Origin of the sequence: Brevibacillus centrosporus (genome assembly GCF_046622605.1) — a bacterium.
Taxonomy (GTDB): Bacteria; Bacillota; Bacilli; order Brevibacillales; family Brevibacillaceae; genus Brevibacillus; species Brevibacillus centrosporus.
In genome coordinates this window covers 5,726,029-5,956,714 of sequence record NZ_CP176856.1, presented here as the reverse complement: position 1 = coordinate 5,956,714, position 230,686 = coordinate 5,726,029, and the positions used below count along the sequence as shown (strand labels likewise).

General features: G+C 50.5%; 224 protein-coding genes, 1 other RNA gene, 3 pseudogenes and 2 riboswitches (2 of these 230 running past the window's edge). Of the genes and pseudogenes, 40 read left to right on the top strand and 188 right to left on the bottom strand.

The genetic code is table 11. From position 1 onward, the window contains the following. Together ACLIN2_RS29710 and ACLIN2_RS29705 are read left to right on the top strand one after the other, a co-directional pair. Window positions 1-142, top strand: the 3' portion of a protein-coding gene (locus ACLIN2_RS29710; protein ID WP_411502944.1) for a hypothetical protein. The gene continues 44 nt to the left of window position 1, outside the view; 142 of the gene's 186 nt are visible here — the last part of the coding sequence; its start codon lies off the left edge, out of view; its stop codon occupies window positions 140-142. Between the two features lie 323 nt (window positions 143-465). After that, the gene (locus tag ACLIN2_RS29705; protein ID WP_411502943.1) at window positions 466-681 is read left to right on the top strand and encodes a hypothetical protein; all 216 of its coding nucleotides are present in this window, start codon (window positions 466-468) and stop codon (window positions 679-681) included. Here ACLIN2_RS29705 and ACLIN2_RS29700 read toward each other — a convergent pair. The 12 genes from ACLIN2_RS29700 to ACLIN2_RS29645 all read right to left on the bottom strand — a co-directional run bounded on the left by ACLIN2_RS29700 (window position 675) and on the right by ACLIN2_RS29645 (window position 10,627). Next, the gene (locus ACLIN2_RS29700; protein ID WP_411502942.1) at window positions 675-2,561 is read right to left on the bottom strand and encodes a DNA cytosine methyltransferase; all 1,887 of its coding nucleotides are present in this window, start codon (window positions 2,559-2,561) and stop codon (window positions 675-677) included. The two genes, ACLIN2_RS29705 and ACLIN2_RS29700, sit on opposite strands and share 7 nt — an antisense overlap. Beyond that, a complete protein-coding gene (locus ACLIN2_RS29695) occupies window positions 2,558-2,716 on the bottom strand; it encodes a hypothetical protein (protein WP_411502941.1) in 159 nt (52 codons plus the stop codon). Before ACLIN2_RS29695 ends, ACLIN2_RS29700 begins: the two co-directional genes overlap by 4 nt. A gap of 35 nt (window positions 2,717-2,751) precedes the next feature. Beyond that, complete coding sequence (locus tag ACLIN2_RS29690) at window positions 2,752-3,801, bottom strand: hypothetical protein (protein ID WP_411502940.1); 1,050 nt, start codon at window positions 3,799-3,801, stop codon at window positions 2,752-2,754. Window positions 3,802-3,823: 22 nt separating this feature from the next. Then, window positions 3,824-4,306, bottom strand: a complete 483-nt coding sequence (locus tag ACLIN2_RS29685; protein WP_122922087.1) for a RusA family crossover junction endodeoxyribonuclease — start codon at window positions 4,304-4,306, stop codon at window positions 3,824-3,826. Between the two features lie 7 nt (window positions 4,307-4,313). Then, window positions 4,314-4,466, bottom strand: coding sequence for a hypothetical protein (locus ACLIN2_RS29680; RefSeq protein WP_411502939.1), 153 nt, complete (start codon window positions 4,464-4,466; stop codon window positions 4,314-4,316). Then, on the bottom strand, window positions 4,463-4,675 hold the full coding sequence (locus ACLIN2_RS29675) for a hypothetical protein (RefSeq protein WP_411502938.1): 213 nt from the start codon (window positions 4,673-4,675) through the stop codon (window positions 4,463-4,465). Before ACLIN2_RS29675 ends, ACLIN2_RS29680 begins: the two co-directional genes overlap by 4 nt. Continuing rightward, complete coding sequence (gene dnaB / locus ACLIN2_RS29670; RefSeq protein ID WP_411504618.1) at window positions 4,660-6,033, bottom strand: replicative DNA helicase; 1,374 nt, start codon at window positions 6,031-6,033, stop codon at window positions 4,660-4,662. The genes ACLIN2_RS29675 and dnaB overlap by 16 nt, the downstream gene beginning before the upstream one ends. Window positions 6,034-6,070: 37 nt before the next feature. Continuing rightward, a complete protein-coding gene (locus ACLIN2_RS29665) occupies window positions 6,071-6,796 on the bottom strand; it encodes an ATP-binding protein (protein ID WP_411502937.1) in 726 nt (241 codons plus the stop codon). 58 nt (window positions 6,797-6,854) lie between these two features. Further along, a complete protein-coding gene (locus tag ACLIN2_RS29660; RefSeq protein ID WP_411502936.1) occupies window positions 6,855-7,823 on the bottom strand; it encodes a hypothetical protein in 969 nt (322 codons plus the stop codon). A 201-nt stretch (window positions 7,824-8,024) separates the two neighbouring features. After that, window positions 8,025-8,189 (bottom strand): DUF6906 family protein, encoded by a 165-nt coding sequence (locus ACLIN2_RS29655; RefSeq protein WP_411502935.1) that lies wholly within the window; start codon window positions 8,187-8,189, stop codon window positions 8,025-8,027. A gap of 12 nt (window positions 8,190-8,201) precedes the next feature. Then, window positions 8,202-9,119: a RecT family recombinase gene (locus ACLIN2_RS29650; protein WP_411502934.1), complete on the bottom strand. Its 918-nt coding sequence runs from the start codon at window positions 9,117-9,119 to the stop codon at window positions 8,202-8,204. Beyond that, on the bottom strand, window positions 9,116-10,627 hold the full coding sequence (locus ACLIN2_RS29645; RefSeq protein ID WP_411504617.1) for an AAA family ATPase: 1,512 nt from the start codon (window positions 10,625-10,627) through the stop codon (window positions 9,116-9,118). Before ACLIN2_RS29645 ends, ACLIN2_RS29650 begins: the two co-directional genes overlap by 4 nt. A 57-nt stretch (window positions 10,628-10,684) precedes the next feature. Between ACLIN2_RS29645 and ACLIN2_RS29640 the strand changes: the two genes are divergently transcribed. Further along, on the top strand, window positions 10,685-11,083 hold the full coding sequence (locus ACLIN2_RS29640) for a hypothetical protein (RefSeq protein WP_411502933.1): 399 nt from the start codon (window positions 10,685-10,687) through the stop codon (window positions 11,081-11,083). A gap of 466 nt (window positions 11,084-11,549) precedes the next feature. Here the strand turns inward: ACLIN2_RS29640 and ACLIN2_RS29635 are convergent. The 6 genes from ACLIN2_RS29635 to ACLIN2_RS29610 all read right to left on the bottom strand — a co-directional run bounded on the left by ACLIN2_RS29635 (window position 11,550) and on the right by ACLIN2_RS29610 (window position 13,658). Beyond that, an RNA gene (locus ACLIN2_RS29635) (hammerhead ribozyme type II) lies at window positions 11,550-11,618 on the bottom strand. Then, complete coding sequence (locus ACLIN2_RS29630) at window positions 11,617-11,847, bottom strand: hypothetical protein (protein ID WP_411502932.1); 231 nt, start codon at window positions 11,845-11,847, stop codon at window positions 11,617-11,619. Before ACLIN2_RS29630 ends, ACLIN2_RS29635 begins: the two co-directional genes overlap by 2 nt. Next, window positions 11,828-12,100, bottom strand: a complete 273-nt coding sequence (locus ACLIN2_RS29625) for a hypothetical protein (protein ID WP_411502931.1) — start codon at window positions 12,098-12,100, stop codon at window positions 11,828-11,830. The genes ACLIN2_RS29630 and ACLIN2_RS29625 overlap by 20 nt, the downstream gene beginning before the upstream one ends. Window positions 12,101-12,151: 51 nt before the next feature. Beyond that, the gene (locus ACLIN2_RS29620; protein WP_411502930.1) at window positions 12,152-12,529 is read right to left on the bottom strand and encodes a hypothetical protein; all 378 of its coding nucleotides are present in this window, start codon (window positions 12,527-12,529) and stop codon (window positions 12,152-12,154) included. Next, on the bottom strand, window positions 12,526-13,158 hold the full coding sequence (locus tag ACLIN2_RS29615; RefSeq protein WP_411502929.1) for a helix-turn-helix domain-containing protein: 633 nt from the start codon (window positions 13,156-13,158) through the stop codon (window positions 12,526-12,528). Before ACLIN2_RS29615 ends, ACLIN2_RS29620 begins: the two co-directional genes overlap by 4 nt. A 263-nt stretch (window positions 13,159-13,421) precedes the next feature. After that, window positions 13,422-13,658, bottom strand: a complete 237-nt coding sequence (locus tag ACLIN2_RS29610) for a helix-turn-helix transcriptional regulator (RefSeq protein ID WP_122922060.1) — start codon at window positions 13,656-13,658, stop codon at window positions 13,422-13,424. A gap of 164 nt (window positions 13,659-13,822) precedes the next feature. Between ACLIN2_RS29610 and ACLIN2_RS29605 the strand changes: the two genes are divergently transcribed. The 5 genes from ACLIN2_RS29605 to ACLIN2_RS29585 all read left to right on the top strand — a co-directional run bounded on the left by ACLIN2_RS29605 (window position 13,823) and on the right by ACLIN2_RS29585 (window position 16,891). Then, window positions 13,823-14,173 carry a helix-turn-helix domain-containing protein gene (locus ACLIN2_RS29605; RefSeq protein WP_122922061.1) on the top strand — a complete coding sequence of 117 codons (351 nt, stop codon included), beginning with the start codon at window positions 13,823-13,825 and terminating at the stop codon, window positions 14,171-14,173. 68 nt (window positions 14,174-14,241) lie between these two features. Beyond that, window positions 14,242-14,859, top strand: coding sequence for an ImmA/IrrE family metallo-endopeptidase (locus ACLIN2_RS29600; RefSeq protein WP_411502928.1), 618 nt, complete (start codon window positions 14,242-14,244; stop codon window positions 14,857-14,859). Then, window positions 14,856-15,212 carry a hypothetical protein gene (locus tag ACLIN2_RS29595; RefSeq protein WP_411502927.1) on the top strand — a complete coding sequence of 119 codons (357 nt, stop codon included), beginning with the start codon at window positions 14,856-14,858 and terminating at the stop codon, window positions 15,210-15,212. Before ACLIN2_RS29600 ends, ACLIN2_RS29595 begins: the two co-directional genes overlap by 4 nt. 86 nt (window positions 15,213-15,298) lie before the next feature. Next, window positions 15,299-16,192, top strand: a complete 894-nt coding sequence (locus ACLIN2_RS29590) for a tyrosine-type recombinase/integrase (RefSeq protein WP_411502926.1) — start codon at window positions 15,299-15,301, stop codon at window positions 16,190-16,192. A gap of 21 nt (window positions 16,193-16,213) precedes the next feature. Beyond that, window positions 16,214-16,891 (top strand): hypothetical protein, encoded by a 678-nt coding sequence (locus ACLIN2_RS29585; RefSeq protein ID WP_411502925.1) that lies wholly within the window; start codon window positions 16,214-16,216, stop codon window positions 16,889-16,891. A 149-nt stretch (window positions 16,892-17,040) separates the two neighbouring features. On the opposite strand, the gene ACLIN2_RS29580 is transcribed toward ACLIN2_RS29585, so the two are convergent. The 3 genes from ACLIN2_RS29580 to ACLIN2_RS29570 all read right to left on the bottom strand — a co-directional run bounded on the left by ACLIN2_RS29580 (window position 17,041) and on the right by ACLIN2_RS29570 (window position 24,244). Continuing rightward, complete coding sequence (locus ACLIN2_RS29580) at window positions 17,041-19,272, bottom strand: Ig-like domain-containing protein (protein ID WP_411502924.1); 2,232 nt, start codon at window positions 19,270-19,272, stop codon at window positions 17,041-17,043. Between the two features lie 120 nt (window positions 19,273-19,392). Next, on the bottom strand, window positions 19,393-22,614 hold the full coding sequence (locus tag ACLIN2_RS29575) for an S-layer homology domain-containing protein (RefSeq protein WP_411502923.1): 3,222 nt from the start codon (window positions 22,612-22,614) through the stop codon (window positions 19,393-19,395). 346 nt (window positions 22,615-22,960) lie between these two features. Continuing rightward, window positions 22,961-24,244 (bottom strand): TolC family protein, encoded by a 1,284-nt coding sequence (locus ACLIN2_RS29570; protein WP_411502922.1) that lies wholly within the window; start codon window positions 24,242-24,244, stop codon window positions 22,961-22,963. Between the two features lie 288 nt (window positions 24,245-24,532). On the opposite strand from ACLIN2_RS29570, the gene ACLIN2_RS29565 reads away from it, so the two are divergent. Continuing rightward, entirely contained in the window at window positions 24,533-25,186 is a 654-nt protein-coding gene (locus ACLIN2_RS29565) for a YigZ family protein (protein WP_122960770.1), read from the top strand. A gap of 99 nt (window positions 25,187-25,285) precedes the next feature. Here ACLIN2_RS29565 and ACLIN2_RS29560 read toward each other — a convergent pair whose 3' ends face one another. The 53 genes from ACLIN2_RS29560 to ACLIN2_RS29300 all read right to left on the bottom strand — a co-directional run bounded on the left by ACLIN2_RS29560 (window position 25,286) and on the right by ACLIN2_RS29300 (window position 78,334). Next, window positions 25,286-29,785 carry an S-layer homology domain-containing protein gene (locus ACLIN2_RS29560; RefSeq protein ID WP_411502921.1) on the bottom strand — a complete coding sequence of 1,500 codons (4,500 nt, stop codon included), beginning with the start codon at window positions 29,783-29,785 and terminating at the stop codon, window positions 25,286-25,288. A 180-nt stretch (window positions 29,786-29,965) separates the two neighbouring features. Then, on the bottom strand, window positions 29,966-31,066 hold the full coding sequence (locus ACLIN2_RS29555) for a glycosyltransferase family 4 protein (protein WP_092268242.1): 1,101 nt from the start codon (window positions 31,064-31,066) through the stop codon (window positions 29,966-29,968). Window positions 31,067-31,093: 27 nt separating this feature from the next. Then, window positions 31,094-31,831, bottom strand: a complete 738-nt coding sequence (locus ACLIN2_RS29550; RefSeq protein WP_411502920.1) for a WecB/TagA/CpsF family glycosyltransferase — start codon at window positions 31,829-31,831, stop codon at window positions 31,094-31,096. Between the two features lie 70 nt (window positions 31,832-31,901). Next, a complete protein-coding gene (gene fabZ / locus ACLIN2_RS29545; protein ID WP_092268244.1) occupies window positions 31,902-32,360 on the bottom strand; it encodes a 3-hydroxyacyl-ACP dehydratase FabZ in 459 nt (152 codons plus the stop codon). Between the two features lie 158 nt (window positions 32,361-32,518). After that, complete coding sequence (locus tag ACLIN2_RS29540; protein WP_092268245.1) at window positions 32,519-33,040, bottom strand: CDP-alcohol phosphatidyltransferase family protein; 522 nt, start codon at window positions 33,038-33,040, stop codon at window positions 32,519-32,521. 140 nt (window positions 33,041-33,180) lie between these two features. Continuing rightward, window positions 33,181-33,429 (bottom strand): DNA-directed RNA polymerase subunit beta, encoded by a 249-nt coding sequence (locus ACLIN2_RS29535; protein ID WP_092268246.1) that lies wholly within the window; start codon window positions 33,427-33,429, stop codon window positions 33,181-33,183. Between the two features lie 31 nt (window positions 33,430-33,460). Next, the gene (locus tag ACLIN2_RS29530; protein ID WP_411502919.1) at window positions 33,461-34,294 is read right to left on the bottom strand and encodes a flagellar hook-basal body protein; all 834 of its coding nucleotides are present in this window, start codon (window positions 34,292-34,294) and stop codon (window positions 33,461-33,463) included. Window positions 34,295-34,309: 15 nt separating this feature from the next. Beyond that, complete coding sequence (locus ACLIN2_RS29525; protein WP_411502918.1) at window positions 34,310-35,278, bottom strand: flagellar hook-basal body protein; 969 nt, start codon at window positions 35,276-35,278, stop codon at window positions 34,310-34,312. 6 nt (window positions 35,279-35,284) lie between these two features. Beyond that, window positions 35,285-36,301: a rod shape-determining protein gene (locus ACLIN2_RS29520; protein ID WP_122926912.1), complete on the bottom strand. Its 1,017-nt coding sequence runs from the start codon at window positions 36,299-36,301 to the stop codon at window positions 35,285-35,287. An 80-nt stretch (window positions 36,302-36,381) separates the two neighbouring features. After that, a complete protein-coding gene (gene spoIIID / locus ACLIN2_RS29515; RefSeq protein ID WP_055745664.1) occupies window positions 36,382-36,666 on the bottom strand; it encodes a sporulation transcriptional regulator SpoIIID in 285 nt (94 codons plus the stop codon). Window positions 36,667-36,869: 203 nt separating this feature from the next. Continuing rightward, complete coding sequence (locus ACLIN2_RS29510; protein ID WP_411502917.1) at window positions 36,870-37,601, bottom strand: peptidoglycan DD-metalloendopeptidase family protein; 732 nt, start codon at window positions 37,599-37,601, stop codon at window positions 36,870-36,872. A gap of 90 nt (window positions 37,602-37,691) precedes the next feature. Further along, window positions 37,692-38,702, bottom strand: coding sequence for a stage II sporulation protein D (spoIID, locus tag ACLIN2_RS29505; protein WP_092268251.1), 1,011 nt, complete (start codon window positions 38,700-38,702; stop codon window positions 37,692-37,694). 135 nt (window positions 38,703-38,837) lie between these two features. Next, entirely contained in the window at window positions 38,838-40,163 is a 1,326-nt protein-coding gene (murA, locus tag ACLIN2_RS29500; RefSeq protein ID WP_411502916.1) for a UDP-N-acetylglucosamine 1-carboxyvinyltransferase, read from the bottom strand. A gap of 18 nt (window positions 40,164-40,181) precedes the next feature. Then, the gene (locus ACLIN2_RS29495) at window positions 40,182-40,928 is read right to left on the bottom strand and encodes a YwmB family TATA-box binding protein (protein WP_092268253.1); all 747 of its coding nucleotides are present in this window, start codon (window positions 40,926-40,928) and stop codon (window positions 40,182-40,184) included. A 99-nt stretch (window positions 40,929-41,027) separates the two neighbouring features. Next, a complete protein-coding gene (locus tag ACLIN2_RS29490) occupies window positions 41,028-41,264 on the bottom strand; it encodes a DUF1146 family protein (RefSeq protein ID WP_411502915.1) in 237 nt (78 codons plus the stop codon). Window positions 41,265-41,374: 110 nt separating this feature from the next. Next, entirely contained in the window at window positions 41,375-42,901 is a 1,527-nt protein-coding gene (nuoN, locus tag ACLIN2_RS29485) for an NADH-quinone oxidoreductase subunit NuoN (RefSeq protein WP_092268255.1), read from the bottom strand. Window positions 42,902-42,905: 4 nt separating this feature from the next. Next, window positions 42,906-44,447: a complex I subunit 4 family protein gene (locus ACLIN2_RS29480; RefSeq protein ID WP_411502914.1), complete on the bottom strand. Its 1,542-nt coding sequence runs from the start codon at window positions 44,445-44,447 to the stop codon at window positions 42,906-42,908. After that, a complete protein-coding gene (gene nuoL, locus ACLIN2_RS29475; RefSeq protein WP_400583192.1) occupies window positions 44,431-46,353 on the bottom strand; it encodes an NADH-quinone oxidoreductase subunit L in 1,923 nt (640 codons plus the stop codon). The genes ACLIN2_RS29480 and nuoL overlap by 17 nt, the downstream gene beginning before the upstream one ends. Window positions 46,354-46,380: 27 nt before the next feature. After that, entirely contained in the window at window positions 46,381-46,692 is a 312-nt protein-coding gene (nuoK, locus tag ACLIN2_RS29470; protein ID WP_092268258.1) for an NADH-quinone oxidoreductase subunit NuoK, read from the bottom strand. Beyond that, on the bottom strand, window positions 46,689-47,198 hold the full coding sequence (locus ACLIN2_RS29465) for an NADH-quinone oxidoreductase subunit J (RefSeq protein WP_092268259.1): 510 nt from the start codon (window positions 47,196-47,198) through the stop codon (window positions 46,689-46,691). Before ACLIN2_RS29465 ends, nuoK begins: the two co-directional genes overlap by 4 nt. Before the next feature lie 2 nt (window positions 47,199-47,200). Beyond that, the gene (gene nuoI, locus ACLIN2_RS29460) at window positions 47,201-47,614 is read right to left on the bottom strand and encodes an NADH-quinone oxidoreductase subunit NuoI (RefSeq protein WP_122926904.1); all 414 of its coding nucleotides are present in this window, start codon (window positions 47,612-47,614) and stop codon (window positions 47,201-47,203) included. A 99-nt stretch (window positions 47,615-47,713) separates the two neighbouring features. Beyond that, entirely contained in the window at window positions 47,714-48,721 is a 1,008-nt protein-coding gene (gene nuoH, locus ACLIN2_RS29455) for an NADH-quinone oxidoreductase subunit NuoH (protein ID WP_411502913.1), read from the bottom strand. Then, entirely contained in the window at window positions 48,721-49,869 is a 1,149-nt protein-coding gene (locus tag ACLIN2_RS29450) for an NADH-quinone oxidoreductase subunit D (RefSeq protein ID WP_122926902.1), read from the bottom strand. The genes nuoH and ACLIN2_RS29450 overlap by 1 nt, the downstream gene beginning before the upstream one ends. Window positions 49,870-49,872: 3 nt before the next feature. Beyond that, window positions 49,873-50,925 (bottom strand): NADH-quinone oxidoreductase subunit C, encoded by a 1,053-nt coding sequence (locus tag ACLIN2_RS29445; protein ID WP_411502912.1) that lies wholly within the window; start codon window positions 50,923-50,925, stop codon window positions 49,873-49,875. Beyond that, complete coding sequence (locus tag ACLIN2_RS29440) at window positions 50,922-51,440, bottom strand: NuoB/complex I 20 kDa subunit family protein (protein WP_055745678.1); 519 nt, start codon at window positions 51,438-51,440, stop codon at window positions 50,922-50,924. Before ACLIN2_RS29440 ends, ACLIN2_RS29445 begins: the two co-directional genes overlap by 4 nt. Then, window positions 51,431-51,802: an NADH-quinone oxidoreductase subunit A gene (locus tag ACLIN2_RS29435; protein WP_092268264.1), complete on the bottom strand. Its 372-nt coding sequence runs from the start codon at window positions 51,800-51,802 to the stop codon at window positions 51,431-51,433. Before ACLIN2_RS29435 ends, ACLIN2_RS29440 begins: the two co-directional genes overlap by 10 nt. Window positions 51,803-52,153: 351 nt before the next feature. Continuing rightward, window positions 52,154-52,894 (bottom strand): DUF6042 family protein, encoded by a 741-nt coding sequence (locus ACLIN2_RS29430; protein ID WP_411502911.1) that lies wholly within the window; start codon window positions 52,892-52,894, stop codon window positions 52,154-52,156. A gap of 217 nt (window positions 52,895-53,111) precedes the next feature. Further along, window positions 53,112-53,510: a F0F1 ATP synthase subunit epsilon gene (locus ACLIN2_RS29425; protein ID WP_092268266.1), complete on the bottom strand. Its 399-nt coding sequence runs from the start codon at window positions 53,508-53,510 to the stop codon at window positions 53,112-53,114. Window positions 53,511-53,537: 27 nt separating this feature from the next. Next, window positions 53,538-54,947: a F0F1 ATP synthase subunit beta gene (gene atpD, locus ACLIN2_RS29420; RefSeq protein ID WP_092268267.1), complete on the bottom strand. Its 1,410-nt coding sequence runs from the start codon at window positions 54,945-54,947 to the stop codon at window positions 53,538-53,540. A gap of 48 nt (window positions 54,948-54,995) precedes the next feature. Further along, the gene (gene atpG, locus ACLIN2_RS29415) at window positions 54,996-55,859 is read right to left on the bottom strand and encodes an ATP synthase F1 subunit gamma (protein ID WP_092268268.1); all 864 of its coding nucleotides are present in this window, start codon (window positions 55,857-55,859) and stop codon (window positions 54,996-54,998) included. Between the two features lie 73 nt (window positions 55,860-55,932). Continuing rightward, window positions 55,933-57,444, bottom strand: a complete 1,512-nt coding sequence (gene atpA / locus ACLIN2_RS29410; protein WP_092268269.1) for a F0F1 ATP synthase subunit alpha — start codon at window positions 57,442-57,444, stop codon at window positions 55,933-55,935. Between the two features lie 48 nt (window positions 57,445-57,492). Then, the gene (locus tag ACLIN2_RS29405) at window positions 57,493-58,020 is read right to left on the bottom strand and encodes a F0F1 ATP synthase subunit delta (protein WP_092268270.1); all 528 of its coding nucleotides are present in this window, start codon (window positions 58,018-58,020) and stop codon (window positions 57,493-57,495) included. Further along, window positions 58,017-58,520 carry a F0F1 ATP synthase subunit B gene (gene atpF / locus ACLIN2_RS29400; protein ID WP_122926462.1) on the bottom strand — a complete coding sequence of 168 codons (504 nt, stop codon included), beginning with the start codon at window positions 58,518-58,520 and terminating at the stop codon, window positions 58,017-58,019. Before atpF ends, ACLIN2_RS29405 begins: the two co-directional genes overlap by 4 nt. Before the next feature lie 113 nt (window positions 58,521-58,633). Beyond that, entirely contained in the window at window positions 58,634-58,855 is a 222-nt protein-coding gene (gene atpE / locus ACLIN2_RS29395; RefSeq protein ID WP_029100371.1) for a F0F1 ATP synthase subunit C, read from the bottom strand. A gap of 54 nt (window positions 58,856-58,909) precedes the next feature. Beyond that, window positions 58,910-59,725 (bottom strand): F0F1 ATP synthase subunit A, encoded by an 816-nt coding sequence (gene atpB / locus ACLIN2_RS29390; RefSeq protein WP_327931338.1) that lies wholly within the window; start codon window positions 59,723-59,725, stop codon window positions 58,910-58,912. A gap of 65 nt (window positions 59,726-59,790) precedes the next feature. Beyond that, entirely contained in the window at window positions 59,791-60,159 is a 369-nt protein-coding gene (locus ACLIN2_RS29385) for an ATP synthase subunit I (RefSeq protein ID WP_092268273.1), read from the bottom strand. A gap of 11 nt (window positions 60,160-60,170) precedes the next feature. Then, complete coding sequence (locus tag ACLIN2_RS29380; protein ID WP_411502910.1) at window positions 60,171-60,380, bottom strand: AtpZ/AtpI family protein; 210 nt, start codon at window positions 60,378-60,380, stop codon at window positions 60,171-60,173. A gap of 145 nt (window positions 60,381-60,525) precedes the next feature. Beyond that, a complete protein-coding gene (locus ACLIN2_RS29375; protein ID WP_092268275.1) occupies window positions 60,526-61,716 on the bottom strand; it encodes an acetyl-CoA C-acetyltransferase in 1,191 nt (396 codons plus the stop codon). A gap of 40 nt (window positions 61,717-61,756) precedes the next feature. Further along, entirely contained in the window at window positions 61,757-62,599 is an 843-nt protein-coding gene (gene bioC, locus ACLIN2_RS29370) for a malonyl-ACP O-methyltransferase BioC (protein WP_411504616.1), read from the bottom strand. Then, window positions 62,580-63,314 carry an alpha/beta fold hydrolase gene (locus ACLIN2_RS29365; protein ID WP_411502909.1) on the bottom strand — a complete coding sequence of 245 codons (735 nt, stop codon included), beginning with the start codon at window positions 63,312-63,314 and terminating at the stop codon, window positions 62,580-62,582. Before ACLIN2_RS29365 ends, bioC begins: the two co-directional genes overlap by 20 nt. Then, on the bottom strand, window positions 63,315-64,508 hold the full coding sequence (gene bioF, locus ACLIN2_RS29360) for an 8-amino-7-oxononanoate synthase (protein ID WP_411502908.1): 1,194 nt from the start codon (window positions 64,506-64,508) through the stop codon (window positions 63,315-63,317). It abuts the gene before it with no gap. Window positions 64,509-64,521: 13 nt separating this feature from the next. Then, window positions 64,522-65,502, bottom strand: coding sequence for a biotin synthase BioB (gene bioB, locus ACLIN2_RS29355; protein WP_411502907.1), 981 nt, complete (start codon window positions 65,500-65,502; stop codon window positions 64,522-64,524). Next, window positions 65,499-66,233, bottom strand: coding sequence for a dethiobiotin synthase (gene bioD, locus ACLIN2_RS29350; protein ID WP_411502906.1), 735 nt, complete (start codon window positions 66,231-66,233; stop codon window positions 65,499-65,501). The genes bioB and bioD overlap by 4 nt, the downstream gene beginning before the upstream one ends. Continuing rightward, window positions 66,230-67,618 carry an adenosylmethionine--8-amino-7-oxononanoate transaminase gene (gene bioA / locus ACLIN2_RS29345; protein WP_411502905.1) on the bottom strand — a complete coding sequence of 463 codons (1,389 nt, stop codon included), beginning with the start codon at window positions 67,616-67,618 and terminating at the stop codon, window positions 66,230-66,232. The genes bioD and bioA overlap by 4 nt, the downstream gene beginning before the upstream one ends. Before the next feature lie 130 nt (window positions 67,619-67,748). Then, entirely contained in the window at window positions 67,749-70,907 is a 3,159-nt protein-coding gene (locus ACLIN2_RS29340) for a phosphodiester glycosidase family protein (RefSeq protein WP_411502904.1), read from the bottom strand. Window positions 70,908-71,143: 236 nt separating this feature from the next. After that, window positions 71,144-72,292, bottom strand: coding sequence for a non-hydrolyzing UDP-N-acetylglucosamine 2-epimerase (wecB, locus tag ACLIN2_RS29335; RefSeq protein WP_411502903.1), 1,149 nt, complete (start codon window positions 72,290-72,292; stop codon window positions 71,144-71,146). A 16-nt stretch (window positions 72,293-72,308) separates the two neighbouring features. Next, window positions 72,309-72,938 (bottom strand): uracil phosphoribosyltransferase, encoded by a 630-nt coding sequence (gene upp / locus ACLIN2_RS29330; RefSeq protein WP_092268284.1) that lies wholly within the window; start codon window positions 72,936-72,938, stop codon window positions 72,309-72,311. 718 nt (window positions 72,939-73,656) lie between these two features. After that, entirely contained in the window at window positions 73,657-74,907 is a 1,251-nt protein-coding gene (glyA, locus tag ACLIN2_RS29325; RefSeq protein ID WP_400583228.1) for a serine hydroxymethyltransferase, read from the bottom strand. 45 nt (window positions 74,908-74,952) lie between these two features. After that, the gene (locus ACLIN2_RS29320) at window positions 74,953-75,522 is read right to left on the bottom strand and encodes a TIGR01440 family protein (RefSeq protein ID WP_092268286.1); all 570 of its coding nucleotides are present in this window, start codon (window positions 75,520-75,522) and stop codon (window positions 74,953-74,955) included. After that, window positions 75,523-75,978 carry a ribose 5-phosphate isomerase B gene (gene rpiB, locus ACLIN2_RS29315; protein ID WP_122926475.1) on the bottom strand — a complete coding sequence of 152 codons (456 nt, stop codon included), beginning with the start codon at window positions 75,976-75,978 and terminating at the stop codon, window positions 75,523-75,525. A 144-nt stretch (window positions 75,979-76,122) separates the two neighbouring features. Beyond that, window positions 76,123-76,587 (bottom strand): low molecular weight protein arginine phosphatase, encoded by a 465-nt coding sequence (locus tag ACLIN2_RS29310; protein WP_411502902.1) that lies wholly within the window; start codon window positions 76,585-76,587, stop codon window positions 76,123-76,125. A 32-nt stretch (window positions 76,588-76,619) separates the two neighbouring features. Next, a complete protein-coding gene (locus tag ACLIN2_RS29305) occupies window positions 76,620-77,180 on the bottom strand; it encodes a manganese efflux pump MntP family protein (RefSeq protein WP_092268289.1) in 561 nt (186 codons plus the stop codon). A gap of 62 nt (window positions 77,181-77,242) precedes the next feature. Continuing rightward, complete coding sequence (locus ACLIN2_RS29300) at window positions 77,243-78,334, bottom strand: L-threonylcarbamoyladenylate synthase (RefSeq protein ID WP_327931323.1); 1,092 nt, start codon at window positions 78,332-78,334, stop codon at window positions 77,243-77,245. Between the two features lie 229 nt (window positions 78,335-78,563). Here ACLIN2_RS29300 and ACLIN2_RS29295 point away from each other — a divergent pair, with 229 nt between their 5' ends. Further along, the gene (locus tag ACLIN2_RS29295) at window positions 78,564-79,337 is read left to right on the top strand and encodes a DUF3298 and DUF4163 domain-containing protein (RefSeq protein ID WP_400583238.1); all 774 of its coding nucleotides are present in this window, start codon (window positions 78,564-78,566) and stop codon (window positions 79,335-79,337) included. Window positions 79,338-79,405: 68 nt separating this feature from the next. Here ACLIN2_RS29295 and spoIIR read toward each other — a convergent pair whose 3' ends face one another. From spoIIR to ACLIN2_RS29215, 16 genes are all read right to left on the bottom strand, one after another. Continuing rightward, on the bottom strand, window positions 79,406-80,251 hold the full coding sequence (spoIIR, locus tag ACLIN2_RS29290; protein WP_411502901.1) for a stage II sporulation protein R: 846 nt from the start codon (window positions 80,249-80,251) through the stop codon (window positions 79,406-79,408). 140 nt (window positions 80,252-80,391) lie between these two features. Then, window positions 80,392-81,288, bottom strand: a complete 897-nt coding sequence (prmC, locus tag ACLIN2_RS29285) for a peptide chain release factor N(5)-glutamine methyltransferase (protein WP_411502900.1) — start codon at window positions 81,286-81,288, stop codon at window positions 80,392-80,394. Then, on the bottom strand, window positions 81,272-82,348 hold the full coding sequence (gene prfA, locus ACLIN2_RS29280) for a peptide chain release factor 1 (protein WP_411502899.1): 1,077 nt from the start codon (window positions 82,346-82,348) through the stop codon (window positions 81,272-81,274). Before prfA ends, prmC begins: the two co-directional genes overlap by 17 nt. 163 nt (window positions 82,349-82,511) lie before the next feature. Next, window positions 82,512-83,009 carry a sporulation protein gene (locus tag ACLIN2_RS29275; RefSeq protein WP_411502898.1) on the bottom strand — a complete coding sequence of 166 codons (498 nt, stop codon included), beginning with the start codon at window positions 83,007-83,009 and terminating at the stop codon, window positions 82,512-82,514. 81 nt (window positions 83,010-83,090) lie between these two features. Continuing rightward, a complete protein-coding gene (locus tag ACLIN2_RS29270) occupies window positions 83,091-83,663 on the bottom strand; it encodes a thymidine kinase (protein WP_092268296.1) in 573 nt (190 codons plus the stop codon). Between the two features lie 28 nt (window positions 83,664-83,691). Further along, a complete protein-coding gene (locus tag ACLIN2_RS29265) occupies window positions 83,692-84,078 on the bottom strand; it encodes an FAD-binding domain-containing protein (RefSeq protein WP_411502897.1) in 387 nt (128 codons plus the stop codon). Continuing rightward, a complete protein-coding gene (locus ACLIN2_RS29260; protein ID WP_246071020.1) occupies window positions 84,068-84,703 on the bottom strand; it encodes a deoxyribodipyrimidine photo-lyase in 636 nt (211 codons plus the stop codon). Before ACLIN2_RS29260 ends, ACLIN2_RS29265 begins: the two co-directional genes overlap by 11 nt. 107 nt (window positions 84,704-84,810) lie before the next feature. Further along, window positions 84,811-85,011, bottom strand: coding sequence for a 50S ribosomal protein L31 (rpmE, locus tag ACLIN2_RS29255; RefSeq protein ID WP_055745712.1), 201 nt, complete (start codon window positions 85,009-85,011; stop codon window positions 84,811-84,813). A 104-nt stretch (window positions 85,012-85,115) separates the two neighbouring features. After that, complete coding sequence (locus tag ACLIN2_RS29250) at window positions 85,116-86,381, bottom strand: radical SAM protein (protein WP_092268297.1); 1,266 nt, start codon at window positions 86,379-86,381, stop codon at window positions 85,116-85,118. 70 nt (window positions 86,382-86,451) lie between these two features. After that, entirely contained in the window at window positions 86,452-87,339 is an 888-nt protein-coding gene (locus ACLIN2_RS29245; RefSeq protein ID WP_373863335.1) for a peptidoglycan DD-metalloendopeptidase family protein, read from the bottom strand. A gap of 85 nt (window positions 87,340-87,424) precedes the next feature. Then, a complete protein-coding gene (gene rho / locus ACLIN2_RS29240) occupies window positions 87,425-88,705 on the bottom strand; it encodes a transcription termination factor Rho (RefSeq protein ID WP_092268299.1) in 1,281 nt (426 codons plus the stop codon). 46 nt (window positions 88,706-88,751) lie between these two features. Further along, entirely contained in the window at window positions 88,752-89,708 is a 957-nt protein-coding gene (gene glpX, locus ACLIN2_RS29235) for a class II fructose-bisphosphatase (RefSeq protein WP_411502896.1), read from the bottom strand. A gap of 30 nt (window positions 89,709-89,738) precedes the next feature. Further along, entirely contained in the window at window positions 89,739-91,022 is a 1,284-nt protein-coding gene (locus ACLIN2_RS29230) for a UDP-N-acetylglucosamine 1-carboxyvinyltransferase (RefSeq protein WP_092268301.1), read from the bottom strand. A gap of 79 nt (window positions 91,023-91,101) precedes the next feature. After that, complete coding sequence (gene fsa / locus ACLIN2_RS29225) at window positions 91,102-91,746, bottom strand: fructose-6-phosphate aldolase (RefSeq protein ID WP_092268302.1); 645 nt, start codon at window positions 91,744-91,746, stop codon at window positions 91,102-91,104. A 15-nt stretch (window positions 91,747-91,761) separates the two neighbouring features. Further along, the gene (gene fba / locus ACLIN2_RS29220; protein WP_092268303.1) at window positions 91,762-92,616 is read right to left on the bottom strand and encodes a class II fructose-1,6-bisphosphate aldolase; all 855 of its coding nucleotides are present in this window, start codon (window positions 92,614-92,616) and stop codon (window positions 91,762-91,764) included. A 98-nt stretch (window positions 92,617-92,714) separates the two neighbouring features. Further along, window positions 92,715-93,089 (bottom strand): response regulator, encoded by a 375-nt coding sequence (locus ACLIN2_RS29215; RefSeq protein WP_049740841.1) that lies wholly within the window; start codon window positions 93,087-93,089, stop codon window positions 92,715-92,717. A gap of 160 nt (window positions 93,090-93,249) precedes the next feature. Here ACLIN2_RS29215 and ACLIN2_RS29210 point away from each other — a divergent pair, with 160 nt between their 5' ends. Next, window positions 93,250-94,044: a lipid II flippase Amj family protein gene (locus ACLIN2_RS29210; RefSeq protein WP_092268304.1), complete on the top strand. Its 795-nt coding sequence runs from the start codon at window positions 93,250-93,252 to the stop codon at window positions 94,042-94,044. A gap of 69 nt (window positions 94,045-94,113) precedes the next feature. Here the strand turns inward: ACLIN2_RS29210 and ACLIN2_RS29205 are convergent, their stop codons facing one another. The 16 genes from ACLIN2_RS29205 to speE form a co-directional block, all read right to left on the bottom strand. Continuing rightward, the gene (locus ACLIN2_RS29205) at window positions 94,114-95,715 is read right to left on the bottom strand and encodes a CTP synthase (protein ID WP_411502895.1); all 1,602 of its coding nucleotides are present in this window, start codon (window positions 95,713-95,715) and stop codon (window positions 94,114-94,116) included. A gap of 205 nt (window positions 95,716-95,920) precedes the next feature. Next, window positions 95,921-96,481 (bottom strand): DNA-directed RNA polymerase subunit delta, encoded by a 561-nt coding sequence (gene rpoE, locus ACLIN2_RS29200; RefSeq protein WP_411502894.1) that lies wholly within the window; start codon window positions 96,479-96,481, stop codon window positions 95,921-95,923. Between the two features lie 320 nt (window positions 96,482-96,801). Next, complete coding sequence (gene icmF / locus ACLIN2_RS29195; RefSeq protein ID WP_411502893.1) at window positions 96,802-100,053, bottom strand: fused isobutyryl-CoA mutase/GTPase IcmF; 3,252 nt, start codon at window positions 100,051-100,053, stop codon at window positions 96,802-96,804. 26 nt (window positions 100,054-100,079) lie between these two features. Beyond that, window positions 100,080-100,712, bottom strand: a complete 633-nt coding sequence (locus tag ACLIN2_RS29190) for a TetR/AcrR family transcriptional regulator (RefSeq protein ID WP_092268308.1) — start codon at window positions 100,710-100,712, stop codon at window positions 100,080-100,082. A 254-nt stretch (window positions 100,713-100,966) separates the two neighbouring features. Then, entirely contained in the window at window positions 100,967-102,109 is a 1,143-nt protein-coding gene (locus tag ACLIN2_RS29185) for an acyl-CoA dehydrogenase (protein ID WP_092268454.1), read from the bottom strand. Window positions 102,110-102,178: 69 nt separating this feature from the next. Beyond that, window positions 102,179-103,321, bottom strand: coding sequence for an acyl-CoA dehydrogenase (locus tag ACLIN2_RS29180; RefSeq protein WP_092268309.1), 1,143 nt, complete (start codon window positions 103,319-103,321; stop codon window positions 102,179-102,181). A gap of 32 nt (window positions 103,322-103,353) precedes the next feature. Further along, window positions 103,354-104,205: a 3-hydroxybutyryl-CoA dehydrogenase gene (locus ACLIN2_RS29175; protein WP_327931311.1), complete on the bottom strand. Its 852-nt coding sequence runs from the start codon at window positions 104,203-104,205 to the stop codon at window positions 103,354-103,356. Window positions 104,206-104,218: 13 nt separating this feature from the next. Then, window positions 104,219-105,397 (bottom strand): acetyl-CoA C-acetyltransferase, encoded by a 1,179-nt coding sequence (locus ACLIN2_RS29170; RefSeq protein WP_411502892.1) that lies wholly within the window; start codon window positions 105,395-105,397, stop codon window positions 104,219-104,221. Window positions 105,398-105,554: 157 nt separating this feature from the next. Beyond that, a complete protein-coding gene (locus ACLIN2_RS29165; protein WP_411502891.1) occupies window positions 105,555-107,636 on the bottom strand; it encodes a (Fe-S)-binding protein in 2,082 nt (693 codons plus the stop codon). Window positions 107,637-107,937: 301 nt separating this feature from the next. After that, complete coding sequence (gene ablA / locus ACLIN2_RS29160; protein WP_411502890.1) at window positions 107,938-109,308, bottom strand: lysine 2,3-aminomutase; 1,371 nt, start codon at window positions 109,306-109,308, stop codon at window positions 107,938-107,940. A gap of 182 nt (window positions 109,309-109,490) precedes the next feature. After that, complete coding sequence (locus ACLIN2_RS29155; protein ID WP_411502889.1) at window positions 109,491-110,915, bottom strand: sigma-54 interaction domain-containing protein; 1,425 nt, start codon at window positions 110,913-110,915, stop codon at window positions 109,491-109,493. A 71-nt stretch (window positions 110,916-110,986) separates the two neighbouring features. Then, window positions 110,987-111,391 carry a hypothetical protein gene (locus ACLIN2_RS29150; protein WP_411502888.1) on the bottom strand — a complete coding sequence of 135 codons (405 nt, stop codon included), beginning with the start codon at window positions 111,389-111,391 and terminating at the stop codon, window positions 110,987-110,989. A gap of 80 nt (window positions 111,392-111,471) precedes the next feature. After that, a complete protein-coding gene (locus ACLIN2_RS29145) occupies window positions 111,472-111,921 on the bottom strand; it encodes a DUF1934 domain-containing protein (protein WP_246071021.1) in 450 nt (149 codons plus the stop codon). Window positions 111,922-111,946: 25 nt separating this feature from the next. Beyond that, window positions 111,947-113,191, bottom strand: a complete 1,245-nt coding sequence (locus ACLIN2_RS29140) for an MFS transporter (protein ID WP_411502887.1) — start codon at window positions 113,189-113,191, stop codon at window positions 111,947-111,949. A gap of 150 nt (window positions 113,192-113,341) precedes the next feature. After that, window positions 113,342-114,211 (bottom strand): agmatinase, encoded by an 870-nt coding sequence (speB, locus tag ACLIN2_RS29135; protein WP_122926501.1) that lies wholly within the window; start codon window positions 114,209-114,211, stop codon window positions 113,342-113,344. 20 nt (window positions 114,212-114,231) lie between these two features. Next, entirely contained in the window at window positions 114,232-115,065 is an 834-nt protein-coding gene (gene speE / locus ACLIN2_RS29130; protein ID WP_092268456.1) for a polyamine aminopropyltransferase, read from the bottom strand. 323 nt (window positions 115,066-115,388) lie between these two features. Here speE and ACLIN2_RS29125 point away from each other — a divergent pair, with 323 nt between their 5' ends. Continuing rightward, window positions 115,389-117,440: a transglycosylase domain-containing protein gene (locus tag ACLIN2_RS29125; protein ID WP_411502886.1), complete on the top strand. Its 2,052-nt coding sequence runs from the start codon at window positions 115,389-115,391 to the stop codon at window positions 117,438-117,440. A 64-nt stretch (window positions 117,441-117,504) separates the two neighbouring features. On the opposite strand, the gene ACLIN2_RS29120 is transcribed toward ACLIN2_RS29125, so the two are convergent. The 19 genes from ACLIN2_RS29120 to mnmH all read right to left on the bottom strand — a co-directional run bounded on the left by ACLIN2_RS29120 (window position 117,505) and on the right by mnmH (window position 140,025). Beyond that, window positions 117,505-117,759, bottom strand: a complete 255-nt coding sequence (locus ACLIN2_RS29120; RefSeq protein ID WP_092268319.1) for a hypothetical protein — start codon at window positions 117,757-117,759, stop codon at window positions 117,505-117,507. 291 nt (window positions 117,760-118,050) lie between these two features. Then, entirely contained in the window at window positions 118,051-118,548 is a 498-nt protein-coding gene (locus tag ACLIN2_RS29115; protein WP_092268320.1) for a YwhD family protein, read from the bottom strand. An 80-nt stretch (window positions 118,549-118,628) separates the two neighbouring features. After that, window positions 118,629-118,961 (bottom strand): hypothetical protein, encoded by a 333-nt coding sequence (locus tag ACLIN2_RS29110; protein WP_411502885.1) that lies wholly within the window; start codon window positions 118,959-118,961, stop codon window positions 118,629-118,631. Between the two features lie 19 nt (window positions 118,962-118,980). Then, window positions 118,981-121,728: a lipase/acyltransferase domain-containing protein gene (locus ACLIN2_RS29105; RefSeq protein WP_411502884.1), complete on the bottom strand. Its 2,748-nt coding sequence runs from the start codon at window positions 121,726-121,728 to the stop codon at window positions 118,981-118,983. A gap of 63 nt (window positions 121,729-121,791) precedes the next feature. Then, window positions 121,792-125,325, bottom strand: coding sequence for an ABC transporter permease (locus tag ACLIN2_RS29100; protein WP_411502883.1), 3,534 nt, complete (start codon window positions 125,323-125,325; stop codon window positions 121,792-121,794). A 462-nt stretch (window positions 125,326-125,787) separates the two neighbouring features. Beyond that, a complete protein-coding gene (locus ACLIN2_RS29095; protein ID WP_411502882.1) occupies window positions 125,788-126,663 on the bottom strand; it encodes an S-layer homology domain-containing protein in 876 nt (291 codons plus the stop codon). 78 nt (window positions 126,664-126,741) lie between these two features. Beyond that, entirely contained in the window at window positions 126,742-127,119 is a 378-nt protein-coding gene (locus tag ACLIN2_RS29090) for a thioredoxin family protein (protein ID WP_411502881.1), read from the bottom strand. A gap of 170 nt (window positions 127,120-127,289) precedes the next feature. After that, window positions 127,290-127,688 carry an NUDIX hydrolase gene (locus ACLIN2_RS29085; RefSeq protein ID WP_411504615.1) on the bottom strand — a complete coding sequence of 133 codons (399 nt, stop codon included), beginning with the start codon at window positions 127,686-127,688 and terminating at the stop codon, window positions 127,290-127,292. 81 nt (window positions 127,689-127,769) lie between these two features. Beyond that, window positions 127,770-128,297, bottom strand: a complete 528-nt coding sequence (locus ACLIN2_RS29080; RefSeq protein WP_092268327.1) for a YwgA family protein — start codon at window positions 128,295-128,297, stop codon at window positions 127,770-127,772. Then, a complete protein-coding gene (locus ACLIN2_RS29075; protein WP_411502880.1) occupies window positions 128,290-129,585 on the bottom strand; it encodes an HD domain-containing protein in 1,296 nt (431 codons plus the stop codon). Before ACLIN2_RS29075 ends, ACLIN2_RS29080 begins: the two co-directional genes overlap by 8 nt. Before the next feature lie 158 nt (window positions 129,586-129,743). Further along, window positions 129,744-132,854, bottom strand: coding sequence for an efflux RND transporter permease subunit (locus ACLIN2_RS29070; RefSeq protein WP_400583300.1), 3,111 nt, complete (start codon window positions 132,852-132,854; stop codon window positions 129,744-129,746). Beyond that, window positions 132,851-134,083 carry an efflux RND transporter periplasmic adaptor subunit gene (locus ACLIN2_RS29065; protein WP_411502879.1) on the bottom strand — a complete coding sequence of 411 codons (1,233 nt, stop codon included), beginning with the start codon at window positions 134,081-134,083 and terminating at the stop codon, window positions 132,851-132,853. The genes ACLIN2_RS29070 and ACLIN2_RS29065 overlap by 4 nt, the downstream gene beginning before the upstream one ends. Window positions 134,084-134,114: 31 nt before the next feature. Further along, on the bottom strand, window positions 134,115-134,741 hold the full coding sequence (locus tag ACLIN2_RS29060) for a TetR/AcrR family transcriptional regulator (RefSeq protein ID WP_092268331.1): 627 nt from the start codon (window positions 134,739-134,741) through the stop codon (window positions 134,115-134,117). 166 nt (window positions 134,742-134,907) lie between these two features. After that, complete coding sequence (locus ACLIN2_RS29055) at window positions 134,908-135,642, bottom strand: polymer-forming cytoskeletal protein (RefSeq protein WP_411502878.1); 735 nt, start codon at window positions 135,640-135,642, stop codon at window positions 134,908-134,910. Window positions 135,643-135,658: 16 nt separating this feature from the next. After that, window positions 135,659-136,282 (bottom strand): YhbD family protein, encoded by a 624-nt coding sequence (locus tag ACLIN2_RS29050; protein ID WP_327931286.1) that lies wholly within the window; start codon window positions 136,280-136,282, stop codon window positions 135,659-135,661. A 96-nt stretch (window positions 136,283-136,378) separates the two neighbouring features. Next, window positions 136,379-137,359 carry an RluA family pseudouridine synthase gene (locus ACLIN2_RS29045; RefSeq protein WP_411504614.1) on the bottom strand — a complete coding sequence of 327 codons (981 nt, stop codon included), beginning with the start codon at window positions 137,357-137,359 and terminating at the stop codon, window positions 136,379-136,381. 79 nt (window positions 137,360-137,438) lie between these two features. Next, complete coding sequence (locus ACLIN2_RS29040) at window positions 137,439-137,609, bottom strand: hypothetical protein (RefSeq protein ID WP_183193060.1); 171 nt, start codon at window positions 137,607-137,609, stop codon at window positions 137,439-137,441. A 198-nt stretch (window positions 137,610-137,807) separates the two neighbouring features. Continuing rightward, the gene (locus tag ACLIN2_RS29035; protein WP_122960806.1) at window positions 137,808-138,920 is read right to left on the bottom strand and encodes an aminopeptidase; all 1,113 of its coding nucleotides are present in this window, start codon (window positions 138,918-138,920) and stop codon (window positions 137,808-137,810) included. A 43-nt stretch (window positions 138,921-138,963) separates the two neighbouring features. After that, window positions 138,964-140,025 carry a tRNA 2-selenouridine(34) synthase MnmH gene (gene mnmH / locus ACLIN2_RS29030; protein ID WP_411502877.1) on the bottom strand — a complete coding sequence of 354 codons (1,062 nt, stop codon included), beginning with the start codon at window positions 140,023-140,025 and terminating at the stop codon, window positions 138,964-138,966. 92 nt (window positions 140,026-140,117) lie between these two features. Between mnmH and selD the strand changes: the two genes are divergently transcribed. From selD to ACLIN2_RS29015, 3 genes are all read left to right on the top strand, one after another. Beyond that, entirely contained in the window at window positions 140,118-141,179 is a 1,062-nt protein-coding gene (selD, locus tag ACLIN2_RS29025; protein WP_411502876.1) for a selenide, water dikinase SelD, read from the top strand. Window positions 141,180-141,587: 408 nt separating this feature from the next. After that, complete coding sequence (locus ACLIN2_RS29020; RefSeq protein ID WP_328211815.1) at window positions 141,588-142,838, top strand: MDR family MFS transporter; 1,251 nt, start codon at window positions 141,588-141,590, stop codon at window positions 142,836-142,838. Window positions 142,839-142,980: 142 nt separating this feature from the next. Continuing rightward, complete coding sequence (locus tag ACLIN2_RS29015) at window positions 142,981-143,619, top strand: hypothetical protein (RefSeq protein ID WP_411502875.1); 639 nt, start codon at window positions 142,981-142,983, stop codon at window positions 143,617-143,619. Between the two features lie 635 nt (window positions 143,620-144,254). Here ACLIN2_RS29015 and ACLIN2_RS29010 read toward each other — a convergent pair. From ACLIN2_RS29010 to ACLIN2_RS29000, 3 genes are all read right to left on the bottom strand, one after another. After that, window positions 144,255-144,488 carry a hypothetical protein gene (locus ACLIN2_RS29010; RefSeq protein ID WP_411502874.1) on the bottom strand — a complete coding sequence of 78 codons (234 nt, stop codon included), beginning with the start codon at window positions 144,486-144,488 and terminating at the stop codon, window positions 144,255-144,257. Window positions 144,489-144,551: 63 nt separating this feature from the next. Then, a complete protein-coding gene (locus ACLIN2_RS29005; RefSeq protein WP_411502873.1) occupies window positions 144,552-147,152 on the bottom strand; it encodes a DUF4855 domain-containing protein in 2,601 nt (866 codons plus the stop codon). Between the two features lie 33 nt (window positions 147,153-147,185). Continuing rightward, window positions 147,186-148,343, bottom strand: coding sequence for a THUMP domain-containing class I SAM-dependent RNA methyltransferase (locus ACLIN2_RS29000; protein WP_122961067.1), 1,158 nt, complete (start codon window positions 148,341-148,343; stop codon window positions 147,186-147,188). A 196-nt stretch (window positions 148,344-148,539) separates the two neighbouring features. Here ACLIN2_RS29000 and ACLIN2_RS28995 point away from each other — a divergent pair, with 196 nt between their 5' ends. Beyond that, window positions 148,540-149,346: an Fpg/Nei family DNA glycosylase gene (locus ACLIN2_RS28995; protein ID WP_411502872.1), complete on the top strand. Its 807-nt coding sequence runs from the start codon at window positions 148,540-148,542 to the stop codon at window positions 149,344-149,346. An 18-nt stretch (window positions 149,347-149,364) separates the two neighbouring features. On the opposite strand, the gene ACLIN2_RS28990 is transcribed toward ACLIN2_RS28995, so the two are convergent. Then, a complete protein-coding gene (locus ACLIN2_RS28990) occupies window positions 149,365-150,282 on the bottom strand; it encodes a GNAT family N-acetyltransferase (RefSeq protein ID WP_411502871.1) in 918 nt (305 codons plus the stop codon). Window positions 150,283-150,426: 144 nt separating this feature from the next. Here ACLIN2_RS28990 and ACLIN2_RS28985 point away from each other — a divergent pair, with 144 nt between their 5' ends. Next, complete coding sequence (locus tag ACLIN2_RS28985) at window positions 150,427-150,843, top strand: 2Fe-2S iron-sulfur cluster binding domain-containing protein (protein WP_122961064.1); 417 nt, start codon at window positions 150,427-150,429, stop codon at window positions 150,841-150,843. An 80-nt stretch (window positions 150,844-150,923) separates the two neighbouring features. Continuing rightward, window positions 150,924-151,565, top strand: a complete 642-nt coding sequence (locus ACLIN2_RS28980) for a thiamine diphosphokinase (RefSeq protein WP_411502870.1) — start codon at window positions 150,924-150,926, stop codon at window positions 151,563-151,565. Between the two features lie 75 nt (window positions 151,566-151,640). On the opposite strand, the gene ACLIN2_RS28975 is transcribed toward ACLIN2_RS28980, so the two are convergent. Then, window positions 151,641-152,324 (bottom strand): uracil-DNA glycosylase, encoded by a 684-nt coding sequence (locus tag ACLIN2_RS28975; RefSeq protein ID WP_411502869.1) that lies wholly within the window; start codon window positions 152,322-152,324, stop codon window positions 151,641-151,643. A gap of 260 nt (window positions 152,325-152,584) precedes the next feature. Here ACLIN2_RS28975 and ACLIN2_RS28970 point away from each other — a divergent pair, with 260 nt between their 5' ends. After that, window positions 152,585-153,100 carry a stalk domain-containing protein gene (locus ACLIN2_RS28970; protein WP_092268347.1) on the top strand — a complete coding sequence of 172 codons (516 nt, stop codon included), beginning with the start codon at window positions 152,585-152,587 and terminating at the stop codon, window positions 153,098-153,100. Between the two features lie 42 nt (window positions 153,101-153,142). On the opposite strand, the gene ACLIN2_RS28965 is transcribed toward ACLIN2_RS28970, so the two are convergent. The 7 genes from ACLIN2_RS28965 to ACLIN2_RS28935 form a co-directional block, all read right to left on the bottom strand. Further along, complete coding sequence (locus ACLIN2_RS28965; protein WP_411502868.1) at window positions 153,143-154,141, bottom strand: ABC transporter ATP-binding protein; 999 nt, start codon at window positions 154,139-154,141, stop codon at window positions 153,143-153,145. 14 nt (window positions 154,142-154,155) lie between these two features. Next, window positions 154,156-155,118 (bottom strand): ABC transporter ATP-binding protein, encoded by a 963-nt coding sequence (locus ACLIN2_RS28960; RefSeq protein WP_411502867.1) that lies wholly within the window; start codon window positions 155,116-155,118, stop codon window positions 154,156-154,158. Between the two features lie 11 nt (window positions 155,119-155,129). Further along, window positions 155,130-156,056: an ABC transporter permease gene (locus ACLIN2_RS28955; protein WP_092268350.1), complete on the bottom strand. Its 927-nt coding sequence runs from the start codon at window positions 156,054-156,056 to the stop codon at window positions 155,130-155,132. 15 nt (window positions 156,057-156,071) lie between these two features. Beyond that, the gene (locus ACLIN2_RS28950) at window positions 156,072-156,989 is read right to left on the bottom strand and encodes an ABC transporter permease (RefSeq protein WP_092268351.1); all 918 of its coding nucleotides are present in this window, start codon (window positions 156,987-156,989) and stop codon (window positions 156,072-156,074) included. A gap of 86 nt (window positions 156,990-157,075) precedes the next feature. Next, the gene (locus ACLIN2_RS28945) at window positions 157,076-158,665 is read right to left on the bottom strand and encodes an ABC transporter substrate-binding protein (protein ID WP_411502866.1); all 1,590 of its coding nucleotides are present in this window, start codon (window positions 158,663-158,665) and stop codon (window positions 157,076-157,078) included. A 62-nt stretch (window positions 158,666-158,727) separates the two neighbouring features. Continuing rightward, window positions 158,728-159,930 (bottom strand): M20 metallopeptidase family protein, encoded by a 1,203-nt coding sequence (locus tag ACLIN2_RS28940; RefSeq protein WP_411502865.1) that lies wholly within the window; start codon window positions 159,928-159,930, stop codon window positions 158,728-158,730. 5 nt (window positions 159,931-159,935) lie between these two features. Further along, window positions 159,936-161,246 (bottom strand): M20 family metallopeptidase, encoded by a 1,311-nt coding sequence (locus ACLIN2_RS28935; protein ID WP_411502864.1) that lies wholly within the window; start codon window positions 161,244-161,246, stop codon window positions 159,936-159,938. Window positions 161,247-161,503: 257 nt separating this feature from the next. Between ACLIN2_RS28935 and ACLIN2_RS28930 the strand changes: the two genes are divergently transcribed. Continuing rightward, window positions 161,504-162,826 carry an amidohydrolase gene (locus ACLIN2_RS28930; RefSeq protein ID WP_411502863.1) on the top strand — a complete coding sequence of 441 codons (1,323 nt, stop codon included), beginning with the start codon at window positions 161,504-161,506 and terminating at the stop codon, window positions 162,824-162,826. Between the two features lie 35 nt (window positions 162,827-162,861). Next, window positions 162,862-163,986: a M20 family metallopeptidase gene (locus ACLIN2_RS28925; protein ID WP_411502862.1), complete on the top strand. Its 1,125-nt coding sequence runs from the start codon at window positions 162,862-162,864 to the stop codon at window positions 163,984-163,986. Window positions 163,987-164,103: 117 nt separating this feature from the next. Here ACLIN2_RS28925 and ACLIN2_RS28920 read toward each other — a convergent pair whose 3' ends face one another. From ACLIN2_RS28920 to ACLIN2_RS28905, 4 genes are all read right to left on the bottom strand, one after another. Next, entirely contained in the window at window positions 164,104-165,555 is a 1,452-nt protein-coding gene (locus ACLIN2_RS28920) for a sigma-54 interaction domain-containing protein (protein WP_411502861.1), read from the bottom strand. Between the two features lie 31 nt (window positions 165,556-165,586). Beyond that, a complete protein-coding gene (locus tag ACLIN2_RS28915; protein WP_411504613.1) occupies window positions 165,587-166,795 on the bottom strand; it encodes a trans-sulfuration enzyme family protein in 1,209 nt (402 codons plus the stop codon). Window positions 166,796-167,008: 213 nt separating this feature from the next. After that, complete coding sequence (locus ACLIN2_RS28910) at window positions 167,009-168,730, bottom strand: GMC family oxidoreductase (protein WP_411502860.1); 1,722 nt, start codon at window positions 168,728-168,730, stop codon at window positions 167,009-167,011. A gap of 15 nt (window positions 168,731-168,745) precedes the next feature. Next, complete coding sequence (locus ACLIN2_RS28905) at window positions 168,746-169,495, bottom strand: gluconate 2-dehydrogenase subunit 3 family protein (protein ID WP_411502859.1); 750 nt, start codon at window positions 169,493-169,495, stop codon at window positions 168,746-168,748. Between the two features lie 158 nt (window positions 169,496-169,653). Here ACLIN2_RS28905 and ACLIN2_RS28900 point away from each other — a divergent pair, with 158 nt between their 5' ends. Continuing rightward, complete coding sequence (locus ACLIN2_RS28900) at window positions 169,654-170,316, top strand: hypothetical protein (RefSeq protein ID WP_092268360.1); 663 nt, start codon at window positions 169,654-169,656, stop codon at window positions 170,314-170,316. A gap of 40 nt (window positions 170,317-170,356) precedes the next feature. Here the strand turns inward: ACLIN2_RS28900 and ACLIN2_RS28895 are convergent, their stop codons facing one another. From ACLIN2_RS28895 to ACLIN2_RS28845, 11 genes are all read right to left on the bottom strand, one after another. Then, window positions 170,357-171,208, bottom strand: coding sequence for an alpha/beta fold hydrolase (locus tag ACLIN2_RS28895; RefSeq protein WP_411502858.1), 852 nt, complete (start codon window positions 171,206-171,208; stop codon window positions 170,357-170,359). A gap of 14 nt (window positions 171,209-171,222) precedes the next feature. After that, window positions 171,223-172,557, bottom strand: coding sequence for an APC family permease (locus ACLIN2_RS28890; RefSeq protein ID WP_327931266.1), 1,335 nt, complete (start codon window positions 172,555-172,557; stop codon window positions 171,223-171,225). A 298-nt stretch (window positions 172,558-172,855) separates the two neighbouring features. Beyond that, window positions 172,856-174,523: a glutamine--tRNA ligase/YqeY domain fusion protein gene (locus ACLIN2_RS28885; protein WP_092268363.1), complete on the bottom strand. Its 1,668-nt coding sequence runs from the start codon at window positions 174,521-174,523 to the stop codon at window positions 172,856-172,858. Between the two features lie 98 nt (window positions 174,524-174,621). Beyond that, entirely contained in the window at window positions 174,622-175,221 is a 600-nt protein-coding gene (locus ACLIN2_RS28880; protein ID WP_411502857.1) for an SET domain-containing protein, read from the bottom strand. A 190-nt stretch (window positions 175,222-175,411) separates the two neighbouring features. After that, window positions 175,412-176,131 (bottom strand): glycerophosphodiester phosphodiesterase, encoded by a 720-nt coding sequence (locus ACLIN2_RS28875; protein WP_122961056.1) that lies wholly within the window; start codon window positions 176,129-176,131, stop codon window positions 175,412-175,414. A gap of 22 nt (window positions 176,132-176,153) precedes the next feature. After that, the gene (locus tag ACLIN2_RS28870; protein WP_092268458.1) at window positions 176,154-177,461 is read right to left on the bottom strand and encodes an ABC transporter substrate-binding protein; all 1,308 of its coding nucleotides are present in this window, start codon (window positions 177,459-177,461) and stop codon (window positions 176,154-176,156) included. Between the two features lie 50 nt (window positions 177,462-177,511). Beyond that, window positions 177,512-178,339, bottom strand: a complete 828-nt coding sequence (locus ACLIN2_RS28865; RefSeq protein ID WP_122926546.1) for a carbohydrate ABC transporter permease — start codon at window positions 178,337-178,339, stop codon at window positions 177,512-177,514. A gap of 28 nt (window positions 178,340-178,367) precedes the next feature. After that, entirely contained in the window at window positions 178,368-179,306 is a 939-nt protein-coding gene (locus ACLIN2_RS28860; protein WP_400583365.1) for a carbohydrate ABC transporter permease, read from the bottom strand. Beyond that, window positions 179,306-180,373 carry an ABC transporter ATP-binding protein gene (locus ACLIN2_RS28855; RefSeq protein ID WP_327931258.1) on the bottom strand — a complete coding sequence of 356 codons (1,068 nt, stop codon included), beginning with the start codon at window positions 180,371-180,373 and terminating at the stop codon, window positions 179,306-179,308. Before ACLIN2_RS28855 ends, ACLIN2_RS28860 begins: the two co-directional genes overlap by 1 nt. A gap of 5 nt (window positions 180,374-180,378) precedes the next feature. After that, on the bottom strand, window positions 180,379-181,041 hold the full coding sequence (locus ACLIN2_RS28850; RefSeq protein WP_122961053.1) for an HAD family hydrolase: 663 nt from the start codon (window positions 181,039-181,041) through the stop codon (window positions 180,379-180,381). Further along, window positions 181,019-181,618 (bottom strand): glycerol-3-phosphate responsive antiterminator, encoded by a 600-nt coding sequence (locus ACLIN2_RS28845; protein WP_411502856.1) that lies wholly within the window; start codon window positions 181,616-181,618, stop codon window positions 181,019-181,021. Before ACLIN2_RS28845 ends, ACLIN2_RS28850 begins: the two co-directional genes overlap by 23 nt. A 283-nt stretch (window positions 181,619-181,901) precedes the next feature. Between ACLIN2_RS28845 and ACLIN2_RS28840 the strand changes: the two genes are divergently transcribed. Both ACLIN2_RS28840 and ACLIN2_RS28835 read left to right on the top strand, forming a co-directional pair. After that, window positions 181,902-183,665 carry a SulP family inorganic anion transporter gene (locus ACLIN2_RS28840; protein ID WP_411502855.1) on the top strand — a complete coding sequence of 588 codons (1,764 nt, stop codon included), beginning with the start codon at window positions 181,902-181,904 and terminating at the stop codon, window positions 183,663-183,665. An 18-nt stretch (window positions 183,666-183,683) separates the two neighbouring features. Beyond that, window positions 183,684-184,010, top strand: a complete 327-nt coding sequence (locus ACLIN2_RS28835) for an ArsR/SmtB family transcription factor (RefSeq protein WP_400583374.1) — start codon at window positions 183,684-183,686, stop codon at window positions 184,008-184,010. 68 nt (window positions 184,011-184,078) lie between these two features. On the opposite strand, the gene ACLIN2_RS28830 is transcribed toward ACLIN2_RS28835, so the two are convergent. From ACLIN2_RS28830 to ACLIN2_RS28800, 7 genes are all read right to left on the bottom strand, one after another. Then, window positions 184,079-184,798 (bottom strand): nucleoside phosphorylase, encoded by a 720-nt coding sequence (locus ACLIN2_RS28830; RefSeq protein WP_301170292.1) that lies wholly within the window; start codon window positions 184,796-184,798, stop codon window positions 184,079-184,081. A 1-nt stretch (window position 184,799) separates the two neighbouring features. Beyond that, window positions 184,800-185,462 carry a sulfite oxidase-like oxidoreductase gene (locus ACLIN2_RS28825; protein WP_092268374.1) on the bottom strand — a complete coding sequence of 221 codons (663 nt, stop codon included), beginning with the start codon at window positions 185,460-185,462 and terminating at the stop codon, window positions 184,800-184,802. A 33-nt stretch (window positions 185,463-185,495) separates the two neighbouring features. Beyond that, entirely contained in the window at window positions 185,496-186,407 is a 912-nt protein-coding gene (locus tag ACLIN2_RS28820; RefSeq protein ID WP_122961048.1) for an ABC transporter permease, read from the bottom strand. Continuing rightward, window positions 186,394-187,464: an ABC transporter permease gene (locus ACLIN2_RS28815; RefSeq protein ID WP_411502854.1), complete on the bottom strand. Its 1,071-nt coding sequence runs from the start codon at window positions 187,462-187,464 to the stop codon at window positions 186,394-186,396. Before ACLIN2_RS28815 ends, ACLIN2_RS28820 begins: the two co-directional genes overlap by 14 nt. After that, entirely contained in the window at window positions 187,439-188,968 is a 1,530-nt protein-coding gene (locus tag ACLIN2_RS28810; RefSeq protein ID WP_411502853.1) for an ABC transporter ATP-binding protein, read from the bottom strand. The genes ACLIN2_RS28815 and ACLIN2_RS28810 overlap by 26 nt, the downstream gene beginning before the upstream one ends. Window positions 188,969-189,059: 91 nt before the next feature. Further along, window positions 189,060-190,094, bottom strand: a complete 1,035-nt coding sequence (locus ACLIN2_RS28805; RefSeq protein WP_092268378.1) for a BMP family lipoprotein — start codon at window positions 190,092-190,094, stop codon at window positions 189,060-189,062. 204 nt (window positions 190,095-190,298) lie between these two features. After that, window positions 190,299-190,410: riboswitch (SAM riboswitch) on the bottom strand. A gap of 75 nt (window positions 190,411-190,485) precedes the next feature. After that, complete coding sequence (locus ACLIN2_RS28800) at window positions 190,486-191,961, bottom strand: methyl-accepting chemotaxis protein (RefSeq protein WP_092268379.1); 1,476 nt, start codon at window positions 191,959-191,961, stop codon at window positions 190,486-190,488. Window positions 191,962-192,123: 162 nt separating this feature from the next. Between ACLIN2_RS28800 and ACLIN2_RS28795 the strand changes: the two genes are divergently transcribed. Both ACLIN2_RS28795 and ACLIN2_RS28790 read left to right on the top strand, forming a co-directional pair. After that, entirely contained in the window at window positions 192,124-192,741 is a 618-nt protein-coding gene (locus ACLIN2_RS28795) for a DUF3298 and DUF4163 domain-containing protein (RefSeq protein ID WP_092268380.1), read from the top strand. Between the two features lie 212 nt (window positions 192,742-192,953). Then, the gene (locus tag ACLIN2_RS28790; RefSeq protein WP_092268381.1) at window positions 192,954-193,409 is read left to right on the top strand and encodes a MarR family winged helix-turn-helix transcriptional regulator; all 456 of its coding nucleotides are present in this window, start codon (window positions 192,954-192,956) and stop codon (window positions 193,407-193,409) included. Between the two features lie 73 nt (window positions 193,410-193,482). Here ACLIN2_RS28790 and ACLIN2_RS28785 read toward each other — a convergent pair whose 3' ends face one another. Then, complete coding sequence (locus tag ACLIN2_RS28785) at window positions 193,483-194,916, bottom strand: NAD(P)/FAD-dependent oxidoreductase (RefSeq protein ID WP_411502852.1); 1,434 nt, start codon at window positions 194,914-194,916, stop codon at window positions 193,483-193,485. A 54-nt stretch (window positions 194,917-194,970) separates the two neighbouring features. Then, a riboswitch (purine riboswitch) is annotated at window positions 194,971-195,070 on the bottom strand. A gap of 277 nt (window positions 195,071-195,347) precedes the next feature. Between ACLIN2_RS28785 and ACLIN2_RS28780 the strand changes: the two genes are divergently transcribed. From ACLIN2_RS28780 to ACLIN2_RS28755, 6 genes and pseudogenes are all read left to right on the top strand, one after another. Then, complete coding sequence (locus ACLIN2_RS28780; protein WP_411502851.1) at window positions 195,348-196,535, top strand: amino acid deaminase/aldolase; 1,188 nt, start codon at window positions 195,348-195,350, stop codon at window positions 196,533-196,535. After that, the gene (locus tag ACLIN2_RS28775; protein ID WP_411502850.1) at window positions 196,523-196,717 is read left to right on the top strand and encodes a hypothetical protein; all 195 of its coding nucleotides are present in this window, start codon (window positions 196,523-196,525) and stop codon (window positions 196,715-196,717) included. The genes ACLIN2_RS28780 and ACLIN2_RS28775 overlap by 13 nt, the downstream gene beginning before the upstream one ends. A 110-nt stretch (window positions 196,718-196,827) precedes the next feature. Continuing rightward, window positions 196,828-197,049 (top strand): annotated as a pseudogene (locus tag ACLIN2_RS28770) (D-arabinono-1,4-lactone oxidase); the annotation flags it as partial. 108 nt (window positions 197,050-197,157) lie between these two features. Then, window positions 197,158-197,898, top strand: coding sequence for an IclR family transcriptional regulator (locus ACLIN2_RS28765; RefSeq protein WP_411502849.1), 741 nt, complete (start codon window positions 197,158-197,160; stop codon window positions 197,896-197,898). A 58-nt stretch (window positions 197,899-197,956) separates the two neighbouring features. Then, entirely contained in the window at window positions 197,957-199,573 is a 1,617-nt protein-coding gene (locus tag ACLIN2_RS28760) for a M20/M25/M40 family metallo-hydrolase (RefSeq protein WP_411502848.1), read from the top strand. Between the two features lie 48 nt (window positions 199,574-199,621). Further along, entirely contained in the window at window positions 199,622-200,005 is a 384-nt protein-coding gene (locus tag ACLIN2_RS28755; protein ID WP_411502847.1) for an OsmC family protein, read from the top strand. A 63-nt stretch (window positions 200,006-200,068) separates the two neighbouring features. Here the strand turns inward: ACLIN2_RS28755 and ACLIN2_RS28750 are convergent, their stop codons facing one another. Together ACLIN2_RS28750 and ACLIN2_RS28745 are read right to left on the bottom strand one after the other, a co-directional pair. Beyond that, on the bottom strand, window positions 200,069-200,269 hold the full coding sequence (locus ACLIN2_RS28750; RefSeq protein ID WP_411502846.1) for a hypothetical protein: 201 nt from the start codon (window positions 200,267-200,269) through the stop codon (window positions 200,069-200,071). Then, a pseudogene (locus ACLIN2_RS28745) lies at window positions 200,266-201,230 on the bottom strand (solute carrier family 23 protein). The gene ACLIN2_RS28750 and the pseudogene ACLIN2_RS28745 overlap by 4 nt, the downstream one beginning before the upstream one ends. A 221-nt stretch (window positions 201,231-201,451) precedes the next feature. Here ACLIN2_RS28745 and ACLIN2_RS28740 point away from each other — a divergent pair. Both ACLIN2_RS28740 and ACLIN2_RS28735 read left to right on the top strand, forming a co-directional pair. Next, complete coding sequence (locus ACLIN2_RS28740; RefSeq protein WP_122923884.1) at window positions 201,452-201,769, top strand: helix-turn-helix domain-containing protein; 318 nt, start codon at window positions 201,452-201,454, stop codon at window positions 201,767-201,769. Beyond that, on the top strand, window positions 201,730-202,602 hold the full coding sequence (locus ACLIN2_RS28735; protein WP_411502845.1) for an IS3 family transposase: 873 nt from the start codon (window positions 201,730-201,732) through the stop codon (window positions 202,600-202,602). The genes ACLIN2_RS28740 and ACLIN2_RS28735 overlap by 40 nt, the downstream gene beginning before the upstream one ends. A gap of 68 nt (window positions 202,603-202,670) precedes the next feature. Here the strand turns inward: ACLIN2_RS28735 and cls are convergent, their stop codons facing one another. The 3 genes from cls to ACLIN2_RS28720 all read right to left on the bottom strand — a co-directional run bounded on the left by cls (window position 202,671) and on the right by ACLIN2_RS28720 (window position 204,644). After that, window positions 202,671-204,116, bottom strand: coding sequence for a cardiolipin synthase (gene cls, locus ACLIN2_RS28730; protein ID WP_411502844.1), 1,446 nt, complete (start codon window positions 204,114-204,116; stop codon window positions 202,671-202,673). Window positions 204,117-204,211: 95 nt separating this feature from the next. Next, on the bottom strand, window positions 204,212-204,430 hold the full coding sequence (locus tag ACLIN2_RS28725) for a hypothetical protein (protein WP_411502843.1): 219 nt from the start codon (window positions 204,428-204,430) through the stop codon (window positions 204,212-204,214). 1 nt (window position 204,431) lies between these two features. Further along, window positions 204,432-204,644, bottom strand: coding sequence for a hypothetical protein (locus ACLIN2_RS28720; RefSeq protein WP_400583402.1), 213 nt, complete (start codon window positions 204,642-204,644; stop codon window positions 204,432-204,434). A gap of 28 nt (window positions 204,645-204,672) precedes the next feature. On the opposite strand from ACLIN2_RS28720, the gene ACLIN2_RS28715 reads away from it, so the two are divergent. After that, window positions 204,673-205,287, top strand: a complete 615-nt coding sequence (locus ACLIN2_RS28715; protein WP_411502842.1) for an SDR family NAD(P)-dependent oxidoreductase — start codon at window positions 204,673-204,675, stop codon at window positions 205,285-205,287. Between the two features lie 81 nt (window positions 205,288-205,368). Here the strand turns inward: ACLIN2_RS28715 and ACLIN2_RS28710 are convergent, their stop codons facing one another. The 17 genes from ACLIN2_RS28710 to eutL all read right to left on the bottom strand — a co-directional run bounded on the left by ACLIN2_RS28710 (window position 205,369) and on the right by eutL (window position 219,394). After that, on the bottom strand, window positions 205,369-206,316 hold the full coding sequence (locus ACLIN2_RS28710) for an aminopeptidase (RefSeq protein WP_411502841.1): 948 nt from the start codon (window positions 206,314-206,316) through the stop codon (window positions 205,369-205,371). Between the two features lie 100 nt (window positions 206,317-206,416). Next, window positions 206,417-206,656 (bottom strand): hypothetical protein, encoded by a 240-nt coding sequence (locus tag ACLIN2_RS28705; protein ID WP_092268390.1) that lies wholly within the window; start codon window positions 206,654-206,656, stop codon window positions 206,417-206,419. Further along, the gene (locus ACLIN2_RS28700; RefSeq protein ID WP_411502840.1) at window positions 206,631-207,479 is read right to left on the bottom strand and encodes a hypothetical protein; all 849 of its coding nucleotides are present in this window, start codon (window positions 207,477-207,479) and stop codon (window positions 206,631-206,633) included. Before ACLIN2_RS28700 ends, ACLIN2_RS28705 begins: the two co-directional genes overlap by 26 nt. Before the next feature lie 338 nt (window positions 207,480-207,817). Further along, window positions 207,818-208,687, bottom strand: coding sequence for an ethanolamine ammonia-lyase subunit EutC (gene eutC / locus ACLIN2_RS28695; protein WP_411502839.1), 870 nt, complete (start codon window positions 208,685-208,687; stop codon window positions 207,818-207,820). A 19-nt stretch (window positions 208,688-208,706) separates the two neighbouring features. Further along, window positions 208,707-210,068 (bottom strand): ethanolamine ammonia-lyase subunit EutB, encoded by a 1,362-nt coding sequence (locus tag ACLIN2_RS28690; RefSeq protein WP_310229447.1) that lies wholly within the window; start codon window positions 210,066-210,068, stop codon window positions 208,707-208,709. Further along, the gene (locus ACLIN2_RS28685) at window positions 210,065-211,546 is read right to left on the bottom strand and encodes an ethanolamine ammonia-lyase reactivating factor EutA (RefSeq protein ID WP_411502838.1); all 1,482 of its coding nucleotides are present in this window, start codon (window positions 211,544-211,546) and stop codon (window positions 210,065-210,067) included. The genes ACLIN2_RS28690 and ACLIN2_RS28685 overlap by 4 nt, the downstream gene beginning before the upstream one ends. 97 nt (window positions 211,547-211,643) lie before the next feature. Next, window positions 211,644-212,237 (bottom strand): ANTAR domain-containing response regulator, encoded by a 594-nt coding sequence (locus ACLIN2_RS28680; protein ID WP_328210295.1) that lies wholly within the window; start codon window positions 212,235-212,237, stop codon window positions 211,644-211,646. Beyond that, complete coding sequence (locus tag ACLIN2_RS28675) at window positions 212,206-213,669, bottom strand: sensor histidine kinase (RefSeq protein ID WP_400583422.1); 1,464 nt, start codon at window positions 213,667-213,669, stop codon at window positions 212,206-212,208. The genes ACLIN2_RS28680 and ACLIN2_RS28675 overlap by 32 nt, the downstream gene beginning before the upstream one ends. A 184-nt stretch (window positions 213,670-213,853) precedes the next feature. Continuing rightward, on the bottom strand, window positions 213,854-214,294 hold the full coding sequence (locus ACLIN2_RS28670) for a EutP/PduV family microcompartment system protein (protein ID WP_411502837.1): 441 nt from the start codon (window positions 214,292-214,294) through the stop codon (window positions 213,854-213,856). Beyond that, on the bottom strand, window positions 214,291-214,632 hold the full coding sequence (gene eutS, locus ACLIN2_RS28665; RefSeq protein ID WP_092268398.1) for an ethanolamine utilization microcompartment protein EutS: 342 nt from the start codon (window positions 214,630-214,632) through the stop codon (window positions 214,291-214,293). Before eutS ends, ACLIN2_RS28670 begins: the two co-directional genes overlap by 4 nt. A 1-nt stretch (window position 214,633) precedes the next feature. Continuing rightward, window positions 214,634-214,921 (bottom strand): EutN/CcmL family microcompartment protein, encoded by a 288-nt coding sequence (locus ACLIN2_RS28660; protein ID WP_411502836.1) that lies wholly within the window; start codon window positions 214,919-214,921, stop codon window positions 214,634-214,636. A gap of 7 nt (window positions 214,922-214,928) precedes the next feature. After that, window positions 214,929-215,747 carry a hypothetical protein gene (locus ACLIN2_RS28655; protein ID WP_411502835.1) on the bottom strand — a complete coding sequence of 273 codons (819 nt, stop codon included), beginning with the start codon at window positions 215,745-215,747 and terminating at the stop codon, window positions 214,929-214,931. Window positions 215,748-215,753: 6 nt separating this feature from the next. Further along, on the bottom strand, window positions 215,754-216,539 hold the full coding sequence (gene pduL / locus ACLIN2_RS28650; RefSeq protein WP_411502834.1) for a phosphate propanoyltransferase: 786 nt from the start codon (window positions 216,537-216,539) through the stop codon (window positions 215,754-215,756). Between the two features lie 6 nt (window positions 216,540-216,545). Further along, a complete protein-coding gene (gene eutM, locus ACLIN2_RS28645) occupies window positions 216,546-216,833 on the bottom strand; it encodes an ethanolamine utilization microcompartment protein EutM (protein ID WP_092268402.1) in 288 nt (95 codons plus the stop codon). Window positions 216,834-216,873: 40 nt separating this feature from the next. Further along, the gene (locus tag ACLIN2_RS28640) at window positions 216,874-218,349 is read right to left on the bottom strand and encodes an acetaldehyde dehydrogenase (acetylating) (protein ID WP_411502833.1); all 1,476 of its coding nucleotides are present in this window, start codon (window positions 218,347-218,349) and stop codon (window positions 216,874-216,876) included. Then, window positions 218,346-218,705, bottom strand: a complete 360-nt coding sequence (locus tag ACLIN2_RS28635) for a BMC domain-containing protein (RefSeq protein ID WP_122926584.1) — start codon at window positions 218,703-218,705, stop codon at window positions 218,346-218,348. The genes ACLIN2_RS28640 and ACLIN2_RS28635 overlap by 4 nt, the downstream gene beginning before the upstream one ends. A 38-nt stretch (window positions 218,706-218,743) precedes the next feature. Then, window positions 218,744-219,394 carry an ethanolamine utilization microcompartment protein EutL gene (gene eutL, locus ACLIN2_RS28630; protein ID WP_122926585.1) on the bottom strand — a complete coding sequence of 217 codons (651 nt, stop codon included), beginning with the start codon at window positions 219,392-219,394 and terminating at the stop codon, window positions 218,744-218,746. Window positions 219,395-219,708: 314 nt separating this feature from the next. On the opposite strand from eutL, the gene ACLIN2_RS28625 reads away from it, so the two are divergent. Beyond that, window positions 219,709-220,128, top strand: a complete 420-nt coding sequence (locus ACLIN2_RS28625) for a hypothetical protein (protein WP_411502832.1) — start codon at window positions 219,709-219,711, stop codon at window positions 220,126-220,128. Window positions 220,129-220,219: 91 nt separating this feature from the next. On the opposite strand, the pseudogene ACLIN2_RS28620 reads toward ACLIN2_RS28625, so the two are convergent. After that, window positions 220,220-220,753 (bottom strand): annotated as a pseudogene (locus tag ACLIN2_RS28620) (SDR family NAD(P)-dependent oxidoreductase); the annotation flags it as partial. A gap of 137 nt (window positions 220,754-220,890) precedes the next feature. On the opposite strand from ACLIN2_RS28620, the gene ACLIN2_RS28615 reads away from it, so the two are divergent. Together ACLIN2_RS28615 and ACLIN2_RS28610 are read left to right on the top strand one after the other, a co-directional pair. Next, window positions 220,891-221,568 (top strand): response regulator transcription factor, encoded by a 678-nt coding sequence (locus ACLIN2_RS28615; RefSeq protein WP_122961028.1) that lies wholly within the window; start codon window positions 220,891-220,893, stop codon window positions 221,566-221,568. Then, window positions 221,558-223,111 (top strand): sensor histidine kinase, encoded by a 1,554-nt coding sequence (locus ACLIN2_RS28610; RefSeq protein WP_411502831.1) that lies wholly within the window; start codon window positions 221,558-221,560, stop codon window positions 223,109-223,111. Before ACLIN2_RS28615 ends, ACLIN2_RS28610 begins: the two co-directional genes overlap by 11 nt. A 53-nt stretch (window positions 223,112-223,164) precedes the next feature. Here ACLIN2_RS28610 and ACLIN2_RS28605 read toward each other — a convergent pair whose 3' ends face one another. Beyond that, window positions 223,165-224,061: a LysR family transcriptional regulator gene (locus ACLIN2_RS28605; protein WP_411502830.1), complete on the bottom strand. Its 897-nt coding sequence runs from the start codon at window positions 224,059-224,061 to the stop codon at window positions 223,165-223,167. A gap of 165 nt (window positions 224,062-224,226) precedes the next feature. Here ACLIN2_RS28605 and ACLIN2_RS28600 point away from each other — a divergent pair, with 165 nt between their 5' ends. Both ACLIN2_RS28600 and ACLIN2_RS28595 read left to right on the top strand, forming a co-directional pair. Beyond that, a complete protein-coding gene (locus tag ACLIN2_RS28600; protein WP_246070850.1) occupies window positions 224,227-225,252 on the top strand; it encodes a YeiH family protein in 1,026 nt (341 codons plus the stop codon). 142 nt (window positions 225,253-225,394) lie between these two features. Then, window positions 225,395-227,080: a sulfatase-like hydrolase/transferase gene (locus ACLIN2_RS28595; protein WP_411502829.1), complete on the top strand. Its 1,686-nt coding sequence runs from the start codon at window positions 225,395-225,397 to the stop codon at window positions 227,078-227,080. A 55-nt stretch (window positions 227,081-227,135) separates the two neighbouring features. Here ACLIN2_RS28595 and ACLIN2_RS28590 read toward each other — a convergent pair whose 3' ends face one another. The 4 genes in view from ACLIN2_RS28590 to ACLIN2_RS28575 are tightly spaced (at most 16 nt apart) and all read right to left on the bottom strand, a layout consistent with a single transcriptional unit that may run on beyond the window. Continuing rightward, entirely contained in the window at window positions 227,136-227,393 is a 258-nt protein-coding gene (locus ACLIN2_RS28590) for an HPr family phosphocarrier protein (protein WP_092268412.1), read from the bottom strand. Window positions 227,394-227,407: 14 nt separating this feature from the next. Next, window positions 227,408-229,135, bottom strand: coding sequence for a phosphoenolpyruvate--protein phosphotransferase (ptsP, locus tag ACLIN2_RS28585; RefSeq protein WP_411502828.1), 1,728 nt, complete (start codon window positions 229,133-229,135; stop codon window positions 227,408-227,410). A 16-nt stretch (window positions 229,136-229,151) separates the two neighbouring features. Beyond that, complete coding sequence (locus tag ACLIN2_RS28580) at window positions 229,152-230,312, bottom strand: mannitol-1-phosphate 5-dehydrogenase (RefSeq protein WP_328210300.1); 1,161 nt, start codon at window positions 230,310-230,312, stop codon at window positions 229,152-229,154. A 6-nt stretch (window positions 230,313-230,318) separates the two neighbouring features. Beyond that, on the bottom strand, window positions 230,319-230,686 hold the 3' portion of the coding sequence (locus ACLIN2_RS28575; protein ID WP_092268415.1) for a PTS sugar transporter subunit IIA. The gene runs 67 nt beyond the window's last position; the window shows 368 of its 435 coding nt (coding positions 68-435); the start codon falls outside the window, past its right edge — the gene reads right to left on this strand; its stop codon occupies window positions 230,319-230,321.

Genomic DNA, 230,686 nt, shown 5'->3' with positions numbered 1-230,686 from the left:
GCTGTTCATTGTAGGTGTGTACGGCCCGGTGGCATTCACTTGGCTGTATAGTGCCATCTTGACGATGTCACCAGCCTATTTCGGATATGTGGGTACTACGCTGTGCTGGATGGTTTTATACTTCTTTTACAAGAAACTGTAGGCCACTACATAGCGGTGGAGACAACGGAGGGGCGTCATGAACCCCTCTTTTGTTTTTTCTCCTCCTAATACCCCTTATCTATACATGCCCCTTTACTACAGAAATTCAACTAGCACCTTGATACCAAATTACCGCTCTGTTAAGCAACCAAATGATAGACAAGTGCTCCCAGCCCAACTACAGTTGCAATCCCAATCCCGACAACGGTCCAAACAAGAATGACTGCTCCATTAACCCCGGCTGAGTACATATTCCATCGTCCTCCTAGTCCTTTTTTTGTCCCAACTCCGCGTGACATACTTACAAAGAAGGAGTTGAGTACATTGGAAAAATCATTTTATTACGCAGTCCCTTGGGACGAGGTCAGCTACCTTAAGGAGGCACTGACCTCTATGGAAATCCCCTTTGCCATCGAGCAAGGTGACCGGCTGCCGCTAAATCCCGGTGAGGTTGCTTTTGTGTTCCCTGACCTTCATATCCGGATCTATCAAGGTGTTCGGGAGCTATTCGGCGAACACGGTCAACGCTATCCTCAATGAACCAATTGGGCTGGTTCTTGTTGTTCCTCGGGTTTCACCCAAATTTCCTCCGCAGCCATCATCCATGTCCCATCCTGTTCTGCCAACATCGATCGTAAGATGGTTTCTGCTATCGCCTTGGCAGCCGCTGGGGGCACTGCATTCCCGATACGTTCCCTCCATCTGGCATCATTACTACCTACCAGCTCAAAAGGTGTGCCATCATGCAACAATTCAGGGAAACCTTGCAGCATTGCCAACTCAAAAGTGGTAAGAGGCCGGTGCCATGTGCCATCTTCCGCAACGATGATCCACGTTCCCCTCTCGTTATCAGCAGGAATGCGTGGGTCAGCTACTGCTGCGGCTCCAGCATGAATATCACCGCTGCCGATAACAGTCTTGGCAGGCTCGTCCCAACTCTGTACCCCCAGCGTTCCTGATCGAGGCGCACATCCAAGGCGAGGGTCAGCTATGCTTTGTGCTCCCGATTGAATGTCAGGTGTACCAGTCACCGTACTGGCCGTGCCATCCCAGGCAAGAATCTGGCGTTTGTTCGTGTATCCCTTTTCCACACCAAGGCGTGGGTCTGCGATGCAAGGCGCGCCATTGTTAGGGCGAGCAGCTCCAGTGATCGTGTTAGCAGCTTCGTTGTACCGCATGACTCGATAAATTGCTCCGTGTGTTCCGTCTTTGAATTTTGTTCGCGGATCGCTGATCGCAGGTGCACCGCTTCCAAATCGGGTCCCCGTGACGCAGGATGCTGATTCGTCATAACTTTCAACCCGGTAAACCCCTGGATGACGACTACCTCTCTCTTTCAATCGCGGATCAGAGATAGAAACAGGGGCATTCATTATTCGTCCTGCTGAACGAATGGTCTGGGAGTGACTCTCCCAATCCTGCACCCCATAACCGCTTGGATACATGCTCTCAAGTTTCAAGCGTGGATCCGAAATGGCCTGCATGCTGTTACTTCTCCCGAAGCCAGGGGCACCTGTAACGGCTCCGCTTGGCTCATCCCATGCTCCAACACCCATCGCGCCTTTACGCGGCTCATAGGCGATCCTGTAGTTCTTCCAATCAATTTTTTCGAGGTCCCGCCAGTCTCCCCCAGCCGGAATAAGAGCCAACCTCACCCACGTTTTCCATTGAAGATTTGGCAGCTTGTGCATCGCCCCTCCTGCTGGGTCATTCGGTAACGGTAGTGGCCCGATCACTTCGCCGATCGCTCGAACACGTCGGAAAGGCGGTTTGTACACGAAATTAGAAAGCTTCTGAGGATTACGAGCGATCATAAGATAGCGGCGACGATGTTGAGCAAGACCACCGATTTCTCCACAGTTGTGACTTTCATCGTGGCAAACGTAGCCATACTTGTTGAGAAGCTGCTTGATCTCTTTTAGCAGCACGGCTCCTCTCGAGGTAATTCGCGGGACGTTCTCCAAAAGGAAAAGGGCCGGCAAATCATCTTCGAATGCTTCCAGACATAAGCGTAATCCTCTGACTGTCAGCTGATTAAGCGCCTGGTATTTCAATGTTTTGGCTGATTTCTCCGGAAGCAGACCGCTGAACCCTTTGCAGGGCGGGCTTGTAAAAACCATGTCAGGCGATCGACCACCTGCAGCCCTCCAAATATCATCTGGCCCGGCCTCCTGCCAATCATCTGGAGGCTCCTGTCCATGAAAAGCGCGATATTGCTCCTTGCTGAACAAATCCATTCGATATGCAGGGGCTCCTGTGATTCTTTCAAAATCTGCGCAGCCGTCTGGATCAGCATCAATGCCTGCGACTGTCTGGATTTGTCCGACCGCTCCACGCCATTCCTCTTTCGCTTGTTGAAATCCCAACGCGCCCCCGCCAATTCCGCAGAAAAGATGCAGGGAGGTAAAAGTTGTTTTCAATTCGTCCCCCTCCCGTTCCAAGGCTGTCTTGCTCCGCCAACTTTCCAATTGTTCACTTTCGGGTTAACGATCGACTGCTTGATATGCTCGTTGACCTGTCTAGTGATAAATCCACGTTTCCAAGGGTGATCCGATTTAGGTTTTATGGCTGTCATATAATCCCGCCTCTCTTTGGGGGTGAGGAGCAGCATTACGCTGCCCCTGGCTCCTCACCGTTTTGCTTCGCCATATGTTCAGCTACGAGCTTCTTGTATTTCGACCACGCCGCTTGCAGCTTGGTGGAAGAGATATTGATAGATGCAGCAATTTTGATCCAAGTCTCGCCACCGCGTCGGCGGGAGAGCAATGCAGGGAAGTCGTATGTGATCTCTTCGAACACTGGAGCTTGTCCGCTCAGAATGAAGTTCTCTACTGCCTCTTTATCGATGGTGCCCTCTGCCTCTGGAGTTACCGACACGTTCTCACCACTGTCCAAATCTCCAGATTCTTTCGACGTTTCTCCAAACACAGGTAGGGAATCGTCTACCTCCTCGCCCTCGTCATCAAAGATGGCAAACTCGAGGCTATCAGATACACCATTTTCAGCAGGTGCTGCCGGTTCCTGCTCATTGTCCGTAGCTGGTGCGTCATCTTGTGCGACTGGTTTTTCTTCGCTGTCATTTGCTGCCTTTGACTTATCCTTGCCCTTTCTCCACTCGTCCCATTTCAATGCCATCGGAGCGACACGGCTGCGGTACTGGTCGACAAGATCCACGATCTTACCACTCGACATTTCAAGTTCAGAAGCAATTTTCATGTAAGTCTCACCCGCCAGCTTCCGAGAAATGATATTCTGGAAGTCATAAGGCAAATCATCAAATTGTGGAGCAAATCCCTCGCGAATGAAATCATCGATGACGGTACGTTCTGCCTCTTCTTGTTCCTCTTTTGTCGGGATCTTCTCTTTCGGCAGACCCAATTCCGCTTCAAGCTGTTCTCCCTCTGGTTTCACTTCATGAACAATTCCAGTGTCGTCCACTTTGTATCCAATCACAGGCTTATTGGTTTGGGTGTTAATCGCAACGTTATAGTTAACAACCAGCGAATCTAGCGTCGCTTCCGCTCTGCGATCGATCATGCTGCTCAGCGGATCAATCTTGCCCTGCAGATCACTAATGCTCGTTTCCAAAACAATCTCAACGATACCCTTTGGTTTCAGGTTTACTTTCTTCACCAGCGGTTTAAATTCCATGTAGCTCATCTTCCACACTCTCCCTCAGTTTTTATATGTCGAGTACTAACTGATTTTTAGATGGCTTGTTTTTTCGTGTGAGCTTGTCCTTCTCGATCAGACCGCCAGCAATCGGCTCTATTTCGATTCGCGGGTTTACCCGGTCAATTTGAAAATCCTGATACTGGATCAATGCCTGACTGTCATCTTCGTAGATGATCCCTTCTAGAGCATCAGCCCAAGCTTTGTCCGTGTTATGGCAGTCCTTGGACTTGGCGTCGTTCCAGTAGATCCAAACGCGGAGGATTACTTTCCGGCCTACTACCGGCTCCCAATCGTAATCCATTGCCCAATCCACAGCAGCCTCCGACACCCGCTCTTTGTACAGTTGCCCCCATTTACCGAGCGTTGGCCGATTTTGAACGATCGTGTAAAGATGGTTCCATGTAGGCACGACCCAAATATTTTCCATCTGCTTTGTCGTTTTGTTTCGGCGTCTCTTTTCCATCAGCAGAGGGATAATCAACCTACTCATCATGGGATCAAGCGCCTCTCCGTTCATTGCGCTTCCGTTCAAATCGAGCCCACTCATCCTGAAGCTCAGCCAGGGATGCCTCTTCCACAGGCTTACCGCATGCTTCTGTTATTCCAAGTCGCAGTAATTTGCTCAATAAAATTTCTCGCAATAATCTCAAGATGTCTCTCCTCCTTTTCGTTTCACCATGTAAACAAACTGGTTGTCTTTTCGTACAGCTTTGTAATCGGGGTACCTTTTTGCGTATGCAGCCCACCACTCTTTCATAGCAGCAGATCGTTTATTCCTGTCTGTTATTGCTAGCAATTTTGCTGGGATAGGCACCTTGACCGGGATGACTTCAGTCAGTCCGTTTATTTCCTCTGCCATGGAGCATCGTCATCCTCCTCATCGTCTTGGCCACCGTGTACATCCTTGATACTCATCTGGCGTGTTAGATCAACGAACTTGTTGTACTCCTTCAGGAAAGCCAGCTCGACGGTTCCAGTTGGGCCGTTACGTTGTTTCGCGATAATGACCTCGATCACGTTCTTGTTCTCCGACTCCCTGTCGTAATAATCATCCCGGTAGAGGAATGCCACGATGTCCGCATCCTGCTCGATGGAGCCCGATTCTCGAATGTCCGACATCATCGGTCTCTTGTCTTGCCGCTGCTCGACGGACCGGCTCAATTGCGACAATGCGATGATGGGTACGTTCAGTTCTCGAGCAATGCTCTTGAGAGTCCTTGAGATTTCCGAGACTTCTTCCTGTCTGTTGCCCGTCCTGGTCCTAAGGCGTACCAGCTGCAGGTAATCAATCAGGATGGCTCCAAGCCTACCACCGTGTTCGTTCATCAGGCGCATGGCCTTCGCTTTGATGTCACTTACCGTAATGCCTGGGGTATCGTCTATAAAGATCGGTTTCTTGGATAAACTGGCAATGCTGTTTGTAAGTTTCAGCCAATCATCAGCCTGCAGTTTGCCTGTTCTTAATCGTTCTGCCTCGATGTTGCCTTCCGCGCAGATCATACGTTGCAGGAGTTGTTCCGCGCTCATTTCCAGGGAGAAAATAGCGATTGGATCTGTTGTTTCATCTGCTGCCTTCTGCGCGACATTTAATGCAAAAGCTGTTTTTCCTACCGAAGGACGAGCTGCAACGATGATCAAATCAGACCTTTGCAAGCCGCTTGTTATCCGATCCAAGTCTCGGAACCCACTTGGCAAACCTGTTACTTCACCCAGTTCGTTATTCGCGTTTTGCTCGATGCTTTCGTAGACATTGAGCAGCACATCCTTGGTAGGACGAAACCCTTTGCTTTGGGAACTCGCGGCTACTTCTTGGAGCGTCTTTTCCAAGGTCTCCACAGCAACCGCCAGGTCTACCTCTTCCTCGATCAGCCTCGGCAGCCGAAGAGCAGCCAGATAAAGTTTTCGTAGGTTTGCCTTCTCACGAACGATACGGGCATAGTGTTCAACGTTGGCCGCAGTGGGAACTGACCGCGCAATCTCTGTCAAATAGGCGACGCCCCCCACTTCCTCCAACAGCTTGTCGTCCTGTAGTTCCGATGTAACTGTAACAAGGTCAATAGGCCGTCCCTTTTGATTGAGTGTCACCATCGTCTTAAAAATGTGCTGGTGCTGAGTGGAATACATGTCCTCTGGCAAGCAGATAGAGAATGCCAACGGGAAGTAGGTTTGATTCAAAAGCAGCGCTCCGATTACACTCTGTTCAGCCTGCATACTCATCAGGGATGAGCTGAATGCCTCGGTTTCTGTCGCGATGTTATCCAAGCCCCTTCACCCTCCCAGCCAACCAGTCATGATGTCTGTCGTTGATAAGGCCGCGTTCGCTTTCTCCATTCAGCGTAACGGTGACCGAGTTTTCCAAGATGCGATCTGCAATCCGCGTGCCCTGATTACCCATCCAGTGTTCCAACCCTTCTGGTGTCAGGTTGCTGGAGTAGATGATGGGACGCTTCTTGCTTCTCGCATTGATGACGTCCAGCAATTTCTCTGCACGAGAGTCATACGGTACTTCCCCGCCCACATCGTCCAAGAGTAAAACATCGCAGGTGTAGAGGACCTTCAGGAGCCGACGCTCGTACTCGTAATCCTCCACTTTGGTAACCTCTCTGAACCGTTGGAACATGTGATAGGTCGTCATGAATACTGCCGATGCTCTCTGCCCGATCAAGTCCCTGTAGATGCCGGTGAGCAGGTGGGTCTTTCCAAGGCCATTTGTTCCGTTGATGTATATTCCCAAACCCGGACGCTCTTTTTGCCACTCGCTGTATGTATCCGCGAAGTTCTGAGCTATCTTGAGTGCATTCTCTCGCCCAGGGCGCCTGCTGTAGTTCCCAAGCGTTGCTCTTGGGATAAGCTTGTCCCGGCTCGTAAACTCTTGGCATAAGGTTAGCCAGTCACGTCGCTGCTTTTCCGCCTCAAGAGCCTCTCTTGCCTTTGTTTCGCACGGGCAGGTAACAGAGCCCCATCTGATTTGACCAAACATCTCTAAGCGTTTCGGTTCAAGATGTGTACCGCAATGAGGGCACTTCCTAGCAGGCGGCTTAGAAACTTCTACGCTTCTGGTGATACTCTGCCCGTCCTGAGTCAGTACCTGTTGGAGTGACTTCACGGCTTGCACCTCCCTGATTCCTGAGCTTTAGCATCTTCTGACGTGCTTCGTATTCTGTCGTTCTCCTGATAATTCCGTAGGTGTATTCTTCCGGCTTATCGTCATGCTGCATGATGTGAACACTGAGGGCGTATAGGATAATGGCTGCCCGACCGTCCTGATTATCTGCCAGTTTTTTGTTTTGCCAATAGGACAAAATCTTGTCCCATATCTTCTTGGCTTTGCTGGTTGCGATCCGTCCCGTTGCTCTCGTCAGGCGGATGGTGTTGAAGTATTCAGTGAACAGTTTTCTTGGTAAAGTGGATATGGGGTTGACGAGCATTTGCGAGTCAACAAAGGATTCAACATGCTCCAAACTTGCCAACTGCTCACATAAGTCTTTTAATTCTTTTTGTTGTTTATCTGTGGTTAATACTGTAGTTAAAGAGTCGCCCTCAAATTCGCCCTTGTATTCGCCCTTCAATTCGCCCTCATCCTCTTTTGATGTGCCATGAACCCTTGGTGCTATTGGCTTTTCTGGAGGTGCTAATTCGCCCTCGCATTCGCCCTTTAATTCGTCCTTTAATTCGCCCTTTTTGGTGTAAAAATCGAGGTTTTGGAACTGGTCGTAATGCATGATAGTTATCCGAATTCCCCTCTTACGATCCTTGAAAGACTCGATTGAGATGAGCCCCTGCAGCTTCAAATGATCCAATGAACCCCTGATTTGCTTATCCGTCCATCCTGTATCCTTCGACAACTGGAGTGTAGAGGTGATGAGCTGCCCCCGCTTACATCCAGCCGTATCTTTGTAGTTCGCCTGCTCGACCAAGTCGAAAAATAGCAGTTTGTCCCTTTTTGATCGCCAGGATGAACGGGGGAGGACAAAAAACCCCGTTGTCCCGTATTCTGATATGCCCATCCCCTGCCTCCTCTCATGACACTCGTCGATGGCTCACTACCTCCAGAAAGGTCAAGGGGACTTCCCATATGTGGAGCTTTCTTCTCCCCTTGCCTTTCAGCACCGCCCATTCTTCACCGTTGCGCCGAAAGGTTTTTGAGACCTTCCAGCGCATGAATCGAAGCTCGTATTCTTGACCTTTCATGCTTCTCACCCCCACAGTCACGCGGAGCGGAGAGGAACGACCTTTTTCTTCCCCGTCACTTTATGCTCCAGATGCCATTCGGTCGGCAACTTCTTCCGGATCAACCAGTTGTCCGGTTGGAGCTTTGGCAATAAATGCTTCAGGAACTGCTTTTCTTTCAGCTGTAATCCCCGTGTCTTCATCCCGTTTCCCCCTCACGGTTGGTCAAAAAGGTTGAAATCATCTTCATCAGCTTGTCCATCGTTGTCCCCGCCACCCGTTTGTGAAGCGATCTCCAGCTCCATGATTTTTCGCAGCCCAACGACCTCTGTAAGCTTCAACTGGCGAGCTATTTTTCCGGTTTTCTCCTTAATGAATGCCTTCAGATCGTCTTCGGAATAACTCAGCGTTTCGCTCAACCGTCGAATCTCTTCCCACGCGTTTTTCATCTCGACTTCTGGATCAATATGCTTCCCTTCATCAACCTCGATCGTTTTCGTCGGCGTCATATCAATCACTGGTTTGGATTGGTCTGGCTGGTACGTCGGAATGCTGGAGGTGGGCTCGCTCGGCTGCTCATCCTCGCCGATCTCGATGCCGAACTGGAGCTTTAACGCACGCTTGATCGCATGTTTGCGAATCATGTCATCGTAGTAATTGGCCCACATGTTCTTGTTGTTACCTGTCTCCATCGCCTTCGTTTCTTCTTTACCGATCAGGACCAATACAGAAGGGAAGTTTTTACGATGAGCAATGCAGTACGCGCCGACCGTCTTTCCTCGAGTAAATCCGCTGACCTTGTGCTCCACTTCAGCCTTGATCACATCAGCTTGGAAATGGTCGTTTTCTTTCACAACCTCTGCCGTAAAGCCAGCGAAATCCTCACGGCGCCTTGCAATCGCCTGGATGCCCTCCACGCTGATCTGGATGTTGGCTTTGTCTCCGTACTTGATGAAATAAATCTGATTCAAAAACGGATTTAGCTGTGCTGACTGGCACATGTTGATGAACAAGGAAAGTTCGTGCGGTGTCGCACCGCGCGCAATAGTATTGACTAGCGTATCGCGCTCTTCCTTGGTGAAAGCAGGGACCACATTATTTGTAGCCACCTGCGCGATAGCGTTTTGACTCATGAAGCCTTCGCCTCCTGTTTAGCAGTAGTTTCGATTTTCAAAGGGCCAGGCACAACTCGAGAGATGAATACTTGTGATGGAACCCTCGGGATCTCCACAACACTTTCTGCGTTATCGATGAAGACTGGAAAGTGATTACCGGACAGATTCATAAGAGCTGTGGCTACTTCCAAGCCTGCTTTCATCTTTTCAGATAGGGACAGCAACCTGAACGGAACACCGCCGCGCTCTATCTCAAACGTTGGCTTGTAATCATCTGTCGATTTCACATGATCAAACAGGCGGACCGACACTGTGGTAAAGAGATCATTGATTTTCTTCACCATTAGCTCTGCACGCTTTGCTCGGAAGTTTTTTACGCAGCTGATCATGTAGTTGGCATGTGCGAATGCCTTGCTTTGCGTCTTTGCTGCTTCTTCTGCTTCGTTTACTTTTTGGTTCATTTCAGTGATCCGTGCGGCGGCGGCCTTTACTCGCTCGAGCATCGCTATTTCGTCCAGAAAGGGCTTTGGATCAAAGGTTGCTTCGTCCTCTGGCAGCAAGTCCAACTCTGCCTTAAGCTTTTGAATCTCCGTTTTCAGGTTCAGCATCGCCGTTTTCTTTTCGTTGATCTTTACCTGTTGGGCTGCCATCACATTCTCGATGTGAGAGTGTGGAAGTCCCTGCTTGCATGTTGGGCACATATCTGGAACAGGCTGTGTGGCCAGATAGTCGGCCTCACTCTTGAGTTGGCGACCATCGTTCATTTTGCGATCGATCTCCCGCTGAAGAGCTACCCGACGTTGTTTGATACCAGAGGTTGTCATTTGCGTTAGTTCTTCACGAATGTCTGCCATTCGCTCATCGATCTGATTGAAAGCGATAGGGCAAGATTCAATCGTTGCCTTGTCCGCTTCCCCTTGCTCCTGTAAGGTACGGATGCGGGCGCGTAATGCTGTTCCTTCCGCTTCTGATTTCTTGGCCGTCTCGCGCGCGATTTTCTCGATAGCATCCAGTTCACGCTTCTTCAGCTCCGGCTCAAGCATGTCTTTTTCGACGGTAGACAGCTCCGCCAGAACCTCTCCATTCGTTGGTTCCTGGACATACTGGGTAAGCTGCTTGCGCTGCTCCTCCCAATGCTGTGCTGTGAAAAACATAGGATTGAATTGAGAGAGGAATTGTTCCCTGGGTCCAATACTCTTGATGTGTTCCTCGTATTGTTTTGCCTTGATCGGCTCTTCGTTCAGGTGATAGGATGTTTTGCCACCGGCCAATGTTCTCCGGAACAAAGCAGGCTTTTGATCGAAATGAATGAGTGCCTCCACGTATGTTTCAGCTCCCGTGTATGTGGTGGGCAGAGGATCGAGCTTATTGCCCATCGCGTCCGTTCCGTAAAACAGCCAGGAAATCGAATCCGCGATCGTTGACTTTCCTTTTCCGTTGTCACCGTCAATTTTGACCAAGTGACTGCCGATAATCTCTAAGTGACGATGGCCTTTGAATTCATTTATGACCAGCCTTTCAACCATTACTTTCAAGCAAATACCTCCCACTTGTTTTTTGGGGGTCTATCCGCTACGATAAACTTGATTCCCAATCGTGCACCAAGACCGAAGACTCAGCGTTCCCGCGCTGGGTCTCTATTTTTTACAGGACTTTCCACCCATTATGTAGAAATTAAATGTCGGAAGAGCATTAACGTTGGTTCGGAACTCGGATTGGTGCTTAATGGAACTCCACACTTTATCAAGTTGTACTTCACTGATGATGGTATCAATCAAAAGCTCGACAACGGCAAAGCTCAGTTGATGCTATACCTCTTGAGAAAAGCTATTCATGAACAAATCGACGATGGTGATAGACTCGCAATCATAAACATCAAAAATAGTGCTTCTATTATTCGTGATAAAGAAATCGATGAGTTTACTGAGAAGAACCTGATTCTCAATTTAAAAAATTTCATCGAAGCCTGGAACATGGTTTAGTCTTTCTGTCTCTGAAGATCAATTAGCTGATTGATTTCCTCCAATGTGGAAGCTGAGTCGATCTGTGAAGCAATCGTTTGCCAGTCGACTCGGGCTTCCCACTCGTTCTCAAAAACACGTTTCTTGTCTTCTTCGCTTAGAGTTGCAAAATACTCAACATTGGATCTGACCGTTGCTAAGAGACACGGCATGCAGATCGGTTCCCACTCTCCAGACTCACGAGTAACAGCTTTATTCTTTTTACAGAAACGGCACTTACCTAGGTTTTTCAGATTCATCATCCCCTTTGCCGATTCACCTTCGTTTGATAGTCAGAATCAAATTAATTCTCAAACCTTGACCTTCACCAATTGCTTAATCAGCCCATCGCTTCCACCTCCACTCTCTAAGTCACGAGGCTGCCGCGCCCCAACCTCTACGCGGCTGTTGCAGTTCCATGCCTGCGCCACTCTTTCACCTCGTTATGTATGACCTATCTCATCAGTACCGGGCGGTCATCTCCGGCAGACCAGGGGGATTAGCCCCGGTTTCGACTATTTGAACAGACGTCTTGCTTGGTCTCTTACACCTTCTTGGAATTCACCCGGCGCCATCGTTGCTCGCAAATCGATCAGAATTTCCAACTCTTCGATCACATCGCGTACAGTCCAGGCCAACTTGTCCGTTTCGTCATCTAAATCGAAGGCCAAAGGGAGCAAGTGTTGCCGCCGTATCAATTCCGTCTTTTCAACGTGTTCTGGGAAGTCAAGCAGTGGCGCGTTCAAGGTAACCCTCCTCCTGCTTTGACACCGGTATAGGGGTTAACCCGTTCAGAAAATCACGCAGGCGGCATATCTCGTTCCAGTTCTGCAATACGATCGTCTGACCAGGTGACCACCCTATCCCAGCAATAAAATCTGGTGTTGACTCTATCCGAAGCGTGCCATCCGTTTTGTATGTCGCCATTCGTTCAAATTGACCACCCAGCAGTTCATTGGACACGATACCTTTTTCTTTCAATCGATTATCCAGTTTCATGGCTTGTCCTCCTCTGTGGAATTGTGGTATTCTTCCGATATCGAATTTTTTCTAAGCCGTCTGTTCGCTGCAGGCGGTTTTTTCTTTGTAACGAGATGCAATACTCTCTATCATCATTTGTTCACGTGCTTGCTTGATTTCTGCGACCTTGTCTGCGATTGCCCTGTCATACACCGGGTTTATTGTCATCCCCTTACGTTCAGAATGGTCAGCTCTTTCCCTTAATGAGTTGATAATCCACCCCAACTCTTCTTCATCCACCGGTTGCTCACGCTTGATCTTTGCGGCAAGTATCCAACGCTTATCTTTCAGCAAATCCATTGGTGTAAGAGCATCCCGCCTGGCCGTCTCAATCAGAGCAGTATGGATCGTGTCCCGATCCGTTGCAGAAAGGATCTCCAAGGTTTCTGGCCCCAAATATGCAGTCATAGAAGTGTCCCTCCTGTGAATAGAATTTCTTGGCGCTCTCGTCGCATTAACTCTCGTGGATCATTCACAACGATTTCGTGTGCTCTCGCCTCAACTAACCAATTGTGTTGGTGTATCGCAGGATCAATTCCGTATCGCTCATCCATCAAGATATGTACGTCGTCACCAGCCTGGAAAAGGTCCTCGATTTGTTTGCCAAGGTGCGTCAGTATCCGTTCGTCATCCTGAGTGACCGGCTGCCATGGGCGCCTGGTTCTTTCCCACTCAATCACGACTTCGGCCTCCTTGATAACGTCTCGGCATTGTTTGATCAGATTATTGAGTGACACCGTCAGGCTAGCCATCAAACGTGGATCAGTTGGCGGAGGAGCATCACCATACAGATGCTTAATCATTCGGATAGCATAATGATTGCCACAAGCTTGGACAAAATCCTCAGCGTCCTCCCGCATCGGGGTCGCTCGGCCGTTTATTACATCAGAAACCCACCTGGCCGATCGACCGATCTTCTTCCCGAGCGTCTCATACGTCAAATGCTCGCCTGTCCTTTGGTGACGGAAGGCGTATTCGCAAATATCGCTGATCCGAGACCGCGAGTAAATACTTACTGGCGCGTTACTGTTCCTCATCTGTTCTCCTCTTTTCTATTTGGTTTTCTAAGTACAATGAAACTGTGCTCATCTTCCAGACACTCCCTCGGCTGCTCACCGAGGGTTTTTCTTTAACCGAGCTGAGCTATTTTCGTCTCTTGCCGTCTGGCCGGTTATTCTTCCGAAGTGGCATCGGTGCACGCCTAACAGGTGCAAGCATTAACTTGAGGTCTACTGGTCTGTGTTGGGATAAGATTTCTTGAAGCTTTTTGGGATCTGGTTGGTTCATGTGTACCTCCTAGTCACGCAGGTTCCGGCGCTGAATAACACATTTTGTTGTTTTTATCTTCAAAAAAAATTTGTTCAACAGTGGTTTTTAAAACATCAGCAATCTGTTTGGCAGTATTGAGGTCAGGAGTTCTAGCCCCTGTTTCGTACATTCCATATGCACTTGTACTACATCCAATCTGCTCAGCAATATCTTTTTGAAGTAACCCAAGTTGCTTTCTACGTGAAATTAAATTGGTTCTCTTACTCATTTGGCATCACCTCCAAACAACAATATGTGTTATATCTGTCCTTATAATAAACAACGAATTGTTGTTTGTCAATGAAAATACTCCAATTTGTTGTATTCATTTTCACATACTGTTGTATTTGATATACTAAATACAACAATACGTTGTAACGGGTGTGATTTAATATGCCAACGGTTGGCGACAGAATTAGGATTGAACGATCTAAAAGGAAATGGAAGCAAGAAGACTTGGGCAAGAGGATTGGCGTTTCTGGAAGTGCTATTGGTATGTACGAACGTGGGGAACGGAAATTAGACGATGAAACACTCGGAAAGCTGGCTGATGTTTTTGAAGTTAACACTGATTACCTACTAGGTAGATCCAATGATCCCTCATCAACGTACTCAAATGGACAAGTAAACAGAGCCTTTCTAGAGCTCCCTGAAAACACCACTGACGAGGAAAAAGAGTTTCTACAAAAACAACTAGATCTCCAACTAGAAATCTTCCGTAGCCTAAAAAAGAAAGACAAATAAAATAGCCCGTACTTGGGCTTTTCTTTTGAAACAAAAACAGAACATACGTTTGGTTAGGAGCTAATTTCATGTTACATTTCTACTACAAAACCTTTCTTGAAAATAAGGTTGAGGTTTTATACCGATCACATAACATCTTATCTCCGGACCACATTGACATTGACTTAATAGCTGATGTCTTCGGGATCACCATTGTGTCTTTACCAGGCGCAAAAGAAGAAGGTATATGGGATGACTATCGAGCTGCTGTATTCCTAAACGCCAACAAACCTTCTATTGAATCACGTGAAGCTTTCTTCCATGAGCTTAGTCACATCTTACTACACACTGGTAATCAACTTTCTATGAACAGGGGGCTCTTGGAGTTACAGGAAGAACAAGCAAATCATTTTCAACTTTACGCTGCCTTGCCTTTTTACATGATACAGCAGATCCACCTGCCCTCACATGAGGCAGACATCATACATGTTCTCTCCTCAGAGTTCCGGGTTACTCATCAACTTGCTAGAAAGCGCTGGGAACAGATACAACGACGTGTCTTTTCCGGGAAGCAGCAGCTTGAATTTGAAAACGAGCTGAAAAATCGATATCGCAGGGCCGATTCCTCTAATTGGTCAGACGAAACTAAATCTTTGTACGAATTGGCCATACATAGAAAACAACAGAAGGAGCTACACGCAAAATGATTCTAACGATTTATAACCAGTATCAAGACGATCAATCATATCCCATCTGGCTTGTAGTCACCATAGATAAAGACGTTTGGGAAAAAGGAATCGTATACTTTTCAGTTCATCAAGATATTGTACAGAAAGACATGGACGAATTCCCAGAGGAGATCCTTTCCTTCTCCGTTTATCAAGAAGACCTTTTACTTTCCAAAGAGATTTTCGGGAAAGTTGGCATTCAACTATCCCAGATTAAGGCCCGTTCATCTGAACAGGTCTCAAGCCTCCCTGCAGTAAGTCAACTACTGATACGCGTCATCGACCTGGAAGAAATCTTAACCTTATCCAAAGTCACGGTAGCCACAGATTAGAACGTATAGATACGGAGGCACTTCGCATGTTTTACGATACAAGCTAATTGCATGCAAAATTAAACTTTAAAAAGGAGTGTTTCCATTTGATTGCATTATTTGAAGCGATAGAAGAGTTTGTTACCTATCTGAAAATCGAGGTTAATAGAAGCAAAGAAACCTATACAGGGTACCACAAGGATCTTTCGCAGTTTCATCGATTCTACCTAGAACGATGGAAAGTGGAACCTTTTGTCGACGAAATTGAACCATATCATTTGCGGTCGTACCTACGATACGTCGCAGAAGAAAAACACTACAAGACAAACAGCATCATTCGTACCGTGGCCACCTTTCGCTCATTCTTCCGTTTCCTCGAGCGAGAAGAGTACATCAGCAAAAACCCTAGTCTGAAAATCGATGCGCCAAAAAAACCAGAAAGTATCCCTCGCTTTATCACCAAGGAAGAGATCGAGCGGATTTTGTCCGCCATCTCTCAGGACAAAGATCAAGGAAGGCGAGATTACACCTTAATCCAGGCATTGCGCTACACAGGGCTTAGGGTATCCGAGCTAGCTAATTTAAAAATTAATGATGTAAATCTTCATGAGGCCACTATAACCGTATGGCATGGAAAAGGGGACAAATACAGGATCATTCCCCTGCATCCCGAACTTGCTCCGATTTTAAAAGAATACCTGGACAATGTTAGGCCAGATAGCAAAGATCCGCACTTCTTTGTAACCAAGAAAACGGAAACGAAGATTACTACCGGCTACATCCGAGTGATACTGCACAAGGCTACTCAAGAAGCCGGCATTACAAAGAAGGTAACTCCCCATGTCTTACGACATTCATTTGCTACTTCGCTTTACAAGGACCACGGAGTGGATTTGCTACGAATCGGTAAATTACTTGGACATGCTTCCCCTCGGGCAACATCCATCTATACACATACAACGCCTGAGCATCTGCGTGAAGCGTTGGAAAAACTATCATAAAGGGAACAGGAGGTACTGACTGTGGAATCAAACGAACGTGTTGATGTGATTCTTGATTTGTTTCGTGAGGGGCATTCTGCTGAGGAAATTGCTGATCTGCTTGGTTATAAAGGTAAAGGTGGAGTTAGTGGCTATATGCGCCGACACGGCTACCGTTTCGATTGGACATTAAAAAATTATGTGAAGGACCCGCTGATGAAGTCTATCGAATCCTCTTCTTCTTCGGACATCTTGCTTGCAAATGGCAACAACATGAAACAAGCAAAAGTTGTAAATATGCCAGCAGGTTCAGGCAATGTATTACAAGAAAATGGCCAGACAATAGCAAATGATAGCCAGCAAACAGAAGCAAGCCAGGAACTCCAAGAAACCTATAAGAACTTGCAAGAGTCAAATGAGAAATTGGTAGAGTTGAAGATTGTTACGAAAGAGGAAAGGAACAAGGAAGTTTTGCCGATGGATCTGGTGCAAAATCTCAAGGAAATTCTGCAGCATAAAGATCAGTTGCTGATGATGGTGACAGATCAGCCTAAGGAACTGTATATGAAACGTTATAGGGGCCCAGCGGTAACCAAAACGGTACAGATCCAGGCGCAACTATCAGATCGGCTTACGGGATTTGTGAACAATACGGGTTACACGGTAAAGGATGTCATGAATAAGGCCGTGGAGGACTTTTTGAAGAGGTATGGAGGATAAGAGCCCGTTTGGGCTCTTTTTTGTACTAGGAAAGTCGACCTTGGGATTATTACTGAAAGATAAGACAAGAAGAAAGAGCCTACCCCTTTCGAGGTAGACCCATTCTCCACTTCTTTTGCTCTAGTTGAGCTTATGAAGTAACGCTTCGATTACTTTGCAACAGTTACAGAAGTGAATGTTGCAGCAAGGTTATCACCAGCATCAGCTACTTCATAATCATCAGTAGGCTTGATAGTGATAGCTTTTGCATATTCAGTAGCTGTCAATGCATCAGCAAGAGTAATTTTAAACGTTTTGTTTGTTGTATCAGCAGCTACGATAGCTTCTACCGCACCAGCTTCAAGAACATCACCAACATAAACTTTGTAATCAGCAGCATCTCCATCCAGAGTTGCAGGATCAAGTGCTTCTGTAAAGCTCAAAGTGATTGTTGTAAGATCATTCTCAAGTTTAGCAGAAACCAATTGAGGTGCAGTGTTATCTTTGAAGTTAATTACTTGAGTATAAGCATCAGCAGTATTACCTGCGACATCTTTAACTCCTGTGAACTTGAATTCACGATCAGCATCAACATCAAACTTGTTTGCATCAATAGTCAATACTACGTGACGATTGTCGTTGTTAAAGTATGCGGACTTAAATACTTTAACACCGTCAACTGTGTAGTTGTTAACATCGATTGCACTTGCGCCAACATTTTCGTTAAACTCAACTGCAACAGTACCAGCATTTGCTGCATCAGTGTAAACAGCAGTGCCAACTACTTGTGGCTTAGTAGTATCTTGAGCGTTATTCAAAGTTACGTCAAGAACGTATTCCTTGCTGTTACCGTCAGCATCAGCAATTACATCCTTTGGAAGAGTTACTTTGTAAGTACCAGCTTCGATAGTAGTAACAACGTTAGAAAGATCTACTTGAACTTTGTTGTTGTAACGTGGTGTCAGGCTATCAATGTCAGCATCAGCAACTGTTTTCAATACACCACCAGGTGTCAGTACAGTTCCAGTACCTCCAGCATCAACAACATCCTCACTGAAAGTGATTGTTGCAATTTTGCCTGCTACCGATACATTTTGAACTTCTGGAGCAGTTGCATCTGCATTAAATGGTACGTTCTTAGTAACGGCAGTAATAGGATTACCAGCCAAGTCTTCTTGAGCGGCAAATGCATAAGCAGTTACCGAGTCATCAGCCATTGCAGGTACATAGATAGTGTACTTCAGACCAGTTGCATCTACCAATACTTCATAGTTTGCATCCAGGTCAGCTGCCGTAGCCACTGCAGTAAGAGCATTAGTATTCAATGTTCCCAGTGCAGACAGTTTTTCAGAGAAAGTAACTTCAATCAGGTTAGCAGATTTTGCTACAACACTTGTAACTGTAGGAGCTGTTACATCTGCAGATCCCGTTTTGAAAGTAAGTTCATACTTGTTGTTATTCAAGAAGTTACCAGCCAAATCTTTTGCACCAACGATAGTAACTACATACTCTTTACCATCTGTCAGAGCAGCTGTATCTACTGTAACCACTTTTCCAGACAGAGCTGCTGGAGCTGTTACTACTGCACCAGTTTCCTTATCTTTCACAGTTACAGTGCCTTCTGTTTGAAGGAGCTCACTGAAGTTGATAGTCAACTCATCAGCAGCTTTTACATAGTCAGTTGAGGAAACAACTGGTTTAGTTGCATCTTCTACAAAAATGGATTTTGTTTCTTCGTTGAGGACAGATCCATTCTCGCCAAGAATTGTATTTCCAAGAGAAGCAGTTACAGTAATGTAAGTTTTGTTTGTCAGTACATCAGCTGCATCCAAAGTGATTGTTGCAGTTTTCTTGTCAGCAGACAACTTTACAGAAGCACCTGCAGCAAGAGCATTTCCATTAAGTTCATAGTTAGCAGCGTCTGTTGCTGTAATTTCATCAACAGCTGCACCAAACTTAACTTCAACTGTTCTCAGGTCAATAGCACTTACAGACTCAACTTTCAGATCACCAGTTGGAGTGTCGATAGCATCGTTACGAGGATCGTAAGTACCATCAGCAGAACCATCAGCTTTGATGTTGGAGTATACGCCTTCGAACTTGTCAGCTGTCAGGTCTTTTTTAGCACTGTCGAAATCAGTTGCGCTCATGATTTCAGCGATGGAAGCACCTTTACCATCGAAGTCTACATAGATCAGGTTTCCGAAACCAGCAGAACCAATTTCAGTGCTGAATTGATCCAGTGCAGAAGAACTCATACCGCCCAACAGTGTGTTCATGGAATAATATTTGTCTACATTTCCGCCGATGTACAGACCGGATTTTGGTGCAGCAAAAGCAGAAGCTGCCATGCTGGCAAAGACTGTAGCGGAAAGAACAGATAGAGCTACTTTTTTATTCACGTACTACCCCTCCGTAAGTTTGATAGGAAGTTTCTATTTTTTGTAGAGAGTATGTAAGAAACAACGGAAGGAGGTACCTCCCTCCGTTGTTCAACTCTCATGAGCGTTAGACGATGCTAATTACTTAGCTTCGAAAGTAACGTCTGCAGTATCTTCTTGACCTTCTTCGGAACCAGTTACAACCAGTTTACCAGTTTTAGCAGTAGACTTAGCAGAGAATTCGAAGGTTACTTTGTTACCATCGATTGTGCCAGTGTACTCTTTACCGTCGACTGTCAGAACAGCTTCTTCAGCTTCTTCTTTCAGGTCAACTACCAGTTGGTAAGCAGTTACGGAACCGATAGAGAACATGGAACCAGTCACTTTGGAATCAACTGCATCCCAATCGTCGCCAGGTGTACCTGGATCAACATCATCACCCAATTGGCTCAGGAAGTCAGCGATTTCAGTGTCAGTGATGTCTTCTTCGTCGATGTAGTCTTCAGTACCAACTACCAGTACGTAGTCGAAACGGGAACCGTCATCGTCAGTGTCGATCAGGATGAGCAGATCGCCTTCATCTACACCGTCGATACCAGTGATATCATCCCACGCATCGATGAATGCAGTAGAAGATTGAGTGTACAGTTTTTTGCCGCCAGTAGTCGTGATGGTGTTGCCATCAACGTCATCTACTTGTGCAACTGCGATTGTGTCGATGTTGTTTTTGTCCCATTTGGACTCAGGAAGTGTAACGCGTGCATCGATAGAGTTGATAGCACCGTCAACAACTTCAACTACATCGTCAACAACAACTTCATCATCGGAGTTTGTATCGAAAGCGATGAAGTCACCACGTTTGATACCATCATCCAACAGGTTTTCTTTCTCGTCATCCAATTTGAACTCTTTTTGAACAACAGCGCCGGATTCGTCTTTCACGAGAACCACGATGCTATCTTCTCCACCTTTGGAGGAGTAGTTCAATACGTAACCGAATTGAGCGTCTCCACCCAAACCGTCACCTTCAACTACGAAGATTGCATCTACTTCTTCGCCATCTTCATCCAACAGGTAGTAAACTTTCAGATCGTTCTCATCAGCGATGTCTTTGAACTTCGCGATGCCAGCATCTTTCAGTTCAGGACGTTTTGCACTTGTATCCAAAGTACCAGTCATGTCGAAGATTGCAGTGTCGTCAGTTACTTCAGCGTCACCAACAACATCGTCGTCTTCGTCAGCCAGGTCATCCCACTCTTGGCCATCTGCATATTGCAGCTCGTCAGTGTTCAGGATTTTCACTTTGCTTACTTCACCTTTAGTATCCAAAGTTACTTCCAGCAAAGCGAGGCTGTCATCGTTCTTAGGAGACAGGATTTCGAGCAGATCGTCTTCGTTCAGATCTTCGTCGCCGTAGTCTACGCCATCAGCGTTTTCGATGTCATCTTTCTCCAGGGAGATAGACATTTTCTTACCTTTTTCAGTCATAACTACGAAAGCATACTCATCATCAGATGCGCTGTAAACAGCTGCACGAGTAACGATTGCTTTCAGTTTGCGATCGTCTACGCTGTCTTTTGTTTCAACGTGACGGATACGACCGGAAGCATCCAGGTACAGTTTTACATCTTCGCCATCCAAGTCGCCAAGCAGATCCCAGTTTTTGGAATCGATTTCTTTAACGTCTTTGTTAGCGTTGTCGGAGTAGGAAGTACCAGTGCGAGCACGGTAAGTTTTGTCTCCAACAGTCAGACGAACGTCTGTAGCGCTACGAGTAACTACTTTATCTACATTACCTTCAACTACAGTGCGGGTAGCAAATACCAGCAATTTCTCGTCATCGCCATCAGCATAGTACACGCTGTAAACGTCCATTGGTTTCAGGTCAGCCAGTTTAGCTGGTTGGCCATTCAAGAATACCAGGAAGTCTGTACCTTCATCGAGGTCATCCAGATCGCTGAATTTACGGCCATCGAGGTTGTCGATTTTCTTTTTGTCAGCGTCGATTTTCTCGATCACTTCGGAACCATATTTAACACCTTTGTTAGATTGGTCGAAGGATTGATCATCGATAGCGTGAATGTACACGATCTCGTTGTTTTCGTTCAGAACCAACTTCACAGATACAGTGTAATCTTGAGCAACTTTGATGATGTCTTTCAAGCCATCGATTGCATCGAGGCGTTGGAAGTTGTAAGTAACTTCTGCATCTTCGCTGAAACGGTAGGATTTACCGCTGGAATCCAAGGACAATTTCAAATCTTCCAGATCGGATTTGCCCTTCAGACCGTCACCATTAGAGATGGTTTTGCCATTCAGTTGGAAAACGTCAGTGCGGTCCATAACCACTTCTTCGTCTTCGGAACCTTCCATCCATACGATTACGTTTTCTTTGTCATCTTTGATCCACACTTGTACGTGTTGACCAGCGAATTCGTTAGGGTTGATACCGTCTGCTACTTTGTAAGTAGTGTTACCCAGACCAGCATCTTTACCAGCCAAAGTTACTTCGTTGGATTTGATTTTGCCCAAGCCGATAGCTGGAACGTTGGAAACTACTGGCAAGTCATCGGAATCGTTATCGGAATCGTGAGCCCATTCCATGTCACGAACAGTAACGTCCAGGTATTTAGTCAGAAGAGTTTCGTCAGTTACGTTGAAACGGATGTCAGTACCGTATTCAACTTGCTCCATCAGGTCTACGCGAAGAGCGTTGTCCAGCATTTTGAAGATGTCGCCGCGAACTGCTGCATTGTTAGGGTTGTTGATACCTTTTGCAATGTTCAGCTCGGAAGCTTTGGAGATCATGCTGTTTGGCCATACACCTTTAACGGATGGCTCATAACCCAGAGCGCGAACGATCATGGTTACTGCTTCAGCATAAGTAACTTGGTTTTGTGGTTTGAAAGATTTGTCCGGGAAACCTTTAACGATTTCTTCACCGGAAGCTACGTTTACGAAACCAGCAAACCAGTCAGTGGATTTAACATCTGTGTAAGTAGTGTTGAATTGAGCCAGTTTAGCACCTTGCTCAAGTCCGCGAGCGCGAACGATCAAAGTAGCAAACTCAGCGCGAGTGATGGTTTTGTCTACACCGAATTCGCCGTTGCCATAACCTGCTACCAGGCCAAGAGCTTCCAGACGTTTTACGGTTTTCTCCATAGCAGCATCCATTTTAGGAGCTGTAGTTGTGTCCTCTGCTGCGAAAGCCATTGGAGCAACAGTAAGTGCGAGGGCACTAGCCAGTACACTGTTAACGACCTTTTTCATAACCTTGTGTTCTCCTCCTCTAGTATAAACAAATTGTTCTTGGGGAATATTTGTTGTTAATCTATCTTTCTTTTTAAAGCCCGAATCCTGCAAGCGCGTGTCACCTCCTTTCGCAGGACAGCTTCGCTTTTTTGTGTTAAAAATCTCTAGTATATTCAGTATTGTGTAAAATGCAACAATCACTAGTGTAACACAATTGCTAGAATCCGTGAATCTTTTTTACACAATTCCCCGTTTTTCGTGTGACATCCTATTAAACGCCTCAGCTCAGCAAAAGTTGCGGCGCCTGAGAAAAAAAGTTTAAAGATTTTTCCGTGGTCTTATTCACCTGTAATATGTAAGCTGTGACATCGGCCACAACTCGTATTATAGGGTACGCCACTCAACATGTCATCATTGAACCTTTTTCCAATTCCATTCAAAAACTTACAAATCTTGATTAGTTTCCGAGAGCTGTTTCAAAGTTTACGACAGCCAGGTTGTATTGAAGAATGGCTTTTTGGTATTGGTTCTCACGACTGGACAATTCTTCCTCGGCTTGAATGACTTCCAGAGTCGTTGCGAGACCATTTTCAAAGCGCAAATTGGTCAAGCGATAGCTTTCCGCTGCCGAATCCTTCGCTACTTTCTGGTAATCAATGGCTTCTCTAGCTGCATTCAGATTCAAGTAAGCTTGGGATACCTCTTTGGAGATCGCACGTTTTTGCTCATCGATCGCCAATTTGGATTTCTCCTCATTATTTCGTGCTACACGCCCAGGCAACGTCGACAGAGCAGAATACTCCTCAATCAGTTTCACGTTCAATTGAGCCAGTTTGAGCTCTTCATTAGCCTTCGTTACTTCAATACGCTTGGAGAGTGCCTCTTTTTCTGCTTCTTCCATTGTCATTTTGACAGGGGCAACCTGCTTGTTCGAGGATACAACTTTCCATTCCTTTGTGAGGTCAACACCAAGGAAATCATTCAGATCCATACGAGCTACTTCGACTGCGTTTTTCGCACTAGTCAAGTTGGCCTGAGCACCTGCCAGACCCATTTCTGCTTGCAGGACATCTGTTTTGGCTTTCGTACCTACTTTAAATGCAGCGTTTGCTACTTTCAGCTGTGTTTGGGCACGGGACAAACTTTGTTTTTTCAGTTCCAGATCGTCTTGAGCAAAAATCAGATTGTAGTAAGCCTGTTGAGCTCCCAGCTTGATTTTGCTCTCTGTCGCTGTTACTTGCAGAGCATTAAGTTTTTTGGTCATCTCGGCTTGTGCGTTGTTGACATATTTTCCTTTCGCTGCAGCCAGAGATTCAATCATGTCAGATGGCATGTCAGCAGACGATTTGTAGGAAAGCATTTGGTTAATGTCTGCATTTTTGGCATCCAGACGAACTGTTTGCAGCGTCGCGTTGGTTTCGATCGCCTGAGCAATAGCCTTTTCCAATGTCAGCTCTTCTACACCTGCAACCGGAGCAGTGGTAGCTGGTTTTGAAGTCGTATCATTGGTGGTTGTTGCAACTGCGTCTGTTGCTTTCGCTTCACTAGCTGCGTCCGTTTTCACGTCAGTTCCTTCAGCTGCTGGAGCCGTTGTTGTTTCTTTCGCCTGCTCAGTCGCTGTCGTTTGCTCGGTTGTCGTTGTATTTGCATATGCCGTCAAAGTCCCAGCGCCAATCGCCGTAGTCAAAACTGCCGCCAAACTAATGGTCATCCATTTCTTGCTCGAATAAGGGAAATTCACTCGTTTTCCACTCCTTTATCATTGTGTTGATGATAAAACCTTTCACCACTTGAAATATCTCTGTTTGTCCCAAGATCACTATAACACAGAGTATTCCTTCGCACACGAAAAATTAGTGTAATACCACCATTTTCATATCCGGTCAAACGCACTGTATCATGTATAGAAACTTCCCTCCCCGTTAATTCCATTCTTGCTTCCTAGAATAATACGATTGTGTGTCAAAAAAATTTCAGGATTCGCTTACCAATCGTCGGCATGCTATGCTTTTCTTGAGGTGAAAAGACAATGTTGCAGCAATATAAGACTGTAGCCGGTTATGGAGAAGATATGATCGTAATTGAGCGATCCCGATTTATTGGCTACGCACAGCGCGTGACGACCGAAGAGGAAGCTACCGCTTTTATTGCCATGATCAAAAAGAAGCACTGGGACGCTACTCATAACTGCTCGGCCTTCGTCATCGGAGAAAACGATCAGATCCAGCGCTCGAGTGATGATGGCGAGCCAAGTGGGACTGCAGGAAAACCGATCCTCGAGTGCATCAAGAAAAATGGTGTGAAAGACACGGTTGTCGTAGTGACTCGTTACTTCGGTGGAATCAAGCTGGGCGCAGGCGGACTCGTGCGGGCCTATACCGCTGGAACTGTGACTGCTTTGAAGGCGGCCAAGATCGTCGTTCACACGCTCCATCAAAAAATTTCGGTGAATGTCGATTATCATTGGTGGGGCAAGGTGGAAAACGAGCTGCGCCTAACAGACCAACGCGTAGTCGGTACGGACTACACCGATCGGGTCACTGCCCATGTCTTGATCCCGGATGGTCTGCAGGATGATTTCATCGCTGGGATGGTAGACCTGACAAACGGCCAAGCTAAAATCGAACGCGGTGAAAAAGAATATGTCGAGGTTCCGGTAGAGGCTGTAGGTGACGAAGAATAGGCTCAATCGGGCTTGTAAACACACGAAAAAAGCTGAAGAGGCAGATGACCTCTTCAGCTTTTCTTCTATTATATAGTCGGATTGTTACGCGTTCCTGTTTTACTGTTTCGGGAGCTTTTTCAGTTGAACCATGACGCGGACTGTAATGACTGCCATTTCTGCTCGTGTCAGGGGATTCGTTGGTTTAAAACTGTACGTTGGCTTTTTCGCCGTTGGATCATTAGCCGATCCATTCATCAGCTTCGCCTTGGCAACGACCAGGACGGAAGGCGCTGCATAGTAGCCTACGTCTTTTGCATCCGTAAACATTTTGTTTAAGGACAGCTTGGAAGCTTCGAGTGTGCCCAGCTTCAAGTTCATGGCGCGAGCAATCATGATTGCAGCTTCTTCACGAGACAGTGAATCATCTGGACGGAAGTAGCCAGGCTGCTTACCGCGAATGATACCAGCACGGGCTGCTGTCTCGATGTACTTGTATTCGTAATCCCATTGATCTCGGTTTGGACGCACGTCTGTAAATGTTGGCTCTAACGGATCTCGCTCGTTGCTATCGCGATATGGACCAGCATTGATTGGCAATGCTAATGCCTTTACGAGCATCGTCGCGAATTCACCGCGGGACATATCACGGTTTGCACCAAAGGAGCTGCCGCTGTATGCCGGCATTACACCTTTCGCGTACAGAGTTTCAATCGCATCACGAGCATAATCGTGGTTAACTACGTCATCATATGTTTCTCTCGTTTTCATGACCATGTAGAAGCCGAAGCCTGCGAATGGCACTTGTACCGTTTTGCTGCCTGTATTGACTACCCCGCCGATGTTTCTCCATTCGTCACCGTTGTGGTAGTAGATCGTCAAAATGTTGTTGGCCGCATTCACAATGGATGGATCGTATTTGATCGTGAGTGTACCGCGGCGGCTAGGAACCAGGTTATCTTCCCAACGGCTCTTAAAGTCCTCAGCGTCACCTTCATCGTAATACGGGTCACGTCCACCTGGCGCTTCTGTATCCCCTGCATCCACGTAGTACAGTGGGCTTGCGTAGTTAAAGTTGGACTCGAGAACTAATCTGTCTTCCAAATCATCATCTGCGATGTTGACTTGTCCAGTCGTTCGGTCTGCGATACCGAAGTAAAGCGGTACATCTACGAAGATGTCACCATTTGGATCTTTTACTTCTTGACCCGCGCGGTTGTCATCTGGAGAGAGCAGCACCGTTCCAGCTGGGAATTTCAGCTCAAGCTGCTTTTCAAATACGCTGAACGATACTTTCTTGCCTAATACTTCACGGTATTCCGCACCGTTAACCGTGGAGTTGGCATTGTAAATTTGAATCTGGTCGTTGTAGGTACTGTCACCTACTACGACGGAGAACTTTACAGTATTCAGTCCTTTTTTCAATGTTACCGTAGATGTAAACACATAATAAGTTTCTGGGACTGTTTTACCCAAATCATCATCATAGTAGAAGTCGCGATTTGTTGTGTTCGTGACTTTCGCTTCTGTTTTGCCGAATAGAACTTTGTTTGCATTTTCCGCAAACACTTTTACGACTGCACTATTGCTGTTTACGATGATGTATTGATCAGTTTCTTTTGCTTTCACTGGGGAAAGAACTTCCCAGCTGGAGTAATTTTGTTCAATGTTGATGTCGTAACGAATGACGGTACCGTTGTCATCCTCTGCTACGATCGTGTAGACCGTCGTTCCGCCTTTTTTCAAGGTCAGTGGGAACAGACCGAGCTTTTGCTCTTGTTCAGTTGCATCGGTGACTGCATCCTGGATTTCTTCTACCAGGTCACCGTATTGGCTCGAACTCATTTTCCCTTCAAAGCGGGAACGAGAGATGGAATCGATGTTACGGTCATCATAAATTTCTTCCAGATCGTTGTTCAGAGCTGCATCCAATCGAGCATTCACATACTCTTGATTGGTTGTATCCTGATCCCAGTCTCCGCTCTTATAACGGAAGTCGTTAATCCGTTTTCCGTTTTTCTCGATGTACACATGCGTCGCATCGTTTACGGTAAAGCTAAGCTTGCTCAAGAAATTTGCGCCTGTGCGGTACGAAGAATCTGTCGCTTTTTTCGTCAATTCTTCTGTATCGCCGTTGGAGTTGATCTCCAGTTTTACGTCCTCGACGGATGGAGTCTTGGAGGTATTGTAGGAAACGTTGTAGGTGAAGACGGTTTGTGGATCGTCTGTTAGTAACACCTTCAATACGTTGTTTCCTTTTTTGTAGTTCAGTTTGCCTTTCAGGATACGTAATGTACCTTTGCTAGTATCAATATCGGATGGATCGATTGAAAGATCTACATTGTTCAAGGAAACCTTGACATTGGATGCTTTCAACACATAGTTGTACACGCGAACATCCAGGTTTTGAATGTCATTGTCGCTCTTGATTTGGTAACCATCCTCAAAGCTGCGGACCTGCCCTGTGGAATCTACATAGGTAACTTGCGCGTAGGGCGTAATCCGTACATCCAGGGTGTAGTCAGCAGTTGTAGCAGGTGTTCCTGTATAAGAAATGGTCAGCTTTCCTAAACCTTGCGGGAGTTTTTTTAACTTCAGAGTATAGCTATTGCCTGAACCAGTCAGCGTATAATCTGTCGCAGGATCTAGCGAATTTCCATTATAAAGAATATCCAGATTTACTGCTGAAGCAATGTTTTGTGTCTTAATGGCCAAATCCAGCGGTGAAGTCACAATCGTATTTGCACTAATTGGGGAAAGAATTTGAGAAGTCGATACATTGGTGACTGTTTCAATGATTGGCTTCGTGTTGTCCAGATACTTGAATTGATACTCGTAATTGTTGATTGTAATCCAGCCCGAAGGTGAATCAACCAAGCCCGTTGAGCCTTTTTCATAGTACTGATAGCTCAGACTTGCTTTATAGTTTCTACCGTCTACAAGAGTCCCAGCAGGTATTGGTGCTGTAATCGAGTATTCTGTAAAACCACTTTGTGGGTTTCCGATAGGTGTAAAGTTGGACGTTGTTAGTTGAATGGGCGGAATAGAAGTTCCTGCGTTATCCGTAATGGTCAGCTTAAATTGGTCGAATACTTGCTGACCGGTAATGTCAACAAAGCGCAAGAGTGCTGTACCCGTCAGATTCATTGCCGGTGAGGATGCTGCACCTTGAATAATAACTTGTTGATCAGGAACAAGTGCTACCCCATTTAAAAACGCTTTATAAAACTGATCCGCATTTCCAGCAGAAGTAGTGGCTACCAGAAGCTTGCGAACGAAAGTACCGACTTCTTTATCCTGGTTGAACACGCGGATTTCCAGTGTATTTTCTCCCAATAGAGATGGGATGTTCAAACCGAAGGAGCCAGTACGGTTTACGGATGTCTTTACCGTATCACCTGTGCGCAGGTTTTTCACTTCAACAGTATCTGCGTTTAGTGCTTTCCCGTCCATATTCAGTGTCAGTCGATTAACGGACGGAACTGTAATATAGGTAGGATTGGATGTTACATTTGGATCATTAAGTGGTGTATCGTTAATCTTCAGATCGCTTACAAGTGGAGTATTGTTGTACTGAACATAAAATTGATAATGTTCTTTCGTTACATTACCCACTTTTTCATAGAAGGCGATTTGGTTCAGGCCAGGCTTCAGGCCAATTTCGGTAAAGGTGAAGGTACTTCCATTAATTTGTGGTGCTGTATTGCTTAAATCCTGTACAGTCTGTCCATTGTTCGTAATGATTTTAATGCGTAGGTTCGTTCCCGAAACACCACTGCCAAACGTACCGATCAAGGTAATTTTCGAATCACCGTAGACAACTGGACTATAGGCTGTGGTTCCACCCGAAAAGTTCGTAATAGTAATGGGGCTATTTGTAGAATTGTACTCGTAGTAGATAACGTCACTTTCTCCGGTATTGGAAGCGTACAATTGAATCGCATTCAAACCAGGAGAAAGGTCCAGATCAGGCAGAGGGTTCGATGTTCCACCTGCTCCATATACGGTTCGAACTGTCGTTCCATTTACCCTCACTTCTACTGCTTGCGTTTTGTCTATAGACGTTGGAACCGAGTAGTCATATTTAATTCCCGTAACCGTACGACTAGTAACTGGGATAGGATCTGTCGCATATTCACCCTGCCCAGTGTTTTGGAACTTCAATTGACCCGTTCCAGGCGTAGCAGTACTTGGTACATATTGATAGTAGATCTCTGCTGTATCATTCGTTGGGTCGGTCGTTGTTTTTGGTTTAACGGTTACTTTAGTCACTCCACCGCTGCCATTTAAATAAAAGTCAGGCAGTGTAACCGTTTGACCGCTGAAAGTCTGTGCGTTTACAACGGTTGTTCCATCCACCACAACATCGATACCAAGGCCATTTTTGTTGGCATTGTGTACCATCGTAACCCCTGATATTAGTCGAGTCTTTGTCTTAATTGGGTCAGCGAACGTAGTTCCTGTGCCACTGATAACATAACTCGCCGGTGTTGTAGCACTCGCCCAATTCGACCCCAACGCCGCAAACGCAGGAACCGCCGGCAACACACCAGTGACAAGCATCATCATCGTCAGGCACATGGCAAACCAACGACGAAATTGTTGATATGGCTTCTTCATATTTTCACCTCTCCATATTTTCTGATACTCATGCTACAGCCCGTTTTTGATATAAGCCCGGACTCATACTTCTCCCTTACTTTATCGGAAAAACATCGCTTGTACTTAAGGGTTTCCCCCTAAATAATGGCGAAAAAAAAGCCCCTGCATCTGCAGGAGCTCTTCGTCAACCATTCCAACCTATTGTGTTCTTCTCTGCTGCTCCGCCTGCTTCAAGCGAAAGCGGCGATACGCGTTAATCAGCGGGCGGTGGCGGCGGCTTACCAGGCCGACAATCTCGGTCGCCAGATGTGTGACGATGAGCAGGGCTACCATGACGATGATGGTTGTCCACTTGGTGGTCTTTGTAAGCAGGATCGCCATCGTTCCGAAGAAGATGCTGATCGAGTAGATCGTTATCACCGTGCTGCGGTGGGACAGGCCCATGTTCAGCAGGCAGTGATGCAGATGCCCTTTATCCGGGCTGGAAATCGGCTTTTTGTTCACAATGCGGCGCACGATGGCAAAGAACGTGTCCCAGAGCGGAACGCCCAGTACGACAATCGGGATGATGAAAGAAACGAAAAGTGCTTCTTTAAAGCCCATGATCGACAGGGCAGCCATATTGAAGCCTAAAAAGAGTGAACCGGTATCGCCCATGAACAAGCGGGCCGGATGAAAGTTGAAATACAGAAAACCAAGAATGGCTCCGAGGAGCACAAAACAGTAGATCGCGACTTTGTGATCGCCCATGAGCAGGGCCATGATTGCCATCGTTGCCGTAGCAATCGCTGAAACGCCTGCGGACAGACCGTCCAAACCGTCAATCAGATTGACAGCGTTGGTCACCCCGACGATCCAGAACATCGTGATCGGGATCGCAAGCCAGAAGAGCCATCCGCTGCTGAAGTCAATGCTCCCGGTATACGGCAGATTGACGACACCAATTTTCAAACCAAACGGAATGACGACAATCGCTGTGGCCACCAATTGGCCGAGCAGCTTCCACTTTGGCGAGAGCTGGTATTTGTCATCCAGCATCCCCACAATCATCACAATCGTACTACCGATGAAAATCCCCAGCATTTCCCCCATGCTCGAGTATGGTACAAACAAGAAGAACGCAACCAGATAACCCAGGTAAATAGCGAGACCGCCCATTCGCGGCATGATCCGCGTATGTACCTTGCGTTGATTCGGTGCATCTACTGCCCCTACCTTGATAGCGAGCTTCATGACATAGGGTGTTGCGATAAATGATACGATCAGCGAAGTCAGTAATCCGAAGATCAATGTAGACATCGACTGTTCTCCTCTCTACGGGTGCATCTAGGAGCGGCCACTCCATTTTTCTCTCAAGACTGTCAGGACAAACCGCGGAATAGCGAGCTGGCGCTTCCAGCGGGAAGGCTGGGATGCCAGGCGATAAAACCATTCCAGATGCAGTTTCTGCCAGATAGCAGGGGCACGCTTTACTTTCCCGGAAATGACGTCAAAGCTGCCGCCCACTCCCATCATCAGGGAAGCATTCAACTGATCGCGATACTTGACCATCCATTCATCCTGTCTCGGCGCCCCCAACGCCACAAACAAGAGGTGGGGCTTTTTCTCCGCGATATCTTGCACGATTTGTTCTTCTTCGTCTTGTCGGAAATATCCGTCCCGATACCCGACGACGCGCGCGCTCGGATAGCGCTCAGCCAGCTTTTGTGCAGCCAAACTGATGACCTCCGGGTGCGCTCCCAACAAATATACACTCCAACGGCGCCGATCCGCTTCGGCCATCAAAGCCTCCAGCAGCTCGACTCCCGTAACGCGCTCATAAATGGGTTGATTCGTCCATTTGGCGGCGTACACGATACCAATGCCATCTGGAACGACATAGGCTTGTTCCACAATAGCACGAAATCCCCGGTGTTCTCTCGCCAGCATGACGATTTCCGGGTTGGCGGTAACGACATGTGTCTGTTTTCCGCCCTCGATCCTGTCGACCATGTAGTCCACGCTTTCGCGAAAGCCTCGTGTAGAAAACGGTACACCTAATATACTTGCGACCTGTTTGGTCAATGGTTTCACCTTCAATGTATAAGTTGCCCACTAGCCATTTTACCTGAAAAGAAAGGCACATTCAATAAGATCATGAATGTGCCCCTGCTCCTGCAGTCAGTGCGAACATCAGTCCACCCTCAGCTACTACCTTGCCATTTACCAATGCTTTCCCATATCCTTTTCCTACCGTACCGCGCACCCGGGTCAACTCAACCTCCAGCGTTAGCGTATCACCGGGCTTTACTTGGTCCTTGAAGCGGAACTCATCGATCCCAGCGAACAGTCCGATTTTTCCTTGATGTTCCTCTACGCTCAGCATAGCTACTGCGCCGACTTGGGCCAAAGCTTCCACAATTAGGACGCCAGGCATGACGGGATACCCAGGAAAGTGACCTTGAAAAAACGGCTCGTTGATCGTTACATTTTTCACACCGATTGCTTTTTTGCCTTGCTCCAGCTCTACGATCTTGTCCACCAGCAAAAACGGATACCGATGAGGAATGATTTGCTGAATCTGTACAATATCTAGAGGCGCTTTGATTTCCATATTACACCGCTCCATTTCCATTCTTAACTAGACTTGTCCATGCATGAAGACCCGTCTGCGAAGTGAGACTATAAACAACACCCAACTCCGTTCAAGCGGGGCAGGGGTTAAGATAAAGGAGCGCTTCCCAAAGCGGGAAGTGCTCTTTTTCCCCATCATTACGACCGGTTCAACAAACGAAACTTTCCCAGATAGATCGCGCTCGTGATAAACGAAAACGCAATGACAGACCATAGAATGGCTTCGCTGTATTCATAACGAAACATCACCAAAGGGAATACTAGGTAAAATAATACCGTGGTCAGCTTGCCATATGTATTGGCTGGTACCGTCTTTTTGCCCCGCAGGTGATACACGGCTCCTGTTACGATCATCGCGATGTCCCGCGCAAAGAAAAACAAGGCGGCCCACAGACTGATGCGCTCGGTCAAAAACAACGATGCAATCACTGCCATCATCATTAATTTATCCGCAAGAGGATCCATCATGATCCCGAACGTGGTCACCAGCTTATGCTTCCTCGCAATGTACCCATCCAAAATGTCTGTTAACCCCGCCAAAATCAGGATACCCAAAGCAATCTCTACATGATACGGTGCTTCGGAAAAAAAGACGTACAGGTACAAGGGGATGAGAACAATGCGAAAGACCGTAAGCAAATTAGGAAGATTCACGGATATCCCTCCGTAGTCAGATCGTCACTTCCTTTTTCAACCACTCGATCTATTATACTCTGTGGACAATCGCCCCAACAAGTCCCCGCAAAAAACGCGTGCCCAAACCATTCGGTTCAGCCACGCGCTCTTCTATGACACGTTCATTACGTACCGGCAAACAGCAAGTCCCACATATGCTTGTATGTACCGAGATCAAACACTTCAGAAGCTGGCTCGTGCCCTACGACGCCGTAGCCGATCATCAAACCGACGATCAGTGAGAGGAACAGCAGCAGCGGAACCATCACGATCTTGATCAGGACTATGGGCCAGTTCTTGCCTCTTCGTACGCGTTCTTTGGTCTTGATCTCCTGGGCTTCACGCGGGAATGGTTGTCCCTTTCCTCGATCCATGCTCCTCTCTCCCGTCATCATCAGTAAGTTATTATCTGCTTCGAATGGAGTTGGCAATTCCCATCATCTGATCGCTAATGCCAATCGCGCGAGAATTCAGCTGATACGCACGCTGAATGTTCACCAGCTGAGACATTTCTTCCACCATATTTACATTGGATGTCTCCAAAGCACCTTGGCGAAGAGTCGCGATCCCTTCATCGATGGCATTCACATATTTGCTGTCAGGCGCAGCCCCAGACGCCAGTTCTGCGTCATACAAATTTCCGCCTAATGCCTGCAGTTGATCAGGGTTGTCCACTTTCCACAGACCGATCGGCGCATACTCGGTACCATCCGCAGTCAGCATCCCATCCTTGGAGATCTGAATATCGCGTACTGGCTCCGGCAAAACAATCGGAATGCCGCTATTGTCCGTCAACGTATATCCAGAGGCTGTGTGAAGGACATAGCCTCCCTCATCGTCATTGTATTGAATTTTAAAGGAGCCGTCACGTGTAAAACGATTTTGTTCCTCAATGATTGCTCCCGTAGCATCCTTGATCTTTTTCGTAACGAGGAAATATCCGTCGCCCTCAATCATCAAGTCTGTCGGCACATCGGTCTGTTTCATGTTTCCTTGACCCATGTCCAGCTTGATCATTCCCAGGCGTGCCCCGCTGCCTACGCGCAAGCCAGGCGGCGAATTGCGGTTTCCTTCATCGACTTTGGGCTGCTCGTTCATCGAGTCGGAGAGCAGCTCAGAAAAGGAAGCCACCCGACGCTTGTACCCAACCGTATCGAGATTCGACAGGTTGTTCGACGTATTGTCCAGTGCTTGCTGGATCCCGCGCATAGCGGCAGTAGAAATGTTAAGCGACTGCATCTGTGCTACCTCCTATTACCCGTTTACCCGGCCGATTTCGTTCGCCGCTTTTTCCATGGTGCCGTCAATGGTCGTGATGACACGCTGGTTTGCTTCGTAGGCGCGCAATGCGCTCATCATGCTTGTAACCGTCTGCATCGGATCGACGTTTGCCCGTTCAACCCAGCCTTGCTGTGTTCCATATCGTCCAGCGATAGTTGGAACGGTGTACTGTCCGGCCGCAATCGCCGCCTGATCATTTGCTTCGGCTTCGTCCAGCGCCTCGACTCCTCCGTCACCTTCGTATCGGAAAATGTTGGTGCCTTCCCGAACGAGCTTTTGCGGGTCTGTTACCACATTAAGCCCCAGTCTTAAGTTATTCGGCATCGTTACCAGATCATGGGTTACGGGATCTTCGTACTGCAGCTCGCCCAAACGGCTAATCTTCAGTCCTTGTCCAATATTCAGACCAGTCACAGGGTCGTTCACCCGAATGGCCTGACGATCGTTATCCAATACATAGTAGCCATCTGCCGTGACGAGATACCCATCCGAATTCACATTCCAGTTACCGTTTCGCGTATAGCGCACATCCTCTGGCTGTGCAGGCTGTGCCGCATCCTCCAGCTTCGCTACGCTGTAAAACAGTCTCCGCTCGTTTCCGTCCTGATCTGGCTGGAGGTTGTCCAGCAATGCTACGTCAAAAGGATTCCGCGTCTCAGTGATATCCCCCTGCTTGAACAGAGGAAGAGCCTCCGACATGTAAACACCGGAGTTTAGACGTCCGATAACGGCAGCCTGTCCATCCAAATTGGGATAGCCGGCAATATCAGGACCTTCCTGGTCGCGAATACGGGAAATCAATTGTTCTGGAAAAGCACGCATCACACCCATGTCCTGTTTGAACCCTGGAGTGTTGACGTTAGCCAGATTGTTCGCCAGCGATTCCTGCCTGTTCTGCAAGGCCAACATGCCTGATGCAGACGTATACAAGCCTCTGATCACGTAATCTTACCCCCTGAATAATTTCTTATTCCGGTGCGCTGGTACTTTGTCCAGGTAGTCCAGCATCATTCCTGTTCCTTTGGCTACACACATCATCGGCTCGTCCGCAACCAGTACAGGGACCTTCAATTCGTCCGCCAGAATCTGGTCGATACCGTGCAATAATGCGCCGCCACCGGTCAAGAAAACACCCTTATCAATTATATCGGCAGAAAGTTCCGGAGGTGTTCGTTCTAAAACAGATTTTGAGGCTTGTACAATCGCACTAACCGACTCGGCCAGGGCTTCTTGGACTTCGTTCGAGCGAATCGTAATCGTCTGTGGCAGCCCGCTCACCATATCTCTCCCTCGAATGTCCATTTCGTCCTGGCGCGTATCGGAAACGGTCCCAATCTGAACCTTGATGTCTTCAGCCGTGCGTTCTCCAATCAGCAACTTATATTTATTTTTTATGTACCGCATAATAGCCACATCAAATGTATCGCCTGCTATTTTGATGGAGGATGAAGTGACAATGTCGCCCATCGACAGGACAGCGACATCGGTTGTACCTCCACCGATATCCACTACCATATTGCCCGACGGCTGAAAAATGTCCATACCTGCCCCTACTGCAGCCACTTTCGGTTCTTCCTCGATGTATACTTCTCTGGCGCCGCCGCTGCGTTCAGCCGCTTCTCGAATCGCCTTTTGCTCAACCGAAGTAATATTCGTCGGGCAGCAAATCAAGATTCGCGGGCGAGCAAACATGCTTTTTCCGCCAATCTTGGTCAAGAAGTGTTTCAGCATGGCTTCTGTAATTTCAAAATCCGCAATAACTCCTTCTCGCAAAGGTCGGATCGCAACTATGTTCCCTGGGGTACGGCCCACCATTCGGCGCGCTTCGTTGCCCACAGCCAATACTTTTCTGGTTTTGCTGTCAATTGCTACGACAGATGGTTCATCCAGGACAATCCCCTTGCCTTTTACAAAAACCAAGACATTGGCTGTCCCCAAGTCGATCCCGATATCTTTGCCAAACATGAAAGGTCCTCCCTGTTACCAGTTACATTTCTACCTAATATCATAGGCTCTTCTACGTAAGAGGACAAGGAAATTCTTTCTTACACACTCTCCTCCTGTTCTATTCGAACCTTTTTACTGCGCCGTTTGTACTTGATTTTCGTGGCTTCTCCACCCCGCAAATGTCTGATGGCTTTGTGATATTCCAAAATTTCCTTTACCTGGTTTGCCAACTCTGGATTTATCTCAGGCAGCCGCTCAGTCAAGTCCTTGTGCACTGTACTTTTCGAAACACCGAACTCTTTGGCGATCATCCGGACCGTATTTCGCGTCTCCACAATATATCGGCCGATTTTGATGGTTCGCTCTTTGATGTAGTCGTGCACGTCACTCGCCTCCTTGTATCTACATTGTCTGATACAATATATGGGTGCGTAGGGACACATATTCTACGTTTCCAAGCCTGACAAGCCAGCACGGCCCCATCTTTTTTCAACAGTTTGTACACATTGGGCAAAATTGTCCTTTTTCATGCAAAAAAACACCCGTGAAAGGAGAGCCCTTCACAGGTGTTTGGCAAAATGACCGATTATTGGTTTTTTACTTCCGGTTCACCTTGAATCAAGTATTGCTCCGGATTTACTGACTTGTTATCGACGCGAACTTCAAAGTGAACGTGAACGCCCGAATCCTTTTCGTATTCGTTGCGTCCAGCAGAACCGATAACTTGGCCTTGGGTCACTTCATCGCCTGGTTTCACGACAACATTTTCCAAGCTTTGATACACCGTTACCATTTTATCCGCATGTTCCACCTCGATCACTTTTCCGACAAGTGGGTCGTTTTCCACTTTTACGACCTTCCCTGCCAAAGCAGCTACGACATCAAAGCTTTTGCCATCCGTAGACTTCAGATCAATACCTGTGTGCGGGAAGAAAGAGTTGTTGTACTTGACCAACGCTTTTTGCTGATTGTCCTTGGAGGCTTGCTCATCATAGAAGCTCATCCCCAATTCGTACTGCACTTGTTTGCCAACGGGCCATACCAAAGGTTGCGTTGTACCTGCGACAGGTACCGCTTCTTCGCCTTGTGGCTGTTCAGCCGGGGTTTCGGGAGTCGTCACAGCCACGTCTTCCTTAACGTCTGTCAAATTGGAGACGGTGCTGATGATGCTGCCCTGATACCACATCACAAAAGCGAGAATGATTGCTGCGGTGCCGATGTAGATCGCGGGAAATGCCCATTTCTTACCCAAGACTTTTTTCCATGCACTTGCCTTCTTGAAAGGAATCGGTTGATTTTGATTTTTTTGATCTTCCATTATTTTCATCACCTCATCCCTCAGTATCGCCAGAATTTTGGCGTATAAACCTGAGAGAGAAGGGAAAAGTAAAAATTTGCAGAGACGTAACTAAACAGCCACGAATTTCGTAAAGTTTTGCAGGGAGATTCCTTGATAAAAGTACTTTACGATCTCTTCGGCATTCTTTCCGCTTTTCGCCATGCCGTTCGCTCCCCATTGACTCATGCCGACGCCGTGACCGTATCCTTTGGTCGTAATGTACACCTGGCCGCCACGCAGCTCCAAGGTAAAGGAAGAAGAATTCAAATTGAGCTTCTCCCGAAATTCCCGTCCAGAAAACTCTTTGCCGCCAATGCTGATTTTGCCAACCCGGTTTCCTGTCGTTTTTGCCTCGATCTGAAACCAGGCTCCGTTGGTGGATGCCTCCTGTGTCAATTTGACACCCAGACTCTTTTCCAGCTGAGCGGTAGACATCGTTACTGTCTCTTCATATCGCGGCGATTGAATGTCCCAGGGACTCGGTACGCTTTTCAAGTACGGAATCGATTGTTCCCAGTACTCCCCCGAGTTTTCCGTAAAGCCGTTACTGGTAGAGAAAAAGGTCGCGTCGATCGGCTTTCCATCGTAAGTCAATACGACACCTGCTGTTTCCCGGACGGCTTGCAAAATTCGTTGATTTTTCCATTCGTACTGGTCACCCCACCGTTCACGCCGCTGTGCATCATCCATATACACCTGATGCTGTACGGTATCCAGTACCTGGGCTCCCTTTGGCACATCGTCCAGTTTGCCTTCGTTCAACCTGCGAACGATATAAGTCCTGGCTGCCATCGCTTGCGCCTTTAAGGCTTCCAGTTCAAATTCAGCAGGCATCTCCGCTGCTACCACACCGGCGATGTACGTTTCCAGAGGCATCGTTTCCACCACCTTTTTCTCGGTGCGGTAAACTTTCACCGGTAGAGAAGGCCCTGTGCTGGCAGGTTTGTCCGGAACAGACACGGCCACATCCGCAGTCCCTCCCGTCGAGGCCGTTGGTGAAAAGAAGTAGACCAGGGAAGCCGGAATCGCGACGAGCAAGATCGGCAATACGATGAACCACAGGAGTAAGTAACGTTTCATGCGTCAGATCCTCCTCGCTTTGTAGCTAGACACTGTAATATCTATGTCTTTTGCGCAGGCGGTAGAACGCGAGAATGAGAGAGAAGCGAGAAAGAAAAAAGACCCTCTGCTTTCACAGAGAGTCTCGCTTTTTGTCTATGCAAAATTAGGAGAGAAGCTTACCTTCATGGATTCAGATACGCTCACTTCACGAGTCTTGCTTTCCGGAGTGACGCGTTCGACATCAGCGCCCAATGCCAGCAGCTTCTCCGTAAAGTTCACATAGCCGCGGTCGATGTGGTGAAGGGCAGAAACCTCTGTTTCCCCATCAGACACCAGGCCTGCAAGCACGAGTGCTGCACCTGCACGCAGATCCGTTGCAGCGACTTTGCTGCCAGTCAGCTTGGAGCCACCTTCGACGATTGCACTACGGCCTTCGATTTTGATATTGGCATTCATACGGCGAAATTCTTCCACATGCATGAAGCGATTCTCAAAAACAGTTTCCGTCACAATGCTAGTACCCTCGGATACGAGCAAGAGCGCCATCATTTGTGATTGCATATCTGTTGGGAAGCCCGGATACGGCAATGTTTTCAGGTCGACAGCTTTCAGCGCGCCAGTACGACGAACGTGAATTCCGTTTTCCTGCTCATCCACCTCGACACCCATCTCGCGCAACTTCGCCGTTACGGATTTGAGGTGATCGCAAATCGCCCCTTCTACAAACACGTCTCCGCCGGTAATCGCTGCCGCTACCATAAATGTCCCCGCTTCAATGCGGTCCGGGATCACGCAATGAGTGCACCCCGTCATTTTGTCCACGCCTTCAATACGAATCGATCCAGTACCGGCACCGCGGATTTTTGCACCCATCCGATTCAGGAAGTTTGCCAAATCTACGATCTCCGGTTCCTCTGCTGCATTTTCAATCACGGTGGTTCCCTCTGCCAAAGCGGCTGCCATCATGATATTTTCCGTGGCACCTACACTCGCGATGTCCAGGTAGATTTTCGCACCTTTCAATCGTCCCTCTACACTTGCCTCAATGAACCCTTGTCCGATTTCGATTTTGGCTCCCATAGCCTCAAACCCTTTCAGGTGTTGATCGATCGGGCGGGTACCAATGGCACAACCACCTGGAAGAGCGACTCTAGCTCGTCCTTGTCTTGCCAAAAGCGGCCCCATTACCAGGAAGGATGCACGCATTTTGCGAACGAGTTCATAGGATGCTTCCACGCTAGTTAGCTTGGCAGCATTTACCGTCAGCACTTCATGATCATATGTAAGGGAGATTCCCATCGATTTCAAGAGGTCGCATATTGTCCTGACATCGTCAAGCGCCGGTACGTCTGAGATGACGCAAGTCCCTTCTTCGGCCAGGATAGATGCTGCAATAATAGGGAGCACGGCATTTTTGGCGCCAGAGACTTTCACATTCCCCGACAATGCCTTACCACCGCGGACAATAATTTTATCCAATGTGTACCCCTCCGCGTGCTAATATTCCACTGTGATAATTGGTGTTCCTACGGTGATCCACGTTTTTTCAGCATCGCTGTCACGATGGGTTGCCACCTGTAGATTCATTTTTTGTCCGTTTAACGCAATGAACGGTTCCCACATACGGGTATGCCCGGATATGCTCACAACCGTCTCATCCTGCAAACGTTCGAGCTCTGTTGCTTCGAGGGTCCGAAAAATCGACAAAATCCTACCCTCCTGTTGGTCAACACTCATCTTATCATTGTACATTCCGCGAATACAAGTGCTAATTTGCGGAATAAAGTTGGCTTTTTTCAGGGCTTTCGCGAACGTTTCCTGCATCTCTTCCATATATAGTAGCGTTTGAGGACTTCCCGTCAAGTGCAGCACTACATATGTGTCAAAAGAACCATTTTTGGAAACGGCTGACACCTCATAGCGCAATTGGACGCCCTCTTTCTGAGTTTCGGACTGATACACGATCATCTGGTGTTTTCGCGAGATTTCGACATGGGAAAATGGAATCTCTAGTTGCTTTGCCCAACGCTCTGCCAACCTTTTGACTTCGTCCGGACTCTCTACCAGTCCCATCGCGGTACGTGCACGCACCTGAATCGTTTCTCCAGCAGCTCCGGATTCTTCCAAAGCACGCAACAGTTTTGCGGCAACTGGTTTTTCTTCCTTTGCTTGTGCAGGCATCCAGTAGATAGCCCCCAAGATCACAACCATTGCCAGCATAACGAACCCAGACCATTTCCCCATGTTCAATCCCTCTCCCGTTCACATGCATCTCTTTGTACTTCTCATTTTGCACATGAAACTGGGTGGATATACCAGTAAATCGGCTAGAAGTTTGGACTGCTATTGAAACATGTTCCCGAACGCAAGGGACCAGCCCAAATAATCGAGGAAGAAGCGAGATATCTCATACCCTACCACGACTGACAATAAGATTTGCAACAGCTTGGCCTGCGCGCTGTTTGGCTTCTTCACGATCTTCTCAAAGCGAAGCGACTGCAGGGACCACCAAGCAAGACCGATAAATACGATCGTGACGATAATGCTGACAAAGCCGTAAATTTCTTGCGGCACTCTCATTTCCTCCTCTGTTCTCTGTAGAAAAATACGAGTGTAAATACGTAAAAAGGGACAGCCCCGATTCGAGGCTATCCCTCTATTGTACATGAACCGCTACGCTGTTTCGAGTTTCATCGGAAGCTCGGCGGTAGCATATTTCCGAAATCGAATGACGGATTGAAATGCGCCTGGATATAATCGGTCACGAGTCCCGGGAAAGCCCCAAAGAACACGGTTGCGACCGCCATCACGAGAATAAAGGTCCAGATCCCTTTTGGTACGTACAAGGAAGCTTCGCTCGAACCAGGACGCATGTACATCTGCCGTATAATCCCGAAGTAGTAGTAGTACGAAACGACGCTAGTGATGATCATGATCGCGGAGAGCCAGTAGTTTTCCTGTGCGAGAGCGCTCATGAACAGATAGAACTTCCCGAAAAACCCTGCCGTGATCGGAATCCCTGCCAAGGAGAGCAAGAAAATGCTCATCGCGATAGCAAGGCTTGGCGAGCGATGATACAAACCGGCAAAGCCTTTCAAATCCTCAGTTCCTTGCTCGCGGGAGACGACCATGATGACAGCAAAAGCCCCGAAGCTTACGAGCAAATAGCCAAACAGGTAAAAGATCACTTCACTAAAGAACAGCGTGGTAGGCGGGACAAACGGTACAAGCAAATACCCAGCCTGGGCAATACCCGAATACGCCATCATGCGTTTGACATTCGTTTGTCTGAGCGCCATCGTGTTGCCGATAATCATCGATGCTGCCGCCATAAGTCCCAAATAGAGACTTCCGTGGTCGAAGAAGAATCGACTAGAGCCATCTGTCACATTAAAGAACGAGATCAACAGCAGACGGAACAAAAGCGCGAAGCCCGCTGCTTTGGAGACCACCGCCAGGAAGGCCGTGACGGGAGTTGGTGCCCCTTGATACACATCCGGTGCCCACATATGATTCGGAGCCGCAGATATTTTGAAAGCTAGACCAACCGCCAGAAAAGCAAACGAGATGTAGACGAGGAATTGATAGCCCGCCATGCCTGCTTCCGCCAGCTTGGTCGAAATCTCATACACATGCGTCGTTCCGGTCAAACCGTAGACGTATGACATCCCGAACAGCGTAACAGCTGTAGCGATACTGCCCGAGACGACGTACTTGAATGCCGACTCGTTCGATTGTAGCGACTTTTTCCGCAATCCGACCAGCACGTAGGAGGATAGCGACAAAAGCTCCAGACCTACAAACAGTGTGATCAAATCAGCAGAAGATGCCATGACCATCGCACCGAGAAGGCCCGTCAGCAGCAGGTAGTAATACTCACCCGTGTGCTCCACTTCTCTCTGCTTCAGATACGACAGGGACAGCAGCAAGGCAAACGCCGTTCCCGCCAGGAATAGCAGTTTGAATGCATTGCCGTAGTTGTCGATCCGGATCATATCCGCCATATAGCTGTACGGCTTGTCGAGTGTGTTTACATTGACGAAGACAAACACAGCAGCCAGTACAACACCCAACAGGGAAAGCCAGCCGATCACCTGCTTGCCTAGTCGTTTCCCCGCGAACAGGTCCAAGAGGGACAGCACCGTTGCAAAGCCTAGGATAATAAACTCGGGCAGAAGGTAACTCCAGTTATACGAGAAGATATCTTTAACGTCCATGGATTTACCCTCCTATTCCCGTGACAATGGGTACGATCGTTTTCAGAGCTTGCTGCATCGGATTTCCCAGGACAGCCGGGTAAACACCGATCAGGATGATGCAGCCCAGCAGCACCACCATAGGAATGACCTCCATCGGCTGCGCGTCAGCGAGTCCTTCGAAACGTCCCGGGGTTTGGCCAAAGGTCGTACGCAGGATTGCCCGCAGCAGGTAGACTGCCGTCAAGACGATACCAATAGCCCCAATGGCTGCAAGAATCGGCATGCGCCCGAACAATCCCAGGAAGGCGAAAAATTCACTGATAAATCCGGACATCCCTGGCAGACCCAGAGAAGCCATCGCGCCAGCCAGCAAAATTCCGCTGACAAACGGCATGGATTTCGCCAAGCCGCCGAGCTCGTCGATCTGCGAGGTCTGCGTTCGATCCCAAATCACGCCAATCAAGAAGAACAACAGCGCGGAGATAAACCCGTGAGATACCACCTGAAACATCGCTCCCTGAAACCCGATGCTATTCATCGAGGCAAATCCGAGAAGGACGATTCCCATATGGCTGATACTGGAGTAGGCCAGCACCATTTTCAAATCCCTTTGGACGAAAGCCAGAACGGCTCCATACAGGACGTTGATGATCCCCAATACCGCCAGCCAGGTCGAAAACGAATAGGCTTGCTCCGGAAAGAACCCGATGCCCATACGCAGCAATCCGTACGCGCCCATTTTCAGCAGGATCCCCGAGTGAATCATAACGATAGAGGGCGGTGCCTGTACGTGTACCTTCAGCATCCACGTATGGAACGGAAACACGGGAAGCTTGATGGCAAAGGCGATAAACAAGGCTAAGAACAGTCCGTAGCGGAAAGCTGGTGACAGTGCCGCTGCCGCCGGATGCTCAGGTGTAGATAAAATGGTTGCGATTTGTTCGATATTCATCGTACGCAGCACGATAAAGATGACGATGAAGGCGAGCAGCATGATGCCGGAGCCAATCCCGTTGTACAAGAGGAATTTGTTCGCGGCATGCTCACGTTCCCCGTAGCCCCAGATTCCGATCAGGAAGAACGTCGGAACGAGCGTCATCTCAAAGAAAATGAAGAAGAGGAACAGGTTGTCGGCCGCAAACACGCCGAGCATCCCCATCAGCAAAACATGAAACAGGATGAAGTACTCTTTCTGCCTCTTTTTGAGCTGCCAGGAGGCCACTGCCGCGAGTGTAGCAATGATCGCTGTCAGCAAAATCAACGGCATCGAAATCCCGTCTACACCCAGCTCGTAGTTAATATCAAACGTGAATACCGCTCCAGTCTGTGCCAAACCGATCGGAATCGAGATCCAGTCGTGCTTCTCCACAAACTGCAGGGCAGTCGCGTTGTAATTGAAAGAACCAAACATCCACAAAGCCAGGATCAGCGGAAGCAGGGTGCCGTAAATGCCGATCTGCTTAATTGCACCGCCCTGATGATTCGGCACAAAAGCGAGGATAATGATCGCCAGCAGCGGAGAAAACACCAGTGCTGACAGTAGGATATTAGTGACCGAATCCAAAGAGTCCACCTCCCTGCGCCGTCAAGCTGATGGCGACAATCAAGAGCAGCAATCCAAACAGAAGCATCGCCCCGTAGGACTGCATCTGGCCACTCTGCACTCGTGCATGCAGGGCACCGATCCCTTGGGTAATCTTTGCCGTCAGTCCCACCAAGCCATCTATGATGTACTTGTCAAAGGCATTCAAGAAAACGCCAAGCCATCCAAGCGGTCGAACGAACACGTAATGGTAGAGCTCATCCACGTAATACTTGCGATAGGAGAGGCGATAGAGCCATGGCAACGTCTCCGGTATGGAATCTGCAGGAATCGATTTTCGCCCGTACATCAGATAGGCAAGCAAGATACCCAAGAAGGAAATAGCCAGAGCCAAAACTTGCAGCCAAGCCGCAGCATGCTCACTTCCTTCTCCAAACACGCTGGCAATCGTATCGCCCGTTGGTGAAGCAAGCAGCCAATCCGTCAGCAGCGGTGCATACGGCGTATTGACGAACCCAGCCACAATGGCGAGAAAAGCGAGCACCAGCAAAGGACCCGTCATGACGGAAGGTGATTCATGCGCCTCATGCTTGCCACGCGCCTCGCCAGTAAAGGTAAGGAAGTACAGACGGAACATGTAGAAGGCGGTGAAGAAAGCAGCCACGAGTGCCAGCACCAAGAGATCGTATCGGTGCGCCCCGTACACCGCGCCCAAGATCGCTTCCTTCGACCAAAAACCGGCAAATGGGAAGATCCCTGCAATCGCCAGGCAGCCAATCAAGAAAGTGAGTGCGGTAATCGGCATCTTCTTCCACAAACCACCCATTTCAAATACATCCTGCGTATGTACAGCATGGATGACGCTACCCGCTCCTAGGAAGAGCAACGCTTTGAAAAAGGCATGGGTCATCAAGTGAAAGGATCCTGCGACATAACCGGCAGCGCCCGCAACGCCCAGTGCCATCATCATGTAACCCAGCTGACTGACCGTCGAATAGGCGAGAACGCGTTTGATATCCCGCTGCGTCAGACCGATGGAAGCTGCGAAGATAGCGGTAAATCCACCGACGTAAGCTACCACAGTCAATGCTGTCTCCGATGCGATGAATACCGGATAAGTCGCTGCCACGAGGTATACCCCTGCTGCTACCATGGTTGCAGCGTGGATCAGGGCAGATACAGGAGTCGGACCTTCCATCGCGTCAGGCAGCCACGTATGAAGCGGGAATTGCCCCGACTTCCCAACCGCTCCAACGAAGATGAGAATCGCAGCCAGCGTGACCATCCAAGGCTCCAGCCTGCCAAGTGCCACACTTTCAAAAATTTGATCGTACTCAAAGCTTCCAGTCCACCAGAACAAAAGACAGATTCCGATAAACAGACCAAGGTCGCCCACACGTGTAACGATGAACGCCTTTTTTGCCGCTGCCTTTGCTTCCGGCTTGAAGAAATAGTAGCCCACCAACAGGAACGAGCAGACACCCACTAGCTCCCAGAAAATGTATACCTGCAAGAGATTAGGCGAAATCACCAGTCCCAGCATGGAGAAGGTAAACAGAGCAAGATACTGATAAAACACAGGGAAACGATCGTCCCCGTGCATGTAGCCTCTGGAGTAGATCTGGACCAAAAGGCTGACCAGTGTCACGATCACCAGCATCATGGCATTGAGCTGATTGACCTCATAGCCCATGTTGATCACGATATCTCCTACCTGAAGCCAATCGACAACGAATTTATAATCTGCCGCTCCCCCCTGAAATCTCTCCCAGAAGATGAGCGCTGCTATCCCGAACGAAACTGCCGTCAGCACGATGCCGACGAGTGAAGCTCCTTCTTTCAACTGGCGACCAAACGAAACGATCACGATGAAAGCTAGAAGCGGAAACAGAGGGATGAGCCATGCGTAGTGCAGAAGAGTATCCATCTTTGTCCTCCTTTTCTGGTTTCCATCTTATCGTTTCATTTCATCCATTTCGTCTACGTTCACTGTCGCCTTGTTGCGATAGAAGGCAATCAAGATGGCCAATCCCAACGCTACCTCTGCAGCTGCGACTGTCATGCTAAACAACGTGAAGATTTGCCCGGATACGGAAGGGTACAGCCCGTATTTCGAGAATGCGACCAAATTGATGTTCACCGCATTCAGCATCAGCTCGATCGACAACAAAACGACGACTGCATTTCGTTTCGTCAGGGCTCCATACAGACCGACACAAAACAGAATCAAGGCGACTAGCAGATAGGAGGTAATGCTTACCGTCATTCGTTATCCCCCTCCTTCTTTGCCATAATGATCGCTCCGATTAAAGCGACCAGCAGAAGCACGGATACCAGCTCAAACGGAATCACGTACTCGGTGAAGACTACCAGACCAATCTCCTTCGCATTGCTCACTCCAGATGCAGCAGGCGGCGGAGATGCCGGCCAAGCGGTATTTTGAATCCCCCAGAACAACAGGGCGAAAACAAGTGCTACAAACAGCAAGATGAACCTGTTTTTCCACTTGCGTCCGGTTCCCTCATCATAAGCATCGTGCTTGGTGAGCATGATCCCGAAAAGCATCAGAATGGAAATGGCGCCTGAATAGACGAGTACCTGCGCGACTCCCACGAACTCTGCTCCGACGAGAACGAACAAGCCCGCAATACTGATAAAGGTAATACCTAGAGAGATAACCATGTGAACGACTCGGGTAAAGCTGATCATAAAGACAGCTCCGCCAATCGTCAGCAGAGAAAGAATAAAGAAGGCTACGAATTCGCCTGTCATCACTAGTTCTCCTCCCTGACGTTGGTATTGTTGTCATCTAGCCATTTCAAGTTCTTGTACAGCTCATCACGGCTATACGCAGCCAGCTCAAAGTTGTTGGTCATCACAATCGCTTCTGTCGGGCAAACCTCCGTACACAAATCGCAAAGGATACAGAGCTCAAAGTTGATATCGTAGGTGTCGATCAGCTTTCCTTTTTTATCGGGATCTGGATGGGGCTTGCCTGTCAGTTGGATGCATTCTGTCGGACAAATACGTGCGCACTGATTGCAAACAATGCATTTCTCCGGAGAAAAGTGCTGGATGCCGCGAAAACGAGGCGGCATGGGAAAAGGAACATCCGGATAGAAATGCGTTATTTTTTTCTCAGTCAGCTTTTTAAAGGTATATCCCAGGCCTTTGGCCAATCCTAGCATGTGTGTCACCCCTCGGTTTTGAGAACTTCGCCTCGCTCATTTCAATCCTTGGCGAGCCTACGTGCCTTCCATCCATCTAGCTATGTGCCTCTCCCCTTATTAGAACATGCCGTTCTGATAAGAGATGACGACGGCTGTGAGCAGGATGTTGAACAACGCTACGGGCAAGAGCACTTTCCAGGCGAACGACATCAGCTGGTCGACACGCATACGTGGCATGGTGGCCCGCAACCAGAACTGGAAGAATACATAGAGGGAAAACTTCAGCACGAACCAGATAATTCCCGGTATGAAGCTCAGTGCGGGATGGATCGGCAGCCAGCCACCCAAGAACAGAATGGTAATCAACGTCCCCATTCCAAACATGTACACGTACTCCGCCAGCATGAACATCGCAAAGCGGAAGCCGGAATACTCGACGTGGTAACCTGCGACGAGCTCGGACTCTGCTTCGGGCAAGTCAAACGGGGTACGGTTCAGCTCTGCTTGTGCAGCGACAATGAAAACAACGAATCCGATAAACTGCGGAACGATATTCCAGACATCCCGCTGTGCCTCGACAATTTCCCTGAGATTCATGCTGCCCGTCATGAGGACGATACCTACCACGGACATGACCAGCGGAACTTCATAGCTGATCATCTGCGCAGCGGAGCGGAGACCCCCGATCAGCGAATACTTGTTGTTCGAAGCCCAGCCTGCCGTAATTACCCCTAGGACGGTAATCCCGGACAAAGCGATGTAGTACAAAAGCCCAATCCCTAGGTCAGCAAACTGAATACTCTCGGTAAATGGCATCACCGCCAATACAGCAAATGCAGGCGCGTATGCCAGAATAGGAGCTAGCGTAAACAGCGCTTTGTCTGCGTGCAGAGGACGTGTATCTTCTTTCAGCAAAAGCTTGGTCACGTCGGCTACTGTTTGCAATAGTCCCAAAGGACCTACCCTGTTGGGTCCAATCCGAAGCTGCATCCATCCAATGACTTTTCGCTCAAAGTAAATGGCGTAGGTCACAAACCCCAGCAGGACCGCAAGCAAGACTACTGCTGCTACGATAAACCAGATAGTGTTTCCCAATGAGGGTGCTTGCTGCAAGAGTGTACTCATTAACAGTCAACCTCCCCGAGCACGATGTCGATGCTGCCCAGGATGGCGATCATGTTGGCGAGGTTTTCACCCTCCAGCAGTTTGGGCAAGATTTGCAGATTGGTGAATGAAGGGCGTCTGAACTTCAGCCTCCACGGCTTATCCTTGCCCTGGCTTGCGATGTAACAGCCGATTTCTCCACGTGGAGATTCGATTCGCACGTACGTTTCCCCTGCTGGCGGCCGAATGACACGCGGCACTTTTCCGATGATCTCTCCCTCAGCAGGGAATTGATCGAGCGCCTGCTCAAGAATGCGAAGAGATTGTTCGATCTCGGCCATACGCAGGTGGTAGCGCGCCATGCAATCTCCCTCTGTCGCCGTCGGAACATCGAACTCAAAGCGGTCGTAGATGCAATACGGCTCGTCTTTTCGGATGTCCCACTTGATACCGGTTGAACGAAGCATGACACCGGAAAGCGAATAGTCCAGGGCAGTCTTGGAATCGAACTTCCCGATGCCTTTAATCCGGCTGATAAAGATTTCATTTCCCGTCACGAGCTGATGATAGCTCGGGAGTTCTTTTTTCATGTATTGCACGAAATCCTTTGCCTTCTCGATCCAGCCTGGCGGTGCATCCCATTTCACTCCGCCCACTCGCATGTAGTTGAAGGTCATGCGCGCACCGCACAGCTCATTAAACAGGTCGAGAATCATTTCCCGATCACGGAAAGCATACAGGAAAGGTCCCATTGCCCCGATATCGAGCAAATACGTTCCCCACCAGACCAAATGGCTGGCGACACGATTCAGCTCCATCGCAATCAATCGCAGAAATTGAGCTCGCTCAGGAATCTCCAATCCCATCATCGTTTCGACTGCATGACAGAGAACGTAGTTGTTGGTCATCGCTGATACGTAATCCATCCGGTCCGTATAAGGAATGATCTGCGTGTAATTGAGATTCTCCGCCAACTTCTCTGTGCCGCGATGCAGATATCCCATCACAGGAATCGCTTCCCGAATCGTTTCCCCATCGATTTTGACGACGAGGCGGAAAACGCCATGCGTACTGGGATGCTGTGGTCCTACGTTCAACAGCATCTCTTCCGTGCGAATGCCTGTATCCGGCGAGGTTTCTACTTGCGTTGTGAGGATGTTCTGGTTCATTCGTTAAACCTCCTCGTCGTATTGCACATAGTCTTTTCGCAACGGGTAGCCTACCCAGTCGTCCGGCAGCAAAATTCGACGCAAATCCCTATGTCCCGGGAAATGAATACCTAAAAGGTCAAAAGTCTCACGCTCGTTCCAATTCGCTCCCTGCCAAACATTCATGACAGAAGGAACGGAGGACTGCTCTCTGCTCGTTTTGACCTTCACTGCCACACTTTGCCGATTTTTGTAGGAATACAGATGGTAGTAAACCTCCATCCTGTCCTCGTAATCGACACCGTGCAAATCGGACAAATAGTCGAAGCCCAGCTGCTCGTCTTCTTTTAAAAATGGAGCCACTTCATGCCAGCGCTCGTTTGTAATGACGAGGGTCGGCACTTCTTTTGCTAGTTCGTTTATATAAGAGGCTTCCAACACTTCTGCGCCAAACGCCTCTGTCAATCGGGAAATGTATTTGTCCAGGTAAGGCTGGTTTTTGGAAGGAGCTTTTGGTGCTGCATCGGCTCCAGAATCCTCTGCGCCAGTCGCCCCTTTGGCTTTCGCTGCAGCTGCAGCGGCGGCTTTCGCTTTGGCGGCTGCCGCTGCCTTCGCCTTGGCATCCTCTCCACCTGCGTCTGCAGAGTCCCCGCCTGCTTCCCTGGCTGCCTTTGCCTTAGCAGCAGCCGCTGCTGCCGCTTTTGCTTTAGCTGCAGCCGCTGCTTTCGCCTTGGCATCAGCATCTGCTCCTGCTTCACCGGTGTCTACGCCTTGGGCTGCATCCTTGGCTGCCTTTGCTGCTTGGGCCTTTGCCAACGCCTCGGCTGCTGCCGCTTTCTTGGCTGCTGCCTTTTCCTCAGGGGTCATCTCAGATACTGGCTTCGCTGGGGCTGGAGCTGGGGGCGATTCTGGAGCAGTATTCTCGCCTTGCTCTCCCTTTTGCGAAGCTGCTTCCTGGGAAGCTTCCCCCGCCGCTTCCTGTTCTCTTAATTTTCGCAAAGCTTCAGCTTTGGCACGAGCCTCGGCTGCCGCCTGCGCCTTTTCTTCCGGCGTTGGCCTGCGCTTCTCCTCGCTCATTGACTGGTCACCTGCTTCCCAGTCTTCGCCTCATAGCGTATCTTTTCTTGCAGCTTGTTGATGCCATAGATCAGCGCTGCCGGATTCGGTGGGCACCCTGGAATATACACGTCAACCGGAACGACCTGGTCGACCCCTTTTACTACGCTATAAGACCGCACGTATGGTCCTCCAGCCGTCGCACAGGAACCCATGGCGATCACCCATTTCGGCTCCGGCATTTGATCATACAAACGACGCAATAACGGCGCCATTTTCTTCGTTACCGTCCCCGCCACGATCATGACGTCTGACTGGCGTGGAGAAGCACGGAAAATCACACCAAAACGGTCGAGGTCATAACGAGCTCCACCTGTTCCCATCATCTCAATCGCGCAACAGGCGAGACCAAATGTCAATGGCCACAGCGAGTTGCTGCGTACCCAGCCTTTTACCGTCTCCAGCGTCGTAAACATGACGTTGCGATCCAGTTCCTCCTGCAGTTCAGGCGCAATGCTTGTCAGATCTAGTTCCATTCCAGCACCTTCTTTCTCCACGCGTAGATCAAACCTACTACCAACAAGGATATAAAGATGACCATCTCGACTAGGGCAAACAGACCTAGCTGGTTGTAAGCGACGGCCCACGGGTACAGAAAGAGTGTTTCTACGTCAAAAATCACAAACATCAGCGCAAAGATGTAGTACTTCACATTGAAGCGTACCCAACTGTCCCCAACCGGAATGTTACCGCTTTCATAAGTTGTTTGCTTCTCCCGTGTTGGTTTCTTTGGGCGTAACAGCGGACCGATGAAACTGACAGTAGCCACGGGCAATAACACACCAAGGATCAAAAAGATGGCGACAATGACATAATTGTTGGTATAAATGTCATTCACCCACGTTCCCTCCGCTCTGTGCAAGGTATGAATCCTTTACTACGTGCCCTCTGCTGGAGTCGACACTCCTCTCAAAGGGTACTGCCTGCAGTATACGGGTGTAGGTACGGCTGTTGACATCTCTGATACTGGAAGAACTCCTGAATCAAATCGTCCCTTTTTCATGTGCTACAATCTGATCCAGATAGAAAAAAAATACCTTTATCATTATATCAAATCGCCCAATATGTGTCTAACGAAAGCCTCGAAACAAATCCATATATAGGAAAAAACCCAGAGAGATTTCTCTGGGTCCACTCTTCAAACCTTGATGCCCAAAGCAATCGGCTTGTCCGATCACCCTTGTTGGCTTTATTGCACGTTTTTCGAGAACTGCTCTCCGAGGAAATCCTCGTATACACGCTCCCACACAACGGTGAAAGTCATGCTCTCATCTTCTGGAATCTCCAGAATGCCTTCTACTGCTTTTTCCATATATGGCGTCAATTTGATCAAAACCTCAGCCAGCATTTCGTCGTTCGTGTTGAGCATGCTTTTCAGTTCAGCTTTCGAGAGCGTGAAGCTGTTTTCGTCTCTCTCATGAAGCATCATGATCAAGCGGCTAAAGATCGGATGAACCAATGCCTCGAGCTTCACATGTGCCAGAGCCAACGTTTCTGCTTCGTTCAATTGGAACAGATCAGCAGCGTCCGGGAACGGATAAACCGGTACGTCCCAAACATCGCCTTTATCGATGACCAGGCCCCATTTTTCGAAGAGAGCAACCGCTTCTTCCAGAGAAGTCGGATACTCATAGTTGGAACGGCTCAAAAACGCCTTGAAACGCTTCAAGAGGTTCACGTAGCCATTGTAGTCTTCTTCGGATTTGAACTGTTTTTTTACAGGAGCAGTGAATGTGCCTTCCAGAGCTTTAAACTCCTTCAAAGCCGCTTCCATTTCTGCTTTTGTTTCATATTTGGTTGTTACATAGCAAAACGCTTGGAACAATACATTCATCTCATGAGACAGCACGCTAGACCAGCCGTTTGCTGTATAGCTGCTGGGAATTACTACGCCTTCGTTGCTCTGGCGGATATCGCGAATGGTTTGCATCACTACTACTCTCCTTTTTCCCCAATAGCCAATGCCGCTTCATCCCGATGTCATCCTTACAATTACGCTTGTCGGCAGGGCATTAGGTCTATTATACACAGAAACCACAGGCAATTACCAACTGGAAATATCATGCCCCCAAACAGTTCCAGTTCATTCAATCTGTACGAAAAATCCCCGCAACCACATGGCCGCGGGGATCCCAGCTTCTTGCTGCTTACTTCGTTACGTCGAGACGAGCCATCGCACGTTGCAGGGCACGCTCTGCTCTTTGGAAGTCAAGGTCAGGGTACTTTTCGGACAAACGCTTTTCCGCACGGCCTTTTGCAGCCTGCGCACGTTCTACATCGATGTCACCTGGCAATTCAGCCGTTTCAGCGAGGATGGTTACCTTGTCGCCGCGCACTTCCATGAAGCCGCCACTCACTGCCATCTTCACTTCTTTTTCGCCTTCTGTTTTGATCCGAACTGGCGCTGTTTTCAGCGGGCTCACCAGCGGCATGTGATTCGGCAAAATACCGAGATCCCCTACTACACCGCGGGCGATGACCATTTCAGCTTGACCGCTGTAGACAACCCGTTCAGGAGTTACGACTTCAACTGTCATCTTGCTCACTTACTGGTCTCCCCTTTCCAGGGTGTCTTACGCCATGGACTTCGCTTTTTCTACCGCTTCTTCAATCGTACCAACATACAGGAACGCGCCCTCTGGCAGGTGGTCGTGCTTACCTTCGAGGATTTCTTTGAAGCTACGAACTGTATCTTTCAGTGGAACGTATTGACCAGGGTTACCGGTAAATTGCTCGGCAACGTGGAAGGACTGGGACAGGAAACGTTGAATGCGGCGTGCACGCCCAACTACTTGCTTGTCCTCATCGCTCAATTCGTCCATACCCAAGATTGCAATGATATCTTGCAACTCTTTATAACGTTGCAGGATTTTTTGTACGCCACGTGCTACATCGTAGTGTTCTTGACCTACAACGTCCGGGGACAGAGCACGGGAAGTAGATGCGAGTGGGTCTACCGCAGGGAAGATACCCAACTCAGCGATAGAACGCTCCAGGTTAGTCGTAGCGTCCAAGTGAGCAAACGTAGTAGCAGGAGCCGGGTCAGTATAGTCATCCGCTGGTACGTAGATCGCTTGAATAGACGTTACGGAACCTTTTTTCGTGGAAGTAATACGCTCTTGCAGCTGACCCATTTCGGTAGCCAATGTTGGTTGGTAACCTACCGCGGATGGCATACGGCCGAGGAGAGCGGATACTTCAGAACCCGCTTGGGTAAAGCGGAAGATGTTGTCGATAAACAAGAGTACGTCGCGGCCTTCTTCATCACGGAAATATTCCGCCATGGTCAAACCGGTCAGTGCTACACGAAGACGTGCACCAGGTGGTTCGTTCATTTGTCCGAATACCATCGCGGTTTTCGGCAGAACGCCTGCGTCTTTCATCTCGTGGTACAGGTCGTTACCTTCACGGGTACGCTCACCTACACCAGCGAATACGGAAATACCGCCGTGTTCTTGTGCGATGTTGTTGATCAGCTCTTGAATAGTAACGGTTTTACCTACACCCGCACCACCGAACAGACCGATCTTACCACCCTTGATGTAAGGAGCCAACAGGTCAATAACCTTGATTCCTGTTTCAAGGATTTCAACAGTAGTCGCTTGCTCAACGAACTCAGGAGCTTTGCGGTGAATTGGGTCACGACGATCTACTTGACCCATCTCTTGCAGGTCAATCGGTTCGCCGAGTACGTTAAATACGCGTCCGAGAGTTACTGCACCTACTGGAACGGAAATAGCTGCACCAGTATCAACTGCTTCCATACCGCGAACCAAACCGTCGGTAGAAGACATTGCTACGGTACGAACCATGTTATCACCCAGGTGAGTCGCAACCTCAACGGTCAAGTCGATGTCGCGCTCGCCAGCGCTTTGTGCTTTATGTTGAATCTTGATCGCATTGTAAATGGCAGGCAGGTGTCCACGATCGAACTCGATGTCAACAACCGGACCCATTACCTGAACCACGCGTCCATTCGCCATCTTACTTCTTCCCTCCTGTAAAGCTGAATTGGGAGCTATTCGCTGCCATTACGCCTGTGCGTTTGCACCTGCGACGATCTCGGAAATCTCTTGAGTAATGGCTGCCTGACGGGCACGGTTGTAAATCAACGTGTAACGGTTGATCATGTCCGTTGCGTTATCTGTCGCGTTGCCCATTGCAGTCATACGGGAACCTTCTTCGGAAGCCTTCGCTTCCAGAAGCGCACTGTATACCAGTGTCTCCGCATATTTTGGCAGCAGATCGGCCAGTACTTCTTCCGAGGACGGCTCATACTCGTAATTCATTTTGCGGTCGTTTGTGCTCTCGGGAGCCTCCAACGGCAGCAAGCGTTTTACGGTAGGTATTTGCGAAATTGCACTCTGGAACTTGTTGTAGCAGAGGTACAGCTCGTCGATTTGCTCATCCGCGAACATTTGGACTGCCGCGCCTGCAATTTTCTTGATATCGCCAAAGGATGGGCTGGCTGGCAGACCCGTAACCTCTTCCATCACCGAGTAATTACGTTTACGGAAGAAATCGCGACCTTTGCGTCCGATAACAAAAATGCCATACTCATCCTTGGACTTGTGCTTTTCAGCAATGGTATTGACTACAGCGCGAAGCATGTTTGCGTTGTAGCCACCTGCAAGACCACGGTCGGAAGTGATGACGATGTAACCAGTTTTTTTCACAGGACGGGATTGGAGCATTGGATGCTTGGAACCAGTGTTGCCGCTCGCAATGCTAGAAATCACTTCCTGGATTTTGTCAGCGTACGGACGTGCCGCTTCTGCTTTCTCCTGGTTGCGGCGAAGCTTTGCAGCTGCCACCATTTTCATCGCTTTCGTGATTTGGCGCGTATTTTTCGTACTCTTGATACTGCGTCGAATCTCACGTATTCCTTTAGCCACTCGTTTTCACCACCTTGAGGACGCATGGCCGAGCGAGAGCGCCCGGCATGCATCTGATGTCAATCGTTCGCGATTAGCGAGTTACCGAAAAGCCTTTTTTGAACTCTTCGATCGCTGCGTTGAATTCTTTTTCATCTGGAAGCTCTTTCGTAGTCCGGATATGCTCCAACAATTGCGGTTTGTTGGAATCCAGATAGGACAGAAGCTCCTTCTCAAAGCGGCCTACGTCGCCAACTGGAATATCATCCAGGAAACCTTTTGTAGCTGTATAGATAGAAGCAACTTGCTTCTCAACAGGCATTGGATCGAACTGACCTTGTTTCATGATTTCCATCAAGCGCTCACCACGGGTCAGACGAGCTTGGGTTGCTTTGTCCAGATCGGAACCGAACTGAGCGAAAGCAGCGAGCTCACGGTATTGAGCCAACTCAAGCTTGAGTGGACCTGCTACCTTTTTCATCGCCTTGATTTGCGCGGAACCACCTACACGGGATACGGAAAGACCGGTATTCACCGCTGGACGTTGACCTGCGTTGAACAAGTCTGTCTCCAGGAAGATCTGACCGTCCGTGATGGAGATCACGTTGGTTGGAATGTAAGCGGAGATATCGCCTGCTTGTGTTTCGATGAAAGGAAGAGCTGTAATAGAACCGCCACCCAGTTCATCGGACAGTTTCGCAGCGCGCTCCAGCAAACGGGAGTGCAAGTAGAATACGTCACCAGGATAAGCCTCACGACCTGGAGGACGGCGGAGCAACAGGGACATCTCGCGGTATGCAGAAGCCTGTTTGGACAGGTCATCGTATACGCAGAGGACATGTTGTCCTTTGTACATGAAGTATTCACCCATGGTTACGCCAGTGTAAGGAGCCAGGTACAGCATCGGAGCTGGGTCAGAAGCTGTAGCGGATACGATGATGGTGTATTCCAGAGCGCCTGCCTTGCGCAGAGTTTCTACGATGTTAGCAACAGTGGACTGCTTTTGACCGATTGCTACGTAGATACAAATCATGTTTTGACCTTTTTGGTTGATGATCGTGTCGAGCGCCACAGCTGTTTTACCAGTTTGGCGGTCACCAATGATCAACTCGCGCTGTCCACGACCAACCGGGATCATCGCGTCGATCGCTTTGATACCTGTTTGGAGTGGTTCGTGTACGGATTTACGCGCCATAACACCAGGAGCCGGGCTCTCGATTGGGCGGAAACCGTTGTTTGCGATAGGACCTTGACCATCGATTGGTTGACCCAGTGGGTTTACTACGCGGCCGAGCATTCCTTCCCCAACTGGAACTTCCATTACGCGGCCGGTACGTTTTACAGTATCGCCTTCCTTAATGTCGCGGAAAGGTCCCATAATAACGACACCCACGTTGTCTTCTTCCAAGTTGAGTACCATACCCATTACGCCATTTTGGAACTCGAGGAGCTCCCCTTGCATGGCCTTTTCCAAACCGTGAACGCGGGCGATACCGTCACCTACCTGGATGACTGTGCCTACATCCACAACTTCGATTTCAGATTTAAAGTTAGCGATCCGCTCTTTGATGAGGGAGCTAATCTCTTCTGGTCTGATTGCACTCACTTACATTCACCCCATTCATCCAACTTCTTAGTAGAGGTACTGCCAGCTTTACGCTTGATGCGCAAAGGTTTCCAACTTCGTTTTCAGGCTGCCATCATACAGACGGTCACCGATCTTGATCACGATGCCTCCGAGGATTGCTGGGTCTACCACTGCCGTCAAACGCAATTTTTTATTCAAGGTTTGACCGAACTTCTCAGCCAACTCTGCTTGTTCTTCAGATGTGAGCGGTTTCGCGCTCGTCACGATCGCATCCGCGATGCCACGTGCGTCGTTCGCCAGCTTCACAAAGGAACTGTAAATCGCAGCCAGTTCCGCTTCCCGTCCATTTTCAATCAGTACGCGGAGGAAATTAAAACTTTCTTCCCCTACATGACTTTTGAACAGTTCGTCTACCAGCTTGATTTTTGCATCAGCAGCAATGTGCGGATGATGCATGATCTTGCTCAGATCGGCATTCTGCTCGACAGCTTGCACGATCGCACCGAGGTCTGCTTCTACCTGATCGATCTTGCCACGCTCGCTCGCTACATCGAAGAGAGCGCGAGCATAACGTTTTCCTACAGCGCTACTCATAGGCGATCTCCCACTTGAGCGAGAAATTTGTCAACAGTAGACTTTTGCGCAGCTTCGTCCAGTTCTTTCTCGATGATCTTGGAAGCCAAGAGTACGGAAAGGCTAGTCATTTGCTCACGCAGTTCCAGCTTCGCTTTTTCTACTTCACGAGCCAGTTCAGCACTTGCATCAGCTTTCATGCGCTCGGAAGCAGCTTGAGCTTCCGCTACGATTTTGCTAGCTTCATCAGACGCTTGCTTTGCAGCACGGTCGATGATCGCTTTGGATTCAGCGCGTGCTTCATCCAGTACACGACGTTGCTCAGCGAGCAGTGCTTCCGCTTCATTACGGTTGCGCTCAGCCGAGGAGATTTCATTTGCGATATGCTGACGGCGTTTTTCCATCATGCCTACGATCGGGCCCATGGCGAATTTACGAACAGCCAGCAACAACAACAAGAATACAATTGCTTGGGTTAATAGCGTTCCCCATTCCAGGGATACAGCTCCAAAGTCGAGCATTCGTTTCACTCCTTCCTGCGAAAAGAAAGATGTATCTTCACGGATTCATAAAACCGTTTCTTCCAAAAATAGAGGCGGGTAACAAGCGCCCGCCTATCGTTTCCGTTGCTCGCTTACAGACGACCAAAGAGGATGAAACCGATCGCTACAGCGATGATCGGAACTGCCTCTACCAGACCAAGACCCAGGAACATGAGACCCATCAGGTTACCACGCGCTTCAGGTTGGCGAGCTACGCCTTCAATTGTACGAGAGATTACCAGGGAGTTACCGATTGCCGCGCCAAGAGCAGCAAGACCAAATACGATACCGATTGCAAGAGCCAAACCTTCCATTGTTTAAAAACCTCCTTAGTGTTGTAAAAAAGAATGAAATACGGAAATTGCCGATTAATGATCTTCGTTCACTTGCTGCGAGAGGTACACCATTGCAAGCGTCGTGAAAATGAACGCTTGTACGGAACCTACGAATACGGAGTAACCCAGCCAGATAAACAGCGGGATGCTACCGAAGATTCCTACACTCAGCAGGAAGGCGATCAAAACCTCACCCGCAAAGATGTTACCGAATAGACGCAAAGGAAGCGTCAACGGCTTAATGATGAACTCCTCGAGAATGTGAATCGGGTTCAGGAATGTATGTTTCAGCCAACCGCCAAAGCTCTTCTTGATTCCCAGATAGTGAGAGTATAGAAGAACGATGAGTGCCAAAGCGAAGGTAACGCTCGGCGTCGCGGTAGGCGATTTCCACCAACCAATTACCACACCGTGTGCATGCGGATCGGTAGAGTTCAACTCTTCCGTTACTTTTTCCAGCTTTTGTTGTTTCATTTCATCGCTAGTGGAAACAGTCAGCATGTCGATGAAACCTTGGCTTACCTCTTGGCCATGACTATTGTGGTGAGCCGTGTTCACGTTGAACAAAAGTCCCAATTGGTTCCCCAAGAAGATGTACAGGAACAACGTGAGCGCCAAGGAGACAAAACCCGCAGCTTTCTTCGGTGTGATGTAGCTCTTAGTAATACCGGTGACAAAGTCCACAATCCATTCCATCACGTTTTGCGTGCCGCCTGGAGTAGCGGAGGTCAGCTTGCGGGTCATACCGATACACATGAAGAGTACCACCAGAGAGGTTACCAGAATCATGAGAATAGTGGAGATGTCAAATACCATGCCCAACCATTCAAATCGCAGAGAATAATGCATGTATTTCACCCCTTTCTTCCGCGCGAGTAGTTTTTCGCATACATGTAAAAAAGAAATGCAGATATCTATTTAAAGGAGCGATACACAAAAAGGAAACTAAGAGCCTGAAAGAGGAACAACCCTATCAAAACGCCAGCAAGTCCAAATAAATGAGGGAATCGCATCGTCAGGAAGACAGCAAACCCCGCGACGATGAGGCGTTGTAGCATGCCAGTCCCTTTAGGCCGTACACTTGGATCGACAGCCATCTGACCGATACGCCAGGTTTTGCTGAAGAGGACAGTTCCATTCACGAGACTGCAGACCATCCCTAAAAGAAGGCCCTGCAAAAAGAATCGATACGATGGCAACACTGCCCAGAGTATCGCAGCTATCGCCATACAGAAAAAGGCATAGCGAAAAGTGGCTCGCATAGCCAAAGTAAACGTTTGCATGTCCCATCTCCCTAGAGGTACCCGCGAATGATGCGGTAGACGCTGTACACGCCTATACCTAATCCTGCGAGCAATCCAATCATCAAAAACAGCGGATTGGAAGCGAAAAGGCCATCCAGATATTTACCCAGAAATACCCCTGCAATCACACAAATTGCCATATCGACACCAATTAAAGTAACCAGTGTGATGGCTCGCCCTGGATTATCAATTTTCGACACAGGACATTCTCCTTTCAAACATAAGGAGAGGGCAGGTGTCAAGCGCCCCTTTGCCCTCATCCATATTAACGAAAGATTATTCCCTTTGTCAACGTTCGACCCGTTCTGTACACAAAGCGTTCACAATTGAAAACTATTGAAAATACTACAGTTTCTCAATGACCGTCGCTACTCCCTGTCCGCCGCCAATGCAAAGAGTCGCTAACCCATATTTTACCCCTTCACGCTTATGTAATTCGTGAATAAGGGTAACTAAAATTCGAGCGCCGCTTGCACCGATCGGATGCCCCAAAGCAATCGCTCCTCCGTTCACATTTACCTTCTCTGAATCGAAGCCGAGTGCTTTTCCAACGGACAAGGATTGAACAGCAAACGCTTCGTTCGCCTCGATCAGGTCGATGTCGGCAATAGACAAGCCCGCTTTCTTCAATACCTTCTCGGTAGCCGGAACCGGTCCGTAGCCCATAATGCTCGGATCTACACCAGCGCTGGCATTGGCGATGATGCGCGCCAACGGCTTGACGCCAAGCTCGTCAGCCTTTTCTTTAGTCATAATCAAGAGAGCAGCTGCGCCGTCATTGATTCCCGAAGCGTTGCCCGCAGTGACGGAACCGTCTTTTTTAAAGGCTGGCTTCAGTTTGCCCAGCGCTTCTGCGGTAACGCCTGCACGCGGGAATTCATCCACTGCAAATAGGACAGGATCACCTTTTCTCTGCGGAATAGCCACGGGAACGATCTCTTCCTGGAAGCGGCCGGTTTCAATCGCCTTCTGCGCCTTCTGCTGGCTCCATGCGGCAAATTCGTCCTGCTCGTCGCGGCCAATCTCGTATTTGCTGCAAAGATTTTCTGCCGTGATCCCCATGTGATAGTCGTTGAAAGCACACCATAGGCCATCGCGGATCATGGAATCTACTACTTTTTGATCTCCCATGCGATAGCCATTGCGTGCACCTTCCAAAAGGTACGGCGCCTGGCTCATGTTCTCCATGCCACCTGCGAGTACCACTTCAGAATCACCGCTGAGAATCGCCTGTACGGCCAGATGTACTGCTTTCAGACCTGAACCGCACACTTTGTTAATGGTCAGGGAAGGAACTTCATTTGCCAAACCAGCTTGGATGGAAGCTTGACGTGCAGGATTTTGACCCAGACCAGCCTGGAGTACGTTTCCCATGATGACTTCGTCCACAGCTTCCTTGGGTACCCCTGCCCGCTCCAGAGCTGCTTCAAGCACGATTCCTCCCAGTTTTGTAGCGCTTACACCAGACAGCGTGCCTTGAAAGCTCCCTATAGCAGTGCGGACAGCACTCGCAATAACGATTTCTCTTTGACTCATATTCAAACACTCCCCGGAATAATCATGTTAGCCAACTTTCCTATGATTCCATGTTTGTGCTCAGATTCCTGCTTCGACTTGCTTGAATATAAAGCAAATCGTATGTGACCGGAATGCCGTGATCGAAGGCATATGTTCGTTCATAGTAACCGATCATCTCTGCCAAAAGCTTTCTTTGCCCCAGTCCTTTCTCTCTTTCCTGGCTCGCATTTGCCCCTATTGATTTGACCGCATGCAGAAACTCGACGACGGAGGGATAGGATAGCACTGCTTTTCGCGTGGTAGTGCGAATGTCTTCCATACCAGCATCTCTTAGCATGCGCTCCCACTGCTCAGATGAGACAAACGATAAACCGTGACGAACCTCATTCTGCCCTAGACAACGATGCGCATACCCGAACGAAGCATGAAGCTCCTGAAAAGTCGCTGGTCCGAAAGTCGAAAAAATAAGCGGCGCTCCCGGGCGAAGCAGCTTTGCCATGCCCCTTAAAGTCTTTGCCGGATGTGCGAGCCATTGAAAGCAGGCACCGGACACGATCAGATCGTACGTCTCAGGGGGCTGCTCCCAGACCCATTCTTCGATATCAGCATGCAGAAACTCGCAAGTCATGCCTTCAGCCTGGAGGTTATGCTCTGCCTGCTCCAGCATTCCTCGTGCGATGTCCATCGACTGATAGGCGGACTCGGCAAAATGTCTGCGGAGCATCCGTGTGAGGCCCGCTGTGCCGCATCCAACCTCCAATAGCCTCGCGACTCGATCCGGTTCTACCGCCGCGCATGTGAGCTTTTGCAGCTGGCCTGCCATCTCCTTTTGAACAAGCGCGTAGCGATCATAGCTACTCGCCTTTTGGCTGAACCGGCTTTTAAGCCTTGCCTTCTCCATCACTCTCCACCATCCTCTGCACAGCAAGTGTTACGATTTCCGGATAAAAAATGGGCGGTGCATGTCCACTGTCCTCTATTGGCAACAGCTCCGCTTGAGGTAGGCTCTGTGCCAATTCCACTCCTGCTTCAAATGGCCAGATCGCATCGTTTTTTCCATGTATGATCGTCACCGGTACGTCCAAAGAGCCGCATAGCTGGCCGCAGTCCTCTTCTCGCAAGTAGACGAGTCCCGCCAAAAGCGCTTCAGTGGACCATTGGTTTACCCGCGATTCCAGAAACGTGTCCTTCTTCTCTCTTCTCTCCTTTTCGGTAGCAATACTCTCGAAAAAATCTCCCCGCACACGCTCTCTATTTTCAATCAGTTCGCGCTCCATTCTCAGCAGCGAAGCCACGGGCCATCCTTTGCTCCGTTCTTCTTTCGGTCGAACAAATCTGCTCCCTGTACTGATCAGAACCATGCCATGGAGAGGTGCGTTTGCGGCGAGACGCTGGGCGAGCATGCCTCCCATCGACCATCCAATCACGAACAGCCTTCCGCTGCCGATCGCTCTTACTTCCTTTTCAATCACTGCCATAAAATCTTTTGGATGCATCGCACGTGTGAAGTCGGGTGTGACGTGATGACAGGTAGGAAATCGCGCCTGAATCGGGTGCCAAAGGTCGTTGGACATCCCCCAGCCCGTCAGCCACAGTAAGACGGTTTGGATTGCCATTTACCCGATCCCTCCTTCCAGATCGGCCCGGATACTCTGCAGTTGGTCTGCTGCCCATTCCAGCTCTGCCCAGGTATGTGTCGCCATCACAGTGAGACGGATCCGCGAAGTCCCCGCTGGCACAGTAGGCGGACGAATCGCGACGGCAGCGATCCCCATTTCCTCCAGCTTGCGGCTGTAGCGAAGTGTTTTTTCGTTATCGCCGATGATCAACGGGATGATGGGAGTATCTCCCTCCCCTACGGAAAAGCCGTACGAGGCCAGCCGTTCGCGGAGCCATTTCGCCTTTGCCTGCAGACTTTTTCGCCTCTCTGCGTCCTTCATCACAATGGTCAATGCTGTTAGCACGGAAGCAATCACCGCCGGCGGCAGGGCTGTCGAATAGATGAGCGGTCGAGATTTGGTAGCAAGATACCGAACCACGCTATGATCAGCGCAAATATAGCCTCCGTATGCCCCAAACGCTTTGCTGAACGTCCCCATGATCACATCGATCTCCCTGTGCAGCCCTAGGGCGTGACAGAGCCCTTCTCCACGCTCTCCAAGCACACCTCCTGCATGAGCCTCGTCTACCATCAGCAATGCCCCATAGCGAGCCCGCAAGCCAACCAGATCGGGTAGCAAAGCTGTATCACCATCCATCGAAAAGACCGTGTCTGTCACGATCAGTTTTCTGCGAGCTCCCTTGTGCTTCTCCAGCAAATACGCCAGATGCTCGGGATCATTGTGACGATAGCGGTAATGCTCGGCACGGCTTTGGACAATTCCATCCACGATGCTGGCATGATTGAGGCGATCACTGAATACGGCATCTCCCCGGCCGACCAAAGCGGAGATGACGCCCGTATTCGCCTGATAGCCGCTCGCGAACACCAAAGCGGCTTCACGCTCTTTCCACGCTGCCAGTCGCTGCTCCAGCTCGGTATATAAGGCGCAGCTGCCTGTAACGAGACGGGAAGCAGTCGCTCCCGTCCCCCACAGCTCGATCGCCTCCATCGCTGCCGCTTTCAACCGCGCATCATGGGCAAGTCCCAGATAATTGTTGGACGATAGATTCAACAGCGTTTTGCCTGCAACCCGGATCCATGCACCTCGATCTCCCAGCACAGCATCCACGCTGCGTATTTGCCTAGTCAGCGCCTGTTTTTCCAATCGCTCATAATCTTCATCCAGCCAAGCGTATCGATCTAGCATTTCGAACACCTTCCTAAAGCGCACACAGCTCGATTTCAAACCCCAGATCCTCGATCATCTGATGGTCCGTCGCAATTTCCTGCCCTGGAGTCGTCAAATAATCCCCTACAAATAACGAATTGGCTGCATACAGCGCAATAGGTTGAAGGGACCGCAGGTTGACTTCTCTTCCTCCTGCCACACGAATTTCTTTGGTGGGACAAAGAAAGCGGAACAAGGCGAGCACCTTGAGTGCTTTTCTAGCAGGTGTCCGTCCATAAGCTTCGAGGGGGGTCCCCGGGATTGCATTTAAAAAATTGACAGGAATCGAGTCGGCATCCAGCTCTCTTAATGCCTGCGCCATCTCCACGATTTCCTCTTCGCTCTCTCCCATCCCGATAATGACACCGGAGCACGGGGACATCCCTGCTTTTTTCACCGTATCGACGGTTTCTACCCGCTGATCGTACGTATGCGTAGTCGTAATGTCCCCGTAATGGGAACGGCTCGTATTGAGATTGTGGTTGTAGCGATGCACACCTGCGGCCTGTAATCGCGTGGCCTGCTCTTCGCTCAGAATCCCCAGACAAGCACAAATCTTCAGGGGCATCGTTTCGCGAATTTCCTCTACCGCCTCGATGACCTGCGCCAGCTCTTTTTCCGTCGGTCCTCGTCCGGAAGCCACGATGCAATACGTCCCTGCTTTGCGGTTCAGCGCTTCTCTGGCACCTGCCAGCAGCGTTTCCTTGTCCAGCAGCGTGTATTTCGCTACAGGAGCGTTAGATACGATCGATTGTGAGCAGTATCCACAATCCTCCGGGCATAGACCGCTTTTGGCGTTTAGAATCATATTCAGCTTTACCTTTTTGCCAAAAAAATGACGCCTGACCTGGAAAGCCGCGTGCAGCAGCGGCAATAGCTCGTCGTCCTGTGCCTGCAGCACGTGAAGCGCTTCCTCGCGTGTCAGCATTTCGTTATGTATCGCTTTCTTTGCGTAGCTCATCCAATCGATCATCGTGTCCCCTCTTCTCCCAGAATATGAGCGGCAATGGCCCCCAAATTTACATGCTGGCGTATGGCCGCAATCAGGTCCGGACGAGAGAGCGGCTTCCTCAATCTCGGAAGGCTTCCCCACACCTTGACTTGCCCATAGCATTCAATCATGCTCGCGTTGCTCGCCTTACTGGCGTCGTCGGCAAGATCTGCATCTGCCTCGTTTAGCAGGACACCAGCGACAGGCACGCCTTTTTCCCGGGCATACCAGACTGACAGCAGCGTATGATTGATGGTTCCTAGGCCATCTCTTGCTACCAGCAACAGCGGGAGCCCAAGCTTCCTCGCTAGATCGATCATCATTTCCGTCTCAGTGAGGGGAACAGCGAGTCCCCCCGCTCCCTCTACCAGCAAAAATCGATGTCTTTTCTTCAGAAGCTCACCTCCCTGCAGGACTTGCTCCATCGTAAGCTCATGGTTTGCAGCTCTAGCTGCCAGCAGTGGAGTGAGTGGCTGTGGAAAGACGAGAGGAGCGATCTCGTCAGGCAGATCTGCAACCCCGGAGAAAGTATGAAGAAAGGCTGCATCGCTTCCGTCCTCATGCGCTAGGGCTCCGGACATCACGGGCTTCCAGACGCCGATTTCCAATCCATCCTCGCGCAAAGCAGCTGCCAGGCCAGCCGTGACAATCGTTTTCCCTACCCCTGTATCGGTACCGGCGATGAATAAGCCGGCACATCTCTGTTCGTTCATACCGATCCCTCCTTTGTCGCCGAGGTTGCCTCCTTGATCGACGCCTCGAGAATGCGGACCATGTCACGCAGCTCCTCACAGGTAGAAGCGAGCGGAGGAATGAACACGATCACGTTGCCCAATGGACGCGTCAACAGTCCTTTTTCCCGGGCCAGCTTGCAGACGCGAACTCCAATGCGCTCGTTCCAGTGAAACGGCTCCTTTGTCTCCTTATCCCGCACGAGCTCAATGCCTGCCATCATCCCTTTTTGGCGGATGTCCCCCACATGGGCCTCTTCTGCCATAGGGAGCAGCAGCTCGGCGAGATATTTTGCCTTTTGTACGGTACCCTCTACGAGCCGCCCCTCCTCCATCAAGCGCAGATTAGCCAAGGCGACTGCACATCCCAACGGATTGCCCGTAAACGAATGCCCGTGGAAGAACGTTTTTTGCTCCTCGTAGTCGGCATAAAAAGCCGCATACACTTTTTCTTTGACCACTGTAGCTGCTACCGGCAGATAGCCACCAGTCAGCCCTTTTGCCACAGCCATGATGTCTGGCGTTACCCCATCATGCTCGCAAGCAAACATCTTCCCCGTACGGCCAAAGCCAGTCGCTACTTCGTCGGCAATGAGCAGCACATCGTACGCCTGGAGCATTTCCGCGATCTGCCGTAAGCAGCCATCCGGCATGATGATCATCCCGCTCGCGCCCTGCACCACCGGCTCCACAATCATGGCGGCGATTTCCGTCCCTTTTTCCTGCAGCAGCTGCTCCAGTCTGTCGAGTGTGTTCTTTACCGCAGCCTCATCGCCGCCATCCCGGTATGGATACGGGTATGGAATCACATGAGGCGAAAATAGCAATGGCTTGTAGATCTGATGATAGAGCGGAATTGCCCCTACACTCGTAGCACCGATCGTATCTCCGTGATAGGCATTGCTCATGGTGATAAAAGACTTCTTCTCGTGCATCCCACGGTTTTGCCAATACTGGAAAGCCATTTTCAAGGAGATTTCCACAGCGGTAGCCCCATTGTCTGAGTAAAATACTTTGGTCAAGCCTTCCGGCGCGAGGCGTACCAGCTCCTCTGCCAGCAATATCGACGGCACATTCGCCATACCAAGCAACGTTGAATGCGCGACCTGATCGAGCTGCTCTATGATGGCTTGATTCAGCTCCGGGACGTTGTGGCCGTGCACATTCAACCACACAGACGAAAAGCCATCGTAGTATTCCTTTCCATGCACATCAAACAGCTTGATTCCTTTTCCTCTGGCAATGATGAGGGGCTCGTCTTCTATGTAGTCTTTCATCTGCGTAAATGGATGCCACAGATACTGCTTGTTCTTGGCGGCCAGCTCCTCAGGTGAATATAGCAACTTGATGACCTCCTTCGTTAACATTTATTTGTTAACTTGTATTTTAATTTGGTTAACATATTTTCGCAAAGCCTTTTTCCTTCGTTTGGCAACAAAAAAAGGACCTTGTCGCTCCCTGAGGAGAAACTAGGTCCTTTTTTGGGGTATTTCCTGCTTATTTCGTTTGCTGCAAAATCCGGTACAGAGCCACGACACACACTGCACGGGTCGTTGCCTTGTTCGGCTGGAATTTGTTGCTGACCGGATCCATCAGACCGAGCCCGACCATGTTGTTGATCGAGGAAGCTGCCCACGTAGGCCATGTTCCCTTATCCCCAACGGTTTTAGTGGCTCCCTTTTTATTTACGAGACGATCGAGAATCACGGCTGCTTCCGCACGCGTCACCGGCTGGTCTGGACGGAAGGTATTATCTCCGTATCCCTTCACCAAGCCTTTGGATACAGCAACCTGCACAGCTCCTTGTGCATAGGAAGGCACTTTATCCTTGAAGCTTAGCTTTGGCGCAGACGGCAGCTGCCAATTAAACGTACGCGCGAGCAAAGCGACAAACTGCGCACGGGTCAGAGAAGCCTCCGGACCGAATGTGGTGTCGGTCAAGCCCTTCACATAGCCTTGATCTGCCATGTACGTGATTTCGTTTTTAGCAGGGTGGTTGGTAATGTCAGTGAACGCTGGTCCCACATTATCCAGATAGTACGGCACGTACTTCCCGTAGGAATTGACTTCGTAGACCCATTGTCCTTGTGCATTTCTCGTACCCAGCAACGGATCGAGCGTATTGTTGGTCTCGTTCACATACAGAAGTCCAACGCCTTTCCCCGCAATCCAATTTTTCGGCACGAGTGTCAGCTGAATCGGAGAGGTAGAGATGCGATCTTCTTCTCCAGCCTTCAGCTCACCCGGCTGAATCGTAAAGGAGTAGTCTGCCGGCACGTAGCCTGGAAGCGGCTGTGAAACGATCGGCTCCACATCGATCTTCGCGGTTTCCAGGAACGATGCTGTGTTTACAAAGGAATGCTGCAAGTCGAGCTCCGCTCCGAGAGACATGCTTCCCGGCAGCTCAGGTACGATCACCGAATCACTCGGTTGACCCGTTTGGTTCGGCAAGAGGAGAGATGCCTCGTCGAAGTACAGGGTACCTTGATCGTGCGTAATTCCGTCGTTTGCCTGGTCGACGACGTAAATGCTTCTCAGCTTCAGCGGATAGGCGGCATTGCTCGGGAAGTAGCCTTTCACTTGCTTCCAGCCCGACCAGTCGATTTCTTTTGCCAGATCCACGTACACAGTCTTGCCGTTTGCATCGATGACTTCTGCACGCAGCCAGTGTCTGCTGCTGTCGCCATTGACCCACAGTCCCAATCCAAGTGGCTTGCCTGGGATCGTCACTGGATTTGCACCAAGGACGCCGTAAGCGATTCTCATGCTGCTTGCTGGCGCTCCCGAGAAGTTGTAGACCAGTTTCGCTGCTTTTTTCGTACGGAACACAGGATCGGTGACAGCACCGAAGGAACCAGCAGAGCTGATGCTCGCAGGGTTAGCAGCGTGGTACATGCCCACTTGGTTGTCAAATGTCAGCCAAGGCTGCTCGAATTGACCGATCGCAAACGGAATCGTTGTAGAAACCCCATCATAGGTCACAGTGAGCTTGCCGTTGCCTGGCAGATCTCCAGCTGTCAGCTGCAGCTTGTCGTTCACCGTAGCGATCGAAGAGTCTACACTTGTCTGCACACTAAGCGGAGTCGCCTGAACAAGCGCTCCCTTTTTCGTCTTGATTTTGATGTCGAGCGTCAAGGTTTGGCCAGGAGCGATCGTCACCGGATTTGGCGAAACCACAATCTGCTGGACCTCGCTGCCAGAAACGACGTGAATTTCTTTATTTTGCGTCACATTGCCCAAACGCCCTTGCAGGGTGATTTGACCCGAACGGGCTGGAGTAAAGCGTGTACCGTCTACTGTCCCTACATCCGAGCCACCGCTTACGTCCCATGCGACATTAGACGAATTGATCGCGTATGGCTGGTAGTGCGTGTCGTATCCTTTTGACGCGGTCATCGAAACCGTTTGTCCGATCAGAACATCGGAAGGCACATCGATTGTAAAGCCGCGCAAGTCGCCTTTTGGGGCAGTGTTATACACAGCAAGGCCTGTTGGTACTCTTCGCTCGACTCCGCCGCTCGGCACGTTGGAAAGGTTCGCCTGCGTCTCACCCAGCATTCGGGTAGCCAAAGTCGTGGAACCACCGCCGTCAAAGTTCACTGCGCGATAGGAGCCCAGCTCTGCCATGATTTTTGCCAGCTCGTCCAGATAAACCCCTTTGCTCGCATCGATGGTGACCATGTACATTGTTTTGCCGTCTTGGGAGATACCGACAGCTGTACGAGAATTGATCGAGGTAATGGATTTATCTGCCTGGAAGGAGGTGAGCGCTTTTCCCTGGTTAACCAGAAGCACGTTTCCTCCTACCGCATCCAGCAGATCGATGTCTTGAGGTGTTGTTTGATATTGTACCTGCGCTTTCGCACCGACAGGGAAATTTTGTTTCAGGAAAGCCGCAGCCTCGCCATGTCCCCAAAGGACATAGCCGTTGTAAGGTATGTATACGCCAGGTTGATTGACTCGGATTTCTTTGGCGACATCGTCGACGAACAAAATTTCTACGACGTCTTTGTAGCCGGAAATGGCCCCGAGGCTCGTCTTACCAAAAGACGGGGTGTACAGATTCAGCTGGTTTTGATGGCTTTTGCGGCCTTCGCTGGGATTGTACTCTTCTTTGTTGACCCCTTGGATCGAGTAGGTAGCTCCACTTGGTGCAGTTACCTTTCCGCCAAATCCAAATTTTTCGATGATTGCGGTCTTGTCGCCCGTCAATCCGAGGCTGTACCAGTAAGAGATCAGCCCCATCGAGGAAACCAGCTCGCCGTCCTTTTGCACGATTCCGAAAGGTGCGCCGCGTTTGGACATGTTGAAAAAGTCCGCATTGATCGCTGCGATCGCTCCCGTTTCCCGCGCCATCTGGGTTACGGTTTGCCTCTCAGTCAGCTTGCCTTTCGTGCCGTAGACCGGCTTTACTTCCACGTACTGATTGTTCAGATCCACCTTGGTCACCATGACCGTAACCAATTGATCTGCAAAAGATTTTGTGTATTTGAGTAAAGTGGTCCCTTCGCCAATCGGCGTTTGCCACATCATCTGCAATGAACTTGTCTCCGCTCTCGCTTGTGCCACATTGGTCGCAAGCGGCACAAACGGAACAAAAGCTCCCCAGGCTACTGTCGCAGCCGTGAGCAGCGTAACCGCCTTCCGCGCTCTCATGTTGGTGACTCCTCTCCGTTTTCCGATCTTTTTTATGTCTGTGGTTCAGGTACAAAAACCCAACTAGAATTTAGACGCTCCATGGTAGTTGATAGTTTCGCCTTGTCGCTAGATTCTCTATTAGAAAAATATAACAAATAGTTAGTCGACAATTTTGCGGAAAGAAAACCCGTCCGGCTATACCAACAGCACCGGACGGGACTTCAAAGAAAATCAGTATGTGCAGACCTAGATGATTAATGACCAGAATGGAACGGCTCCGGACGCTCCTCGCGCAATCCGAAATGATGAAGAATAGCCTCTACAATCCGACGAGAAGCTTCCCCATCCCCGTACGGATTGGCAGCATGCGCCATAGCATCATACGCTGCTTGGTTTGTCAGCAGCTCTTTTGCCATCGCATACACCTGCGCTTCATCGGTACCAGCCAGCTTGAGTGTGCCTGCTGCAATCCCTTCTGGACGCTCTGTCGTATCACGCAGCACGAGAACAGGAACTCCCAGAGAAGGTGCTTCCTCCTGTACCCCACCGGAGTCAGTCAGAATCAAATGCGCGCGTCTCGCAAAGTTGTGGAAATCAAAGGCATCGAGCGGCTCGATCAAATGAATGCGCTCATGTCTGCCCAGAAGCTCGTGGGCCACTTCCTGTACGGCCGGGTTGAGATGCACAGGGTAGACTACCGCAATCTCTGGATGCTCGTCCACCATTCTTCTCACGGCACGGAAAATCTGGCGCATCGGTTCACCCAGATTTTCGCGACGGTGAGCGGTCATCAGCACCATTTTGTGATTGGAAACCAGGTCGAGCACAGGATGTGTATAATCTTCACGCACCGTTGTCTTCAGCGCATCAATCGCTGTATTACCAGTGATGTAGATGGTCTCTTCCTTTTTGTTTTCCCGGCGCAGATTGTCGGCGGAGCCGTCGGTTGGGGTAAAGTGCAGGTCTGCCATGACGCCTGTCAGCTGACGGTTCATCTCTTCCGGGAATGGCGAATACTTGTCCCACGTACGCAGGCCCGCTTCGACGTGGCCAATCGCAACCTGGTTGTAGAACGCTGCCAAGCTCGCTACAAAAGTCGTTGTCGTATCCCCATGGACCAGCACGATGTCAGGTTTTACTTCCTTGATCGCTTTGTCCAAGCTCTCCAGCGCACGGGTAGTGACTCCTACCAGTGTCTGCCGGTCTTTCATGATGTTCAAGTCAATGTCCGGTTTGATATCGAAAATCTCCAGCACCTGGTCCAGCATTTGGCGATGCTGCGCAGTCACGCAAACAACGGATTCAATCTGTTCGCTGTGCTTGTTCAATTCGTGCACGAGCGGAGCCATTTTGATCGCTTCCGGACGTGTACCAAATACCGTCATTACTTTACATGTTTTCATCGGTTTCCCTCTCCCGCTACTTTGTGCCGTACAGACGGTCTCCCGCATCTCCCAAGCCTGGCACGATATATCCATGATCGTTCAAATATTCATCAATCGCGGCTACGAAAATATCTACATCCGGATGCTCGTCCTGCACCATTTTAATACCTTCTGGCGCAGCGATGAGGCACATCAGCTTCATATTCTTCGCACCGCGCTTTTTCAGTGCAGTAATCGCTGCAACGGCAGAACCGCCTGTTGCCAGCATCGGATCAATCACGATCAATTCACGCTCAGCTACGTCAGAAGGCAGCTTGACGTAGTACTCAATTGGCTGCAAGGTTTCCGGATCACGATACAACCCAACATGGCCTACCTTGGCTGCAGGAATCAGCTTCAACAGACCGTCAACCATACCGAGACCAGCGCGCAAAATCGGTACGAGACCCACTTTTTTCCCTGCAATCACGTTGGATTTACAAGTAGCCACAGGCGTATCAATCGTGGTTTCCTCCAACGGCATATCACGGGTAATTTCATACCCCATCAGTGTCGCTACTTCGTCCACCAACTCGCGAAATTCCTTGGTCCCCGTATTCTTGTCACGGATATAAGTTACTTTATGCTGAATCAGCGGATGGTCAAACACATATACACGGCTCATGAACGTTCCTCCGTTTCCCTATCAATACATCCTTCTCATAATAGCGAAGGAGTGTCCCGCCGTCAATTTGCCCAATCTTCGAAAAAGCCGGTCTCCAGGCTGCGCTCCACCCTACGGAGAATCCGATCTCCAGACTCCGCTCCACCCTACGTCCCGCTGAGGGTAGGACTGCACGCTGCGCAATGAGTCGCGGGGGAGCGTAAAAGTGGTAGCCGCTACGCAGAGTATTCACGGTTACGCTCCTTTTGCCCGCGCCTCATCGCTCCGCCTGGAGTCCGGCTTCTTGGCGTTTTTGTTTGTAGTACTTCGAAGCTTAGGAAACAAACCATTCATTACTCTTCACGGGTAAACCATCAAAGCCTTTTCTCCCCCGATAAGAAGAACATTTCCAAGCGGAGCGAGTTGTGGAGCCCAACCGAGCGGAGCAGCCATTGGCGGGCAACAGAAACGCAACCTGCAAACACGGCGCAGCGGCTACCACTTTTGCGTTTCCCCGCCAATGGGTGCGGAGCGGACAGCCCCAACTCTCAGCAGGGCGCAACATTGAGCGCAGCTTGGAAATGTTCTTCCCCACTTTTGCGTTTCCCCGCCAGTGGATGCGAGCGGGCAGTCCTTCCCCTCAGCAGGGCGCAGCATTGAGCGCAGCTTGGAAATGTTCTTCTCCTACGAAAAAAGCAGACCCCATTCGGAGTCTGCCTTCCTATTCAACGCACGAAGCTTAGATTTCCAAGCCTTCGTACATTGGGTAGCGTTGGCACAGAGCAGCTACGCGCTGGCGAGCTTCTTCGTGTTTCGCTGCGTCTTCTGGATTTTTCAAAGTGAGCGCGATGATCGCTGCTACTTCTTTCATTGCTTCTTCATCAAAGCCACGGCTGGTAACCGCTGGCGTACCCATACGAACACCGCTTGTTACAAATGGGCTCTCGGAATCGTAAGGGATCGTGTTTTTGTTGGTTGTGATGCTGACTTCATCCAACAGATGCTCAGCCACTTTACCAGTCAAGCCGACCTTGCTTACATCCACCAGAACCAAGTGGTTATCGGTACCGCCGGATACGAGCGTCAACCCTTCTGCAGTCAAAGCTTCTGCAAATGCTTTTGCATTGCTTACAATGCGAGCTGCGTAATCTTTGAAGTCTGCTTGCAGAGCTTCACCAAAAGCAACTGCTTTTGCAGCGATTACGTGCATCAAAGGTCCACCTTGTACGCCTGGGAATACGGATTTGTCGATTGCTTTTGCAAACTCTTCTTTGCAAAGAATCAGACCACCGCGAGGACCGCGCAAGGTTTTGTGGGTAGTAGAAGTAACGAAATGAGCGTATGGCACTGGGTTTGGATGCAGACCTGCTGCTACCAGACCTGCGATGTGAGCCATGTCTACCATGAAGTATGCGCCCACTTCATCCGCGATTTCGCGGAACTTAGCGAAGTCGATGGTACGTGGGTACGCACTCGCGCCCGCTACGATCAATTTTGGCTTGTGCTCGAGAGCTTTCGCACGAACGTCTTCATAATTGATGGTGTGGGATTCTTGATCTACTCCGTATTCTACGAAATTGTAGAGCGTACCGGAGAAGTTTACAGGGCTACCATGCGTCAAGTGACCACCATGGGACAGGTTCATACCAAGTACAGTATCGCCTGGCTTCAGGATGGTGAAGTATACAGCCATGTTTGCTTGAGCGCCGGAGTGAGGTTGAACGTTGGCATGTTCTGCCCCAAACAGTTCCTTCACACGATCGCGCGCAATATTTTCAGCAATATCCACGTATTCGCAGCCACCGTAGTAGCGACGGCCTGGATATCCTTCTGCGTATTTGTTTGTCAGAACGGTTCCCATTGCTTCCATTACAGCACGGCTAACGAAGTTCTCGGATGCGATCAGCTCAATCTTGTCGCGTTGTCTTCCCAGTTCCAACTGGATGGCTTCCAATACTTGTGGGTCTTGCTGGCGCAAATGATCTAGCATGATATATTCTCTCCTCCTTGAACATGAGCTTGTCTCACGTTCTTTTTAGGTACAGCTCTCCGTAGTTGGTGCTTTTTCATACACGGCACGGGCGCCGCCGATCAGCTTCGGACGAGTCCGCGCTGCCGTAACATGTGCTTCCCCGATGACGCGAATTGTTGGCCGCACCGGAACCGCTACATGCTTCAAATGCATGCCAATAAGCGTATCGCCGATGTCGATCCCGGCATGTGCCGAGATATGCTCGACGACGGCAGCATCCTTCATCTGGGTGTAAGCATGCGCTGCCATGGAACCGCCTGCTGTAGGAACGGGGACGACCGATACCTCATCCCATCCGAATCGCTCCAACACTTCGCGCTCCACGACCAACGCCCTGTTCAAATGTTCACAACATTGAAAAGCCACGGCAAACCCGCTCAGGTCTTGTACAGCACGAATACCGCGATAAAGAGCAGCTGCCACTTCCTTGCTTCCCGCCTTGCCGATGTGCTTGCCCAGCACTTCACTGGTACTGCATCCGATGACGAGCAGCTGTCCTGGCTTCAGCTCAGACAGATGGACAACTTCCTTTACAACCTCAATGACCTGTTTTTCAATGGCGACCAGATCCACTTACTTCACTCCCGTGTGTTTCGCTTCGATCTCCGAGATTTTCTCCACACGTCGCTCGTGACGTCCACCCTGGAAGTCCGTATCCAACCAGATCTTCACGATATCGAGTGCCAAACCAGGACCGATGACACGTTCACCCATGGCCAGGACATTCGTGTTGTTGTGCTCACGAGTTGCCCGTGCCGAGAAGGTATCGTGCACCAGCGCGCAGCGAATCCCCGGCACTTTGTTCGCAGCAATCGACATGCCAATGCCAGTACCGCATACCAAAATACCACGGTCGAACTCGCCTGCCGCTACTTTTTCCGCTACAGGAAGCGCATAGTCAGGATAGTCTACCGAATCGGCGCAGGAGACCCCGAAGTCTTCGGTCTCCACATTCAAGGATGCAAGCAGCGTCTTGATCTCCTCTTTGAGCTTGTATCCACCATGATCAGCAGCAATTGCTACTTTCATCTTGTCATCCCTCGCTTGTACTTGATCTCGTTCATTATACATCATAATCCCACAAGTAAAAAGTGAACATTTCAATCCACGTTAGAGAAAATGTTCGTACTCTAATGCGAAACAAGGTACTGACAAGGGGCCAACACCTCATTCTTAGCGCGATTCACGAAAACGCTCTTGAAGCAACCTTATCGATAGCCTGTCCAGCGCCTCCTCGATTTCCTCTGCACTTCTGCGATAATCCTCCATAGACCCACCAAACGGATCTGCAATATCGCCAAAGCCTTCTACTCCTACATATTCACGCAAGGTATGCACCTTGTTTGCTGCAGCTGGATAGTACATCAAAATCGCCTGCTTGTGATTGGCTGTCATCGTCAAAATCAGATCGGACCACTCGATCAGCTCTGCATCCAGTCTGCTTGACGAATGGTTGTGCTCAATCCCACGCTCTTTCAGCACTTTACTGGCGTGAGGAGAGGCCGCTTGCCCGTCATAGGCTGCCACCCCTGCTGAGCGCACCTCAAAATCCTGCCCAGCCGTTTTGGCTCGGAAAATCGCTTCTGCCATGGGACTTCGGCAGGTATTGCCTGTGCAGACAAACAATATCCGTTTCACGTATCTCGCCTCCTTCTGCCTGCGCCATCCTGCTATAACATAAATTTTAACCCAAAACAGAACAAAATAAGTCCACCTACTAATTCGCTGTAATCCCCCAACCATCCTCCCACGCTTCTGCCGAGAAGTAATCCGAAGTAGGACATCGCACCGCCCATGATGCCGAAAAGCGTGATGGCGAGCAGCCTGTTCACTTCGATCAATCCGAAAGAGAAGCCGACTGTGAGGGCATCCAGGCTCACACTGAAGGCGAAAAGGATCAAGCCAAACCCTTTGGTCCGCAGCACGCTTTTTTGATCGCTATTCACAAATCCGTTCCATAACATATGCAAGCCAATCACCATCAGAACACCGCCTCCCATAAAAACGGCGATATCCCCAACCAAATCAGACAAATACGCCCCAACGAATATCCCTACAATCGGCATACCTATATGAAAAAGCCCTATGGTGATACTGACTTTTATTATCTCCCGAAGCCGAATCCCTACCATTCCTACTCCGATTCCCAAAGAAAATGCGTCCATACTCAAGGCAAATGCGATCATGAGCAAGGTCAGAAATTGCCCCCACTGAAACAAGACCTGGTCCAACTGGCCTCCCCCTCCTCGTCTCTTCAACCTATGCGGACAAGAAGGAGTTTAGACAAGGCATTTTACGCCTGCTCGATTCGACCGCCAGCTGCCTTTTCCAGACGATTCATGACAGCCATGCCAAGGCCCTCTCGGGAAAACGTTTCGCCTACAATGAACTGCACGTGGTGGGCATCAAAATCGCGCAGGACGGCATACAGCTGATGGGCAACCTCTCCCAAATCAGAACGCGATCCAACGGACAGCACGACATCAGCGTCAGGATGTGCACGCCACGCCTCAAAAGTCTCCTCCGTTGCCAGCACACCTGTTTTTCGCCCATGCTGCTTCGCTTCCCGCAGCATAGCGGCCATCTTGTCCCACACTCGCTTTGCTTCTCCTGCCACCAGCCACATTTCGCCTTCCGGTGCGTAGTGGGTATATTTCATGCCAGGCGCACGCGGAGTCTCCGTAGCTCCCGCCTGAAAAGATGGGTCCAGTGCGACAGGTCCAATCACGGCTTCCATCTCTTCACGGGTAATGCCTCCCGGACGAAGAATCACAGGAGGCTCCACCGTTACATCAATGACTGTGGACTCCAATCCCACTCCCGTTGCTCCCCCGTCCACGATACCCGCTACACGGCCATCCAAATCGGCAAGAACATGGGCCGCTGTCGTGGGACTCGGACGCCCGGATCGATTGGCACTTGGTGCAGCGATGGGAACTCCTGCTTCAGCAATCAAAGCCAGTGCAATGGGATGATCAGGCATCCGTACTCCGACGGAATCAAGACCCGCCGTGACGAGCGAGGCGACCTCATCTGTCCGTGGCAAAATAATGGTCAACGGACCGGGCCAAAAGGCATCCATCAACTTCTCCGCCTTTTCCGGTATTTCCGACGCCACGGTGGATAACTGCTCCTTTTTTGCAATATGCACAATCAGTGGATTATCACTGGGCCTTCCTTTGGCTGCAAATATTTTCTCCACAGCTTCGTTGGACAATGCATTGGCTCCCAGACCATAAACGGTTTCAGTCGGAAACGCGACGACCGCACGATCCCGCAGCAAACGTGCTGCATCCACAATCTGTGTACAACTCTGTATTTTCTCCACAGCATTTTCCACAATATTATCCACAGTCCAAACTTTGGTGACTACCTTTTGCTCCATGATAAAAATATCCTTTCTCTAGCACGTTTCGTATTCATAAGTGCCTTAAGTATAGATGTGCTGATTAAAGTTTTCAACAGCCTGTGGGTAACTTGTTGATAACTTTAATCAGCACAGTGGAAAAAACATTGTTACCGATTTTTAACCGAGTGTTGCTAAGGAATGTAGTAGGATAAGAGTATCAACACCATTCCAAACCGTCCCTTCTTGAAAGGATCGTGACATTCTCATGAAATCATTCAAATCCATGGCAGCAAGCCTGCTCGGTTCAGCTGTCCTGCTCAGCGCTGTCGTTTCACCAGCAATAGCTGCTACTCCAGTGCCAGTCAAGCCTGCTGTACCGGTAAGCAGCCCGCAAGTAAAAGGAGTCGTGATTACCTCCAAAACCATTCAACAAAAGACAGCCGAGTACGAAGCCAACATCACGATCCCTGTCATCAGCGGGCTGAACGATAAAGCGTATGAAGCAAAGCTGAATGCTGATTTGCTCAAACAAGCTCAGGATGCATTGAAGGAACGACAAATCATGAGCAAGCAAGACGCAATCGACGCTAAGAAATACGGCTATCCGATGCGTCCCCATGCTGTGGATATATCCTATAAGGTTCACTCTGTCGGCAAGCTCGTCGCATTCTCTGTGCAAACGTATCTGTACACAGGTGGCGCACACGGTATGACCGATGTTACCTACTACAATATCGCCAACCTGGACAAAGCCCAGAACCTGCAGCTCGCTGACCTGTTCCAGCCTGGCATCAATTATCACTATGTCCTGAACAATCTGATCAAGCAACAAATTCAGGCGGATCCTGAAAAAGCCGAGCTCTACAGCTTCGAAACCGTTGCCGATAACCAGCCTTATTCCTTTGAGAACGGAAATCTGGTCATTCATTTCACTCAATACGAAATCGCCGCCTATGCAGCGGGAATGCCTGCTTTCGCGATCCCACCGCACAGCTACCTGAATTTGCTTCGATCCGATGTGAAAGCCTTGCTGCAATAACGCCTACCCCCATCATCAAACGAGAGAACGACACCTGCGCCCACTGCCAGGTGTCGTTTTTTCTTTGTTTAGGAGAACAGCTTCTCCAGCCGATCCCAGAGAAAGAATCTTACCTCGATTTCAGGTGCAGGAGCCACAGCTGGTTGTTCCGTCTCTGTCTGAGCTTCTACGCTGCCTGCCACGGATTCATCTGTGCTGGCAGATACGACTTGACTCTCTTGCCCACGTTCAGGCTCACGGTCAGCTTGGCGCTCTCCATACACATCCTCTAAACGCAGCTGGCGCCACTCCTGCCATTCATCCCGTGTTCGGCCTGTAGCCGTATCCACTGCTGTAGCAGCTACACTCGCTTGCGTTTCAAGTGCTGCATCGGTCTCATCCGCAACAGACTCCTGCTCTGTATCCGCTGGAGCTGCTTGTACACCATCCCCGTTGGACATATCGATAAAGCAGAGCGGCGGGAACAAGACACACCACCAGTTTTGCCCTTTCGCCTCACCGATTTGTACGCGCAGCGCCTCATAATCGCCTGCCGGGTACACATAGGAACCATACAGCTTGGTAGGAAAAGGGACTTGTCCAAAATCGACGACAGCTTTATAGCTAAAACCGCGGTCATGAATCGTTTGGTCGACCACTTGCTGCATCACAGGCAGATTCGCTCTCACGACTTTCTCTGCATCCTTGAAATCCTTGATATCTGTTGCCCATGTATCCATTTGAGCGATCAGCGCATCACGCACTTCCCGCTTTAACCACTGATCTTGAAAGGAATCGCTGTTGGCAATAATCCGCAAGCGAATGGATTCTTGAGGGATCGGCCCGTTATCCACAACATTTGCCGAAGTAAGCTGTCCCTCCCAGCTCATCATTAACATGAGTACACAAAACGCCATCCATAGTGTCCGTTTCATATCGAACAGCTCCCTCTTGTACTGTGCTAGTCACGCTCTTTTTCTCTATAGCACCAGTATGGGCAGAAGGTTCTGAATTCAAACGGCAGATCGAAAATATTCTGAACGAATCGGAAAGAAAAAGGCGAGCAAACGAGTCGCTATCGTCTTACGCCGATGACTACCCGCTCTATGCCCGCCAAATCAGGTACAACATGCACTTCATCAATAACGCCGGATGCCTTCATCAGATCCGCAACATCACGTGCCTGATGAATACCCACCTCATAGGCAACCAGTGCTTTTTTCTTTAAAAGAGCTGGCAGTGCCTCGCACAAACGTCGATAGCAGTCCAGTCCATCTGTTCCACCATCCAAAGCCAAGCGTGGCTCGTGCTCGAGTACTTCCGCATCCAGCTCATCAACATCTGCACTTGGAATATACGGCGGATTGGATACGAGGATATCTACCTGCTCCCCGGCAGCGAGCAACGGCTGCACCAGATCCCCTTGCAAAAAGCGAACGGCAGCTCCTAGACGCTCCGCATTTTCCTTGGCGATCACAGTCGCGTCCAAAGACAAATCCACGGTCGTGACCTTCCAGCTAGGCCGCTCGCAGGCAAGTGTAATGCAAATGGCACCACTGCCTGTACCGATATCTGCTACAGTCAAAACGTCAGCCTCGTCCCCCTGCCACAGCTTGGCCGCATGCAGGAGCACCTGCTCCACCAAGATTTCCGTTTCCGGGCGAGGAATCAGCACACCAGGACGCACATGAAACAGCCGACCAAAAAACTCCTGCGAGCCAAACATATACTGCAAAGGCTCGTGCTGGGCACGCCGCAAAAGCAGCTCATCCAGCTTCTCTATCGCCCCTGGAGGAATCGGATCCATCATCGCAATCAGGAAACGGGTACGGTCCCAGTCCAAGCAATGGCGAATCAGCAGCTCTGCCTCAAACACCGGATCAGTTGCCCCATGCTCACGCAAAAAGGAAGAAGCCCGTGTCAGGGCTTCTCGAATCGTCGTGACAGTAGACCAATCAAGCTGTGTTTGCATGGCTTTTCAACAGCTCCGTCTGTTCGTGCATGATCAGGTTGTCGATCACTTCATCCAACTCGCCTTCGAGAACCGATTCCAAACGATGCAGCGTCAAGCCGATACGGTGGTCGGTTACACGGCTTTGTGGATAATTGTACGTACGGATACGCTCGCTTCGGTCACCAGTACCCACCAGGCTCTTGCGGTTGGCATCTACTTCAGCATTTTGCTGCTGCATATAAAAATCGTACAGGCGAGCACGCAATACGCGCAATGCTTTATCTTTGTTAGAGTGCTGCGACTTTTCATCCTGACAGGAAACCATGATCCCTGTAGGAAGGTGAGTCACACGAACGGCAGACTTGGTGGTATTAACGCTCTGTCCACCTGCACCACTGGAACAGAAGGTGTCGATACGGATATCTTTGTCGTTTACTTCTATTTCGACTTCTTCTGCTTCCGGGAGTACCAGAACAGTCGCCGTAGAGGTATGGATGCGCCCGCCGGACTCTGTAGCCGGAATACGCTGTACGCGATGCGCTCCGCTTTCGAACTTCATTTTGCTGTAAGCGCCGCGACCGCTGAGCGAGAAGACGATTTCCTTGTATCCACCAATATCGGTAGGGCTTGCCTCCAATACTTCGATCTTGAAGCCGTTGCGCTCGGCAAAACGAGTGTACATACGGAACAGTACCGCTGCAAACAAGGCAGCCTCGTCTCCGCCTGCTGCACCACGCACCTCGACGATGACGTTCTTTTCATCGTTCGGATCTTTCGGCAGCAACAGGATTTTCAAGCGATCTTCCAGCTTTTCTTTACGCGAAGCCAGCTCACTGATTTCGAGCTTGACCATTTCGCGCATTTCATCGTCCAGTTTTTCCTCCAACATGGCCTTGGCATCTTCCATCTGGGATACAACTGATTTATATTCACGGTAAGTCGTCACGGTTTCTTCCAGGGAAGACTGCTCCTTGGACAATTCACGCAAGCGTTTTGTGTCACTAATGACGTCGGGGTCACAAAGGAGATTGGTCACTTCTTCAAAACGCTCTTCAACAGCAGATAAGCGTGTAAACACTGTACTTCACCCCAATCGTAAAAAATACGAAGATCAATCATAACAGATAAATTATAGGAGGAAACCGGAAATAAGTCAAAGCGCATTATTTTACTGGAAAAAGGCTTCCAGTCGTGCAAAAACAGGCCCGGCAATGCCGAGCCCTCCATTCAGTCTCGCTATGTCAGCGATGAAAACCTTCATTTGAGGTGATGTGGAAATCATAGCGAGGAATTTTCTGCTTCAGTGCATCGATGACCTGCTTCTCAATGTTTCGAGCTTGACTTGCCGTCACGTTGTGCACGAGATCAAGAGTAACATATGCGTTTCCGCCGTTTAGTGTGATACGCGCATTTTCCACGCCAGGAATGGACTTCGCCATCGTCTCCATATTGTTCAGATCAACCTGATACCCACGGGTCTGATTATGTCCAATGATCAGGTTCGGATTTTGGTTTCTCCCCATCAATCCATCACGGTCTTCCGTAGGAGTAGCCGCACGATGGAGAACATCACCGCTTTGTTCCCCTTTTATGGTCGTATTGTGTTGACGATCGAGATTTTGCGTTCCATAGCCCTTCTCCTGCGTCATCGTCCGGTTGCATCCGACAGTCAGCAAAGAGGCGAGAGCCGCCACGCAAAGCACCGCCATCGAGCTTTTCCAAAAAGGCAAGCATCGCATGAAAAAGCCACCTCCTGTTTTGCCTTAGTCTGCACATCACATCGAATGCTCATGCACGGCCAAAAGAGAGGTGGCGTTGACTTAAAATCCCGGCGGGTGGTAGTAGTGACGACGGCAAACACTGCTGTACGTATCATTGCCAGCGATCTCGATCGTCTCTCCGGCATACACCGGTTTTCCATTTTTAAATTTGAGAATGTGCGTTGCCTTTTTATTGCAGTAGACACAGACGGTCTTGATTTCTTCCACCTTGTCTGCCTCACAGAGCAATGCAGCACTTCCTGGGAACAGTTCGTTTTTAAAGTTTTTCAGCAAGCCGTAGACAATTACAGGGATACCCAGCTTGTCCACAATCGCAACGAGCTGATCGACATGGTGCTTACCGATAAATTGTGCTTCATCGACCAGCACACAGTGGGGCTTCAGCTCCTCTGCCGCCACAATTTCATACAGGTCGGTTTCATCCGTTATCGGATAAGCTTCCCGGCTAATCCCTACACGAGACGCCACTTTTCCGACGCCAAAGCGATCGTCTACCGCTGGCGTAAACACCATCACTTTTTTACCAGATTGCTCGTAATTGTGAGCGACAGTCAAAAGCTGAATCGATTTGGAAGCATTCATTGCTCCGTAACGAAAGTAAAGTTGTGCCACGATTCTATCTCCCTTTATCAAGAAGTCATTACTCCGTCTTTGTCAGATGCCGGTCCCTTGCCTCCTGAAACGAGGTCAGGGCGAGCTTCCTTCTTTGCGCATGGTCTACGCACGGCGGCGGATAGTCCAGACCGATGACGCATCCTGTTTGCTCCTGTAAATGCAGCGGCATTTCCCACGGTTTATGGATATATTGTAGAGGTACATGCTGCAGCACGGGAAGATATTTTTTTACGAAGGCTCCATCCGGATCAAATTTCTCCCCTTGGGAAACTGGGTTGAAAATGCGGAAATACGGCTGTGGATCTGTCCCGGTAGAGGCGCTCCATTGCCATCCACCGATATTTGCCGCGTCATCGCAATCGATTAGCTTCCTGGAAAAATACGCCATCCCCACTCGCCAATCAACCAGCAAATGCTTCTTCCCCAAAATGCGAAGGCTTCCATTGCTCCCCGAGCGGTTTCTTTCGACCGAATTGCTCTACAACAGGTGCCTTCTCACTAAATAACTCTGTGATCCCGTCCCAGGCTGGTAACTTTTCAGCCATTGGGTAGAGTCTGTCTTTCGGAAGCGTCTGCCACACTCTCCGAAACGGCGTAAAGACGGCATACGCCTTTCCCTGCTTGTTCATAATTTCCCCTGGCTCATGCAACACCAGATCTTTGCACGCCTGAACAAATACTCCTTTTGAACGGAGGGCCATCTCCACCTGCTCATCACGGCTTCGTGCAAAAGGAGAGTAGTCCCGGTTGTAAAACAGCTTGTCCGCCCCGGTCTCCTGAATCAGCTGTTCGAGCACCTGCAAAGGCTCCCCGTGACGAATGATTAAACGGCTGCCCACATGCTCCAAATTTTTCCCCAGAGCACTCACGGCCGACAAAAAGGCATGCAGGCGCCGATCTCCCACCGTCTCCGAGCGGCAAAAACGATCCTCGAGAATACATACGGGAACGATGTCCTCGCCCGTTTGCACTGCTTTATGTAGCGCTGCATGATCATGCAGGCGCAAATCACGCCGAAACCAGACGATGGCTGTCATCAAATGACCTCCTGCTTTGTTTCGCTGTCTATGCCCTATTCGAAATATTCCTAAGAAAAAACAAAACCAGGCAGATTGCTCTACCTGGTTGCTCCAATCCTTTCCAATTAGGAAAGATTGTATTTGCGTTTGAAACGGTCTACACGGCCGCCAGCATCCACGAATTTTTGTTTACCGGTGAAGAAAGGATGGCAGTTGGAGCAGATCTCCACTTTCAGCGCTTGCTTCACAGAACCGGATTCAAATTCGTTACCGCATGCACATGTTACTTTCACAGTGTTGTACTGTGGATGAATACCTTGTTTCATCTAAATGCACCTCTTTCCGCCCTGAATCGTTTGCCGAAACAGAGTTATATAAACACAGTAAAAATAGTAGCATGTCAACGTCGCAAATGCAACAGGTTGCCCGCTTAGGCCATGTTTTTCCTGCGGCGCAATTGCTCCGGTGGGATGTGTGTAAACGACCCGATTACAACGTCTGGCAGCTCTTCCTGATAAATCTCGATGGCTTGCTTCATGCCAAACACCTCACCCTGAGCCTTCGGAATCATGGCCAAATAGCTCTCTGGATCAATATTTAGATTGCGCATCTGAATCAATTTGATTCCGGTTCGGCGGATGAAGTTAATCATTGCTTCCATTTCTTCTTCACGGTCGAAAACACCTGGGAAGCACAAGTAATTGATGGACGTATAGACACCCTTGGATGCCGCATATTCGGCGGAACGCGCGACATTCTCCAGTGTGTAGTTGCGCGGGCGATAGTAAGCGTTGTAATGCTCGTCAATCGCACTGATGATGCTGACACGCATAAGGTCCAGACCCGCGTCCACAATTCCTTTGATGTGGTCGGTCAGCCCTGCGTTGGTGTTGATGTTGATGTAGCCCATGTCTGTTTGCTCCCGCACACGGCGCATCGCAGGAACAATGATGGAAGCCATCGTGGACGGCTCCCCTTCACAGCCTTGTCCAAAGCTGATGATGCTCTCCGGCGTTTGCAAGTGATGCAGCATGACCTCTACCAGCTCTTCCTCTGTCGGCTTGAAGTTCATCCGCGTCTGAGGGGACGGAAATCCGCTGTCTTCGGGCTGCTCGGAAATACAGCCGTAGCAGCCGGCATTACAGGTATAAGAGACAGGCAAGCTGCCTTCCCAACGATGGAAGAAGTTGTTGGAAGCCGTCAAGCATTCGTACTCCAACGCACAATGGGACAGATGGTTCAAGATCCGATTTTGCGGAAATTGCTCCAGCGTTTTTTCTACGCGCTGACGCAGCTCGTCCATCGGAAAGTTGAGCGGATCCCATTTATAGATGTCATCACTCGATCTGCCCGCTACCCAGAAGCTGCCATCTTTCCACACAACTGCGGAATAGCCAAAGAGTGGCAGCTTGCTGTCCTTGTTTGATTTCACATACCCAGGGAGCAGCAGCCGTGTAATTCCTTGAGGAACAAGTGCTCCCACCGCCGTGCAACCGTCCAGCTTCACCATTTCACCCGTCTTTGGATCCATCCCGATCGGAACGGTATCTGGCAGGCTGACCAAGGTCGCGCCTTCTGGCAGTGGAATCAGCTCTTCCTCCAGGATTTCTGTCAATATATCACCGTTACGTGCCACCGAAAGCAATCCCGGGTGGTCGTAGACATTACCTTTTTCATCTGCGTACACTAAATACATGGGAAAATCGCCTCGCTTCTTTGCTTTGCCCATTGTAACGCATAGAAAAAGTAAAGTAAATTGCAGGAGTTTACCTGCCCAGATATGGCAGTGGATTGATCGGCACATCGTCCTGCCTGACCTCAAAATGCAAATGATATCCCGTCGAGTCTCCCGTATGCCCCATGTACCCGAGCATTTCACCTGCATCTACCGATTGTCCAGGCGCCACGATAATGCTGCGCATATGGGCATAAAAGGTTTGCAGCCCGTCTCCGTGGTCAAGCACCACCATCCTGCCGTAGCCCGAACGGTTCGCCCCTGCCTCTACTACAACTCCTGATTTTGCCGCATAGATCGGAGCCTTGGCTTCGCTTTGATTCCACAGGTCCACTCCTTTATGCGCCTTTCCCCATCGCACTCCAAACCCGCTGGTGATCGTCGCCTCTTTCACCGGCCATTCCATGCGCTCCCTGATTCGCCCGATCACCTGTCGACTGGCTGCCTGTGACGTATTCCTCTTTTGCTGGAGGTCTTCTGCTTGCAAAGACGGCTCACCCACAATCGGGACATACACAACCTGTCCCACATATAGGTTGTCCGACAGCCACCTAAGCAGCGGATTGCGGTCTATCAACAATTCCCGGCTGACGCGATAACGACTGGCTATGTAGTTGAGCGTTTCCCCTCGTTTTACGATATGCTTCACCTCGTCTTTGCTAATGATGAGCTTCATTCCGACACTGACGAAATTGGGATTATTGATTTTGTTCATTTCTACCAGTCTTCTTAAAGTAAGACCGTAGCGCTGGGCAATACCCGAGAGCGTATCTCCCTGATTGACGGCATATACCATGACATTACTTTTGGATGAAGCATCTGATTTAGCCAAGCCTGCATACGGATTGAACGCTTGAAACAAAGCTTGTTCCACGACCGTTCTTTTGGCTTCGTCCAGACTCTCGATCGGAGCTGGCATCTGCTCGAATGGCACAGAAAACTCCTCCTTCGTTCAAATTCTATTTCCTACCGTATGCGTGCCTGGACAAAAAAATGACGGTGAGTCATGAAGAACTCACCGTCGTATTAGCTGCTTTTCCGCGTCCTTGCTTGGATTCAAGCGTTTGCAAAAATTCATCGTTGGTTTTCGTATCCGCGAGCTTTTTGATAAACGAATCAACAAACTCGTTTGTCTCGTTCATGTTCTTGCGGATCATCCACAACTTGTCCAGCTCTTCCTTGGATAGCAGCAGCTCTTCACGCCGTGTACCGGAACGACGAATGTCGATCGCCGGGAAAATACGACGCTCTGCCAGCTTCCTGTCCAAATGAAGCTCCATGTTTCCTGTTCCTTTAAATTCCTCGTAAATGACATCGTCCATCCGCGAACCGGTTTCTACCAGCGCAGTCGCCAGGATCGTCAGGCTGCCGCCTTCCTCAATGTTGCGTGCCGAACCGAAGAAGCGCTTGGGACGATGAAAAGCTGCCGGATCAATACCACCGGAAAGCGTCCTGCCGCTTGGAGGAATAACCAGGTTGTAGGCCCGAGCCAAACGCGTGATGGAATCAAGCAAAATGACAACGTCCTTTTTATGCTCGACCAGACGTTTTGCACGTTCCAATACCAGCTCAGCCACTTTGATATGATTTTCAGGCAATTCGTCAAAAGTAGACGCTACGACTTCACCTTTGACGGAGCGCTGCATGTCTGTTACTTCTTCGGGACGCTCATCGATGAGCAGCACAAACAAATGAATATCAGGGCGACTCTCCGTGATGCTATTAGCGATTTCCTTTAGCAGCATGGTTTTCCCTGCTTTTGGTGGAGCCACGATAAGTCCACGCTGACCCAATCCAACAGGGGAGAGGAGGTCCATCAGGCGGGTGGAAACACGCTCAGGTGAGGTTTCCAGGACAAGCTTGGTTTGAGGATACAACGGCGTCAAAGCGGGGAAATGCAAACGCTCTGCAGCTGTTTCGGGGTCTTCTCCATTGACTGCTTCTACTTGCAAGAGGCCGAAATATCGTTCGTTCTCTTTCGGCGGTCGCGCCTTACCCGATACTACGTCTCCCATCCGCAGATCAAAGCGTCTGATCTGCGATTGGGAGATGTAGATGTCCTCGGAGCTAGGGAGATAGTTGATCGGGCGCAGGAAGCCATACCCTTCCGGCAGGATATCCAGCACGCCCTCCATAAACATGAGACCGTCTTTCTCCGCTCTGGCACGCAATATAGCGAAGATCAATTCCTTCTTCTTTAACTGCGAATAGTAAGGAATGTGATACTCTTTGGCCAGCTTGTAGAGATCGGTCAGCTTCTTTTCTTCTAGTTCAGAAATTAACATACATCCACCACTCTTTATTTACTCTTTCTACTCATTGGAGCATCTATTACAGCGTCGGCTTTCTTTCCAAACGATGGTTGCCTTCGATAAAACGGACGGTTCCCGTTTTTGCACGCATAACCACCGAATTCGTCGTTGCCCGGGTACCTTGGAATCGCACGCCCTTCAGCAGCTCCCCATCGGTAACACCAGTTGCTGCAAAAATGGCGTCGTCACCTTTCACCAAGTCGTTCATGAAAAGAACTTGATGCGGGTTCTGCAGGCCCATTTTCATACAGCGCTCGATTTCCTCCTGGCTTTGCGGCAACAGCTTTCCTTGGATTTCTCCGCCCAAGCATTTCAGAGCGACAGCAGCCAGCACTCCCTCAGGCGCACCACCGGAACCGAACATGATATCTACGACTGTATCAGGGAAAGCTGTATTGATCGCAGCAGCCACATCCCCGTCTGAAATAAGGCGGATGCGGGCACCTGCCTCGCGGATTTCGTGAATAATCTGTTGATGGCGTTCCCGGTCGAGCACGATCGCTACCAAATCGCTGATATCTTTCCCCTGTGCTTGGGCAACAGCTTTCAGGTTGTCGCGAATCGGTGCATTGATATCAATTTTGCCTACTGCTTTTGGTCCTACTGCTATTTTCTCCATGTACATATCAGGAGCATGCAGCAGATTGCCGCGGTCCGCAATGGCAATAACAGAAATAGCCCCCCACGTACCTTTTGCGAGGATATTGGTTCCCTCCAGCGGATCAACGGCCACATCGACAGCAGGAGCTACACCCTGACCCAAACGCTCCCCAATGTAGAGCATCGGCGCTTCGTCCATTTCCCCTTCACCGATGACGACGATTCCGTCCATCGGTACCTTTTCAAACTCTTTTCTCATGGCCGTTGTTGCTGCATCGTCAGCCTCATCTTTTTTACCGAGTCCCATCCAACTAGCGGATGCCAATGCTGCTGCCTCGGTCACACGTACCAGTTCAAGTGTTAAGCTGCGTTCCATTCTGGAAGACTCCTCTCCTGGTTGATCTATTTAGCGTTGATGATTTTCCGAGCGATGCAAGCCTACTCTTTGTACATCGGCTCCTAGTGTTTGCAACTTGCCTACCAAATTTTCATATCCACGATCAATATGTTCCAATCCTTCCAGCTCGGTTACGCCATTCGTCGCAAGGCCAGCGATGAACAAAGCAGCTCCCGCCCGCAGATCAGAGGCAACTACCTTAGCACCGTTCAGGCTGCTTCCACCTTCTATCACGGCGGATCTGCCCTCTACCTTCAAATTTGCCCCCATGCGTCTCAGCTCGTCAACATGACGAAAACGGGAGCTGTAAATGTTGTCGGTGACGATGCTGGAGCCTTTTGCCATCGTCAAAAGGGTCGTGATCGGCTGTTGCAGATCTGTCGGGAATCCTGGATAAGGACTTGTTTTCACATCAATGGAACGGTAGCCCTTTTGGCCGATCACTTGAATGCAATCGTCCATTTCCACTACTTCCGCTCCTATTTCACGCAGCTTGGCTGTCACGGACTCCAAATGCTTGGGGATGACATTCTCCACCAGAACATTGCCGTTTGTCGCAGCGGCTGCAATCATATACGTACCTGCTTCGATCCGGTCAGGGATGATCGTATGGCGACAGCCACGCAGGAATTCTACACCCTGAATGCGGATCATGTCAGTCCCGGCACCTTTGATATTGGCTCCCATGTTGTTCAACAGGGTAGCTACATCGACAATCTCCGGCTCACGGGCTGCATTTTCAATAATGGTCACGCCGTCTGCTTTGGCAGCAGCGAGCATGATGTTAATAGTAGCGCCGACACTGACAAGGTCAAGGTAGATCCTCGCGCCTTGGAGTCGGCCATTTTTTGCTTTGATCGTCATGACGCCGTTCTTGTTTTCCACTTGGGCGCCCATCGCTTCAAAGCCTTTGATATGCAAATCAACCGGACGCGGACCCAGATCACAGCCACCCGGCAAGCCTACTTGTGCCTCTCCAAACTTGGCCAGCAAAGCGCCCCACAAATAGTAGGAAGCTCGCAGTTTTTTGATGCGACCGTTGGGCATCAGCATGAGCTTCATCGCCCGACCGTCTACTTCCATCCAGTCTTCTTCAAACAATACATCGGCTCCCATTTCCTGCAGGAGCTCAAAATAAATGTCCACGTCCTGAATACGGGGCAAGTTTTCGATGACGACTGGCCCATCTGCCAGAAGCGCTGCCGGAATCAAGGCTACCGCGCTGTTTTTTGCTCCGCTGATGGTTACCGTCCCCGCGAGCGGTTTCCCACCATTGATGATTAGCTTATCCATGCTCTGCTCTCCTCAGGCGTAATCGGGAAAGAAGCACCTTCCCCAGTGGAAAAGGTGCTCGAAACTGTAACGTTCGATCTTATTTTTGCATGCTTGCCCAGTCAGCGAGGAATTTTTCCAGACCGCTGTCTGTCAGTGGGTGGCCAATGATTTGTTTAAATACTTTTGCTGGGATGGTAGCGAAATGCGCTCCGCGTTTTGCCGCTTCCGTCACATGAACAGGGTGGCGAACCGACGCTGCGATGATTTCTGTTTCAATCCCATGTACGGAGAAAATCTCAGCGATATCGTCAATCAGCGTCATGCCGTCCTGACCAATATCGTCCAGACGTCCCAGGAACGGAGAAACGTAGCTCGCTCCTGCACGTGCAGCCAACAGTGCCTGGTTCGCGGAAAATACCAGTGTCACATTGGTTTTGATTTTCTTTTTCGCGAAGTACTTCGCTGCCTTCAAGCCTTCTGCCGTCATCGGGATTTTGATCACGATATTCTTCGACAGGGAAGCCAGCTTTTCGCCTTCTTCTATCATGCCCTTCGCATCTGTGCTGATGACCTCAGCACTGATCGGACCATCTACAATGTCGATAATTTCTTTCAACGTATCGATGAAATCTCTGCCTTCCTTGGCAACCAGGGAAGGGTTGGTGGTTACGCCTGCAAGTACGCCCCACTCGTGAATCTCACGAATTTCATCAACGTTTGCTGTATCTATCAGAAAACGCATGGTTATCCTCCTTGGTTACGCGCGGTTGCTACTGCCGAACAAGCGCATTTTTCCTTTAACTACTTCCTTGATCGCGTCGCGAGCAGGGCCCAGATATTTGCGCGGGTCAATCTCGTTCGGTTTGGCAGCGAGCACCTTGCGTACCGTTTCGGTGCATGCTACTTGAGACTCTGTGTTCACATTGATTTTACCAACGCCCAGGCTGATGGATTTCACAATCGCTTCATCCGGAACGCCAGAACCACCGTGCAGTACGATTGGTGCGCCGATGTTGCTTGCTACTTTTTCAATGATGTCGTAGCGGATTTTCGGAACGCCTTTGTACATGCCGTGAGCAGTACCTACAGCGATCGCTACATAGTCTACTTTGGTCTCTTCCCAGAAGCGGATTGCTTCCTCAGGATTTGCCAGAGTAGCGTCTTCCTCATCCACAGACAGGTCGTCTTCTACCCCGCCGATAGTGCCGAGCTCGCCTTCTACAGAAACGCCTACAGCGTGAGCAGCCTCGACAACTTGTTTGGTCAGGCGGAGATTGTCTTCAAAAGAGTGGTGGGAACCATCAAACATAACAGAAGAGAATCCTGCACGAATGCACTTCATAACCATGTCAAAGTTGCTACCGTGGTCAAGGTGCAATGCAACGGGGACACCGGCACGCTCCGCCGCCACTTTTGCGATGGCTACGGTGTAATCAATGCCCATGTATTTAAGAGCCCCCTCAGACACACCGAAAATCACAGGCGATTTTTCTTCCATCGCTGCTTCGGTAATTGCTTGAGTGAACTCCAGGTTGTTCAGGTTGAATTGTCCGACGGCGTATTTATGCTTTTTGACGTCTTCGGTAAAAGCGGTCATAGGTACGAGTGGCATTTTCGTAAATCCTCCTCTAGCAAACTTCAATACTGTGGCTTATTATACCACAGTCACTCTCCTGTTAACAGGTACGCATGTCTGGGATACAACCGGGACTAACATGCTAATTGCTGATGTACCGCCATGCGCAATTCGTCGATATCAAACGGCTTGGTAAAGTGCGTCAATGCACCCAGCTGGGTCGCTTCCTTTATCATGTCCAACTCACCGTACGCAGTCATCATAATGACCTTAATATCTTGGTTGATTTTTTTGATGTGCTTCAAAATCTCGATTCCATCCATACCCGGAATCTTCATATCGAGAATTACCAGATCAGGAGACTCCTTTTCTACAATCTCCAGCGCCATTTTTCCGTTAGCTGCCTGAAATGTCTTGTAACCTTCCTTACCCAATACTTCGTATAACAAGATGCGGATTCCGTACTGATCGTCGACTACCAATACTTTCTTATCATGCTTGTCCAACATCTGATTATTCCCCCCCTGACCTATGCCTTTTCCTTAACGACATTAGTTCGCCTAAATTTAGGAAACTCCTTCCTGAATCTCGTTGAAATTTTCCTGCCCTCGAGCTATCGAGTATAATAGGAATACTATTTTTCCCACTTAGTGAGGAGCCGAGAACAAAATGGACGCTGTTTTGCTGATATGCCTTTTGACATTTATAATCCATACCACAGAGACATTGTCCTACGCCGTGCGCTTTGCTGGCGTACAGTCGGGGAGACTCGCCGTAGCTCTGTCACTCGTCGGAATTATTTTGCTGCTGTCTCGTACATCCAATCTGATTCAGGGCCCTTTTACCGGAGGGTTGATTGACGAAGCGGCTCTCACCCATACCGATCCAAGTCTCAAGCTGCACCTGATCGTCGCCGCCGCTTCTCTTGGGACTTGTTTCTCGATACTGCTTTTTCCCACTGCCGCCCAGCTATCCAAACGGGTGATTGCCCGGCTGGAGCTCGCTGGCTCCATTCCCCAAATGCTTCGCACGGCCGTTACCATCGACAGTTTGCGGAGCGTACGGCATCACGTCAGGGTCCCGACTTTGAATGTCCTCGCACGCTTTCGGATCAAGGGAGTTCCCAACCGGCTGTTACTTCTCAATTGCCTGGGAACAGGCATTTACACGAGCAGCATCCTGTCTGTTTTATACGCTACATTGCTCGTACCCGACTACAAAGCGACCGTCCTGATGTCCTCTGGCCTGATCAACGGGTTCGCCACCATTTTCATGACGATTCTGGTCGATCCGCAGGTAGCCCTCATGACGGAAAAAGCCATGCAAGGCAAGTCCTCGCTGGAGTCCATTCGCGATATGTACATGTGGCTGATGATTAGTCGTTTTTTTGGAACCTTGCTTGCTCAGGTCCTGCTGATTCCTGCTGCTTACTGGGTAGCCTGGATCACTCCGCTTTTTCATTAAATAAATATGCTTTTCCAGCAAAAAGCACCTGCGATTTTTCCTTCGCAGGTGCTTTTTTATCGAAAACGATTATTTTTGGTTGGTCAGCGCAGCTTTGACAAAGTCACGGAACAATGGCTGCGGACGATTTGGACGGGACGTAAACTCTGGGTGGAACTGCGTAGCTACGAACCAAGGATGCTCAGGAACTTCCACGATTTCAACCAGTCTTCCATCCGGCGTCGTACCTGCGAAACGCAGACCCAATTCGGCCAGTTGAGGACGGTATTCGTTGTTCACTTCATAGCGGTGGCGATGGCGCTCATATACCACCGTGCTGCCGTATGCCTGCTCGGTCAAGCTGCCTTCTTCAACCTTCGTTGGACCTACACCCAAACGCATGGTGCCGCCTTTGTCCTCGATTTCTTTTTGCTCTGGCAAGAGATCGATAACTGGATATGGCGTTTCCGGATTGATTTCGGAGCTGTTGGCCAGATCCATGCCAGCAACGTGACGGGCAAATTCAATAACGGCGATCTGCATACCCAGGCAAATTCCCAGGAATGGTACTTTATTTTCACGAGCGTAGCGCGTCGCGATGATTTTTCCTTCGATACCACGATCACCGAAACCGCCTGGTACGAGGACACCATCTACATCACCCAGCAATTCGCTGACGTTTTGCAAGGTGACTTCTTCTGCACTTACCCATTTGATGTCGATTTTGGAGTCAATGGCATATCCGCCATGATAAAGCGCCTCTGCAACAGACAGATAAGCGTCGTGCAGCTCCACATATTTACCAACAATCGCGATGCGAGTAGTTTTGGACAGGTTCTTGATTTTGCCTACGAGCTGTTTCCACTCCGTCATATCTGCTTCCTGACAAGTCAAGCCGAGATGGCGGCAAACGTAATCGTCGAGGCCTTGTGCCTGCAATTGCAATGGCACCTCATACAGCGTTTCTGCATCGATACATTCCACAACTGCGTTTTTATCGATATCACAGAACAGAGCCAGCTTGTCTTTCATTTCCTGGGTCATCGGTTGCTCGGTACGTGTAACGATGACGGTTGGCTGGATCCCCAGGCTGCGCAGCTCTTTTACACTGTGTTGGGTTGGCTTTGTTTTCATTTCACCTGCTGCCTTGATGTAAGGAACAAGTGTTACGTGAATGTACATGACATTCTCGCGGCCAATATCGCTTTTGATTTGACGGATTGCTTCCAGGAAAGGCAAGCTCTCGATGTCGCCCACGGTTCCGCCGATCTCCGTGATGACCACGTCCGCTCCTGTTTCACGACCGGCACGGAATACGCGCTCTTTAATCTCGTTGGTGATGTGTGGGATAACCTGCACGGTTCCACCCAGATAGTCGCCACGGCGCTCTTTGGCGATTACGGAAGAGTAAATTTTACCGGTCGTTACATTGGAGTTGGAGCTCAGGTTGATGTCGATAAAGCGCTCGTAGTGCCCCAGGTCCAGGTCGGTTTCTGCTCCGTCATCCGTAACGAATACTTCCCCGTGCTGATATGGACTCATGGTACCCGGGTCCACGTTAATGTATGGGTCAAACTTCTGGATGGTAACCTTCAGTCCCCTATTCTTCAGGAGTCGGCCCAGAGACGCCGCTGTAATCCCTTTTCCCAACGAGGATACGACCCCGCCTGTCACAAAAATATACTTCGTCATCGTTTACGTCCCCTCTTTCCCTAATCCTCAAGATGATGATAAATCGTATGAAGACGGCTCCAAAAAAAAGAAAAAACAAAAGCGAGTCCTATCCCGTTTAGCAGTGGGGTAGGGGCACTTTTGTTTTATAGTTTCCCATATTTGATCCTTCTTCATGTGAAGCCCAAGGAGTATTTTATCTGTCCCTCAGACGGAAGTCAAGGACTTATAATTTCTCGTCTTCTTCCTCTTCAACGTCGTCTTCCAATTCCTCATCTTCTGCTTCCTCGCCCTCGAACAGCTCTTCTTCTTCATCGAGCTCTTCTTCGTCGATTTCAGCATCAATTTCCTCTTCTTCGATCTCTGCATCTTCGTCCACGAAGTCTTCTTCGTCTTCAAAGATAACCACATCGTCTTCCTCGAATTCTTCGACGATGTCGTCTTCGGTATCGTAGTCGTCGAAATCGTCGTCGAGGATGACTTTTTTCTTCTTGGTTCCGCCGCCCTCTTGTGTTTCTTCGACAGTGTCGGTAGGGTACCAGCGTTTCAGACCCCAGATATTGTCACCGAGGCAAACGAAACGGCCGTCAATATTAATTTCTGTGTATACTTGAGCGATGATCGCCATGAGCTGTTCCTTCGTCATCTTGCGAACGGCAACCAGTTCATCCATCAGCTCGCGGAAGTTGTAAGTTCGATTGGTTTGACGCAAAATTTCATAGGCAATGTCAACCAATGCCATCTCACTCAGTTTCTCGGAATCAACATGAGCAAATAATTGACTCACTCAGGGCACGTCCTTTCCATTGAAAACTATGGGATACCATACGGCCGTCACTTCGATGTGAGGCGCGGCTTTGTATAGGTAAATCTACAATCATGTCGGATTCTTCGATTGTACAACATACGAAGGCTAACATACAGTATTCCTTATTTTAGACGAAAATGCAAGGCTTTCAAACAGGCCGGCAAATATATTATTCGCCCCCGTTTTCCCCTGGCAAAACCGGGCTGTTTTCGCCTGGTAATGACAAAGCAGATCAAAGGAGAAAGCAAAAGCGGCCAGTGATCATCACCAGCCGCTCTTTCTTGCAGAAAAAAGCCTTCTTACATGTTTCTGCGGTATTGTCCCCCTACTTCATACAGGGCCGCACTGATTTGCCCCAGAGAAGCTACCTTGACCGTTTCCATCAGCTCTTCGAAAATGTTACCTCCAGAAGTCGCGACCTCCTGCAAGCGACGCAGAGCCGCTCCAGATTGCTCGCGATGCTTTTCCTGGAAGGCACGCAGATTCAAGATTTGCTGTACCTTTTCTTCTTCTGTCGCACGAGCCAGCTCGATCTCGTAGTCTTCCTCTGACGAGTTTGGATTGATAAAGGTGTTGACCCCGATAATTGGCAGTTCACCCGTATGTTTTTTCATTTCGTAGTACATCGACTCATCCTGAATTTTGCCCCGTTGGTACTGAGTCTCCATCGCTCCGAGAACACCGCCACGCGAGCTGATCCGCTCAAACTCCTGCATAACGGCTTCCTCGACCAGATCAGTGAGCTCGTCGATGATGAAAGCACCCTGCAACGGGTTTTCGTTTTTCGCGAGGCCCAGCTCCTTGTTGATGATCATCTGAATAGCCATCGCGCGTCGCACCGAGTTTTCTGTCGGTGTCGTGATAGCTTCGTCGTAAGCATTCGTGTGCAAGGAGTTGCAGTTGTCATAAATTGCAACCAGCGCCTGCAAGGTTGTACGGATATCGTTGAAGTCCATCTCCTGCGCGTGCAAGGAACGGCCTGACGTCTGGATGTGGTATTTCAGCTTCTGGCTGCGGTCATTTGCGCTATAGCGGTTTTTCATAACAGTTGCCCAGATGCGTCGTGCCACCCGTCCAATCACGGTATACTCGGGGTCGAGTCCATTGGAGAAGAAGAACGACAGATTCGGTGCAAAATCATCGATGTTCATGCCGCGGCTCAAATAGTACTCGACGTACGTAAAGCCGTTGGCCAGCGTGAATGCCAATTGGGTAATCGGGTTCGCCCCAGCTTCTGCAATATGGTAGCCCGAAATCGACACGGAATAGTAATTCCGCACCTTTTTATCAATGAAATACTGCTGGATATCGCCCATCATCCGCAGGGCGAACTCCGTAGAGAAGATGCAGGTGTTTTGACCCTGGTCTTCCTTCAAAATGTCAGCCTGTACGGTACCTCGGACCGTGGAGAGCGTGTACGCCTTGATTTGCTCGCTCTCTTCAGCAGTTGGCTGACGTCCTTCGCGCTGCACGAAAGCTTCCATTTGCTGGTCGATAGCCGTGTTCATAAACATCGCCAAAATCATCGGTGCAGGACCATTGATCGTCATCGACACAGAAGTGCTTGGCGCACACAGGTCAAAGCCGGCATACAGCTTTTTCATGTCATCCAGCGTACAAATGCTCACACCGCTCGTTCCGATCTTGCCGTAGATATCCGGACGGTAATCCGGGTCTTCTCCGTAAAGAGTAACCGAGTCAAAAGCGGTACTGAGCCGTTTCGCCTCGTCATTTTGCGAAAGGAAGTGGAAACGTCTGTTGGTCCGCTCTGGTGTCCCTTCTCCCGCAAATTGGCGCTTTGGATCTTCTCCTTCTCGCTTGAATGGAAAGACGCCAGCCGTGTACGGAAACTCTCCTGGTACATTTTCTTTCAGGGACCATTTCAAGATTTCGCCCCAATCCTCGTACTCAGGGACGGCCACCTTGGAGATACGCGTACCGGACAGCGATTCACTGAACAGCTTCGTCACAAGCTCCTTGTCGCGGATTTTGGTCACGAACTGATCCTGCTTATAGGCAGCTTTGAGCTTTGGCCATTGCGCGAGAATTCGTTTGCACTCTGGATGCAGCTTCTCCTCGAACAGCTCAATCTGTTTATCCAAGACAGCTGCTACCTCTTGTGCCGAAGCTTCCCCTGAAGATAGGAGCGTCTCTTTCGCCCCCTGCAGCTGGAACAGCTTACGTGCGATGGCGGATTGCTCATCCGTGTATTGGCGGTATTTCCTAACGGTATTGGCGATGTCTTGCAAGTAGTTGATCCGCTCTGTCGGAATCAACGAAGTTTTATGAATTTTAACAGGAGTCGTATCCAATCCCTCAACCGACCAGTCTACTCCTGTCTTTTCTACGATTTTGTGCATCAGTGCCGCAAACAGGACGTTTGTACCCGGATCGTTAAACTGACTGGCGATTGTTCCGTACACTGGCACTTTTTCATCCGGCAGCTCGAACAGCTGGTGGTTGCGGCGATATTGCTTTCGCACCTCACGCAGGGCATCCTCGGAGCCTTTTCGCTCGAACTTGTTGATGGCGATCACGTCCGCGAAATCGAGCATATCGATTTTTTCCAGCTGCGATGGTGCACCGAACTCACTGGTCATGACGTACATGGATACGTCGCACACATCCGTAACCTGCGCGTCGCCCTGACCGATCCCACTCGTCTCCACGATAATCAAGTCAAAATGGGCAGCCCTTGCCACGCGGATCGCATCCTCCAGCGCCGCAGACAGCTCCATGCCCGATTTGCGGGTAGCCAAGCTTCGCATGTACACACGAGGTGTGTTGTTGGCATTCATACGGATGCGGTCGCCTAATAGCGCTCCACCCGATTTTTGCTTGGATGGATCGACAGATAAAATCGCAACGGTCTTGTCCGTATACGTTCGAATAAAGCGTCGAACCAATTCATCTGTCAGCGAGCTTTTCCCTGCTCCCCCTGTACCGGTAATCCCCAGCACCGGGATCATCTCCTGCGGCTCTGGTACGCTGTTTTTGATTGGCTCTACCCACTCCGGCTGGTCAACGGCATATTCCGCTACAGAAATGAGTCGGGCCACGGCTTTATGATTTTGATCGCGAAGCGCTTGTACTTCATCGCTCAGCTGCTTGACCGTCGGAAAATCGGACTGCCGGATCATGTCATTGATCATCCCCTGCAATCCGAAGTTGCGGCCATCATCTGGCGAATAGATTTTACAGACTCCGTACTCTTCCAACTCCCGAATCTCGCGTGGAACGATCACGCCGCCCCCGCCCCCAAAAACGCGGATATGCTCAGCTCCTCGTTCTTTCAACAAATCAATCATGTACTTGAAATATTCCACATGACCGCCCTGATAGGAGCTGATGGCAATCCCTTGCACATCCTCCTGAATCGCTGCGGTAACTATATCATCAACAGAACGGTTGTGACCCAAATGGATGACTTCCACCCCTGAAGACTGCAAAATACGGCGCATGATGTTGATCGAGGCATCGTGACCATCGTACAAGCTGGCGGCGGTCACAAAACGAACTTTGTTTTGCGGACGAAAAACTTCTGTTTCCATCGTTCCACTCTCCCCGAGATTCAGTTTTAGTCGGAGACACTGATTTCGCGCAGCAACAATGCTATCTGCTTTTCGGTGAACTCCTCTAGCGTATAGTGCTTGTGCAGAGCCCAGCGACGGAATACCCACATCTCGCCCAGAACCATGATGTTATCCGCCATGAGCTTGACGTGTTTTTCATCCAGACGCAGGGAGCCGTCATTAATTCCTTTGTGAATGATCTCTACGAAAACTTGTGCAATCGCTTCTTCACGTCCTAATACAAAGCGAAGCGTTTCTTTTGGCAGTGACTTTGCTTCCTGATAAATGAGCAAAACACGGTCGCTCATCTGGTCCATCACACGGATAAAGCTCTTTAGTGCGAGGGTCAAGATTTTCAAACCAGACCCGTTAAAGTTGATCGCTTCGCGCAGACGAGTCTCCATCTCCGCATGGATCGCATCACATACGAGGTACAGCACGTCCTCTTTGGATTCAATGTACTCGTACAAGGTACCAATACTAAAACCAGAAGCGCGTGCAATCTCTCTAGTCGTCGTTTTATGAAAGCCTTTATGAATGAACAAGTTGACCGCTGCTTCAACGATTTGTTCGCGGCGCTTCTCAATGAGCTTAGGATCCTTAACCAATGAAGGAATCGTTTTTCTTTTCTCGGACATGACCGATCCACCTTTTCCACCGACTGAGCGTTTGGTCAGACATTTCAAAAAAGTCAAGTCAAAAAACACTCGTCTTTCGTATCTTATCGCAACCATTATACGCGAGTAAGACGAAGAAAGCCAAATCTTTCTTTTCCCAACCTACAGAAAGCGGACAGAAGCGAGAAGAATTGGCGGGAGCAGGTGAGACCTGCCCCCATGCACTCTTTTATGGTAATCGGTTATCTGATCAGCGCCTAGACTTTAGGGCTCGCCTATTCTTTCAATAAATAGTTGCTGATAACGACTCGCTGAATTTCGTTCGTTCCTTCATAGATCTGCGTGATCTTCGCATCGCGCATGAAACGCTCTACCGGATACTCACGCGTGTAGCCATACCCACCGAATACTTGAACCGCTTCGGTCGTTACCTCCATAGCTGTATCGCCCGCGAATACTTTGGACATGGCGGATGCTTTTCCATACGGCAGTCCTTGATCTTCCAGCCATGCTGCTTGGTAGGTGAGCAAACGAGATGCCTCGATCTTGGTCGCCATATCTGCCAGCTTGAACTGAATTGCTTGCAAGGAAGCGATCGGCTTGCCGAATTGATTGCGTTCTTTTGCATAATTGCGGGCCTGCTCGTATGCACCCTGCGCGATACCCAACGCTTGTGCGGCAATCCCGTTGCGTCCGCCATCGAGTGTCATCATGGCAATCTTGAAGCCCTCGCCCTCTTTGCCCAGCATGTTTTCAGCCGGAACGCGGACATCCTCGAAGTTGACCGCGAGTGTTGGCGAGGAACGAATCCCCAGCTTCTTCTCTTTTTTGCCCATCGTGAAGCCGTCCATGCCTTTTTCCACGATAAAGGCGGTAATGCCCTTGTGCTTAAGCTGTGGCTCCGTAACCGCAAACACGATGTAAATTTCGGCTTCACCGGCATTCGTGATGAAGATTTTGCTGCCGTTCAAAATATAGTGGTCGCCATCGCGGACAGCCGTGGTGCGCATACCTGCCGAGTCCGAGCCCGAGCCCGGTTCTGTCAGGCAATACGCGCCCATTTTCTTGCCTTCTGCCAGCGGACGCAAAAATTTCTGTTTTTGCTCTTCTGTACCGAATTTGTAGAGCGGCCAGCTCGCCAAGGATACTTGTGCAGACAACGTCACGCCGATGGATGCGTCCACACGGGACAACTCTTCCACCGCGATCACATAGCTCAGGTAGTCGGCTCCTGCTCCACCGTATTGCTCAGGCCACGGGATTCCCGTCAAGCCCAGCTCAGCCATCTGCTCAAAAATCGAGCGGTCAAAGCGTTCTTCCTCGTCGCGTTCCGCTGCCGAAGGAGCCACCTGGTTTTCGGCAAAGTCACGTATCATTTTTCGCAGCATCTCATGTTCTTCCGTTAATTGGAAATTCATTCCCACCACTCCCCCGTGTGCTTTTCGGTCAGCCCGGACATCGAACGCGTCGACGGACATCCTCGTTATTTAGTCAGCAAGCAAATGCTTGGCGATCACAATGCGTTGAATTTCGTTGGTGCCCTCGTAAATCTGCGTGACTTTTGCATCTCGGAAGAGTCGCTCTACCGGATATTCACGCGTGTAACCGTATCCACCGAAGATTTGCACGGCCTCTATCGCGAGCTCCATCGCCGTATCGGTTGCGAAGCGTTTTGCCATAGATGCTTCCAAGCCGCATGCTTTGCCTTGACTGCGCAGAGACGCCGCCTGATATACCAGAAGCTTTGCTGCTTCCGCCTTGGTCGCCATGTCAGCCAGCTTGAAAGCAACTGCCTGCTGCTTGCCGATGGACTGCCCAAACTGCTTGCGTTCTTTCGCGTACTCCGTTGCATATTGCACGGCTGCTTCCGCTATCCCCAATGCTTGCGCGGCAATTCCGATTCGCCCTGTATCAAGGTTGGCCATCGCGATGGTGAAGCCCTCTCCTTCCTGACCAAGCAAATTCTCGGCAGGGACGCGAGCGTTGTCAAATACCAGCTCAGTCGTATAGGAGCCGTGCAGCCCCATTTTCTTTTCCTTTTTGCCGACGGTAAATCCTGGAGTATCTTTTTCCACAATAAATGCGGAAATTCCTCTCGTTCCTTTCGACGGATCCGTAACCGCAAATGTGATGTACGTATCCGCTTCGCCGCCGTTGGTAATGAAGACTTTGTTACCATTTAAGATGTACGCGTCGCCCTGGCGAACAGCGGAGGTACGGATACTGCTCGCATCGGAGCCCGCATGCGGCTCAGTCAATGCAAACGCTCCCAGATACTTGCCTGCTGCAAGCTTGGTGACGTATTTGTGTTTCTGCTCATCGTTTCCGAAATAAAGAATCGGGTTGGTGCCTACCGATGTATGAACGGATAAGATAACGCCTACTGTCGCACTTACCTTGGATATCTCATGAATCGCGGTAATGTACGAGAGAAAATCCGCACCGGCTCCGCCCCATTCCTCCGCGATCGGGATCCCCATCAGCCCCATTTCGCCCATCTTTTGCAAAATGTGGCGCGGAAACTGATCCGTCTCCTCCATGACCGGAACAAAGGGTGCGATTTCTTTTTGCGCAAAATCGCGAACCATTCGCCGCATCATCTCATGCTCTTCCTTCATTCGAAGATCCATGTCTAGTCCTGCCTTTCTGCCTCAATCATCTGTCAGTTGTAAACGTAGAACCCACGACCGGATTTCTTGCCGAGCCATCCTGCCTTGACGTATTTGCGGAGAAGCGGGCATGGACGGTATTTCGAATCGCCGAACCCTTCATGCAGCACTTCCATGATATAGAGACATGTGTCCAGCCCGATAAAATCAGCCAGCGTCAGCGGCCCCATCGGATGATTCATGCCCAGCTTCATCACTTCATCGATTGCCTCTGGGGTAGCTACCCCTTCGTATACGCAATAGATCGCTTCATTGATCATCGGCATCAGCACGCGATTGGAAACGAAGCCAGGGAAGTCATTGACGCTGACCGGCACTTTTTTCATTTGCTTGGAGAGGTCTTCTGTCAGCTGGTAGACCTCGTCTGCCGTTTGCAGGCCGCGAATGATTTCGACCAGCTTCATCACAGGGACCGGGTTCATGAAGTGCATCCCGATGACTCTCTCCGGACGCTTCGTTACTGCAGCGATCTCAGTGATGGGCAGCGAAGAAGTGTTGCTCGCCAAAATCGTATGCGGAGGGCAAACCTCATCCAGTTTGGAGAAGATTTGTGTTTTGACGGCCATGTTCTCCGTAACGGCTTCGATCACAAAGTCCGCGTCCTTCGCATCTGCCAAATCGGTCGACAGGATAAGACGGGACAGTACCGCCTGCTTTTCCTCTTCACTGATGGAGCCTTTCTCCACGTTGCGCGTCAGGTTTTTCGTAATAGCCGCAAGCCCGCGCTCGACGAACTCCTGCTTGATGTCGTTTAAGTAAACGCGGAAGCCTGCCTGTGCCGATACTTGGGCGATACCGCTCCCCATTTGTCCTGCTCCGATAACCATGATGGTTTGTACGTTCATGTGAAGTGCCTCCCTATTCCACTTTAATCAGGACCGCATCACCTTGTGCGGCTCCGCTGCAAATCGCTGCTATGCCAAGGCCACCGCCTCGTCTTTTCAATTCGTAAGCAAGATGCATGATGATGCGCGCACCACTCGCTCCAATCGGATGACCGAGTGCAATCGCTCCACCGTTGACGTTTACCTTTTCTTCATCCCAGCCGACGATTTTGCCGCTCGTCAGGGTAACCGCTGCGAAAGCTTCGTTTACTTCAAACAGATCGATGTCTTCTAAAGCCACTCCGGTCTTTTTCAACAGCTTTTGGATAGCGAGGCCCGGGGTGGTCGCGATGTACGGCGCCTCCGCTCCTACCTCAGCGTGACCCAAAATGGTTGCAAGCGGCTTGATTCCAAGCTCAGCTGCCTTCGCATCCGACATGAGAACCATCGCCGCAGCGCCGTCGTTGATTCCCGGCGCATTTCCTGCTGTAATGGTGCCGTCCTTTTTATATACAGGCGGAAGCTTCGCCAAGCCTTCGAACGTTGTATCTGGTCGAGGTCCTTCGTCTTTACTGATAACGAGAGGATCTCCTTTTCGTTGCGGAATGCTGACAGCTACAATCTCATCGGCGTAGAGTCCATTTTCCATTGCTCGAGATGCACGCTGCTGGCTGCGCAATGCCCACTGATCCTGAGCTTCCCGCGTAATGTCGTATTCATCGGCCACATTGCTGCCATGAACCGCCATCGGAACTTGGTCAAACGGACAAGTGAGACCGTCGTACATCATCAGATCACGAACCGTTGCATCACCCATGCGCATTCCGTACCGGGCATCTGGAAGGGCATACGGAGCATTGCTCATGCTCTCCATGCCTCCAGCTACGATGATCTCTCCGTCCCCTGCGCGAATGATCTGATCTCCCATTGTGACAGCACGCATCCCGGAAGCACAGACCTTGTTGATGGTTTCACTCGCAACGTCCCACGGCAATCCCGCTTTGCGCGCTGCCTGACGAGAAGGAACCTGACCCGCTCCAGCCTGTACGACCATCCCCATGATGACTTCATCCACTTGCTCGCCAGATACACCAGAGCGTTCCAATGCCTCTTTGATAACGATTGCCCCTAGTTCAACAGCAGACAAAGGTTTTAATGCTCCGCCAAACTTTCCAAAAGGGGTTCTTGCCGCTCCGACAATCACTGTTTTCATCGCACGATCCCTCCACTTCGTTTTATATGACCGAGCGTTCGCTCATTTCTTATATACTCATTTTGCCGTTTGGTGCCACAATAGTCAATGTATTTAGAAAGAAAAAAGCTGCCTGCACTGACAGCAGCACAGCTTTTCTCCCTTGAGGCTTGCGGATTTAGATAGCGTCTGCCAGGATCTCCGCTACGTCACGCGTTTTTACCTCGTCTTCTTTTTCTTTCGTTTTCACACCGTCGTTCATCATCGTCAGGCAATACGGGCACGCACTCGCGATGGCCGTCGGATTGACTTCCAGCGCCTGCTCGGTGCGCGTCACGTTCACGCGGGAGCCTTCATGCTCTTCCATCCACATCAAGCCGCCACCCGCGCCGCAGCACATGCTGTCGCAGCCACTGCGCTTCATTTCGAGCACTTCTACGCCAGGAATAGCTTCCAGGATGACGCGCGGTTTGTCGTAAATCTCGTTGTAACGACCCAAATAGCAGGAATCGTGATACGTAATACGCTCGTTTACTTCCTTGGTCGGTTTTAGACGGCCCTCTTTTACCCACTGAGCCAACAGCTCGGAATGGTGGTAGACTTCTGCCTGCAGGCCAAACTCTGGATACTCGTTTTTAAACGTATTGAAAGCATGCGGATCGCAGGTCACAATCTTCTTTACTTCATACCCTTCAAACAGTGCGATGTTTTCCTGAGCCAGCTGCTGGAACAGAAACTCGTTTCCGATGCGGCGCGCGGTATCGCCAGAGTTTTTCTCCTCGTTTCCGAGAACGGCGAACTTCACACCTGCTTCGTGCATCAGTTTGACAAAGGCTTGCGAGATTTTTTGGCTGCGCAGGTCGAACGATCCCATCGAGCCTACCCAGAACAGGTACTCGAATTCCTCTACTTGCTTGACGGTCGGAACCTCGTACTCTCCATTCAAGCCCTCGATCCATTTCATCCGGTCTTTGCGATTGATCCCCCACGGATTGCCTTGACGCTCGATGTTGTTCAAAGCGCGCTGGGCTTCCGCTGGCATGCTGCCTTCAGTCATGACGAGGTAACGGCGCATGTCGATAATTTTTTCCACGTGCTCGTTCATCACCGGGCATTGGTCTTCACAGTTGCGACAGGTCGTACAAGCCCACAGCTCCTGCTCCGTGATGACATCTCCAATCAGGTTCTTTTCGTAGACTGTTGCAGCTGCAGCGCCTTCAGCGGTCGCAGCTACTTCGGATGCATGCATCGCGATTTGGTTCGCTTGGGTATTGGCAAATGCAAAGCTTGGCATCCAAGGCGTACGGGATGTGACCGCCGCCCCTTTTTCCGTCAGATGGTCGCGCATTTTTGTAATCAGGTCCATCGGGGACAGCATTTTACCGGTTCCCGATGCTGGACACATATTCGTACAACGTCCGCACTCCACACAGGCGTACAGGTCGATCAGTTGTGTTTGGGTAAAGTCCTCGATCTTGCCGACACCGAAAACTTCCTGGGTCTCGTCTTCAAAATTGATGCTCGAAAGCTTTCCTGGCGGGTCCAGCTTTTTAAACCAGACGTTCACCGGAGCAAACAGCAAGTGTGCGTGTTTGGACTGCGGCACGTAAACTGCAAAGCCGAGCAAAATGATCAGATGCGCCCACCAGAAAATGTAGAACAGGACGGCACTAGCTGTCGTTCCCACCCCGATCGCAGAGAAGAGACTGGCGAGAACCGAAGAAATCGGAGCAAAACCAGAAGGCTCATGACCAAGCCAGATCTGCTCAAATGCGAGTGAGAGCAGAACCGAAGCCATCAGGGAGGAAATCAGCAGCAGCACAATCCCTGATTTGAAGCCGCGTTTCAGGCGTTTCAGCTTTTCGATGTATCGGCGGTAAAAAGCGTAGCCAACTGCAGCCAAAATCAGGAACGTCGTGATCTCCTGCATCAGGCTGAAGTACTTGTGAGCGCTGCCAAACGGAAGCTCAAAGCCCTTCGACAGCCCTTTGATCACCAGCTCGATCGCACCGAATTGCAAAATGATAAAGCCGTAGAACATGACTACGTGCATAACGCCGCTCTTTTTGTCCTTCAAGAGCTTCTTATGAAAAATGACGTTGTCCAGCAGCAGATTGATGCGTGCGCCAAAGTCATCTTTCACTTCCGGCTTTTTACCCAGCTTGATGAACAAATACCGGCTGTACACAACATGTCCGGCCAAGTAAAGTCCATAAGCAAGCACCAGGAAAAAGGCAATCAGATTAATAAGTGCCAGCATGATTCTACTCCTCCTCCAATGATCGAGTTATCTATTTGTTTTATTTTATCAGAATCACCTCAGAAAATGAATGACTATTCAGTCTCTAGCATTCTTTTTCTGAAGAATAAAACAAAACTGAGCGGTCGCTCAATGATGATTATGCTATGATCTTACCACACTTATCGTCGGTCAACCATACTAAAAAGTGGGCCTTCGTAAACTTGGCTCGGTCAAGCCTTTGGGAAGGACCCATACTCATCTGAAAAAGAAAAACAGTCGCCTGGACGTGCCAGACGACTGCTTTTTCAGGTGCAATCTCTTACTTCCCGGATACTTCTTTTGAAGCAGCATCCGATTCTACCGTTTTCTTCTGCTTTTGCTCTTTTTGCTCACTGCGCACATCAGCCAAGGATTTGACCTTCGTCGCCTTGATACGCTTGTTACGTGGCAGATCGGTAGGCTCCAGGTTGTCTGCCTCATCCTGCATAAGCGCCGCGATCCCGACCGCTTTTCCTTTGGCTGCCTGGCAGTATTCGCAGTTTTCTTCGTCGTGCTCATGATATTGCTTTGGTTCTGGATAGGAGGTAATGACACCCTCGAAGTTGCGCAGAACGACTTTATCGGATGCCTGCGAGATAATGTAGTTCGGGCTCACCGGGATTTTACCTCCGCCGTGTGGAGCATCGACTACGAAGGTTGGTACAGCGTAGCCAGAGGTATGGCCACGCAGGTGTTCAATGATCTCGATACCTTTGCTGACAGGTGCGCGGAAGTGGCCGATCCCCTCCGACAGGTCGCATTGATAGATATAGTATGGACGGACGCGGATTTTCACCAGATCCTGCATCAGTTTTTTCATCGTATTGGGGCAATCGTTGATACCAGCCAGAATAACAGCTTGGTTCCCCAGCGGCACACCTGCGTTCGCTAGCATCTCACAGGCCTGTTTTGCTTCCGGTGTAATTTCTTTTGGATGGTTAAAGTGTGTGTTGAGCCAAACTGGGTGATACTTTTTCAGGATATTGCACAGGTTTTCGGTGATGCGTTGTGGGAATACCACAGGCGCACGTGTACCGATACGGATGATTTCCACGTGCTCGATTTCACGCAGGCTGCTGATGATGTATTCGAGTACACGGTCGTTGATCAAGAGACCGTCTCCACCGGACAAAAGAACGTCACGGATTTCTGGAGTACGACGAATATAGTCAATACAAGCATCCAGCTGTTTCTTTGGCACGCCCATTCCGATCTGGCCGGAGAAGCGGCGACGAGTACAGTAACGGCAGTACATCGAGCATTGGTTGGTTACCAGAAACAGGACGCGGTCTGGATAGCGGTGAGTCAGACCAGGAACAGGAGAATCCTCGTCTTCGTGAAGCGGGTCTTCCATGTCGTATTTGGTGCGGACCATTTCCGAGGAAAGCGGAACGGACTGCATGCGTACAGGATCGCTCGGATCATCTGGATCCATCAGGCTGGCGTAGTAAGGAGTGATGTTCAATGGGATGGTCTGGGTGGAAATACGTACGCCTTCTTCTTCTTCAGGAGTCAGATTGACTACCAGCTTGAGGTCATCTACGGTTTTAATGGTGTGGGTCAGCTGCCACATCCAGTCATTCCACTGTTCGTCGGTAACGTCTTTCCAGAGCTCAATATCGCGCCAATTGCGCTTCGTTGCTACTGTCATGGTTTGTTACATCCCCTCTCGTCAATAGTGAAGCAATTGTCATTCACTCGTTGAACAAGAGATGCAAGGGTCGTGCCAATCAAATCAAAAAATTTAGAAAATAAGGAATAGAGCGGTTTGTCGGCCTCCGCTGTGCTTTGCGCTCCTGCTTCCCCTCGATTAGTGTGCCGAAATTTCGGCAGTTAATTGAGAGGGTTTGCCCGTTGATTCAGCTTGTATTGCAGGGTCTGCCGCGGAATTCCTAGCAGCTTGGCTGCTCGAAGGACGTTTCCCTCCGTCGTTTTCATGGCATCCTGAATTACGTGCTCCTCTATCTCCTTCAATAGATCCGGGAGAGTTCTGCCTGCTCCGGGCTGCAGCAGATTTGTCGGGACGGCCTGCTCCGCCTCGCTTTGTCCCAACGGCCGCTCCAGCAAGTGCGGCGGCAAATGCTCCATGTCAATCGTAGTACCTTCGACCATGTTCATCGCTGCCTCTACGACATGCTCCAATTCCCGCACGTTTCCTGGCCACGAATAGGAACGAAACAAACGATCCACCTCGCTGCTGAAAGCCCGTACGTTCATGCCAAACTGCTGATTGAATTTCTCGAGAAAATGGTTCGACAATAGATGGATATCTTCCCTGCGATTTCGCAGCGGTGGCAGCTCAAACGATACCACGTTGATGCGATAGTACAAGTCCGTACGCATCAACCCTTGCTGAACAAGCTTTTGCGGAGGCTCGTTGACGGCTGCGATCACACGAACGTCGACTTTGCTTTGCTGACTGCCGCCAATCCTGCGAATCTGCCCATCCTGCAATACCCGAAGCAGCTTTGCCTGTAAATCCAGCGGCATGCTGTTCAGCTCATCCAAAAACAATGTCCCTCCATCTGCTAGCTCAAACAGACCCGGTCTGTCATCTGCCCCCGTGAAGCTCCCTTTCGTCGTACCGAATAACAGGCTTTCCAATAACGACGAAGGGAGCGCCGCACAGTTTTGCGCAATAAAGGGCTTGCTGCTGCGTGACGACGCTTGGTGAATCGACTGGACGAACAATTCCTTACCAGTACCCGTCTCTCCGTAAATCAACACGGGCGAGGAAGTACGAGCGGCCCTGCGAGCACGATCTTTCACCAGATCCATCAGCTCGCTACAGGTCAAAATATCATCAAAGTGAAAGGAGAGCCCATCCTTTTGGTTCTTGGTTCGCTTGGGCTTGCTGATCTTCGCCTGCAAATCGACCAGTCGCTCCGACAATTCTTTCAGCTTTCCGATATCCTTGGCTACTTCGACTGCTCCAACCAGCCTTTTGCCAACGCGCACAGGCAAGGTCGTATTGATCGTTTCCACCCTGACGCCTTTCCAGTTTTTATAGACCTGCGGCTGATTATAGATCGATTCGCCGCTGTCTATGACCCGGAGCAAGGTACTGGATTCACGATCCAGCGAAGGAAATACCTCTAATAACGGCTTTCCCAGCACCTCCTCCGAGGTGAGGCCATCGAGCTTGGAGGCTACGTGATTGTAAAAAATCGTGATTCCGTTTGCGTCTACCACGTGTATTCCTTCATCAATCGCTCCCAGAATTGCCTGCAACATCTCTACTGTATCTGACAAAGGCATCCGCGTACTCACTCCTTTAAGCCCATGCTGCCAAAAAATCATCACAATGCCGAATATTCGGCACATTTCATTTATAGTGATCGAGAGCGCAGCCTGTGTATTTGCACCGCAAGTATGCCCGTGTATATTAGGTGTCCCAGCACCCAAATCAAAAAAGCCATCCATGATAAATCCGCGCCGCTGAGAAAACTGAATGGGAAAAATAGAAGGGCAAAGGCCAGCATCCAGTACAGGCAGAATTTGATCTCCCTCCCTTTGCCGGACCGAGGATAGACGAATACCCACACACAGGCGATCGCCACACTAATGAGTAGATGGATCAACAGCTCCACGACAGACGGGAGGTTTTCCATGCCGGGAACATACCCAACATCGATCAGCACCGAGAATGTCCGCGTACCAAACAGTCCATCACCCAAAGCTAAAAATCCTGCAAGAACGAGACCAGCTAAGAGTCCGTTACTCACTACGAACATCAAGCAAACCTCCTTTTCTTCCTGAAGGAGTACTTCCATTGTACGTGTAGAAAACCGCCCTTGCCAAGGACGGCTTATTTTTATTGAATTTGTATCGTCAGCTCGTGTTCACCGGCATATTGCTCGTTCATCCACAACTGATAAGCCAATTCCACGCGTGCAGGCATCTGCTGTTCGTAGCGAATCCGCAGCCTGTTGGTATGCGTTTCCATGGCGAATGGACCATACGGACTTTGATAGCTGGCATGGGTGCTGGCACCTTTTTCAAACTGCTGGCGCGTAGAAACCCCGCCCTGCCGAACAAGCGTGATGGATTGCTCCGTCAGCTTGAGAGTCGTGCTGACTTCTCCCGCTCCTTCTACCTGCTCTTTATAGGTCAAATACCAGGCCCCGATCTTTTGTACGCATTTTCCTTCATAGGTATGAGTCGTCTCCTCCCATTCACCATCGACCCGGTGTTTGGCAGTCAATTCGATTTTCACGTCTTGCATAATCGCTTCCACACTCCACTTTTTCTTCCTGTCCACCATCGTTTACATCCGTTCATTTTACCCTTCAACTCTCTTCGCTTGCAACAGCAGCCTGAGTGGAAGCTTCTGCGAGCATGGACCGCATCGTGATGGCGATACCGACAGCAGCCAGCAGCAGCAGTCCTGCCAAGACCAAATATCCCGCACCCGCCCCAGTATAATCAATCATCGTGGTAAAGCCACCAATCAGCACCAAGCGCATCATCATGCCGACGGAATTGAAAAAGCTCATGACCCGCCCCATAAAGTGCTTCGGAACGATGGTCATATAGAGGGACTGTCTGATCAGCCGCACCGAAGCGTTACACCAGCCGTACACCATATAGGAAGCAACCAGCGCCCATCCGTACGGCAATGAGACCATCGCTACAATCACGATAGCGAATAGCAGCGTGTTGCCGACAATCGCCGAGAGCTGCCCCATTTTCGCTACGAGAAGAGATACGAGGATACCCGCTGCTACGGCCCCAATCGCATAGGCCATTTCACCAAGGGAAAAGATCGAGACATCCGCCTTCAGCGTCTGGCTCACATAGACCGGCTTTAACAGATTGCTCGCCATGATTGCGATGAAGGGCATCATTGCGGAAATGCCAAAGACCATAAACCCTCGTTTCTCCCGTATGTACCGCCAGCTTTGCCCGAGCTGTCCCAGCCAGTTTACTCCTTGGTTTGCTTTTGCCTCGCCCTCTAGCGTGAAAGTGTACTTCATGGTGGACAAAAGTCCAAAGGCAAACAGATACGTCAAGGCGTTAAAGAGGATTACGATATGCAATCCGTACGAGTTTAACAAGAATCCGGCAACCCCGCCTGCAAGAACAGATGCCGTCTGTCCTTCAATCTCAAGCAGGCTATTGATGCTATTGTAATGCCTTGGTTCAAAGCCCTCCTGAACCAGCGCAGATTGAGCCGGGTAATGAATTTGATACATAAAAGTCGTCACGAGATAAATGGCGATCAGCATCCACTCCGCGTACGAGCCGAAAAATCCCCAAATAGCCAAGGCTCCTAGCACACTAGAGCCGATCAGGTTCTCCACCAGCAGCATTTTTTTGCGGGAGAAACGATCGATCAATGTACCGATGTACGGGCCAATAAAGAACATGAGCACCGCAGAAGTGAACATCGTGCTGCCCAACAGCTGGGCGGATCCAGTCTTTTCTACCAGGTACCATGCAATCCCGATCATCGTCATGCCTTGACCAAACCCGGAAAACAAGTTGGAGAAAAACAGTTTGCGAAAATCTACGTTCGCGAATACCTCTTTCATCGGATACAACTCCCCGTCACAGCTTCTCGAGATCATCGTACCTTTATAATTATATTTTGTAAACAAAAATGTTTATAAATATTCTGCAATCGAAAATGGAAACAAAAACGCCCCCGGAGTAGGTATCCGGAGACGTATATTGATCGTCTGTTATTTTACAAAGCTCAGCAGCAGCTCGCGCACGATTTTGGATGCAACGATTTGCGTCATTTCACTGTGGTCGTATACAGGCGCTACCTCTACCAGGTCGCAGCCGATTACGTTTGCCCCGTTGTTTGCCATGAAATGAATCGTGTCCAATAGCTCGCGGGAAGTGATGCCGCCTGCTTCTGTCGTACCTGTACCTGGCGCGTGAGCCGGATCGAGTACATCGATGTCGATCGTCAGGTAAATCGGGCGGTTGCCGATCGTTGGCAGCACCTTTTTTACTGGCTCCAGCACATCGAATTTTGTCAGGTGCATGTTTTCCTTCGCCCACTCGAACTCTTCACGCATACCGCTGCGAATACCGAACGAGTACACGTTTTTTCCACCGATCAGGTTGCACACCTTTTTGATCGGAGTGGAGTGGGAGTACTGATAGCCCTCGTAGTTGTCACGCAGGTCTGTGTGCGCGTCAAAGTGGAAAACGACCATATCCTTGTACTTTTCATAAACCGCTTGGAAAACGGGCCAGGAAACCAAGTGCTCCCCGCCCAATCCGAGTGGGAACTTGCCGTCTTCCAGGACCTTCGCCACGAAATTGCGGATCATGTCCAGACTGCCTTCCACGTTCCCGAAAGGAAGCGGAATATCGCCTGCATCAAAGTACTTGATGTCTTCCAGAAGTCTGTCGAGGTACGGGCTGTACTCTTCCAGACCGATGGATACTTCACGGATACGGGCAGGGCCGAAACGGGAGCCTGGACGGAAGCTAACCGTCCAGTCCATTGGCATTCCGTAAATAACCGCTTGGCTCTCTTCGTAGTTTCCGTGGCTACGGATGAAGACATTGCCAGAGTATGCTTCGTCAAATCGCATGCTTCGTCGTCCTCCTCCGATTAGTCGCGTGTCAGCTCAGCCACGAAGTTTGGCAGCTTGAAGACAGCGTGGTGAAGGTCTGCATTGTAGTATTTAGTGCCAACATCTTTGATTTTCGCCGGATCTACTTCCAATGGATCATGCTGCTTGGAAGCGATCGTGAAGCTCCACAGACCGGATGGATAGGTCGGGATGCTGCAAGTATAGAGACGGGTTACCGGGAAGATCGATTTCAGGTCTTTGAATACGCGCTTGATCAGCTCGCGGTTGAACCAAGGAGATTCTGTTTGAGCAACCATGATACCATCTGGTTTCAGTGCATCATGGATACCTTGGTAGAAGCCTTTTTCGAACAAGCCTACAGCTGGTCCTACTGGCTCCGTGGAGTCAACCATGATCACATCGTATTCGCCTTTGTGGTCATGAATGTGCTTGATACCGTCGATTACTTGCACGTCCACGCGGGAGTTGCCCGTCAGCGCGCTTGCGATCTCAGGGAAATATTTTTTGCAGGACTCAATTACGCCACCGTCGATTTCAGCCAAAACCGCTTTTTCCACGGATGGATGCTTCACGATTTCGCGGATCGCTCCGCCGTCTCCGCCGCCTACAACCAGAACTTTTTTCGGGTTCGGGTGCGTGTTCAGCGCTACGTGAGTAATCATCTCATGGTAAACAAACTCATCGACATCGGTGGTCATAACCATGCCGTCGAGCACCAACATGCGTCCAAATTGCTTGGTAGTAATCACATCGATTTGTTGAAACTCGGTTTTTTCACTGTATAGGGTGTCTGTAATTTTCGTTGTAATCCCGTGATTTTCCGTTTGTTTCTCGGTGTACCACAATTCCATGTTCATGGTTATGTAACCTCCTTCAAGTAACCGCATGTATTTTGAAGGCTTGACGATCGCAAGCCTTTTGGTGCAACCTTAGCATCCAAGGAAAATGGTCAGGCTTTCACTCTTTGGTTCGAGTTGCGCTGGTACTATCAGCCATTCGCATAGTACAAGAAAATTATAGTGGCTGTCCTTCAAAATGCAAGGTTTTTTTGGGCAGGCTTCCTTTCATTGGCTTAGCAAGTTTATCCAACGATTTGCTGACCCATACTAGGAATAACTTGTGTCTTAGTATGCCCCGATTCTTACAAACCATCGGGAGAAAGGAGGAAAGACACATGGAAGTCATTCGGGAAGCCCCTCTGCTTCGCTATTTTCGCTGGGCCAAGAAATTCGTAAAATTTGTCATACTCAGCCTATTGTGCGTGTCTTTTGCCATTTTGCTCCTGATTCTTTACCTGCGTTCTCAGCCCTTGCCAGAGACATTTGTCAAACAGACGACGACGATTTACGCCTCCAATGGTGATGTGCTCGATACCATGCACCGAGGGGAAAACCGTATTGTCGTACCGATCAATGAAATCTCACCTGCTCTCGTAGACGCAACTATCGCGATCGAGGACCGGACGTTCCGTGAGCATTACGGCTTCGACTGGAAACGGCTGGCGAAAGCTGCCTACGTAGACGTCATTAACATGGACATGCGCCAAGGAGCGAGCACCATTACGCAGCAGCTAGCGCGAAATCTGTATTTAAGCCTGGACAAAACGTGGGAACGGAAGATCAAGGAAGCCTTGCTCGCTATCCAGTTGGAGCTAAATTACAACAAGGATGAGATCCTAGGCATGTACATGAACCAGATTTACTACGGTCACTCTGCCTATGGCGCTCAAGCTGCCGCCCAGACGTATTTTGGAAAGGATGCAAAAGACCTGACTTTGGCGGAGAGCGCCATGCTCGCCGGGATTCCAAAGGGACCTTCTTACTATTCTCCTTTCGTCGATTTTGAAAAGGCAAAGTCGCGGCAAAAGCTGATTTTGGATGCGATGGAACGGGACGAAATGATTACGCCGAAGCAAGCGGAGCAGGCATTTGCTGAGAAGATTAAGCTAAAAGAGCGTTCAGCGAGCAGCATCGTAGAGCAAGCTCCCTATTTTCGCGACTATATCGCCAATTTGGTAAAAAACAAGTACGGCATTGATGAAGAGCTGTTTATTCATGGGGGCTTGAAGATTCATACGACGCTCGACCCTGTGATGCAGAAAAAGGCAGAGGATATTGTCGCTGCTGTTTTGCCGAAGGATAATCCCAATCTGCAAGTAGCCCTGGTTGCGATGGACCCGAGCACAGGCTACATCAAAGCGATGGTAGGCGGTCGGGATTACAAGCAAACACAGTACAACCGCGTGCTTGGAAAGCGCCAGCCCGGTTCCTCTTTCAAGCCGATCATGTATTTGGCAGCGTTACAAAACGGCTATACCCCATTGACCATGATGAAGAGTGAGCCAACTGTCTTTACTTACGACAAAAACAAGCAGTACATCCCCAGCAACTTCGGGGGAAAATATGCGAATGCCATGATCAACATGCGGGAAGCCATCAAGACCTCTGACAACATTTACGCAGTCAAGACAATCGATTTTCTCAGTCCTCAAAAGGTAGTGGATCAAGCCAATCGGTTGGGGATCGCGAGTACCCTGCAGGCCGTTCCTTCCCTTGCATTGGGAACCTCGCCTGTCTCACCTCTGGAGCTGAATACAGCATATGCTGCGATTGCCAACAAAGGGGAAGCAGTCAAGCCTATCGCCATTACCTCCATCGAGGATAATCAGGGAAATATCCTGGTCGAGGAAAAAACGGAAAAGACACCTGCAGCCGATCCGGTAGCTGCATCTCTACTGACAAATTTGATGCAGAGTGTATTTGAACGTGGCGGCACTGGCTTTCGTGTCGTCAATGAACTCAATCGTCCCGTAGCAGGAAAAACAGGCTCTACAGACTACGATGCTTGGCTGGCCGGATTTACTCCGCAGCTGGTATCGACCGTCTGGATCGGCTACGACAAAAACCAAAAGGTCGATGATGTAAAGGAAGGGTACTTGTCCAAGAAAATCTGGGCGCAGTTTATGGAAAGCGCCCTAAAGGATCAGCCCCCTGCTCTGTTTGATATGCCTGCCGGAGTTGTTTCCGTCTATATTGACCCGCATTCCGGAAAGCTGGCTACGGAAAATTGTCCGAATCCACAGCTGTTTTATTTCGCAAGCGGAACTGAGCCTCAAGATTATTGCACAGACCATCTACCAGCGAACCAACAGCCAACACCGCTTCATCCGCCTGATCCTTCCTCGTTCTGGCAAAGGATGGGCAGCTGGTGGAAGCCAGAGCCATAAATGGACATAGAAAAAAGGACGTGGCTTACCTCCACGTCCTTTTTTTCTATCCACTCAGCATTTCCTAACGGAGGGACTGATCCTCTCCGCCAGCGATGACCCCATCTCCATCTGTGAACACGTGGTCATTAATAACGCTGATCATGCCAGCTTGATCCAGCTGATCGAGCACCTCAAACAAGCTTTCCCGTTTTCCCGCAGGTAGCTTGCGAATAAAATTGTTGATTTCCTGCGGAGACGCGTGCGTACGGAAATGGACGCCGCCGTGCTTAACAAAATGATCGTCGGCTGTTTCCTGTGTGCGTATCTCTTCACTCATCGGGTAACGCCCCTTCCGTCGTCAGACTTAAGTAGTCATGCCTCAGTAGTGTTCCGCTCCAGAAGGAAAGCATGAGCTGAAAATAAAGCCTGATACGAAAAGGTCCAAAAAAACCCATTTATATGACAAACAGGGAAAGAGTGACGGCTCTTTCCCTGTTTGATGACCTAGTGTACATGTACACAGATATGAAAATAAGTTTACCTCACTACCAAACTGGTAACAATTGATTTCACAATTTGTTCACAGACCGTTCACGTTTTTTAATGGAAGTAAGGTTCCTTTTACGGTTTAGGACAAAGCTTCCTTCAACTCGTTAGTGGAATTCTCGAACATGGTCGCGTTATTTTCAACCAAAAGCTTTTTCAAAGCAGCCTTTTCTGTTGCACCAAGATCAGACAGCATAATCCGTCTTTTCATGGAATAATCCATACGGTTCACGTGGTCTGCCAAAATTTTATAGCCACGACGTGCTTCCCGATCCACTTCCATGTAGCAAGCAGTAGCCCCTGCATAATAAGGCCCCGCTTCGTTGCGGTCTACGGTAACCCACACGAGCCAATATGGTTTTCCATTTGGGACTTCTTCTTTATTCGTCGTCCACTTGATCCCTTTTTCGACTGCGCTCTTTGCATGCAGAGCGCCCATATCGATATAGGCTTCGTCCCCATCGATAATGACAGAAGAAACAGCATTCAGATCAAGTACCCCTTGACCGTACCCGCCATGCACATCGGTTTTGCCGCTCATGATGGTAAAGCCGCCTTTTTTATTATCAAAAATATCCATTTACACACCCTCCAGACATCATTCTCCTTTCTTTATTCTACTCGGAAACACATAGCGACGCAATTTGACTGTGTGCCCAGCTATTCGTCCGTCGACTCCTTTTCTTCAGCCTGTTGGCTGCGCGGGCGTCTTACCTTATCAAATATCCACAGAATGAAGGTCACGAGCAAAGAGGTATGCAACGCCATTAACAGCTCAATAATCCACATGCCTCCTGACAAAAGCCCACCAGAAGGGATGATGACGAAGTAGTACAAAAAGCTGGAGCAAAACGAGGTTAAAAGCGTCGCCCATATCCGAAAACCGTAAACGATTCGAATATAAGCCGCCAAAAACAGAGCAAGAAACGGGCCTAATAGCTGCCACGCGTAAACAAAGGGTCCAAGAAATAACCAAACGAGTACATTTTCCATTTATCTGATCCTTTCCTACTCACGAATCTGCTCTACCCAGCCTATTCCATTGCCCTGTTTCTTCATCCTGTTCGGAGTCTTCAGATGAGAAGCGTTGAATATTGAGATTGGCATTCTCCAGCTCCACCGAAGGATCTGCTTGAAAATGCAGCTCTTCTCCGTCTTTTACATGCACTACCACAATGGTCCCGTGATATTCAATCGTGAGATCGTCCCTCACTTCTTTTTTCTTCGGTGAAAGGGTAATTGTTCTTCCAGATTTGGTAAACGTCACTTCCGGAAATGCGCCATCCGAACGGGAAATAATATAGGTTAGATAGCTTGGACTCTTGACGGAGGATTTTCGAAGCCCGGGCTGAGTCGCATCATTTCCCTGCAGCAATTGGGATACTTGTGTGATGACCTCCGGAATGGTTGGCAGCTTCGCATGCTCCCCTTTTACGTAATACTTTTTCTTCATATCCTTTTGCGCGTAACTCGCACTTAGGTACGGAACCGTCCCGTCACCCATTCCTTTATCGTAATAGGGCGCCCACTCTTGATGGTAATGATCGAAGAAATAGCCGAGCAATGTAGGCTCCCCCTGACCTACGATGGCGTATTGTGGGACGTTGATCGTCTTGGTATCCCACTTGTCGTGAAGCTTACCTGCCTGTTTGACAAGCGGGGAGTAAGGCAAGCGGATGGCTTTGTCCTGCAAAAATTCCTCGTAGCTGTAGGGCTCGTCTTTGTCCTTTTTTATGAATCCCACAGTCTGAAAGTACTTCTTGGATGGCAACAGCTCATATACGGCAGGCGCATACTCGGAAATAATCTTCCCCGTTTCCTCGTCCATCCAAGGAATGGAGAAGTTGTAGCCATATCGAATGGCCTGATACGCTCTAGGAGCCCCCAAAAAAGGTGTGCCCATATAGATAATGCGGCTCACTTTAGATTGGTAGGAGACATTGGCCAGGAGCGTCTCGCGAACGAGCAATCCTCCCATACTGTGCGCGACCAGCTGAACCTGTCTGGCACCCGATCTCTGTAGGGCGGTATCAATCTTTTGCTTGAGTGCCGCTGCATTTTTCGTGCTGCTATATCGCCAATCATAGGGCATCGCAAAAAGGGTCTGAAACTTTTTGTACCCCATCTTTTCCAGCTGCTTCACCATGCTGTAATACTGCTCCGTCGTATCGCGGACAGGACCTATAGGTGAATGGGACAAGTACTCAATGGCGGAAAAGCCTTCATCAGCGCGCTCTGGGAAAATGCTGATTCCTTTTGTTCGTGGCTGAACATCTACACTGTTAGGGCGAATCGGCTCCAGAGAAAGCAGTCTACGGTGCCTGGGGTCATTTATTCCAATGAGGCTGTCTCCCAGGCCCAGCCAAATTTCCGATATTTCCCCACCTTCGTCTACTTCCAGCCTGGAGCCGCCAATCCCTGGGATCAAAATGACCGGGTTGGGGTTGGTTTCGACGTGGAGCTTGTACGTATTCGGAGCAAATCCAGACCGTGAGCTTGCTGCGACCTTGGCAATGTATTGCCCTGGGCTTGCCTGAAAAACGATTTGCTCGCTTGCGTTTTTCGGCTTTTCCGATTTGGCGAGCACCTTTCCTGACGGGTCCTGCAGGTAAAGGTCGATATCCATTCCCGCGGGGATCTCCTTTACATCGAGGATCACCGTAGATGCCAGTGTTACCCCAAATTGATAGAAATCAACATCTACCAGGCTGTGGAGATTTGCCTGGAGAGTCTCATCGAAATCAGTAGCGAGAACATGCGGTTCTTTCACCGAATTGTTGGGCTCGTATTCATCCAGCTTGCCATCGCCCTGCTCTGTCAAAAAATCAGCCTGCAATCGATAGTAGAAATCTTTGTGGAAGGAGCCATTGCTTCCTTTGACCATGACGTAGTACCACTCTGCCCTTTCAACAGCAATTCCGTCGACAGCCTCGTCCTCAGTCCCCTCCTTTTCCGAATGCCCCAGCTCCCGATTCTTCTCGTCAAAAACGTATAAATTGTAGTCTTGGCCCAGCGGAATATCACGGAGAGAGAAGCTCATCAGGCCGCTCTTTACAGCTTGGATTTTCCACATATCCACATCGCCTGATTTCCCGATCTTCCCGTGGGCATTTTTCGCATCGAAAAGCCAGTCAGCTTTTCCCACAACATCGTTGGGCTCCATCTCGAATGTGGCTGCTCTGCTACGCAAAACCGCTTCCCTCGGCTTTTTTCCTTTCGTGAAATCAGCATAAAAGTCATCCGCCAGCCGCTGCACCTCGGTTTGCTTTCTGTTTGCCTTCTCGAATGTGCCCAGCTCGGTTTCGCCCTGCTCAGCTACCTCAATCAGGTCCAGCGCGCCTTCTTTTTTCTCCGCCTCTCGATCCCAGGGAGCTTCTCTTACATCGAGCTGAGCTGATGCCGAACGAACAGAATCCGACAATGGAACCTGCCAGCGAAGCTCAGGCTTTTTGGTTCCGTCTCGTATCCATTCTATGGTCAAGGCTCCTTGGTCATCGAATGGTTGAACCGCAATGGAAAAGCGTTTTTCGTCTTTTATCACGTAAGAGACCTCTTGGCTCTCCTGTTTGATCACGACCTCGATCTCATCTTTTGTCGGCTGCAGCAATGCCTGCACCCTAATCTCGCCATCTTCTGCCCAAGCCCAAGCCTCTTTTACGAGAGATTGCCGTTCCAATCCCCATCCCGGCTGGGTGAAGCTGCTGCAGATCAGTGTCAGCATCCAACAAACTATAACGATGCGTTTCGCCGTTTTCCACATAAAAATCCCCCCTTTGTCTCTTCCTTCAAGGTAGAAAAAGACAGAGAGGGGCTGCAAATAAATTTACTGCGTAGTATGGTTGCGGATTCCTTGTCGTTCCCATGCATTCGCAATGATCCGGAAGGGAACACGATAGTCGCTGAGATCATGCCCTTGACCACTGCTTTTCACCGGGTACCCAAATCCTTTTTGCACACCAAAGCGGAACTGAACCGTGTAGTAAACGGCATAGGAGGCATCCTTTTGAAACCCTCGCTGCTTATCCCCCATCAGCGGAATGTCTACACCGACCTCACGTAAACCCAGCTTGGAAGCCGAGTACGTACTGCCCCTCCAGAGCTGCGGTGAGGCTGAAACGAGGGACTGTGAGGATTGCAAAAGCGTTTGTCTCCTCCCTATTTCTGAGATCCAGGCTTGCGCAGAAACAACGTCTGGATACTTGCCGCTGACCGGATGCCGATGACGCGCCTGCAGCTCCACTTGGGACAAGATACGCTCTCCTGCGTAAAAATCGTTTGGAAGGCTGTTCGGATAACGATCCCGTGCGTGGTATTCCATCCATTCAGCTGTATGACGCAGCGTGCCAGTGGCATTTGGCTCAAACACCTCGAAGGGCCGTTCCCCACCTTTTACTGTAATGGTGTATGTTCCTGCCATGTTTTTGGCATCGTTTTTAGGTTCACATACGTCTTCGCCGTCATCATTTGTCGTGCAGCTGTCGTACGTCAGGCTGAACTGGATATTATACGCCATGGAGATGACAAAGCCGTTGATCTGCGCCTTGTATTTCACCGACTGCAGCTCCTCACGCCACGTCGTTTGGGTCGGTACAATCGTCCCCGTGTAGATATAGTCTCCACCGGTAGATGCACTGTTTACCTGCCACTGCTGGGGTGTTCCGGGACCTGTTATTTTCAGATCGAGCTTTTCGGGACTGTATACGGCCATACTTTTGGCATCCGCGATCCATTCCGGCTGTGCTGTGACCGATACGTTTTGAATCCCCTCTCCGCTTACGGCTTGCTCAAGCTGGGCTTTGTACGCCGCGATTTTCGCATTGATTTCCTGCTGTGTACGCAAAAAGCCTTCATTAATTTTTGTTTGGTCAATGCTGACACGAATGGTCGCAGGCTCGCGCTCCCAAACGCCGTCTACCTGAACGGCAAGCTTCTGTAGCTGGCGGTCGTCACTGTCGTAAATCTCCAAACCGATTTCACCACCATCAAAATTCCCCCCTCCACCCGGCGGATTTGGCAGCTCTGACCCGTTTATTTTCACTGGCCACTGCGCACGATTGTCCGTCCAAATCGTCTCATCCGAAGGTTTGTTTTTGTACGGATTGATGTTGGCGATAAAGTTTTCCCCTTGCTGTGGATACTGTGTGGGTATCGTGATGGTCCGAATCTCACCTGATTTGAAGTTATCCACATCTAACACCGTCTCTTGTGGAGAGCTTTCCCAGCGCACAGCCAGCTTGGTATCGTGCATGAGCTGCCCCGCGTTTTTCACTTGAAACGTAATCGTACTTGCCGTCCCCGCTGCCTGTGGTGATTTGGGAGAGATCGCAAAGCTGCTTTTGATAATCAATAGATTCTCCCCAGCAGGTGCGCTTTGGCCTATCTGAATAAAAAAGTGACCGTCACAAGCAGTAGAGGAACCATCCTCGTCGTAAAACTGAACCAGATACAAGCCTTCCAGCATTTCACTGGTATTATCGTCTCGCGGAAGACGCAGCCAATGCTCCTCACGCGGGTTCGTATCTCCTGGCAAGGAATGCTCGTCTCGTTTGAACTCCCAAGTCTCTGAGACAGGGTCAAACCACTGCACAACCATCTTGGTGTCTTCACCGGTACGCAGCTTTAGATCGTACCCATCATCAGGAAGTTCTGCCGATTCAAACTGTACGACTTCGCCCCTCTCGATGGGCCGTATCCATTTTTGGTCACCCCTGCTGTTTTCTAAACCAAGCCGCAGCCCGTAGCATCGTCTCGATGAGATTACCGTAAACACAAATTCACGAATGCACCCTGTTTCCGATTGAAACACGAGCTTCATCGGCTCCCCGACCTCAAAATCATCCGGGAGAAGAACATCCTGCTTTTCATCGGCTGAAAGCTTTGACCCTAGGGCTACCTTTTTCTCGCTATATACCAGATACCAACTACCTGCTGTACTTGCGGAAACTTTGATTTGCGTGTCGTATCCATCTGCGGCAGGTACGAAATCCTCTACGTAGATCGAGTCAAGATCCATCCTCGTAAAGCTCTCTCCTCCCGGTGGATACAGGGACGGAGGAGTGCCGTACCTTTTGAATTTGATTTTGTTCTGCTCGGTAATCGAACACGCCGCATCTCGCACCTTGATCGTAATCACCCAACTGCACTCCGGCCTGTCCTTCCATAGAGTTTGACTGAAATTAAGCTTCACTTGATAGGTCTTCCCTCGTTCCAAAAGGACATCGTGGGAGTCGCTGCCATCTCCAAATGGGAGTTTCAGCTTGGCAGAGTTGTAGACTCCCCACCGATCCCTTCCTCCCACTTCATCGTAGGAGCCTGGCAGTGTCTCCACGGAGCCGTTGGGCCTGGTCACATCCCATTTTACTTCCGCTGGCCCTGTCTCCCCATGAGCATCCGTATACTTCGCCTGCAGAATGACTTCCTCGCCTGGCGTCACTTCCATTGTTGAGCCGCTCGTTTTCACACTGCCTTGAATGGAGATGATCGGGCATCGGTCCACACCTTCCTCGCCGTTTGACACCACGAATATCTTTTGCCAGCACTCGGTTCCATCGTCACTCTCATAGGAAATCGTGAATGTGCCTGCGGCGGAAGCGTACGTAATTCCTATTTTGCGATTATTCCCTGTCCCGCTTTGCATCACGTCTCCGTTGTACTTGAATGTCCCTGGTTTTGTAGCAGTCGCTACAATCCTCGTGTCGTCTTTGACTGAAAGGGAGTCTCCGCCGCTCGGGACACCTGTCAGTTCCTTATCACTATTTTCCTGCTCCAGCCTCAAATCCATCGCAACGCGTTTGCAGGATGCTGGCGGGTCTGTACCTGGATCGGGGTCAGTGGGAACCTCCCCCACCGTAAATTGATACGTGTACGGCGTTGATACGCTCATACTCGGTGAACCTTGCCGGGAACGATGATGCCTGTCTGTGATCGTGAGAGAAACCTCGTAGAGACCTGCCTCGGTAGGCTTATATTGGTAGTTTTTGAGCCAGGAAAACGGATTGGGGCTGCTGGATTCGTTCACTGGCGGAAGGTAACCGCTCTGGTCAGCGATTACTTCATTGCTCACAAACTGGGTATAGCCTTTTCCAGTTGTCTTGTTGATAACTGACAGATTCCAAATGAAAATGCCACGGTCATAGTAAGAATAGTCCGTGGCATTTGCCGAAATGGTCACCTGATCGTTGACCTGATATTTTGTTTTGTCTGTCTTGACGCCCCCTGTTGGAGGAGAAGTCGTCCGGAAGTGTCCTACTGAAATATACCCATTTCCGTAGGGCTCCAGGTTATCGCCGATCGTGTAGCCAGCGCCGCCTGAGGCTGTGGCTAGTTCTGCTAGGTTGTAGGCTTGGTATCTATCCATGCTAGGATTAGTAATGTTTGAAACCGTTTTACTGTATACGTTAGCACTACCACCTAAAATGTAGTTTGCATTTCCTTTGAACTTTTGAATCCAGTACAATGTTTCATCGAAGTCTTTATTTACGTCTTGTGGTGAAGGGGAGTAGACATAGTACCAGCCTCTGTCTGCTTTTTCGTGAAGATCTGCAAACCCTAGTACATGCTGAGAGTCCCTTGTACCATTGATTTCAACAACTGAGTCAGTTGCACCTAGATTTGCTGTTATTCCTTGTATGAGTACTTCATCAAACCCATTTGGTGGGCCTATTCTTTTATTAGCGTCGACCGTTCCTAAATCAATCCCTCTATTCACAGGCGAAGATGCAAACGAAGCGTCTAGTGGGGAAAGGAAGTTGATTAAAGTTAGGCATATGCAAAACACAAAAAGCAAATACTTCCTGTGCTTCAAACTTCACACCCCTTATTAGTTTGTTAATGAAAATTGTTTGTTTTTCAATTCTCTTTTAATTTCAGGTACAAGATAATTAAATATTCCAGCATCTGATGAATCATAATTGTTCCTTATTGATAAGACCATAATAGGCTTTACTTCTGTTAATTTAACTTTCAGGCTTTCCCCATTTAAAAATCCTAATCTCCCATTGTCGACCGTAACGAAACTTACACGAATAGTAAAATTACTGTCGCCTTTTGGCACCTTCCCTATTATTTGACCATTCGTTACTTTTAGACTCCGCTCAAACTCCTCAGCCCACTTCGCCCCCATCTCCAACTGCCACTTATCCTTCCATAGATAAGCCAGAATCTTCGCCGCATCCCCGCGTGACACCGGCAGATCTTCTCGGAATTTTGGCTGTCCTGCTGGGGCGGGGTCCATCCAGCCCCATGTGATAAGTGCGCCTGTATGGGTGTAGCCCTTCATTTTCACACCGCGATAGGGCTTCCATGCGTTAAAGACGAGCTGAGCCGCTTCTTCTTTGGTCAATAGCTTATTGGGATCGATTTTCACATCAGCGAGAATGCCTGCCTTTTGTGCCCGTTCGTACGTTCCTTTTGCCCAGTGTCCTACAGGAAGCTCTGGCACCGGTGCCGTCTCTTTCACGCCTCGAATCGCGACGAGACTAGCTACAAACTGTGATTGGACGATCTGTTTGTCGGGGTAAAAGCGGCCGTCAGGATATTTCCAGATGTATCCCTTTTGCAAGCCGAGAAGGATCGATTCTTTGGCTGGGTGTGCAGCAAAATCCGACATGGTCTGCAAAGGCTGAGCGGCTGCAGCTGGATATACCCCCCACGTGCCTCCCCATAGCGTTTGCCCAATCGTAATCCCGACCATCATCAGGCTTGTCCCCAAACCTTTCCACAGTATCTTCATCGGCCATCCCCCTTATCTACTACCAATATTTTACTTATTTATTCATTTTCCAGAAAGAGGATCATTGAGATTTTTTTGAAAAAAACTTCGGAGAACCTTTTCGGTCACATCGCCCTCCAGTTTTTCGATAGCTTGTTCCCCTTTTACGATAAACACGGTGGGCGTTGCTTCTGCACCTAACCCCAAAGCAGCTTCCAAATCCTCCTGGTCACGGATATCCAGACGTTCCACAGTATGGTGTGGATAATCGGCGAGAACAGCCTCAAGCGTCGGTCTGAAAGTCTGACAATATCCACAAGTATCGCTGTACACATACACAATCTTTTCCTCATAGGCGCTGACTGGCCCCAAATTCCATGCGAGCAACACAGCAATCAGCAGACTAGCACCTCCTGCCATCCACAGCCATTTTGTTCGCAAGCCTCTCATCCATATCACTCTCCCTCTATTTCTGGTGATCTCAGTAACGGACTTCTTATGGAGTTTTCAAGGAACGTTTGCCATTCATTATGCAATGGCGTATTGAGACAAAAAAAAGCAGACCTCGCTGGAAGTCTGCTGATTGGAAGCACAGGCTTGTATAGATAGTGCTAGGGCATCATCTTGTTTCTGTTAAAAGCAGCTTCAAAAAGCTTGGCATTATGCTGGATGCAAGCGAGGGCGCTCGCTTCGGCAAACGAAAAAAATCCGGTGCCTCTCGTTTCTACGTTTGCCTCCAACGCCGTCTGTCTATTCATTCGCCCCCAGTAAAAGACGAGATAGCTTACCGGATATGGGTAGGCATAGGGGATAGGCATCGGAGCATGAATCATTAGCTTCTCGTAACCGATCAGCTCTGCCTGTCCAAACGTCGCTCCTGTTTCCTCCCACAATTCCCTTCGCATCGCATCAAATGCCGTTTCTCCTAACTCCACATGTCCTCCAGGCAGATCCCATCCGCGGCTGTTCAAATTTGTCAGCAGGATGCGATCTCCGTGAATTAAGAGGATAGAAAAAGACGCATCCTCTACTTTTGCAAGTTTAGATCGTGCGCCCTACGATTCTCTATTTTTCTATTCGTTCGCCAAATCTTAGTTCAGCCTGCTGTCGTCGTCTTCTGTCATCATGGCTCGCAATTCTTCCACAAACGCCTGACCCTTTTGGATTTCCTCCTCGGTGTAGCGCTGCTTGCTTTTGAAGGTAAAGATCTTCGCTTTCATCTCTTCATACGGCAGATCATTAAAATACAGAATGGTAGAAACAAGCTCCAAAAAGCGGGAGTTCTCTTCGTTCATCCGGCGAATGACTCGCTCGCCGCTTCCGAAGTCTACCTCATGAAAACGCAAAAAATCCCTGCCGGTCTCGTTCAACGTATAGCGATACATATGGATCGCACCCTTGCTCTCCATTTGCTCGTCCAAGAGACCCATGTTGCACAGCTCATCTACCCGCAGAGTCAGCTCTTCGGAATATGGGCCGTACATGTGAAACTCGTAGCGTTCATCGAAATCCATTTGCAAATGTTTTCCTATGTACACCATTTTTTGCAGCTTTTTTCGCCCACTCACTTCGCCTACGATCTCGATCAAGCGTATGATTTTGGCGTGACGATTAAGCATCTTCCATCACTCCCAGACGTTCTCGAATCTTCCAGGACACATCCCCCGGCAATGCCATGACTTTATCTAAAGGAAAGTACAATTTGTAATCAAACCGGCGCTTTCCGCTGATCGCCTGGACAATCTCAGACTTCTGCGAAAGCTCGACAAGCTCTCCTGTCGGCATTTGCAGCATGATCGGGATACGCTCTTCTTCTTCACCGGCACGGTAAAAATCATACGGAAGATCGGAGGTGGTGTCTACCTCCAAATAATACATTGGATCAATCCCCGCCTTTTGGAACTCTTCCTTCAGCTCTGCCAGCAAGCGGAAATCTCTAGGGTTATATTCGACGTATTTGTAAAGATTCCTGTCCAAAAAACGCCCGCATAAATCTTTCAAAATCGGATCGGCCTCGCCTCTCCACACCTGCATGTAGAAAAGAATAATCGATTCGTCGAGAGCCAAATAATCTTTCAGCTCTACCTTGTCCTGTAAAAAAGGAAGCAGCATGACAGGCTCCTGCGCAAACGAATATCCCTGTGAAAACAGCAGCTTGGCACGCTGGAATATTTTTCGCAGAACGACTTCAGCGCTGCGCGTCACCGGATGAAAATACACCTGCCAGTACATTTGGTAGCGAGACATGATATAGTCCTCGACGGCGTGCATCCCGCTGAATTTGAAAACAATCCCATCCTCTTGCGGACGCATGACTCGCAAAATTCGTTCAATCTCAAAATTGCCGTAATTGACCCCGGTATAGTACGCATCTCGCAGCAGGTAGTCCATCCGGTCGGCGTCCAATTGGCTGGAAATCAGGCTGACGATGAGCTTGTTATCGTAGGTTTTGTTGATGACCTCTGCCAGTTTTTTGGGGAAGTCCTCGTCAAAGCGGCGCAAGATCTGATTAATCTGTGTATCTCCCAAAAGGATCGCACGGGTCCAATCCTCATGATGATAGCGAAATACCTTTTCAAAGGAATGGGAAAACGGCCCGTGACCCACATCGTGCAAGAGTCCGGCACACAGGCAGAGCAGCCTCTCTTCATAGGTAAGCTGAATGCGCTCTTTAAACGTATCCAAAATCCTGCGCATCAGCTCGTACACGCCAAGGGAATGATTAAACCGGCTGTGCTCTCCGCCGTGAAAGGTAAAATAACTGGTGCCCAGTTGCTTGATCCGGCGCAGCCGCTGGAATTCTGCAGAATTGATCAAATCCCATATGAACTTGTCCCGCACGTGGACGTATCGGTGCACTGGGTCTTTGAATACCTTTTCTTCATGGAGAAGTTGTGGCTGTTGCATCCTGGACACTCCCTTCCTGGTTCTCTCGTAGTTGCCCCTATCATATCACAGCCCTTTCCTGGGAGAAAACGCTGCGTGCCTATTTTACTCGGTTATTCGGACAAAAAGGAAGAAGCACTCGAGCGAGCACTTCTTCCATCCTTCCAGCTTGCCAAAACTTAATTCATTTCCGCCTCAGGCCCATACAAATCAGGGCGTTTGGCTGCTTTTTTTGCCAGCTTTTTCATTTTACGCTGGGTCAAAACGGTGTAAAACGAAGGAACGACAATCAGTGTCAGCATCGTCGAGAACAGCAAGCCCGAAATAATCGTCACAGCCAGGGGCTTGAACAGGACATCGCCTGAGATCGCGAGTGGCATCAAGCCTGCTACAGCTGTCATCGACGTTAACAGAATCGGACGCAGACGCGCCTCTCCTGCATGAATAACAGCCTGCTTCAGCTCTACTCCTGCGTGTCTTGCCTCTTCGATGAATTCGATAAACACGATTCCGTTTCGCACAACGATTCCGGAGAGAGAAATCACTCCCATCATCGTCATGAATCCGAGTGGGGTCTGGGTAATGAACAGCCCGATCAAGCTGCCCGCCACTGCTAGATATACCGTACTCATGACCAGCACCGGGATGGTAAGCGAGTAAAACTGCATGGCAATCAGAATCAAAATCAGGAAGACGACGAGAATGGACAGTTTGCCCATATCGATGAAGATGTCCGTCTGCTCTGATGTCTCTCCGCCTACTTCAAAGCGGTAGCCTTCTGGCCATGAAATTCCATTCAGCTTTGGCGCAAGCTCCGTCATCACATCGGTTGCCGTGCGATCCTTCAAGTCGCTGGAAATCGTCACAGCGCGGGACAAATCACGATGCGGGATGGCCTGCGTGCTAAATGTCGGTTTGACCTCTGCCAGCTGGGAAAGCGGGATCTGCTCTCCTCTCGCATTGGCAATACTGAGCCGTTGGAACAGAAGCGCCGGCTCTTCCTGATCTTTTTGCAGGAACAGCTTGATATCGATCAGGTCTGTGCCGGAATCAAATTCACTGACCGTTATCCCCTCGCTGACAAGGCGCAGCGTTTGGGACAGATCTGTGTAGTTGACCAGCTTTTGCTCCATCAGCTCTTTGTTGACCACGAACTCGAGGGTATAGCGCTCGACGCCAAAGTTATCCTGCACATCGTAGGTTCCCTGTGCATTCGCTACGACATCTTTCACCTGGGCGGAAAGAGAGCGCAGCGTTTCGATGTCTTCTCCATAAATCCGAATCACAACAGGCTTCCCAACTGGCGGCCCTGCCTCCAGCTGCGTCGGCAATATCGTCGCTTCCGGGTACAGCTTCTTAAACTCCTCGGTCCAAGGCTCAATCATGTCTTCTATCTTTACCTTTTTTTCATCAAAACGGACCACCAGCTGCCCTACCGTTATGCCGCTTCCTGCTGCCGTGTCCCCTCCGAACATTTTCGGCGCGCTGCCACCTGCATACGAAGCAACAGATTCGATCGCGGGCTGCTTGCTGATCCAATCGGAAACACCTCGAACAACCCGATCTGTTTCATAAATACTGCTTCCTACTGGTACCCGAATATTGACCAAAAACTCAGGGCGGTCGTCATTTGGAAACAGCTGCACGGGCGTCAGTGGAATCAATCCGTAGGCTGCGGTCCCGATCAAAACGCCGATCATTCCCGCCATCAGCGGTCGACGCAAAATTTTAGGCATCAGCTTATTGGCGTACCACTTCGTCAGCTGGTTCAACTGCTTGCCGAGCAGACCTGCCGGCTTCCGATAGCCCTCTGCACTCGTTTTCCTCCGCTGCTCATACCATTGACGGAAGATCGGAATAATCGTGAGCGACATAATCATCGATGCCAGCATGGTCAAAGAAATGATAGCTGGTACTGGGCGAATGAACTGCCCGGCATTCCCGCTTAAAAACATGAGCGGTGCAAAGGAAGCGATCGTAGCAAGCGTAGCAGTAACAATGGAAATCGAAACTTCATTCGCACCATTGACTGCAGCTCTCAGTGGCTTCTCGCCCAAGACGGACAAGCGGCGCTCGATATTGTCGTTGACTACCACAGCATCGTCTACCAGAATCCCCAGTACGATAATCAAAGAGACGATCGAAATCATATTGAGGGAAATCCCCAAGGATGGCAGGAACAACAAGCCCACTGCCAACGAGATCGGGATGGCCAATGCCACAACAAAAGAGGTAATCAAGTTCAAACCAAGTGTACATACGAGCAAAACGGCGATAATCGCAATCCACATTTCCCGGGTAAGATCGGAGAAAAGCTCATCGACCCTCTCGTTTTGACTGTAGATGGAATGCGTCTGCGCCCATACAGGAAGCGACTTTTCGAGCGTCACCATCATTTCGTCCACACGCTTCTGCAAGGAGGGAACATCACTTCCCGTCTCCGCATTGACACTGACCGACAGCGAAGGCTTGCCATTGTAATAAGACATCGACTTGATGCTCTCCGTCGTCATTTTTACCGTGCCGATATCCTTCATATAAATGGGATAGCCCTCTGACGTGCGGCTGATGATCACTTGATTGAGTTCATCCACATTTTCTGTTTCCGCCAGCTTCAGCTGGTAGGTGCGCTTGTCAGTCGTGAGGTCGCCCAATGGAATTTTCTCATTTTCCTTTTTGACCGCCATCATCACCTGAGCCCATGTAAGTCCGTACTGGCTCAGCTTTTGCGTATCGACCTCGATGTGCACCTCTTGCTCTGGCAAGCCCTCGACAGTCACATCGGCAACATTCGGGATCGTACGCAGCTGTTCTTTCCACGATTTCATCATGTCGCGCAAGCTGTAGAGCTGCTCCGTTGTGTCCGCCGTTACCGCAAGAGTTTGAACAAAGGTTCGGTTTAAATCGTCATTAATAATGGGCTGCTTCGCGTCCGCAGGCAAATCTGCTTCGGCATCCTTTACCTTTTTCCGCAGCTCATCCCATTTTTGCTTCGGGTCCACACCGCTTTTCGTCTCCACAATGATCGAGGATACGCCCAAGCTCGATGTTGAAGATATATAGTTAAGCCCTTGCAGCTCGTTGATTTTTTCTTCCAGCTTTTTCGTAACGGTCTGCTCTACTTTTTCTGGAGAAGCTCCCGGGTAGATCGTCGTGACGGTCGCCATGTTGATGATAATGTCCGGCGACTCCTGCTTCGGCAGCTGAAAGAAGCTGAGAAAGCCGACAAGCACGATCATTACGAAAAACAAAAGCGTAATTTTGCGCTTGCGTACGATGTACTCGATCACGGTTTTGTACCTCCAGCAGCTTCGATCGGATCTTGGTCAAACAAGCGATCCACACCTTTGACGATCAGCTCATCTCCCACTTTCAGACCACTGCGAATCTCCAGGCGATCATCGGTCAGCTGACCTATGGTTACGGCTGTTTTGACCGCTTTTCCACCTACATTTACGAAGACATGTGCATCGTTTTGCCCTCTGCTCAGGACAGCTTCGACCGGAACGTAAATTCCTTCCTGCCCCTTCATCGTCTTGGTCGCCTTTACTACCTGCCCTGCAAACCAATCGTGCTGCGGGTTGGCCAGCTGAACCTCGACTCCGATGGTTCCTGTACTCTGGTTCGTTGCAGGGAAGATTTTAGTCACCTTCGCATCGCGCTTTTGTCCATACAGATCAAGGGACAGTGTCTCCCCTACCTTCCACGAGGAAATCTCCCGGTCAGGCACAGGCAGCACGACTTTCAGCGTGTCGATGTTTCCCACCTGATAGACAGGAGTCCCTGGGCTGACCAGCGTTCCTGTGGAAGATAGCTTCGCCAGGATTGTCCCGCTGATCGGAGCGCGCAGCTGTGCTTTTGCCAGGGTAGAAGCCGCTACTTCTTTGGCGACTACAGCCTGATTGTAGGTCGCCTTGGACAGCTCCTTATCCTCCGCTCGCGCCCCTTGAGTTACAAGTGAGTACGACTGCTGTGCATTTTGCAGATCTTTTTCTGCCAGCGTCAGGGCGTTCTGTGCGTTTTCGAATTCGCTTTTGGAAATGGCCTTTTCCTGATAAAGCTGTTCGATCCGTTTAAAATCGTCCTGCATCTTTTGGTAGCCGGTCTTTGCCTTTTCGACGAGCAAACGTGCCTGAACAACTTCTTGCTCACGTGCCCCGTTGTTCACTTTGCTCAAACTGGCCGCTGACTGCTGCAGGGCGGCATTGGAGGACGCTACCTGCAGGGAGTAATCCTGCGAATTGACACGTGCCAGAACGTCGCCAGCTTTTACGTTGTCTCCTTCATTCCGGTTCAGCTCGATAACGCGTCCCCCTACCTCAAAGGAGACCACTGCCTCCTCCAGCGGCAGCAATGTGCCGGAGGTTTCCGACACAAAATTGGCTTGCTCCTGCTTTACCCGTTCCAACACGACTTGCTTTACTTCTTTTACCGGCGCTGCTGCCTGCTCTTGCTCACTGCAGGCTGATGTGGCCAATATACTGATTACTATTGCAGAAACGAGCCATCTCTTTTTCATGACATCCTCCGCTCCTATGTAGCTAACTTGGTTAGTTCTGTTTATCCGTAATCCCATTGATCAAAATGTCACATGCGTTCTCGACCAGCTGCTCTTCATCCAGATCGAGTGCAAGATTGATGCGATGCTTTGCCATAAAGGCGTAGAAAAAGGTCGAGACAAACATGAGCGCTGCCGTAAAGGAATCCTTCTTCGGCAAATGTCCCTGGTCCTGAAACTGCTGGAGCTTGCTGCACAGCACTTCGACGGCTGTTACGGGAACGCTGCTGAACAGCTTGATGACCTCTGGGTGATTATCCGCCTCGATCATGCAGATCATGAGGATTTCCTTGCGCTCGACCAGCATGCCGTAATAGCCATGCGCATATCTTCTGAGCATCTCGCGGAGCTCGGAATACTCCCCGTGCAGATGGTTCTCCAGCTGCTGACGAATATTCAAAATCCCTTTTAAAAGCTCCTCGAGGATCGTTTCCTTGTTTTTGAAGTGCCGAAAGATCGTTACCTCGTTGACTCCTGCGAGCTCGGATATTTTGCGCGTCGTCGCACCCTTGTACCCCTTTTTCGCCATAAGCTGGCTGGCTGCTGCCAAAATGCGCTCGCGGGTCTCCTGCTCTTCGCCTTTCCCTCCCTGTGGCGGTTCTATATGCGGTTGATCCATCTCGATCCTCCCTATCTATGCAAGTACTCACTAACATTTCAAATTTTACCAACGCCATTATATCCCGCAAGCAAATGCATGTAAATACTTGCATGCGCTTTCACCAAAATTTCACAAAGTCTTCCATTTCGCAGCCGTTTGTTCCTAGAGAAAAAGCCTGAATATCTCAGGCTTCTCCACGCTTTGTATGCTCTTTTACACGGGAGCTGCTGTCCTGACGGAACTCTCCGCTGTATTCCACCAGATCAATTTCGCAGCCAGGGCCGATCTCGATGTTAGTTCCGCGCACAATCTTGGCCCGTGTATACTCCAAGTAAATCTCGTCACCCTCCACTGTATCGACAGACAGCGTGTTGTTGAAGAATTGCTTCATCAGCTTGTTTAACGTGCTGATCCCAGCCTTGCGCACCTCGATATGCTCTCCTCCAATCTCCCTCGCTTCACTACTGCCGTGCAAATGGATGGAGACGTGTCCTGCATTCAACAAACCTCCGACCGTAAATGCTCCTTTTGCTTTGAACACCTCAGCCTCACAGTCACCTGTAGCCTTTAAAAAGCCGTTGAGCAAAATCTCCTCGCCAGATACACTGCCATGCACTTTCACACTGCCATCCACACGTAGCTGGGTGAATGTCATGTCGCCGTTTACGTCCAGCTGTCCGTAAACCTCCATATTTTCGAAATGAGCAGCCCCGCGAATATTGGCGTTGCCCTCGATTTTTCCGCGGCTCGCATGCACATCCCCATCTACATTCACGTGACCTGCACAATGCAGATCCAGACACTCGACATTCCCTTTGATCTTGCCAAAGCCATGTACAGCAACTTCTCCATACACGCCACCAGCTGCATTTACCGTTCCGTGAATCACCAAGTCTGGTCGATTATCCTGATTCATCATGACCTACCTCCTTCTATTATTTCAGCTTCGTTTTCAGCTCTTCCAAACAACTGGACACATTCAATCTGCTGACAACTTTCACGCTCTGATCGAAATACAGCTCAGACGCATTCGAAGCCAAGGCAAACGCAGAGATCCCCATTTTCCGGATAAAGATCAGCTCGCACGGCTTGCCCTGAAATTTTGGGTAATGGCTCTCCAGAACTTGCAGCAAGCCTTTTCCTTCCTCCAAGCTCATCTCTCCCATCACGAGCAGGCGCTCCACGATGTACGCATACAGAAAGTGCTGAAACGGATACGACTCTGCACTCCCGAAATGCTGCGTAAATAAATCCACGGTTGCTTTTGAAACAATGTTCTGTGCGATAAGTTCCTCTGGCTTGAGCATCGATCCGGTGAGGTTGGGGGAAAACATGTCTGCCAGCTCATCCAAGGAAAGGTCATCCTTCATGTGAATGATCTTGTCGATCCTGGCCATGATCTTTTCCTTTGGAAAAAACGTCTCCTGCCCCGTAAAGGTAGAGCGGCGAATAAACCAGTCCTCAGGGATCAGATTTTTTCTTTTCCACCTGTACAGCTGACCGTACGAAATACCGGTAAGCTCCAATAGCTCCTTTTTCGAGATATAGTCACGATCCATGTAAAGCACCTCCAAAAACAATGTAACATAACACTGTTACGTTAATCAACCAAAAAAAAGAGACTGCGCTCGAATCGCTGTCTCTCATCCCTCGTTCTATTCAAATTCCGCCTGGATCAAGCGCTTCATATCCACTGGCAGCGGTGCTACGCAATGGACTTTCTCGCTTGTTAACGGGTGCTGGAAGCTCAACGACGATGCATGCAGGGCCTGTCTGCGTAACAATCCCCTCGCTCCTCCGTACATCGCATCTCCCGCCAGCGGATGACCGATATGCTCGAAATGAACGCGAATTTGATGAGTGCGCCCCGTCTCCAGCCAGACACGCGCCATTGTCATGTAAGAAGAACGACGGATCACCTCATAATGAGTAATCGCCTCGTCTCCACCTGCTGCCACTCTCCGTTTCGTCGGGTGCTTCGGATCTCGACCGATCGGTGCCTCAATCGTGCCTCGCTCATCTGACAGAACGCCGCTTACGACCGCTACATACTCCCGATGAATGCCGCCCTCTCGCAATAGACGATCCGCCAGCTGATGACCGTAGCTGCTTTTGGCAAGCAGGATCACGCCTGACGTGTCTTTATCCAAGCGGTGAACCGAGTGGACATTCGCACTCTCTCCTCTGGCTGCAAATAGCTCAGCCAACGCGTCGACGAGCGTCCCCTCCTGCTCCTGTTTGACCGGATGCACGGTCATCCCCGCCGGCTTGTTGGCTATGAGCAAGTGATCGTCCTCATACAACAGCTCAATAGGCAATGCCACAGAGGGCAGCGCATCCTTGTTTTCCCGGAGAGTAGAGCGTGCTGTCCGAGTCTGGCTGGAAGCTTCGGGCTGTCCTTGTGTTTCCTGCGTTTTTTCCGGCTGCCGATCCACGATTCGGATCGCGACTTGATCCCCTGCTTTTACCAGTCGCTGTAAAAACGGCTGCTTGCGATTAAGCTGGATCCCTTTGCTTCTCGTCAGCCGCTGCATCATCCGCCCTGACACGTTCAGCTTTTGCCGAACGATCTGCTCTACATTCATTCCCGCGTCTTCATCCGTGACGGTGTATTCAATCCAGTCTTTGCGGCTCACTTCAAATCCCTCTGTTCCTGCTTTTTTTCCTATTGTAGCAAAAATGGCAGCTGGACATGCCTTTTTCTCACCCTGAGCCTTATCGATAGATTTGTACGTCATGCAGCACCTGCTGAAAGTCGGCTACCGCTTTTCGTTGTCCCATCTCCAGCATTTGGGTCACATACCCTTCGTCAGCTAAAAATTCGCACCCGAGCAAACGACCCGCAAAAAAGGTATGCAAGCATTGTTTCCAACCCAATCGAATCATAGCTCATTCCCCCACTTCAACTTATTAAACTAATTTGTATAATAAGTATATGGTTGAACTTGGTATTTTGCAAACATTTTTGTTTATAAAGTTACGAAATTTTTTCAAACTCCAGGGCGAATCTATTCCGAAACGTAACAAAGCCACCATGCTGCTCAGCATGATGGCTTGATTGTCCTGCGATTCCAGACGTTTTCCTCAGCCTTTCAAATTTTCCGGGTTCAGTCCTTGTAGCTCTGGCAAAACGAACAGACCGTCTTTTCGGATCAGTACGTCGTCAAACCAGATCTCTCCGCCCCCGTACTCTGGACGCTGGATGTTGACCATGTCCCAGTGAATTTGGCTGCGGTTGCCGTTATCCGCATTTTCATACGCACGACCGGGTGTGAAATGGAAGCTGCCCGCAATTTTTTCATCAAACAAAATATCGTTCATCGGATGCAAAATGTATGGGTGCACACCGATCGCAAACTCACCGATATAGCGCGCTCCCTCATCGGTATCAAAGATTTGGTTCAGCTTTTCGGTATTGTTGGAAGTCGCTTCTACGATCTTTCCATTCGCAAAAGTCAACCGAACATTTTCAAATTTGGTCCCCATATAGCTGGTCGCCGTATTGAATGTGATCGTTCCATTTACGGAATCACGCACAGGTGCTGTGAAAATCTCACCGTCCGGGATGTTGCGAAGTCCCGAGCAGATCACATTCGGGATGTCCTTGATGGAAAAGCTCAGATCCGTACCCTGTCCAACCAGGCGGACTTTATCTGTGCGGTCCATCAGGTCCTTCAGTGGCAGGAATGCCTCGTGCATCTTCTTGTAGTCAACCGAGCAGACATCGAAGTAAAAGTCCTCGAAGGCTTCCGTGGACATGTTTGCGCTTTGGGCCATGGCGGCAGTCGGATAGTTGAGAAGAGTCCAGCGCACGTTCGAAACCAGGAAATCATTCAGTTCCTGCATGACCTTTTGATGCGCGCGGCGGCGCTCTACCGGCACGTCAGCCATCTCGCTGTCATTTACCGGGCCATTGATGACGATGTACGTATCCAAATCCTTGTACATCGGCTCCTCCCACTTCACCAGATGAGCAGCTCGCTCCTCGCTTGCCCCCATCATCAATTCACGCTGAATCGTTGGGTCGATGATGCGCACAAACGGATACGCTCCTTTGGCATACGCTTGTTTGACCAGCTCTTTTGCCAGCGCATGACCTTCGCCCCGTACCTCAATCAAAAGACTTTCCTTTTCTCCCAGCTGGACGGAGTGACTCAACAGGTTTTCAGCCAGCTTTACCAATCGGTTATCTAACATACGCTCTCCCCCTCACGATCAAAATTCATTAATAAAATATATTTTACCGAATGGCCAGACTTTTTTCAATTATGTCCCCGATTTGTTCGACCGCTGCAGGCAAATCCGTCGTGTCGATATGATGCTCCAGCTTTTCTACGTACTCGCTCTGCTTGTTTTGGTAACGCGGATCGTAATAGGAAACCAGAAGTGTAGCAATCGCCGTCCGATAGTCTCTCTCAGCTATCGCCTGCCGCAAGAGCGCAGCCTGTTCAGTAGGAATTCTCCTCGCAATGGATGTGTACGCCTTCTCTATCTTTTCTACAAAATCAGGACGCCAGGAAAACGGAATCACGTACTCGTCGTAAATTCGCTGGACGCGGACCTCCAATGGAGCCGTCAGCTGAATATGAATGGCCTGCTTTTTCGCCTCCATCAAAAAGGAAGGTACGATGGCGTTCCCGATTCGTTTGCTTTCCGCCTCCATGACAAAGAAGGAAGTATCGCGGTTTTCATGCAGCGTCTCAAACAATCTCGCATCAAACATTTTCTGATTAGCCGGCTTGCCTTTGCCGATATGCCCAAATACCGATCCGCGATGCCCTGCCATACGCTCCAGATCCAGGACTGGATAGCCCTTTTCCTCCAGCTTTCGAAGCAGTTCTGTTTTCCCCACTCCCGTCATACCGTGTAGCAAGAAGACAGGGACTTGCAGCTCGTATGGCGTGATCGTTTCCAGAACGTGCTGACGGTAGGAACGGTACCCACCCTGCAGCCGGCGAACCCGCAGACCGGAAAACGTGGCAAAGGTCGCCATCGCCCTGCTGCGCATTCCTCCTCGCCAGCAAAAAATCGTAGGGGGCTCTCCCCATTCTTCTTCCCGCTGACGAATCGCCTGCATAATCGCTTCCATTTTGGGAGATACGATCTGCATACCCAACCATTGGGCTGCCTGCTGCCCTTCCCGTTTGTACGTCGTGCCTACCCGCGCACGTTCTTCATCACTGAACAGGGGGATATTTACAGCACCCGGGATGGTTTCCCGCGCAAACTCGCCTGGAGAACGAACATCTACCAGATTCGAATAGCCTTTCACCAATAATTCCTCAACGGTTATCTCTTGCAATGTATGTCACCCTAACTTCTGTTATGCTAGATTTATCCACTTGTTTTTTCTAGTATTCTATTATTATACCTCGTAAATCAGGAGGCCATAACATGTCTGAAAAAGTGAAATTGACATCCTTTACTACCAAAGGCGGTTGTGGGTGCAAAATTAGCCCCGATGCCTTGTCGGCGGTTTTGAAAAACCTGCCTGCTCCTGCCGCCCGTGATCCACGCCTGCTAGTCGGTGTAGAAACGTCAGATGACGCCGGCGTCTTTCAGCTAAATGACGATTTGGCTATTGTCCAAACACTCGACTTTTTTACTCCGATTGTGGACGATCCGTACTGGTTTGGGAAAATTGCAGCAGCGAATGCGATCAGTGATGTTTTTGCCATGGGCGGAAAGCCGATTACCGTATTGAACATCGTTGGTTTCCCTATAACCAAGCTGGACCCTTCGATCTTGACGGAAATTTTGCGCGGCGCTGCGGAAAAGGTAGCAGAGGCCGGAGCTGTGCTTGTCGGCGGACATTCTATCGATGATCCCGAGCCGAAATTTGGCTTGTCTGTGACCGGGACCGTTCATCCCTCCCGCGTGCTGACCAATGCCGGGGCAAAACCAGGTGACGTGCTCATCCTGACAAAGCCGATCGGTGTCGGCATACAGACAACCGCGATCAAACGTGATGCTCTGTCTCCTGAACAAACGGAGTTGGTAATGAACGTAATGGCTACCTTGAACAAATATGCAGCGGAATGCATGGAGAGCTTCCCGGTACATGCCTGCACAGATGTCACCGGCTTTGGACTCCTGGGTCACGCTCTGGAGATGGCGGAGGGCAGCCAGGCAGGCATCCGCATTTACGCAGACGAGGTTCCTGTACTTCCTGGGACACGTGAACTTGCGGGGCAAGGCATCATCCCGGGTGGAAGCAAGTCCAATTTCCGCTGGGTCGCTGACCGGGTGCAGTTCCCCGAGGGTATGGAGGAGCTCGACCGCCTGATCCTGTGTGACGCTGTGACCTCTGGCGGCTTGCTGATCAGTGTGCCTGCAACGGACGGAATTCGTCTATTGGAGGAGCTGCATGCTCGTGGAATCGAATGGGCACAGATCGTAGGAGAGGTTGTTTCGGAACATCCGGGAACCATTCGGGTTATTTCGAATCCTTTGTAAAATTCTCCTTGCATCCCCACCCAGGTTTGCAGTATTCTAGTCAACAAGAGTTGATCTAACGAAAAATTTTGAAGGACGGGAGTGTTGGTTCATGGTCGTTTCTGTAGTTGTCTTCGCATAGGTGGGCCTCTGATAAGGGGCGCTGCCTCTCATCAACCATCTATAGCAAGAAACTGCAGGATGCCGGAACCGCTTCCGTCTTTTTCCCGATAGGATGCTAGGAGTCCCTTCTCTTTTTCGAGTCAAATGCTCTGGTTTGCTCTCGAATGAAAGGGGGTTTTTCTCTCCTTCTCCACATATCGATAGTCAAAGCGCAAGCGAGTGAGCACAGTCTCTCCCGTTTGCGCTTTTTCGCGTGCAAAGGCTCCTGCAGACAGAGAATCAGATTGGAATGGAGGATTTTTTGTCATGGTGTGGCGCACTTGGGATTTGAACCTCAAAGTCCGACTCGTCGGCGAACTCATTACACATACGTTTTTCTGGATGTACTTTCCGTTTATGGCCCTGTACTTCAGCGATTCATTCGGAAAAGACATCGCAGGCATCATGCTGATGGTTCCTCCGCTCTTGGGCATGATGTCCAACCTGTTTGGGGGCTATTTGGCAGATAAAGTAGGGCGCAAACCGACCATGCTGCTTTCTCTCTGTACATCGTCGGTGATGTTTGCCATTTTTGCCTTTTCCAGCTCCCCTGTTGTCGACTATCTTGCCTTCATCGGCATTGGGATTGCCAGCTCTCTTTATTGGCCAGCCAGCTCCGCGATGGTGGCGGACCTGACGACTGAGGAGGACCGCCGTGTTGTCTTTGCTACGTTTTACACTGCGATGAACATGGGTGTTGTAGCAGGTCCCGTCCTCGGCTCCTTCTTCTTTGTGAATTACCGCTTTGAACTGCTGCTCATCTGTACGATCGTCGAGCTGATTTTCGCCGCTTCGATTTTCTTTCTCATCAAGGAGACTCTGCCCGCTACAGTTCGTGCAGAGCGCTCCAAGGAACGCTTCTCCATTACCCAACAATTCAAAGGCTACGCTGTCATTTTCCGGGACAAAGTGTTTGCCCTCTACATTGGTGCTGGCGTTTTGGTAGCAATTGCCTTTATGCAGCTGGACATGTACATGGCACTGTATGTGAAAGAGCACGTTCACGATCAGCGGTTGATGTGGTGGGGAGACTGGACGTTTACGGTTGGTGGAACCAGTGCCTTTGGTTGGCTGATGGGACTGAACGGCTTGCTCGTGGTCTTGTTTACTCTCCCGGTCACAAAGTGGTTCCAGCATTGGAGCGACCGCAACAGCTTGGTGATCTCGTCTGTTTTGTACGGGTTTGGCATGTTCCTGATGGCTTTTACCACGAACATCTGGCTGCTCTTTGGCTGTATGGTCATTCTGACGCTGGGAGAGCTGATCCGCACCCCAGTCGCTCAGAGCTTTATCAGTAAGTACTCTCCGGAGGATGCGCGCGGACAGTACATGGGAGCGTCCTCCTTGCAGTTTTCCATCGGTCGTTTCATTGCCCCCATGTCTATCTCGATTTCGCAATGGCTGTCGCCTGTTGGGGTGTTTGGCATCATTCTGGCTCTCACGCTGATCAGCGCGTATCTGTATATTCCTTTGTTCCGCATGATCCCGGAAGATGGGCATGATTCGGCTCACTCCTAATACGCAAGATTCTGGTCGCCTCTGCTCGTCAGTGGCGGCTTTTTTATGGATCAGCGCCTCCCCCTCCATAATCGTACTAGCCTTCAAAAACTAGCATATAGTGAGTAGTAGAAGGATGGGTCACGTCAGGAGGGTTTTTGCCATGAATCAGCCGAGCGCTTACGCTACATTCAAGACAAAGGGAGAGTTCGTTTACCGGACATCTGCCTATATTCAGTGGGGTACGTCATCTGAATCACTGGGAAGCTGTCTCTTGCTCAATCCGGGCTCGTCCACCTTGTACCGGGAAAGACCTGCGCCGCATCACGCCACGATGGGCGAAACCACTCTGGACCCAACCATGCGCCAGTTGGTCAAGCTGACCGAAGGAATCTACTCTGCGAAGACAGCGCAAGGCACATTAAACGGCAGGCTGCACATCTACAACCTCTTTTCTTTGCAGCATCCGACTGCCAAGGAAGCGATCGGTCTGCTGGAAGATCTTTTGCAGAAAGGTGAAACAGCTCTCGATGAACACATTACCCGTTCCCATGAGTTGGTCAAGCATCCGTGGATGCTGCTCGGGTGGGGATGCATGGCGAAGACTTCGCGTGCCATTACGTCGCTAAAGGAGCGCTGGCTGCAGGAAATTGCTGCTGCAGGCGTCCCGACCTTTGGCAAGCCATGCGCGACGGGGAAAAACTACTACCACCCGTGCCCGCAGCTTCATGCGATGAGAGAGCTAATATTGCGGGACTTGATTGCTTTGCATGAGCAGGTTTGTGGAACGGTTCGCAGATAATTTGCTGGGAAGCTGTTTCGTTTAAAAACAGTGTCGGTAAGTGCTTCGATGTTTTCCGATTGAGATCGCTCGGAGCTTAGCGGCTGGGGCGGAAAAAGGCGAAAACACTACAGTAGTAGGGCCACCTGCAGGGAGGTCATTCCTGTTCGGCTCCATTTCAAAATCGGAACCCGCGTCCAAAGTGGTTGTCTCTACGATGTTATTCAGAGGTGGACGCTAAAGACAGGTTCCGTTTTTTCCATTCCTCCTGGGCTGTGTCCCTAATACCTCCGCTTTTTTCACCTTTTTCCGGGGAAGCTGGCGTGCGTGCATGGAGCATCTTTAAACCAGAAAGCTCTGACCGAAAAGCATGTTTCCAAGCGGAGCGACTGTGGAGTCTTACCCAGCGGAGCCATGAAGACCGAGGCAAAGAATCGCTACCCTTGAATCAGCGGCGCAGCGGACGGTCTTCACTTCCTCGCTAACATAGACTTGCGCGCAGCTCTAAAAGGCTTTCCCCACACCAATCACATTCTAATTGCTTTAGTTTTTATATCTTTTTCCCACGCCAGAAAAGCATGTTTTCAAGCGGAGCGACTGTGGAGTCCTACTCAGCGGAGCCATGAAGACCGAGGTAAAGAATCGCTACCCATGTATCAGCGGCGCAGCGACTCCCCTTTTGGCGATTCCCTCGGGATCATGGCGTAGCGGACCGTCTTCACTTCCCCGTGGGCGTAGCCTGGAGCGCAGCTTGGAAACAGGCTTTTCCCCCCTTTTGGCGATTCCCTCGGGATCATGGCGTAGCGGACCGTCTTCACTTCCCCGTGGACGTAGCCTGGAGCGCAGCTTGGAAACAGGCTTTTCCCCACGAAAGCCGCGCTCACAAACAAGCAAAGAGCCCGCCCTCCATTCAGGAGAACAGGCTCTTTACTGTATCTATATGCGAAAAAGCTTTATGGCATTTCGCTTCCTTCGTAATACTCTTCCCGGTCAAACTTGCCGCGCATCCATTTGTATGTGTCATCGTAAATGCTGCGTACGACCGGGTCGGTGCTGGTTGCGGATTGAATCAATGTCTTGGAGCCGTAGTAGTAGGCGTGGACGTTGTTTTTGTCCATGCCTAGCTTGTGAGCGGCCACGAGCTGGTTGTAATAGGTCTGGTAGAACTTCGGATCGCGGTACATCCGCTCGTCTCCCTCGATCTCTACGCCCATCCCGTACTTACTGACGGTGTCCAGCACACCCTCGATGCGATCCAGCTGAACGGGCTTGTCGCTGTAATAGTTTGGCTGCAGGAAGGCGTAATCGAAGTACAGCGACTTCCACTCCTGCACACCTGGTGCGCCGTAATACGGGATCCAGTAGAAGCGCAGCGCCTCGTCATGGACCATGCTCGCCATGCTGCGGATCAAATCACGTTCCTTGGGAGCACCATCCTCGATCAGCTCATGGAACCAGTAGATCCCTTCCAGCTTCAGATAAGGGTATTCCGCCTTGTTCCATCGCTTTAACAGCTCTTGGAAATACCATTCCAATGCCTGCTTGCGATTCTCGTAAGCTTGCTCCTCGCCGATGCCTGCCGGATTAAAGGACAGTGACGGCTTATTGTCGGCAAGTTTGCCAAAGTTGGTCTGGCTCATCGCCGGGTACGGCAAGGCCAAGACGACATTTTCCTGGGTTGGTGTGGTATACAGGGTGCCCCTCAGGCGGTTGTACTCCCGCATCGCGCTATTCAAGGCATCCAGCTGGCGGTTCGTCCCAAACAGGTCATTTAGGTACCCTTGCCAGCCTACCTTGGTGGCAGCCATGTCCTGATAAGGCAAAAAGAGAACCGTATCGAACATTTGGTCACGCATATAACCGTCACTGGTGCGATAGCCGACCATTGGCAGGAAGTCGTCTTTCGTCCAGTTTCCTCGATCACCATAAGCTCCAGAATACGCCAAAAGCATATTCTCGACGCGGTTTCCGGCCTTTTTGTCCTCCATCATCTGCGTCGGACTTGGCGGTGGCAGCAGCACAGCTCCACCTTCCCATGAGCTGCTCTCGTTTGCCCATACTTCGAGCTGTCTCGCAAAGGCAAACACTTTTACCGGGAAGGACACGCGAACGTAGCGCGCCTCAATATCCGGGAGCGTCACACTCAACGTGCGTACGACCTGCTTGTCTTCGGACGCAGGGACATCATGAACGACTTTTCCTGCATACGACCAGGCTTTTCCATCTCGTGATACTTCGACGTCCATCGATTCCGGCATGGTGATGCCCGAAGACTTTTGTTGCCTGAACGTCAGTGCGACTCTTTCCAAAGGCTTATCCTGCGAAAGGGCTACCGTCACCTTCCGACCGAACTGCCGATTGAACCCGGTCCACTCTTCAGACGGTGTTACCAGTCCACCTACCGGACCGGGATATTGCTTCTCCACGGTTTGAAAATAGGAATCGGGAGGTCCAAACGTCTTTACAGAAGTAAAGCTGCCGGGAGCCACGTTGACCGAATCGTCCTGTTCAGCTGCCTCTCCCGCCTCTTCGTTCTCTGCAGGCTGCGACTCATCCACAGTCGCTGCTGCTTCGCGAGTCGAATCGTCCTTCTGTTCATCCGGTTGTTCAGGCTGTGGCGCATTGGCAATCTCGACAGGAATGGTTTTCGTCTTGTAGCCCATGGTGACGCTCACATTCCCTTTGCCCGGTGTCGGCCCGGCAACAAAGGTTCCATCTGGCAGAATGCTCCCCAGCTCTGGTCGATCAAATGCGTAGATCGGCGTAAACGGAAGCTTTTCTCCGTTGGCACTCGCTACCTTTACGCGCTCACTCGTACCCGCCATCAAGCTCAGACTTGCGGTATTCAAAGTAAAATCCGCTTGCTCGGCCTGCTGAAAACGCGCATTTAACACGCGCTCCGCAATCACGGCTGCTTCGGCACGCGTCACATTTCCCAGTGGGTTGAAGTTGCCACCTGCGCCTTGCATCCAGCGCTGGTTCGTCACTTCGGCGATGGCCTCTTTTGCATAGTCCGCCATATCCTGTTCATCACTGTACGAGACCTCAGTGGTACTCACTGCTTTCGCAACCTGACTTGCCTCCATCAGCCGGGAGAGCAATACGGCCAGCTCTTGTCTGGTCAGTGGGTCAGCGGCTCCCACCGTGTTGTTATTTCTCCCGTTCATGACCCCCAAGTCGGACAGGCCGTAGATATACGGCGCATAGGGACTGTCCGCTGGTACGTCTTCAAAGATCGCATCATCCGTTGACTCTGGCTGCAATCCCACTACTTTACTCAACAAAACAGCGATATCTTGACGGGTAATCTTGTTCTGGGGATGAAAGAGCCCATCTCCTTGACCACCGATCAATTGAAGCGATGCTAACCGGTTGATCGCGTCCTTGGCATAGCTGTTGCCCAAATCGGTGAATGCGACAGCTTGATCCTGCCCAGATTCTACAGCCGTACTGGTCGTATCAGGCACAGCTCCCGCCACCTGCGCCGCAGTAACCGCAAGCGAAAGCGCCAGACAAGCGGCAGCGATTCGACTCCCCATTCGTTTCTTGCTCATTTTCTCTCCTCCAATTACCCCTTCTCTTTTTTCCTATTCGGCAGGGGGAACCATTGACGGACGAGGCGGTTTTGGTCCAAAAAACTGATAGTAATCTACCTTCATGTTTCCGTTGTAGAGCTTCCGCTTCTTGCTCGCCTTGCGTCCAAAATGCTCTTCAAACAATTCGTCTGACGTGATGACGTAAAAAGACCAGGTATCCAGCGCTGCAAAGGTTTTGCCCATTTCCCCGTACATGCGGCTCACTTGCTTCCATTCGCCCAGACGCTCCCCGTAAGGCGGGTTGCAGATCAGATAGCCATACTTTTTCTTGGTTCGGATATCGCGTACGTCCATGCGCTGGAAGTGAATCAGATCGTCTACGCCAGCTTCCAAAGCGTTTGTACGCGCGATCTTCAAAATCTCCTCATCTACGTCCGTACCGATAATCTCCAGCTTCTGATCGTAGCGAGCCAAGTCATGGGTCTCCGCCCGTGCCTCTCTCCATGCTGATTTCGGGATGGCAGGCCAGCTCTCGGAAACAAATTCCCGGTTCATACCTGGCGCGATGTTTTGTCCGATCAAAGCAGCTTCAATCGGAATGGTGCCCGAACCGCAAAACGGGTCCATAAACACCCGATCCGGCTTCCAGCGGGACAGCATGATCAACGCCGCAGCCATCGTCTCCTTGAGTGGTGCCGTACCAATCAGCTCGCGGTAGCCGCGCTTATGTAATCCGGGCCCCGAGGTATCGATGGTCAGCGTGGCCACATCCTTGAGCAGAGCGACCTCAATCTTGTACAGCGGTCCATTTTCCTCGAACCAATCGCGCTTGTACGTCTTTTTCAGACTTTCCACGACTGCCTTCTTCACGATCGCCTGACAGTCAGGCACACTGAACAACGTAGACTTTACCGACTTCCCCTCCACGGGAAACGTACCATCTTCCGTGATCCAATCCGCCCATGGCAACGCCTTGGTTTTCTCAAACAGTTCATCAAACGTCGTCGCTTGGAACTCCCCTATCTTTAGACGCACCCGGTCGGCAGTTCGTAACCATAAATTTGTACGAGCTATCGCAGAAATTTCTGCGGTGAAGGTTACCTTGCCATTTTCCACCTGCACATCCGTGTAGCCAAGTGCTTTTACCTCTTCTGCTACCACAGATTCCAATCCAAATGTCGCCGTAGCGATCAATTCCACTTTTTGCATTCCACTTTTCTCCTGTTCATGCCTTCGCTAATGGGCTTATCCCTTATACTATATTACCCGATTTGGGTATGGGGTTGGTAATCTTGTCCGTATGTAAGAAAACTGCCACTTTTCCGGCCCTCTCTCGGCGGCATGATCTGGGAAATGACGGGAAAACCTATTTAGATCGAACCGTACTTTTCAAAAGGAGGCTGCTATGCCTGAATTACCCGAGATGGAGACCTATCGCAGACTGCTCCAACAAATCAATGGATTGACGATTACAGATACCCACGTAGAAAGAGAAAAGACCATCAACACCCCTCCTGAACGCTTTGCCCAGATCGTAGTCGGGAACAAAATAACCCTCGTCGACCGTCGCGGCAAGCATATCCTGTTTCATCTGGAAAACAATTATGTCCTGCTGCTCCATTTGATGCTGGGCGGCTTTCTCTATCTCGGAACGACAGAGGACAGACTGGAACGCACTGCGCAGGTGACTCTTTCCTTTGGCAGCCGAATTCTTTACTTTCACGGCTTGCGGCTGGGGTACCTGCATCTTTTAACCACGGCTCAAATCGATGAACGACTCTCCGAGCTGGGTCCCGAACCACTTGCCCCTACCTTTACACTCTCTCATTTCTCTTCGCTGCTGTCAGGAAAACGAGGCATACTCAAGACGACTCTTGTCGACCAGCATTGGCTCGCCGGTATCGGCAACTGCTACTCGGACGAGATCTGCTTTCATGCCGGTATCTTGCCTACCCGTCGCATTCCCGACCTCACTTCGGAAGAGGTCGCGCAGCTCTTTCGCTCCATGCAGGCTGTTTTGAAAGAAGCCCTGCAATTTGGCGGATACATGGATACTCCGCTTTACCGAGGGGACGGACTCACCGGAGGCTTTGACGACCGTTGCCGGGTATACGACAGAGGAGGAGAACCCTGCCCACGCTGCAAACATGCAATCGTCGGCGACAAGCTCTCCTCCCGCAAAGTCTTTTATTGCTCGCATTGCCAGAACTAGCAACTAGCAAAGGCTTATCTACTCAGCTAATTTTGCTACGGTCTCTAGCATTTTCATCTTTTTCACCATGTATACCTGTTCCGTACCCGATGGCCCGAAGCCAGCTTCCTGCAGGATGTGCAAGAGCTGCTCCTGAGAAGCAGGCAGGTTAAAGGTTGAACGGCGGCATTCCAGCTCACAAGGAGCGTACATTTCTGTCAAAGCTACCCGCAAGATGGTATCTGCATCCGCATGATCTGGCTGAGCGACACAATGGCGAAGGGCGATGGCAGTGACTTTCCCAGCATCGCTTGCTACCCGCTTGTACATGGCGTAGCCAACCTCCTGACCCTCTGCGTCCTCGACAATCAACGCTTCTCCATCTCGCATGCTCTGCCATTGATTTTGCCAGGGAGCATCGGACTGATAGAAAGGCAACTGTGCTGCCTCCTGCGCAAGAACGCGGCGAACGCGATAGCCTGCGTTTTCTTGTATGCCGAAAGGATTTTCGGAAAGAGCATCCGTCCGCTGCCAGAAAATCAATCTGTCCACCACGTCGTATCCAAGCTGTTCATACAAAGCGATCGCTTTCTCGTTTTGACTGATGGCTTCCAGTGTGGCATCATGTACCCCTGCTTCTTCGTACAGCTTAAAGGTAGCTTCCATCAGCTGGCGCCCCAGTCCCTTGCGGCGGTAGGCTGTTGCGACTCCGGTACCGCCATTCCACGCGATTTTTCGGCCGTTGATTGTTCTCAGACCACTTGCCACTAAGCCCACCGGCTCTTGATCTTCAAAGGCAACAACCGACAGACTGAGCACATAGCCCTCCGCCCCTAGGCGCTGCACCAGCATCTCCTCGGTCATGGCAACCGGGAAAAAATAGCCTTCAAAGCCTCTGTTCCACGCTTTTGTTACTTCAGCAAACGTACAGTCACTCATTCGCTTGATGGAGATCATGGAATCACCTTCCAATCCTTTAGTAAAATTATTTTAATCAATAAAAACTAAAAATTCAATCATTTTTACTCGACAAAACCCCCATCTGTCCCTCTACCAGCTGGCATGATAAGATGAATAAAAGTTTGTTTCCCGGAGGTTTCCATGCGCAAACCACTCACGGTAGGCTCGTTGATCGCTGGGCGCACTGTTCCCAGCGCTCCGACTCCTCAACTGGTACATACTCCGCCCCCTGCACGCCCTCGTCAGGAAGCAAGGCGATCAGCTGCTCCGAGGTCAAGCACGAATCCCTTCGTGCACGTGACGCAGCGTGGGCAGAGGTTTTCTGTCCGGATGGCTCCTGGGCAATCGCTCCTGTCTGCCGCCCTCTCACAAGGGCAAGCACTCTCGTACAAATGTCTGCAAGGGCATTGCGGCAAATGCTGCGTACAGGTGACCACAGGAAGCTCGTCCTTAACCAAACCAAACGCCCGCGAACAGGAGAAGCTGGGCAGAAAGCTCGCCCAAGGGTATCGCCTTGCATGCCAAAGCAGCTTTTCATCCACGCTACAGAGGCAATAAGAAAATCCTCTATCGAGGCCAGATCAAGGATGAACGACGAATCTAATACATTCTCACAGTAAAATAGAGGTGGCTACTCCATGAAACCAAATCGAATCTTGTTGTTCGCAGGGGGAAACCTCGGACAATGGGCGATTCGCTATATTCGACAGGAGGATTGGCTGGTTGGGGTTGACCGTGGGGCTTTATTTCTCATCCAGCACGGTTTGTCTCCTCGCCTGTCTATCGGTGACTTTGACTCTGTAAGTGTCGAGGAACGAGCAAAAATCGAGCAGCATAGCGGGTACGTCTCCGCCTGCGACCCTGTCATGAAGGACTTGACTGACACAGAAATGGCGCTCACCTGGGCACTGGAGCAGCAGCCAGCCGAAATCGTACTGCTAGGGGCTTTGGGCTCCCGGTTTGACCATACCCTGGCCAATGTTCATTTGCTGCAGAAAGCCTTGCTTGCCCGGATCGATTGCAAAATCGTGGACGAGACCAATGAGATTCACCTGATCGATCGCGAACTCACTGTCGAGCGTGACCATTTCGCGCATGTCTCCCTGCTTCCTTTCAGCCCGGAGGTGACCGGGGTTACCCTTTGCGGCTTTCAATATCCGCTCAAGGACGCCACTCTCCGGATTGGCGATACGCTTGGCATCAGCAATGTGCTGACCGCTGATACGGGAACGATTACGGTGAAATCCGGGCTGCTGCTCGCTATCAAAAGCAAGGATTGACTCCCTAGCAAACACGCAAAAAGGATCGCCTGTCTAACCATTGACGGCGATCCTTTTTTTCTTTTCAAATACCGTTTACTCTTCCGGTTCAAGCGGCAGCTGCCAATCAATTTCTGCAATGCCTTTGGATCGCAGAAACGCGTTTGCCCGCGAAAAAGGACGGCTGCCAAAGAAGCCTCGATTGGCAGAAAACGGGCTGGGATGCGGCGATTGAATGATGAAATGCTTGCGGGAATCGATGAACGCGGCTTTTTCCTGGGCATGCTTGCCCCACAGAATGAACACCATGGGCGTTTCCCGTTCGTTCAGATGAGTAATGATCTGATCCGTAAACGTCTCCCACCCCAAGCCTTTGTGTGAATTGGGAGTACCGCTGCGTACAGTAAGCACGGTATTGAGCATCATCACACCTTGCTTTGCCCAGTGCGTCAGGTAGCCATGCTGCGGGATCGTGCAGTTCAGATCGCTCTGCAGCTCCTTGTAAATGTTTTGCAGGGAAGGCGGCGGCTTGATTCCCGGCTTGACGGAAAAGCTCAGCCCATGTGCTTGTCCCGGTCCGTGATACGGGTCTTGTCCTAAGATAACGACCTTGGTGTTCTCGTAGCCCGTCAAATGAAGGGCTGTAAAGATGCTGTACATATCGGGATAAACCGTTTGCGTTTGATACTCTTCCTTGAGCAACTGTCTCAGCTTCAAATAATAGGGCTTTTCAAACTCATCTGCCAGTACCGTGCCCCAGTCATTTTGCAAAATCGCCATGAATTTCTCACCTGTCCGAAAGTTTTCTTCTACTCTATCATAACGGCAGCCAATACGAGAGAAAAGATACGGAACAATTCCACTGGCGTCTTTTCACGGCTATTCAGAGCTTTCTACCTAGGACTACTCCCTTTTCGCCCATTTTTTCGATTTTTCTAGTCTTTGTTTCCTAGTACCCTTGCTTGATAGCTGATCTTGTCGATTTTTGCCATAATATTTTTTGGGAAGATTTAGATACAGAAAGGGAAGAGGTTTACAACATGAAATGGGATATCAAATCGTTTGTCGGGGGCATAGTCGTGGGCTCGGTTTTGTTCTCCGGGATCGCCATCGCAGCACCAGCTTTTCCAGATGCCACCGAGGGAACAAAAACACCGTTCACCTACTATTTTGAAGGAGTACCCAAATCGCCATCGAGCGACGTGCAAGGCATTATGTACAAAAATTCAGTATACGTTCCGATCCGCTTTGTTGCGGAAAATCTGAACAAGCCCGTGATTTATGATGCAAAATCGAAATCCATCTTTATCGGTAAGCTGCCCGTAGCCAAAATGTACTCCAAAATGGAGGCAGTCGAGCTGGTTAAAAAGAAATTCGCCAACAGCCTTACGCCAACCCATGTAGTCGAATACGATCACGACGACGAAAAAGGCCATTATGTTATTCAAGTTTATCAAACGGTCGTGAACAACTTCCAATCTGGGGACAGCTATACGAGCACTTATGGCTGGTTTGTGGTGAATCCGAATAGCGGAGAAATCAAATCCTTGCTTTAAAGTATCAAGAACAGCAGCCTTAGGGAGGCTGCTGTTCCTTTTTTATATGAGATTACGCAGTTCCTGCAGAGGAAAATGACAAGAGACAAAATGGCCATCTGCCTGCTGCTGCAGCGATGGTGCCGACTGACGGCACATGTCCTGCACATATGGACAGCGCGTGTGAAAATGGCAGCCTGACGGCGGATTGGCTGGATTCGGCAAATCTCCTTGCAAGACGATCCGCTCTTTGCGCTGTGTCGGGTCCGGAATCGGAACAGCCGATAGCAGTGCTTCCGTATAGGGATGCATAGGTCTTTCGAACAACTCGTCCCGTTCAGCCAGTTCGACGATTTTGCCCAGATACATGACGGCAATCCGATCGCTGATGTGCTTGACTGCAGGAAGTCCATGCGAGATAAAAATGTAGGTTAGCTGAAGCTCTTTTTGCAGCTTTTTCAACAGATTCAAGATTTGTGACTGAATAGATACGTCGAGGGCCGATACGGCTTCGTCGCAGACGATCAGGCTTGGATGCAGAGCGAGCGCCCGTGCGATGCCGATACGCTGTCGTTGCCCGCCGCTGAATTCATGGGGATGACGGCTCAAGTGATGGGCATCCAGTCCGACCAGCCGCAGCAGCTCCACGACTTTCTCCCGGATCTCCCTTCCACGCCCCAAACCGTGTACCCGAAGTGGTTCCGCCACGATATCCTCTACCCGCATCCGCGGATTTAAGGAAGAATAAGGGTCCTGAAAGATCATCTGCATGTTCCGCCGGATCGCCTTCTCTTCTCCTTTATCGAGTCCTGTCAGGTGCTTGCCCTCGAACCAGATTTCCCCTTCCGTAGGCTCCAGCAGCTGAAGAATCATCTGTCCTGTCGTTGATTTACCGCAGCCTGACTCCCCCACAATCCCCAGAGTTTCTCCTCGGTACACCGTAAAGTCAACGCCGTCAACAGCCCGCACATGGCCCATTTTATTGGAAAACATGCCTTGCTTGTACGGAAAGTGTTTTTTCAGCCCTTTCACCTCTAGCAACTTATCTTGCGTCTGATTCATGGTGCATTCCCTCCTTACGCATATAAGCACCGTGCCAGATGGTCTGGAGCCACCTCGACAAGCGACGGCTTCTTGGATTGGCACTGCTCGGTTGCCAGTGGACAGCGGGGGTGAAACGCGCAGCCCCCTGGCATTTCCAGCGGATTCGGAACGGCTCCTGGAATGGATTCCAGCTCTTCCCGCTGTTCGTCGAGCTTGGGCAAGGAGCCAAGCAAACCTTTTGTGTATGGGTGCTTGGGGCTTGCGAACAGCTCAAATACGTTTGCCTGCTCCACCACCTCGCCTGCGTACATGACGACGACTCGATCAGCCATCTCGGCTACGACACCGAGGTCATGCGTAATCAAGATCACACCCGTATCATATTCATCATTCAATTTTTTCAAAAGTTCCAAAATTTGCGCCTGAATGGTTACGTCGAGGGCAGTCGTCGGCTCGTCCGCAATTAATAGAGCTGGATTGCAAGCCAAAGCCATCGCAATCATCACGCGCTGACGCATCCCTCCGGAAAGCTGATGCGGGAAATAATCAACAACTTTATCCGCTCTCGGAATTCCGACTGTCTCCAGCATTTCTATACTTCGCCCGCGCGCCTGCGGCTTGTCCATGTTTTGGTGAAGACGAAACACTTCACCCAGCTGGTTTCCTACCGTGAAGACCGGATTGAGCGAGGTCATTGGCTCCTGGAAGATCATCGACAATTTGTTGCCGCGAAGCTTGCGGAGCTCTTTTTTGTTCAACGCAAGCAAGTTTTGACCTTCCAGCAAGATTTCCCCGCCCACCACTTGTCCTGGCGGAGCCACCAGACCCATGATCGAAAGGGAGGTCACGCTTTTGCCGCAGCCCGATTCTCCGACGATAGCCAGCGTTTCACCTTTGGCAACAGAAAAGGAGATTCCATTCACAGAAGGAACCACTCCATCTTCCGTTTTAAAGTGTGTATGCAGGTTCCTTACTTCCAGCAATTTCGTTTCCATTTGACCACCCCCTACTTTCTCGCCTTCATCCGTGGATCCAGAATATCGCGCAGCCAGTCCCCGAGGAACATGATGCCGAGCACCGTAATCGTGATAGCAATTCCCGGAAAAGTAGCGACCCACCAGCTGGTAGCCAGGTACTGCCTGCCGTCGCTAAGCATACCACCCCACGATACCGTCGGCGGCTGAATGCCCAATCCAAGGAAGCTCAGCGACGCTTCTGCAATGATCGTTGTGGCTACGCTCAATGTAGAAACCACGATAAAAGAAGAGATAACGTTAGGCAGGATATGCGTCAGGATAATTCGTTGATTGCTGGCTCCGACGGTTCGAGCCGCTTTGACGTAGTCTCGCTCTTTTACCCCCAATACCTCACTGCGAATGATCCGCGCATACTTTACCCAGTTGGTAAATCCCAGCACGAGGATCAGCGTCACCAAGCTTGGGCCCAAGACAGCTAGAATAACCAGCATGAACAATATATTAGGAATTGCCAGAAACGCATCGACCGTTCGCATAATAATACTGTCGATCCACCCTCCGTAATAACCGGAGACCAGCCCTAGTATGACGCCGATCGTCCCTGCCAATATGACGGCACAGATTCCGACCATGAGCGATACCTGCGAACCGTAAATGATCCGGCTCAAGACGTCTCTACCCAGGTTGTCCGTTCCCAATGGATGTACCGAGGATCCACCCTCCATCCACATGGGCGGCTTCAGGCGTTTGGCCGCCTGCGTTTTCGCTGGGTCATGCGGAGCGATCGCACCCGCAAAGATGGACATGAACACGACGGCAATGACGATAAGAAATCCGATTGTACCCGTCTTGCTTTTAAACAGCATGCGAGTCAATCGTTTAAACTGTCCGGTATGCTGTACCGGTTTGCCTATGCTCTGTAGTTGCGGCGTTTGTGTTTCCAAGGATGCAGACACACGGCTCACCTCCGTTTAGTTGTACTTGATACGCGGATCCAGGACGCGATAGAGAATGTCTGCCAGCAGGTTGCTGAAGATGACAAGGATTGCCACGACAAACACGGCTGCCTGCACGATCGCCATATCCCGGGTATTGACCGCCTGAATGATCAACTGACCCATTCCCGGCCAAGAGAAGATGGTCTCGGTAATCAGCGTACCTCCGATCAGTGTAGAGGTTTGCAAGGCCATGATCGTCACGACGGGAATCATCGAGTTTCGCAAGGCATGCTTGTACACGACAATCGATTCCAGCAAGCCTTTGCTGCGAGCCGTGCGAATGTAATCCTGGTTCAGAATTTCCAGCATGCTGGAGCGTATCAGGCGGGTCATCTCTGCTGCAATGCCAGTCCCCAAGGTGAAGGCAGGCAGGATTAAATGCGCCAATGTGCCTCGGCCAGATACCGGCAAAGCCTTTAGCTCCACCGCAAATAACAGGATGAGCATGATCCCTAGCCAAAAATGCGGCATTGCCTTTCCTAAAACGGAGCTTCCGGAAAAGAGGACATCGAGGAATGAATTGCGCTTCGTTGCAGAGAGAATGCCTAGAGGAACGGAGATGACAGTTGCCACAAGCATAGCGGCAATCGCCAGTTCAAACGTAGCGGGAAGTCTCTCCATTACAATCGGTAGTGCAGGCATGTCGTAACGGAATGAGTTTCCAAAATCACCCTGGAACAGGTGTCCGATAAACGTGAAGTACTGTATATACAATGGCTGATCCAATCCAAGAGCGGCAATCAAGATCCTCCGGTCCTCGTCCGTAGCCGTATCAGACAACATCAGAGAAACCGGGTCGCCGGTACAGTACACGAGCACGAACACAATGATAGAGATCAAAAACAGGACGGGAATGATCTGGAGCAAGGATTTCAGCAAGTACTGCCTCATGGTGTCACCTCCGCAAGAGTTTTTGGATACAGGAGGAGGTCTCAGCTTGAAGAGACCTCCTCCCGGGTACTTTCCTGGTTTCCCTTTTACTTCTTGGTGACCTCATCTGCAAAAAGCATCTCATCCAAACGAGGCTCGAAATTCACTTTGTCGCTTACCCCGTAGTTTGCATTCATTTGGTACATGTAGATTTGAGGGCGTTCTTCCGCAATAATTTCCTGTACCTTTACATACTGCTTTGCACGCTCATCCAGATTCATGTTCTTTTCGGCTTCCTTCAGCAGCTTATCGACCTCTGGGTTGCTATAGTCAGACTCGCCTTTCGCACGCTCGGTCGTCAGACGGTCGAACGCCAAGGAAGCATCAAACATGGAGTTCGCGTAGGAAATCATAAACACTTCACCAAATTTTTTCGCTTTGTACGTGTCGTTGAATTTGCTCCATTCCAACAGATCCAGCTTGGCGCGAATGCCCACTTCTGCCAGCATCGCCTGAATCAGCTCGGCAGTCTCCTTGTCCTTCAGATAGCGGCCGCTTGTTGCGCTGAAAGAAATGTCCACACCATTCGGGTAGCCTGCTTCAGCGAGGAGCTGCTTCGCACGTTCCGGGTCATAGAGTGATTTGCCATACAGCTCTGGGTCAGCCCCAAAGTTTCCTGCGGTCACGCGCGTACGCGTAGGAGTTCCGCCACCTGCCAGAATGTTGTCCACAATTGCTTTTTCATCAATGGCGAGGTCAATCGCTTCCCGCACTTTTGGATTTTCTGTCACGGTTCCCGGTGTTGTACGCAAGGATAGCTGCATGACCCGCTGCGTCGGTCCCGTGACCGCATGTGTGCCTTCATTGCTCTCGATCCGCTCCATGTCACTCGGTGGAATGTTCACCGCGATGTCTACCCCGCCAGTCATCAGCTCCGCCACACGAGTCGCATCCTCAGGTATCGCTCTGAAAACTAGCTTGTCCCATTTAGGCTTGTCGCCGAAATACTGATCGTTTTTCACCAGGATCAAGCGATCGTCACGCTTCCATTCCTGGAATTTGTATGGCCCTGTGCCAACCGGATTTTTGAGGAATTCATCCCAGCCCTTTTCCTTGATGTATTTAGACGGCAGCATACTTGAGCCGAGGCGGGAGAGCCGGTTTAACAGCACGGGCTCCGATTCGTTGGTGATAATTTCAACCGTATGCGGGTCAATGATTTTCACTTCTTTAATTTGCTTGTAGTTGCCGTATTCCAACAGCTTCTGATCCTTGGCGATCCGCTCCAGGGTAAATTTCACGTCTTCTGCCGTGAATGGATCTCCATTGTGGAAGGTTACACCTTCGCGCAGCTTGAAGCGCCAAGTCTTGTCGTTGACGATTTCCCAGGAAGTCGCCAGATCAGGCTGAACCTTTTGATTCTTATCCTTCTTAACCAGATAGTTGAACATGTTTACATGAACCGCTTCTGTTGATGTGTTGTTGTGGTCGTGAATGTCGAAGCTGACAATGTCACTGCCGCTGGCAAATGTCAGGACTTTTTCACCTGTATCGTTCGCTGCAGGAGCAGTGGTTCCTTGGGCTGCTTGCTCCTGTTTTGGTGCCGTTGTAGTCGATGATTGACTGCTGCAGCCGACGATTGCGGTAGACAGCGCCAAAATGGCGGCAAGCCCGAATCCAGCTAGACGTTTTTTCATGTGTACGCCCCCTATTCTTTATTCGCTCTGTTTTCTCTTTTACTCACAACTCCACCATTCTTTTATTGGCCCAGGTAGTTCAGGGCTAGTGCGGAAAGCATAGCGATTCCGACAGGCAGGGCATCCTCATCGATATCGAACATCGGATGATGCAGAGGATACTGCGTTTGCTTCTCCGGATTGCCCACACCTAAGCGGAAAAACACACCGGGCACATGCTCTGTATAGTACGAGAAATCCTCGCCGCCCATAGAAGGCGTTACCATCTGGTACTTCCCGTGACCGAGCACTTGATCAGAGGTGACGAGCAACCGATCAACCATTTGATCGTCATTGACGATGGATGGGTAGCCAAAATGGTAGTCAAATTCGTAGGAAGCTCCCAGTGCCATCGTCACTCCTTTGACTACCGCTTCAATCTTGCCCGGCATCTGCTCTCGCAAGGCTGGATTCAGTGTCCGCACGGTTCCCAAGAGCTCTACATCTGGGGCGATGACGTTGCTCGCGCTGCCCCCTTGAATTTGGCCGATGGTAATGACGACGGGATCAAGCGGATTCACCTGACGGCTGGCGATGTGCTGCAAGGCGGAAAGCACTTCTGCCGTCACCGCAACAGAATCGATCGCTTGATGTGGATGTGCAGCATGGCCCCCTCGCCCGATGATATTGATGCGAATTCGGTCGGCAGCTGCACAGCTAACTCCTCGAACTGCTGAGATCTGACCAGTCGGCAATCCAGGGAAAACGTGAAGTCCCGCCATCGCCTCGATGTTGTACGCGGACAACAGCCCATCCTTGATCATTTCACTCGCCCCGCCAAGCCCTTCTTCCGCCGGCTGGAAAACGAACGCGATATTGCCTTTTTCAGGTCTCGCCTGCTGCGAAAGAAACTGGGCTGCCCCCATCAGGATGCTGGTATGCGCATCGTGTCCACATGCGTGCATCTTGCCCGGTACGGTGGAACGGTAGGCCGATTCCTTTTGATCCTGAATGGGCAATGCGTCCATATCCGCGCGAAGCCCGATCGTAGGTCCAGGCTGACTGCCGCGCAATAAACCGACGACTCCCGTCCGCCCAATGCCTCGCCGCACTTCAAGCCCTAGGCCTTCGAGGTGTTTAGCCACGCGTTCCGATGTGCGCACTTCCTCGAAACCGAGTTCGGGAGTTTGGTGAAAATCCCGTCGCCACGTGATCACTTCCTCCTTTAGCGAGCTTGCCTTCGCTAAAATCTCGGAGCTTCGGTACAAAACGGGGATAGTGTCCATATTCTTTAAGCCTCCTTGGCGAACTCTTCAAATATGGCAGCCATGTGCTTGATGCCTTGAATATAGTCTTCGATGATGACATTTTCGTTTGGCGCATGATTGTTGGAAGCAAAATTGCCTACTCCCACTGACACCGCTGGGATTCCGAGATTTTGACAGAGTATGTACATGGGCCCTGTACCCGGTGACATCGGCATGATTGTTGGCTCCATTCCGTAGATGTCTTTGACGGTATTCACCACTGCACGGGTTAATGGATTGTTAAGCGGGGTGCGGGCAGGATGCTCCAGAGTGAAGCCTTCCATCTCGATATCGGAGAACCCATGCTCGTCTAAGTGCGCTCTCAGCAAGCTGAAGATTTCATGCGGATCTTGGTCAGGCACCAGTCGGAAATCCAGCTTGACCCTCGCTTCTGCTGGCAGCACTGTTTTGGAGCCAGTGCCCGTATAGCCGGAAACCAGTCCGCAAACGGTGCATGTCGGCTGGAAAATCAGCTTTTCCTTCAAAGGAATTCCTGACAGGTCAAGCAGGAAGGATTTCAGCCCCAGCTTTTCTAGCGTACTTTCCTCGTTGTAGATCATTTGCTCGAGCATCGCGGCATCGTCATCGCTTAATGTCGCTACCTTGTCGTAAAATCCTTTAATTTGAATCTTTTCATCCGGTGTCTTCAATGTATTCAGTGCCCATAGCAATCTCCAGGCAGGGTTTTCGATAATCGCCGCATTGGCGGAATGAAGGTCAGTGTTTGCACCTCGACAAACCAGTTCCACGTAGCACATGCCTTTAACACCTAGACTTACCTGCGGGCGTCCATCCGCATTTTTATAACCAAACTCCCAGATACATCCATCAGCCTGGATCATATCGTGATATCTTTCCACAAACTCTTCCAGGTGAACGCTGCCGATCTCTTCTTCCCCTTCTACGATGAACTTCACACGCGTAGGCAGCTTCCCCCTTACTTGTGTATAGGCATGGACAGCGGCTAGGCGCGCCATGAGATTTCCTTTGTTGTCAGCCACACCACGAGCGTACATGCGACCATCGCGAATTTCTGCTCCAAAAGGAGGAGACTCCCACAAATCGAGTGGATCTTCCGGCTGCACATCATAGTGGTTGTAAAAGGACAAGGTTTTCTCGCTCTCTCCAGGAAACTCGCCGTACACGACTGGATAGCCGGACGTTTCTAGTTGCTTTGACTCCCCGCCGATCTGGGTGATAAATTGCTCTACCATGTTTGCCGTTTCTTTCATGCCACGATTTTGCGCAGCGACACTCGGTTGTTGGCAAATCTGCTGAAGCCAGCGAATGTACATCTCCCTATTCTGCTCAATGAATGAAAACACGTCCTGCACAGAAGTCAGCTCCTTTTACAGAAATATTCGCTAATTGTTCAGAAAAACTATAAAATAATTAGATTTTGGTGTCAACTTTAAATATTCTAAATTTTAAAAAGATTATTTTTAGTAGTTTTGCAGGTTTTGTTGAAATAATGCAGAACACTTAAAATTTAATTAAGAGAAAAATTCAGAAAACATTCTTTAAATTCAAGTTCGAAATGGGGAATTTGACGATGGAAAGACAGGTAGATGGTCTCGTAGAAGAACTGTATCCCTCTCTCCAGGAATGGCGGCGTGATTTCCACAAGTACGCCGAATCAGGATGGGTGGAATTTCGCACGGCCAGCATGGTGGCCAGCAAGCTTGCTTCATGGGGCTTTGAGGTGAAAGCTGGGCGGGAAGTCATTGCTGAGGATGCCCGGATGGGTGTGCCTCCCCTTGCATTTCTTAAAGCCCAGGAACAACGGGCCCTCTCACAGGGAGCTGTCGCAGAGTGGATCCCGCTCTTGTCGGGTGGCTTTACGGGTGTAGTCGGGATTCTGGACTCTGGCAGACCTGGCCCTACGGTGGCCTTTCGCGTAGATATGGATGCCCTCGATCTACAAGAATCCCATGCCCTGGATCACGCTCCAGCTGCAGGAGAGTTCGTTTCCATCAACGACAAAATGATGCATGCTTGCGGCCATGACGCACATACCTCAATTGGGTTGGGACTTGCCTACGTCCTGAGTCAAAGCAAAGAAGAGCTCCACGGCCGTGTAAAGCTCATCTTTCAACCCGCTGAGGAAGGGGTTCGCGGCGCAAAAGCCATGGTGGAAGCTGGCGTTGCCAATGATGTTGACTTCTTGTTCGCCTGCCATGTAGGTACTGGAGTCCCCCTGCGAGAAGTCGTCTGTGGAACGCATGGTTATCTGGCCACTACCAAAATGGATGTAGTCTACACCGGTATCGCCTCGCATGCCGGCGGTAATCCGGAAGAAGGGAGAAACGCTCTGCTTGCTGCAGCGTCAGCCGTCATGAATTTGCACTCCATCACCCGTCATAGCGGCGGCAACTCCAGGATCAACGTTGGGGTGCTGGAAGCAGGGAGCGGCCGAAACATCATTCCGAACCATGCCTCGTTCAAGCTGGAAACCCGAGGCGACACTAGTGAAGTGAACGAGTATATCCTCTCCCGCGCCATTGACATCATCCACGGTTCGGCAAAGATGTACGGGGTTGAGTCCCAAATCGATATCGTTGGCAAAGCAGGCAGCAGCGACCCAAGTCCGGAGCTGCTCCCCTACATCCGGGCGCAGGCAAGCAAAGTGAAGGATGTCGCTTCGATCGTGGATACGACATCAGCGGGCGGCTCAGAAGATGCCACGTATTTGATGGAGCGCGTAAAGCAACTCGGTGGTCTCGCATCCTATCTCGTGTTTGGAACCACGCTTGCAGCCGGACATCATAATGAAAAATTCGATATCGACGAAGAGGTCATGAAAATTGCGGTGAAAACACTGGCTCTCTGCGCGTTGCATACGCACGAATTACCTCTGTCTAAAGTGAATTCCTAACAAACCTTATACACAAAAACAGGAGGAATGCGATTATGTCGGGACTGCTCCATTATTTGAAAGAGAATCAGGATCATATCTTGGCCGATGTGGAACGCGTCGTCAAAGCTGAGTCCCCTACGCAAGACAAACAAGCCGTCGACCGCTGCGGTGAAGTGTTTCAATCCCTGTTCGCTGAGCATCTTGGCCTTACCGCCGAAGTCATTCCGATGGATACGACCGGGAACCATCTGCGTTTTACCTATGGGGACGGAGACAGTCAAATTCTTATTCTCGGCCATATGGACACCGTCTGGGACATCGGGAGACTCTCTTATCGGGTCGAAGGCAACAAAGCATACGGCCCCGGTATCCTGGACATGAAAAGCGGGATCATCCAGGCGATTTGGGCTGTGAAGGCATGCAAAGATCTCGGAGTCGCCCTGCAGAAAAAAGTCGTTTTCCTTTGCACCAGTGACGAGGAAACAGGCAGTGACAGCTCGCGCGCATACATCGAGCAGGAAGCCAGAAAAAGTGAAGTTGTATTGGTCGTTGAACCTGCTGTAGCAAATTCGGGAGCCTTAAAAACTTCCCGCAAAGGTGTCGGCCACTTTACTATGAGCATCAAGGGCAAAGCCTCCCACGCCGGCAACCACCATGAGGAGGGCATCAGCGCAGTAGAAGAAATGGCCCACCAGATCTTGTTTTTGCAGGGCTTGACTGACTACAGCAAAGGAACAACCATCAATGTCGGCATAGCAAGCGGCGGGAATCGCACCAACGTAGTGGCAGAAAGTGCCCTTCTCGATATCGACGTGCGCATCAACCGGCTGTCAGAGGCCGAGAGAATAAGCGATCTCATCACTCAAGCCACTCCTTTTCTCGAAGGAACTACTCTGCAGATTACGGGGAATGTAAACCGCCCTCCCATGGAGCGCACGGCCCAGACGGAAAAGCTGTTCCACCTCGCAACGGAATGCGGCAATGAACTGGAAATGACCCTCACCGAAGCGCATGTCGGCGGCGGAAGCGACGGAAATTTTACGGCCGCCCTGGGAGTACCCACGCTCGATGGCTTAGGCGCTATGGGTGATGGCCCCCATGCCGAATACGAGCACATCCTGATCGACCAGCTTCCCGTGCGAGCTGCATTGCTTGCCAGCTTGATGACCCGATTGTAAATGTAAGCTGGGTGAGAAATAGGCTACATAAGGAACTCTTTTCTGCACAAAAATAGAGCTGATTGTTCAGCTCTACTCTGTCTATCTGCCAGCTTTGTTCGAGCAAAGCTGGCTTTCCTATTCCAATCCGTACTTCTCCAGCTTCCGATAAAGAGTGGACAAACTGATTTTCAGCTCGTTGGCGATGGCTGCCTTATCCTGAGCAAAATAGCTGTCTGCATAGTATCGCTGCAGCACGGAGCGCTCGTAGTCGGCCAGCATTTGCTCCAGGCTAAGGGACGGTCTATCCGTTTGTACCCCTTCTCGAACCGTTTGCAGGTAATCCGGTAGATTCTCATCCCCGATCACCTCACCTTCCGCCATGTTGACCATATATTCCACGGCATTTTCAAGCTGCCGAATGTTACCCGGCCAGTCGTAGGCAATAAGCTGCTGTGACAGACAGGAGTCGAGCTGACAGCGCCCTTTTTGCAGGAGTGTCGAGTACCGGTACAAAAAATGATGAAGGTAGAGCGGTATATCCTGTCTACGCTCTCGCAGCGGCTTCAAGCGGAGGGGAATGACATTGAGCCGGTAGTACAAGTCTTCCCGGAACGTCCCTTCCCGTACCATTTTCTCCAGGTCCCGATGTGTCGCCGCAATCACTCTTACATCGATACCGATCGTTTTTATCCCGCCCACGCGATCGACTGTTTTTTCCTGCAGCACCCGGAGCAGCTTGGGCTGAAGAGACAAAGGAATGTCCCCGACCTCGTCGAGAAAGATCGTTCCTCGATGGGCCAGCTCAAACTTCCCGGGCTTGCCCTCTCTCCTCGAGCCTGTAAATGCTCCCCCTTCATAACCGAACAACTCACTCTCCAGCAAGGTTTCCGGGATCGCCGCACAGTTGATGGCGACAAAGGGATACCGGCTCCTCTGTCCCTCGCTGTGAATCGCTCTAGCCAACAGCTCTTTGCCGGTCCCGCTTTCCCCGCGAATCAACACCGTTGAGATGCTGTTCGTTACTTTTTTCGCTTTGGCTATCACATCCCGCAAACCCGTTTCTGCCCCAATCAGCTGTGCGAAATAAACAGGAGGTGCAGAGGCTTCCGGAACTTCCTCCTGGATGTGGCAGCTCTTTTCCCGCTCGGCGTCCAGCTCCAGCAGCTTGTGCTCGATTAAAGAGCTGATATGCTGCAAAAACGGCGTCCACTTTTCCGAGTGATGCAGCATTTTTTCCTTTTGTTCGGGTGAGAAGCCGATGATCCCGATGACTCCAACTGTCTTTTCCCGCTTGTGCACAGGAAAACCGATCGTGGCCAGCTCCCGGCATTGCTGTAAAAACTTGCAGTTCATACACTGCGACTCGTTTTTTTTCATATCAAAAATCATACCCGGCTGCCCGGTCTGCAAAATCATCCGAAAGAACGATCCTTCCGGTGCAGGCAGCCCAATGAGTTCCTGGTAGTAGCCGGTCCCGCTCACACGGATGCCCTGTTCATCCAAAATGGTGACATCCAGTCCCAGCACCTTGGAAATATTGTCTGCGTATGATTGTATGAAATCCGCTATGCGGGAAAATTCGGTCATGATCGGCCCTCCTGCATTCCGTTCCTATTCCCTACTGATGTGCAGCGGCAGCTGTCAATAAAGGAGAAAGTGCTTGCTCAAGATCTCCGATAATATCCTTTGCATCTTCTAACCCCGTAGAGAGCCGAATCAGGCCGTCCGTGATGTTGAACTTGGCTCTCTCCTCTGGAGGAATGGAAAAATGCGTCATGGAAGCCGGATGCTGCACCAAAGTTTCCGGGTCTCCTAAACTAAACGATATCATAGCGAGGCGCAGGGCGTTAATGAAAGATTTGGCTGCCTCATATCCCCCTTTGACCTCAAAGGAAACAATCCCTCCCATGCCCGCCATTTGCCGCTTCGCCAATTCATGCTGTGGATGGGAAGCCAGTCCCGGGTAATATACGCGGCTGATAGCAGGATGCTTCTCCAAAAACTGCGCTACTGCCTCCGCATTTTGGACGTGCTGTCTGACTCGCAGGCCCAATGTTTTCAAGCCACGCAGGATCAGAAAGGCATCCCAGGCATTCAAGTTTTGCCCCAAATCACCCATGATGTGCTTGCGCATGAATTGGATATGCTCTTGTTTGCCCACAATAAATCCGGCAATCACGTCTCCATGTCCATTCAAATATTTCGTGGCACTGTGCACGACGACATCTGCTCCGAGCTCCAGTGGTCTTTGCAAATAGGGAGTCATAAACGTATTATCCACAATGACTGTGATCCCACGCTCATGGGCGATCCGGGACAATTCCGTGATATCCAAAACGGTCAGGCAGGGGTTCGATGGCGTCTCGAGGTACAGTACCTTGGTTTGGGGCAAAAAGGCCTTTTTCACTGCCGCAAGATTGGTGCAATCGACAAAATCAGCTTGAATACCGTAGCGAGGGGCCAACATCGTGAGAAACTTGTGGCTTCCTCCATAGACGTCTCGCGTACACACGACATGGTCGCCTTGCTGGAGAAAAGCGAGCAAAGACGCGGAAATGGCCGCCATACCGCTGCTGACGCCCAAAGCTGCTTCTCCATTTTCCAATGCAGCAATCTTTTCCTCCAATGTCTGGATCGTTGGGTTTCCATAGCGTCCGTAGTACGTGCCTTCCCTTTGCCCGGCAACACATGCCGCTGCCGCATCCGCGTCAGGAAATGCGTAGGCCACAGCCGGAACGACCGCCGACACCACAGCTCCTGTCTTTTGGCAAGGCGTTTGTGCTGTATGAATGATGGCGGTATCCAATCCCCACTTGTTCGTCATGATTCGTCTCTCCTTTATTCTCTGGTAAAGCATTGATATAGCAAGGACTGTGCCAAAGGCAAAAAGCGCATGAAATAAGCATTCCTACTTTTTACTTCCTTGCCATTTTCGCAAGGATGCAAAGATCAATGAATAAGCAATGAAAAAAAGCCGTCAGTTCAACCAACGACTTTTCTCACATCTGCATTTTCGTTTTGCAAAAAAGGAAACAGCCCGTTACACGATGATGCCTCCACCGCTCTTCCGGTACTTCAGAATGCCTTCCGCAGCTCGGTAAGAGAGAGCACCCATCGTTCCTGTAGGGTTGTAACCGCTATTGTGGGCGAATGAGGACGCACCCACTACAAACACATTTTCGGCATCCCACATTTGCAGGTAGTTGTTAACAGCTGATGTATCCGGCGAAGCTCCCATAATTACGCCACCTGTGTTGTGCGTGGATTGGTAAGGGGTGATATCGTACGGTCCCAGCTTTTTATTAATCTCAATTTTTTCGGTGGCTCCCATTTCCTTGACAATTTCACCGCACTTATCCGCACAATACGCGGCAAGCTGCCGATCCTGTTCTTCGAAATCGTACGTGATGCGTATGAGCGGATCGCCAAATACGTCTTTGTAAGTCGGGTCCAAATCCAGGAAGTGGTGTCGAAACGGCATCGAAGCTCCTTGCGCCCCCACCGAGAGGAACCGGTTCGCATACTTGAGAGACGCTGCCTTGAAATCTTTCCCCCAGCTTGGTGTACCTTCTGGAACCTTGTTGTTTGCGATGGGGCGCAGTCCCAGCTGCGAAAGACTGATATTTGCTCCATGAATGAAGTTCAGATCTTTGTGATCGAAGTTGTCCCCGTTATAATCGTCGAGACACATAGCGAGAGAGCCTGCGCCCGCATACAGATTGAACTCTTTATCGTCAAAGAAGCCGACTGCTCCCCCACGGATGACCTGGTAAGCGTAATTCTTTCCTATGACACCTTTGCCCGTCGCAGGATCATAGGGACGCCCCAGCTTGGACATGAGCAGCAGTCTCGCGTTGTTGAAGACATAGCTGGTCAACACAACGATATCCGCTGGCTGCTCGAGTTCTTCCCCCGTGGTTACATCCGTGTACATGACACCTGTCGCTTTTTTTCCATTATGTAAAATGCGCCGAACATGAGAGTGGGTACGAATTTCGAATTTCCCTGTCTTTTTCGCAATCGGAATGACGGTTACGACTGGATCTGCCTTGGCTCCGTATTCACAGCCAAAGCGCTCGCAGTAACCGCAGTACTGACAAGCAGCCCTCGAGACTCCATCCGGATTGGTGTACGCTTCCGAAAGATTCGCCGATGGCATCATATATGGATGCAGGTTCTTTTTTTTGGTCGCTTCCTGAAACATTTTAATGCTGGGCGTCATTTTCATTGGCGGCGTTGGATACGGCTGTGAGCGCTTGCCACCCAGAGGATTTTCCTCACCAGAAATGCCCGCCATCCGCTCAAATTTGTCGAAGTACGGCTCCAGTTGGTCGTACGTAATACCCCAGTCCTGTATCGTCATGCCGTCCGGAATTTTCTTTTCTCCATAACGCTCAATGGTTTTACTGCGGATCTCAAAATCATAGGGCAGGAAACGGAAGGTCTGCCCATTCCAGTGAACACCTGAGCCGCCCAAGCCAGTCCCTAGCAAAAAGGATCCGTACGAACGCATTGGAAGTGCCCGCACACTGGTTTTGCTGCGGAACGTGATGGTTTCTTTGGACAAGTCCTGCATCATTTCGTAGCGCATCGCATAGCGCAGCTCATCGTGTACCATGAAGTAATCTTCTGTTTTTCTTTCTTTTCCTCGTTCCAGACCGACGACAGTCAAGCCCTGCTTAGTCAGCTCAGATGCGATAATTCCTCCGCCCCAGCCAACTCCTACGATGACCACGTCGACTTTCGGCAATTTTTTGGCCATATTGGTTTGTCCCCCTTAATGTTGATGATCCCGCAAGCTCAAAGGGGCCATCTTCACAAACTCGTCCTTCTCGATAACTTGGGTATAAGCCATTTGATTACCTGGGTAATTCCTCATTTTCCAGCCATCCATGTTTTTGTTGCCGCCGTAAAGAGGGTCTGAGTAGATGCCCTCCAGCGTACTCGCACGAAGCATTTTGAAAAACGCACTGGCAGAAATCGTGGTCAATTTGACCTCATCGGATTCAAATGCCTTCAATACGGCATCCTGTTGCTCCGGAGTGAGCTCATAAAACCGTTTCTTCTGCGTGCTGTTGCTATAATTGTTCATTTCTTGAATACCAATTTCGAAGATCTCCCGCCGCTTCAGCCTGCCTTGGTAGCCTTGCGTCACTTCCCCGGGATAAAAAGGACCCTGCATGTAATCGCGTGCGTTAAAGCCCCAATCTCCTGCCAGCTGATGGTCGATAAAGTATGCTGCTCCAAGCGCCTTTGCCCCAGGTCCACTATCGTCCTCGGGGAATATTCGCTCGCAGGCTGCATCGACTACCTTGAACTGCTCGGGAGTGAAGAACATCAATGCCTGATTGAAATCGGCTGCCGGAGCAGGTGTTGCTCCAGGAACTTGCGGTGCCGGTGCTTGCTGTCTGTTGAGAAGGCTGCCTGCTACGCCCCCTACAACCAGTCCACCGAGTACAAGCCCGGAGTTTTTCAGAAAGTTCCTCCGTGATACTGGTTGTTCACTTCCGTTGTTTGATTGTGCCAACACTTCCACCTCCTGATGTCTCTATTCACCTGTTTGTGCATTTTTTCGACAAACTAAACAAGCTCTGCCTACATTTTTTCCAATAACCTCCTCAAATACTCAGAGAATCGACAGCGCAGGATAAAAGTATGTAGAAAGCAACTTTGGAGGGATCGAACATGAATCGAATTGGGAAATGGATGGGGACTGGATTGGGTCTGGTGCTTCTGTTGACCGCTTGTAACAATCAGGCTGCACCACAGCCACAGCCGGCACGGACGCAGAATCATGCAGCACCTGGCGATATCGTCATACCCAGCGTAGACAGAGAGAAGAAAGTGACCACCAACTCACTCGGGACTACCTCTAACGGAATGGGCACCAATGTCTACAGCAGCATCGGAAGCTCCCACCTCCACAGCGACGGGCCTTCTACAAAGCTCGAGGCACAATTGAATGCAGCTGGCGTTCATGGCATTCAAGCATTGGTTCTCAAGGACGCAGTCGTCATTTGCCCAGCGACAGTAAGAAGCCAATCGGTCAATCAGATGGATCCGATGCAAACGCATCTTCTCAGCAATTTCACTGGCAGCTCGGCACGCGGAAATGAACATACGACACCCGGAACGGCAGGTACTTTGGGCCGAAGCGATCTCAACACGACTCTTTCACAAGCCCGGGCACAAATTCACAAGCTGTACGGCAAAAAAACGCGTGTACTGACTGTCACTTCCAAACCGGGAATCGATGCATTCGAGCAGGTAAAAAAGCACCTTCGTGAAACCGGGCAGGATGCCAACGCCCCAGCGATTAACAAACTCATGCGTGAAGCGAAACAATAAAAAAGCAAACAAAAAAGGGACAAGCATTTGGCTTGTCCCTTTACTTTGCAAGAAACGACCTGATTTCTTTCACGGTTTCCTCTGGATGTGACACCATCAAGAGATGCAGCGCCCCTGGGATGGAGTGAATCTTTGCTTGTCTTACAGCCTGTTGATAAAAAACGACTGCCGCCCGGTGAAATGCCCGCTGTTCATCGTCAGGCAAAAATCGCTCATCTGCGAGAAGCACCAGAACCGGACAAGTGATCGAGCGGAAGAGCGTGTCTTTATCAAACGCAGCGTAGTCGCTAAAATAGCCGATAAATGCCTCTCGCGGCAAACGGTACCCCAGCTTGCCATCTTCTTTTCCCTCCAGCTCGGATGTCATCCAGCCTGTTGGCAGCTTCCCCTCTCCATAGCGATCCGCAAATTGCCGCTCTGCCTCCTCCACACTGGAAAACCGCGCTAATGACAAGCGTTGCACGACCTGATCCAGCTGGAAGCCAGGCACTTCTCCCAGCCGGTAATAGCCTCCGTCCAGCAGGATGAGTCTGGAGATGCGCTCCGGTCGCTGAGCGGCCAGCATCTGCGCAGGCACACTGGAAAACGAGGAAGCTACCACTGTTACCTGATCAAGTGATTCTGCATCCAGCAATCCAATCAAATCGTCTACGATGGCATCAAAAGAAAAGGTCGACTGTTCCACAGAATGTCCGTGTCCCCGCAGATCGACCGCTACGATGCGGAAATGGGCAGCCAAATCAGGGATAATCCCGGCAAACAGCATTTTCGTATTGCGGATGGCATGAAGCAGCAGCAGCGTGGGCGCATGTTTATGCCCAGCAAGTCCGTACTCCATGACAAATCCGTCTCTTTCCACCGTTTTGATCGACGTAAATACAGACCGGTCCATGAATGTTCCCCCCGCTACTCTTCGAACTTCATTCGCTCCAGCTTGGTGTGCTTCACTTTCACCAGATACAGCAGATAGATGAAGCCCACAAATGTCCACATCAAACCGAGAATCATCGACTTGATATCCAGATTGACCCATAAAAAGCCAATAAACGTGGCTCCGATTAACGGCGAGAGAAGATAGCTCCACCACTGGGTCACCCGCAAGCGCTTTTGCCTCCATACATAATGAGCAATGACGCTGAGATTGACAAAGCTAAAGGCGATCAATGCCCCGAAGTTAATAAATGATGTAGCCGTGAGCAAGTCCAAAAACAGCGCCCCCGTCATCAGCAGGCCGACCAACAAAACATTGTACAACGGTGTTTTCAAGCGGGGGTGAATATAGCCAAACCACTTTCTCGGCAGGTAGCCGTCCCGTCCCATCGCGTACAGCAAACGTGTAACACTGGTGACGGAAACAAGCCCGGATGCCAATGTAGACGACAAGGCAGCTGCCAAAAAGACGAGCTGAAAAATCGTTCCCCCGATCGAAAGGGCGATTTCTGCTGACGCTGCTTCCGGGTCAGAAAAGACCGAAGCATCTGGAAACAGCGACTGTGAAAAATAGGATGCTGTGATAAACAGCGCTCCACCACATAAAGCGACGAGGAAAATACCTCGGGGGATAGTTTTCTTCGCATCGATCGTTTCCTCCGTCAGTGTCGTCACCGCATCAAACCCGAGGAAAGAGAAGCAAAGGATCGATGCCCCCGAAAGCAGCGCCGCAAACGATAAATCCGGCGAAAAAAACGGGCGCACCGTAAACACCTGCTCGATTCCGCCTCCCCCCATCAAGCCGCGAATCGCCAATCCCGCAAAAACAACCACAACCGATATTTGAAACAATACCAGAAAGGAATTCACCGATGCTGTCACGGTGACCCGAAATACGTTCAACAAGGTTATGAGAAGAATAAAGCCAACAATCCACCAATGTGTCGGGACATCAGGAAAAACAGATGACAGGTACACACCGGTTAAGAGCGCGTTGATCATCGGTAAAAACAAATAGTCCAGCAAAGAGGCCCATCCCACCAAAAATCCAGCATAGGGATGAATCGTCTCCTGCGTATACGTGTAAGCGGTCCCTGCGGAAGGAAAGACGCGCACCATTTTCCCGTAGCTTGCGGCTGTAAACAAGATCGCGAGCAGGGTAACGGCATACGCTGCCGGGACATGTCCTCCCGTCTCTTGTGCTACAATGCCAAACGTATCAAAAACAGCCATTGGCGCCATATATCCAAGACCGATCACCACGATATGCCATAATTTCAAACTGCGCTGAAGCTCCGTTGTTCCGTTCACTACCTGTCCCCCTTTTATTCACAATATGAATAATTATACCTATTATGAACTGAATATCCACTAAAACCACTTCGTCATGCGCTTCAGATGCATCCGTGTAAATGCCGCTCCATTCCTCTACGTAAGAAAACCTCTATCGAGGCCAATTCAAGGAGGAGCGACCGCGTTTTAGCTGTAAGTTTCCATGCGCTCCGGAATTCATAAGCCTAAAGCTTATAAATTCCTATACGTTAAAAAAACGCTGTTGGCACAGTTCCCCATACCAGCAGCGTCTCTCTATTGCCGTTGCATTTTCCCGTTACGCCTTTGGCAGTTCAAACGAGCTCTTCAGCGATACGATGCGGTTAAACACGAGCTTGTCACCGTTTGTATCCTTTGAATCCACGTTGAAATAGCCATGGCGGAAGAATTGATATTTGTCTTGCGGTTTTGTTTCCTTCATGTTTGGTTCTACGAAACCTTTCAGCACCTCGAGGGAATTCGGATTGATGTTATCCAGGAACGTCCCCTCGTTCTCCTCTTCATCGAGAATCAAAGGCTCGTACAAACGGAATTCAGCCGGAACCGCTTGCGTAGCTTCCACCCAATGGATGGTTCCTTTGACCTTGCGTCCGGTAAAGCCGCTTCCGCTCTTCGTTTCCGGGTCATAGGTGCAATGGATCTCGATCACGTTGCCATCTGCATCCTTGATTACGTCATTGCACTTAATGAAATACGCGTTTTTCAGGCGCACTTCGTTTCCAGGGTACAGGCGAAAATACTTGTTTGGCGGGTTCTCCATGAAATCGTCTTGCTCGATGTAGATTTCGCGGGAAAACGGAATTTGACGGTTGCCCATTTCTTCGTTTTCCGGATTGATTTCTGCCTCCAGCATTTCCACTTGGCCCTCTGGGTAGTTGGTGATGACGACCTTCAACGGGTTCAAGACAGCCATCGTGCGTGGCGCTTTGAGCTTCAAGTCTTCCCGGATGAAGTGCTCGAGCATTTTTTCATCGACGGTACTGTTGCTGCGGGCTACCCCTACTTCGCGAGCGAACGCACGAATCGCCTCAGGTGTGTAGCCGCGGCGGCGGAATCCTGCAATGGTAGGCATGCGCGGATCGTCCCAGCCATCTACAATATTTTCGTCCACGAGCTGCTTCAGCTTCCGCTTGCTCATGACGGTATTGGTCAAATTCAGACGAGCGAACTCATACTGACGCGGCACATGCTCCATTTCGCACTCCGCCACTACCCAATCGTACAGAGGGCGGTGGTCTTCAAACTCCAGGGAACAGAGCGAGTGTGTCACTCCTTCGATGGCATCCTCCAGTGGATGAGCAAAGTCATACATCGGATAGATGCACCATTTATCCCCTGTGTTGTGGTGGGAGGCATGGGAAATGCGGTAGAGAACCGGGTCGCGCATGTTGAAGTTTGGAGAAGCCATGTCGATCTTGGCACGAAGAACTTTTTCCCCGTCCTTGAACTCACCGTTGCGCATCCGTGCAAACAGGTCGAGGTTTTCCTCCACAGAACGATTGCGGAAAGGACTATCCACGCCTGGCTCCGTCAATGTCCCACGGTACTTGCGCATGTCCTCTGGCGACAGATCATCCACGTACGCTTTTCCCTTTTTGATAAGGAGAACGGCACGATTGTACATTTCCTCAAAGTAATCAGAAGCGAAGAACAGCCCGTCCCAATCGAAGCCCAGCCACTTCACGTCTTCCTTGATCGCATTGACGTATTCGGTATCTTCCTTAACCGGATTCGTGTCGTCAAAACGCAAGTGTGCTTTCCCGGAAAACTCGTGAGCCAATTCAAAGTTCAGGATGATTGCTTTCGCATGTCCAATATGAAGATACCCGTTCGGTTCTGGAGGAAATCGGGTAATGACTTCTTTTACTTTGCCTTCCTGCAAGTCATCAATCACAATATTTCGGATAAAGTTAGATGACGCTACCTTGTTTTCCAATGAAATCAACCTTTCACTTCACCTTTACATTCCATAATACTGATTCTCCTTCCATAGTTCAACAAAATCGGGCCGTGTGACCGGCCCGATGTCAAACACTCGCGCAGTTATGCTCTTGATGGAGGCCGGTAATAGAGCTGAATCACAGAATCTACAGGCATATGATGATTCAGAATGGCGTTCAGCTTGTTCCTGTGCTCGGGACGTATCAGATGTAACAACGGTTGATCCACATGATTGAAATGCTCGAACGCTCCCGCTGCAATCTCATCCCATTGTCGATAGTAGCGCAGCAGATCGTCTGGCATCACTCTCGAACGATCCGTGCCTTCCTCCGGTAAACAGTCAAAGGGTTCATCCAAGTTCAACGTTCCGTAATCGTCTGTCAGTTCTTCTCCTGGATGAATGTCACGTGCAGCCAGCTCCATATCGTACATCGTCGCTACACATGTCGCGTGGAAGCTGTGGTTCACGTATCGAGCTTTATCCCAGCACAGGATGTACTTTCCGAACTGATTTTTAAACGAATATTTCTGCACGTCCTGTTTTCGTAATGGATCCAGTGTTTCCACGAATGTCGGATCCAATACCTGATCCAGATCATCCATCGCCCACACGATTGTCCCTTTGGGAATGAATTTGGTCGCAAACACGCCATACCCGATTTGATCATTGATATAGCGCAACTCGGTATCGGGATGCATCATGGTGCAGTCACTCCTTGGCGAAGCTGCCTTTTTCTTATCATAAGCAGTTCGGTCAATGGAGGTGTACGATTGACTGTGAAAAAACCGAGGGAAATACCTGCCATTAGATTGGACTAGCTAGCCAGCTCACGTTCTTGCACAAGAAAAGCCGCCTGAGACATCCCACAGGCGGCTTTTCCTTTTTATACTTTTACACAAACTCAAGCATGCGATCCGGATGGTTCGTGCAAATCTGTACGTCTGGATGCCACGACATCACTGTACGGATGTGCTCAGGATCATCCAAGGTCCATGCAACCACCTTATACCCTTTTTCAATCGCTTCCACTGCCAGTTCTTTAGTCAAATACGGATAGCCCATGGAAAGGATATTCGCTCCCGCTTCCTGCAGCTGCTCCAGCATCAGAACGGGACGGCCTCCTACGATCAGACCAGTTACCACGGTTTCATCCAGCGTACGCACATGACGAATCAGCTCGTGGTCAAAAGACGTGATGTAGACCTCTTGCTTCATATCATGCTGCTCCAAGAGAGCCAATACCTTCTCGGCAATCCCCGGATACATGTCGCTCGTCGCTTTCAGCTCGATGTTCAGCGTGCAGCGACCTTTGACAGCTTGCAGTACCTCATCCAGCGTCGGGATGCGCTCTCCTGTGAACCTTTCGTCCAGCCAGCTGCCTGCATCCAGCTCGCGCAGCTGTTGCAGCGTGTGATCCTTTACAAGACCCTTGCCATTTGTCGTGCGTCCGAGCGTAAAGTCGTGGATGAGCACAGGAACTCCGTCGCTGGATAGCTGCACGTCAATCTCCATTGCAAAAATCGCTGGCTCTGCCAATGCGAGGCGTACAGCCGCCATCGTATTTTCCGGCGCCTTGCCTGACCAACCGCGGTGTGCCATGCAAATGTTCATGTTGCTCACTCCCCAAACCTATTTATTTTTTCAGCAGCTTTTGTCCTTTTTCCGTCGCTTTTTGGATGGCTTCGTCTACGCTAGCCTGACCCAAAACGGCACGCTGGATCTCGGTCATGATGACTTCCTGCAGTTCTTTATAGCCAGGTACCATCGGACGTGGAGAAGCGTATTCCAGCTGCTTTACTGCCACTTGGAAGTTCGGCTCTTTTTCATAGGCCTTCTTCATATCTTCGGACTCGACTGCTTCGGTCGTTACAGGCATGTAGCCGGATTCCAGAGAGAACGGAATCGTTTGCTTCGTATCTGTCATCCACTGCATGAATTCCCAGGAAGCTTTTTTCTCTTCATCGCTGGATTTAGCCAGCATGACCAGGTTCGCTCCGCCTGTTGGTGCACCAAAGTTTTTGTTCGCTGGCAGGAAAGCTGTTCCCAAATCAAATTTGGCATTTTCTTTCAAAGAGCGCAAGTCCCCTGTCGAAGTGAAAATCATGCCGACTTGTTGATTGAGGAAATCCTGTTTGGCAACATCCCATGCGTTGTACTTCTCACCTGGAGGTGCCTTCATGACACCTTCCTTCAACATCCCTGTCCAGAATTCCAGCGGCGCTTTACCCGCTTCTGTGTTGATCGCCAGCTCTTTGTTGTCGTCCGTCAGGATTTTACCGCCACTTTGGAATACAAGCGCTTCGTAGAACCAGATGTCAATTGGAGTAGAGAAGCCGTAGGTAGCTGTCTTGTCTCCTTCTTTTTTCGTCATAGCCTGAGAGAATTGACGCAGCTCCTCCCATGTTTTCGGTCCATTCGGGTCGAGTCCTGCTGCCTTCAGCATGTCGCGGTTCAGGTACAAGAGCGGAGTCGAGCGGTTGAAAGGAATGGCGTACAGTTTGTCTTTCCAGTAGGAGTTCCCCAGAAGTCCAGGAATGTACTTCTTCTCCGCTCCGTTCGCGTATGGTCCCAGATCCTCCAGCACTTTCGCATCCGCGAATGCACCGATCGAGCCTACCTCTACCATGGTCACATCAGGCTGGTTCCCGGCAGATACAGAGGCCAGTACCTTGGAATGGTTTTCATAGTAGCTTCCTTGGTACGCGGGCTTTACCACAATATCTTTATGCGAGGCGTTGAAGTCCTTGACCATCTTTTCGATGTATTCCCCGTTTTTGCCGCCGAGCGCATACCAGAAGTCGATTTCCACCGGTTTGCCTGCACTCGCAGTCTGTCCTTGCGGCGCTGTGCTTCCACCCGATTGCGTATTCGTGCCTGCCGCTTCCTTGCTGCTTCCACACCCTGCCAGAACTGCTGTCACGCTAAGTACACACGCCAACATGGATACCTGTAACTTTTTCACGAATAGATCCTCCTTTTAATGGATACCGCTTATTTGGACTGATAGACAAACGCGCTGATAATGTGCCGCTGTGCGAAGAAAAAGACGACGAGGATGGGCAGGACGAGAATCATGTTGCCTGCCATGATGACGTTCCACTGCTTGCCGCCTTCCGCTGCCTTCAGCATCGAGATCCCGATCGGCAGCGTACGCACACTATCACTGTTCGTCATGATCAGAGGCCAGAAGTAATCATTCCAGTGGTAGATAAAGCTGAACAATCCAAAGGTGACAAGCACCGGCTTTGCCATCGGAACCATGATGGTCCACATGATTTTCCATTCCGATGCACTGTCGAGACGTGCAGCCTCGATGACTTCATCAGGTACCTGCATGAAGGCTTGGCGCAAGAGAAATATCCCAAATGCGCTGGCGCCAAACGGGAGAATCAGCGACCACAAAGTGTTGACCAGCCCCCAGTGGCTCATCTCCACGTAGACCGGCAAAAAGATAACCTGCGAAGGAATCATTAAGGCAATCAGACTCAGACCAAACAGCAGGTTGCGTCCCGGAAAACGATACCGGGCAAAGGCATAGGCAGCGGGCACCGCAATCAGAAACTGCAGAATCAAGATGCCGCCAGCCACCAAAATGCTGTTCATGACGTAGGTGACGAACGGTCCGGAGCTCCAAGCGATACGGAAGTTCTCGAATTGCCAGGACTCGGGCCACCATGTCGGTGGAAACTGATAGACCTCCGGCATGGTTTTAAAGGCAGTCAAGAACATCCACAGAAACGGGAAGACAAAGACGAGTCCGACAGCTGCCAGCAGCACCCACTCTACCGTTTTCCATGCGGTTCTTCCTACTTGCAACATGAGCGAGTCTCCTTTCTGGTTGAATGTCTTACCGATAATGAACTCTTTTCTCCATCAAGCGGAAGTGCAGCCAAGTCAAGAAGCCTACCATGGCGAGCAGGATGACTGACGCGGCAGAGGCAGCACCGCCGTTGTAAAAGTCCATGCCTTGTTCATAGATGTAAAAGACGAGCATGTTGGTGCTGTTGACCGGCCCACCCTGCGTCATGATGTAAATCGTGTCGAACACCTGAAAGGACGAGACCGTATTGATGACGAGCAAGAAAAACATCGTTGGTGAAAGCATCGGAATGGTAATGCGTGTCAGCGTCCGCCACCAGGGAGAGTGGTCTAGGTCCGCCGCTTCGTAGATATCTTTCGGGATACTTTGCATCCCAGCGATGAAGACCAGCGTGTTGTACCCCACACCCTTCCAAATGCTGACCAGGATCAGGGAGACCATCGCGCTCTTCGTGTCTGACAGCCACGAGTACCCGGGCAATCCCACCATCTCCAGGATGGCGTTCAACAGACCGTACTGCGGGTCCATGAGCCACATCCACAGCATCGCGATGGAGACGAGTGACACGATGTGCGGGCTAAAGACAGCTGCCTGGACAATCCCGAATACTTTTGCCTTCCGATTGAGCCAGAGCGCCAGCATAAAGGACAGGAGGATCCCCAAGCCAACCGTGACGACGGTATAGATGAGCGTATTGCCCAATACCTGCCAAAAATCTTCCTCCGCCATCAACGCCGTAAAGTTACCGAGCCCAACCCACTCCATCTCTTCCAGGTTCAGCAAGGACCAGTCAAAAAAGGACAAGTAAATCACATAGCCGATGGGAAAGAAGAAGAAGAGGGCAAAAAACAGCATAGCAGGAGCGACATACAGGTATGGTCGAAGCCGCTCCATCCAATCGATGGGGACTTCCGCTGCTTGATTACTCGTTCCGGAAAGCTCTGGTGCAGCTACCGCTTTGTGCATCAGACCATCCCTCCAGCCAATGCATGCTGACCCACTCGCCCAACGCCTTTCCCTATCCGTTTCCCGGTTGCCCGATCAAACTCGTAAATGTTAGCGGCATCTACAACCACTTGTACGTGGGTACCCATTTGGATCGAAATTTCCGTATCGACTTTGACGACGATGCGTCCTTTTTCCGTTTCCACGTGGCAAAGTGACTCCGCTCCCAGGATTTCACGCGAGATCACCGTTCCTCGCAAAACGCGCTGCTCGATCGATGAGGCAGGTGCTGCAGACTCGGCAAGCAGCTGCGCCTTCTCTGGGCGGAATCCCCATACTACCGCACTGTTTTCCTCATCTTTCACAATGTTCATCGCCGGAGAGCCAATAAACTGGGCGACAAACAGGTTGTCCGGTTCCTGATACAGCTCCAGTGGTGCTGCCACCTGCATGATATTGCCTTCACTCATGACGACAATCTGATCGCCCATCGTCATCGCTTCCACCTGATCATGCGTCACGTAAATGAACGTGCTGCCCAGCTGCTTATGCAGACTCGTCAGCTCTACCCGCATCTGGTTGCGCAGCTTCGCGTCCAGGTTGGAAAGCGGTTCGTCCATCAAAAACACTTTTGGCTTCTTCACCATTGCCCGCGCCAATGCCACGCGCTGACGCTGACCGCCAGAGAGCTGGGACGGTTTGCGTTTGAGGTACTGGGTCAAGCCGACGATCTCCGCAATTTCCTCTACGAGAACTTGGCATTCTTTTTTCGAGGTGCCACGATTTCGCAATCCGTAGGCAATGTTGTCGTAGACGTTCATCGTTGGGTACAGGGCGTAGTTTTGAAACACCATCGCTACGTCCCTTTTTCCCGGCGGCAGCTGATTGACCGTTTGATCCCCGATCAAGATCTCGCCGCCTGTTGCGCTCTCCAACCCGGCGATCATCCGCAGCGTCGTAGATTTCCCGCATCCCGAAGGTCCTACCAGAACCGTAAACGATCCATCGGGAATCAGGAGATTAATCCCTTTTACGACCTGTTGATTGGCGAATGATTTGGTTACTTGATTTAACACCACTCGTGCCATCTGGATCAGATCCCTCCTTGCATTTTTACAGTCAGCATCTCACCAACAAAGGCTTCAAAATCAACGAAGCGGTAATCCGGAACGGCATGCTGCCACTCTTCTGGTCCATACCATTCCAGCACGACTGCCTGTACGTTTGCTCCCACAGCGGCCAGTACATCGAAACGGCTGTCGCCAATCATCATGGCCTGCTCCGGGCGTCTCCCCAGCTCAGCTAGCGCCTTTTGGACAGGCTCAGCAGAAGGCTTGCCCTGGGAGACATCGTCTACGGTGACAATCGACGCAAACAGATGGTCAATTCCGGCCAGCTCCAGCCCGGCCAGCGCAAATTCGCGCTGCTTGTTGGTGACAATCGCCAGTTCATAGCCTGCCGCCAGCAGCTTCTCCAAGCCTTCGCGCACAAACGGAAAGAGCTTCACATGCTGCTCGTGATTTTCCCGGACATAGGCGAAATAGTCATCGAGCACTTCTTTTTTGTCCGGCATACCCGCTGCCTCTGCTACGGCTGCGAGAAAGTCGTCAAACGATTCCCCAAAGCGTCCGAGCAGCTCCTCCCGGCTAAAATGACCGGGTGCGTATTTTTCTGCTGTATGGGCAACGGCATCGATCACGGCGTCTCGACTGTCCAAGAGTGTCCCGTCGAGATCAAACAACAGGGCGTGAATCATGTACAAAATTCTCCTTCCACAATGAGGGGCTACCTACGGAGACAGCTGTCGCACCATGCTGTAGTACACGCTCCATCTGCTCTCGCTTGCGGATCAGGCCACCTGCAATAATCGGGGTATCCAGCATGCTTCTGTATTCTTCGAGAAATTCTGGCAATAGACCCGGCATCAGCTCTACAGCGTCAGGCTGTGTTTCCTGAATGGATTGAAGCCCGGACTTCAGCGCATCGCTGTCTACCAGAAAATGTCGCTGTATCGTCAGCAGACCTTGTTTTTTTGCCAGCTTGATCAAGGTATTCCTCGTCGTTACGATTCCATCTGGCTTAACATAATGGGAAAGAAAGGCGATTCCTTCCCGGTCGTAGCTGATTCCGCCGACACGCTCCAAATGGATAAACACGGGAATGTCGCGGCTTTTGAAAAAATCGACGTAACCTTTGATCACCCCGATGTTTCCGATGGAGAGAACGACTGCACTCAGATTTGCCTCTGCGGCTTTTTCCAGGTACTTCGCTTCCTTCACCGAAGCAATCAGCTTGTAGTGATCGAGTCTTGCGAGGAATTCCGTTGCATTCATTTGTTTGTCCTCCTTTGCGCATAGCAAAAAACCCTGCGAAACAACAATGCCAAAGAACTCTCGAGGAAAGTGCTTGGGTGTTGCTGTCGGGGGTTTCTCCATGGCTCCAACCGAGGGAATCTGTTCACTTGTCACTTAGAATGGTACTCCAGCAGCGTTAAGGTAACGTGAAGGACATGTTAAAAAAGGGAAAAGGAAATGTGAATTGACAGAATGAGTGAACCACTCTTATCATAATCTATATTCAAATAATCAAATATTCAAAGATAAGAAGGGTTCTATCATGAAGTGGACAGGAAGATTCGAAGGCTATTCGATGCAGTCGTTTCGAAAGGATTGTGTTTCTGGTTTCATCGTAGCTGTTATCGCGCTGCCACTCGGAATGGCGTTTGCGATCGCCTCTGGAGTCAAACCGGAGTATGGCATTTACACCACCATTGTCGCGGGCATTTTGATTTCCCTGTTCGGAGGGTCGCGCTTTCAGATCGGCGGTCCCACTGGAGCGTTTATCCCCATTTTATTTGCCATCGTCATGCAATACGGGTATGAAAATCTGCTGATAGCCGGACTCATGGCAGGGATCCTGCTTGTCATCATGGGGGTGCTCAGGCTCGGCGCTTTGATCAAGTACATTCCTCGGCCGGTGACTGTCGGGTTTACCGCAGGAATTGCTGTCATCATTTTCAGTGGGCAAATCGTACACTTTCTGGGCCTTCGCGACATTCAGAAGCATGAGGACTTCCTCTCCAATATGAAGGAGATCGTGCTTCATCTTTCCACTCTCAACCTGTACAGCATCACGACAGCGTGCATTTGCTTCGCTCTCATCCTGTTGACGCCGCGGATTTTCCCAAAAGTCCCTGGTTCCCTCATCGGCTTGGTTATCTCCACTCTCGTAGCTGTGCTATTATTTGAAGAGAACGTCGCCACGATCGGTTCAACATTTGGAGCTTTTCCCGGCACACTGCCTTCTTTTCATTTTCCCGAAATCACACTCGAACGCATCCAGACCTTGTTGAATCCTGCGCTGGTCATCGCTCTGTTGGGAGCTGTCGAGTCTTTGCTGTCTGCAGTAGTGGCTGACGGCATGTCCAACCAAAGGCATAACAGCAATCGGGAGTTGATCGGTCAGGGGATCGCGAATATCATCACGCCCCTGTTCGGCGGCATTCCGGCTACAGGAGCCATCGCCCGTACAGCTACCAATATCAGAAGCGGCGCTGCCTCTCCTCTGTCCGGTGTGATTCACGGGTTCATCGTCTTGCTGATACTGGTCTTATTTGCTCCCTATGCCTCACACATTCCGCTGGCAAGCATGGCACCTATCCTGATGCTGGTGGCATGGAACATGAGCGAGCGCAGGGAATTTCTTCGTATACTCAAAACCAAGACCAGCGATTCCATCGTCCTTTTGATTACATTTCTTCTTACCGTATTTACCGATTTAACCCTTGCTGTTGAAGTTGGGCTGGTTCTAGCCATTCTCCTTTTCGTCAAACGGATGAGCGGATCGCTGATGATTGCCAAAGCACTGCCAGATCCAGACAGCAAACACCAGAAGGTCATGCCTCACATGGTTTCAGCCGTGCACGACTGCCCGCAAATCAGCATCTTCACGATTGAGGGCCCCCTGTTCTTCGGGGATGCGAGCCTGCTTGAAAAGTCTATTCTCAGCAAAGCTACGTCTTCGTCCGGTATCCTGCTTCTGCGTATGGGAGGAGTTCCTTTTCTGGACACCACGGGGGAGGCAAGTCTAGCGAGCATTGTCCGGCACTTTCACTTGCAAGGCGGAACGGTGCTTTTTTCCGGCTTGCGGGATCAACCCAAAGCTCTTTTGAAACGCACTGGCCTCTACGAAAGAATCGGGGCGAAGAACGATTTCGCGCACACCGGAGAGGCCATCGACAGTGCCCTGACCAGACTGAATCATGCAAAATGCCTGGGCTGTCAGCATTTTGTCTTTCGTGAGTGTTCCGCACTATCCGATCAGGGAAACATCAGGCAGACTGCAGCTGCCCAGAACCGGGAGCTGCCTGCGGATTCTTAAAGATGGAGGATTCTTTCATTGAATTTAGAACTGCAACAGTTTAAAGCTGATTTTTTTAAAGCCTTGGGTCATCCGTTGCGCATTCGCATTTTGGAGCTCTTGTCCGAGGGAGACAAAAATGTAAACGAGCTTCAAACCCTGATTGGCAGTGAGGGGTCAGCCGTCTCCCAGCAGCTCGCCGTCCTGCGAAGCAAAAACATCGTGCACGGAACAAAAGACGGCAACAAAGTGACCTACTCCCTGCGTGACCCGATGATTATAGAGCTCTTGTCAGTGGCCCGCCAAATTTTTAACAACCACCTGATTGATGCCATTTCGATGCTAGACCGTTTCAACGAAGATTAGCGAAGTCCCCACACCATAGAAAAAGCCCAGGACCCTATCAAATGTCCTGGGCTTTTTCCCCTTTTTCACTACACGCTAATGACGGCATCCAGAGCGATCAAGGCTTCTGCTTCAATGGCCTTGGCCAAAGTTTCCGTATGCGGATTGTAATCCTGCAGCAGGTCAGCATCAGCAAAACCGTCGATGGCCAAAATAGATCCGGCTTTCATCCCGCGCAAGGCTGCGATGACAAACAGCGCGGAGTTCTCCATCTCAACAGCCAGTACTCCGGCTTTTTGATAGAGCTTGTGCGGGAATTCCAGTACACCGTTGTAGAAAACGTCCAGCGTCAACGTGATGCCTTCTGCGATGTGGAGACCGGAATTGCTAGACTTTGCTGCTTCGACCAGCGCCCCTGCCACTTGGCGATTTGCGATTGCCGGAAATCCTGGAGGCACGAGCTGGCTGGTCAGTCCATCCTGGCGAACAGCTGCCGTGCTGATGACGAGGCTGCCCGGTTGGATCTCCTGTTGATAGGAGCCAGCCGTGCCCACGCGGATGATGACTTCTACTCCGCCTTTTGCCAATTCCTCAAAGCAGACTGCCGCCCCTGGCGAACCGACGCCATGGCTGACAATCGCCACCTCAACGCCCTTCCATTCCCCTGCGTAGCTATGATACTCCCGGTTTTCCGCCAGCTGGCGGTGATTGCCCAGCTTGGACGCGATCAAAGCCGCACGCTTCGGATCCCCACACACAATGACGCGCTTTGGCAGCTCGGCGGGATTTATCTTCAGATTCGTCAGCATCTTAATCAAACTCCTTTTTCTCCCACTCGTCTTCCGGAATCGGCAACGCTTCTCCGGAGAACCGCTCTTCTAAAAAAGGATCCCCATTTATATGAAAGCCGTTTTGCTCCCAGAAGCCAGGTTTGTTTTCATCGATAAATTCAAAGCCGCGCAGCCACTTCACACTCTTCCAGAAATACAGATGCGGCACGACTAGACGCAGCGGCCAGCCATGCTTGTCCGTCAGAGGCTCTCCGTCCAACGAATGCGCCAACAGGACATCCTCGCGATCCAAATCGCTGAGAGGCAGGTTGGTCGTATATCCTTGGTCGCCATGCAGCATGACGTAAGAGCTTTTCGGCGTCACTCCGATCGCCTGCATGAAATCACGGAAGCGAACCCCAGTAAAGGCATTGTCAAAACGGGACCAACGCGTCACGCAGTGAATATCGCGGGTAACTGTCGACTGCGGCATATCCATGATCTGTTGATAAGTCAAGGTCACTTCCCGATCGACCTCTCCAAATACGCGAAGTGTCCACTCGTTCATGTCGTAGACAGGCACTTCACCTTCATGGAGAATCGGAAAACGCTCCGTCAGCACTTGCCCAGGCGGGAGACGCTTTGCCAATGCCGGATCGACTGTCGGCACCTTCATTCGTTTGATACGTTCTGCCTTGTTCATCACGCACTCCTCCTTTTGTTTTTCTCGTTGTGATCAGCGAGAGCTTTGCCCCCTGCCCCCTGCCTGACTTTTCTCTTTGACAAAGAACATCGCAATAATCGTCAATACGTAAGGCAGCATAGAGGTAAACTGTGTCGGAAGGGAAAGGCCTTGCAGACGGATACTGAGAGCATCCATCAAGCCGAACAGGAAGCTGGACGCCAGAATTCCGAGGGGATGAGATTGACCCATCATCATCGCTACCAAGGCGATAAATCCACGACCCGCAGTCATTCCTTCCGTAAACATCGTCACCTGCCCCAAAGACAGCTGCGCCCCTGCGACTCCGCAGAGAATTCCGCACATCGTGATCGCCAGCACCTGCAGCCCTGTCACTTTGAGACCGAGACTGCGAGCGGCTACCGGACTCAGACCGACAGCAAGCACACGAAAACCGGTGACGGTCCGGTAAAAGAACAGATACAGCACAATCGCCGCGATAAAGGCGAGGTAAACCAGCGGTGAATGTCCGGAGAATATGTCCCCTAGCACCGGAATGTCTTTGATCACTGGAATGTCCAGCTTGGGCAGTCCCGCCATCTCTTTATCGTAAAACGCGCCCTTCACTCCGAAGATTGCTCGCAGCGCGAACGTCGTCAAGCCGAGTGCCAAAAAGTTGATCGCTACCCCCACGACGATTTCGTTTGCCCGAAGTCCAATCGTCATATAGGCGAATAATAGGGAGAACAGCACACAAACCAATGCTGCAAACAGGATGGCTAAAAACAAACTCCCCGTAAAGTGATTGCCCACGATCGCCGAAAAGGCACCGACCAGGACCAGCCCTTCCAGCCCTACGTTAAAAATACCTACACGCGCGCACAGCGCTCCACCCAATGCCGCCAGCAGGATCGGCGTAACCATCCGAATGGTCGAACTGATGAGGGACCAATCAAGCAGCTCCATGTGATTCTCCCCCTTTTGCCTTGCGTTTTTTCCACCAGTCATAGCTGAACTTGGCAGAAATGAATAGAATCAGCACGGCCTGGATGACGCTCGCCAGCTCCAGCGGAACCTCCGTATTTCGTTCGACCCCCATCGCTCCGGTCTGGAACGCAGCCAGCAGAATCGATGTGAAAATAATGCCGATCGGATGGGAATTCGCGAGCAGCGTCGCCATCATGCCCGTCCAGGCAAAGTTCGGAACGGTCAGCGCCCCATCTACAAAGCGATAGTGCGATCCAAAGACTTCTACCGTTCCGGCCAACCCAGCCAAACCGCCGCTGGCAAACATCCCTGTCAGCATGACCTTGATCTGGTTAATCCCCCCGTACCGGGCAAACAACGGATTTTGACCCAGCATTTTGACCTCATAGCCAAACGGCGTGAACCGAATCACCCAGAACAATAGGAGAGCAGCCGCTATCGCAAAGAAAAAGCCTGCGTGCACGCTCATCCCGGAGAACAGCTTGGGAAGCCATGAGCTTTTATCCAGCATCAATGTCTGCGCAAGAGCCGCCGAGCCTGTCCGATCCTGAAACGGTTCGGTCACCAGGTAGCTGGCGAAAAGCACGGCAATATAGTTGAACAAAAGCGTCGAAATGAGCAGCGGAATGCGGAACCTCGCCTCCATAAATCCGGCCAAAAGCGACCACGCCCCGCCCACTGCAATCCCTACGATGAGTCCTGCCAGCATTTTCACGATTCCTGGGGCTGGCAAATAGATCGCGACGAGTGTCGCACTGATGGCACCAAGCACCATCTGTCCCTCTGCTCCCAGGTTAAACACGCCTGCGCGGAAGGCCAAAGCGAGCCCGAGCGCAATCAGCATGATCGGTGTCGCACGTGCCAGCGTGGAAGTGAAGAAATAAAAGCTGCCAAAGGCCCCCTTCCACATTTCCTGATACGTCCCGATGACCGATTCGCCTACCGCCGCAATCACGATCGCTCCGGTCAAAAGCCCGATCATGACGGCGAGTATCGGCTGAACCAATGACTTACACAGCTCTCTGATCGCTGCCATGAACGTTTCCTCCTGCCATCAACACGCTGATTTTTTCTTCTGTTGCTTCCGATCGTGCCAGCTCTCCCGCGATCCGCCCTTTGTACATCACCAAAATGCGGTCTGACAACGCGAGAATTTCGGACAGCTCAGACGAGACGAGCAAGATGCCGTCTCCGCTGTTTCTCTTTTCGATAAGCGCTTGATGAATGTATTCCATCGCGCCAATATCCACGCCGCGAGTCGGTTCAGCTGCAACCAGCAAGGGGGTTTCCTGCCCCAGCTCTCTTGCGACGATCAGCTTTTGCAAATTCCCGCCAGAAAGATTGCCCGCCAGCTCTTGCAGCTGCCTGGAGCCGGTTTTTATCGCAAAGCGGTCTACCCATCCGCGAACCACCTGGCGGAACGCATCGCGCAGGATGACGCCGCGCCGGTAGTAATCAGGCTTGCGCTGATAGCCCATCAACGCGTTTTCCTCGACACTTTCCTGCTTCGCGGTTCCCCACATATAGCGGTCTTCTGGAATGTGCGCCAGCCCTGCCTGACGGATCGACTCTACGGACTTATTGGTCACATCGGCACCCGCCAAATGGATCTTCCCTGCCTGCACAGGCCGCAATCCACTGATCACTTGCAGCAGCTCAGACTGTCCGTTGCCGGATACACCTGCGATTCCTACGATTTCACCGTGATGAACGGCGAAGCTCACGTTATCCAGCAGGGTTTGCTTCTCTCGCACAGTCACTTGATCTACATGCAGCAGTCGTTTTCCCTCCAAAGGGATGCGCTGGCTCAGCTCTTCCAGCTCTCTGCCTACCATCAGCCTCGCCAGATCGTCGACATTCGTCTCGTGCCGGGAAACGGTCCCGGTCACACGGCCTCCGCGAAGTACGGTAATACGATCGGATACCTCCATAACCTCCTGCAGCTTATGGGTAATCAGAATGACGCTTTTTCCGCCTGCCGCCAAATTCCGAATCGTCTGCAGCAGGTCTTTTACCTCCAACGGTGTCAATACAGCCGTTGGTTCGTCGAGCACGATGATATCCGCCCCCTGATACAGCACCTTGAGAATCTCGACTCTTTGCTGTTCACCGACCGAGCAGGTGGAGACCCGTGCCTGTGGGTTGATCGGAATGCGGTATTGCTCGCTTAAAGCACTTACTTTCTCCACAGCTTCCTTGCGTCGGAAAAAACCTGCCTGCTTGGGCTCGTAGCCAATCACGATATTTTCCGCCACACTAAACTCTCCAAAGAGCATGAAGTGCTGGTGTACCATGCCAATCCCGTTTCGTATCGCGTCGTTGGGACCGCGAAAGGATACCGGTTTCCCGTTGAGAAGGATCTCCCCTGCCGTTGGCTGCTCCATCCCGTACAGCATCCGCATGAGCGTGGTTTTCCCGGCGCCATTTTCCCCGACGATCGCATGCACCTCGCCCGCCTCCAAGGTGAGCGACACTTGATCGTTGGCCGTAAATTCTCCGTACTTCTTGGTCATCTGCTTCATTTCCAAACGATGTGTCATTCCTGCTCCTCCTCCTCTTGATGCAGCCGAAATACACAAGCGACCGACTACACAGCTGTAGTCGGTCACCTAAATGCACGAATGCTGCCAGCTATTCGAACGAGTCAGGAACTTTTCGCGTACCTGCTACGATCTCGTCATTGATAGCCTTCACTTTGTCGATTACTTCCTGGCCGATGAAAGCGTTCAGCGGCGTTTTGCTTTCGTGGGTCACATAGGTTACGCCCACGCCTTTTTCTTTCAATCCGTAGGTCACTACGCCTGGCTTGAAGCTGCCTTCAACGAAAGACTTCACGGTCTCGTAAGCTGCCGCATCTGTACCTTTCAACTGGGACAAAACGATGTGCTCAGGGTCAATCGTGGTACGGTCAACGTCCTGTCCGGAAGTGAAGAAGCCTTTTTCTTTCGCTGCTTCAAAAACACCTAGATCCCCTACAGCTGCAGCGCCGTTAATGAAGTCAGCGCCTTTGGACGCCTGGAGCAAAGCAAGCTCTTTCGCTTTTGCCGGGTCAGAGAAGCTGCCCACGTAGTTTACGAGGAATTCTGCATTTGGGTTGGTCGCTTTCATCCCTTCCTGGAAACCGCCTGTCCATTTTTTCAGAAGAGGAATATCCATAGCGACAACCATTCCCACTTTGTTTGTTTTCGTTGCCAGTCCAGCCGCTGCTCCCATCAGGTAAGCCGCTTCCTGCTCGCGGAAGGTAACGCTGCGTACGTTTGGCAAATCAACAACGGTATCGATGATCGCGAAGTTTTTATCCGGATTTTCGGCAGCTACTTTTTTCAAGGCATCTTCAGATTCAAACGAAGACGTGATAATCAAATCGTAGTTTTCAGCCACAGCTACGCGCAGGTTTTCTTCAATCGCGCCATGGTCAGTGGATTCGATGCTTTTTACTTCTGCACCAAACTCTTCGCCTGCTTTCTTAGCGCCTTCGTCCATTTGCTGGAAGAACGGGTTCACCCCGATTTTCTCTGGCAGGATCAGGGCAATGCGTTTTTTCGCTGCTCCCTCTTGTCCCGCTGCTTGTCCTTCTGCTTTATCTGCTGGAGCGCTGCTGCCTCCTGCCGAGCATCCTGCTGCCAAAACGGCGAATGTGGTCAAAGCCAACAATAATTTCTTCATGGTGTTCCCCTCTCTACCTGGAGCGTTTATATTCGTTCTTATCTGTCCACTTATGTAATGTACGGTTTTTACGCCAAAAAATCAACAATAATTACGTACATTTCATTAATAATTACAGTTAATGTTCGTAAATAAGATAAAAACGTTTAGAAGTACAAAAAAACTCTTCCCTTGAGGAAGAGTTTGCGTCCTGAACGGTCCTCTTCCTCATCTTCCAAGACATTTACCTGTCTTGTAGGAATTGGCACCAGTCTGTACAAGGTACAGTGGTTGCCGGGCTTCATCGGGCCAGTCCCTCCGCCGCTCTAGATAAGGCAGTAAATCTATAGGATTATAGTCAGATATATTCTAGCAGAATTTTTCAAAAGTGCAATGATTATTGCAAATCTTTTTACTGCTTGTGAAATGTCTGCTGGAGCCGATGCGACAAAGTGTTGAGCTCACCCAGCTCTTCGGTGATTTCCCGTACCCTTTGATGCTGATTCTCTGCGGTGGCAAACAGCTCCTCCAGATTGGCTACCGACTCTTCGGTGACTGCGGTGATCGTCGACATTTCCATCGCTACTTCACTCGAGCGCAGCTTGACCCGGTCCATGCTGGAACGCACATGCTCTGCAGCTGCCAGGAAGTGAACCATTCCTGCCCGCACGGCTTCAATCGATTCAACCGTTTTAACTGCTAGCTCTTTTCCTTTAGATACAGAGGTTTCCCCGTTTCCAATATGGAGGACCGCATTCTCGCTTTCCTGATGGAGCGACTTCAAAATCTCCGTGATTTCCTGTGTGGCCGTCGCACTTTGTTCGGCCAGCTTCCGCACTTCATCTGCGACTACAGCAAAGCCTCTGCCATGCTCTCCTGCACGGGCAGATTCGATCGCCGCATTCAGTGCCAACAGGTTGGTTTGCGTCGCGATCTGGTTAATGGCCCCTACGATTTCCTCAACTTTATTGGCCTGACGATTGAGCTGATGAATAGTTGAGGCGGCCACATTTACAGCCTCCACGATCTGATCCATCTGCTTGGACAGCTCATTCATCATGCTCACACTTTCCGTCAGCCGCAGATTGTTCTGGTCAGACTCTGCCTTCATAGCATTCGTCTGCGTCGTGACACCCACGATTTCCTGGTCGATCGACTGGACTTCCTCCTCGATCTTCACCGTCGAATGAGCCTGCGACTCCATACCCGTTGCAACCTCTTTAAAGGCGAGCATCATGTCATCCGTATTGCGTTTGGTTCCTTCTGCATGCACATGTACGTGCTCCGTCGTGCGATCCAGCTGCTCGGTCATCACTTCGATGTGTTCGAGCATTTCTTTCAAACGCTGTTCTTTCTCTTCTGCTTCCTTTCGGGCAGCGTTCGCTCTCTGCAGCGATGCTTGTCCAGCCAGACACAGGTACGTCACAGCTGCCATCATCATCAAGATAGCAACAATCCGTACAGCGAGGTTGATCTCGGTATAATCACCGGTAAAAATCTGATAGGTGCCTGTGTAGAAGCCCACGAGCGTGGCGATGATCTGCGTAATCCCAGCAAACACCACCAGCTTCCAGTCCAGATAAGCAGCCAAAAAGCCCATTACGATAAAGGCGAGAAAGGCAACTTCCTGCTCTGAGCTAAAGTGATCAAATGAAATAGCATAAAACATGAGTCCAATCGCGACGAGATAACGGATAACCGTGCTGTTCCTACGAATGAAATAATAGGGCGATACGATCAGGGTCACCAGCAAACCTAACGAACTGACCATCCAGAAATTTACGTTTTCCTGGAAGGCGATCAGTCCGGCCATCCATAAATGATTCCACAAAACAAAGATCATAAAGCCTTCTTTGTTCGTCAAGGTATTCCGTATTAACTGAATCATCAATGTCCCTCCTTACTTTTCGATTGGTATTTCCCCTCCATTATAGATGGTGGATTGTTCCAGTGGATGTGAAATAAATGCGAACGCTAGAAACCACTTTCCCCCTATCCGAATAGGCTGTTATGACAGATACCTATATGAGAGAAGAAAGGACTAAAAAAAGTGGATTTGAACCGTCTTCCCGTTACCGTTTTGACGCGCACCATCACGCGACCGGGTACATCCATCTACTACCCGCAGCTGACCGGTCTTGCCAATCAGCAGGCCGAAACACAAATTAACCGAGCCTTACTGCAAACCGTCCAAGGCCTGATTCACGAACAGCAAAGAGTACAGGTCCAAGGAAACACCCAGATGCAGGGCAGCTACGAGATCAAAAATAACCAGCGCGGCATCTTCAGTGCAACGATGAACAACTACGCCTACACCCCGCAAATGGCACATGGGATGACCTTCCTCGGATCCGTCTCGGCAGATGTCGACACCGGAAAGCTGTATGCCTTGCGGGACCTCTTCAAACCGGGCAGTGACTATATTAAAGTCCTGTCCACCATGATCAAAGCCCAAATCAAGCAGAGACAAATCCCGACGCTGAGCGATTTTACAACGATCAAGCCCGACCAGGACTTTTATCTCGCGGACAAAACCTTGGTCATCTATTTTCAGCTTTACGAAATCACGCCGTACTATGTCGGATTCCCCATGTTTCCCATCTCCGTGTACGATTTGGAGCCGATCATCAAAGAGGATGGGCCACTTAGTATTTTGGCAGCGAGTTAGGAAAGAATCGAAACGAAGGCGAGCTGATGCGCTGGAAAACAGTCGTCAGCTTTCTTTATGGCAGAACTGTGGACGAGTGAGGCTTATCCTACTACTCAATAAACAAATAAGTATTTACTTATATGATTGGAACTGTTACTATGTAAAATGTACATATTTACTTAAGCAAGTGTATGGATTATCGGACCCGCTTTTATGGAGGAAGGATACTCATGCAATATTACGGACATAAAATCAGCAAAACTGCCAGAGTTTTCAGCAAAAAACTCAATAACGTACTCTCCCCTATGGGGCTCTACAGCTCCCAGTGGGGAATCCTCATGTGCCTGCACTATCGGAGTACGTTGACGCAGGTACAGATCAGCAATTACCTGGACGTAGAAGCCCCAACGATTACTAGGACGTTGACTCGCCTGGAGGAAATGGGCTGGGTCATTCGTGCAGAAGGGGAAGACAAACGGGAGCGTTACGTATCCCTCTCCCCCCAAGCCCAAGCCAAGTTCCCCGAGTGGCTCGATGCCGCCATTCAGTTGGAGAAGGCTGCCCTGCGCGACATTCCCGAGGAAGATTTAGCTACGTTTAACCGCATCCTGCAAAAAATGAACGACAATCTCAACAATCTGCAGCTTGCTGAATCCGAATCGGAACAGGATTCTGCGATCTCTTAAAGCAACAAGGCTTCCATTCCTGAGTGATGTTCATGCAGGAGGGGAAGCCTTGTTCATTTGAAAATGCTGTTTGCTATTGCATGCGCTTGATCATGTTGCGCGCCATCCATACCCCGGCAGCACCTGCTTGCGCCAGACCGCGTGTAATACCCGCACCGTCCCCGCCGCAGAACAAGCCTTGAATTTCGGTTTCGAATTCCTCCGTAAGCTTTGGACGAGCCGAGTAGAATTTCGCTTCTACCCCATAGAACAAGGTGTGCTCAGAGGCGATCCCCGGAGTCACTTTATCCAGCGCCTCGACCATTTCAACCAAGCTCTTCATCGTATTGTACGGGAGCACCAACCCGAGGTCACCCGGTACAGCCTCCTTCAGGGTCGGTTCCAGGAAGCCTTCGCGAATGCGGGATTCTGTCGAGCGGCGACCGCGCATAATATCGCCAAACTTTTGGACGATCACGCCGCCGTTGGACAGGTCATTTGCCCGCTTGCAGATTTCCCGAGCGTATTCGTTTGGTTTATCAAAGGGCTCCGTAAAGGTGTGGGACACCAAGAGAGCAAAGTTGGTGTTGGTCGAGCCGAGAGCCGGGTCTTTGTACGAATGTCCATTGGCCGCCATCACTCCGCTGTGGTTCTCTACCACGACGTGCCCCGATGGATTGCTGCAGAACGTTCGGACACGTGTGCCTACGGACGTATTGAAAATAAATTTCCCTTCGTACAAATGCTCGTTGATTTCGCGCATCACGACGTCAGAGGTCTCGACGCGCACCCCAACGTCCACCTGATTGTTGTACATTTTCAAACGGCGCTTTTTCAGGATGCTCGTCAGCCAAGCCGAGCCATCTCGTCCAGGTCCAATCACGACAAAATCGCTTTCGAACTCCTCCCCGTTTTTCAGGACGACCCCTTTTACCTGATGCCCCGTTTCTGCCTTGACCGTAATAATGTCTTCTACTTCCGTCTTAAACATCATGTCGATCCGGTCCTTCAGGAATTCAAAAATTGATTGCAAAATTTGCAGGTTTTGCTCGGTTCCCAAGTGACGCACCTGAGCGCGCAAAAGCTTCAATCCCGCTGCATAGCCGCGTTGCTCGATGCTTTTGATCGTTTCAGTCGTCGGATCGGTAATCATCTCTGTCGCTCCGTGCTCCAGGTTGATCGAGTCTACGTATTGAATCAGGTTCAGGACAGTGGAAGGACTCAGGTAATCGGTCATCCAACCGCCGAACTCTGTCGTAATATTAAATTTCCCATCGCTGTAGGCACCGGCTCCACCGAACCCACTCGTAATCGAACAGGCTGGCAAGCATCCGGAAAAATCCTTTTTCCCTGCAGGCGGCGGACAGAGCTTGATTTTTTCCTCCAAAATGGGGCAGCGTCTGCTGTAGATGTCATGCCCTTTGTCGATCAGCAAGACCTTGGCTTTTGGCCATTTGCGAGTCATCTCATAACAGGTAAAAATCCCTGCTGGACCTGCTCCTACCACGATCACATCATACTTCTTCATGTTCGTTTCCCCCTTGTGAGCATGCAAAAAATTCCCGGCCGACGAATAGGGTATGTCAAGAACAACCCCATTCGTAGCCGGGAATTTACGGTTCCCTGTAGAGACCCTCAAACCATATTTCTGAGGATATACGAATTGTTAGATTCATCAAAACCAGTTATGTGCTATCAACAATTTGTATCATAACGGCTACTGTGAATCATGTCAATAAGAGTACGCCCATTTATTCGTGTTTACAAAAAATTAGCATCCATTAGGCACAAAAAATCACGATAAAAGACCTAAAATCCGAACATTAATTCCGAACGTTCGTTTTTTCTTGCAAATCATTCTCCACCGTTCGGCAGGAAACTACAGAAAAAGAAGGAATAGGTAGAAATTTACCACTCATATAGTCATTACAAGCTGATAAAAAGGGTGAGGCTAAGCACATGCGGGATTATCGCTATTATCAGTCTCTGTTTTCCGGAATTCCGAAGCCTTTTGCCTTCATCGATCTGGATATGCTGGAGGAAAATGCCCAGCAAGTGCGACTTCAGAGCAACGGAAAGCAGATCCGGATCGCGAGCAAATCGATACGCAGCGTCGCCATTCTCCAGCATCTTTTGCAATTGGACGAGTGCTTTACCGGGCTCATGTGCTACTCGGGACCGGAAGTGCTCCATTTGTGCGCCCACGGCATGGACCAACTGCTGCTGGGCTATCCGATTTGGGAAAAGAGCTGGCTGGAAGCGATTGCGGGCGAGGTAAAAAACGGCCGCAGCATTACACTGATGATCGACTCTCTCTCGCATGTGGAGCATGTAGAACAGCTCGCCCGCCGCACGGGGGTTCGTCTGCCTGTCTGCCTGGATGTGGACATGTCTTCGGATCTTTTTGGTCTGCACTTTGGCGTCTGGCGCTCCCCGATTCGTTCCCTCGAGGCTGCCCGAGATGTCGTACGCCGCATAGCCGCCTCCGATCATCTGTACCTGGACGGCATCATGGGCTATGAAGCGCAGATTGCAGGTGTCGGTGATCGATATCCTCGCCGCTTTTTCAAAAATACTGTCATCCGCCTCTTGAAGCAGCATTCCGTACGGGAAATAGCCGAGCGCCGTGCGATGCTGGCAAGCGAGCTTCAAAAGCTGGGGCTATCACCCCGCTTTGTGAATGGAGGCGGCACCGGAAGCCTGCACCTGACTGGGAAGGAAGAGGCGGTCACCGAACTGACTGCCGGCTCCGGTTTTTATTCGCCCGCTTTGTTTGATTACTATCAGGACTTCCGATTTCATCCCGCAGCCGGGTTTGCTTTGGAAATTGTTCGTCAGCCTGCCGCAAGCATCTACACCTGCGCAGGCGGTGGCTACATCGCCTCTGGTGCAGCAGGAAAAGACAGACTCCCCCTTCCCTACCTGCCCCAAAAGGTAAAGCTGCTTCCCAACGAAGGGGCGGGCGAGGTCCAGACTCCGATTCTCTACCGGGGAACGGAAACCTTGCAGCTGGGGGATCCAGTATTCTTTCGCCACGCGAAGGCAGGAGAGCTATGCGAACGCTTTTCACGACTGTACTGCGTGTCAGGCGGAAAGATCGTTCGAGAAGTCACTACGTACAGGGGGGACGGTTTGTGCACACTGTAAAGCTCGATACCAAGCGCTGGTCAAACTGGGCCGGCAACGTCAAGAGTCAGCCTCTGCAAGTCGCTGTACCAGACTCATTGGAGGATGTCGTGTCCATCGTCCGCGACTGCAATAGGCGTGGTCGGCTCGGGTCACTCCTTTACCCCCATCGCCCAAACGGACGACTGCCTGCTTTCGCTTGATCGTCTCACAGGTCTGTACGCGGTGGATCCTGCGGAACGTACCGTTGAAGTCTCCCTACTCCGATACCGCCCAGGTCAAATTCATGGATGAAACGACAGAGCTCACCCAGGTGAACCAAGACGATATCTGGCTCAGCCCTGCTTATGGGCGTGACAGTGCCCACATCGCCGTTCATATGTACAAAGGAATGCCCTATCAGCCCTATTTTCAAAGGATAGAGGCCATCCCCCACCTCGAATATTTTCTCGCCCTTCGCACTCATATGGATCCCGATGGCCTTTTCCTCAATCCGTACTTGTCCGAGCTTTTTGGTGTTCCCGTGCGTACATAGCTCGCATCACTTTTGTTGATATACGCAAAAAATTCTGATAGATTGAAAATAATAGGGATTGAAAAACATTCGAAGCATTCTTCGAGTTAAATCAGAGGGGGAAATACGTTGGTACAGTCGATTGACCGAGCGATGAGCATCATTTCGGTTCTGGTCTCTGACGATAGCAAGGCGCATTGGTCGATTTCGGAGATAGCGGACCAGACTGCTCTCCCTCTCAGCACCGTTCATCGTTTGATCAGCACCATGATGCAGCATGGACTGATCATGCAGGTTCCTGAGACCAAGCAGTACAAGCTCGGCTACACCTGGATGGAGATCGGGCTGGGCCTTGTGGACAAAATCGATACACGTGCAGTTGCCCGCTCGGTAATGGAGAAGCTGGCTGCTGAAGTGCAGGAAACCGTGTATTTGAGCTTTCCGCACGGTACGAGCTCGATCGTCCTTGAACGGGTTGAGAGTCCTACCAGTGTACGGATTATTGACAACCTGGGAGAGCGAATTCCGCTGCACATCGGTGCGCCCAACAAAACCATTCTGGCCAACATGGATCCTGCAGACGCAATGGACATGGTGGAAGAGCTCATCGCAGAGCCGGAAGCGCAGCAGGAGCTCCTGAAGCGGCTGCCAGCTATCAAGCAAAATGGCTATGCCATCAGCTACGGTGAAAAAACGGAGGGCACGGCCTCCATCGCAGTACCGATCATCGGCTACAACCACCAGGTCGTCGGCGCACTCAGCATCGGCGTACCCAGCTACCGAATCAACGAGGACCGCTTAGCTTTTCTGATTGAAAAGGCAAAGCAAGCAGCAAGCGACATTCAGCATCGAATCGGCGGTCTCGCCTAATTTTTTTATCCACGATACGGAAACTCATTTCACATAATGGAAAACGGAGGCATCTCACATGGGCAAATGGCAAACGAAGGAACAGTTGGTCGATCTATTGTGCAATCTCGTCAGTATCCCGAGCATCACCGGTTCTCCCGCAGAAAAACAGGTACCTGGTTATCTCGTGGAACAGCTGAGCAGCCTTCCCTATTTTCAAGCCCATCCCGACCACGTACGTGCCAACCCGACGGAAGATGATCGTCATTTCGTAACGGCACTCGTCAAAAAAGAAGGCATCAGGGACACCGTCATCCTCGTCAGCCATTTCGACGTCGTCGATGTAGAGGATTACGGGGAATGGCGCAAGCATGCGTTTGATCCAAAGGCGCTCACTCCGCTGTTTCATGCGAATGCCACGGATATGCCAGCTGCAGTACAGGAAGATCTGAATTCGGGAAACTGGCTGTTCGGTCGCGGAACAATGGACATGAAATGCGGTCTTGCTCTGCACATGTCGATGATCGAGCGGGCATGCGAAGGGGAATTTGACGGAAACATCCTGCTTTTGACAGTGCCAGACGAAGAGGTCAACTCTGTCGGTATGCGCGCTGCTGTTCCAGCCCTGCTCGCCCTCGCGGAGGAATTTGATCTGAACTACAAGACCGTGCTGAACTCCGAGCCGATGTTCACCCGTTTTCCTGGCGATCACAACAAGTATTTGTACACGGGCTCCATCGGAAAGGTACTCCCCGGCTTTCTTTGCTACGGGAAAGAAACGCACGTCGGTGAGCCTTTTGCTGGTCTCAACGGGAACCTCATGGCTTCCCAGATCACCTGCGCGCTCGAGCTGAACACGTCATTTTGCGAGGTAGTCGAAGGGGAAATCTCTCCTCCCCCTACCAATCTGATTCAGAAGGACCTGAAAAAAGAGTACTCGGTGCAAATACCGCACCGTGCCGTCACTTTGTTTAATCTGTTTTTGCTGGAGAAAAAGATGGAGGACATCGTAGAGCCTCTGCTGCAAACCGCGAGGCAGGTAGCAGATCAAATCAGCCAATCCTATGCTCGACAAGCGAGCCTATTTGCCAAGACAGCGCCATTTACCCCGCGGGATCTTTCCATTCGTGTCATGAGCTATGAGGAGCTTCACGCCTACGCGGTCAAGACCTATGGAGAAGAGCGCTTGAGCCAGCTTCAAGCGGAGGCCGTGGCAAATCGCGGCGACAAGGACGACCGGGACATGACCATCGAGCTCGTCGATCAGCTGGCGATCTTGTGCAAGGAGTTGTCACCGATGATCATCTTGTTTTTCGCTCCCCCATTCTACCCAGCGGTCAGCTCGCGTCGTCACCCGCTCATCCAGCGCACGACTGCGGAAATGGAAGCCTATGCAGCGGAACAGCACCAGGTCACACTGCTTCAGCAAAACTACTTCGGCGGTATTTCCGATTTGAGCTACGCAGGCTTGCAATATCCAGCTGCCTCCATGCAACCGCTTGTCGCAAACATGCCGCTGTGGGATCAAGGCTACTCGATTCCCTTGCAGGCGCTGGAAGCCTTTGATGTCCCTGTCATGAACCTCGGCCCGGTCGGACGCGATGCCCATCAGTGGACCGAGCGTCTGGATGTAGATTATGCATTCGATACACTTCGCGACATGCTGCCGCGTTGCATTCACTCTCTGTTGAAATAGCGACTGGGGTATAATGGGGGAAAACCGTCTACGAGGAGGGCTATCGCTATGCAATTTGAGGCCAAGGAAAATGGATTTGTGACCCATTTGTCTTATGGAGACCTGCATGTATCCGGCGACGAGCAATACGGCTTTCGTCCCTACCAGCTCATGGTATCGTCTATCGCCGTATGCAGCAGCGGCGTTCTGCGCAAAGTTCTGGATAAAATGAGAATGCCGTGCAGTGACATGAAGGTGACAGCCGAGGTCGTGCGAAACGAAGAAAAGGCGAATCGAATTGAAAAAATTCACCTTCACTTCATAATCAGCGGAGAAAATCTTCAAGAGGAAAAAGTAAAAAAGGCGATTGAAACCTCTCATAAAAATTGTCCGATGGTTCAATCGGTTCGGGATAGTATCGTAATCACGGATTCGTTTGAACTCTTATCCTAGAAAGAAACCCGCTTCAGGTGCATGGGGACTGCCCCCCTGCTCTGAAGCGGGTTTTCGTTGTCTTCAGGCCACTTGCTGCTTCACAGCCTGCTTTTTCTCTTTGCTCTCGGGAATGACTACGTTGAGGATTACAGTAGCCAAAGCCCCTACGGTGATCCCAGAGGAAAGAATGTAGTTCACGAAATCAGGCACACCGTTCAGCGCCTCTTTCGGCAGCACGGTTACCGCGATGGTGCAGAGGATCGGCAATCCGATGACCATCATGTTGGGTCGTCGATCGAAATGTGCTGAATCACTTTAATCCCGTTGGCGACAATCTCTACACAAACGATACCGAAGATACCGTTAATAACTGGCTCAGGAATGCAAGTAATCGCCGTCGACAGCTTCGGCACCAGGCCGAGCGCCACCAGAATGATGCCACCTGCCATGATTGCCATGCGGCTGCCTACACCTGTTACCGCGATCAAACCCGCATTCGATGAATACCCGGTCGTAGGCGTACCTCCGAACAAGGCCCCAATAAAGCAGCCAATCCCTTCCCCTACTGCTGCACGATTCAAACGTTTTTCCGTCAATTCACTATCTGTAACCGTCGTACTACAAACCAGGTACCAGTCGTTTCGATCATGATGATCATGTAAACAAACAGCATAGTCAGTACGGCGCTGAGATCAAACACAGGAGCGCCATAAGGGAAGAACTTCGGCAACGATAGCCAGCTTGCCTCTTTTACCGGGCTGAAGTCTACCGTACCAAAATACGCAGCGGTGATTGTTCCGACTGCAATCGCGATCAGGACAGACACGAGGCGGAAAAAGGTGCCTGCCACTTTTGCTCTTGTTCCCAGCAGCATACAAGTCATCAGCACACCCGCAGAAACAGCAGCAATGAATACGTTGGTCCAAATAGCGCCAGGTGCGTGATAGATATTGCCCATTCCAATCGGCATGAGGGCGATACCTACGATGATAATAACCGTTCCTCCAACGAGCGGTGGAATAAACTTACGCACAGCTTTGGCAAACCATTTCAGCGGAAAGCCCATCAGCGCCATCAGCAAAGCACCCGGAATCAAGCTCCCGATCATCGCGTTCAAGCCGAGCTTGCCACCGATCGCAGCCAAAGCTCCAATCGGTACATAGGAAGGGCCTTGCACAACAGGCAAGCGCAGACCAAATCCAGTCTGAATCAACGTTCCAATTCCCGTTGCCAGAAAACACATTTGAATGAAAAAGGATGTACTCGAAGCGTCCATGGCCAGCACATGCTGCATGCCGAACAAAAAGGCGTGAAGCTGGGTACAGCCTAAGCTAGCTTACAAAGTCCATCGCACAGCAAAAAGACCCGCTCTCCTTGCAGCAACGGCAATGAAGTGCACCCCTTAGAATAGACATTGGAAAAACCCCTAGGGAAATCCGATGTAATTCTAGGGGGTGTATTTTTATGGCAATGAAAGGTCAGAAGTATAAGTCGTATCCTGAATCCATGAAAATGGAGGCGATTCGTTTACATCTCGAGGAAAAGTGGACTTATCGGCAGATCACCGAGCACTTTGGTATTCAAGATAAAGACCGCGTAAAGAAATGGATGAAAAAGTATAAACAACTTGGAGAGTTTGGCTTTCTCGATCAGCGAGGTCGACGCCAGGCGTATATCGACCAGGATCGATATGTTCAACAATTGAGGCGGGAGAATCACATGCTAAAAAAGTGTTGGGAAATTTGGATGCGGGAGGTGCAGCACAGAAGTACTCCATCATAAAAGCAGCAGTTGGCGAGTACAGCGTCACGGAACTTTGCAAGCTGTTTGGCGTTTCAAGAAGTGGATACTATGCGTATGTAAAGCGACAGAATGTTGATCGAGACAGACCGGTGAGAGATCTCATCCAGAGTGTGTATACGAAGTATGATGGGAAATATGGATATCGACAAATCCAATTGTTTTTGCTGCACGATCATGGAGTGTGGATCAATCATAAGAAGGTTCTGCGTTTGATGCAAGAAATGGGACTCCGTTCTCGAATTCGTCGCAAGCATCGTAATCATTATGCTTCATCTGAAGGAGGACGAGTTGCTGAGAATGTACTGCAGCGTGATTTCAGAGCACAGGCTCCCAATCAAAAGTGGGTAACCGATATCACGCAGTACCGTGTGAAAGATACTTGGCTGTACGTATCGGCCATTAAAGATTTATTCAATAACGAGATCGTGGCTTATCACATGGACGTTAAAAATGACAGACAACTCGTCCTTCAAACCTTTACGAAAGCCTTTGAAAAGACGAAAGACGTGACTGGACTGATCGTTCATAGCGACCAAGGATGCCAGTACACGTCCTACGATTACCACGACATGCTGCCTACGGTTGGCGCCCAAATCAGCATGTCGAGGAGAGGCAATTGTTACGATAATGCCTCTATGGAGAGCTTCTTCTCGCATCTCAAAACGGAAGGACTCTACCCTTATGATATCCGAAATCTGGATGAGGCACAAAGACGAATTGAAGAATATATCCAATTTTATAACGAAAGTCGACCGCAACGAAAACTGAAAAAGCTGACGCCGGTAGAGTACCGACGCCAGCTTACTGCCTAGGGCTTTTTTCAATGTCCACTAAATGGGGTCTTGACCACAATGGATGAGTGGGTCTTCTATTCGCTGGCCTAAAAAATCGGGGACAGTAGCCTCGTCAGTGATTCCTGAATTCGCGAACGCAACGGGCGGTTCATGTACTCCTCAATCGTCAGTTCCCGGCAATCGGCCATATCGGCGATAAACAGTGCCTCCAGCTTTTCCGCCATCCGCGTGTCATACAGGTAGGCATTTGTCTCAAAGTTCAGCTTGAAGCTGCGAATATCGATATTGGCTGTACCGACCGATGAAATTTGGGTGTCCACTACCATAGTTTTCGCATGCATAAAGCCCTTTTCATACAGGTAGCAGCGCACACCACTTTTCAACAGCTCCCCCAGATAGGAATGAGTCGCCCAAAAAACCATCAGATGATCCGGCTTTCCCGGTACCATCACACGGACATCGACACCTGACATCACCGCCATTTTTAGCGCAGTCAAAATACTTTCATCCGGTATGAAATAAGGGGTTTGCAAGTAAATCGTCTGTCGTGCCTTGTAGATCATTTTCAGGTTCGCATGCAGGATTTGATGCTTTTCCGAATTGGGGCCACTGGACACGATCTGCACGCCAATCCCATCTGCTGGCCCGTGCGTCTCCGGGAAATATGTGATCGCCTCTGCCATGCGCTTGGGAGAAGACAGGTTCCAGTCGAGGAAAAAGCGCGCTTGCAGCATGTACACCGCTTTTCCCTCGATCCGCAAATGCGTGTCTCGCCAATACCCCAGCTTTTTCTTGCCTACGTACTCGTCTCCGATGTTGAAGCCACCCAAATATCCGACCTTCCCGTCAACGATCGTCAGCTTTCTATGGTTGCGAAAGTTCACCCGGAAATTGATGAAGGAAAACGATGCTGGGAAAAACGGGACCGCTTCTCCACCAGCTGCCAGCAAAGGCTTGAAAAACCGAGACGGAATTCCTGCTGATCCTACTGCGTCATACAGGAGCCGGACTTGCACGCCTTCCGATGCCTTTTTGACGAGGATGTTTATCAGCTCGCTGCCCAGCTCATCGTTGCGAATCGTATAGTACAGCAAATGGATATGCTCCTGCGCTTTTTCAATCTGTCCGAACATGTCGGCAAACAGGCTGTTTCCTTCCAGAAACACCTTAATCGCATTATCTTGCGTATAATACGCCCCATCACTGACCACATTCATGTAAATCATGTCGCGATGCCGCTCCATCGCAGGGTCATTCACTTCCATTTTCCCGTTTTCCAGCAAGTACTTCTGCTTATCAACAGCTGTCCGGAAGTGAGAAAACTCCCCCTCCTTCAGACGATACAGCTTCTTTTTGCTCAGCTTTTGACCGAATATCAAATAAACGATAAAACCGATTCCTGGTAAAAACAGCAGCACCATCAACCACGCCCAGGTAGCTGCGATATTGCGCCGCTCCATAAAGATCAGGACAGCGGCCAACATGACATTGCCGATCGAGATGACCGCGACGATTTGTTCGAGCAACAGCATTACCCCACATCCACCTTCATGATTCTCCCATTTTACACCATTTCCATCCAAGTTTCATCTCTGCCTGCCAGCGCACGAGCAGCAAGCCCATAACCTCAGCCGAGGTCGAGTCGTTGGATGAACTTCTTGGCGATTGGCGAGGACTGCTTTCCCTTACGCATCGCCCAGCCATAGTAGATAGGCTTCTCGTCAGGTCGATCCAGCTCTATCGCGATGATATCCTGGCTGCCTGTAGACACATGCTTGGAAAAGGAATAGTGCAGGCTGACGGTTACTCCTATCGCCGATAAGACCGCATTTTGTATCGCCTGCACATTATTCGAAGTAAACAGGATATCGAATTGCCCATAGTTTGCCTCCAGACTCTGGATGTGCGCACGGATCTGGTAGTAAATGCATCGGCCCCGGAATCGTCGCGATGCGCAGCTCGCCGCTCACGATACTGCTATAGGCGGTTGCCTCAGCCCTACCTTTAACAGGATTTTCCTGCGCCTTGGAAATGATCACTTTTCCCTCCGGAGTGGGCATGGCGCCCTTTCCCCGTGAACGAGTAAAGATGACAAGCCCCAGCTCCGCTTCCAGTATGGATATGGCTTGGCTGACAGCTTCGAAATACGAGGACGTCGAGGCTTTAGTGGATAAAGCTGTAGCCACTTTCGGTCGAATTGATGTCATGTTCAACAATGCAGGAATCGGTCGCCTAACGCCTGTCCCTGATTTGGAATGGAGCCATTACCACGCTGTCATCAACGTCAATCAGCATGGGGTCGCTCATGGCATTATGGACGCCGGCAAAAAAATGCGGGAGCTTGGCATCAAAGGTGTGATTATCAACACGGCTTCCGTTTTCGGGTTCTTGGCTTCTCCAGGTACTTTTGCTTATCACGCCACAAAAGGTGCCGTGATCATGATGACAAAATCAGCTGCTCTGGAGCTGGCTGCTTACGGCATTCGTGTGGTAGGGGTCGCACCTGGTGCAGTGGATACGCATATTATTCAAGGCTACAAGGATTCCGGTATGCTTGACTCAATGAAAACGAAAGTCATGGGCAACAAATTGACTCAGCCCGAGCAAATCGCGGACTCGATTTATCTGCTGTCTCTTCCGGAAGCAAGCGCAATCAACGGCAGCGTGGTCATGGTCGACGAAGGCTACGCTTCGTTTAAGTAAAACTTTCTTGCTTTTTCTACATGGAATAGCCCCTCTCTAAACGGGAGGGGCTTTCGTTTTGCCTGCTGCTCTGTCCTTCGTTTATACCAGGTCCAGCAGCTGACCTTTTTTCATGATCAGACGATCGTCCAAATACACGTCTGGTTCTTTGACGACACAATCGATATGAACACCCGCGACGATGGTTCCACCAAAGGTGTTGTTGCTGCCAAATGCTACGTGAATCGTCCCGTAGACTTTTTCGTCCTCCAAAACGACTCCGGTAATGCGAGCCTTGTCATTGGTGCCGATCCCGAATTCACCCAGCATGCGCCCGTCCTGCTCGCCCAAAATCTGCAGCAGCCTCTCGCCGGCAGCTCCTTCTGTAGAAGTGATACGGCCATTTTCCACTGTCAGCAGCGCCGGACTGTCCACTTTTCCGATACCGGAAATGGAGCCGTCGACCACAATCTGGCCATGCGCCGATCCCTCAACAGGTGCGATGTAGGCTTCCCCGGAAGGAAGATTGCCTGATTCGCCTGGATTCACATACATACCCGTACTTGGAACACCGGGCCGGCTCGCGATGGAGAACTGCAAGCTTTTGCCTTCTTTTTCAATTCGTACGGTACTTGCTGCACTGAGCATTTCCGTTACTTTCTCCGTCAAGCTCTTCACTTGAGTATAGTCAGCAGAGATGGCCCCTTCTAAAAACATATCCTCTGTAATGCCAGGCATGGTCGCGAGTCGTGTCCCTTTGGCAGCAGCCTCTTTGCGCGCCTTGGTATGTGTCAACGAATGCTCTGTTACACAGACAACTACATCTGCGTTTTTCATCGCTTCTGCTACGATTGCCGGCGGTTCCTGTCCGCTTTTCTCGCGCTCCTGCATCACCATCAGGACGGACTCGGCTCCCAGTTCTCTGCCAGCCTCCCACAGGGCTTGCCCCAGCTCGCGTTTTACGTCGTCGGCGACAACTAGAAAAGATTCGCCCGGTTTCAAAGCCATGCAGCTCGTCAGGATTCCCTTGCTGTTCTCAATCAGCTTCATGTTTGTCCCATCCCTTTCGACTTGATCCTCAAATCTATTATGCCTCTTAAAAACGGGGGGCACAAATAGAAAAGGAAACCGCTGGGGTCTCCTCGTAATGCTATTTATGAAAATAATCTTTAATCGACTGAATCAAACCTGTCGATTTTGCTTTTGATTTTTCAGTACCTGCGGCTATTTCACCCTGCCCCTGTAGGATTTCTTTCAGGATGGCGGTGTGATCGTCTGAAAAGGAGACTCTCTCAGCTGGAAGGATCTTTTTCGTTGGGCGATAGACTGCAACACTGAATTCAGTCCCGTTCGTCGTTATACCTTTACGCTCTTGATCTACTACTTCCATCGCTTCCACCTCCATCAAGATTTTGACTATAGGATACCATAAGTTTCCATAACTTGTCCATGTAGACGATATGCTGTACGGCCACTGCCGCAGCCTTGAAGTGGGCTTCCGTTTCCATAGTAATCATTTCTTTGCTAGGCAGCATAATTACGTACCCAAATCGAAAATTAGGACCTTGATTACGTATAAACCCTATAGCCTCCATGTCATTTGCAGGAAATAACTCCCGTACGTTCCCTTTTAAATAGGGATTATCTGGCATACCCAAGATTTCATCAACCATTTTCATATCAAGTTCTGTAAGTCCAAAATGCCGGCCAAGACTAACAACCATGATGTTCCCTTCTAAATTGGTCACTAAAAACGATGCCCTCACAAACCGATGATCTAACCCTGGGAAGATACTCATGGCTTGCATCCCAATCCTTCTCATTAAATGATCAACTGTATTCGTAATTTCGATTTCTTGGACGCCTGGTTTTTCTATGACTTCCATTGCAGCAGAGATTTCCTCCGTATAAAGCATGATCTCAGGTGCAGGGGAAGATTTTTCTATCTGTTTACGATCTTTTGCAATCAGCAAGGGGATATAGCTAACAACCGCCAAATAAATCATAATACAAATAGCACTAAACAATAGCTTGATGAAATTATTAGCATCTTGATAGGATTCCAGTAAGTTTGCCATGGATACAAAAGGAAGAATGATCGTACTGTATACTTCCTTTAACTCACCAACTAAACTCCCGATGACAAGTAGCACCCCAGCCACAAACACCCCGTATAATTTTTCTCTTAACAATGTGAATGTTTTTTGAATCATCAGACAAAAATCCCCCTACCCGATCCAACTATTCCTTTATTTTACAGGAAAGAACTGAAAGGTGTAGAGGGTTTGACTATTTTATTTTTTTCCTTGCTGCTCTCTATTTGAAGGTAAATCAGGCTTATAGGAACGACTCATTTGATAAACTGATACTTCAACTGTATCTCCTACTTTGAACTCTCTTAGAAGTCTGACTTCAGGCTTCTTTTCGTTTCGACTACTCTTTCGTTTCCTACCAAACATATCCACCTCTCCTCTCCCTAGTAGCGTTGACTGTTTTCAGAACATTTATACGGGAGTGAAGACAAAGAAGATAATAATAACCACTTCAATTACTAGAGCACCAGCTTGACCCCGCTCGCCTTTTGCTCCAGCATTTTGCTCAAAATAGTCCCGATATGAGCGCCTGCCTCGATGGGCGATGTCCCCTGACGATGGACGTTGGAAATGACAGTGCGTTCCGATTCCACCATGCCTTTGCGCGGGCGATAGCACATGTAGGCGCTCATCGAGTGGGCCGTCACCAGACCAGGGCGCTCTCCAATGAGAAGCACCAGCACTTCCGGCTGTAGCAGTTCTCCGATGTGATCCATGCTCGCGACACGTCCTCCTTTGACGAAAAACGGTGTGCCACAGCTCAATCCATAGCTGGTTAACGAGTCCAGCAAAGCTGGCAGGACATCTCGCAGATTGGCATCAACGGCGCTGGCACTCAGCCCATCGGAGACGACAATTTGCACCTGCGGCTTCTTTTGGCAGCGCTCCAGGAGCAGCCGCACCCCTTCTTCGTTGAGGATTCGTCCCATATCCGGCCGCTTCAAGTAATTCTCGGTATTGTCGTACTGCGTCTCCACGGTAAACAGGGAAAACTCGTCGAGCAGCGACTGCTGCACTTCGCCATACACAGCATCGACCGCCGCTGCATGGTCACGCCGGAGCTGAAGCATGGTCCGGGTCAAGGGACGGACACCCGTACGCCACACACCGATCCGGGCAGGCGTGCTGTCCAAGAGCTCCTGCATGCCTTCCTGCCATTTCGGATTCGGGACATTCGCCCCTCGCTCCTCTTCAACTACGTGGACAGGAGACTCGGAACAATCGAATGCTCCCAAAGCTTCCGCCGAACCGTTCCTCGCCCTTTCACTCAGCTTTTTCTGCAGCTCTGCCACGACCTTGTCGACCAAATATTCCAGCTGCTGCTCCATCAACCGAACACCTCCTAGGTTACATAAAAATCGTTGGATCTCCGGCGATCGCCGTCAGCTTGCCATGTTCCATGATCCCCATCTTCTCCAGCCACTTCTCAAACGCCGGGGCTGGACGCAAACCGAGCACCTCCCGGAAAGCGGCGATATCATGAAAGCTCGTTGATTGATAATTGAGCATGACATCATCCGCCATAGCTACTCCGATGACAAAATTTACTCCTGCAGCCGAGAGCAGGATGCCCAAATTGTCCATATCGTTCTGATCGACCTTCATATGGTTGGTGTAGCACACGTCACAGCCCATCGGCAGACCGTGGAGCTTGCCCATAAAGTGATCCTCCAGCCCTGCCCGGATGACTTGTCTGCTGTCGTACAAATATTCAGGGCCAATAAAACCCACGACCGTATTGACGATGAAAGGCTGATATTTGCGGGCAAGCCCATAGCAGCGGGCTTCCATCGTCAGCTGGTCGATGCCGAAGTGAGCCTCAGAGGACAGCTCAGAGCCCTGCCCCGTCTCGAAGTACCAAATATTCGGACCTGTAGAAGTGCCTTCCTTTCGCATCAGCTCATCGGCCTCATCCAGAAGGTCAACATCGATCCCGAATGCCTGGTTGCCCGCTTCGCTTCCCGCAAGGCTCTGGAAAATCAGATCAGCTGGCGCGCCTTGGCGGATGGCACGCATTTGGGTAGAGACATGGGCGAGCACACAATTTTGGGTGGGGATCTCCCACTTGTTTATCACTTCTTTCGTCATCAGCAAGATGTCTTTTACGCTATCGGACGTATCGATGACCGGGTTGACCCCGATGACGGCATCGCCAATCCCGTAGCTGAGCCCTTCGTACAGGGCAGCCTTGATGCCTTGGATGCTGTCGGAGGGATGGTTGGGCTGAACACGTGATGCCAGCACTCCTTGCTGTCCGATCGCTGTGTTGCAGTGCGTAATGTTCCGTATTTTTGCCGCAGCCGTGATCAGGTCGAGATTGCTCATCAGCTTGGTTGTGGCCGCGATCATTTCGCTGGACAGCCCCCGGCTGATTCGCCGAATCTCACTCTCTCCCGCCTGATGGCTCAGTAAGTACTCACGAAGCTCTGACACGCTCCAGTTCTTGATTTCGTTGTAGATCTTCTCGCTGATGCCAGCCTCAATCACGCGCGAGACCTCGTCCTCCTCTGGCGGCAGCAGCGGATGGTTGCGGATATCCGCCAACGTCAGATCGGCCAGCACCTGTTTGGCTGCTACACGCTCACGTGAGTCCTCGGCGGCTATACCCGCCAGCTGATCCCCCGATTTATCCTCGTTCGCCTTGGCGAAGATTTCTTTGAGGTCGCGGAATTGATAGGTCTGCCCGAGTACCGTTGTTTTCGTGATCATCTCGTCCCCCCCTTTATCGAAGTGTGTTCATCAAAGGCTAGCGTTTTGACGACGACCGGGATAATCGTGCCGGATATAGGTTCGCCCAAGTCGATGTAGTCGCCGTACTCGACGCGTACCTGATCGATGCAAATGATGTGCGGCTTTCCCTTGCATCGCAGCTCCAAAGCTTGCCCGAGCGCTTTTGCCATATCCGACTCACAGAGGACAACCATGGTCGGACTGTCAGCAAACTGATGACGGTATGGAAGCGTCAGCTCGTCTGCGATCCGTTGAAGCTGCTGATAGGAACAATAGCGGATGCCAGATAAGGAAAGGGCAAACGGGATCTCTGTCGTTCTCTCAAACAAACGCTGACCCATGTCGTACACAGCCGCTACCTCTGAATGCAGCCTGCTGGAATCATGCAAATGCTCAGCTGTCAGCTCCAGCTTGAGAATCGGGATATTGCGGATCGGCAAAAGCTCAGGCTTGATATGTACCGTAGAACCGCTGATCTCTGTACTCTGCATGCCTGCACCAATCACAGTCGCTCTGACAGTCTGTTCCGGGTCGATCCATCGCAGTGGGTAAGTCCCCTTTTTCCTCTCCTGCTGCAAAGCATACCCAAGCATGGGTCCAAAATCTCCGTATTCGCTGACCTGGGCCATCGTATGAACAGGCCGATCCGTCATCAACTGGCCCACCCCTCCTGATACGGACAACTCCTCGACGGGTATCCTTTCTCGCAGTTGATGACCAAGGACCAGCAGCCCAGACTCTTGCCTGTCTCGTCCCGTTACATAGTCCAGCATATCCCGCACCATTTCCCCGGCAATTTCCCCGATCTCCTCCACTGTGAGCTGTATACCGGGCTGGACTTGCAGCTTCTTAGCCATCAGCCAAGACTTGATATTGGGTGACACGTACTGAACCATACCTCGTTTATCCAGCCGTATCAGGCGCCCTCCTACGTGAAAGGTGACGGTAGCGATGGCTTTTCCCCGGTAAAAATAAGCTGCGTTCGCAGTGCCCCCTCCTATATCCACATTCACAACTGTTCCTTGGATGGACAGAGACCGTTTTTGCGCACCGGCTCCCTTCCCGGCAAGCACGCCTTCCAGGTCTGCACCCGCTGTCGCCACGACGAAGTCACCCGATCGCTCTGCTAACAGATGCACAATCTGCTCCGCGTTTTTCTTGCTAGCTGTCTCTCCCGTGATAATGACCGCTCCTGATTTAATGGCGGAGAGGCTGATCTTTGCCCTCTCGTACTCCGCTGCCAGAATAGCACCGATTCCTTCTGCGTCTATTTCGTCAGCGCCGATAAGAGGGGTGGGATGAACGGCACTGGCATAGAGCAGCTGACGCTCCACAATCTGATAACGGGGCAGGGAAAACGTACTGGACATTCGCCCCAGGCGCAGACGGCTGACGATCATTTTTGTCGTGCTGGTTCCCACGTCGATGCCAACGCTTTGGATCCATTGCTCATCCATACAAAACCTCCTCTGACCCTTGACCTAAAAAGCGCCTGAACAGTCGGTATGTTGCTGCCGAACTCGTTCAAGCGCCTTTGCTCGCATCCTATTCACTTCACTTGGCTCCATGATCGATGAGCTGCTCTTTGGACAAGATTTCCTCTGCCAGCCTGGCAAGCGGCATGCGCCGTTGCATGCTTGCTTGCTGCAGCCATTTATACGCGGCCTCTTCCTCGAGCGACATGGTGCTCATCAGCTTGCCTTTTGCCTTTTCGATGATTTTCCGATCCTCGATTTTTTGCTTGAGCGTGTGAACATCCTGTTTGAGCGAAGCTACCCTCACCCTTTGGCTCAATGCAATTTCTACAGCCGGTATCAGGTCTTCCTCCGTGATGGGCTTCACCAGATAGGCGGTCACCCCAGCCTTGCACGCATCCTGAACCAGTTCCCTCTGGCTGTAGGCAGTCAAAAGCAGGATCGAGCTGTCGGAAAAGCCGCGGATGATGCCACTCGCTTTGATCCCGTTCAAAACAGGCATCTTCACATCCATAATGATCAGATCAGGCTTGTGACGGTGAGCGAGAGAGACAGCTTCCTCCCCATTTTTCGCTTCAGCCACTACCAGGTACCCTTCTTTTTCGAGCATCTCCCGCAAATCCATGCGAATGATGGGTTCATCATCCACTACCATAATCTTCGGCTGTGTCATCGTCACCCTCCTTTGGGACTGGATACAGGATCGTCACCTCGGTACCCTCTCCCGTATTGCGAAAATGTATCGTGCCTTCCAGGTCTTCCTTGACCAAAGTATCCACGATTTTCAGTCCCAAATGCCCTTTCTGCTGCACCGTCTCTCCGCCCGCCAGTCCCACTCCGTCGTCTGTGACCGACAGGCTGATAAAATCATCCTTGGTCACGAGTGTCAGCGTGATTCTCCCTTCCTGCCGATCACGAAACCCGTGAATCATGCAGTTTTGGACGAGCTCGGTGACAATCAGGGCAAAAGAAGTCGCTTTATCTGACGGCAGATAGACGGATTCTCCCTTCACGACGACTTGTATGGCCTGTTCGGAGGGCCGCATGGAGGAGACGATCATTTTCGATACTTTGGTCAAAATCTCCTGGAAATCGATCTGTGCCAGTCCGTCCTGCGCCAGGTATTCATGTATGATCGCGATGCTGTTGATCCGGTTGATGCTTTCCCTGTACACCTTTTCAAGCTCGCTGGCGGACGAGCGCCTCATTTGCAAACGCAAGAGACTCGAAATCGTCTGCAGATTGTTTTTGACGCGGTGGTGAATTTCTTTAATGACAGCCGACTTGATCATCAGCTGCTTTTCCTTTTCCCGTATGTCGGAAATATCCCGCAGCAGGATGATTCCCCCGATAATGTCGGGCTTGCGTACAGCCGAGACAGCTTTCATCAGCAGAAAATGCTTCCCTCTCGACAGCTCCTCCTGAATGTACCCACCATGCCGTACAAAGTTTTCCGGGGAAACTCGCCAAGAAAAAATACGCTCGATGCTCTCGCCTTTTGCTGGCTCCTCCAAACCGATCAAGGAAAGCAGCTTCTCGGCACGGCTGTTGGCATAGGTGATGATCCCGCTCTGGTCAAACAGAATCATCCCCTCATGCATCAGCGATGAAATCGGCATGTCTGGAACGGCAAACTGGATCAGTGTCTCACTTAGCTGCTCCGTCGTTTCCTTGAGCATTTCTACATTTCGTTCCTGCTCGACCTGTTTGGAAATATCCTGTTCCGTAATGAGAGTGCCGATCGTTTCCCCCTTGCCATTGGTAATCGGCACGACACTTTGCCGCATGACGAACTGCTCCTGGGAAACGCCACGCGATCCAATCACTGCCTTGCCCGTCGTCAGACAATACATGACCGCAGGCTCGTTCACCGCCGTCGCCAGCTGCCCTACGACGGAGCCGCTGTAGAGGGACCGTGCCGTCTTCGGTGACGCCTGCGCGATCACCAGTGCGGTGCTTTTATCCTTCGCCAGGCAATCGATGAACATGTCTGCTTGGGACAAATCCGCAAAGATCTGGAGCTTGGAAGCCAAATCCGCAATGATCGGGATATCTTCCTCTCGTATGGAGGTAGCCTGTCTACAAAGTTCCCATACCTTTCGCATACGTACCTCTTTTCACCAGCTCGCTTTTTATTATCTTAATTTTCCCACAATAAACCCCGAGAGAAAAGAGCACTATTTACTCCTATGGGCTTGTAAAAAAACCTCTATCGAGGCCACCTCAAGGAGGAGCGAACGCGTTTTAGCGGAAAGTTTTCATGCGCTCCAGAATTCATAAGCATTACGCTTATAAATTCTTACACGTTAAAAAAGCTTTCAGCTCACCTACTCCATCCCCTGTACGCGAGGAAGTAGGAAAGATCAGCCCGTCCCCCAACGCCTGCCGCAAGCAAGCCTCTGCCCTCTTTAGATCCGCAGCCGGATGATCCGTTTTGGTAATGACGCCGATGCAGGGCTGGGCGAATCCAAGAGAAAAACCAGGCGGAAAGGCATTGCGCTCACGAGTAGCGTCCTGCACCATGACGATCAGGCTCGCTTCCAAAGCAGTGGCCATCAGCGTTCGATAAAACATCGGGTTTTCGCTGTACTCTCCCGGCGTATCGATCAGCCAGTCCCGGTATTCCAGCGCTTGTGTCTTTCTGGCTGGCTGCTCGTCGTTGAACAGCGCTTGTGCCAGCGTCGACTTTCCCGCTTCGATCGCTCCAATCACCATCACCCTTTTTCTCATGACTTGGTCACCAGCGCCGGAGTAAATTTCAGCTTTTGACTGAGCACTGTATTGACAGCCTCTACTGCCATCTCGACTGCCGAGACATCGCCGACTACGATTAGCGAGCCTGTAAAGCGGTCGAGAAAGCCCAGCTCCACACTGGCAGCCTTCGTCGCAATATCTGCCGCAATAATAGCGGTCTCGGTGGGAGTTAGCGTCAAAATTCCGATCGCCCCCGCCTCTTTGATACCGAGCTTGGTATAAAGCATTTCATCCGGATTGGCGATCACGTGCGCCAGCGTGACCTGTTTTCCCGGCACGAATTCCTGTATGACCCGCGAACGCTCCTGCTCCATGCTAATCTGCACCTCCCGAGGCTCCATGTACCTCATACGAGTCGACGATCCCTACAATCACCGCATCGATCGGGACGTTCTGGTTTGAAAACAGGATGCGTGCCGGCGTACCTCGCGAGACGATGACCTGCTCGCCTATCCCCGCGCCAATTCGATCCGCTGCGATAACGGTCTGCCCGGCATCTGTGCCGCGCCAATCGATAGGCTGAACGACCATCAGCTTCAGATTCTCCATGCCAGCTTCCTTCTGGGTCGCCCACACACTCCCTATGACCTTGCCCAAAAACATGTGCAGCTCACCCTCTCCCTATGTAGCTGACGGTTATTCCTCTCTCTCGCATGCTATCTTGCGCCAACGGGGAGACAATCGCTCCCTGCTTCACATGCAGCGTCGTATGGCGAAGCTGCGGCTGTGAGCAGATCCAGTCGGCGGTCAGCAGCTTGCCGGAAAATACAGCTTCCGTCTCGTCCAAAGCGGTCGCGGTCGGCTTGGCAGCCTGCTCCCCTTCCTTTGGCAGCTGCGACCTCAGCTTGGAGACGACACGCTCTGCCAAACGTTTCTGTGGGGCAAACTCGATACCCAGCTCTGTCAGCTCTTGCACATGGCGCTGGAATAGCCTTTCATACGCAGGTGGCAATGTCAAAGCCTGTAAGGTACGCCGATCTGCACGCTTGATACCGGGCACATCCGATCCCGCAATCACGAATTTCCCCGTAACCAGTGCAGCAAAAACGATTTCTGCCTTGATCGTGCCTTTGAGCCCTGCTGCGATACGTGCAGCATTGTCGAGATCCAGCTCCGGAATGACGATACCGTCGTAATCTTTCGGCACTTCCAGAGGAGCGGGGGCGAACTCATCCGCCGTCAAGATTTTTCCCGCTCCTCCACATTCGATTTTGTGCATGCCCAGCCAGGAGGACGTCTCGCCATCCAGGAACAAAAGGTCGTGGCAAACTCCGTTGTTCTTCAAATGGATAAAATGATCAAGAAAGGCTACGTGCGCCTGGCTGTCGCAAAAAACATACAGCACGCGGCGAGCTTGCTTGACCTTTTCCTGCTGCAGCGATTGCAGAATTTCTTTGGTAATGGATGCGACCATCTCTCGGACGTCCACCAAGTCTCACCTCCGATACCCCGGGTAAAGCTGACCGTTTTTTCCGATGACTTTTACCCGATCACCTGTCTTCAGATTGGCAGCATTGCCTTCATCCAAATCTACGTGGAAATCAAGCGCAAATCGCGGACTGACGCGAACAACGACATCCGGATATAAAATCGGGCGATCCGTCTGCGTCTCCAGAATGAGCGTATCCCCATCCTTTACTTGAAAAAGCCGCGCTTCGTCCTCCGACATATGAACGTGTCTTTTGGCTACGATCACACCTTTCGTCAGCACAACGGTTCCCTTTGCTGTTACCAGCACCATTCCGGGAGTGCCTTCAATATCACCAGACATTCTCACAGGCGCGTGAACACCCAGAGCAAAACCATCTGTACGGGAAATCTCTACCTGCGTCGCACCACGGGCTGGCCCCAGAATGCGGACCCCGTGGATGCTTCCTTTTGGACCGACCAGCGTCACGGTCTCCTGGCTGGCAAACTGGCCTGGCTGCGACAGCTCGCGCATCGGGGTCAGCTGATGTCCTTCCCCGAAAAGCCTCGCTACATCCTCCGGCGATAAGTGCACATGACGATTGGATACGCCGATGGGAATCTCCGAGATAGCCTTGGCAGCTTGATCGGTGGAAGGCTGCTGTTTTTCTTCAAATGCACTCACTTGTATCCCTCTTCCCTTCAAGTAATCTGCCGCTGCGGGGGTTATTTTGTCCCCTCTCCCCAGATAAAAGGGGTTCGGTATTCCTGTTTTATGCATGGCTCTGAGGGATGCTTCCGTGATGACTGCCATACGGGACTATCCTTCGAGCTTTGGCAAAATCAATTCAATATCTCCATGCGGGCGTGGAATCACGTGTACGGATATGAGCTCTCCCACTTTTTCGGCAGCAGCGGCACCTGCGTCCGTGGAAGCTTTGACAGCGCCTACATCTCCGCGAACCATGACAGTCACCAGACCGCCACCTACGTGGACTTTTCCGATCAGCTTCACATTTGCGGCCTTTACCATGGCGTCAGCCGCTTCCACTGCTCCTACCAGTCCTTTTGTTTCCACCATTCCCAATGCGGACATTTCTCCTGCCATTTCCATTCCTCCTTACATGTATAGACAAATTTGTGGTGGTTTAAGACGTCATTTCCGTCAAGACAGACTTGATGATGGTTTTGATCTCTTCGCGGCTAAGGCCAATGCCCCACTCCGTTCCCTCGACGAGCGTTTGCGGCTTAGGTTCTGCTGCCGCCGTTTTTTGCATCTCCCGGATACCAAACGCAACTCTCTTGATATTCATCAGATGCTCGGGACCGATGTTGTCCGACGTAATGTTGTTGCCAAAAGATCCACAGCCCAGCGTCAAGGACGGCTGAATCCCGGTTGTCGCGCCGATACCACCAAACGTCGTTCCTGTATTCACGGTGATTCGCGATGCGGGCATCGCAAGGCCGTACGCGGCAATGACGGCGTCGTCCTGCGAATGAATCCCTGCGGTGTGACCGAGTCCTCCCAGGGTAAGCAGTTCATGGCAACGGGCAAAGCCCTCCTGCTGATCATGAACCGTGTACATTGCGAGGATCGGGGCAAGCTTTTCGATCGACAGTGGATAGGCTTTTCCTACATTCTTCTCTTCTGCTATCAGCACAGTTGTCTCCTGGGGAATCAGGATACCCGCCATTTGGGCGATAGCTTCGGGAGATCGACCCACGATCTTGGGATTAAGGGAGCCATTGACCATGAGGAGAGCTGCTATCTTTTCCCGCTCCAAATCGTTCAGGAAGTAGGCACCTTCCCGTTTCAATGCTGCGAGGAACGGACGCTTGATCGACTCCTCGATAACCAAGGCCTGCTCAGACGCGCATATCGTTCCGTAATCAAACGATTTGCTCTGGACAATTCGCTTGGCCGTGGCAGGCAGGTCCGCACTGTGATGTATGTAGACCGGCACATTTCCCGGCCCTACTCCATAAGCAGGCTTCCCCGAGCTGTACGCTGCCTTGACCATCGCAGAGCCGCCCGTGGCGAGTATCAGGTCAGTCAGCTTATGGACCATCAGCTCATGCGTAGCGGATAGAGTGGGCTTGCTGATACAGCGGATCAAGCCCGCAGGGGCACCTGCTTGCACAGCCGCCTCATCCATGACCTTGGCAGCCGCAAGCGTACAGGCAGCAGCAGCCGGGTGCGGGGAAAAGACGATGGCATTCCGTGCTTTGAGAGCGATCAGCGATTTGAAAATAACAGTAGATGTCGGGTTCGTCGAAGGAATGATTCCGGCTACGACCCCGACAGGCTCAGCTACTTCCCAAACTTTATTTCCCTCATCTTTTCGAATGAGGCCAACTGTACGTGCATTTTTGATCCACTCGTACACACTCTCTGCGGCGAATTGGTTTTTGATTTGTTTGTCCCGGACGTTACCAAAGCCGGTTTCCTCAACGGCCAGTACCGCCAGCCTTTCTGCAGCATCTACACCTGCCCGCGACATCGCTGCCACGATCGCATCGATCTGCTCCTGGCTGTACGCAGCGAGCTTTTTTTGCGCGTCATTTGCCTGCGTCAGATTATTACGCACTTCCTGTATCGCGTACAAATCCGCATCCAACGTCATGTTTCTAACTCACCTCCCCCTTCCGGCACTTCTTCCGGGAGAGATACCGACTCTTCCTGGTTCTTTGCCTGACTGATGAGGTTTTTCACCATTTTCGGCACATTCTCGTCAGGGCGTGGGATGACATGAGAATGCAGCAATCTTCCCACACGCCTTGCTGCATCCGCTCCTGCATCAACGGCGGCCTGCACGGACGACACATCCCCGATCACGTAGACCGTCACGATCCCTGCATCCGCGCCTTCGTAGGTGACGACCTTCACATTTGCAGCTTTGGCAGCAGCGTCGGCGGCAGCGATCAGCGCGGGCAGCCCCAAGGTTTCAATCATGCCAAGTGCGTACGCATGCGCTCGCATCTTCCCATTTCCCCCTTTCCAAAGGGATACTCCCTACGTTATAGCTTGACCGGTGCGGCAGCTATGCTTCTCACCGCATCAGCGAAGGCGTCAGCAGCTGCCCGGCAAGCGGACTGGCTTCCGGAGAGCAGCGCTCCCCCGAAGTTCGTCTCTGTCGGCGGTCCAAAGAATTGCTTGATCTGCACATCCGCCGCTTTCAGTGCAGCATCGATCCCGTACACGGCTTCGAGTGGAGGCGCGATCAAATACGCGAGCGGCTCTCCCTCCGGAACACCCGCTACCTGCGAGAGATAGCTGCCGCTGCGAGAGACGACATGGGCGTAATAGGCATGTGTGCCCTCGTCATTCAAGGAATAAAAACAGGCTCCACTCTCCATAAAGGCGATAGCCGCATCCAGTCCGCTCTGCACCTCTGATGGAGTGGCCCCCCCGATGATTCCGATGAACTCGCCGGACAACGGACCTGACGCGTGACCTGAGCCCGCATAAAACGATTTGGCGTACACGACCTCCACGGCTGCCTTTTTCGTCGCTTCATCGATCGCGGTGTAGCCCACATCATCGATGGTTGAGGTTAACAGCCCTAGACTTCGGATACGGGCGGGCAAATTCAGCTTTTCGGCAAATTGTGAGTCGACATTCGGTATCGTCCGAACAGCCAATGGTGTTGCCCGAATGGGTTTTTCCATCTGCGTCACTCCCCTCCGTCCAATCCTTGCTCGAAAACGCCAAAAAAGGCGCCAAAACGTAAGGAATTCTCCTCATGTTCATGGCACCTTTGCCTTTTGTTTATTCACTTGTTGAAAGCGTTGACTTGCTTCAGATCGAAACTGGTTCTTTTTTACAGTATGACAAGACCCCTTCAAAAATGCAAGAAGCCCTTCCACATTATTTTCTTTTTTCGGTCATTTGACGGACACAAGCCCGGGTTACCTTTGTTGTGTAGCCGAGATGGACAATCCGGCTCACCACTTACAACAACCCATTTTAGGAGGAATAAGAAATGAAAATGAAAAACATGGCAATGGCAGTAATGGCACTCGCAGTATCCGCAATGGCAGGCTCTGCTTTCGCAGCAGAGGTACCAAGCAAGCCTGTGAGCAGCACGAATACGGTGAAAGCTCAACTCGTCACTATGCCTGCCCTTTCCCTGGAACAACTGGCGAAGGAAAAAGGTATCTCCGTCGAACAGCTGATCGCTCAGTTGAAAAAAGAAGGCACGCTTGCTTTGAAGACCATTTCCCTGAAAGCAGCCGACGCGAAAGGGAATGAAAACAAAACGGCAATGCTGCGAGTCTTCAGAATCGAAGACATGGCGAAGGAGCAAGGCATCTCTGTAGAAGAGCTTATCGCGAATCTGCAAAAAGAAGGCAAGCTGATGCAAGCTGCTACACTCGTACCTGCTACTCCTGTTCAAAAATAACAACCCGTTGTGAGCTTGCGTCCTCTCAATTAACCAAAAGCCTCTGACCGCTTTGGCCAGGGGCTTTCTCTCTTGCACGACCTAACTGATTTTACAAAGTCAAACCACCATCGATCGTAACGATAGAGCCTGTCATATAGCTCGATCCAGGCGATGCGAGGAATGCGACCACGTTTGCCACTTCGTCCGCCTCCGCCATGCGGCCAATGCGCGGAAATTGAATCTCAGGCACATGGCCGGTTTCTTCGATGTCTTTTTGCAAGCCCACTACCAGACTCGTCGTCACCCCGCCAGGGCAATCGGCATTGATCCGCACGCCCGTTTTTGCGTATTCGATCGCTGCCGATTTGGTCAGTCCTACGACTGCATGCTTGCTCGCGGAATAAGCTGACATGCTGTGCTCGCTTTTCAGTCCGGCTGTCGATGCCGTGTTGATAATGGAGCCCGCGCCTTGCTTGACCATGACCGGAAGCACGTATTTCAAGCCGAGAAATACCCCTTTCACATTCACGGACATGACTCGTTCGAATTCAGCCTCTTCTACATCCTCCAAAAGGCTTGGCTTTTGGATAATCCCGGCGTTGTTGAAGAACACATCGATGCTGCCGAATGCCTCCAAAGCTTTGAATAGATGGGCTTCATCCAAGCACATGCCGTGTTTGATGCGCTTTACAAATCATGTCAAACCATGCAACCGCTCTTCTTGCTATCATAAGTGCAAGCAAACGAGCAGCGACTTGATAGAAATGAGGTAAATCAGCAGTGAAACGAGTTCTAGTCATTGAAGACGAAATGCCGATTGCCCGGCTGGTCCAGGTGTATCTGGAACGGGCTGGTTACGAAGTACATTGGAGCGCAGGGGATGAAAATACGGTACATACATTTGTGACTTGGAAGCCGGAATTGGTGCTGCTCGATCTGATGCTGCCCGATCAAGACGGCTTGGACATCCTCGAGCGTATCCGGCAATACGGGAGCTGCCCGGTCATTATTTTGACCGCCAAGGGCTCTGTTCCCGACAAATTGCAGGGGTTAAGTCTCGGTGCCGACGATTATATCGCCAAGCCGTTTGATCCAGAAGAAGTCGTCGCACGTGTTCAGGCTGTCCTGCGCCGCTCCACCTATATCGCAGAAGCCGATATGATCCGGCTCGGCAGCCTGACGATCGACTTCAGTGCACAGCTGGCTTCCTTGGGGAAAGAACCCGTTTCCCTGATGCCCCGCGACTGGCAGCTCCTCGCGTTTCTCGCCCGGCACCCGAATCAATGCTTTAGCCGGGATCAATTGCTCGACCAAGTGTGGGGAATGGATTTTGAAGGAGGGGATCGATCTGTGGATACAGCGATAAAACGAGTTCGCAAAGCGCTGCGCCTCTGGTCGGAAACAGAGGGTGAGATCAGCACCATTCGAGGAATGGGGTACAGCTTGCGTGTTTACTAAATGGCGATTCTCCCAAAAGTCACCCGCCTCCTCTGTCCCTCTGCTGCGTTACTGGACGTGGCGCTATGCCATGATTCTCTTGATCATGCTGTTTGGCATCGGCCTGTTCGGCATCTATTGGATTCGGGAAAATACGATGGAGCAGCAATTCGAAATTCTCGAAGCGAGGACCTATCTACTTGCCGATTCTTACGCGAAGGCAGCCCAAGTCGTTCCAATGGAAAAGTTGAAGGCTACGCTCACGGTTTCACCTACCACATTAACGACCAAATCCATTGAAACGGCGGCTGCCGCCAGCAGCCCAGCGCCAGCGGATTCCACTGAACCCAAGACAAGCGCGTACAGAGCTGCTCTCACATTGAAGGTCATGCCCGCCATTCCGCTCAATCATGTCGTGCAAATTTACGATGAATCCAACAAGCAAGTGATCAGTTCAACAAACCGTGTAGTCGACACGAAAATCAGTACATTGCCGGCACCTGTCACTCCTGCCCCAAACCCCAAGGAAACGCGGGAAGTACTCACAACACAGGACGGAACCTGGCTGCGTGTCGGCGTTCCTTACTACCAGCAGCAAGCAGTAGGCGGTGTCTATTATGTGAGCACCCGGCTCAATACCGACCTGGTCCAAACCTATATTGTGATTATGTGTTCCATCGGCGTGATCACCCTGTGCGGCTGGGCGATCGTCTACGTCCTCTCCCGCTCCCTGACTCTCCCTCTGCGTCAGCTGGCTGTAGCGGCACAGCAAGTATCAGACGGCAATTACCGTCCCGAGCTGCCGGATGCGACCAGTATCAAAGAATCGGAGATCAGTCAGCTTGTTCACTCCTTTGACGACATGACCCAAAGGCTTGGACAGCTTGAGCGTATGCGGACCGATCTTCTTGCTGGCGTATCCCATGAGCTGCGGACACCCGTCACCTCGATTCGCGGCATGATTCAGGCGGTCAAGGACGGAGTGGTCACGGGGAGAGAAGCAGACGAATTCATGCAAATCAGCATGGACGAAGCCAAGCGCTTGCAGACCATGGTAAATGATTTGCTGGATTTCACCTCCATGGAAGCAGGAGCGATGTTGTCTGAATCCGTTCGAATCGCTCTTTATCAGGCAATCCAGCAAATCGTGGCACAGCTGCAAACAGTCCCCGCCTTCTCCACTATCGAGATTCAGATTCACAGCTCGTCAGAGGATATGGAGTGGATCGGAGACCCTGCTCATCTCAAGCAAATTCTGCTTAACCTCCTCACCAACAGCGCATCGGCGGGGGCAAGTACCATCGATATCAGCCTGAGTCCGCGAGATGACCACATCCAGCTGATGGTAACGGATAACGGCAAAGGAATTCCGCAAGACGAGATTCCTTTTATCTTCGAACGCTATTACCGGGGAGACAGCAAACGCAAGAAAAAGCATGGACTGGGACTGGGATTGACGATTTCACGCATGCTTGCCCAATCCTATGGGGGAAACGTAGAACTGATAACTACTTCACCTACAGGCACATCCTTTTGCCTCACACTCTTCAACCGCAGAAATTAGCAAAAAGGAAGCTGCACGTATCGCTCGTGCTGCTTCCTTTTTTTCGTTTTCCCTTATGCATGAGTGCCCTCTGGCAAATAATGACGAATGAGGTCCATAAAAATATCCAACGCCTTGGTGGGAAACTCGTTTGTTTTCGTGAGCAAGGAAAAGCTCCTGGTAACAGGCGTGCCCGGGTATTTGAGTGTGCGAAGCGTCCCTAGCTGTCTCTCTTTGCGGAAGGTCCAGTACGACAAGAGACTGATGCCGAGACCCGCTTCCACCGATTCCTTGATGACTTGTGTGCTGCCAAATTCCATTCTTCTGGACGGTGATATCTGCAGCTGACGAAACATTTTCTCAGCAGCCTCACGCGTGCCCGAGCCTTCTTCCCGAACAATCCACGCTTCCGCCTCCAGATCGGCAAGTGTCACTTGCTCCTTTTGCGCAAGTCGATGCTGCGGAGAAACAATCATGTACATCCGGTCGTCCGCAAAAGCTTCGATGCACATCTTGTCGTCCACGTACTCGCCTTCAACGATGCCGACATCCAGCTGGCGATTGGCTACCTGCTCCGCGATGACGGTGGAATTATGAATGGTGATCGTCGGCGTAATCGCAGGATAGTGCTCACGCATCCGTGCAACAACATGGGGCAAAACGTATTCCCCATAGGTATAGCTCGAACCGATGGTCAAACGTCCACTCGGCGTATTCATCAAATCGTCCACCAGATTTTGCATGCGCGTATGAAGACCCAGGATTTCACGGGCATGATGGTAGACGATCTCGCCAGCTTTATTGAGACGGACGTATTTGTTGCTGCGCTCGAGCAGCTTGGTTCCGATCGTTTTCTCCAGCGATTGAATGTATTGACTGACCGCCGGCTGGGTCATGTGCAGCTCTGCCGCGGCCCGGGAAAAATTTTGTCGGTCTGCCACTGTGACGAAGACTCGTAATTGCTGATCCATGATAAACCTCCACGAATCGATTTTCTTTCTATTATACTTATTTACTTATCATAACCATGCATATGATTTATTTTTCTTATGATCATTCTTGCCTTATGCTGAGGATGGAATCGCCGAAAAAAGGAGAGAGTCCCAATGACTACCCATACAAAAGAACACGTCTCCATGGATAGCAGCATGGGGGCAGCCAAATCGAGGTCAAAATTCTCTGCCCGGACGCTGTGGTTGGGCGGTGTCGCTTTTACCTTTTTGGTTGCCTTGCTCGGCTATGGATTGTCTAAAATACCTGGCTTCGATCGAGTAGGTCCTCTGGCTTGTGCCATTCTCATCGCCGTAGCGTACCGTCAGGTTTGGGGTTACCCGGAAAGCATCCGCTCCGGTATTCAATTTTCCGCCAAACGCCTGCTGCGTCTTGCCATTATCTTGTACGGATTAAAGCTTAATATCGATGTCGTGCTCCATCAAGGCCTTGGTCTTCTAGTTTACGATGCCGGCGTTATCGCCTTTGCTATCTTGCTCACCATGCTTTTGGCAAAATGGCTGAAAGCCGAGCCTTCTCTGTCCCTCATGCTCGGAGTAGGCACGGGCGTGTGCGGAGCTGCTGCAATCGCTGCCGTGTCTCCGATCATTCAGGCCAAAGAAGAAGATACCGCGATTGGCGTAGGCATTATTGCTCTGGTAGGAACCGTCTTCTCCGTTCTTTACACGGTAGTGCGCCCCTACTTGCCGCTCACGCCTGTAGAATACGGGATGTGGTCGGGGATCAGTCTCCATGAGATTGCACATGTCGCACTGGCCGCCGCTCCTGCCGGGCAGGATGGACTCGCGATGGGCCTGCTGGCAAAGCTTGGCCGTGTATTGCTGCTCGTCCCCCTCTGTTTTATCCTGATGTACTGGATGAAACGGACAGGAAAAGTACAAAGCGGGACCAAAATCGAGTTCCCTTGGTTTCTCATCGGGTTTCTCGTCATGAGTGTGCTTGGCAGCTACGTGCTCGGTTCGATCATCCCTGTCTCCGAGAGCTTTCAAACAGGCATCGCCAACGTAACCACATTTGTTCTGACGATGGCGATGGTCGGCCTCGGACTAAACGTCAATCTGCGAGCTCTGCGCACGAAAGCCGCTAGACCACTGATCGCGATGTCCATCACGTCTGTACTGCTTTCTGTGCTTTCTTTTTTCCTCATCTAGTCGTCATTTTGAATAATTTTGAATAAAGGAATCGCCAAAAGATCGCCGGGCACGCACGCTCGGCGAATTTTTTTGGATTAAGACATCCACTCTTCTCGTATGATGGTAGCGGTCTGATTTGCTAGAAAGGAGGGGCCGTTACATGTCCACACGTCTTCTAAAGAAACGCCCCCATATCTTGTTGATCATCGTCGATGAAGAGCGCTTTCCTCCTGTCTATGAAGGTGCTGCGATCAAAGCTTGGAGCCAGAATCAGCTGCAGGCGCACCGTTTTTTGCGCAGCCACGGGCTGGAATTCTGCAACCACTACGTCTCTGCCACAGCCTGCTGTCCCAGCCGGGCCACCTTATTCACAGGCCAGTACCCTTCTCTGCACGGTGTCACACAAACCAGTGGTGCAGCAAAGCGACCCGCTGACAGTGATATGTTTTGGCTGGATCCAAATACCGTTCCGACTCTAGGCGAATACTTTCGTGCGGCAGGCTACCGCACCTTCTACAATGGGAAATGGCATTTTTCCAACGCGGACATTCACATACCAGGCACACACCAATCTGTCCCCAGCTATCAGCGCGGAACCGGCATTCCCGATCCTGAGCTGGTGCAGCTGTATCTGCAGGCAGATCGTCTTGAAGGTTACGGCTTTTCGGGCTGGGTCGGTCCCGAGCCCGCAGGAGCTGCTCCCCACGATTCAGGCTCCTCTGCCGCGCACGGCATCAATGGCCGGGATGTCGTTTACAGTACCGACGTCATTTCCCTGCTCCACCAGCTTGAGCAGGAGCAGCTGCAGCAATCCCCTTCTGGGGAATTCGAGCCTTGGCTGATCGTCGCTTCCTTTGTGAATCCACACGATATCACGCTATTTGGGGACTTTACCCAAGTCATGCCGATCTTCCGCTTTCACGTCGACGATTCTGTTCCGGATGTAGAGCCGCCGCCTACCCAGCGAGAAACGCTTCGGACCAAGCCTCGCTGCCAGGCCAGCTATCGGGACGTGTTTCCCCAGGCTTTTCAGCCCATCTCGGATAACGCTCTCTACCGCCGGCTCTACTATCAACTGCAAAAAAATGCGGACCAGCAAGTCATGCGAATCCTTCAAGCATTGGCGCAGTCGACTTTTTACCGGGAAACCATCGTCGTCTTCACTTCCGATCATGGCGACTTGCTCGGGGCACATGGAAACTTGCACCAAAAATTTTACTGCGCCTACGAGGAAGCCCTACACGTTCCGTTCATCGTCCATAATCCGCTCCTGTTCCCCAGCCCGCAAACCACCAGGCAGCTCAGCTGTCACGTCGACCTTCTCCCTACGCTGTTGGGGCTGATCGGTGCCGATCCGACAACGCTGCTGGCCGAGCTGGAAAAGACACATTCGGAAGTCCGACCGCCAGTTGGCCGTAATCTATCTGGGCTGATTCTAGGTACGGGCACATCAGAGCGGTTAGAAGAACCTCTATATTTCATGACAGAAGACGACGTGACAAAGGGACAGCATCAGATCAGTCTGTTGGGTCAGCCTTACCATTCCGTCATTCCTCCGAACCAGATCGAGACGGTCATCGCAACCGTTCGCTATAACCAAAAGAAAACGATCTGGAAATACTCTCGCTACTATAGCGACCGTTTGGAACGGGATGGGTGCACCTCTGCTGATGAAGATTACGAGCTGTACAATCTGACGGATGACCCGCTGGAGAGCTTCAATCTGGCTTCTCCTGTCTACGCTACTCCCCAGACGGAGCCCGTTCGTCAATGGATGGCGCAATTGTTACAGGAACAACGCGCTCAAAAACGTTTGACTCCGCAAACCTATGGAATACGAAGATGAATCCATGAAAAAAAGCCCCTTGCTCATAAGGGGCTTTGCTGTGGATCTGTCGCGTCTATTCGCCTTCCACCAGCAGCTTTTCCAATGCAACGATCGCTTCCTTCTCGTCCACGCCATCTGCGATCAAAGTAATTTCTTCGCCTTTTCCAATAGCCGCCGCCATGATCCCCATGATGCTTTTGCCATTGACGTTCTTTTCCTTTTTCACGAGCTTAATCTCGCTTGAAAAGGATGTCGCGACTTTCACAAAAGTAGCTGCGGGTCTAGCATGCAAGCCTTGGGATAGCTGCACGACAACATTCTTCTGTTCCATCTGGTTGCACCTCCTTAGTTGTCCAATTGATGAAAAGTACGTCGGACAAACTCCTCCACCTGCTGGGACGAGCTCATCGAAAGAATGGTAGTAGTATGTTTTGCCGCTTCTTCCTTACTCATGCGGCCAAGCTGCCCACGTGCAGGCAAAATACTGACGGCACTCATGCTGAATTCGTCTAATCCCATTCCCAGCAAGATCGGAATCGCGATTGGATCCCCGGCCATTTCCCCGCACATGCCTACCCATTTTCCTTTTTCATGAGCAGCCTTGATCACTAGGTGAATCAATCGCAGAACCGCTGGATGATACGGCTGGTACAGATAAGCAACCCGTTCATTCATACGGTCTGCTGCCATCGTATACTGAATCAGATCATTGGTTCCAATACTAAAGAAATCCACTTCGTTCGCGAACTGATCCGCCATCATGGCTGCTGCAGGTATTTCAATCATGATTCCCACTTCGATCTGTTCGGAGACAGCGATGCCCTTCTCCAGCAGCCCGCGCTTTTCTTCCTCCAGGATGCTCTTCGCCTCGCGGAACTCCTCGAGGGTCGCAATCATCGGAAACATGATTTTCAAATTGCCCGATACGCTTGCACGCAGCAAGGCACGCAGCTGAGTCCTGAACAGCTCCTGATTGTCCAGGCAGAGCCGAATCGCTCGAAACCCTAGGAACGGATTCAATTCCTCAGGCATATCGAGATAGGAAAGCTGCTTATCTCCACCGATATCAAGCGTACGGATGACTACAGGTTTGCCTTCCATTTGCGCAAGCACCTGCTGGTACGCGAGATACTGCTCCTCTTCTGTAGGGAAATTCTCTCGTCCCATATAGAGGAACTCGGTGCGGAAAAGCCCCACTCCTTCTGCCCCATTCGCGAGAACACCTGCCAGATCCTGCGGGCTGCCGATGTTCGCGGCAAGCTCCACATGCTGTTGGTCGGTCGTCACTGTTTTTTGGTGGACCAGCTTGAGCAGTTCCGCTTTTTCCTGGTCGTATTCCTTCTGCTTGCGCTGATAAAAGGCAATCTCCTCGTCCGTTGGATCGAGAATGACAATACCCTCGTGACCATCTACAATGGCTGTGGAAGAAGCAGCTGTGAGTCGGGTGATTTCTCTCGTACCAACGACTGCGGGAATTTCCAGAGAACGCGCCATAATCGCCGAATGAGACGTACGTCCACCGATGTCGGTCACAAATCCCTTCACATAACGTCGGTCTAGCTGGGCTGTATCCGAGGGCGTTAAATCCTCTGCCACCACGATGACCTCTTCTGTCAAATGTGCAGGAGTCGCGAACTCGACACCCAACAGGTAGGAGAGGACGCGTTTGGTCACATCCCGAATATCAGCAGCCCGCTCTCGCATGTATTCGTTGTCCATTTGCTCAAACAACTGGATGAATCCTTGGGAAACTTCATCCAAGGCGCTCTCTGCATTGACGCGATCCGATTCGATTTTCCCCTGAATCGTATCCACCAGCTCCGGGTCCTCCAACACGAGGAGATGCGCCTTGAAAATGTCTGCCTTGTCTGCCCCCATCTCTTTTTCCACATGCGAGGCAATCCCTTCCAAGTCCGCTTTGGCCTTTGCCAGCGCATCCTGAAAACGTTGGACTTCTGCCTGTGGATCTTCGATGGACAGCGTTGTAATCGCGAGCTTTGGATTGGCAAGCAAAAACACCTTTCCTATCGCAATCCCTGCGGAAGCTTTGACACCTACGATTTTATGAGACATCCCTACTCCTCCTTTCCTAGTTTGAGATGATTCGGTCTTGGAGCGAGCGTGCATGCTTCATTACGATGGCCCCTAGTAGACTTTCCTCGGAAATGCCTGTATAGCTTTGCATCGCGTGCGCAAAGCCGTTCTGCTTACGATCCGATTGAATCTGCATCGCTTCTGGGTCCTCTGGGTAGTCAAACAACAAAGCTGCCGCAATCGCCAATCCCAGATACTCTGCGGAAATGCCGCGCTCTACACATTGCGTCGCTGGCCCTACCAGGCGATCATTGGGCGACAGCTTGCGAATTGGTGATCGGGCTACCCGTGTGACATGGTCAGCAAGCATCCGATTGGAATACCTTCCCAGAATCTTTTCTACATACGCTTCGTGTGTTTCCTTCTCGAAGTGATATTTTTTCTGAAGCAGCTCCCCGGTCTCCTGGAGCGCTCCCCGGATTGCCTGCTGAATCTCTTGATCCTGCAGGGCTTCGTCAATCGTTCCATATCCGTACAGATAGCCTAAATACGCGATAACGGCATGCCCGGTATTTACAGTAAACAGCTTGCGTTCGATATACGGAGCCAAATCGAATACATAGGTGACTCCTTCAATAGCAGGCACCTCACCCTTGATCTGCGACTGATCTACTACCCATTCGAAAAATGGCTCAACCGTCACAAGCAGTTTGTCCGCATGCTTTTGCAAGGGAACAATCCGGTCTACAGCTGCATTTGGAAAGGCGACCCATTCATCTGCCCTGCTTTGATCTTCTGGACTCATAAGGCCATAGACGTAGCCTTTCAGCTGCTGGCTGCCGCCGATCATGTTTTCGCAGGCGATCACATTTAATGCACGCGCCTCTCCCGCAAGCCTTTTGGAGATGCCTTCTGCGATCGCACCTGCGATATGCGGCAAAATAGATGGACCCACAGCAGTCGTAACCAAATCTGCCTGAGCAATCGTTTGGGCGACGGTCTCGATATCTTTGCCCAAAATAGCACGCACGCCTGTTACTTGTGAGAGTGGCGCTCCCTCCGTTGCAAGCTGCACCTCATACGACTGACGAAGGTTCAGCTCGTCAACCAGCTCTTGATTGACGTCGACAAACACTACCTCATAGCCAGCCTGATTCAACAGCTGGCCAATGAACCCACGCCCGATATTCCCTGCTCCAAAATGAACTGCGATCATCTATCTTCACTCCCCTTCTGCAAACAGGGCAATGATTTCTTCCGGCGTTTTTGCTTGAACCGCTCGAGTGACATTTTCCTCCTCCGAGCAAATCACCGCAATATTGGAGAGAACCTCCAGATGCTCGTCGCCGATGGCTGCAATCCCGATCAGCAAATAAGCTGTATTGCCTTCCCCAAAATCGACGCCATCTGGAACCTGCACAATGGAAATGCCCGTAGACAGGATCTCTTGCTTCGCTTCATTCGTGCCATGAGGAATGGCTACTCCACTACCGATATAAGTCGTCGCAAGCGCTTCTCTTTCCTGCATTTTATCGATGTAAGCCGCGCTGACATGTCCTCCCTTTACCAACAATTCTCCTGCCAGACGGA

Coding starts and splice junctions, on each gene's coding strand:
- ACLIN2_RS29530 (WP_411502919.1), bottom strand. CDS start 34,294: ATGCAGTCGCTTAACATTTCTACTGCCGCTATGCGCGGGATCCAGCAA.
- ACLIN2_RS29690 (WP_411502940.1), bottom strand. CDS start 3,801: ATGAGCTACATGGAATTTAAACCGCTGGTGAAGAAAGTAAACCTGAAA.
- eutC (WP_411502839.1), bottom strand. CDS start 208,687: ATGGAGCAGCAGCTGGAATATTTGGTCGACAAGGTCGTGGCAGAGCTG.
- glpX (WP_411502896.1), bottom strand. CDS start 89,708: ATGGAACGCAGCTTAACACTTGAACTGGTACGTGTGACCGAGGCAGCA.
- ACLIN2_RS29020 (WP_328211815.1), top strand. CDS start 141,588: ATGGTGTGGCGCACTTGGGATTTGAACCTCAAAGTCCGACTCGTCGGC.
- ACLIN2_RS29615 (WP_411502929.1), bottom strand. CDS start 13,158: ATGAGGAACAGTAACGCGCCAGTAAGTATTTACTCGCGGTCTCGGATC.
- eutS (WP_092268398.1), bottom strand. CDS start 214,632: ATGGAGCAGGAGCGTTCGCGGGTCATACAGGAATTCGTGCCGGGAAAA.
- ACLIN2_RS29440 (WP_055745678.1), bottom strand. CDS start 51,440: ATGGAACTAGATCTGACAAGCATTGCGCCTGAACTGCAGGAGGAACTG.
- ACLIN2_RS29600 (WP_411502928.1), top strand. CDS start 14,242: ATGTTACATTTCTACTACAAAACCTTTCTTGAAAATAAGGTTGAGGTT.
- ACLIN2_RS29190 (WP_092268308.1), bottom strand. CDS start 100,712: ATGTCCGAGAAAAGAAAAACGATTCCTTCATTGGTTAAGGATCCTAAG.
- selD (WP_411502876.1), top strand. CDS start 140,118: ATGTCTGAAAAAGTGAAATTGACATCCTTTACTACCAAAGGCGGTTGT.
- ACLIN2_RS29595 (WP_411502927.1), top strand. CDS start 14,856: ATGATTCTAACGATTTATAACCAGTATCAAGACGATCAATCATATCCC.
- ACLIN2_RS28755 (WP_411502847.1), top strand. CDS start 199,622: ATGCAATTTGAGGCCAAGGAAAATGGATTTGTGACCCATTTGTCTTAT.
- fsa (WP_092268302.1), bottom strand. CDS start 91,746: ATGCGTTTTCTGATAGATACAGCAAACGTTGATGAAATTCGTGAGATT.
- ACLIN2_RS28715 (WP_411502842.1), top strand. CDS start 204,673: ATGACAAGCCCCAGCTCCGCTTCCAGTATGGATATGGCTTGGCTGACA.
- ACLIN2_RS28660 (WP_411502836.1), bottom strand. CDS start 214,921: ATGTTTTTGGGCAAGGTCATAGGGAGTGTGTGGGCGACCCAGAAGGAA.
- ACLIN2_RS28635 (WP_122926584.1), bottom strand. CDS start 218,705: ATGCGAGCGCATGCGTACGCACTTGGCATGATTGAAACCTTGGGGCTG.
- ACLIN2_RS29055 (WP_411502878.1), bottom strand. CDS start 135,642: ATGATGAATCAGGATAATCGACCAGACTTGGTGATTCACGGAACGGTA.
- ACLIN2_RS29080 (WP_092268327.1), bottom strand. CDS start 128,297: ATGCTTAATCGTCACGCCAAAATCATACGCTTGATCGAGATCGTAGGC.
- ACLIN2_RS28815 (WP_411502854.1), bottom strand. CDS start 187,464: ATGGCAGCGATCAGAGAGCTGTGTAAGTCATTGGTTCAGCCGATACTC.
- ACLIN2_RS29695 (WP_411502941.1), bottom strand. CDS start 2,716: ATGACAGCCATAAAACCTAAATCGGATCACCCTTGGAAACGTGGATTT.
- ACLIN2_RS29610 (WP_122922060.1), bottom strand. CDS start 13,658: ATGAGTAAGAGAACCAATTTAATTTCACGTAGAAAGCAACTTGGGTTA.
- ACLIN2_RS29375 (WP_092268275.1), bottom strand. CDS start 61,716: ATGAGTCAAAGAGAAATCGTTATTGCGAGTGCTGTCCGCACTGCTATA.
- speB (WP_122926501.1), bottom strand. CDS start 114,211: ATGCGATTTGACGAAGCATACTCTGGCAATGTCTTCATCCGTAGCCAC.
- ACLIN2_RS28900 (WP_092268360.1), top strand. CDS start 169,654: ATGAATCGAATTGGGAAATGGATGGGGACTGGATTGGGTCTGGTGCTT.
- ACLIN2_RS28870 (WP_092268458.1), bottom strand. CDS start 177,461: ATGTTGGCGTGTGTACTTAGCGTGACAGCAGTTCTGGCAGGGTGTGGA.
- ACLIN2_RS29405 (WP_092268270.1), bottom strand. CDS start 58,020: ATGAGTAGCGCTGTAGGAAAACGTTATGCTCGCGCTCTCTTCGATGTA.
- ACLIN2_RS28785 (WP_411502852.1), bottom strand. CDS start 194,916: ATGAAGAAGTATGATGTGATCGTGGTAGGAGCAGGTCCAGCAGGGATT.
- ACLIN2_RS28675 (WP_400583422.1), bottom strand. CDS start 213,669: ATGCGAAAGGTATGGGAACTTTGTAGACAGGCTACCTCCATACGAGAG.
- ACLIN2_RS29665 (WP_411502937.1), bottom strand. CDS start 6,796: ATGTTTGGTCAAATCAGATGGGGCTCTGTTACCTGCCCGTGCGAAACA.
- ACLIN2_RS28930 (WP_411502863.1), top strand. CDS start 161,504: ATGGAAAGACAGGTAGATGGTCTCGTAGAAGAACTGTATCCCTCTCTC.
- ACLIN2_RS29300 (WP_327931323.1), bottom strand. CDS start 78,334: ATGGAGCAAAAGGTAGTCACCAAAGTTTGGACTGTGGATAATATTGTG.
- bioD (WP_411502906.1), bottom strand. CDS start 66,233: ATGAACGAACAGAGATGTGCCGGCTTATTCATCGCCGGTACCGATACA.
- ACLIN2_RS28850 (WP_122961053.1), bottom strand. CDS start 181,041: ATGATTCACGCCCTGTTGTTTGATCTCGACGGGACACTCTTGGACAGT.
- ACLIN2_RS29340 (WP_411502904.1), bottom strand. CDS start 70,907: ATGAGAGCGCGGAAGGCGGTTACGCTGCTCACGGCTGCGACAGTAGCC.
- ACLIN2_RS29185 (WP_092268454.1), bottom strand. CDS start 102,109: ATGAATTTCCAATTAACGGAAGAACATGAGATGCTGCGAAAAATGATA.
- ACLIN2_RS28925 (WP_411502862.1), top strand. CDS start 162,862: ATGTCGGGACTGCTCCATTATTTGAAAGAGAATCAGGATCATATCTTG.
- ACLIN2_RS28845 (WP_411502856.1), bottom strand. CDS start 181,618: ATGAATGCAACGGAATTCCTCGCAAGACTCGATCACTACAAGCTGATT.
- ACLIN2_RS28950 (WP_092268351.1), bottom strand. CDS start 156,989: ATGAGGCAGTACTTGCTGAAATCCTTGCTCCAGATCATTCCCGTCCTG.
- bioC (WP_411504616.1), bottom strand. CDS start 62,599: ATGGAGAAGGCAAGGCTTAAAAGCCGGTTCAGCCAAAAGGCGAGTAGC.
- ACLIN2_RS28720 (WP_400583402.1), bottom strand. CDS start 204,644: ATGCCCACTCCGGAGGGAAAAGTGATCATTTCCAAGGCGCAGGAAAAT.
- fabZ (WP_092268244.1), bottom strand. CDS start 32,360: ATGGAAATCAAAGCGCCTCTAGATATTGTACAGATTCAGCAAATCATT.
- ACLIN2_RS28895 (WP_411502858.1), bottom strand. CDS start 171,208: ATGGACCGGTCTGTATTTACGTCGATCAAAACGGTGGAAAGAGACGGA.
- ACLIN2_RS29210 (WP_092268304.1), top strand. CDS start 93,250: ATGGACGCTGTTTTGCTGATATGCCTTTTGACATTTATAATCCATACC.
- ACLIN2_RS29560 (WP_411502921.1), bottom strand. CDS start 29,785: ATGAAGAAGCCATATCAACAATTTCGTCGTTGGTTTGCCATGTGCCTG.
- glyA (WP_400583228.1), bottom strand. CDS start 74,907: ATGCTAGATCATTTGCGCCAGCAAGACCCACAAGTATTGGAAGCCATC.
- ACLIN2_RS29490 (WP_411502915.1), bottom strand. CDS start 41,264: ATGAGAGTGCCGCAAGAAATTTACGGCTTTGTCAGCATTATCGTCACG.
- ACLIN2_RS29150 (WP_411502888.1), bottom strand. CDS start 111,391: ATGTTCGTAGTGAGTAACGGACTCTTAGCTGGTCTCGTTCTTGCAGGA.
- ACLIN2_RS28685 (WP_411502838.1), bottom strand. CDS start 211,546: ATGGATGAGCAATGGATCCAAAGCGTTGGCATCGACGTGGGAACCAGC.
- ACLIN2_RS28705 (WP_092268390.1), bottom strand. CDS start 206,656: ATGGAAGTAGTAGATCAAGAGCGTAAAGGTATAACGACGAACGGGACT.
- ACLIN2_RS29095 (WP_411502882.1), bottom strand. CDS start 126,663: ATGATGGTCGGGATTACGATTGGGCAAACGCTATGGGGAGGCACGTGG.
- ACLIN2_RS29520 (WP_122926912.1), bottom strand. CDS start 36,301: ATGTTTGGCAAAGATATCGGGATCGACTTGGGGACAGCCAATGTCTTG.
- ACLIN2_RS29000 (WP_122961067.1), bottom strand. CDS start 148,343: ATGCAAAAAGTGGAATTGATCGCTACGGCGACATTTGGATTGGAATCT.
- ACLIN2_RS28750 (WP_411502846.1), bottom strand. CDS start 200,269: ATGATGGTCATCGGATTGCCGATCCTCTGCACCATCGCGGTAACCGTG.
- ACLIN2_RS29230 (WP_092268301.1), bottom strand. CDS start 91,022: ATGGATAAGCTAATCATCAATGGTGGGAAACCGCTCGCGGGGACGGTA.
- ACLIN2_RS28780 (WP_411502851.1), top strand. CDS start 195,348: ATGCGGGATTATCGCTATTATCAGTCTCTGTTTTCCGGAATTCCGAAG.
- ACLIN2_RS29385 (WP_092268273.1), bottom strand. CDS start 60,159: ATGCAAACGTTTACTTTGGCTATGCGAGCCACTTTTCGCTATGCCTTT.
- ACLIN2_RS29685 (WP_122922087.1), bottom strand. CDS start 4,306: ATGAGTAGGTTGATTATCCCTCTGCTGATGGAAAAGAGACGCCGAAAC.
- ACLIN2_RS28700 (WP_411502840.1), bottom strand. CDS start 207,479: ATGATTCAAAAAACATTCACATTGTTAAGAGAAAAATTATACGGGGTG.
- ACLIN2_RS29170 (WP_411502892.1), bottom strand. CDS start 105,397: ATGAAAACAGTGATTGTCGGAGCGGCAAGAACCCCTTTTGGAAAGTTT.
- ACLIN2_RS28805 (WP_092268378.1), bottom strand. CDS start 190,094: ATGAAGAAATTATTGTTGGCTTTGACCACATTCGCCGTTTTGGCAGCA.
- ACLIN2_RS28710 (WP_411502841.1), bottom strand. CDS start 206,316: ATGAAGCTGATTGAGAACAGCAAGGGAATCCTGACGAGCTGCATGGCT.
- ACLIN2_RS29445 (WP_411502912.1), bottom strand. CDS start 50,925: ATGAGCGAGGAGAAGCGCAGGCCAACGCCGGAAGAAAAGGCGCAGGCG.
- ACLIN2_RS29655 (WP_411502935.1), bottom strand. CDS start 8,189: ATGAAGACACGGGGATTACAGCTGAAAGAAAAGCAGTTCCTGAAGCAT.
- ACLIN2_RS29430 (WP_411502911.1), bottom strand. CDS start 52,894: ATGCAAACCATTCGCGATATCCGCCAGAGCAACGAAGGCGTAGTAATT.
- ACLIN2_RS29015 (WP_411502875.1), top strand. CDS start 142,981: ATGAATCAGCCGAGCGCTTACGCTACATTCAAGACAAAGGGAGAGTTC.
- ACLIN2_RS29005 (WP_411502873.1), bottom strand. CDS start 147,152: ATGAGCAAGAAACGAATGGGGAGTCGAATCGCTGCCGCTTGTCTGGCG.
- ACLIN2_RS29075 (WP_411502880.1), bottom strand. CDS start 129,585: ATGCAACAGCCACAACTTCTCCATGAAGAAAAGGTATTCAAAGACCCA.
- ACLIN2_RS28865 (WP_122926546.1), bottom strand. CDS start 178,339: ATGTTGCAAGTAGGAAGAACCGCATGGAAAACGGTAGAGTGGGTGCTG.
- dnaB (WP_411504618.1), bottom strand. CDS start 6,033: ATGAGTATGCAGGCTGAACAGAGTGTAATCGGAGCGCTGCTTTTGAAT.
- ACLIN2_RS28995 (WP_411502872.1), top strand. CDS start 148,540: ATGCCTGAATTACCCGAGATGGAGACCTATCGCAGACTGCTCCAACAA.
- ACLIN2_RS29155 (WP_411502889.1), bottom strand. CDS start 110,915: ATGCCTTTGTCAGATACAGTAGAGATGTTGCAGGCAATTCTGGGAGCG.
- ACLIN2_RS28830 (WP_301170292.1), bottom strand. CDS start 184,798: ATGCTGACGAATCTGAAGATAAATCCCGCCGAGCTGCCAAAGCGCGTC.
- ACLIN2_RS28910 (WP_411502860.1), bottom strand. CDS start 168,730: ATGGCCAAAAAATTGCCGAAAGTCGACGTGGTCATCGTAGGAGTTGGC.
- eutM (WP_092268402.1), bottom strand. CDS start 216,833: ATGGCAGGAGAAATGTCCGCATTGGGAATGGTGGAAACAAAAGGACTG.
- spoIIR (WP_411502901.1), bottom strand. CDS start 80,251: ATGAAACGGACACTATGGATGGCGTTTTGTGTACTCATGTTAATGATG.
- ACLIN2_RS29450 (WP_122926902.1), bottom strand. CDS start 49,869: ATGAACCAGAACATCCTCACAACGCAAGTAGAAACCTCGCCGGATACA.
- ACLIN2_RS29620 (WP_411502930.1), bottom strand. CDS start 12,529: ATGACTGCATATTTGGGGCCAGAAACCTTGGAGATCCTTTCTGCAACG.
- ACLIN2_RS28820 (WP_122961048.1), bottom strand. CDS start 186,407: ATGGAGCTGCTTGATTGGTCCCTCATCAGTTCGACCATTCGGATGGTT.
- ablA (WP_411502890.1), bottom strand. CDS start 109,308: ATGACAGTAGCAACGAAGCGCAATTGGCGCGATATTGAGCTCTGGAAA.
- nuoI (WP_122926904.1), bottom strand. CDS start 47,614: ATGCTAGGATTGGCCAAAGGCCTGGGATATACCTTTAAAAAGCTGACT.
- atpE (WP_029100371.1), bottom strand. CDS start 58,855: ATGGAAGGTTTGGCTCTTGCAATCGGTATCGTATTTGGTCTTGCTGCT.
- spoIID (WP_092268251.1), bottom strand. CDS start 38,702: ATGAAACGTTACTTACTCCTGTGGTTCATCGTATTGCCGATCTTGCTC.
- ACLIN2_RS28970 (WP_092268347.1), top strand. CDS start 152,585: ATGAAATGGGATATCAAATCGTTTGTCGGGGGCATAGTCGTGGGCTCG.
- ACLIN2_RS28880 (WP_411502857.1), bottom strand. CDS start 175,221: ATGATGCATCCCGATACCGAGTTGCGCTATATCAATGATCAAATCGGG.
- ACLIN2_RS28580 (WP_328210300.1), bottom strand. CDS start 230,312: ATGATCGCAGTTCATTTTGGAGCAGGGAATATCGGGCGTGGGTTCATT.
- atpD (WP_092268267.1), bottom strand. CDS start 54,947: ATGGCGAATGGACGCGTGGTTCAGGTAATGGGTCCGGTTGTTGACATC.
- ACLIN2_RS29215 (WP_049740841.1), bottom strand. CDS start 93,089: ATGTTGGACAAGCATGATAAGAAAGTATTGGTAGTCGACGATCAGTAC.
- ACLIN2_RS29035 (WP_122960806.1), bottom strand. CDS start 138,920: ATGTTAGATAACCGATTGGTAAAGCTGGCTGAAAACCTGTTGAGTCAC.
- ACLIN2_RS28625 (WP_411502832.1), top strand. CDS start 219,709: ATGAAAATGAAAAACATGGCAATGGCAGTAATGGCACTCGCAGTATCC.
- ACLIN2_RS29295 (WP_400583238.1), top strand. CDS start 78,564: ATGAAATCATTCAAATCCATGGCAGCAAGCCTGCTCGGTTCAGCTGTC.
- upp (WP_092268284.1), bottom strand. CDS start 72,938: ATGAGCCGTGTATATGTGTTTGACCATCCGCTGATTCAGCATAAAGTA.
- ACLIN2_RS28965 (WP_411502868.1), bottom strand. CDS start 154,141: ATGAATCAGACGCAAGATAAGTTGCTAGAGGTGAAAGGGCTGAAAAAA.
- ACLIN2_RS29120 (WP_092268319.1), bottom strand. CDS start 117,759: ATGAGTGAAGAGATACGCACACAGGAAACAGCCGACGATCATTTTGTT.
- ACLIN2_RS28985 (WP_122961064.1), top strand. CDS start 150,427: ATGCGCAAACCACTCACGGTAGGCTCGTTGATCGCTGGGCGCACTGTT.
- ACLIN2_RS28810 (WP_411502853.1), bottom strand. CDS start 188,968: ATGACACATCGTTTGGAAATGAAGCAGATGACCAAGAAGTACGGAGAA.
- ACLIN2_RS28640 (WP_411502833.1), bottom strand. CDS start 218,349: ATGACGTTGGATGCGGATTTGTACGCGATACAGGAAGTGCGTAATAAT.
- ACLIN2_RS29660 (WP_411502936.1), bottom strand. CDS start 7,823: ATGGGCATATCAGAATACGGGACAACGGGGTTTTTTGTCCTCCCCCGT.
- ACLIN2_RS29535 (WP_092268246.1), bottom strand. CDS start 33,429: ATGGATCGAGGAAAGGGACAACCATTCCCGCGTGAAGCCCAGGAGATC.
- ACLIN2_RS28960 (WP_411502867.1), bottom strand. CDS start 155,118: ATGGAAACGAAATTGCTGGAAGTAAGGAACCTGCATACACACTTTAAA.
- ACLIN2_RS28740 (WP_122923884.1), top strand. CDS start 201,452: ATGGCAATGAAAGGTCAGAAGTATAAGTCGTATCCTGAATCCATGAAA.
- eutL (WP_122926585.1), bottom strand. CDS start 219,394: ATGGAAAAACCCATTCGGGCAACACCATTGGCTGTTCGGACGATACCG.
- ACLIN2_RS29275 (WP_411502898.1), bottom strand. CDS start 83,009: ATGCGATGCTTGCCTTTTTGGAAAAGCTCGATGGCGGTGCTTTGCGTG.
- ACLIN2_RS28875 (WP_122961056.1), bottom strand. CDS start 176,131: ATGAACATTTGCATGGCACACCGCGGTTGGTCAGGCAAGGCGCCGGAA.
- ACLIN2_RS29605 (WP_122922061.1), top strand. CDS start 13,823: ATGCCAACGGTTGGCGACAGAATTAGGATTGAACGATCTAAAAGGAAA.
- ACLIN2_RS29495 (WP_092268253.1), bottom strand. CDS start 40,928: ATGGGGAAATGGTCTGGGTTCGTTATGCTGGCAATGGTTGTGATCTTG.
- ACLIN2_RS28945 (WP_411502866.1), bottom strand. CDS start 158,665: ATGAAAAAACGTCTAGCTGGATTCGGGCTTGCCGCCATTTTGGCGCTG.
- ACLIN2_RS29365 (WP_411502909.1), bottom strand. CDS start 63,314: ATGGCAATCCAAACCGTCTTACTGTGGCTGACGGGCTGGGGGATGTCC.
- bioF (WP_411502908.1), bottom strand. CDS start 64,508: ATGCTAGATCGATACGCTTGGCTGGATGAAGATTATGAGCGATTGGAA.
- ACLIN2_RS29260 (WP_246071020.1), bottom strand. CDS start 84,703: ATGACAGCCATCGTCTGGTTTCGGCGTGATTTGCGCCTGCATGATCAT.
- icmF (WP_411502893.1), bottom strand. CDS start 100,053: ATGGAAACAGAAGTTTTTCGTCCGCAAAACAAAGTTCGTTTTGTGACC.
- ACLIN2_RS28595 (WP_411502829.1), top strand. CDS start 225,395: ATGTCCACACGTCTTCTAAAGAAACGCCCCCATATCTTGTTGATCATC.
- ACLIN2_RS29555 (WP_092268242.1), bottom strand. CDS start 31,066: ATGTCTACATTGATCTTCGGATTACTGACTTCGCTGATCGTATCATTT.
- atpF (WP_122926462.1), bottom strand. CDS start 58,520: ATGCTCGACTTTGGAGCTGTATCCCTGGAATGGGGAACGCTATTAACC.
- ACLIN2_RS29110 (WP_411502885.1), bottom strand. CDS start 118,961: ATGGAAAATGTACTCGTTTGGTTATTTCTTGGACCCTTTGTTTACGCG.
- ACLIN2_RS29175 (WP_327931311.1), bottom strand. CDS start 104,205: ATGAACGTACAAACCATCATGGTTATCGGAGCAGGACAAATGGGGAGC.
- ACLIN2_RS28800 (WP_092268379.1), bottom strand. CDS start 191,961: ATGATTCAGTTAATACGGAATACCTTGACGAACAAAGAAGGCTTTATG.
- fba (WP_092268303.1), bottom strand. CDS start 92,616: ATGCCACTCGTACCTATGACCGCTTTTACCGAAGACGTCAAAAAGCAT.
- ACLIN2_RS29140 (WP_411502887.1), bottom strand. CDS start 113,191: ATGAAAGAGGTATTCGCGAACGTAGATTTTCGCAAACTGTTTTTCTCC.
- rpiB (WP_122926475.1), bottom strand. CDS start 75,978: ATGAAAGTAGCAATTGCTGCTGATCATGGTGGATACAAGCTCAAAGAG.
- ACLIN2_RS28935 (WP_411502864.1), bottom strand. CDS start 161,246: ATGTACATTCGCTGGCTTCAGCAGATTTGCCAACAACCGAGTGTCGCT.
- ACLIN2_RS29145 (WP_246071021.1), bottom strand. CDS start 111,921: ATGGTGGACAGGAAGAAAAAGTGGAGTGTGGAAGCGATTATGCAAGAC.
- speE (WP_092268456.1), bottom strand. CDS start 115,065: ATGGAATTGTGGTACACCGAGAAACAAACGGAAAATCACGGGATTACA.
- ACLIN2_RS28760 (WP_411502848.1), top strand. CDS start 197,957: ATGGGCAAATGGCAAACGAAGGAACAGTTGGTCGATCTATTGTGCAAT.
- cls (WP_411502844.1), bottom strand. CDS start 204,116: ATGCTGTTGCTCGAACAAATCGTCGCGGTCATCTCGATCGGCAATGTC.
- ACLIN2_RS29105 (WP_411502884.1), bottom strand. CDS start 121,728: ATGTGGAAAACGGCGAAACGCATCGTTATAGTTTGTTGGATGCTGACA.
- ACLIN2_RS29165 (WP_411502891.1), bottom strand. CDS start 107,636: ATGCTGGCACTTATTAATCTGATTGCCTTTTTCCTGGTGCTTGCTTAT.
- ACLIN2_RS29675 (WP_411502938.1), bottom strand. CDS start 4,675: ATGGCAGAGGAAATAAACGGACTGACTGAAGTCATCCCGGTCAAGGTG.
- rho (WP_092268299.1), bottom strand. CDS start 88,705: ATGTTAATTTCTGAACTAGAAGAAAAGAAGCTGACCGATCTCTACAAG.
- bioB (WP_411502907.1), bottom strand. CDS start 65,502: ATGATCGATTGGATGAGCTACGCAAAGAAAGCGATACATAACGAAATG.
- ACLIN2_RS28975 (WP_411502869.1), bottom strand. CDS start 152,324: ATGGCGATTTTGCAAAATGACTGGGGCACGGTACTGGCAGATGAGTTT.
- prmC (WP_411502900.1), bottom strand. CDS start 81,288: ATGCAAACACAGCTTGATTGGTCTACTGTCACGACGATTCGAGAAGCC.
- ptsP (WP_411502828.1), bottom strand. CDS start 229,135: ATGTCTCATAAAATCGTAGGTGTCAAAGCTTCCGCAGGGATTGCGATA.
- ACLIN2_RS28840 (WP_411502855.1), top strand. CDS start 181,902: ATGAAGTGGACAGGAAGATTCGAAGGCTATTCGATGCAGTCGTTTCGA.
- ACLIN2_RS29205 (WP_411502895.1), bottom strand. CDS start 95,715: ATGACGAAGTATATTTTTGTGACAGGCGGGGTCGTATCCTCGTTGGGA.
- ACLIN2_RS29510 (WP_411502917.1), bottom strand. CDS start 37,601: ATGGAAGATCAAAAAAATCAAAATCAACCGATTCCTTTCAAGAAGGCA.
- ACLIN2_RS29060 (WP_092268331.1), bottom strand. CDS start 134,741: ATGGATCAACCGCATATAGAACCGCCACAGGGAGGGAAAGGCGAAGAG.
- bioA (WP_411502905.1), bottom strand. CDS start 67,618: ATGTTAACGAAGGAGGTCATCAAGTTGCTATATTCACCTGAGGAGCTG.
- ACLIN2_RS28940 (WP_411502865.1), bottom strand. CDS start 159,930: ATGGACACTATCCCCGTTTTGTACCGAAGCTCCGAGATTTTAGCGAAG.
- ACLIN2_RS28670 (WP_411502837.1), bottom strand. CDS start 214,294: ATGAGAAAAAGGGTGATGGTGATTGGAGCGATCGAAGCGGGAAAGTCG.
- pduL (WP_411502834.1), bottom strand. CDS start 216,539: ATGGCAGTCATCACGGAAGCATCCCTCAGAGCCATGCATAAAACAGGA.
- ACLIN2_RS29040 (WP_183193060.1), bottom strand. CDS start 137,609: ATGATTCGATTGGGTTGGAAACAATGCTTGCATACCTTTTTTGCGGGT.
- ACLIN2_RS28605 (WP_411502830.1), bottom strand. CDS start 224,061: ATGGATCAGCAATTACGAGTCTTCGTCACAGTGGCAGACCGACAAAAT.
- ACLIN2_RS28855 (WP_327931258.1), bottom strand. CDS start 180,373: ATGGCACGAGTGGTGTTAAATCAAGTAACCAAATCATTCGCCAATCAA.
- nuoL (WP_400583192.1), bottom strand. CDS start 46,353: ATGGATACTCTTCTGCACTACGCATGGCTCATCCCTCTGTTTCCGCTT.
- ACLIN2_RS28790 (WP_092268381.1), top strand. CDS start 192,954: ATGCAATATTACGGACATAAAATCAGCAAAACTGCCAGAGTTTTCAGC.
- ACLIN2_RS29100 (WP_411502883.1), bottom strand. CDS start 125,325: ATGGATAGATACCAAGCCTACAACCTAGCAGAACTAGCCACAGCCTCA.
- ACLIN2_RS28680 (WP_328210295.1), bottom strand. CDS start 212,237: ATGACACAGCCGAAGATTATGGTAGTGGATGATGAACCCATCATTCGC.
- nuoK (WP_092268258.1), bottom strand. CDS start 46,692: ATGACGGTAAGCATTACCTCCTATCTGCTAGTCGCCTTGATTCTGTTT.
- ACLIN2_RS29250 (WP_092268297.1), bottom strand. CDS start 86,381: ATGTATTTAGTGTACGCAGATGAAAAAGGTAATGTCTACGACCACCCG.
- ACLIN2_RS28990 (WP_411502871.1), bottom strand. CDS start 150,282: ATGATCTCCATCAAGCGAATGAGTGACTGTACGTTTGCTGAAGTAACA.
- ACLIN2_RS28825 (WP_092268374.1), bottom strand. CDS start 185,462: ATGAACAAGGCAGAACGTATCAAACGAATGAAGGTGCCGACAGTCGAT.
- ACLIN2_RS29180 (WP_092268309.1), bottom strand. CDS start 103,321: ATGGATCTTCGAATGAAGGAAGAGCATGAGATGATGCGGCGAATGGTT.
- ACLIN2_RS29465 (WP_092268259.1), bottom strand. CDS start 47,198: ATGACAGGCGAATTCGTAGCCTTCTTTATTCTTTCTCTGCTGACGATT.
- wecB (WP_411502903.1), bottom strand. CDS start 72,292: ATGAAAACATGTAAAGTAATGACGGTATTTGGTACACGTCCGGAAGCG.
- atpB (WP_327931338.1), bottom strand. CDS start 59,725: ATGCATTATTCTCTGCGATTTGAATGGTTGGGCATGGTATTTGACATC.
- ACLIN2_RS29065 (WP_411502879.1), bottom strand. CDS start 134,083: ATGAAAAAGAGATGGCTCGTTTCTGCAATAGTAATCAGTATATTGGCC.
- ACLIN2_RS29125 (WP_411502886.1), top strand. CDS start 115,389: ATGGAAGTCATTCGGGAAGCCCCTCTGCTTCGCTATTTTCGCTGGGCC.
- nuoH (WP_411502913.1), bottom strand. CDS start 48,721: ATGAGTACACTCTTGCAGCAAGCACCCTCATTGGGAAACACTATCTGG.
- ACLIN2_RS29645 (WP_411504617.1), bottom strand. CDS start 10,627: ATGGTTGAAAGGCTGGTCATAAATGAATTCAAAGGCCATCGTCACTTA.
- rpmE (WP_055745712.1), bottom strand. CDS start 85,011: ATGAAACAAGGTATTCATCCACAGTACAACACTGTGAAAGTAACATGT.
- ACLIN2_RS29245 (WP_373863335.1), bottom strand. CDS start 87,339: ATGCCAGCTCCGATCGAGAGTCTGGACGAAGCCAAAAGAACGGTCGTG.
- ACLIN2_RS28590 (WP_092268412.1), bottom strand. CDS start 227,393: ATGGAACAGAAGAATGTTGTCGTGCAGCTATCCCAAGGCTTGCATGCT.
- ACLIN2_RS29565 (WP_122960770.1), top strand. CDS start 24,533: ATGTTGCAGCAATATAAGACTGTAGCCGGTTATGGAGAAGATATGATC.
- ACLIN2_RS28690 (WP_310229447.1), bottom strand. CDS start 210,068: ATGATCACGAAAACAACGGTACTCGGGCAGACCTATCAATTCCGCGAC.
- ACLIN2_RS28980 (WP_411502870.1), top strand. CDS start 150,924: ATGAAACCAAATCGAATCTTGTTGTTCGCAGGGGGAAACCTCGGACAA.
- ACLIN2_RS28920 (WP_411502861.1), bottom strand. CDS start 165,555: ATGACCGAATTTTCCCGCATAGCGGATTTCATACAATCATACGCAGAC.
- ACLIN2_RS28600 (WP_246070850.1), top strand. CDS start 224,227: ATGGATAGCAGCATGGGGGCAGCCAAATCGAGGTCAAAATTCTCTGCC.
- nuoN (WP_092268255.1), bottom strand. CDS start 42,901: ATGGACGTTAAAGATATCTTCTCGTATAACTGGAGTTACCTTCTGCCC.
- ACLIN2_RS29650 (WP_411502934.1), bottom strand. CDS start 9,119: ATGAGTCAAAACGCTATCGCGCAGGTGGCTACAAATAATGTGGTCCCT.
- ACLIN2_RS29050 (WP_327931286.1), bottom strand. CDS start 136,282: ATGGATCGTGACTATATCTCGAAAAAGGAGCTATTGGAGCTTACCGGT.
- ACLIN2_RS28860 (WP_400583365.1), bottom strand. CDS start 179,306: ATGCACAAAGCGGTAGCTGCACCAGAGCTTTCCGGAACGAGTAATCAA.
- ACLIN2_RS29115 (WP_092268320.1), bottom strand. CDS start 118,548: ATGGATATTTTTGATAATAAAAAAGGCGGCTTTACCATCATGAGCGGC.
- ACLIN2_RS29625 (WP_411502931.1), bottom strand. CDS start 12,100: ATGAAACTGGATAATCGATTGAAAGAAAAAGGTATCGTGTCCAATGAA.